Genomic DNA, 225,720 nt, shown 5'->3' with positions numbered 1-225,720 from the left:
GGGAACGAGCCCTCCTCGCGCAGCACGCAGACGGTTTCGTTCCCACGACGGATGGAGAAGAAGGCACTCTCGCCAGTCTCGGCGGCCAATCTGCGCAGCGACGGCCGGGCCAGGTCCTCCATGGGGAACCTGGCGGCAGCTACCGAACCCAGCAGGAAGATTTCAGGACCAAGAACCCATTTCCCCGCGGCGGAATCGTGTTCCAGCAAGCCCTCAGCGGCAAGGGACGTCAGGAGTCGGTGCACAGTTGGCCTGGTCAGCCCTGACTCCCGAACCAATCCGGACAGCGAGGTCCCGTCAGGCTTGCGCCCCACCAACCTCAGCAGCAGGGCAACGCGGCCCACCACTTGGGCGCCCTGCACCGGGCTCTGCAACGATTTCTGCTCCGTCAAAGCCAGCTCCTAAAGATTTCATCCACAATATGGACACAATCGAGCCTACCGTCCACACCATGAGTAGCCAAGCATTGCGACCGTTGACGCGGCCCGGGATGAATCCTAGGCTCCTCTACAGGTCACCCCGTCCACAAAGTGGATACATCCACCACGAAGACTCAAAGAGGAGTTCCACATGTCGAAGATGCACGCCAGCGCAGCCCAAGCGCTCCAGGACCTGATGGCAGACGGGCTGACCATCGCCGTCGGGGGTTTCGGCCTGAGTGGCATCCCCGCGGACCTGATCGACGCCGTCCGCGAGTCGGGGGCCAAGGACCTAACTATCGTCTCGAACAACATGGGCGTGGATGGCAAGGGCTTGGGTGTGCTGATCGAGTCCGGCCAGGTCCGGAAGGTCATCGCATCCTACGTCGGTGAGAATAGGCTCTTCGCAGAGCAGTATCTCGCAGGCCAACTCGAAGTCGAATTCACTCCGCAGGGCACACTGGCGGAGCGTCTCCGCGCCGGCGGCGCCGGCATCCCCGCCTTCTACACGCGGACCGGCGTGGGCACCCTGGTTGCCGAGGGCAAGCCGCTGGAAGAGTTCGACGGCGTAACGTACGTCCGCGAGCGCGCCATCACCGCCGACGTCGCACTGGTTCATGCCCACACCGCGGACACGGACGGAAACCTGATCTACCGCTACACCGCCCGCAACTTCAATCCTGTGGTGGCGACCGCGGGCGCCATCACCATCGCGGAGGCAGAGGTCATTGTGCAGCCCGGCGAGCTTGACCCCAATCACATCGTCACCCCGGGCGTCTACGTCCAAAGGCTTGTGCAGGCCAGCGCACGGGTCAAGGACATCGAACAGCGAACAGTCCGCCCCCGGCCCGAAGCACTGGCCGTCTAACGCTTACCAGGAACAAGGAGCACAATCATGGCTTGGACACGAGACCAGATGGCCGCCATCGCGGCTGAAGAATTGCACGACGGCGACTACGTCAACCTCGGCATCGGCATCCCCACACTGGTGGCCAATAACCTGCCCGAGGACGTGCGGGTTGTCCTTCAGAGCGAGAACGGCCTGCTGGGCATGGGCGCATTCCCGTATGAGGGCGAGGAAGACGCCGACCTCATCAACGCTGGCAAGCAGACGGTCACCATCACTTCCGGCGGCAGCATCTTCGACTCCGCTACCTCGTTCGGCATGATCCGCGGCGGCCACGTGAAGGTGGCCATCCTTGGCGCGATGCAGGTGTCGGGCAGCGGCGATCTCGCCAACTGGACCATCCCCGGCAAGATGGTCAAGGGCATGGGCGGCGCGATGGACCTGGTGGCGGGGACACCGCGAGTGGTGGTCCTCACCGAGCACAACGCCAAGGACGGCTCGGCCAAGATCGTCACCGAATGCACGCTCCCGCTGACGGGGCTGAAGTGCGTTGACCGGATCATCACGGACCTCGCCGTTTTCGACATCGAGGACAACCACGACGGCGGTACGCGCCTGCTGCTGACCCGCCTCGCCCCGGGAGTCACCGTGGAAGAGATCCGCAGCAAGACCGAGGCGGAATTCGCTGTCGCGCTCGAGTCTGAAGAAGAAAGCACCCTCGAAGGAGTAAGCGCATGAGCCTGAAAGACCAGTTCGGCAAGGACGTCCTGCTCACAGGATGGGGACACAGCAAATTTGGCAAGCTCACAGATGAGACCTTGGAGTCCCTGATAGTGCAGGTGGCTGGCGAAGCCATCCGTAACTCGGGGCTGGAGCCGAAGGACATCGACGAGATCTACCTCGGCCAGTTCAACTCAGGCATGCAGCCGCTGGGTTTCACGTCGTCCTTGGCACTCCAGCTCTCAGGGGATCTGGCCAACGTTCCCGCGACGCGCACCGAGAATGCTTGTGCTTCCGGTTCCGCCGCGTTCCAGCAAGGCGTGAAGGCAGTGCTCGCCGGGACTGCGCGCAATGTTTTGGTGATCGGCGCCGAAAAGATGACCGACGCCGGGGCGGACGTGGTGGGAGCAGCCCTCCTTGGCGCTTCCTACGAAATGGCCGGAAAGGCCTCAACCACCGGGTTCACCGGGCTGTTCGCCGAGGTCGCCAAGCATTACGGGAAGCGCTACCGCTCGTCCATCAGCGGCCCGGGTTACGAGGCCGGACTGGGTGATGTCCTAGGTTCCATCGCCGCAAAGAACCACCACAACGGCATGGACAACCCCTACGCCCAGATGCACCGGGACTTCGGCGAAGAATTCTGCCGAACCGTTTCAGACAAGAACCCCATGGTTGCCGAACCCTTGCGCCGCACGGACTGTTCGCCGGTCTCGGACGGTGCTGCCGCCGTCGTGATTTCAACGTCGGCAACCGCCGGTGCAACTGCACCGGTCCGCCTGGCCGGTTTCGGACATGCCAACGACTTCTTCCCGGCAGAACGCCGCGACCCCACCGAATTCGCGGCCACGCGTGTTTCCTGGGAGCGTGCGTTGGGCATGGCCGGGGTGGGTATTGAGGACCTGGACTTCGCCGAGGTGCACGACTGCTTCACCATCGCCGAGCTCATCATGTACGAGGCCATGGGCCTGACACCGCGCGGCGAAGGTTCGCGCGCCGTCAAAGAGGGCTGGGTCTACAAGGACGGCAAGCTGCCCGTCAACGTCTCCGGCGGGCTGAAGGCCAAGGGCCACCCCGTCGGCGCCACCGGCGTGTCGCAGCACGTCATCGCGGCCATGCAACTCACTGGGACCGCCGGCGCCATGCAACTTCCCAACGCCCGGCGCGGAGCAGTTCAGAACATGGGCGGCGTGGGCATCGCCAACTACGTGAGCGTGCTGGAGGCGGTCTAACCCAAGTAAGTCGCAGCACTGCGCGTTTTGAGGGCTGAAAACGCGCACAGCTGCGACTCAGTTGGGTCAGCGGTTCCGGATCAGCGCCGCGATCTCCGTAAACCCTAGCCGCTCTGCGTTCTGCAGGGCGGTTCGGCCTTGGGGATCACGGATATCCGGATCAGCTCCCGCGGCCAGCAACTGCCGGACCACGTCCTGCTGGTTGGGGCCGCCGTTGTTGAGCAGGATGGCTTCCTGCATGGCGGTCCAGCCGAGGTTGTTGACGTGGTCCACGGGCACGCCAGCTGCGATGAGGATCCGCACCGTTTCGGTGTGCCCGTGTTCGCTCGCCGGAATGAGGGCTGTGCCGCCGTATCGGTTGATGCTGCCCACGTCCGCTCCAGCCGCCAAAGTCAGTTGCAGCACCTCGTTGAAGCCCTCCGCGCCTGCATAAAGAAACGCAGAGTCCTGGATGTCGTCCTTGGCGTTGACGTTGCCGCCAGCGTCGATGAGTTCGCGGACCCGCACGGGATCGTTGGCTTTCGCCGCGAGGATCAGGAGTCGGTCGGTTTCGATTTGGGCCTCCGGTGACAGTTTGGGCGGCAGGGCAACGGACGACGCCGGGACAGGGCCCACGCTCGACGGCGAACCCGGCGTCGGTGGCCCCGCAGACGACGGTGTCTCGACAGGCGAGGACGGCGCGCAGCCAGCCACAAGCCCGGCAATCAGTAAACCCGCACTGATTGCCGAGCTCACAGCCAGACCGCGCGCCTTCATGGAACTCATACCGTCGAGGCTACTTCGCAGCTACAGCCAAGGCCTCGGCACCGGCGGTGGCGCAAGCCTCGTCCAAGGCGCCATCGGGAGCGCCGCCGACGCCGATGCCAGCCACGGACACGCCGTTGACCTTCAGTGGGACACCACCGGCCAGGAAGAGCGTGCCGGGGAGGTCAGCAATGGACGGTCCATTGCCGTTGATGCGCTTGGCCAGTTCACTGGTGGGCGCACCGAAAGCAGCTGCGGTGTAAGCCTTCTGCTTGGCGGCCTCGATGGTGTGCTCGGCTGCGTTGTCGCCGCGGAGAAGGGCCTGGACGGTACCGAAGCGATCCACCAAGGCGACGGTCACGAACGGAAGCTTGTCCGCCTGGCACTTGGCAAGCGCCGCATTTACCGCCGCGCTCGACGCTCCGACGGCGATACGGTTCTGGGCAACCACATTCTCAGCTGCGGGCTGGACTTCGGCTGCTACCGGCGCGGCGGGTGCGGTAACAGGTGCGGCTTCGGGAGCCACTGCGTTGGCCACAGCGGTGACCCCGCCAGTGAGCAACAGCGCTCCGGCGGCTGCGGCGGCGATCATCTTGTTGGACTTCTTCATGGAGTGCTCCTCATGGCGTTCATTGGCAATTTCGGGTACACATCCATGCTTCCGGAGCACCTCTCAGGCCACATCGGCCATGTGCTGGGTCCAAGCTCATCCGTTCCGCCAGCCGTATCAGCCAAAAGGTGGAGAGACCAGCAACCGCAAGGGATCTAGCATGGAAAGAGCGCCTACCACCGACCGGAACGGAAACGGGACCCCCAATGCCAGCAGCCCCTCAAAGGCCCGATCCAAGCAGAAGGCCCGATCCCAGCAGCCGGATCGATAACCGCATCGACGCCGTGGTGCACCTTGGTTTCGCCGTGTTGATGGTCGCGTCTGCCGTCCGCTACGTCATGCGCCATTCCCCTGCGGACAACCTCTGGACCGTGGCCTTGGCTGCGGCAGTGTGCGCGCTGTACGCCGTCACTGCGGTCCTCTGCCAGCGTCGCCAAAAACAGCAGCACCGCCAGCCTTGGATGCCTTGGATGTTCGCTTTGGTGGCAGCCTGGGCAGCGCTGGTCATCGTCGCCCCGAGTTTCGCGTGGTGTTCCTTCGCCATCTTCTTCCTTGTCCGCACTGCGTTAAGCGGGTGGGCGGCGTATCTGGCGGGAGGCGCGACGGCGGCGGCCACCGCCGTCGGGCTCTTCCGCATGAGCGACTGGACCGACGTCGCCATGCTGCTGGGACCGTTGGCCGCAGGCGCGCTGCTGACGCTGGTTTACGACAAGATCGAGCGGGATGCCGAGCTTCAACGCAAGCTGCTTAGCCAAGTCTCCAAGACTCAGGAACAGCTGGCCGCGAGTGAACGGGAAGCAGGAGTCGCCGCCGAACGCGAGCGCGTCTCCCGCGAAATCCACGATACCGTCACGCAGGGACTCGCCAGCAGCCTGCTGCTCCTGGAGGCCGCCCAACGGTCCTGGCCTGACGCCGACGCCCACGATGACGTGCGCAAAGCTGCCAGCCTCCTCCGCGGGAATCTCGCCGACACCCGCAGCCTGGTGCACGAACTCTCCGCGCCCGGCCTCGAATCCGGTCCCCTCCCGCAGGCCCTGGAACAGGCTGCCCGGCAATACGTGGATACCATCCGAGTGCAAGTCACGGGCGTCGCGCGGCCCGTCCCTGCAGAAGTTCGGCACGCCCTGCTCCGGGTGACGCAGAGCGCCGTGGCCAACATCAAGCTACATGCCAACGCAGACCGTGCCAGCGTGACGCTTGGCTACCTTCCTGATGCAGTCACTCTGGACGTGTTCGACGACGGCCGCGGCTTTGATCCCGGATCGGTACCTCCGCCCTCGGAAACGGGAGGATACGGTTTGCGCGCCATGCGGCAACGCATTGAGCAATTGGGCGGAGAATTGAGCGTGGAAAGCACACCGGGAGAAGGCACCATCATTGCCGCGCAGCTTCCGCTGCCGGCTCTGCCCGAAAATACGCTTGCCGAAGATACCTCGCCCCAAGATACGTCGAAGGAGTCGCTGTGAGCACCATTTCCGTGCTCCTTGTGGACGACCACACCGTAGTCCGGAGCGGACTCAAGGCGCTGTTGGGCACGCAGGCCGATATCGCCGTCGTCGGTGAAGCATCATCCGGTGAGGAAGCGCTGGAAGCAGCGCAACAACACTCACCCGCAGTGATTCTCATGGACCTTGCGATGGGTGCGGGAATGGACGGCATCGAGGCCATCAAGCAGTTGCGGCAACGCAATCCCCGGCAAGCCGTGATCGTGTTCACCACCTACGACTCCGACGCCGATATTGTCCGCGCGGTGGACGCCGGCGCCATGGGGTACTTGCTCAAGGACGCTGCGCCTGAGGAGATTTTCGCCGCAGTAAGGGGTGCCGTGCAGGGTAAAAGCGTGATGAGCGCGCCGGTAGCATCCCGGCTTTTCCAACAACTGCGGAACCCCGACGAAGTCCTCACGCCCCGGGAGGCGGAGCTCCTCAGTCTCCTGACTGAGGGCCTCAGCAACCGCGACCTGGGCAAACGCCTCTTCATTTCCGAAGCAACCGTCAAAACCCATCTGGCCCATATCTACGCCAAGCTCGGCGTGGAGACGCGGGCCGCGGCGATCGCAACCGCCATTCGCCGCGAAGGCATGCGGTAGGACCTTCTCCGCCCCGGATTGGGCGCCCTTTCCTATATATCCGCGGCCCGCATTCGGTTAAGCTGGCACTATGTCCGACGCCTCAGGACGCAAGATGTTCAAGCACTCCGGAACCGCCCTGCTGTTCCGCGGAATCCTGGCCGTGCTCTTTGCTTTCCTCGTGGCATCTTTGCCAGTAGCCACGGTCTTCGGACTGGTTCTCGTGTTCGGGCTCTTCGCAATCGTGGACGGCCTCACCAATGTGGCCCACTACTTTTATGACCCTTCACGCCATTCCCGCTGGACGATGGTGGGAGGCTTCATCTCCATCGCCGCGGGTTTGGTCGCAGTTGCGTGGCCGGGTATCACAGCAGCAGCGCTTGGCGTGCTGATTGGACTCTGGGCCTTGGTCCTGGGGCTTTCCGAGATCATCTTCGCGTTTGCTGCAAGGAACTCCGTCAATGGCTGGGGAGTCTGGGTGCTCACGGGTCTTGTGACTGCGCTTTTTGGCCTCTTCGTCCTGATCAACCCTGGTCTCGGCTTCCTGGGCATGGTGGGTTTGCTGGCAGCATTCTCCGCTGTTGCGGGGCTGTTGTTGATCGTTTGCGGGATCAAGATGCGCAGGGGCGCCTCGTCCGCCTTCATGTACGCCCACTGATCGCCCCTGCAGTGAAGTTGTCACGGCGGGCAATCCTTCATGAGGGGATGCGCTGGGCGCCAAGTTCGGTAAGTTAGTGGCTGTGAAGATAGCTACCTGGAATGTGAACTCCCTCCGTGCCCGTGCCGACCGCGTTGAAGCGTGGCTTGAGCGCAGTGACTGTGATGTCCTGGCCATCCAGGAGACCAAGTGCAAGGACGATAACTTCCCGTGGGAGCTCTTTGAGCGCATGGGCTACGAGGTTGCGCACTTCGGCGTGAACCAGTGGAACGGCGTCGCCATCGCCTCCCGCGTAGGACTGGAGGATGTTGAGCGCACCTTCCTGGACCAGCCAATGTTCGGCAAGGCAGGCAAGGATCCAGCTCAGGAAGCCCGTGCCATCGCCGCTACCTGTGGCGGCATCCGCATCTGGAGCCTCTACGTTCCGAACGGCCGCTCGCTTGACGACGAACACATGCCGTACAAACTCAAGTGGCTGGACGTCCTTCAAGGCAACGCCTCGGAATGGCTGAAGTCTGCTCCGTCAGCCCAGGTCGCGCTGATGGGCGACTGGAACATTGCCCCCTTTGACGACGACGTCTGGGACATCGAGCTGTTCCGCAACAACAACTTCACCCACGTGAGCGAACCCGAGCGCGCCGCTTTCCACGCCTTCGAGGCTGCCGGTTACACCGACGTCGTCCGCCCCTACACACCAGGCCCCGGCGTCTACACCTACTGGGACTACACGCAGCTGCGCTTCCCCAAGAAGGAAGGCATGCGCATCGACTTCTGCCTGGCCTCCCCCGCGTTGGCTGCCCGGGTTACTGGTGCCTCCATCGACCGTGAGGAACGCAAGGGCAAGGGCGCTTCGGATCACGCTCCCGTGATCGTGGAGCTTGCAGACTAATCACCGCTAAAGGACGAAAGGGGCCGGCTGGACATGAATGGAAACCTGTATCGGGGCCAGGCAGGACTGCCGTTCTCTTCGTCCCTGCGCATTTACGAGCCCCTTGAGGCGTTTCCTCCCGAGCAGCAGCGCCAGCTCGTGGCGGACAGCAGCAAGATAGGTTCCCGCGCCGCCGTCGAAAATGCGGAACTCCAAGCCTCGCTGGGCCGCATCACGCGGACCGGCGGGGACCCCTTCCCCACCGGGCGGACTGATTTGGTGCGCATGACGCGGGTCCCTGGCGGGCGGCACACCGCGGTGGACGGTGCCGCGGACGAAACAACCGGAAAGTCGCCGCAGGATAAAGAAGCCCACGACGCCGGACGGCTGCTTTATTGCCCCAGCCAACTGGTGATTCGGGCCGGGTTGGCGGCGAATGCCCTCATGGATGGTGTGCACAGCCCGCTGGCTGATCTGCTGATTCCGGTTTCCCAGCGGGACAAGCATCAAGCAAGGATCGATCGGATCAACGCAGGGGAAGAAGCCAAGCGGGTACACACCCGGGCCTCCACCTGGGGTATCCCGTTCAGCTGGTTCTCGCTGTTCGCAGAGTCTGACCGCAAGGACGTGGTGGAGTCGGATGGGCATATCCTCACCGTCCGGGTGTGGACACCATTGACGGACGCCCTGGACCGGGCGCGCTTTGCCGTAGCCCATCTGGCCTTGGCAGCTCCGGACCTGGACATGCTGGATGACCTGACGCAGCTCACCGAATGGCTGGAGTTGTTCCACGTCCAGTCCATGGTGGAGCTGGACTACGGCGCCGTGGCGGATAAGGTGTATCCGGACGAATCCCCGATGGATGTGCGCCTTGGGATCGAGTGCTTGGCTGAGGGTGACATGACCGGCGCTGCCGCTGCTTATCGTCGACTCGCCTCACGGTGGATCCCCATCCGGCAGTTGGCGCGGGCTTCGTAGCTTGGGTCAGGACCTGCAAGGCGGCGCTGTTGTCTCCCTGACAATCAATTGATGCGGCGCCACCTCTGAATGCACGGCACCCGCAATCCCATCCAGCTCGTCGAGGAGCATTTTGGTGGCCAGTTCAGCCTGGTTGTCGGGCCGTTGGCCCACGGTTGTGAGGCCCAACGACGCGGAAAAATCGTGATCGTCAATGCCGATGACCGAGAGATCCCCGGGCACTCGAACGCCGTGACGGGCGGCCTCGAAGATGACCCCCATGGCCATTTCGTCCGAAGAACAGAAAATAGCTGTCGGCTTTGGCCCGGGCTGGTTCCATAGTCGAACAAACGCCTGCTGCCCGCTGGCAACGGTGAAGTCGCCCCATTCATCCCACTCGGGGCGTACTTTCAAGCCGGCGTCGGCCATGACCTCCTGGAAGGCCCGGATGCGGACACGCGGAACGTCGAAGTTCAGGTCCGTTTCGTCATCGCCGTGGAGCAAAGCAATGTCCGTGTGGCCCAAATCCAGCAGGTGCCGCACAGCCGTTGAGGCGGCTTCGTAATCGTTGATGCCGATGTACGCGCAATCCTCGACGTGCCCGCCAACCACCACAAGCGGGATATCGATCTTGTGAAGGTGTTCCAATTCCTCCTCACTGAGCGCCATACAAAGCACCAGCAGGGCATCGATCTGCTTGTAGACCATGGTGGAGCTGAAAAGCCGCTCGCGATTACTGCCGTGGCCCCCGAGGTTGAACAAGGAGAGGTTGTACTTGCGCGAATGCAGTTCCCTGTCCGCGCCTTCGATGGCCTTCGAGAAGAACCATCGGGAGACGAACGGCGCCAGGACACCGATGGTGCGCGTGCGTCCGGTGGCCAACCCCGAAGCCGAGGACGAGGCCACGTAACCAAGGGACGCCGCGACTTCCAGAATTTTCTCACGGGTTGCTGGCGAGACGCGGGGCAGTCCCCTGACGGCCCTGGACACAGTGGCAGTAGACACTCCGGCGGCCGCCGCCACGTCTTCGATGCTGACGCCTGTGTGGCCACCGCGTTGGGACCTACCCGTTGTTCGTGTCACAGGCCCCCCTCTCCGGCTGCCTTTGGATTCGCCGATTTCTTTCTTACGGCGAAGAAACAGTCTATTTTGTGCAGGCCTTGGTTACGCAGCGGAGCCATCCGCTGCGTAACCAAAGCTGCAATTATCAGCCCTTAAGGCCGCCGGACAGCAGGCCCCTGACGAAGTACCGCTGGAGGCCGAAGAACACCAGGAGCGGGACGATGATCGAGACGAATGCTGCGGCAGGGTTCAGGTAATCCCTTGCACCGCGGGTACCGGAAATTTCCGCAAGACGCTGCGTAATAGGCGCGACGTCCGCCGTACCTCCGGAGAACACCAAGGCCACAAGCAGGTCGTTCCAGACCCACAGGAACTGAAAGATGGCCAGCGATGCCAACGCCGGAACGGACAGCGGAAGGATGATCCGCCAGAAAATGGTGCTGTGTCCGGCACCGTCAACCCTCGCCGCCTCGATAACCTCACCCGGAATCTCGGAGATGAAGTTGTGGAGGAGGAAGATGCCCAAGGGAAGCCCGAACATGGTGTGCGCGATCCACAGCTGCGCGTACGAACCCGCCGGAAGGTGGAGGGTCTGCGTGAAGAACTGCAGGAGCGGAATCAGTGCCATCTGGAGCGGGATGATCTGCAGGGCAAAAACGAAGATAAAGAGCGCGTCGCGGCCCTTGAACTTCCCCCATGCGAAAACGTAGGCCGCCATGGAAGCCAGCACCAGCACAAAAATGGTGACCGGGATGACGATCGCTATGGAGTTGACGAAGTACTGGGACAGGTTGGCCGACTGCGAGCCCGCGGGAGTAACGACGTCTACATAGTTCTTGAAGGTGAAGTCCCAGTCCAGGAAGGCATTCCACCAACCGTTTGAGCGGGGACCCACCTGCTTCGGCGCGGGACGGAACGAGGTAACAAGGAGACCGAACGTCGGTACAGACCATACGACGGCGATGATGATCGCTGCCGCTGTTGCCCACTTGGACGTGAGCTTGGTCTTGACCCTGCGCATGATCGGCTGGGCGTCCTCCGTGGGATCGGATCCAGGACGCTGCCGAGTCGGGACCGTCGAGGCCTCTTTCGGGGCTGGCGTGGCTGTCAATGGATCTCCCTTTGCTTGCGAAGGACTCGAGCGTTGTACACCACAATTGGCAGCACCATAAGGAACAGGATCAGGGCCAGTGCAGCACCGCGTCCTGGCTCACCGGCACGGAAAGCCTGTGTGTACATTTCGTTGGCCACAACCGAGGTGTCGTAGTTTCCGGCCGTCATGGTTCGAACAATGTCGAACACCTTCAGCGTGGCGATCGTAATGGTGGTCAGTACCACCACCAAGGCCCCGCGGATGCCGGGGACCGTGACGTTGCGGAACTGCTGCCAGGCATTTGCCCCATCCAGGCGGGCTGCCTCAATAAGTTCCACCGGGACACCCTTGATGGCCGCAGACAGGATCACCATGGCGAAGCCAGTCTGGATCCAGACCATCACGATGATCAGGAAGAGCGTGTTTTCCGGGGCATCCAGGAGGAACTGTTTGGGGTCCATACCCAGGGCGGCACGGATAAAGTTGATGACGCCGGTCTGTTCAATGCCTGGACCGCGGTAGTCGTAAACGAGCTTCCAGATGATGCCGGCGCCCACAAAGGAGATCGCCATCGGCATGAAGACCAGTGACTTCAGGACCCGCTCGCCGCGGGCCTTGTCAATGAATACGGCATAGGCAAGTCCGAAGCTGGTGGACAACAGCGGAACGAGGACTGTCCAGATAACGGTGTTGCGCAAGGTGGCCAGAGCCTCCGGCTGCGTGAACATCCAGACGAAGTTGTCGAATCCGTTTCCTTGGCCGCTTGCATCCGTGAACGCCAACATTGACGTGCGGACAGCGGGATAAACGAGGCCCACCAGCATCAGGATGGCTGCCGGAGCAAGGAAGCCAGCCACGGTAACCCTGTCCTTGACCGATTTCGGTGCCCTGTCCACCACCAGCATGATGATGCCGATAACAGCCGCGAAGATCGCGATTGCTATCACTACTTGAAGGAGTTTTCCTCCGATAAAATCCATACCCAACCTCCGGGGCGTGAGTGAATCACTAGGTTCCGGGAAAGGCGCTGCCTCCCCGGCTGGGCAGACCAGCCAAGGGAGGCAGCGCCTTTATCGTCAGCTCTTAGGCCAGCTGGACTCGATGCTGTCCGTTACCTGCTGGGCAGAGGAGCCGTTGATCCAGGCAACAATGCCCTTCCAGAACGAGTTGGAACCCACTGCGCTCGGCATCAGGTCAGAGCCGTCAAAACGGAAGACGGTCTTGGGGTCCTGAAGGAGCTTGATGGACTGCTTGTCCAAAGCGGACTGTGCATTGTTCGGGTCGAGGCCCTTGTTGGCGCTGATGGCACCGCCGAGCTTCACGCGGTTGTTGGCGAAGTCCGCACTTGCCATGAAGGCGAGGTAGGCCTGGACCTCGGGGGTGTCCTTGTAGGCGCCAACGGATTCACCGCCACCGGTGATGGCTGTGCCCTTGGATTCATCCACGGGAGGTGTCATGAAGGCCCAAACATCGCCGTCCTCGGCAACATTGGTGCCGGCAGGCCAGTTGGCTGCCTGGAACGATGCCTGGTGGTGCATGGCGCACTGTCCGTCAAGAACAGGCTGACCGGCCTGGGCGAACGCCGTGCTCAGGATCGAGCGGGGGTCACCGAAACCGCCGTTGACGTAATCCGGGTTGAGCAGGATGTCGCCAACCTTGTTGAAGGAGTTGACGATCTTGGGATCGTTGAAGGGAATCTGGTGGGTAATCCACTTGTCGTAGACTTCCGGGCCCTCGGCGCGAAGGACGACGTCCTCGATCCAGTCGGTGCCCGGCCAGCCGGTAGCTTCGCCCGACTCAAATCCGGCACACCACGGCTTCATGGTCTTGTCGGCAGCGATCTTCTTGGTCAGGTCCATCATTTCGTCCCACGTCTTGGGGACTTGCCAACCCTTGTCCTTGAAGGTCTTGGGCGAGTACCAGACGTAGCCCTTGACGTTCGCGAGCATCGGTGCGGCGTAGAACTTGCCGTCCACGGTGCCGTACTTCTTCCAGTCCGGGGACCAGTTCTTGTCCACAAGATCGGACACAGTCTTCGGGGCGGGCTTCAGGTAGCCGGCGCGGGCTTGGGTGGCAAGGAGGCCAGGCTGCGGGAAGATCGCCACGTCCGGGGCCGTGCCTGATTGTGCACGCACACCGATCTGGGTTTCGAACTCCTTGCTGCCCTCGTACTTGACGGTGATGCCTGTGCACTTTTCGAACTGTGCCCAGGATTCCTCGAGGTTTGTTGCTTCGACGTCAACAATGGTGGAGTACACCGAGACGGTCTTGCCGTCATGCTTGCCGTAGGTGTCGTAGGCGGAACAGTCATTCGACGCGGTGCTAGCGCTGCCGCCGCCGCTGTTGCCGCTACATGCGGACAGGGTAAGTGCCAGAACGCCGGCCGCTGCGACCGGGAGCAGGTACTTGGTTTTTTTCATGCTGGAGACTCCTCGCTGAGTACAAGAAAATCGTGGCGCAATTGATGTGGTGGCCCTCACACTAGCTAAACTTGCAGCAAGAATGCAAGCGCTTACACCCGAACGTGACCGCAACGATACAAAGCAACCTTTGCATCGCGCCCGACACGCCAGGCTGGGGTTCCCTCGGGATCCGGGAACTGCCTCGCAGCAAGGCCGCAGCGATCAGCCGCGGGCGGCTCAAACCCAACTGCGCAGCATGGCTTATGGCGGAGTAGTCGCGCCATCCGATTTGATTGCCTAGTGTTGCCTATGCAACAGTGGGAAGTGTGGATGAACTTGAAGCACTCCAGACCATTGGCCGACTGATCAAAGAAGAACGCTTGGCCCAAGGGCTGAGCCAGGTGCAGTTGGCAAAGCAGGCTGGAACGGCCATCAAGACTGTCCGGACGCTGGAGTCAGGCACTCGCCGCACCCAGGAAATCAATCAGCGCAAGCTCGAGCACGCCCTGGGCTGGCGGGCCGGATCAGTCGCTGAAGTTCTCAAGGGAAAATCCAGCTTTGCCCCGGACCAAATCACCCCCGACGACATGCGCAGCAGCGACGACCCGCGGCAGTCTTCAGGGCCGCGGGTCGTGGTACCTGCGGCCCCCATTGCCCGCGCCTCGCATCTTTCCGACGAGGAACTTCTCGCTGAACTGACATACCGGATGATGCACCGCAACAGGGGCTAGCTGTACTCAGTCAGTAGGTTGTTTGCACCTGCTTATGGGTGGTTTGCCTCCGAGGCTGCCGTGCGGCCGGTGGTTGTTGTAGAAGTCTAGCCATGGCTGCAGGGCGTCTGTCCGGGCCTGGTTGGAAGTGAATGGTTGCCGGTAGGCCCAGCCTTCTTGAAGGGTGCGGTTGAAGCGTTCTGCTTTGCCGTTCTGCCAGGGATGGCGGGGTTTGATCAGGACGTGCTTGGCGCCCAGTGCAGCGAGTGCGTCCTGGAAATCTTTCGATAACCGGTAGGCAAAGGCGTTGTCGGTCATGACCCGTCTGACTGGCGCGCCTTGGGTTGCCATGGCCGCTGCGGCCCGGGTGAGGAACCCTGCGCAGGTCGGGCCTTTCTCGTCGGGCAGGACCTCGGCGTAGGCCAGACGAGTGTGGTCATCGACGGCCACGTGGACGTAGTCGAAACCGACCCTTGTATGGCCTGTTGAGTGGTTGCGGGCGGATTGGTTCGGGTCTGCCCGCCAGCCTCCGCCGTCGGGAATCCTGCCGAGTTTCTTGACGTCGATGTGGATCATGTCTCCGGGAGCGTCGCGCTCGTACCGGCGGTCCGTGGCACGGGATGCCCGGATCCGTTCCCCGGTCACCGGGTCCAGGTCCCACAGCCGGGGCATGCCCGCGCGGGTCAGAATCCGGGAGACCGTCCGGGCGCTCGTCCCGCACCGGGCTGCCAGGCCCGCTGGCCCTTCGCGGTGCTTCACGCGCTGGGTCAGGACATCGGCAACCAGCGCAGCAGAAGTCGCGTGTGGGCACGACCTTGGGCGGGAGCTGCGGTCCTCGAGGCCGGCCCAGCCATGGGTGCGGTACCGGCTGATCCAGCGGTGCGCGCAGGTCCTTGAGATGCCCATTTCTTTGGCCACATGGGCCACGGGACGGCCGGCGAGGACGCGCTCGATAAGGATCCGCCTACCGGTCGGGGTCAAGCGGGCATTACGGTGGGACATGAAGACCTCTTAGTCGTTGGCTGTGTGTGGTAACCACCAACCTAAGAGGTCTTCACCTATTCACGATGTAACCAACGTCCTGACTCAGTACAGCTAGCTGCCTGTTGGGGGTTGCTGCCTACGCACCATCTCATTGATCCAGGTGGGCGCGAAGGGAGAGGTGCAGTTGGGCGGAGTGGGATAGTCCTTGAGCACTTCCAGACGCTCACCTATAGCCAAGGCACGGGCGCGATGTTCGGGATGTTCGATTCCGATCTGGGCAAGGCAGGTGTTCATCGCCCATTGGAGCCGATCTGGGGCTTCCTTCATCCGGGCCTCGATAACGTCAAGCAGCCCGGCAAGGTCCAGGCCTGCCGGATCCTTGATGACACGCTCTGACGTCAGCGCCCAGCCGGCACTCGCAACCACCGGATCATTGTCCGCAAACCAGGCCAGTCGCAGCTCTTCGACGTGCGGATTCTTCTTGACCACGTAGTTCACAAGCCAGTCGTGCACTTTGGGTGTACGGGCCTCGCGCAGCATCGTGTCCAACTGCTCACGCCCATACGACTTTGGGCGGCAAATCAGCAGTGCCAGTAGCTTCGCCGCCGTGTCATCCGTCGCCCAGAGCTCGCGTGAGAGCTCCTGCTGTGCCTTCAACCGTTTCGCCATGGCCCGCAACTTACTGAGGTTCACACCGTGATCGTCACCGTGTTTCTCGTTTACCTCGCGCGACTTCGGGTCTTCCAACGCAGCCAACTCGGCCATCACCTCAGCCAGAGTCGTACCGGTCGCAGCTGTACCAGCCCTCGCCGTCGTACCAGCCATCGCAGCCTCCAGTCCATCTCGTGTGAGGCACAGCCTACTAGGCGTAGGTGCGGTAAATCAGCCGCTTAAGACAGCAGGATGGCAGCTCATGGGAGTGCGTTTAGCACTGCCCTGAACTGCCATCCCCGACACGCTGTGTAAAGGCTATTTCCCGCCCTTGAACAGGCCTGCGATCTTGGAGCCGAGGCCCTTCACGTTTTCGGTGACATCTCCGGCGATTTCCTTGGACTTCTCCGCGACGTCACCAGCAAGTTCCTTGGCATTTTCCCCGACGTCACCGGAGAAGAATTCCTTAACATTTCCGGCAGCCTCGCCCGCGAACTCCTTGACGTTTTCGGCGGCCTCGCCAGCAAATTCCTTGACGTTTTCCGCGGCCTCGCCAGCAAATTCCTTCGCGTTTTCAAGCGCCTCGCCAGCTACGTCCTTGGCGTTACCGGCAGCGCCTTCTACCGCTTCCGATCCCGTAGTTTCTTCACTCATGGTGCTCTCCTTCGTGACGGTTGGAACGCTGATTGCTTTCGGGGTCTTATCCCGCAAGGCAATCCATCGCATCAGGGATTTTTCCCCCTCTGCTTTCAAACTATTGGCATACGTGTGGCTTAAGCAACACAAAACACCCTGAGTGAAATATTCGGCAAAATGACCCGGTAACGTCGGATCAGTCAGCGGACCCGTTCAGCTTTTGTAAATTTCGCCCGGGCACCGGATGCCATATGCACCAACACGGGTGTCTTCTTGCCAATCACCAAGTCCAAGGCTTCAACCAGGCGCGAAACCTCGGCGGCAAGGAGGTGTGGCGCCACTCCTTGGCGTGGTTGGATGCGCACGCGTAGGCACGGCTGGCCTTTGACCTCATACGTCGCAACAGACGCTCCGGCGAGGTCCGGCCGATCCGCCAAGGCTGCCCGAAGCGCCTGTTCGGCTACTCCGCCACCGATCTGCACTTCACCGTCCACATCGCTCTCGTCGCCACTGGCCACCAAGAGGTTGGCCCTGCCTTTGCCTTGTTGCGACACCCAAGCGACCATCGCAACAATAATGGCCACCAAAACCAGGCCGGCCACGATCCACAGCCAGCTTTCCTCCCGCCCAGGGAAGCGGGTTTGCCGGAAGACGTCCTCCGCACGGGCCCACGTCCCCGCAGCCCAGCCATGCCACCACGTTGCCACGGCGGGGACAGTGGCCAGCAGCAGAAGAAGCAGCCCAACGGCCAAGAGTTTCACGCCAATGATGAAGAGAAGGACCCGGTTAAGGGCACGCGGAGTACCGTTCACGCGCCCACCACCCCCGAGGTAGACAGGTTCACCTGAACCGTTGGCATGGGAAACAGTGACATCTCATCCAGCTCCGCCTGCACTGCCCTCAATACGGCCTCTTCACTGACCTTGCTCCCTGACGTGGGACGGACATTAACCACCACCGCCTGCCTGGACACAATCACCATGACTTGTTCCTGGGTCACGTTCGCGGCAGTCCGTGCACGACGCGCAAGTGCCGAGGCCAACACTTCGTCGTCAACTACGACGGCGGTGCGTGGGTCCCGCAGCAAATGCCGGGCCCGCCTGCCTGGCAATAAGGAGTGAAGGAGGAAGAACAGTCCGACCATGGCGATGACAGCACCGCTTGCGCCGAGAAGAAGGGGCGAGATACCCGCCGGAAGTGCGATGATGCGTTCTGCGGCGGTGCTTGGGTCAACGAGCCATGGCGGCTGCCCAATGGCACGGAGGGCAGATTCCAGAAGTGCAAGAACACAGAGAATGATCACCAGCACAGCTGCGATGCTGGCTGCCCCTGCCCGGGACGAGTGAGTTTCCCGTCGCAGAATCCGGCTCATGGCCGGGTCCTCGCCGGCAATGGGGCTGGCTCCGGAGCCAGCGTCCGAAGGTTCGATGGCTGTTTCCTGGTCCTGTGTCACCGGACGCGGCCTCCCTCTTTAACGTGGGCTCCGCTGATCCTGATGTCCACCCTGCTTATCTGCGAACCACTCAGCCGTGTGACAGTCTCCAACACGCTTGCCTTCGCCGCCACGGCACGGTCCCAGATGGAGCCCCCGAAGCCCTGGACACGCTGCGGGTGACCGAGTACCTCGGTCAAGGCGGGGATGCTGATAGGTGCCACGATGGACAAAGCCAGCAGGCCGTCGTCGTCCGACCAATCGGCGCGGATGTCGCTGGGTTCCACGCCAAGAGCCTCGGCGGCCGCGGCCTGCGCAAGCGATGTCAAAGCCTGGGTACTGATCCGGTTATGGCCGACCAGGCTGGTGGTAGGTTCCACAGCCTCAGCCACGCTCATGACGAAGAGCGCCGGCCCGTAATGGCGTCCAGGACGCTGCGGAGATCAAGCTTGCCTTCAGCTGCACGGCCAAGGAGGGCTCCAATACCCATGAAGAGCAGCGAGATAAGAAAGCCCCACAGGCCGAACTGGAAGGACATGAACGCCACGAAGGCGCCGATCCCGATTCCCACGACGGTCATGCTCATTGCAGTGCCTCCCTTTCAACCACGACAGTTTTGGGCTTGGGGGGCGGGGCCACGTAGACATCATTGATCTCGATATTGACCTCGATGACCTGGAGCCCGACGAGTTCCTCAACAGCCCGGTAAACAGCAGCGCGGACCTGGTTGGCGACCCCGTGCAGAGGGTACCCGTACACAGCCACCAAGTTGATGTCCACGGCTACTTGGGTCTCCCCTACTTCGGCGCGAACACCAGCGGCATGGTCCAAACTGCCAACAGCGTCACGGATGGCGCCAAGCGCGCGGGACGGACCTGAGCCCAGGGAGTAGACACCCGGAACCGCGCGTGCAGCGATGCCGGCGACTTTTGCGACAGCGGCCTCGGAGATAATGGTGCGTCCGGTACCGAGGACCTCGCCCTCAGGCACAGGGTCGATCTGCAAGTTCTGGTCTGACATCGAGCACTCCCCTTCTCTTGTGTACCACCCTAGCGTCTAGCTCCGACGCTTTGTGAGAGGCGTCCTGCCTGAAGGGAACGCGCGCGGCGCCTATTTGCAGTTCTTATCCATCCAGTCCTGGATCGGCTTCATAAGTTCCTCGAATTCGGGCTCCCCGTACTTCCGGAAATCCGTGCCGGCCGACTCCGTATACGCCCTCAGCTTCTCAAAGCTCGGCTTCAGTTCCTCGGGCACCTTGGCCTGCATCCGGGACAGTTCTTCCTTGGCCTTCTCGATATCTTCCGGGTCACCGCCCACTAAGGCCGCCAACGGCAGGATGGTCACGCTCAACATGGTGGCGCTCACAGAGATGCATGCTTCAGACAAGGACGTGAATTCGCCGTAGACGCCGCCTGTGCCTGTAGCCGCATCCGGGCTTGCATTGATCTCCGCGGACGGTTCAGTGCTGGATTCCGGGGCGCTGTTGGATGTTGGGGCGTTCGACGACGATGCTATGGGCGTGGGCTGCGCCACCGGCAACGGGAACGAGCAGGCACCGAGCGCCAAGGTTCCGATCAGAAGGCACCCGACCAGCAGCCGGGCTGTACCTCGCCGGCTGGCACCTTTCCTGCGATTCCTGCCAGGAAGCTTGGACGTGCTGAAGCGTGTGGTTTCAATCATGGTGTCCCCCGTTGGATTGCATGCGATGACAAACCGGCGAGGGCAAGAATACGCCCGGCGGCCTGCAGTGAACAGAGGTTGAGTTATCCACAGCCGGTTCTCTTCGAGGGGGTCGGGACAGCCCGGAGCACCTAAACTGGCGGACACATCGCCAAACAGCCGCTGGGGAGCCTGTCATGTCACGCCTTTCGTTTGCCTCTTTTCCTGTTCTTACTGTCCAAGTTGGGTCTGTCGCGTTGGGGGTTTCGCTGCTTCTCAGCGGCTGCCAGGGCGGCAGCTCGCCGAGCAGCGCACCCACAGAAACAGGCTCGACGACGGCCGCCCCCACCCCGGATACGAGCAGCCCGGGTTCTCCCGCTGTTACTTCCGGGACCACCGCACCATCCGGTGTCTATAAGCCCGCGGATGCGAAGGGCAAAGCACAGAATGTGCCCGTTCCTGTGATGCCCGAGTTGGCGAAGGAGAACACAAAGGAGGGGCTGGAGGCGTTTATCAGGTATTGGTACGCGCAGCTCTCCTATGTGGACGAAACGGGCGATATGTCCTCGTGGCTTCCATTGATCTCTCGCGACTGCAGGCTGTGTGTTCGACTTCAGGAATCGGGAGAGGACGGGTATTCCAACGGGCGTTGGTTGGTCGGCGGCAAGATCTCCGTGCCCGTAGTGGAAGTGCAATGGGGTGCAGACAGCGTAAAAGCGGTCAAGGTGCAGGTGATTCAAGACCAGATCGACTACTTCAACCCGGATGGGTCAGTCGGACGGACACGGTCGGAGGCGTCCAACGACGCGTTCGCGTTATTCGCTTCTTTCGCCGAGGGCCAGTGGATCGTGGTGGACCTTGCTGTTATTGCGTGAAGTTTTGCATAGAAAATCATTCTTTGCAGTGATAACGGCTCTAGTCATCGGACTATTTGTCTTCGCCTCTCCATCTGCTGACGCCGAAGAAGATGTTTGGGCCGCGAACAACGCAGGCGACGAGGGTATCGAGATCGGCGCAAGGTATAGCAACGATCCGAGTACTGGGCACATGGCTCCGAACTTAGAGGGCGGCCCATCTGAAAGCGACCCCAACCAGTACATGGCCGACACCCACTGCCGGGCAGACGGCCCCGACACGGTCGATCCCGGCTGCCTGGCCCTGAGCTGCCCTGCCAAAACACTGGGCGGTGAAGAGGGCACACCGGTGATCTGGAAACAAGCACCCAAATCCATCACCAATCCCGGCTGGACCAACTGGATCCCGATCAGCGGACCCACCTGCCTGTACGACGCCCAACCCGAGAACGTCCTGGCGAACATCGCAGCCCGGATCCTGAACGACTTCCGCCAACTCCCCGTCAACCCCGGAACCCTCGAAGCCCAACCCTTCCCCCACACCCTCAAAGGCGGGCCAACAAACTTCTACACCACCGCCACCGAACAAGCCTTCAACGTCACCATCCTCGGCCAAGCCGTCCACCTGACCGCCACCCCGGCAAGCTTCACCTACAACTTCGGCGACACCACCAGCCTCGGGCCCACCCCCGCAGCCGGCTACGCCATCCCCGAAGCCGACTGGCTCCTCAACAAAACCCGCACCAGCCACATCTACACAGAAACAGGCAACTACCCTGCCACCATCACCACCAGCTTCACCGGCACCTACTCCGTGAACAACGGCCCACCACTACCCATCAACGGGACACTGGACCTAACCACCCCACCCAAAACCATCCAGGTCTGGAAAACAGAACGAGCACTCGTCGCCGACACCTGCCAGGAAAACCCCAAATCCTGGGGCTGCCCCGAAGCCGAAAAATAGCCGGCTTCGGGTAAGGCTTATGGGATGAGGTTTGGCCGGGCCAGGTCCGTTCTAGGCCGGGGAACCCATGCGCAGCAATGGCAACGTCATGGGGCGGGGCACGGGAAGAGGCTCGCCCAACCCGCCCAGGACTTGCCGGGCCAAGGCAACGTCGTTGACGCAGATCCCATCGACTCCGAGCTGGACCGCCGCACTGATTTCATCACTTGTCGCCAGAGTCCACGGAAACACCTTGAGTCCGGCGGCATGAGCTTCGGCGACCAGTCCGGCGTCGAGAATTCCACATTCCGGCGCAACGGCGGAAGCCCCGGTTGCCAAGGCAGCGCTCACGAGGTCTTGGACGACGGAAGGATACAGGCCCACCGATCGTCCCGGGCTCTCCCTGCTCAGCGCCACCAAGGGAACTCCGGGCAGCATTCCGGACATTGCCCGGATGATTTGGGGATCAAAGCTGCGGACGCGCAAGGCCTGTTCGTCACGGTGAGCCTTAAGCACCTTGGACAAAGCGGTCACTATCGCGTGGCCATAGTTGTCCCAGGCGGCACCCTCGGTTTTGACCTCGATGTCCAGGACGACGTCGGTTGCATTGGCGAAGCGCAACAGGGCCAGGGTTTCCGGCAGAGATGGTGGACGTGATTCAAGATCAACGTCGGTAGTCGTGGCCGGGTGCTTCTCGACCACGGCCTGAAGCATGGTCTCCAACCTGATGTCGGCGCTACCGATGACGGCATCGTGTCGCAATACGAGCTGCTTGTCAGACGTGAGCCAGACATCGACTTCTATCGCGTCCACGCCAAGGCGAAGTGCCTCGACGAAGCTTGCCAGGGTATTCCCGTGCCGTGTGGCCAGAACGCCTCGGTGGCCTTGAATCTCGATCATTGTTCTTCCTATTCCGATTCGTCCACGAGGGAAACTTCAGTAACCGTGGCGAGCTGAGACAGCTGCGCGACAATGTCCGACGCTGCCATGGTGCCTTCAATTTCCAGCTCTATCTCAATGAGATCAGCCACGGCGGCGGTTTCTGTCCCTGTTATCAAGCGGTCCATCACGCCCTTGGACTCCGCCGAACCCCGGGTCGTAGCGAATCCCTGAACACGGAATCCTTGCTCGGTGCATGTTCGGAGCACATCCCTTAGGGCGCCCACACCGTCCATGTAGGTAACTTTCAACAGCCACTGGCTTGGCAAACCAAAGCGAAGTTTCGCAGTCACCACGGGATAGACGTAGACGATGACGAAGTGGGCTGCGGTGACGAATACCGCGGGCAGCACCAGGCCTGCCCCAGCGGACGTCCCGACTGCTGCTGTAACCCAGATGGAGGCGGCGGTGGTCAGTCCGCGGACTTGGTTACGCCGCACGAAGACGAGCCCCGCGCCGATGAAGCCAATGCCGGAGACCACTTGAGCCGCCAGCCGGGAGGGATCCAGCCTCACCAGATCCACCATCAATACGTCACTGAAGCCGTATTTGCTCACGACCATAAACAGGGCCGCGCCCAATCCCACCATCGCATGGGTTCTCATGCCCGCCGATTTGTTTTTGCTTTGGCGTTCGAACCCGATGGCTGTCGATAGGACCAGTGCCACGGCCAAGGCCAGGCACATCTGCCACCATTGCGTATCCGCGCTGAAGATCACTTAGTGCTCCGATTCGGTTATGAACCCCCTTCTTCTGCCTCCACGTGGAAGATCCAGTCCGATACGGATGTTCCATGCAAAGGCAACTCAAAGGTAGACGCGGCGCGAGCCGGTGCTGTGGCTAATTCTTCAAGCTGCAGCACGTTCCAGTCAACGCTTGTGCACATTCGTGCAATTTGATGACTACGATTTGTTAGGACGTATTAGCATGATATTTTTTACGGTTGCTCACGGCTGAAAAGCGCGCCTTCGCGCCTAACGAGCCTCCTTGCACAGTCCTGAAATCGAGTCTTGTGATAACCGATCTTTGTGTGTAGGTTGTCAAATGACCTGAAGTTAGGTTGTCAGGTCAAATGTGAAACAAATGCTTTTTTGCAAGTGCTACGTCGCCCGGACAGCGATGACGAGGGGGTCAACGTGAGGGTTTTCCATGGGCAGATTAGACACAACTGGCGCGCCCGCAGCCGTCTCGACGGCGGCGGGCGCAGAACGCGGACGGGCCAACGCTAAAAGCCGCGATTCGCAAACGAGCAGGGCACCGGTTCACAGATGGCCGACAGGCACCCCGGAGAGCCGCCGATGGAATCGGAGAACTCGCAGGGACGCATGGGTTTTTGCCGCTTTCGCGGCACCCAATGTCCTGCTTATCCTCCTCTTTACCTACCGACCGCTGGTCACCAACTTCTACTATTCCACCCTGGATTGGACGCTCGGTGCCGCCACCGCAACCTCCGTGGGGCTGGGCAACTATGTGGAGTTCTTTACCTCTCCTGACGCTTCGAGCGTGTTGGGCGTAACAGCCATATTCACCATCACCACCGTTGGCGGTGCGATGATCCTGGGCCTGCTGGTGGCGTTGGCGCTGAACCAGAGGCTGAAGGGCACAACGTTTGCGCGGGCTGTGGTTTTCGCCCCCTACGTCCTTTCCGGCGTCGGTGTCGGCTTGGTGTGGCTGTTCATTTTCGATCCAACGTACGGCGTCCTTTCCTGGATTCTCCGCACTGTTGGCCAGGCAAGTCCCCAGTGGGTCAACGATCCGAAGCTGGCACTGCTCATGGTCATCATCGTGTACGTATGGAAGAACCTCGGCTATTGCGCTGTGGTGTACCTGGCAGGGCTGCAGTCCATTCCCACCCAGCTCTTGGAGGCCGCCGCGTTGGATGGCGCCAGTAGTCTTCGACGCTTCACGTCGGTGGTGGTTCCCCTGCTTTCGCCGACCACTTTCTTCCTCCTGATCACCTCGCTGCTGAGCTCGCTGCAGGCGTTCGACATCATCCGCATCATGACTCCATCAGGCAACGGAACCAGCACCCTGATCTTTGACTCCTATCTCCAGGCGTTCGGCTCATACAACCGTGCCGGATACTCCGCAGCCATTTCCGTTGTGTTGTTCGCCGGATTGCTCATCATGACAGCCGTGCAGTTGCGATTCGTGGAGCGAAAGGTTCACTACTCATGAGCACCAACACCATTGAAACCACGCCCCACCGCGATCGTCCGTTCTCCTGGCAAAACCTCGGCAGGACTATTGCCGGGGGCTACGTCCCCCTCCTGCTGGCAACCCTGGTTGTCTTCGTGCCCCTCCTCTGGATGATGCTGTCTTCCCTCAAGGCGCCGGGCGAAATCGTCACAACAAACCTGACGCTGCTGCCGAAGAGCCCAAATCTGCAGAATTATGCAGACGCGGCATCAACTGTGCCCTTCGCCCGGTTCTTCCTCAACAGCGTGATCGTCACCGTCATCGGATCCACCATCAAATGCGTCCTTGCCGTCTTCACGGCCTACGCACTGGTGTTTGTCCGGTTCCCGTTTAAGAGAGTCATCTTCCTGCTGATTCTGGTTGCACTGATGGTCCCGCCGCAGGTGTCCGTGCTTCCCAACTACGTTTTGATCGCAGGCATGGGAGGGCTGAACACGTATTGGGGGATTATCCTTCCGGGCCTGGGAACAGCGTTTGGCACGTTCCTCCTGAGACAGCATTTCCTCACACTGCCACCGGCAATCCTGGAATCGGCGGAAATCGACGGTGCAGGCCACTGGCGCAAGCTCTGGAAGATCGTTGTCCCGGTGTCCGTGCCGAGCATCGCGACTGTCGCCTTGGTAACCATCGTTTCTGAATGGAACGAGTACATCTGGCCGCTGATCGTCACTGACCATCCGGACATGATGACCCTTCCGGTAGGCCTGACCCAGCTGGTCAACAGCGATGGCAGCACCCAGAACTGGGGCATGCTCATGGCCGGCGCGGTGATCGTCCTCCTACCGATCCTGCTGATCTTTGCCGCACTGCAGCGGTACATCGTCTCCGGGCTCACTCAGGGCTCGGTAACCGGCTAAAACACCACACCCTCCGAGGATCTGCTCAAGCACCTCGTTCACTAGAAAGGCACTTCCTGCATGTCAACATCACTTTCCCGGAAGCATTTCCTCGGCTTGGCCGGGGCCTCCCTCACCGCCGCCGCTCTTGCAGCTTGTGGCGGCCCCTCTACCGACCCCGGAGGCTCATCAGCAAAGACGCTCTCCCAGGACTGGTCCAAAATCAAACCCGCCTCGAGCATCAGCTTCATGTCCAGCCACCCCGGAAAGTCCCGGGATACGGAACAGAAGCTGATAGAAGCCTTCCAATCGGCCAATCCGGACATCAAACTCAACCTCATCACAGGAGGATCCAACTATGAGGAAGTGGCGCAGAAGTTCCAGACATCCCAGGCAGGAAGCGAAGTGCCGGACGTCGTTGTCGCCTCGGACGTATGGTGGTTCCGTTATGCCGTCTCGGGTGCCATCCTCCCCATCGATGACCTCCTCAAAGCAGTCAAGGTCAGCTCCGCCGACTACAAGCCCGGTTTGATCGGTGACTACGAATACTCGGATCAGCTGTGGGCAGTCCCATACGCACGCTCAACGCCGTTGTTCTATTTCAACAAGGACCACTTCAAGGCTGCCGGAGTCCCCGAGAACCCTCCAAAAACCTGGGAAGAGTTCGCCGAGTGGGCGCCGAAGATCAAGGCGGCAAATGCTTCATCTTCCGGATACCAGAACGCTTACCAGTACCCGGCGATCGCGGGTTACGCCGGTTGGACGCTTCAAAACGTTCTCTGGGGCCAAGGTGGTGGCTGGTCCAAGGAATGGGACATCACAGCGGATTCAAACCAATCGGTGGCTGCGATGCAGTGGGTGCAGGACTCCATCGTGAAGAATGGCTGGGCCGGGGTCTCCTCCAAGAATGCCATTACCGACCTTCAAGCTGGCGCCGTCAGCTCCACCATCAGCTCGTCCGCAGACCTCGCTGCCACCATGAGGGCGGCGAAGGAAGCGAACATGAGGATCGGCGTCGGGTTCTTGCCGGGTGGGTCCGCCTCAGCCTCCCAGGTTTGTCCCACGGGTGGTTCCGGTCTGGTGATCGCCAGCAAGACGTCGCCGGAAAGACAACTTGCAGCGGCCAAGTTCGTCACGTTCATGACGAATGCGCAGAGCACTTCTACTTTGTCTGCTGCAACCGGCTACCTACCGGTAGCCGAGTCGGCAGATATCTCGGCGATTGTTGCCCAGACGCCGGAATTCCAAATTGTCGTGGACCAGCTCAAAGTGACCCGCACCCAGGACTTTGCCCGAACGTTCCTCCCCGGCGGAGACCAGGAGCTGGCCAAGGCAGCTACCAGGATCATGAATGAAAAGGCCGATGTGCAAGCAACGCTGACCGAGTTGAAGGGAACACTTGAAGCCATCTACAACAAGGACGTGAAGCCGAAGCTGAAAGCCTAGTCCGCGGCCGCGCAAGCGTGGGCATCCGCTGGTGCCTACGCTTGCGCAGACGACCGGGTTAAAGCAGCCTGACAGCGAGAGCGCTCACAAGCCGGCTGTCTTCGCAAGATTGTGACAACGTAGATATGCTCAGCATTGGCCCTCCGTCTATCTGCTGGCGATGTCAGAATTTAGGCGAGTGGGCGGACCAACATCACCCACAGTTCCCTCCACCTGTTCCTGCGAGGCTGATTGTCGACGACTGGCGTCCCCGCCGTGCCATTCCCGTATGCACTACTGCAGGTTGAACGCATCGGTATGTGGACGTCGGGCTAATCCGGAATTGATGTGCCTACTGACCTGGGAGCCACCGTGGCTGCCCCGTGTTGCGCTCCTCAAGCGTTTCACTCGTAATGAAAAGGTCATCAGTTCGATTCTGATAGGAAGCTCGGTAGAGAACCGGCCTTGCACATCGCATGCAACCTTGTTCGCAAAGCCAGAACGGTGCGCGGCCTCCATTCCAAAGACCCATCCCATTCAGGCGCGAGCTTTGTTCGCCAAGCGACAGACCTGCAGACGGTCCAAGCAGGGCTTTACCTACCCAGCAGGTTGGCCAAAAATGCACACGGGAATCCGCTTCAGCAGATCACGGCGCAGGGCCTGTGGGCTAGGAACGATGGCTCAGGGAATCTGCATCGTGTTCCCAGATGAAACCAAAGGGAACACGAGGGTTGAGCGCAACGCTATAGAAGCCCGGCCGGTGGCGTGTTACGAGGATGCCTTGCCCGCCGTCATCAGTGGCGCGCAGCCGCGCCAGCTCCACGGCGGCGTCGATGCCGGTTTGGATTTCATTGGGCGTTGTTCCACTTACGTAGAAATGCTTGCCCTGTTCAATGGTCTCGATCATGGCTTATCGCTCCTCAAGGACTCCACCATGGAGCGGTTCTTCGATGCCGCCTGGGTTGAGAATGGTTCGTGCGGCTTCGAGTCCGCTTTCAATGGCACCGTCAATGAAACCGCCCCAACCGTTTGCGTAGTCGGATCCCGCGAACAGGAGCGGACCGTGTGGCTGGTGGAACGAGGCCAGAGCCTTGGTCAGGAAGCCAGTGCGGTGCATGGGCCAGGTCTGTCGTGAAAGGGGGTCGTTGGTCCAGTCATGGCTGGCGACTTCCAGCACTTCAAGGTCAGGTGCAAGCAGGTCCAGCGCGGCCTGGACCTGCATGATGTCTCCCCCGTCAAGGCGGGCTGCGTCAGGTCCAAAGGCGACCAGGATCGTGTTGCCGCCCTGTTCGTATTCCGGCTGGACGTAGTTCAACGCCCATTCGGCTGATCCCAGGGCGACAAATGGCCTGACCTTGCCTCGAACGGTGACCCAGATCTTGATGCCCTTGGATATTTGCCCCTCGGCGATGGCCTTTCGTTGCTGCTTCGGCAGAGAAGGTTCAAATTCCACCGCCGTCAGCGCCCCCAGGGGCAGTGTGCTGATGACGTGCGATGCCTCGAACACTCCGCCGTCCAGGGTGGTGATCATAGCTTTTCCCCCGGAGTAATTAACCGACCCGACAGTTTGTCCAAGGCGGACGTCCGTGTCCCCTGCAATGCAGTTGATGAGTTTGCCTGTACCGCCATTGATCTTGAAGGTCGCGCAGGCTTCGAAACTGACCATCCAGTCGCCGTTGGTTAGGGCAACCCATCGAAGGGCCTGGGTGAACGCTGCCCCTGCCAGGGGGCCGTTGAAGTTGAGCGTCCAAAATGATTCCAGGAGGTCGCGAGAATAATCCGAGAGACCCAGCTCGGTGAACTTTTCCGGCAGCGAGACCCCGTCGATTCTTTCAATCTCGGGGCTTGTGAAGGGACTGAACGGCTCCGGGAAATAGCGCCGTGATTCCTGTACCAGTCGCCGGTTGGGCTCATCGATGTCCAGGAGCAGCTGTTCCGGAGTTCCTTCGTGCCGCTCGCCATCGGCCCACCAATATGCTTTTTCGGGTATGGGGCTCTGGACAGTACCAAGGCCATAGCGTTTCATTTCAGACCAAACGTAGGGCTGGGTCCAATGCACCCATGTCCCGCCAATCTCCAAGGGCCTGCCGAGACGGCTATCGACCCAGGTGCGGCCGCCGATCCGGTCGCGTGCTTCGAGGACAATCACTGACTTGCCGGCTTGGCGAAGTTCACGGGCAGCCGTCAGTCCGGCAAAGCCTGCCCCGATGATGACGACGTCGGCCGCTTCAGGGGTAGTTGAGGTTGTGCTCACGATGGATTCTGCTTTCAGAATTCTTCTACGGGATCAGGAGTAGACGAAGAACTCGGTCGTGTCCTTGAGAACCGTCCACCGGGTCCGGGTGCCCTTGTTGAAGGAAGCCACCGACCCGGCTGTGAGGTCGAAACTCTCGCCGCCCTCGATTTCGATGCGCAAATGACCTTCGATGATGTGAAGGGTCTCGTCTGCTTCGATCAGCAGGTCGAATGGCTCAGGGGCTTCTTCCGTGGTGACGTGCCAGAATCCGGCCGAAAGCGCCGGCCTGTCACCATCCCCCGGGCGCCGCACCCACTGGACTTGTCCCAGGATGAAAGGTTCGTATTTTTCCGGCTCAAAAGCGTCATGGATGAAAAAGCCGGTGGCGGCGGGTGTTGTAGACATCATTGTCTCCTTGAATCAGCAACTGAGCAGATGCTTAGTTATACGGGAATCAAATCTAAGCATCTGCTCAGGTTTTAGGTCAATACCCCGTACGGGAAAGCTAGAATCAAGCCATGAACGGCGACAAACCCAAGGGGTATGGAACAGGACGGGAAGCCCTGTTGGCTGCAACCGTGTTCGTTGTCGCACGCAAAGGTCTCAGGGGTGCGACTTTCCGGGCGGTCGCCGACCAGGCTGGCGTCAACAACTCTCTTGTTGCCCATCATTTCGGCACGCGCGATGCGCTCATCGAGGCTGCCTTGGAATGGTCGGTCCAGCAATCCATCGGTATGTCGCAGCTGGAAGCACTCCCGGGAACGGAAGAAGAGTTCTGCCAGAGCATACTGGCGTTGATAGCCGAGAACCCGGACCTGCAGATTTTTCAGTACGAAATGATCCTTGAGGCACGCCGCAGACCCGAGCTTGGCGCGTCCGTACGGAAGCTTTACTCCAGCTACGTCTCCGCACTTTCGGACGGGCTGCGCCGGATCGGAGTCGATACCGGGGCCGGTACTGCGGAGGCAGTCTTCGCGGCCCTGGATGGGCTGGTCCTCCAGCTTCTTGCCGGGGTGGATCCCTCGGGAGTTGAGAAAGCGATCCGACACCTCTGGGCATCCCTGGGCAGCAATGTCCGCGAGCCGGTCCCCAACGCCTGACACCATCCATCAGAGTCGTCCCCGCGACGGGCACACTGGACCTATTTCCGCGTCTACACCGCCTGTCAGGTCAAGCGCCAGATCTTGAAGTCGCCGGAGTTCAGAATTTGCCGGTCTCCACTGGACTGCCGCCGCACCCAGAGCACACCCAGCTCCGGAGCTGTTTCCTCTACGCGCAGCGGGTCCTGGACATAGGGATCGTCCGCGATGGCCACCATTTCACCGGCCTTCAGAACAGACCAATCCTTCACTTCAACTGCATGCTTGCTCTGTTTCATGGGGTTCCTCGCTTCCTGGTGGGCTGGACTGCTGTGACTGCAATGGGTCTTTACGGCGGGAATCTCCCTTTGCCGGGTGAGCGGCACGGCGGGTGTGTGGCCCGCCGTGCCGTCCGGGTGTTCACTTAGCCGTTGATGACCTGGGGAACGCCGAGTGCCTTGAGGCCTTCGACGCCGAACTCCAGGCCGTAGCCGGACTGCTTGGCGCCACCGAACGGGACGCGGGGGTCCACGGCGCCGTGCTTGTTGATCCACACAGTGCCAGCCTGGATCCGGGAGGCGACTTCGCGTGCCGCGTCCAGGTCCGAGGACCAGACCGAGGCGCCCAATCCGACGTCGAGAGCGTTCGCTTTGGCGACTGCCTCGTCAACGGTGCTGTACTTGATAATCGGCAGGGCCGGGCCGAACTGTTCCTCGGCCACCAACGGGTTGTCGTTGTCGATGTCCGCGATCAGCGTGGTCGGGTAGAAGTAGCCCGGCGCGTTGGCGTCGGGGTTGCCGCCGATCAGTACGCGGGCGCCGGATGCCTTGGCGTCCTCCACAAGGCGGGCGACGATGTCGTACTGCTGCTGGTTCTGCAGCGGGCCCAGGACGTTGTTCTCATCCAGGCCGTTGCCCATCGGCATGGCTTGTGCAACGTTGGTCAGGGCATCGCATACCGCGTCGTACTGGGACTCGTGGACGTAGAGGCGCTTCAGTGCCGCGCAGGTCTGGCCGGTGTTGATGAACGCGCCCCAGAACAGGCCCTCGGCGATGGCCTGGGGATCGGAATCCGGGAGGACGATGCCGGCGTCGTTGCCGCCGAGTTCCAGTGTGAGGCGCTTGACCGTGTCGGCCGAGGAACGGATGATTGCTTTGCCCGTTGCGGTGGAGCCGGTGAACATGACCTTGCCGATGGCGGGGTGGGATGCGAGGGCTTCGCCGACGTCGCGTCCGCCGGAGACGACCGCGACAAGGTTCTCGGGGAGGGCCGTGTTGATGGTTTCAACCAGTGCCAAGACCGACAGTGGCGTGTATTCGGAGGGCTTGACCACCACGGCGTTGCCCATGCGCAGGGCCGGGGCGATCTGCCAGACGGTGATCATCATCGGCCAGTTCCATGGGCCGATGGCACCGACGACGCCGATGGGCCGGTAATGCAGTTGGGCACGGGTTTCTCCGTCGTCCACTACGGTTTCGGCCTCCAGGGGCGTGCCGGCAGCTGCTCGCAGCCACGCGGCGCACGCGCCGACTTCGAAGCGGGCATTCGGGCCGTTCAGCGGCTTGCCCTGCTCGCGGGAGAGCAGCTTGGCGAGTTCCTCGGCGTTGGCTTCGACAGCGTCGGCTGCTTTCATGAGCGCGGCTGACCTGGCTTCGTGGCCCAGGACGGCCCAGGCAGGTTGCGCTTCGGTGGCGGCGGTGATGGCCGCTTCGAGGTCCTCGACGGTGTGGACCGGTGCTTCACCGACAGCTTCACCGGTTGCCGGATCAAGGATGGTCCGGGTCGGTGTGGATGTCGAGGTGAGCAGGCTGTTGGTGTTCATGGTTCCTCCTGGTTGGAAAATTTGTGGAGCTGATTCGGTGGTTGCTGTTCGATGGCAGGACGTGCGGGGCGGGACCGGGGGTTCCGGGCTACGTCGTTGGTGTGGGGAATCTACTCATGCGGTACGACCTTCGAGTGTTTCCAGGGCCAGGCGAAGCTGTTCGATCATGTATTCGGCATTTTCACGGTCGAAGACCATCGGCGGTCGCATTTTGAGGACGTTTTCGTGGCGGCCGATCTTTCCGATAAGAACGCCGCGTGTGCGTAGTTCTTCAGTGAGTGCCTTGGTGATGACAGGGTCCGGTGTCGAGTCCTCAGGGTTCACCAGCTCCAGACCGAAGAAGAGTCCGCTGCCGCGGACGTTCTTGATCCGGGGGTTGCCTTTGGCCAGGGCGGCGAGTTCGTCAGCGATGTATTTACCCAGCTGGTGGGCGTTTTCCAGCAGACCCCGTTCTTCCATGACGCGCAGGACGGCAAGGCCTGCTGCGGAGGACACCGGACTTCCTGCGAAGGTGTTGAAGTAGGTGTTGTTTTCCCCGAATTCCTCCAGGAGGGCCGAGGTGGTGACGACGCCACCTACGGGATAGCCGTTGCCCATGGGCTTGCCGAGTGTGACCAGGTCTGGGGTGGTCGCGAAAGCCTGGTGTCCCCACATGTGGGTGCCGATGCGTCCGAAGCCGGATTGGACCTCGTCGGCGATGACCAGGCCGCCAGCGGCATGGACACGGTCGGTGACAGCTTCAATATAGCCCTGGGGGGTTTTCAGCAGCCCTTCGGTGGAGAACAGCGGGTCGTAGAGGATGGCGGAGAGGCCGTAGCCCTCTGCTTGGAGTGAGGCTATTGCTGCGTCGACTTCGCGCAGCGCCTCCGTCAGGACACGCTTTCGCTTGGCAGCTGTGAGTCCGGCGGCATCCGGAATGCGGATTGCTCGGACGTTGGCGCCGAGGGGTTCCTTGACGTGAAGACCAGTGGTCAGCTCGGCCAGGGTCGTTGTGTTGCCGTGGTAGCTGTGGTCGGAAATAAGGACGCCTGTGTTGCCGGTGTGCTGTCTTGCGATCCTTAAGGCCAATTCGTTCGCTTCCGAGCCGCTGTTGGTGAAGAACACTCTTTCCAGTGGCTGATCGAAAAGTGAGAGGAGCTTTTCGGCGTACTCCACCACTCCGGAGTTGAGGTACCGGGTGTGAAGATTGATTCTCTGGAGCTGGTTGGTGATCGCATCCCTGACGTCCGGGTTGGAGTGTCCGACGTGGGGGACGTTGTTGTAGACGTCCAGGTACCGCTTGCCGGCGGCGTCTTCGACCCACACTCCTTCACCGGCCACAATTTCCAAGGGCGTGGCATAGAACAACGGCGAGTGAGGCCCGATGGTGCGTTCGCGGCGTTCCATGAGGCTTTCCTGGAGGATGGCCTCGGGGGCCGGTTCTGTGGCTGTTTCGAGTGTCATTGCTGTCCTTGGCCGTTGGTGCGGATTCGAATCGGGAAACGTGGGGCGTTGCCGGGCCGGACGGTCGATGGCCTGACCCGGCAACGGTCTAGAGGGCGTTGACGCCGGCTGTGGCAACCAGGTGGTCGTTTTCCACGGTGCTGCCGCTGACGCCGATCGCACCGATGATGACACCGTCCTTGGTCAACGGGATGCCTCCGGGGAAGGTGATCAGGCCACCGTTGGAGACTTCGATGTTGAACAGTGAACCGCCGGGCTGGGAGATGGCACCGATGTCTCCGGTGGGCATGTCGAAGTACCGCGCTGTGCGTGCCTTTTTGATGGCGATGTCGATGCTGCCCAGCCAGGCACCGTCCATGCGGGCGAAGGCTTTGAGGTTTCCGCCGGCGTCCACGACGGCGATGTTCATCAGGGTGTCGGAGGAGCGTGCTGCTTCGCGTGCCGCTTCGAGTACCTGTTGTGCTTGTTGTTCGGTGATGTCGTTCATGTGGTGCTCCTGTTGGTTATTTCCCGTTTTTGGGCGTAGTTGTCACGGCTGATGGTTAGTCAGCCTGTGTTATCGACCCGTCGGGCGGTGGTTTTTGTCTAGACGAGTGCTGCCGGTGTCGCGGCGGTCTTTATCAGTTCAGGGAAGTCAGGGGAGGTGATTTCCGTGATCAGCCCTTCCCAGCTGGTTCGCAGTTCCCCTGCGTAGTCGGCGTCGTCGTTCGGTCGGGCGTTGCCCAGTGCGGTGATCCACAGTCCGCTGTTGGACCAATGGGCCACTGCCATGAAAAGCCGTGCGCGGGCGATTTTCACAGGGTCCCCGTTTCCGAAGTAAGCCTGGAAGAGGGCGTGGGCTTTTTCTTGTCCGAACCCGTTTTGAGCGGCAACAAAGCCGACTTCGTAGCAGGGGTCTGAGTTGCCGGCGAGGTCCCAGTCGATGATGTTGTACGTCATCGAGGAGGTCTGCTTGATGATGTTCGCATCCCAAATATCCAGGTGGCAGGGTACGAACTGGGCTGGATTCAGTGCCAGGACCGTCTCAAGGCGGTCCATCAGCGCTTGTATGGCCCTCGCTCCCGGGGGAAGTTCAATGCCGTGGCTTTTCGCCGCGGCCATCCTTTGTTTGGCTTGGTCGAAGGGATTGATGTCGTTGAGGAAGCGGCGGCCTGAATGGTGCAGCCGGTGCAGCGCGGGGACGAGCCGGGCGATGGAGTCCTCGTCAGCGTTGAGCTTGGGATGGCCGCCGGCGACGAAGTCCAGGGCCAACGCCAGAGGTTCGGCGGAGACCGTGATCACCGGCGCGCCGACGCCTATGTCAGCGGCGATCTTCGTGTTCTCCAGCACGACCTGCGCTGCTGGCAGAACTCCTACTGTTTCCCAGTAGTTGTTCCAGAGCTTGACGACGCAGCGGCGCTGCCCGTCTTCGACCAGGTAGTTCTTATGTGCCTGGCCGCCCGAGAGCGAACGCGCGGTGACATGACAGCCACCCCACTCCGGGGAGGATGAAAGCACCGCCTCAATGCTGGTGATTTCGGTATCAGGGACGATGGTCATTAGAGTTGGATGTCCTTCGAATTTGGAATGCAGGTGCACTGTGTTGTTGTCGGGGACCGTCCTGGCTGCACTGTTCGCACTGTTCTACGAGCTCCCACAAGCTCTGTAACGGTGCGGTCAGGACATCAACGGATGACATTTCTCATGCCTTTGCTGTAACGAACCGTGAAGGCAGGAACAGGCTGGTTTCCGGTCGGGAAACGCCGTCAACATGGTCGGCCAACATTTCACCGACAGCCGCCGCATAACGGAATCCCCGGCCCATGTCGCCGGTACCGATCACCACATTCGATGACTCGGGGTGCTCGCCGATGACCCAGTGACCGTCCTCGACTTCGGCCCACATGCACACCGTGGTGGACACCGGGTTGGGGTCAATCTCCGGAAGCCTGTCGCGCAGCACGTCCTGGATCCGTTCGAGGTCTCCGGGACGGAGGTCCTGGCTGAGGTCCTCGGGGTCGATCCAGTTTCCCTTTCCAGGGACGGAGAATTTCCAGTCACCACTGGGCTCAGAGCAACCGTAGGACGGCGCCTCATCCGATCCCGGCGGCTTCGCGAAGTAGATGGCCGGCTTCGGCGGCCCGGCCTGACGGAAGTTGGCCAGCACCTGACGGTCCACCTTGTAGGGCAGATCCAGCTGCATCAAGTGGTTGGCTCGGGCGCCCACGGTCACCACAATTTTGTCGGCGCTGTACTTACCCCGCTCGGTGTTCACAACGATGCCCGACGCCGTCTCGTCCCAGCCCAGAACGGCCTCCCCTGTCCGCAGGGTTGCCCCCAGCCGCCGGGCCTCAGATTGGAGTGCCTCGATGGCTGGGTGGACGAGGGCGACCGTGCCGTTTGGTTCCCACACGGCGACTTCTTCGTCGGCGATGCGGGCCCAGGAAAAACGCTCATGTGCTGTCTTGCCGTCAAGGACGTCATATTCGAAGTCAGAAGACCCCAGGGAAGCGACGGTCTTGTCGAACCACATAGACCCGGGTTCACCGACGAACACCGTTCCCGATCGCTCCAACAAGCGGGTCCCGGTCTTCGCGGCCAGCTCATCCCACAGTTCGAAGGTCCGCTTGGTAAAGGGCGTGTATTGCGCTCCGGCGCTGCTGGACTGACGTGCCAACCTTGTAGCTCCACCGTGCGAGCCGTGCATATGCGGAGGTGCAAATCGATCCAAGCCCAGCACGGTCTTGCCGCGGGCCGCCAGATGCCATGCCGCCGAGGAGCCCCACGGGCCCAATCCGATGACGATGACATCGTAATGTTGTTCAGACACAAGTTCCTCCGTTGGTGTTTTGACCCAGTGGCGGGTCAGACAGTAGCTCGTACGAGAAGTCCATCAATGAGCAGCCGCACAGCCTCGACAGCCTGCTCAGCGTTCTCAGGTTTGCCTGCTGCAGCCGCTCCGGCGGCACGGATAGCCCCGGTAATCGTTGCGGCCAGGACCTCTGTTGGTGCGTCCGCATCCAAGGTCCCGTCCTCTTGAGCGTGCTTCAAATCCTGGGCAATCAGTTCCTCAAAGGAACGGGACGTCGAACCCAGGACACCGGACAGCGCCGAGACCAGGTCCGGGCCCATGACGCCATAAAACCGGCCCGCTGGCTCCTTCGTGGCCTCCACCAAAGCGAACGCCAGAGCGGTGATCCTCTCGCTGGGATGGGTCAGCGCATCGCGCAGGCTGATACCCCGCACGTAGACTCCATCGGCGATCCGGAGATACACCTCCCGGACGATCTCTTCCCTGCCGCCTGGGAAGTGGGAGTAGATCGTCCCACGCGAAACACCCGATCGTTGGCTGAGAACTTCTATGACCGTGGCGGCATACCCCTCGGAGCCCAGAAGCTCCGCTGCGGTGTCCAGGATGTCTCCACGGGTCCTCATGCGGTTCCGTTCCCGTACCGAAAGGGGCTTGTCAGCGGCGCTCATTTTCGTCCTTTGCTTGGGTAATAAGGTGACCTTCTTCACATGATTGCACACCCAATCCTAAAAGTGAACACTCAGTCCAAACTTTGGTAACAGCTGGCAAAGTCTGACGATGAACCGCCGCACAAGAACATTGAACAGTATGACCATCTTTTGGACTAGGTGTTTAACATCGAATTAACATGTTCTATTGCCGAACGACACATACAGGGTTTAGCTTTGCTGTATGAAACAGGTCACAGTCGGGTCGGGTGCATCCATGGCCCTGCAGAGCGTCCGGAACTTCCGGAGCATTGGTGGTCTGCGTGCCCACGGAGGATCCCGCCTCGCTGAAGGACTGGTTTACCGGAGTGGACACTTCGGGTCCGCTACGTCCCAGGACCGTGAGCTGCTGCGCGCCGCAGGCCTGCAGTTCATTGATCTGCGCAACCCTTGGGAATCACACGCCGAAGACCGCACTGTTCCTACCTGGAAGGGCGTCCAAACGCCCCTCCAATCCAAGGACGGCAGGGATGCCGTTCTCTGGTCGGCAGTCCGGGAAGGCCGGCTCACAGAACTGGCCGACACCCTCTCCGCCGAAGAAGCTGAAGAAGCGATGCACCGCCTCTACGCAAACGACATCGCCGGCAACCCTTCAGTATTTGCCAACTTCCTTACCTCCCTGGCCACCGGCGACCTGCCCGTGGTCGTCCACTGCTCGGCAGGAAAAGACAGGACCGGCTGGGCCATAGCCGTGCTCCTGACCGCCCTGGGTGTACCCGAATCCGTAATCCGCGATGACTACACCCGAAGCTCTTTACCCGAAAACCAGTACCTCATCCGCAACACCGCAGGGGACGTCCCACCCATCGACAAGCACCTGCGCACCATCATCACGCCCCTGCTGGAAGCCCGACCCAGTTATCTCGAAGCCGCTTGGTGCAGCGTCGAAAACACCTGGGGAACGCGCCATTCCTACCTGGAAGACGGCCTCGGGCTCACCCCGGCACTCAGCCAAAAACTCCAGGCCCGTCTCCTCGTCTGAGGACTCCGGGCCACGGCCACGGCCGCCCTTTTGAAAGAGAAACCCCATGATTGATAACGTCAGCGAGTTGCCGGCAACGACGCCGTCCAACACTCCTGCACCGCAACCAGGTCACCTTCGCTCCAACAAACTCGGTGTCTTCGCCATCGCCTTCTTCGTCATCGCCGCCGCAGCGCCGATGGCAGCGGTCGTCGGAACCGGGCCCGTTGTCTTCGCCTCTGTAGGAGGCGCAGCCCCACTCATCTACGCCATCGCCGCTCTGCTCATCGCCCTGTTCTCCGTCGGGTACCTGCGCATGAGCCGATTCGTCATCAACGCCGGCGGCTTTGTTGCCTACATCGCGAAAGGCCTCGGCACGCCCTGGGCCACAGCAGGTGCCGGGCTGGCGGTACTGATGTACCTGAGCCTGCAGGTAGGGCTATGGTCGCAGTTTGGGGTGTTCGCCGGGCAGCTGCTTGAGAGCCTCACAGGACTCGCCGTTCCCCCGGTCGTCTGGATCATCGTGCTGCTCGTCATCACCACGGCACTGACCATGCGGGGCATCGACGCGAGCATCCGGCTTCTTGCTGTCCTCATCATCGGCGAAACCCTCGTTGTCGCCGCCCTGGTCATCGCCCTCGTAGCCAGCAAAGGCCCTGAGGTCTTCTCGGTTTCCGGTTTCACTGCTGAAAACCTCTTCAGCCCGGGCCTGGGCATCGCTTTGCTGTTCGCGTTCCTGTGCTTCACCAGCTTCGAAGCCACGGTCGTGTTTTCCGAAGAGGCAGTCAACCCCCGCAAAACCATCCCGAGGGCCCTCTATGCCGTGATCGCCTTCGTTGGCATTTTCTACACCCTCTCCATCTGGGTTATCGGTGGCGCCATCGGCGTCGACAACATCCAGCAGACCGCCACGGAGGACCCTGCAGGGTTCATCTTCAACCTGGCCAGCGCCAGCGGCGGCGACGCCCTAAGCATGTCCATGCAGGTCCTGGTCGTCACCAGCTACCTGGCCATGCTCCTGGGCCTGATGAACATGTTCGCCCGCTACCTCTTCGCCCTGAGCCGCGCCGGCGTCCTGCCCACCCGGCTCGCCGCAGTCTCTAAAACCGGAAGCCCCGCCCCCGCTGCCCTGACCAACGGCATCGCCGTGGGCATCGTCGTTGTCGCCTTCCTGCTCTTCGGCGCCGACCCGATCACGGTCGTTTTCGCCTGGTTCAGTGCCCTGGCAACCGCGGCGTTCATCACCATCCTGATCGTGACGTCCATATCGATCGTCGTGTTCTTCGTCCGGACCAAAGACTCATCCAACATCTGGGCGACCAAAATCGCCCCTGTACTCTCCACGCTGATCCTCTCCTACATCGGATACGTGACCATCGAGAACTACGACTCACTGATCGGCCCTGACAACGCCGCCGCGAAGTGGCTGCTCATCCTGATTCCGGTCCTGATCGTTGCCGGCCTGGTATTCGGCAAGGCCAAACGCAGCATCGACTACGCCAAAGAGAACGTCTAACTCCTGCCCGGTCGTCACGTTCCCGAGGACGGCAAGAGATCCACATTTGCTTGGAAGGACTACAGAGTGAGTACTGCGTACACGAACGGAAAAATCTACACAGTCAACCCTGACCAGCCCTGGGCGGAAGCCCTGCTGGTCGAAGACGGGCTAATAGTGGCCATCGGAACTGAAGAGGACATCCGGCCCAGGATTACCGAGGATACCGAGATCGTGGACCTTGAGGGCCGGATGATGATGCCGGGCATCCACGATGCACACCTGCATCTGCTGTTCAGCGGCCTCAAATTCCGGTTCGAGCCCAGGCTGAGCCCCGGCGGCGACCAGCAGCGGGTCATCGAAGACATCCGCTCGTGCAACTGCAGCGGCCCCGTCGAAGCGGACGGCACCAGCTGGGTTCTTGGCGGCGACTTCTTCCCACCGGACCTGGGACCCGCCGGCGTCACCAAGGACTTCCTGGATGAGGCCTTCCCCGATCAGCCGGTCTTCCTGTACGACTACACGATCCACCACGGCCTGGCGAACTCGAAAGCCCTCGAATTGGCCGGGATCTCCGAGGACATCACCGACCCTCCCGGGGGACGCTACATCCGGGACGAAGCCACCGGCGCACTGACCGGTGAGATGGTCGAACAGGCCCGCTGGCCTGTTCTACGGTCGATTCCGGACTACTCCCGCACCACCAATGCCGAAGCCATCGCCTGGGCGGTATCGGTCTGCCACGAATTCGGCATCACCTCCGTGCAGGAAGCTTCCGCATCCCCACAAGCCTTGCGGGCGTTCCGCGATCTGGACCAGGAAAACCAACTCAAGATCCGTATCGCGGCGCACCTGGTGTGGCGCGATGAAGGCTTCGGCATGGCCACGCTCGACGTTCTCGAATCCACGATCAAATCCCGGGACGAATGGGCCTCACAACACGTCGACACAAAATTCATCAAAGTCTGGCTGGACGGGGCACCCTTGCCGCCAAACTTCACTCAGGCCGACCTGACTGAAGACGGGGCGGTTGACGAAACCAACATCCTGGTTCCCGAAGAGGAATTCGTGACCAGGCTCGCTGAATTCGACGCCGCCGGCCTCACCGTCAAAATCCATTGCGCCGGTGAAGGATCCACCCGCCGGGCCCTGGATGCCATCGAAAAAGTCCGCACCATCAACGGTCCCGACGGCCCTCGCCACGAAATCGCACATGCCGGGTTCATCAGTCCCAGCGACTACGGCCGCCTCCAAGAACACAACGTCGTCGCCGAAATGTCCCCGGCCATCTGGCACGTGCCCGAATACGGACTAACCGATTATTACCACTTCAACTCCGTGCTCAAGAATGATGCACACATGACCGTCGGATCGGACTGGATCATCACCTCCGATCCCAACCTCTTCCCGGCACTTCAAGGCATGCTGCAGCACGCCAGCGAATCCATCGACCTCCCGGCCGCCCTTGAAGCGATGACCATCAGCGGTGCCAGGGCCGTCAACCAGCAAAAACACCAAGGCTCCCTTGAAGTAGGGAAAGCAGCCGATTTCATCGTCCTGGACCGGAACCTCTTTGACGTACCCGTCGATGAAATAGGGGCCACGCAAGTGATACGCACCGTCTTCGAAGGCGAAACGGTGTTCCACAGGCAATGACCTGGCACACGTCGAGGGCACGATGAACGCTGACCGTCACCGTGCCCTCGACAACCCCAGAATCACCCATTTCGCCTAAGCGGGCAGGCCGTGGGCCTACCCACGGCCGCCCCTCACGTGAGGATTACACATGAACAACTCTTCAGTCGCGATTGTCAGCGGCGGAGGTACGGGCATTGGCGCCGCCACCGCAGCAACGCTTCGAGACCAAGGATGGGAAGTAGTCATCTGCGGCCGACGCCCCGATGTCCTGAATGAGGTAGCCCGCAGCACAGGATCACATCCGATAATTGCCGATGTTTCCTCAGATGCGGACATGAAGCGACTGGTCACCGAGACCATCGACCGGTTCGGGACCCTCAACGGTTTAGTGCTCAACGCCGGAATCGTCCGCCCCGGTGCGGCCGGTGACCTGAGCGATGAGGACTGGGATGCAATGCTCAGCACGAATCTGTCAGGGCCGTTCTATCTGATCCGGGCAGCCCTGCCGCACCTCCTGGCCACCAAAGGAGCCATTGTCGGCGTCGCCTCCGCCGCTGCACTGCGGGCCACAGCAGGTATCGCCGGCTACGACGCCACCAAAGCAGCGCTGGCAATGCTGATCCAGTCCGTCGCCATTGATTACGGGCCGGACGGCATCCGGGCCAACTCCGTATGCCCAGGGTGGACCCGGACCGAAATGGCAGACATGGAAATGAGCGAATTCGGTTCCGAACTCGGCGTCAGCCGCGAAGACGCCTATGAGCTGGCGACGGCCTTCGTTCCCAGCCGACGCCCCGGCTCTTCGTCCGAAGTCGCCGCTCTCATCTCCTGGCTGCTATCGGACCAAGCGTCGTACATCAACGCCGCCACGATCCCCGTCGACGGCGGGCTAGTGGCTGTTGAACCAAGCGCGATCGCCTTCGACCCGCGAGTGACGGTCGGTTCCAACAGCCAGAACAACAGATCCCCGGAAATACCCTCACACATGGCTGCAGCGAAGTAGCGCAGTTCCGCACCAAGGAAAAAGCTGGCAGCTGTGCGCATTAAGGGGCCCTTCTCAACCGAGAAGGGCCCTTAAACTTCTTTCCAGTCCCTTCGTGAAGGGTGACTTCCGTTCGGTTGTCTCTATGAGGATTTGGCCGTGGGCAGCTTCGAGTTCAGTGATCCTTTCGGTTGGTTCAGCATCTGGCGCTTAACCTGACCGGTCTGGCTAACCCAAAAGCGACCCCTGCTCCTCAACCAGGGCCATTGCTCCTAGCGTCAAGGAGCTACTGAGAGTAGCGTCCAAGGCAATAAGGCAACGAGGGACACCTGCCTCGCTTCCGAACATTGGGACTGTATGTGCGCTGAGGGGCTTGGAGGAGTCGTCCAAAGGAGCGACATGGCTGGATGGAACGCTGACACGGCTGCAGGTCCGCTTGGGGCAGGAACAGTCACGCTAGTCGAGGGTTCGTCGTTTTGCATTTCAATGGCGAACGGGGACATCCAGTCCGAACATCCTCATGGTGTCTTTTTCCAGGACACCCGCATTGTGTCGGGGTGGGTCCTGACAGTTAATGGCCAGCACGTTGAACCGCTGGGCTCGGAAACGAAGGAGCCATATCGAGCCCTGTTTGCCGGGCGGGTTCCTCGTGGGGATGGCTATGCGGATAGCCCGCTGATTGTGGAGCGCCTGCGTGAAGTGGGCGCTGGCATTCAGGAGCAGGTCACCTTGCACAATTACTCGAAGGAGCCTGCCGTTTGCGTTGTCTCTTTGAAGGTGGAGGCAGATTTCGCCGATCTTTTTGAAGTAAAGGACGGGCGGGTCCAGAGGAGCTGGAACCATTCACGCGATGTGGACGGCGCCTCACTGATCATCCGGGCCTCCTGGCACGAAGTCCGGAAGGGTATTCTCGTCCTCGCTCCCGGCGCCGATGTCTCACCGGATAGCCTTACGTACAGCTTGACAGTTGCTCCGCACAGCCAGTGGAGCTGCACCTTCACGGCCGTGCCGAGCAAGGAGGGGACAAGCCCGACGCCGCCGTCGTTCGTTCATCTTGATACGGACGGGATGTCCGTGAGTGACCGCCGCCGGCAGGAGTGGGTGGCGAAAATCCCTGTGGTACACGTTGGGAACCGCTCCATCGAACGGACTTTGAGGCGGAGCTACGACGATCTGGGAGCCCTGCGGATCGAAGACCCGCACCATCGGGATCGTGTGGTGGTGGCCGCAGGGGCGCCCTGGTTTATGACCCTGTTTGGCCGGGATTCGCTGCTGTCCTCACAAATGGCCATGCCCGTGGATCCTTCCTTGGCTCTGGGCACGTTACAGACGCTGGCAGACCGACAAGGCCGGGTAGTGGATCCTCTGAGCGAGGAGGAACCGGGAAAGATTTTGCACGAAGTCCGGCTGGATATTTCCAGCGGGCTGTCCCTGGGAGGGAAGTCCAACTATTACGGCAGCGTCGATGCCACCCCTCTGTTCGTGTGCATATTGGGCGAAGTCAGCCGCTGGGGCTTCGCGAAGGACACCATTGCGGCGCTGCTCCCCCATGCAGACCGGGCAATGGACTGGATCCGACATTATGGGGACAAGGATGGTGATGGATTCGTAGAGTATGAGCGCTTGAACCCTCATGGACTGATCAACCAGGGGTGGAAGGACTCCTGGGACAGTATCAACTTCGCTGACGGCACGCTGGCCGAACCGCCCATCGCGCTCTGCGAGGTACAGGCCTACGTGTACCAGGCACACATGGCCCGTGCGTGGATGGCGTACGACGCCGGCGATTCAGTTTTGGGAGATGAACTGGCAGATCTTGGGGCGCAGTTGAAGAAGCGGTTCAACGAGCAGTTTTGGATGCCGGACCGTGGCTACTATGCCGTCGCCCTGGATGGAAAGAAGCGCCAGGTCGATGCCTGCGCCTCAAACATGGGCCACTGCCTCTGGGTCGGCCTCGTGGATGAAGACAAGGCTCCGCAAGTAGCAGAGCGGCTGATGTCTCCGGAAATGTTTAGCGGCTGGGGGGTGAGAACACTTGCCAGCGACATGGGCGCTTACAACCCGGCAAGCTACCACAACGGATCGGTCTGGCCCCATGACAACGCCATCATCGCCCAAGGACTCATGCGTTACGGTTTTGTGGCGGAGGCGCAACGTATCGCCACCGCGTTGCTTGAAGCGGCAGAATTCACGGAGGGCCGGCTGCCGGAACTGTTCTGTGGTTTCGCCCGTGAGCAATTCGAAACTCCACTGCCGTACCCAACGGCTTGTTCGCCTCAGGCCTGGGCAGCCACAGCGCCGATCCTCCTCGTGACCAGCCTGATGCGTTACGACGCCCACGTTTCCCTCGGCGGTGTCTGGATGGATCCTGAACTGCCCACGTCCTACGGCGACCTGCACATCAGCAACGCCCCCTTGGCCGGCGGCCGGATCACGATCGATATCACCCAACACAAACCATCAATCCAAGGCCTGCCGGATGGCATAACCTTCCACCGCGGCCATCGGCCCTCAATGAAAGAGCTGGTTGAACAAGCAGGTCGAATCACCAAGGCGCCGCGATAGAGACCATCACCGATCGCAGTGCCTTACCCTGGCTAGGCGATTTTGGCACAAGGCCGGATCATAAAGACTTCCAACTCGAAGGCCGCTCCGATACATCTACACCCATTCAGGCTGCGGCGCCGTGCAACGCCACGGTACCGCAGCCTGAGACATATTCCACGACCCGGCAACGCGACTGCGCCTTCCGATTCCGGTCTGCGGCGCGTTGCATGTGCGATGCCCACAACGACGATAGAAGTACCTGCGCGGACAGTGTTCCATTTCCTTAGAACCCGGACACCTGGCATGGACACTCCCCCACCCCGAAACTGCCAAGTTCGCGAAACATGACTGTCCCGTATGTAGTACCAAAAGTCCCGCCACAAATCCTTGTTGCGGAGACAACTTTCGGCACGGTTCACACATTCCCTTTCCAAGAAGGAAAGGTGCGCGCCTCGGCCGTAGCCGCAGCCCGCGACCAGGATGACCGCAGACACTAGGCATTGAACTGTGATCAAAGCCAGAGCAAAGTCATGGGTAGGGTTCTGCTATGGACAAACGAATACCGGTAGATGAAGCAACTTCGCTCGCCTGGACTGAAGTTGCGCACAAGGCTCGCTTGGCTCATCACATGCTCACAGGAACTCCGGGCCCGAGCCCGAGTTCCAACTTTGCACAGATCAATGCTTTCTACCCGTATGAGAAGGCCTCGGACTGGCATCGTTCCTATCTCACCGCTGCCGTGGAGCATCTTCTGATCTGGGCCAATATGGTTGCCCCCTTGAAGTTCCACCCAGAGCATGAAGTGACGCATACATTCAGGCCGGCGTTCACCCTCGCGCGAGCCGCTATGGAAGCGTCATCGCAAGCAGTCTGGATGTCATCCGGAGAGACAGCAAAAGAATGCGCCCGCCGCCATTTAGCTCTTATTCGCTGGGATTACGAGGAACACAGAAAGAGCGTCGCTGGCCATGACCGAAAGAAGCTCATCAGTGACCTGGATGAGCGTCTGGTCAGTCGAGCATCGGAAAACTTCCCTGAAAGCACCCTGAAGAGGCCAAATCACCTCACGGTCCTACGTGCCGCTGCACCGGAAATTAGCTTCGATCCGGACGTTCTCGAGGGCATCTGGCGTGCAGCGAGCGGTTCTGCGCACGGCAAAGTGTGGCCCGCTTTGTCACTGCAGCACATCGTGCCGCTGGACGAGTATGAACCGGGACAGTTCCGCACTATCCGCATTCCTGACCCGGATCGAATGACTGAAGTGCTGAATGCGGCTTGAGAAATGACGATGCATGGAGTTTTGCGGCACGCTGACTTCTGCAAGGCAGACATTCCGGGCCTCATGCAGGAAGCCAGGCTCTGGCTTGCCTCGGTCGTTCCGCTTCGAGAAGACGCGGATCCAGCGGTGATCGCTGAATTGAACCGCAGGGATTGATGTCCAGCTCGGTGGACTTTGGCCTGCACTCATACCCATTAGCCTGGCAGGTCAGCCTTAAGTCCCTTTGCGCCCGTTGATGCCGGTAGAGGGTCGCCCGACTCCACCCAACCAGCTGGGCGGCCTGTTCTGCTGTATGCCCCTTGGCCCGTTCCTGCTCCGCAATCTCGAGTTTGCCCGCAACCACTGACGGCTCCACAACAGGCGGCCGAACCTGGTCCCCCTCCCTCTAGCGGCGGCGATACCGGCGTTCACACGTTCGGTGATCAGCTCGCGTTCATAGTCCGCCAAAGTAGCCAGCATATTCAGCATGAGCCGGCCCGTGCTGGTGGCCGGGTCAATCCCATCTGAAAGGGAACGCATCGCCACTCCCCTGTCCTGCAGCAGGTTCACAGTATTGAGCACATCGATCAAGGACCTGCCCAGACGGTCAACCGGCCACACTCCTAAGGTGTCCCCGTCTCGGCATAGTCGAGAAGCCTCTTCATCCCCGGCCGCTCTACGGCAGTCCTGCTCCCCGAGGTCACATCCGCGAATACATCCCGCTTCTGCACACCAACAGACAAGGGCGCGTCGAGCTGCAGCTGCGCATCATGGACGGCCGTACTGACTCGCGTGTACCCGAGCATCCTCATCCCGCCATTCTGCCTCATTAACTCCCATACCTCGGACGATGGAGACACTTTGCGGTGAGACGACTTATCGAGACAAGCCGGTGTGGAGAAAAGTCCCGGGATTCCATGCTCCGCGTTCCGCTGCTAGGCGCTTGGGGATGCGGACCACAGGTGTCTCATAAACCTTTAGGTTTTCGAGCGTTACGCGCTGCATCGCGGCGCATCCCGAGTTTCGTCGTGCTCATATCGAATGGAGCCAGACCTGAGACACGAACGTCTGACGAAGCCCGTGCCCTCCAGTCCTGATGGCGGCACCACTACTAGCTAGGGCCTGGGGGTTCGGGACGCAGGCTGACTCCGCCGCCACGGCTCTACTCATGCCGCGGTGGGAGCCGTTCCGCATTTTTTGCTCGAGGTCTGCCCAGGTGGGCACCTAGAATGCTCTGCACGGGTTTGTCCTGTAAATTGAAGATAGTTGGAGAAGTATGCCAACCCAGCCGGTCTTTTCAGCCGGCTTTTTTCATGCCCTCGTGCGCCCCAAATTCCGCAACGACCCGTTGTGGTCAACGTGCGGATCTGTTTGTGGACACACCACCTGAAGGGGAGGTCGCGCCCATGGAGGTTCTTGCAGATTCTGCTGGACACCTGTTCGCACCTGCGCTGCTTGTCGCGATTGGGCACTTCGTGCTCAAACTTCTTCCCATGGTCTCCGACCGCGTGAACGAACGCACTGTCCGGTTGGCCAAGGCGAAGAACAAGCAAAGCAAATAGCGAAACGCGCCTTACTGAAGGGTAGGGAGAAGTCTGCCCAAAATCAGGAAAAACGGCCCTACATTCATGGGATACCGCTCGAATCCCCTGGTAGACCTGCTGGGCTTCATAGCCACGGAATGCCCTGCGTCGACCACGGATTGCATTGACCTATAGGTCCTCGCCTGAGCGCCCGGGTTGAGGGTTCGTCGAGTTACAGGTCCTCCAACGTGGGGTGTGCCGCAGCCGAAGCAGCTTGCTGCCCGTAGTGCGACGGCTCCGCGCACGAAGACCCCTCCTCCCTGCTAGTCGGGGGAGCGTTGAAACATATTTAATATTCCTGAACCCGTACGGTACCTTAGGCGCTATCACCGGCGGGCCGTGATCGTGAAGCCTGCGAGGCGCTGACAAAGGACCCAACGAAGAATAATCATCGTAGAGTGCTACAGAGCCTCCAGATCGGAAACTACGAACACGGGCAGCCGTGTTCCGAGTGGACGCAGCTGATTAGTTGGTACGATGCACGCTCTGACTACGCTCACGGAGGCCTGATCAGGATTCCACCGATAGACGGTATCCGAAATATTGCCGAGCTGGAGTCTACGATCCGGGCTCGCGTGCTGAACATCTACCTGGTACCAATCCTCACCTGGTTGAGTGAACATCCCGTCCAACCAGTGACTGACCTTGACGATGAACTGAATGCTATGACGGGGTGGAGGGACCTTGGCACTGAATGACACGGCCTGCCGAAGAATGCACTTTGTGCTCAATACATGTTTGCGTGGCAACAGATCCGAGCGCGGGCGACCTCGAGGCTCTACCAAGGGAATACCAGGGCTGCGGTTCCGATTTTTCCCGATTGGATCCGATCCAGGCTGGCTTCTGTACGCAGTCGGAGTAAAGAAAAACCCCGCCAATCCCCAGTGTTACTGGGAACTGCGGGGTTTTCGCTGGTGGCTCCGACCGGCGTCGATCCGGTGACCTTTCGATTTTCAGTCGAACGCTCTACCAACTGAGCTACAGAGCCTAGGTGACAAGTCACCTTGAGAACCGAAATTACTTCCGGCGCTCAGAGCGACCCTGACGGGACTTGAACCCGCGACCTCCGCCGTGACAGGGCGGCGCGCTAACCAACTGCGCTACAGGGCCTTGCGTTTGCAGTATCTCTACCGCGTTTTTTTCAAGGCTTCTAGCTTACCAGACTTTTTTCATCCGATTTACCACTTGCCTTGCGTACCCCCAACGGGATTCGAACCCGTGCCGCCGCCGTGAAAGGGCGGTGTCCTAGGCCGCTAGACGATGGGGGCCTGAACTCAATTCGGATTATGCGAGGAAAAACAACACTTTATGCGTTCTTTTCGGTTCTCACCCGTCCGAACTGGACTCTAAAACTTTAGAGCATAGATGGCGATATTCCCAAATCGAGGTCTGCACGCCCCTGAAATAGTGTCTACGGGACATGCTCAAGGAGGTCGCCGACCTGGCAATCGAGCGCCTCGCAGATGGCTGTGAGCGTAGAGAACCGGATCGCCTTTGCCCGGTCATTCTTGAGAACGGACAGATTGACGAGGCTCACCCCCACGCGACGACTCAGTTCCGTCAGGGTCATACCGCGGAGCTCCAGCAACTCGTCCAGCTTGCAGTGAATGGCGATCGTTTCTTCGGCCGGCATCAGACAAGGCCTTCAGTGTCACGCTGCAGGCTCCGGCCGAACTGGAACACGCCCGCCAGCAACACGAGTGCGGCGCCAGCCACCAAGGATGTGGGGTTGAACTCCGCGATGTACACCAAGGTTTCATCGGCGCTCCCCGGCATGGCTCCGAGCTGTTCTGCCAGCCGGTACTTGGCGGTGGAATCGAGGATCTGGGCGGCGCTCCCGGAGATGGCCAGGAGCGCACCGGCAAGTCCAACGACCGCAGCGGTGTGCGGGGCGAAGAGAACCTTGCTCGTGAGCCGATATGCCAGCAGGACCAGAAGGGAAACAACGCAGAGGACCGCGACCAGGTTCATGGTCGCCGACCACCCCAGCATGGAAGCCTCATATTCCGGGAGGGCAGGAACGGTCACCTGCATTTGTGAGTAGCGTCCCACGGCACCCAGGCGGAGTGTTTCCGGCTCCGGGATGGACGGGTCCAGGGGCAGCCGCAGGACCACCTCTCCGGCGCCATTGCTGATGATCGCCGATACAGTCGAAACGGATGTGGCAATACCCACCGCCACCGAGACAACAATGAGCACTGCCGAATCCACTCTCGAAAGCACCCGCACGCGCGCCAGCGACTCTGCGATGTTTCCTCGTAAACCCATAATTCCCCCACCAGTTATCGAAATTCGTTAACATCGATCATCGATAAGGTAAAGCGGTGAACTGCACGTCGTCAAACATTGGCAGTTTCTTGCCGTGACGCGTCCGAAAACCGCCAGCCCAGCCAGCCGCCCCGGGACTAGATTGGCTCTATGACAACCACCACCCCGGCCGAACCCGGCCAGCCGTCCCCGGGCGTGCACTCGCGCAACACCCCCGCGCCTGTTGCTCCCATCAGCAAACTTGGCATCGCCGCCGTCGTCGTCACCGTGGTCCTGTGGGCCTCTGCGTTCGTTGGCATCCGGGCTGTTGGCCCGAGCTTCTCCCCCGGCTCCTTGACGCTCGGACGGTTGGCGGTTGCCGCCGTCGTTCTTGGAATCGTGGTGCTGCCCACCTTGAAAGTCTGGCCGCGCGGCAAGGAATGGTTGCCCATCGTGGCGTACGGCGTGATGTGGTTCGGCGGCTATAACGTGGCTTTGAACGCCGCGGAACACATGCTCGACGCCGGCACCAGCGCCATGCTGATCAACGTCTCGCCGATCCTCATCGCAGTCCTCGCCGGAGTGGTCCTCAAAGAAGGCTTCCCGCGGTGGCTTCTGATTGGCAGTGCCGTTGCGTTCGGTGGCGTGGCGATGATCGCCCTCGGCTCGGGACAGCGTTCGACGGCGGATGTCGCCGGGGTGTTGTTGTGCTTGCTTGCCGCCGTGCTCGCCTCTGTAAGCGCGATCCTCCAGAAGCCGGTCCTTCGGAAGTTTACGGCCGGGCAAGCCACGTGGTTCGGCATCATGGTGGGCGCTGTTTGCTGCCTCCCGTGGACAGGGCAATTGATCGCGGAAGTCCAGTCAGCGCCGCTGCCGGCCACACTCGGCTTGGTCTATCTGGGCATCTTTCCCACCGCCATCGCCTTCACAACATGGGCGTACGCGCTGTCCTTGATCTCGGCCGGGAAACTGGCCGCCACGACGTACCTGGTCCCCGGCACCACCATCCTGATCTCCTGGGCCGTACTTCAGGAAGTCCCGACCATCTGGGGACTGATCGGTGGCGTGGTGTGCTTGATCGGCGTGGCGCTGACCCGGCGCACGCCAAGGGTTGCCCGGCGCACGCCAAGGGTTGTCCGGCGCACTGCAAAGTGAGCTAGCGGGCCATACTCGCAAGGAGCTCACGGTGCGTGGGCGGATTGGCGCCTGGGCGGCCCACGGTAATGGATGCCGCCATGGATGCCGTGGTGCCGATCCGTTCCAGGACCGTGGGCGCTAGACCGTCGCTGCCACGCAGGAGCAGTCCCATAATGAGCGCCGACATGTATGAATCCCCGGCGCCGATGGTATCGGCCACGTCCGAGGGGATGGCGGGTACGGTGAGTTGGATGTGCCGGGTTGCCATGAGCGAACCGCTGGAGCCCTGGGTCACTACGGCGAGTCCAGTGCCAAGGGCCAGGAGGTGACCCGCAGTTTCCTCGAGCTCCTTGCCCGGGTACAGCCAGCGGGCGTCGTGCGCGCTCATTTTTACGACGTCCGTCAATGGCACCAACTCTTCGAACAGTGAAAGCGCCTCATGGTGGCTGCCGAGGAGGGCAGCGCGGATGTTGGGATCGTAGGTAATCATGCAGCCGCCCTGCGCTTGCTCCAACAGGCTCCGGACAACGCTGGCCCCAGGTTCAAGGAATGTGGCGATCGAACCTGTGTGCAGGATTTTTGGGGCATATGGCAGCGCGAGCGGAGCAAGTGCCCAATCAATCTCGAACGTGTACTCAGCCGAACCGTCGGCAGCGATCCGGGCGGTCGCCGTCGCCGTCTTGCCCAGCGACTTTGATCCGGGCAGCAGTACTACGCCGGCGCCTTGAAGGTGTGCGGCAATGGCGTCGCCCCGTTGGTCCCGTCCGATGGCGGTGAGCAGGCCCGCCTTCACATCCAGTCGGCCGAGTCCGTAGGCAACGTTGGCCGGTGAGCCTCCGGGATATTCGATCTCCCCATCGGGCGACTCCACGATGTCGATGAGCGCCTCACCCACCACGACGACGTCGAGGGGCTCGGGAGCGGAGGTAGGAGTGGCGGTCATGCGGTTCCTGTTCGTTCGTTGGTGAGATGCGGGGCTGGCCTACGGAATGCCGTTCGACGAGGTCGCATTCGAACAGTTCAGCATGACCAGGGGACGGTGCACCAGCGAGTATCAGCTCCAGGGCGTCAATGTACCTTGTTGGGACTAGAGTCGGATCATGTCCGCGAATCTCCCTCCCGGCCTGCCCATCGTTCCCGACGGCGATCTCCCGTCCTCGCCGCTTCCGGAGCGGAACGGGGTGCACAGTCCGATCGAGCACGCTTCCAGCGGCGGTGCCGGGTTGCCCGGAATTGACGCGGATTTTCCTGCCGGTGCTCCGTTCGAAATGTCGGCGGAGGACTTCGAAGAAGCTGTGAGCGACGCTTTGCAGCTGATCCCGCCCAAAGCCGCCAGCGCCATGGACAACGTGGCGATCTTCATCGAGGACGACTACACCCCGCGGGCCGGCGAAGATCCGGACACCGTATTGCTTGGCTTGTACGAGGGCGTCCCGTTGACCGAACGCGACTCATGGTGGGAAGCGGGTTCGTTGCCGGACCGGATCACCATTTTCCGCCAACCCATCCTGGACATCTGCTCTACCCGCGAGGAAGTCATCGACGAAGTGGCCATCACGGTGATCCACGAGATCGCACACCACTTCGGAATAGACGACGACCGCCTGCATGAGCTCGGCTGGGGCTAGCCTTGTAAGCATGGGGCACGATCACAACCACTCCCACGGAGTAACGGCAACCGGCAGGCATCGGAAGCGGCTCATTGCCGTCCTGGCCATCACTTTGGGTGTGGTGGGCATCCAGGTGGTTGGTGCGCTGGTCTCTGGCTCGCTGGCTCTGCTGGCCGATGCCGGCCACATGTTGTCCGACGCCGCAGGTGTGTTCATCGCCTTGATGGCTGCCTGGATCGCTACCCGCCCGGCAAGTGATCAACGGACTTACGGGTATCAGCGGGCCGAAGTCCTGGCAGCGTTGGCCAACGCCCTGGTTCTCATCGTCATCGCCGTGGTGATTATGATCGAGGCCATCCGCCGGTTCGGGGAGTCCCCCGAAATCCATACGGACGTGATGCTGTGGGCGGCGATCCTGGGCGCCGTAGCCAACCTCGTCTCCCTGATGATCCTGCAAGGGGCGCAAAAGGAGAGCCTCAACGTCCGCGGGGCCTACCTCGAAGTCCTGGGGGACCTTCTTGGCTCGATCGCTGTCATTGCAGCGGCCATCGTCATCATGACCACGGGCTTCACCGCAGCCGACCCCATTGCCTCCGTCCTGATCGCCCTCATGATCATCCCCCGCGCCTGGCATCTGCTCCGCGATGTTGTGGACGTACTTCTGGAAGCCACGCCCAAGGGCGTGGACGTGAACATGATCCGCGAGCACATCCTTGCAGTGGACGGCGTGGTGGAGGCCCACGACATCCACATCTGGACAATCACGTCCGGGGTCCCCGTGTTCTCCGCCCACGTTGTGGTGGAAGACGAGGTCCTTAATGCCAGCGGGGCGGACAGCATCCTGGACCAGCTGGGATCCTGCCTGGGCAGCCATTTCGACACCGAGCACTGCACTTTCCAGCTGGAACCCGTCAGCCACTCCGAGCATGAGTCACACCAGCACGCCTAACGGGGTGCGTCACTTGGTGTTGTAATTACCGTTCCTGCTGCTCCATCCACAGTGATGATCTGGCCTGAGCTGATCCGCAGGGTTGCGTCGGGCACGCCCACCACGGCCGGTATGCCATATTCGCGGGCCACTACAGCGCCATGGGAGTTGGGACCGCCCATTTCCATGACCAGGCCGCCCGCGGTGAGGAACAACGGTGTCCAGCCGGGGTCGGTGGAGGGCGCTACCAGGATTTCGCCCGGCTCCAGATGGGCACCGACGGGGTCCATGATGACCCGCGCAGGGGCTGTGATGACGCCCGCCGACGCCGGACTGCCGGAGAGGGCGCCCGGGGCGCCTGGGGTTCCGCCCGCCGCAGCAGTCGCTTCGGGTTCTGTGCCGTCAGAGAGCAGTACCCGCGGAATATGCCTGCGCCTCAGCTCCTGCGCGTAGTCTGCGCGGCGATCTGCCACGAGCTGGTGGAGCTTGTTGCCAGCCAAGGCAGTCTCTACTTCGTTGAGGTCCAGGAAGAAGATATCCTCGGCGCGTTCAATCCGCCCTGCCTCTGCCAGTTCTGCTCCGACCAGCGACAGCTGTTCCCTTGCCGAAGCCAAGCCGAGGACGAGGTTGTATTTGGGCAGCTCCCTCATCCCGGCAAACCTGCGCGTACGGTCCAACGCCGTGCGGACCAGCTTGGCGTGGAGCGGACTCTTTGCCCTTGCCCGTGCAATGAGTCTCGCTACCTGTTCGTCTGCCTCCTGTGCGGCTCTCTCGAACTGCTGGTCTGGTGCGTCCGCGCTGTGCTCGAGACGAAGATAGTTGACCACGACGCCGAGAATGTGTGTGGGGTCATCCGACCATCGGGGCATTCCAAGGTCGATCTCTGCCACAGCCCTGTGCCCATAGGTGCGCAGGAAAGCCTCCAGCCCGGATTGCGCAACTGCTGGTAAGGCTCTGTCCTTGTATTGCTGAACGAGTTCCTCGAGTGTGGGGTAGCTCAGGAAGGCCAAGGCCTCCGGGTCATCCCTGATGTCCTTGGCAAGCTGCCACAGGGCAAGGTCCATCTCGGTGGTGACGTTGTTGGGCAACCCACGAATGACTGTTTGGAGTTGGTCCCAGGAGGCTTGCTCGCCCAACACTTTCCGGACGAGTCCAAGCATCGCAAAGCCCAGAACAGGAAGGGGCAGGACTTGGGGAACCGTTGCGAATACTTCCTCCCCCAGGATTCTCTGCACGTGTGCAATTCGCTGATGGGCGGTGATGCCCTCCGGCACCCGGAGGGCATCGTGGAGTTCTGCCTCAAGCTGCTTTTGGCGCTTCATTGCAGCATCGGGACGGAAAAGGGCCCGGATCACCGTCTCCGGAACGCGGTACTTCGCCGCAACAGGGGCAACGTGCCTGATGAGTTTTATCGGAGTCTTGATGGTCACGGAAAACCGCGGGTCATCGAAAAGGCCACGAATCACCGCCGCCGAACGGGCCTCCATGATGTCAAAAATCCGTGGCACGATTGCCCGGCCCACCCTGCTGCGCAACACGGACGTGAAGTCGAAGAAGATCCTCTGCCCGACCTCATGGTAGGGCGAGGGCCCGGACCTTGGATCGGGGACGTCGAACGCAGCCCTGCGGGCAACACTGGAGGCTAACAGTCGGATACCCGCCAACCCCATGGGCGTCAGTGGCCTGGTGAGGCCCTGGGCGAGACTGAAGTTCAGGAAAGCGTGCTCGCCGGGAGTCGCCGGGAGGCGGGAATTCAGCGGATAGAGGGTGGTGATGGGTCTTGCCTGCGTGAGCCACAGCTTCCCGGACGAATCGATGGCCCATTCGGTATCCTGTGGCGCTCCATAGTGGGCTTCCACCCGCCTTCCCAAGGCGGCCAGCGCCCGGATCTGGTCATCGTTGAGACACGGGAGAACCCCGTGGTTCCCTGCCTCCCCGGCACGGCCGGGCCCCCCAATACGTTCGGTGCCCCCACCTGCAAGCGAACGGATCTCCACCTGCCGGTCACCCAGCGTCCGCTTCAGGATGGAGTTGCTCTGCGTATCAACCACGTATTGATCGGGATTAACGGCACCTGACACCACGGCCTCGCCCAGGCCAGGGCTGGCATCGATTACAGCTTCACGGCGCCGTCCGGTGACAGGGTTGGCCGTGAACATCACTCCGGCTGTGGCAGAATCCACCATTTCCTGGACAACCACGGCCAGCGTCACCGTTGCGTGGTCAATCCCGTTGGTTGTCCGGTAGCTCACCGCGCGGTCCGTCCAGAGCGATGCCCAACACCGGCTTACAGCGTCAAGGACTGCCTCTTCTCCCACCACGTTCAGGAAGGTGTCCTGCTGCCCGGCAAAACTGGCGAAGGGCAGGTCTTCGGCAGTGGCGGAGGACCGCACAGCGACGGGGGCGGCGTCTCCCAACTTTTGATACGCCGCCCGGACCGACTCGGCGACGTCGGTGGGTACTCCGGCGTCGAGCACCAACGACCTCGCCCGGGCCGCGAGCCTATTGAGTTCGTCCAGGTCAGATGCCGCGACGTCCTGCAGAAGTGCAACGACGTCCTCCATCCCAATCGCTGAGAGGGCGTAGCGGTAGGCGGACGTTGTGAGACAAAAACCTGGCGGCACCGGCAGGCGGGCGGCACTCAACTCGCCGAGATTGGCAGCCTTGCCGCCTACCTCGGGGAGCATGTCCGCCCGGATGTCGGCAATATCCCGAATGAACACCGGGGCGTTTACATCCGGGCCCGCATTGTTTTCCTGCCGGTGTTTCCCAGGCTGCTGGTTATCCATGGGCGGTGCGCGCCAGCGCTCTAAGCCGCGCCGAGCATGGGTCCGAATTTGGGACGGTCCGCGAGTCGCGGATCCTCGCGGTCCGGAACAACGAGGACCGGCCCCTTGGCGTGATGGAGAACGCCATCGGAGGTGGAACCAAGGAGCATGCCCGCGAAACCACCGCGGCCCCGCGTACCGAGGACAACCAGCTCCACCCCGCGGCTGGCCTCAACCAGGACGTCAACGGGTGAGCCGTCCCTCAGCTCGGTTTCCAGAGGCAGCTGGGGAAAATGGCTGCGAAGCCAGGCGGCACCTGCATCCAACTGCACTTTGATGTCCGCAAACAAGGCATCGCGGTCCAAGGGTGCCGGCACCCAGGCCAAGGAGCCGCTGTACTGCGGGACTGCGCATATGACGCGGAGCTTGGCCCCCATCCGCTGGGCTTGTTCGGCTGCCTCGAGGACGGCGACGCGGGCTTGTTCGGAACCGTCCACGCCCACTGCTACGACGTTTTCCACCGTGCGCGGCCCGGCCTTGGCGTGCTCAGCCTTGATGTGCTTGTCCGCGGTGTTCTCACCCAAACGGTCGGCGCAGTAGAGCGGGACCGTCACGGTAGGGCATTTAGCGTGGGCAGGCAAGGCGCTGCTGACCGAACCCAGGAGACGCCCGACGAAGCCGCCGCGGCCACGGCTGCCAAAGACCAGGAGCGCGGCGTTCGCGGAGAGATCCAGGAGGACACCCGCGGCATCGCCGTTCTCCACAGACGCATCGACATCGATGTTGTAACCCGAGACCTTATCCATGGCCTGCTTGACGATGGCTTCCGCGCCCTCGCGGATCACAGAATCGTCTACGGTGGCGTATCCGCCGTCGAGGCCGGATGCTGCGAAGATGGGCACCGAATACGCCGTGACTATATGCAGGGGAAGCTGGCGGCGTTCCGCCTCACGAGCAGCCCAAACCAGGGCGCATTGACCATGCTCGGAACCGTCCACTCCGACGACGATTCCACCAGGCGCCACTGCTTGGTCCTCGCCGTCCCGTGGTTCTTCAATGTGTCTGCCGTGCTGGTCCATTGGGCCCGCCTCTCCACCTACTGCTTGATGTTCCGGCCATTCTGCCAGAGGTTCTCCGTACCGGTGTTCCCTTGCTGGTGTGCAACCAATAGCCGGGGCCGAAGAAACCCGCGGGTTCTCCTTCCAATGCCCACTATTCTCGGTTGGCATTACCGAATCAAGGCGACTTTGGGCTATGTGCATAACGGTCCGGGCTCGGTTTTCGACACCTTCATCGACCTCTGGATTGCGCTGCCGATGAACATCCAAAACACGCAGTCGCCGAGGCTATCCATGGCAGAAAAAGTTCGGTAGTGTTCGAGTCACCGAATGGCCGGCAAAAGTGTCCCAGGACACAATCCGGCCATTTATTTGCGGCCGCTTGGGGAACTCGGACGCGATCCCACGCGCTGCTGAAAGGCACACACGTCAAGGAGGAACCCAAGCAGTGTCACTCACTCCTGATTCCGTCACGGAACGGACTACCACCGTGGTGATCGGCACCGGCCTCTCCGGGTTGGCTGTTGCCAGCGAGCTCAGCCGCTATGGCGTGGGTTCCATCGTGCTGGACGGCTTTGGTGCTTTATCGGCCACCGGACCATCAGTCCATACGGGAATGCTCCAACGCTGCGACGCTGCCGACCCCGCAGCAATGCAGGAACGCAACGAGATCCTGCGCCACTTGCGCAACTACGCCGCCAGCCACCATCTGGATGTCCGCAACACCACACGCGCTGTTCGCCTGGACTTCCTCGGTGGAGACTCCACGCTGCAACTTGGATATGGACTCGCAGCGAGCCTGAACACGGCCAGCCTCAAGGCCGGGCTAAGTGTTTACGGGCCGCTTGAATCCACCCCACGGCAATGGGCCGTGCATACGGCCAGTGGAGTCCTCCTGGCCGACCACATTGTGGTGACGCGCTGCGCCCAGAGTCAACTGCGCCGCATGCTGGCCGATCTCGGAATCGCCATTGGCCAGAACCTCGTGGCAGCCATGCGTGCCGTCGGCATGCACTTGGTGGGCGTTGGCGAACTCATCACCCCCACGCCCAAGGAAGTACTCCGGCAAGCCAAAGCCGTGGGGCAAGCGATCTCATCCAAGGTGGCTCTCCCAGCTGGGCCGGGCATCGCCCTGGCGTAGAAACCACCGAAGGCCAGTTCAGTCCTTGCCTTAAACGAACAAAAATTAACTCAAAAGAGCGGTACGTAAAGGGTCGATTGCTAAAGGGCCGGTTACGAAAAAAGGCCGATGCCTTCGAAGACTTTGGTCCTCGAAGGCATCGGCCTTTTGAGCTGGAGCGTGAAGCTTAGGCGCCAGCGCGTACGTACGTGATGGGGCCTGTTGCGGTAAGCCAGCTGATCGGGTGGATGCCCGTCTGGTTACCGTTGATGCCACCGCTGATGGCCTGGCCGTTGCCGATGTAGATAGCTACGTGGCCGGACTGGACGATCATGTCACCGGGCTGGGGGTCGCTGACAACCTTGCCGTAGTTCATGAACTGCATGGGTGCGAGGTCGCCAACCGGAATGCCTGCGGAGCCGAGGGCCCTTTCGACCATCGCGGTGCAGTCCTGGAAGATGCCGATCTGGGCGTAAGCCGAGGCGACCATGGCAGCGTTAATGCCACCAACAGCCGGAGCTGCAGCAGCAGGGGCAGCCGCGACGGGAGCGGCAGCAGTGGTTGCCGCCGCCTGAACGGTAGCGGTCGCAGGAGCCTTGGCCGCCGGGGCCGGAGCAACGGGCGCCGGCTTTTCAATAACGGGAGCCGCTACGGAAGCAACCGCAGGGCGCTCGAAGTTGACCTTGGCCGTGGATGCGGCCGTAACAACCTTGGTGGGACCCTCGGTGACGGTCTCGGCGACCGTAGCAGGGCTGGAGTCGCGCTGAACAGGGGTTTCTGCTGCGTGGGCAGCAATGGAACCCGTAAGGACGAGGCCCGAAGCTGCTGCGATGACAGCGGCCTGGCGACCTGCGCCCGAGGCGTTGCTGGCAACGGCCTTGGAGATTGAGATGAACGGATTAGGACGTACGCTGTCCGCCTTACGACGGCCGCGAAGAATGCGTGAAGACATGAAAGAGCCTCTCCCGATGCCTGCGAGGTTAGCTGTCGGATTCGGATGGGAGTCACCCGGCCACTATCCCCCGCTGTTCAGCGGAAGCTTCGTGACTTCACCCCAAGGCGCGCTCTGAAAGCGGGCCAAAATGGGTTCCCCGTCTCTGCCGTAGGTTTGTCTGCGAACGGATTCCGGACTGCGGCAGAGCTAGGCAATCAGGCCGGAAGTGCCCGCTACGTGGAACAGGCACAGGTACAACCGTACAGGAAGATCATCTCAAAGTCACATTTACGTAACGAGAAGTTCAGTTTTGGCGTGTCGCGGTGACCATTTCGAGATCTTCGCAAGTATGTAGAAAACCTTGTTATTCCGGGGAATTTTCGCCATCCGGGTCGTTGGGAACCGCGAGTTTCTTCCGGGCTGTAACAGCGAGGAAGATCACCAGGGCAATCGCCACCACGGCGAGGCCAACGATGCTCCAGGGGAAGGGCTGGGAAGCGGCCGGAGCCGGCTCAATGTTTTCGGTACCGGGGGCCGCCGTGCCCGCCGTCGGAACAGCCACCGAAGCCGACTGGGAGGCACCTGCCTGGCCGCTCGCCGTCGTCGTGCTTGTCCCGGATGCCGTAAACGTAAAGGTGCCCTCGATGGGGTGCGAGTCGGAGCTGACCACGCGCCAGACCACCGTGTATTCGCCGGCCGGAGCACCCTGCCGAAGTTTCTGCACGGCCATGTTGTCGATGATTTCCACTGCGCCGTCCGCCCAGTTTTCGCCACCAGAGGTGACAGTCACACCCGAGCCGATGGCCAGCGGCCGGTTGTTGAACGTGATGGATACCGACGCCGGCACTTCAGTCACCCGGGCACCGTTCGCCGGGTTTGTTGATTCGGCGACGTCGTGGGCGGAGGCCGGGGCGGCGGCAAACAGCAACGCTGAAGCGAAAGCCAGCGCGGCGACGACGGCGGCCAGAAGCGGGCGGATGGTACGCATGGGGCGGTTTCTCCTAGTGTTGGCTTCCTTACAGACTAGGCGAATCGTCCCAGCGGCCCACATTGGCGGGCATAGGATTTGAGAGCAAACTCCCCCGATCCCCGGAGACCTTCATGCTTAAACAAGGTTCTGCAATCGACCGTTACTTCAAGATCTCCGAACGCGGTTCCACGTACTCGCGGGAAATACGTGGCGGATTCGCCACCTTCTTTGCCATGAGCTACATCGTTGTGCTGAACCCGCTGATCCTTTCCGGGGCAGACTCCAGCGGAGCTTCGCTCGGCTTCACGGCCGTCGCGGCCACTACGGCCTTTGTGGCCGGTATCCTCACCATCCTCATGGGCGCTTGGGCGAAGCACCCCTTCGCCGTGGCAACTGGCCTTGGCGTGAACGCATTCGTAGCGGTGACAGTTGCCTCCCACCCGGAGCTGACGTGGCCGGACATGATGGGCCTTGTGGTGCTTTCGGGCGTCACCATGCTGATCCTGGTCCTCACCGGATTCCGCACGGCCGTTTTCAAAGCCGTCCCGGAAGCTCTCAAGACGGCAATCGTGGTGGGCATTGGCCTCTTCATCGCCCTGATAGGCCTTGTCAACGCAGGCTTTGTCCGGCGCATCCCGGATGCCGCGGGCACCACTGTCCCGCTCGGCCTGGGTGTGGACGGCAAGCTGATGGGGTGGCCTACGTTGGTTTTCGCTGTCGGCCTGATCCTGACCATCGCGTTGGTAGTGCGAAAGGTCCGCGGCGCGATCCTGATCGGCATCGTGGTCTCCACTGCCCTGGCCGCCATCCTCGAATTCACGCTCCATATTGGCCCAAGCTTCGACGGCAAGAACGTCAACCCTCGCGGCTGGTCCCTCGTGGCTCCCACACTTTCCGAATGGGGCGCTCCGGACCTCTCCTTGATTGGTAAAGCCAACCCCTTCGGCGCCTTTGAGCACCTCGGTTTCGTGGCCGCCGCGCTGCTGGCTTTCGTGATCCTCCTCAGCATCTTCTTCGACGCCATGGGCACCATGGTGGGCCTGGCCAACGAGGCCGGAACCGTGGACGAGCACGGCAACATTCCCAACGTGGACCGCGTCCTCCAGGTTGATGCCCTCGGGGCAATCGTCGGCGGCGGCGCATCCGTTTCGTCCAACCAGATCTTCGTCGAGTCGGGCGCGGGTATTGGCGAAGGTGCCCGCACTGGCCTCGCCTCCATTGTCACGGGCTTGCTCTTCCTGGTGGCGATGTTCTTCACGCCGCTCATCAACCTTGTCCCGTTCGAGGCCGTCGCTCCTGCGCTGGTGGTTGTGGGCTTCATGATGGTGTCCCAGGTGGGGAAGATCGACTGGCAGGACTGGGGCGTCGGCATTCCCGCGTTCCTGACCATCGCCCTCATGCCTTTCACGTACTCCATTGCCAACGGCCTCGGCGCAGGCTTCATCTCCTACGTCCTTATCCGTTCGTTCCAGGGCCGGGCGCGGGAAGTCCACCCGCTCATGTGGGCCGTTGCAGCGGCGTTCCTGCTGTTCTTCGGGATCGGAACTGTGGAGGAGCTGTTGGGCATCAAGTAGCGCTTAGCTGAAGTCCGGGATTCCGGACACGCCCCGTGCTGGATTGCTGGTTTTTGGGTCCGTCGTCAGGTGTGCTTGAAAGTATGGGATCAAGAACCAGCACCAGCCTCACCGTAGATGTCAGCCCGACGCCGTGGACCGGCCGCTTTGACGGCGACGGCGACGAACACCGACGCTGGTGGCAAGCCGTAACACCCCACAATTCCACAGCCGCCGCAGCTGCCTTACGCCCCGCCGTCGTCCTGGGTTTCTGCAGCGACGCTGGCGTGCGGCGCAACAAGGGCCGCGTAGGTGCCGCCGCGGCTCCGGCCGCTATCCGCTCGGCGCTGGCCCCGCTGGCCTTCCACCTTGACCGTGACGTGTTCGACGCCGGTGACGTGGTTGTGGAGGACGACTCACTGGAAGATGGACAACAGCGCGCCGGACGCGCCATTTCTGAACTGCTCGACGCCGGAAACCTCACGGTCGTGCTCGGCGGAGGCCACGAGACCGCGTTTGCCAGCTATTTGGGCCTGGCCGGTTCGGAGACTGTGCGTAGTGGCAAGCGGCTGGGCGTCCTGAACCTGGATGCCCACTTTGACCTGCGTGACGAGCCCACTCCGAGTTCCGGCACGCCGTTTCTCCAGATGGCCCAGGAAGAACGAGCCGCCGGACGCGAACTGCACTACGCCGTCGTCGGTATCTCCGAACCCAACAACACGCGCACGCTTTTCGACACCGCGGACCGTCTCGGCGTGAAATACCTGCTGGACGAGGACTGCTCCGCAGAGCGCGTGGAGACGTTCGTGGCCGACTTCGTGGCTGGAATCGATGTGCTTTACCTGACGATCGACCTGGACGTGCTGCCGGCTTCGGTGGCACCGGGCGTCAGCGCCCCTGCTGCGTACGGGGTGCCACTGCCCGTGATCAATGCCGTTTGCCGCCAAGTAGCCGCGAGCGGGACACTGCGGCACTTGGACGTTGCTGAGCTGAACCCGGGCTTCGACATCGATGGACGAACCGCGAAAGTGGCAGCACGGCTGGTGAACACACTGTTGGCCTAGGGCCTGTTCCCAGGCGCTGTCCTCCGTTTAGCCTGTGTGGAGGTGCGGAGGGACGGATGGCGATGGGCGCAACTCCTGTGCAGGACAAGTGGGCCTGGGTGGCCGGACCCGTTGCTGTCGCTTTGGGTCTTTCCGCGCACGTCGTCTCAGGTGGCAGCGCCCCGGCGATGCCCGTACTGCTGGCCTTTGTTGCCCTCGCTGCCCTGGCCGCGCAATTGATTGCCCGCTGGATCCATGGGCCTTTGCTGTTGTTGCTGTTGTCCGGCCTGGCCCAGCAGTTGCTGTTCTTTGGTTTCGACGCCTTGAGCGGCTCGTTTGCCGGCGCCGGATTCCTTGACCATTTGCACGGGCAGGCGCAGCAACCAGTGGACGTACCTGCGGACAGTCAGGCGGGCTCAGGCCAGGTGCACACTGCTGACCTCATGCTTTACACGCATGCTGCTGCTGCCATTCTCACTTTGCTGATGGCTGCGGGAGTATCCAAGCTGGCGCGGAGGGGCCGTCACGGAGGGCAACGTTCCGTAGCTTTTCCGTAGCCCTGCGAAAGCCAACGTAGCCCTGCGAAAGCCGGGGCAATGAACTTTGATCGTCCTGCCTTCGGGCGCCTAGTGTCGGTTGCACGTGGTGTACCCGAGAGGCCAGGGAGCTGCCTGCAAAGCAGCGCACGCGGGTTCGAATCCCGCCACCACGTCTGCTGGCCTTCGCGAGATGGCAGTTAATGCCGATGTTCTTCTCAAACATTGGCTGTGGAGTCTCATGACTTAATGGACACTTCTGTCTCAGGACATCGTGGACAGTGTGTCTCGGGACATCGTGGGCACTTGTGCGGGTTTTGCTCGTTCCATGAGCGAACTCAAACCCGATATGAAGGTCCGGTATCTTGTCGCCTCGTGGCCTGAGGAGAGTCCTCGAGGTGCCGTGGCAGCCTTCTGCCGCGAGCACAACGTCTCACGGTCTTGGTTCTATAAGGTCAGGGCCGCTGCGGTGTCGGGTGGGCCGGCACAAGCGATGGCTATGCGTTCGACCAAGCCACGTACCAGCCCTAACGCTACTCCCGCAGGGGTCACCGCGTTGGCTTTGCATGTGAGGGAAGCGTTGGAGGCCCAAGGCCATGACCATGGGCCTTTGAGCGTTCAGGCAAGGATGCGCCGGGACGGTGTGGAACCGCCGTCCCGGGCAACGCTTGCCCGGCTCTTTACCAAGGCCGGCATGGTGGTTCCGGAGCCGCGGAAGAAGCCTCGAAGCGCTTACCGCCGGTTCGTATATCCCGCACCGAACTGTTGCTGGCAGATCGACGCCACGGAATGGCAGCTGGAAAACGGGCGGAAGGTTGTGATTTTCCAGCTCATTGATGATCATTCACGCTTGGCCTTGGCGTCACTGGTTGCGGCCGGAGAAACGAGCGAAGCGGCCCTGCGGGTGGTCAAACATGCCATCAGTAAACACGGGGTTCCCCGGAAGTTTCTCTCCGACAACGGCATGGCCCTGAACCCCACACGCAGGGGACGAAGCGGGGCATTGGTGGACTACCTGAGATCTCTCGGAGTCGAACCGATCACGGGCAAGCCCTACAAGCCCACCACCCAGGGCAAGAACGAACGATTCCACCGCACACTGCACCGGTTTCTGCACAAGCAAAAACCGGCTTCAACGATCAAGGATCTTCAAGCCCAGGTCGACACCTTCGACCACTACTACAACACCGAGCGTGAACATCAGGCACTGCCGGCCCGAATGACTCCCCAACAGGCTTGGGAAGCCACCGAGAAAGTGCCCGCCCCCTCGGTCCCCGTGATCTCTGAGATCAAAACCCAGATCCGGCGAACCGTACGAAGAACCGTCAGCCGCCTGGGCGTCGTCACGGTCGTGGGCACGCACTTCCAAGTAGGCAGAGACCGCGCCGGAGAAACAATCCACATCCTCTACGACGCACAACGCATCATGTTCTTCGACGGGCACGGAACCGAAATCATTTCCCATCCGCGCCCGCCAAGAGGAACCAAATACATAGGCAACAACAAACCCCGCGGCTTCATGGCGAACCAAGTGTCCACGACGTCATGAGACATACAGTGTCCACGAAGTCCTGAGACTCGAAGTGTCCTCAATGTCCTGAGACATGACACTTCTCAAACATTGGCATCTACTGCCATCTCGCTGCGTTTAAGCGATCATGAAAGCATGTCCCCCAGGATCGAGCCGGCGGACGGGTTCCTGACCGACTACTACGAGCACGTGGCCGACGACGACGTCCGCAGCTACACACCGGAGACGCTGCTGGAACGGGCGCGCTACCACCGCTCGCTGGCCGAACGCCGTGAACCGGGACAAGCAGTCATCGGAGTCCTGAACGAAACGGACTCCAGCTTGGTGGCAATCGTCGCGGATGACATGCCCTACCTCCTTCCCTCCGTGACAGCCGAGATCGCCCGGGACACCGCTTCCATCCGGCTCCTGGTCCACCCCACTTTCAGCGTCACGCGGGACCCGGGCACCCACCGCCTCACCGACATCCATAGGGGACCTCACCGCTCGGGGCTACCAACCGGCGTCGAACGTTCCGATGGTGACGCGGCGGCGGCCGCAGCTTCGAAGCCGGTCCTTTCCCCAGACGGGCACGACGCCGGACCGCTCACCGAGGCGTGGATAGCAATCGAGATCCCCCGGATTCCGGACGACGCGAGCGCCGAGGTCCTGGTTGGCCGGCTGAACATGGTTCTGGAGGATGTTCGGGCAGCCGCCGAGGACGCCGAGGCCATCCACGCGGAACTGGCACACGAAATCAGTGCCCTGGACGAGGCCGCCACAAAAGACCGGACCGCGCGCGAAGCCCAGGAGCTGCTGCGCTGGCTGGACGACGGGAACTTCGTGTTCCTGGGGTATCGCGGGCGCCGTGGGCTTGGACTTCTCCGGGATGCGGCCAGTCCTGCCGCCCCAAGCGATGTTCCTTCCGAGGCGCCCGTCCTTACCCTCACCAAATCCACCCTCCGCTCAACGGTCCTTCGCCGGGCCTACCTCGACGAGATCACCTTGGCCGCCCACAACTCCCAGGGAACAGATACTGAGGGCACAGATACCAGCGGGTGCACCTTTGTTGGCCTCTTCTCCCCCAGCTCAACCGCCCGTTCCGCACAGCAGATTCCGGTGATCCGGGACACGGTGGAGGAAGTGCTGCGGGCATTCGGCTACCCACGGGCATCGCATCATGGCAAGGAGCTTCTTGCGGTGTTGGAGGCTTACCCGCGGGACGAACTGTTCCACATCGATGCGGAGCAGTTGGCCATCCGTGCCCGCGAGATCCTGCGACTCCAGGAACGCCACAGCACCCGGCTGTTTCTTCGTCCGGACTCGTTCGGTCGGTTCATGACAGCACTGGTTTTCCTACCCAGGTATAGGTACAGCACGGCCGTCAGGCTCAACATTGAGCGCGAGCTGCGTGAAGCGTTTGGGTCCGACGCAATCGAGTTTGAGCTTCGGTTGGGCGAATCCGCCATGGCCCGCGTGTTCTTCCGGATCCTTTTGCCACAGGACCCCTCACGGCACGAAGGCACTCCCGCGGTGGTAGATGCCGCGGTCCTGGAGCAGAGGATCGTCGCCGCTACGAGGTCATGGGCGCAAGGCCTCGACGAGGCCCTCCAAGCAAGGTATCCCCGGAAGGAAGCGGCCCAGCTGTCCAGGCAATGGGCAACTGCGTTTCCGGCGAGCTATAAGGCCGATTACGAGGTGGAGGACGCAGTTGAGGACATTGCGAAGTTTGAAAGCTTCCCGGTTGCGTCCGCTGAACCGGGATCTGCAGACCAAGCCGACCCCCTCCTGACCGTTTACCAACGTCCTGGCACAGCCGTCCTCATTGAGGACGCCCGGATCCGCCTCTACTTAACCCGCCCGCAGAGCCTTACCGAGATCCTCCCCTTCTTCCATAACCTGGGTTTGAAGGTCCTGGACCAGCGGCCTTTCGACGTTCAGCGGGCCGACGGCCGGCAGTTCTTCCTCTACGACCTCGGCCTGAAGTTTCCCCGAGGCGTGGACCCCCTGGCCACGGGCGATCTGCTGGCCGGCGCATTCTGTGCCGCGATGCGCGGTGACGCGGAGTCGGACGCTTTGGACGCTCTGGTCATCAAGGAGGGCATCGACTGGCGGCGGGTCGCCATCCTCCGCGCTTACGCCAAGTACCTCCGGCAACTGGGGAGCACCAACTCTTATGGCTTCATCGCGGACACACTCCGCGGCAATGCCACGGCAACCCATGCCCTGCTGGAACTGTTCGAGGCGAAGTTCAACCCTGACCGCTTCGCTCCGGACTTGTTTGATCCGGACCTCGTCAATTCCAGCCATGGGGAAACCAGGCTGCCCGGGGGAGATCTGTTCGAAGAGGGAAGCAGCGAACTGAGCCACCGCACACAGGCCGTCCACGCAGCCCGAACGAACCTGACCAATGCCATCGACGCCGTCCCTGTCCTGGACGCCGATCGGTTGCTGCGTTCCCTCGCGAGCCTGGTGGACGCCACGCTGCGCACAAACTTTTATCTCGACAGACCCTTTATAAGCTTCAAGCTCAACCCCGCCAGCATCCCCGCTGCCCCTGCACCTCGTCCGAAATTCGAAATCTGGGTGTATTCACCGCGCGTTGAAGGCGTCCATTTGCGTTTCGGTCCCATAGCCCGCGGCGGCCTCCGATGGTCGGACAGGCGGGAAGACTTCCGCACGGAAATCCTGGGGCTCGTGAAAGCCCAGACCGTCAAGAATGCCGTGATTGTTCCCACCGGAGCCAAGGGCGGATTCTTCCCCAAACGTCTCCCGGATCCGGCAGAGGACCGTGCTGCCTGGCTCGCGGAAGGGCAGGAGAGCTACCGGACGTTCATCCGCGGCTTGCTGGATATCACGGACAACCTGGTGTCGGATCCCGACGGCGGAAGCAGCGGCCGCGTGCTCGCGCCGCCCCGGGTGGTACGGCACGACGGGGACGACTACTACCTCGTGGTAGCCGCCGACAAGGGAACAGCAACCTTCTCGGACATCGCCAACGCCCTCGCAGCCGAGTACGGGTTCTGGCTGGGTGACGCCTTCGCTTCCGGAGGCTCAGTGGGTTATGACCACAAGCAAATGGGGATCACGGCCCGAGGTGCCTGGGAATCCGTGCGGCACCACTTCAGTGAACTCATGATCGATTCCCGTGCCGAGGACTTCACGGTTGTTGGCATAGGAGACATGAGCGGAGACGTCTTTGGCAACGGGATGCTCCTGTCCCACCACATCAAGCTCGTGGCCGCATTCGATCACCGGCACATCTTCCTGGATCCCACACCGGACCCCGAGGTCTCCTACGCCGAGCGGGAACGGCTCTTCAAACTCCCACGCTCCTCCTGGGCCGATTACGACCGCACCAAGCTGAGCCCTGGCGGCGGAGTATTTGCCCGGACGGAAAAATCCATCCTGCTCACGGAACAAGCCAGACTGGCCTTGGGATTGGATGAAGGTGCCGATCCCCATGGTCAGTTGGCCATGAGCCCAGCCGAGCTTCTCCGTGCGGTCCTCTCCGCCCCCGTAGACCTCCTGTACAACGGCGGAATCGGCACCTATATCAAGGCATCCACGGAGTCCCATGCCGATGTGGGAGACAAATCAAACGACGCCATCCGCGTCAACGCCAACGAACTGCGTGCGCACATCATTGCCGAGGGCGGCAATCTTGGAGTCACCCAGCGCGGCCGGATCGAAGCTGCCTTGGCAGGCATTCTGGTGAATTCGGACGCGATCGATAATTCAGCCGGCGTGGATTGCTCGGACCACGAAGTGAACATCAAGATCTTCCTCGACCGGATGATCTCCGCGGGCAGGATGTCCGCGGCAGAACGGACTGGATTCCTGCACTCACTCCAAGGCGAGGTGGGACAGCTTGTCCTGAAAACCAATGATGACCAGAACGTCCTGCTCCTCAATGACAAGCAGCTGGCGTTGGAATGGAGTCCCAGCTTTGAACGGACCATGGACTGGCTGGAATCAGTCACGGACCTGGACAGGGGACTCGAATGCCTCCCCAGCAACGCCGAACTTCAGGCACGGGTCCTGACGGGCAAGGGACTAACCACTCCTGAACTCGCTGTTTTGGCGGCCTACGCCAAGATCGAACTCGCCCGAGAACTCACAGAGGGCGGTTTGTCCGATGATCCCTGGTTTTCTCAAACCCTTCGTGGCTATTTCCCCAAGCAAGTCTCAGCGCGGTTCGGTAAACATCTCTCCACGCATCCCCTGCGCCGGGAGATCGTAGCCACGGTGGTGGCCAACGACATGATCAACATGGGAGGCATCGCCTTCGCTTTCCGCGCGATGGAGGAGACGACGGTTTCTGCCTCCGCAGTGGCCCGGGCGTTCGTGGTGATGCGGAAGATCTGGGACTTTGACGCCCTCACCGGCAGCATCGCCCAAGTGCCGCCCACCACACCCCGTGAGCATGGAGCCGCCGTTGCCCTGGACCTGCGGCGACTGCTGGACCGGTCCGTCCGCTGGTACGTGACCCATGACTTCCGCGACAAGCCTATTGCCGATGCCTTGGCCAGGCTTGAGCCGCCGATGTCCTTGATGCGGGCGAACCTCACGAGCTTCCTTCATGGAGTCAACCCTGACCACGCCCAGAGACGCCTGGCCCATACAGACTCGGTGGGCTTGCCCCATGATCTGGGTATCAGGGCATCCGAACTGCTGGTCAGCTACGGATTACTGGACATTTCCGTTATCGCGGAGGAGCTGCAAGAGCCGGTGGAAGCAGTGGCCGAGGTGTACTTCGCGGTCTTCGAACGCATCTCGGCGATCCCCCTCCTGGAACACATCACCATGCTCCCCCGGGACACCCATTGGGAGTCGCTGGCCCGTGCTGCGTTGCGGGATGACATGTATCTGGTCCTCGCCGACATGACCAAGGCCGTGGTGCGGCACACACCCCGCATCTCTGGTGCGGTGACTGCCGTGGCGTCAGATCCAGTGGAGCGGATCATGGACTGGGAACGCGGAAACATCGAACAACTGGCCCGGGTCCAGGAAACCATCAAGGAGGCTATCAAGCCAGGTCCGGTGGACATTGCAGCGCTTTCAGTGGCGGTAAAACTACTCCGTGCCATGGTGCGGAGATGAGGCATCGCCGACCATTGTTGCCGGTCATCTTACAAATATTGGGCCAAACGTCCTATGATTGATGGGTCGCCCTCGCATGCGGCAAGTAATAGGAGGCCCCCAAATGACCCCTGCAATGACTGCAGAACGCGAAATTCGCCTGTCCTTTTCCAAGGCAGACGAGATCCACGACGGACTTGAACGCGCCGTGGATGCATTGATCAAGAATGCAGCAGCAGATGCTAACTGCGGCATTCTGGTGACGCGGCAGGAGCCCGGCACCTACACAGTGGCCCTGGACGAATCCGTTCCCTTCGGTCAGACCCACGAAGTCCTCGCTGCGTAATAGTTTGCAGTTGCAGTAGCCAAGCAAAAAGCCGGGGCCAAGGCCCCGGCTTTTTGCCGTTACGCCCGGCGGAGAGTTACGCCGTCGGACTTCATGAACAATTCCTTGCCTTCCTCGGTGACGCCAGGCCCTGAATGCTCAAGCCACACCACGTTTCCACTGCTGGAGACTTCCTCGATCAGCCCGGCGGCGATCACATGGGCATACTTGACTACCTCCACGCGCTCACCAACCTTAAGTTGCCTCCAGTCGGTAACCGTAGCCGAGTGTGCGTTTCGTCTGGAGAGGACTGCTCCACGTGCCTTCATTGAACTTCTACCCCTTTGTGGATGTTCGCTGTTGTGTATTGAGTTATTAACGGTTGACCGTCAAGCCCACGACACCGTTGGCGTGGACGTGACGTACACCATAAGTTCTACTACATTTGTCACGCCCCGGAGATTGCGTTGCGAACAATTTCCGGGACGTGACAAATTTGCCCATCAAATGAGCGTTTTATTCGACGTCAGGCCAAGTTCCCGACGGCGGATTCGGCGGCCGCACGGACCGCACCGGAGCCAACCAGGCGGTCAGCCGCTTCGAGTTCGGGCGACAGGAACCGATCGGTGCCCGGTCCCTGGACCACTTCGCGAAGCACCTCGAGCACAGCGGTACCGGCCGGACCCGGGGTGAGCGCGCCGTCGGACATCTGCGTACGCATGTCGATGGCGCGGGCGCTTGTGACCAGCTCCACTGCCAGGACGCGGCGGAGGTTCTCCACGGCCTTGCGCAGCTTGCGGGCCGCGTGCCAGCCCATGGACACGTGGTCTTCCTGCATGGCGGAGCTCGGGATGGAGTCCACGGATGCCGGAACGGCCAGGCGCTTGTTGTCCGAGACGAGGCCGGCCTGCGTGTATTGAGCGATCATGAGGCCGGAGTCGACGCCAGGATCGGCGGCGAGGAATGCCGGGAGACCGTGCGAGCGGGCCGGGTCCAGCATGCGGTCCGTGCGGCGTTCAGCGATGGAGCTGAGGTCCGCGACGGCGATTGCCAGGAAGTCCAGGACGTAAGCCACGGGCGCGCCGTGGAAGTTGCCGTTGGACGTGACGCGGCCGTCCGGGAGGACCACCGGGTTGTCGATCGCAGCGGCGAGTTCGCGGGACGCCACCAGTGCGGCGTGGTCCACGGTGTCGCGGACTGCACCGGCAACCTGCGGAGCGCAGCGCAGCGAGTAAGCGTCCTGCACCTTGGTGTCGTTGATCCGGTGGGATGCGACGATCGGCGAGTTGGACAGCACGCGGAGCATGTTATCCGCGCTGGCAGCCTGGCCGGGGTGCGGGCGCAGGGCTGCGTGCAGTTCCGGCAGGAACACCTGGTCGGTGCCCAGCAGAGCCTCGACGCTGAGCGCGGCGGTGACATCCGCCGTCGCGAGCAACATGCGGATGTCAGCGATGGCCATCAGCAGCATGCCGAGCATGCCTTCGGTGCCGTTGACGAGGGCCAGGCCCTCCTTTTCGGCCAGCGTTACCGGCTCGATGCCGTGCTGCGCGAGCAGCTCAGCAACAGTTTGCTTCCCGGGGACGCCGTAGAGTTCGCCGTCGGGACCGGTTGCTTCGCCTTCGCCCATCAGCACCAGGGCACAGTGCGACAGCGGGGCAAGGTCGCCGGAGCAGCCGAGTGAACCGAACTCGCGGACCAGCGGGGTGATGCCTGCGTTGAGGACGTCCACCATGGTCTGCAGCACCACGGGACGGACGCCCGTGCGGCCCGAGGCGAGGGTCTTGGCCCGCAGGAACATGATGCCGCGGATGACTTCGCGTTCAACGGCCGGCCCCATCCCCGCAGCGTGGCTGCGGATGAGCGACTTCTGCAACTGGGTACGGAGATCGTTGGGGATGTGGCGGTTGGCCAGTGCGCCGAAACCCGTGGAAATACCGTAGGCGGGAACGTCGCTGGTGGCGAGGCTATCGATGTGGGCGCGAACCTTGGCAACGTTATCCAGGGCTTCCTGGGAGATGGTCACCTTGGCATCGTGGCGTGCGACGGCGACGACGTCTTCCGGGGTCACGCCACTGGAACCGAGGGTAACGGTCAGGGGTTCGTGGGTAGTAATAGTCACTTGTGTTGCCTACTTTTCGTTCATGGGGATGCGGACGCCGCGTTCGTTGGCGACTTCGACTGCGCGGTCGTAGCCGGCGTCGACGTGGCGGATGACGCCCATGCCGGGGTCGTTGGTCAGGAGACGTTCGAGTTTCTCCGCGGCCAGGTCCGTGCCGTCCGCGACGGAAACCTGTCCGGCGTGCAGGGACCGGCCGATACCGACCCCGCCACCGTGATGGATCGAAACCCAGGTAGCACCCGAAGAGGTATTGATCAGCGCGTTCAGCAACGGCCAGTCAGCAATCGCGTCGGACCCGTCGGCCATGGCCTCGGTCTCCCGGTACGGGGACGCCACGGAACCGGAGTCCAGGTGGTCACGGCCGATCACGATCGGGGCCTTGACCTTGCCCTCCTTCACGAGCTGGTTGAACAACAACCCGGCCTTGGCCCGTTCACCGTACCCGAGCCAGCAAATACGGGCCGGCAAACCCTCGAACTCCACCCGCTCCGCCGCGGCGTCGAGCCACTTGTGCAGGTGCTTGTTCTCCGGGAACAACTCCTTGATCGCCGCGTCCGTCACCGCAATGTCCTCCGGATCACCCGAGAGCGCCACCCAGCGGAACGGGCCCAGGCCCTCGCAGAACAACGGACGGATATATGCCGGGACAAAGCCGGGGAACTCGAACGCCCGGTCGTAGCCGCCCTTGCGTGCCTCGTCCCGGATCGAGTTGCCGTAATCAAACACCTCGGCCCCGGCGTCCTGGAACTCCACCATCGCCTGGACATGCCTGGCCATGGACGCCTGGGCCTTCTTCGTGAACCCTTCCGGATCGGCCTCGGCCTCGGTGTGCCACTCCTCCACGGTGATGCCCTCGGGCAGGTAGGACAACGGGTCATGGGCACTGGTCTGGTCCGTGACCACATCAATGCTCAGCTCCCCGGCCTTGTGCCGGGCCAGCAGCTCCGGGAACACCTCAGCAGCGTTGCCCACATACCCCACGGACCAACCACGGCGCTCAGCCTTGGCCTTCTGGACCTTCGCGATCGCGGCGTCCAGGTCCGTTTCGACCTCATCCAGGTACCGCTTCCCGGCCCGGCGGCGCAGGCGCGTCTCGTCCACGTCCACAATCAGGCACGCACCGTCGTTCAGCGTCACAGCCAACGGCTGGGCACCGCCCATCCCGCCACAACCACCCGTCAACGTCAACGTCCCGGCCAGCGGTCCTTCGGTGGAACCAGCTGCGGCGGGGGCCGGGTGGCGTCCCTCCGCAGCGAGCTTGTTCCCCACCGCGGCGAACGTTTCGTACGTGCCCTGCAGGATGCCCTGCGTGCCGATATAAATCCAGGACCCTGCCGTCATCTGCCCATACATCATCAAACCCTCGGCCTCCAGGCGGCGGAACTCCGGCCACGTCGCCCAGTCCCCCACCAGGTTCGAGTTCGCCAAAAGCACCCGCGGAGCCCACTCATGGGTGCGGAACACACCCACCGGCTTGCCCGACTGCACCAACAGCGTCTCGTCCTTCTCCATCGTCTCCAACGTCCGGGTGATCGCATCAAACGCAGCCCAGGACCGCACAGCACGGCCCGTACCGCCATAAACCACCAGATCATCAGGACGCTCAGCAACCTCAGGATCCAAATTGTTCATCAACATACGCAACGGCGCCTCGGTCTGCCACGACTTGGCAGTAAGCTCAGTACCCCGCGCGGCCTTAACCGGACGGGCACCAGTAGTGAAATCGGCGGGTGCCATAATGACTCCTTCGTCTTTGGGAAGTGTGTTGTGGAAAGATCTTCTGCTTCTACTAAAGCCCCTTTGCAAGCCCCCAGGAATGGCTTTTCGAGCGGTGCTGTCCGGGATTACAGACCCGCGCCGCCCCTCGCATTCGCGCGACATTGAGCGCATGCTGGAGCCATGGCAACGTATCGTGTGACGACGCTCGTAGCGGCGCCCCCAGAACGCGTCTTCGAGACCTGGACGGACCCGGATCGGTTCCGGGAATGGATCGGCGGAGTCACCCGCGTGACGGACCGCGTCGGCCCAGTCGACCAGGCCGGCAGCCGCTACACGGTGTGGTTCGGACGGATGGCCAGCCCCACAGAAATCCTCGCCGTTGAGCGGCCCTGGCACTTCCGCACGCGGTTCGGCAATGCGATCCTCAAGGGCGAGTCAGATGTGCGGTTTGCTGCCGAGGGCGATGGCACGCGCATCCACCAGGAGTTCGAAACCAGGGGATTTATCCCGGCGATCTTTGCGTGGCTTTTCTCCAGGGGATCCTACCGGGGTAGCTTCCGAGGTGAGCTGGAGACCTTCCGTAAACTCGTCGAGCGCGAAGCCTTGGGGCCGGGCTAGCCCGCAGGGCGGCCGTGTATTCTCACCGACAGTTCGTCGGCTGCCTTCCGGATGCGCGCAGCGAGTACCGGCCATTGCTCAGCCGGCACTTTGTCCTCCAGGAACGTGACGGCGACTGCCGCCGTCGGCCATCCCACGTGGTCAGTCACAGCGGCGGCGATGGAGCCGAATCCAGGCGTAATCTCGCCGTTTTCCGTGGCATAGCCACGCTGCCGCACCTGGTCCAGGTGGGAGGAGAGGGCGGAATACTTCATGATCGGAAATTCCACTTCGTTGCGGGACGTGAAGGCCGCGGCGTTCGGGTACAGGGCACGCACTTGCGACTTTGGCAACGCGGCGAGGATCGCGCGGCCCGAGGCAGTCAGGTGGCTGGGGAGGCGAACCCCGACGTCGGTCACCAGGCTTGGGCGGTTCTTGGCGCGTTCCTCCACGATGTAGAGGACGTCGCGGCCATGCAAGACAGCCAGGTGTGCACTCTCCCCGATCGCATCAACCAACGCAGCAAGCATAGGCCGCCCCAGCCGGGACAGCGGTTCCTGCCGCGAATACGCGGAACTGAGTTCGAACGCACTGATGCCGAGCCCATAGCGCTGCTCCTCGTGCAAGTGGAGGACGAAGCCGTTGGCCTCCATCACGCCTAGCAGGTGGTACACGCTGGAACGCGGCAAGCCGAGCGCCGTCGCAATGTTCGACGCCGCCATGGGACCCCGGCGCGAGGCCAACAGTTTCAGGATGCGCAGCGTATTTTCGGCGGCAGGGACCTTGGACGTGGCCTTGCCTGGTGCCAGTGGCGTGGTGGTCATGGTTCCTCATTGCTTGAGACTGCTGAAAGGGACATCGACCACAAGTGTCCGGTATCCCGTACTCAAGCGTGCCCCCTAAGCCCGAGTGGCGCCAGACCATTACGTTACTTGGGTGTCTGAAATACCAGACTCGTCTTCCACTTTGGGACCGTGGCAGCTCACACCGCGCCAACCTCCCGACGCCGTACGGCCACGACTGCGAACAGCGAAAGCGCCACTCCAATCCCGAGCATCCAAAAGCCTCCGCTCCAATCGGTTCCGGTGTTGGTAACCACTGGCGAGTGCGTGAAGGGAGACAGGTCCCTGAGCCACTTGTCGAAGCCCAGCATTCCGCCGTAGACACCCAGCACCACGCCCAATGCCAGCAAGGCCCAGCCGACCGGAACAGTAGCCCGGGGAAAGGTAACAAAAACCGCAGCCGGCAACGCCAGGTAAAGCAGCGCAGCCGGGATTTGAGCCACGGCCGTTTCCCACACGTTGCCCACCTCAACGGCCGATTCACCGGAGACCAGCAATGAATACCAGGCGCCGAAGGCCGCGAACACCATCACCAGAACCACCGAGGCTGCCCCGAGGCCCAGAAAGCTGCCAAACCAACGGGTGCGTCCCAGCGGTTCCGAAAGTACCAGTTCTGCTGTGCCCGCCACTTCTTCCTGCCTCAATCGCAGAACGGCTTGGAGTCCGCACGCCGCCGCCAGGATGCCACCGATTTCAAATAGAACAGCAATGACCAACTGCGTCATGGATGTTCCTTGTGCCTCGATCATGGCCCTGAGAATCACTGTGACGGAGGAATTCGTGATGCTGACCTGCTGGATGGCAGCGCCCAGCGTACCGGTGAGCAGGCCAGCGATAAACCCGCCGATACACCAACTGACGATCGCGCCCTGCTGGAGTCGTAGTGCCAGCGCGAAGGTTCCGCGGAGTGAGCGGCGGGCGTCCGTACGGCCTCGTCGTCCGGCCAACACGCTTGCGCCAACATCGCGCCTGGACATGACGACGGCGGTAAGCGAGACGCATACGACGCCAAGACCCAGCGGTAATAGCAGTGGCCACAATCGGTTTCCCGTGTAGGCAAACGTCTGCTGTCCCCAGCCGATGGGCGATATCCAGCTCGGCCACGCCGCCGTTACAGTGAGCCCGTCCTGGCTGACCTCGCCGGTCGCGTCACCGAAACCGCGAAGAAGATAGGCAGCCACCACCAGCCCCGCTGCCGCTCCGTTTGCCCCGCGCGAGGTACTCATGAATTCGGACGCAAGCAGTCCGAGCGTCAGGAACGCCAATCCAACGGCTCCGGCCGCAAGACCGGCCACGAGCGAACCTGCGGCATCGAGCCCACCGGCGATAAAGCCGAACGCGACCGCCGCGGCCACCAGCACGTTCGCCACGAGCCCATGGATCACGGTCGCCGTCAACGGCATCCATCGGCCCGCTGCAGTGGACGCTACGAGCTCAGCCCGGCCGGTTTCCTCCTCCGCGCGCGTATGCCGTACAGCCATGAACGTGTTCATCAACCCGGCCAGGACGCCGATGAAGGCGAAGATCTGGAAGAACGTGAACGCGTCCAGGGCAGGGCCGCGGACCAACCCGCGGAGTATCAAGATAGCGGGTGTGGCCGTGGCAATATGCAGGATCTCGGCGCGGGAAGCATCGTCACCATATGCCGAGGCCACCGCTGTTGTGGCGAAATAGGCCAGTGCACCGATGGAAGCAACCCAGCTCAGGAGTTGCCAACGGTCGCGGCGGAGTCGTTGCCAATACAGATCCAGGAAGCGGTTCATCTTAGCGGCCCGTCCTGGCGGGCGGCCAGCGGCGCCGATGGTGAGTGCCGCCGTCGGCCTTCGCTTCTTCTGATTGGGGTGGAAGGGCAACGCCGTAGTGCCGGAGGAACAACTCTTCAAGCGATGGCGGAGCGACCAGCAGGCCCTGCACGCCCAGGCGACCAAGAATCGGCAGGACCTCGTGGACACGATCCGAATCGGCACTGAACTTCACCCGTCCTGCGGCCAAGGTGAGATCGTGGACCTGGGCGAGGCCTTGGAGGGCCCGGAGGTCCACCTGGTCCTGCACGAAAGAGATCCCTGTACGCGTCAGGTGGCGAAGGGAATCGAGCGTCCCGCCGTCCACTATTCGGCCTGCGCGGATGATGCTCACACTGTCGGCCAGCTGCTCCACCTCGGAGAGGATGTGGCTGGAGAGAAGGACAGTAGCTCCTTTCTCACCGACCAGCCGGCGAATCTCGCGGGTAAAGACCGCCTCCATGAGGGGATCCAAACCGCTTGTCGGTTCGTCCAGAAGATAGACCTCGGCGTCGGCAACGAGGGCTGCGATGAGCGCAACCTTCTGTCGATTGCCTTTGGAGTAGGCGCGGCCTTTCTTGCTCGGGTCAAAGTCGAAGAGCTGGCACAAACGCTCCTTGCGGCGTCGATACTCAGCGCGATCCGTCCCGCCGTCCCGCAGCCGGGAGAGGAAATCAATGGTCTCTCCCCCTGAGAGATTCGGCCAAATGCTTACGTCACCCGGCACGCTGGCCACACGGCGGTGCAATTCAACGGCGTCTGCCCATGGGTGCAATCCGAGGACGCTTGCACTGCCCGACGAGGCCCGTGCCAGGCCAAGCAGGATGCGCAGAGTGGTGGACCTCCCGGCACCATTCGGGCCGAGGAAGCCGTGGACTTGCCCGGCAGGGACTTCGAGGTCAAGGCCATCGAGTGCCTTGACCCGACCGAAATTCTTATGGAGATCGACGGTCTGGATGACAGGGTCCATGGACCCGACGTTACGCAGGAACGGCGCCCCTGTGAAGGACAGGAAGGCCCTGTGCGCGTTAGGAAATCGTCAATATTTTCGGACACCTGCTGCGGGGTTGAGCCTCGCGGACATCGTATCTGAGATTCGACTGTGACTCCTGTCGCACTGTCTGCGATCGAAGACACCAAAGGCCCGTGAGGCCAATCACAAGGCCGCCAAAAGTGATGTGCTGGTTAGCGATCCCCTCCCAAAGACGAGAAGGTTTTACCATGCAACAAACCACGCTGGCTTCGAAGGACACCGTCCTCCAAGCCGCCGGTACGGCACTTAGCCGTGGCCTCAACGTCCGTCACATCCGCTTTATGGCACTCGGATCCGCGATCGGCACAGGACTGTTTTACGGTTCTGCGTCCGCCATACAGAAAGCCGGCCCTGCCGTCCTGCTGGCCTACATCATCGGCGGCGCTGCTGTCTTCATGGTGATGCGTGCGCTCGGCGAAATGGCCGTCCGACACCCTGTGTCCGGCTCATTCGGCCAGTACGCCAGCAAATACCTTGGACCGTTCGCAGGCTTCGTGACCGGCTGGACGTACGTGTTTGAGATGGCGATCGTAGCAATAGCCGATGTCACTGCCTTCAGCATCTATATGGGCTTCTGGTTCCCACAGGTGGACCGCTGGATCTGGGTCCTCGCGATCATCTTGTTCCTGGGCGCCATGAACCTGTTGAGCGTAAAGGTCTTCGGTGAACTCGAGTTTTGGTTCTCGCTGATCAAGGTGGTGGCGATTATCGCCATGATCGTCGGAGGTGCAGCAATCGTCGTCTTCGGCTTCCAAACGGGCGACGGCGGTGGCGTGGCACCGGGGCTGGGGAACCTCGTGAACCATGGTGGTTTGTTCCCGAACGGTTTCGAGGGGCTCCTGGCCGCGTTCGCCGTCGTGATGTTTGCGTTTGGTGGGATCGAAACGATCGGCATCACCGCTGGCGAAGCAGCCGATCCCAAGAAGGTCATTCCACAGGCAGTCAACACTGTGCCGGTCCGCGTCCTGTTGTTCTATGTACTGACCCTGGGCGTGTTGATGAGCATCTTCCCGTGGAACGAGATCGGCAGCAGCGGCAGCCCGTTCGTGCAGATCTTCGACGGCCTGGGCATCCCTGCAGCGCCGCACATTCTCAATGCCGTGGTCATCACTGCTGCCCTTTCCGCTATCAACAGCGACATCTTTGGAGCAGGCCGCATCCTGTTTGGCCTCGCCCAGCAGGGCCACGCTCCGAAGAGCTTCGGCAAGATCTCCCGGCACGGCGTCCCTTGGATGACCGTGGTGATGATGGGCGGAATCCTGCTTGTCGGCGTCGTGCTGAATGCCGTGATTCCCGAAGACGTGTTCGTGCTCATCGCATCGATTGCCACTTTCGCGACCGTGTGGGTGTGGGTGATGATCCTCGCTTCGCACGTTGCCATGAAGCGGGAGATCAAGCGCAAGGGGCTTCCGGCGTCGGAATTTGGTTCCCCATTGTGGCCGGCAGCCTCCATCCTGACTATCGCATTCATGGCCATGGTGATCGTGATTCTCGGGGCCTTCGAGGACACCCGCGTTGCACTGTATGTTGGCGCCACGTGGCTCGTCTTGCTGTTCGTCGCTTACAAGCTGTGGGTCCGCGGTGGTGGCCTGCGCCGCGCCGAGCTCGTGGACGAAACGGCATAGGCCCTTCGCGCCGAAGTGACAGTTGATGCCAATGTTTGCGCGGAACATTGGCATCAACTGTCATCTCGCGGGGGCTCGCGGGGCTGGTTACCGCGCCGACCAGCCGCCGTCCATGGTGTAGCTCGCGCCGGTGACCATACCGGCGTCGTCGGAGGCCATCCAGGCCGCCAACGACGCGACTTCCTCAACCTCCACCAGCCGCTTTACTGCCGACTCCGTCAGCATTACCTTGGCCAGGACCTCTGCCTCGGGGATGCCGTGGAGCCGGGCTTGGTCGGCGATCTGGCGTTCCACCAGCGGCGTCCGGACGTACCCGGGGTTGATGCAGTTGGACGTGACGCCGTGCTCGCCACCTTCCAAAGCAGTGACCTTGCTGAGCCCTTCCAGGCCGTGCTTCGCCGAGACGTACGCACTCTTGTACGCGGAGGCGCGGAGCCCATGAACCGAGGAAATGTTGATGATCCGGCCGAATCCATTGGCGTACATGTGCGGGAGCGCGGCCCGGATGAGGAGGAATGGAGCTTCCAACATCAGGGCCAGAATGCGCCGGAATTCGACGGGTTCGAACTCCTCGATCGGCGCAACCTTCTGGATGCCGGCGTTGTTGACCAGGATGTCGCAGTCGAGGCTCAGTGCCGCCAAGGCGTCGACGTCCAACAGGTCCACGGTCCAAGCCGTGCCGCCCAGTTCGTCGGCGAGCGCCGCTGCTCCGGAGGCATCGACGTCGGCCACTACCACTTTCGCCCCGCGGGCGGCGAGCGCCCGGGCACAGGCCGCCCCGATTCCGCTCGCGCCTCCGGTCACCAGTGCTTTGCGCCCGTTTAAGGAGTTGTCCATCAAATTAGCCTTTCGCGGCGGCGCCGGCAGGAGAAGTGGCCAGCCCGTGCCGCACGGCATCGGCCTCGTCCACGTCCTGCAGCGCGATGCCCTTGGTTTCCTTGAGCGAAACGACTGCGACGACGGTGATCGCGCAGGCGACGACGAGGTAGATCGCGGTGGGGAGCCATGAGCCGGTGTCCTTGAGCCACTGGGTAGCCAGGAGCGGAGCGAGGGAACCGGCGAAGATCGACGTGACCTGCGAGCCGAGCGACACACCCGAGTAGCGCATGCGGGTGGGGAAGAGCTCGGACATGATGGCTGGCTGCCCTGCGTACATGAAGGCGTGCAGGCACAGGCCGATGGTCACGGCGAGCACGATGATCACGGCGTTCCTGGTATCGAACATGGGGAAGGCGAAGAAGGGCCACGTCGCTCCGGCGATGGCGCCCACCAGGTACACGGGTTTGCGTCCCCAGGCGTCCACGAGCCTTCCAACCTGCGGGATGACCAGGAAGTGGATCACGTGCGCAATGAGCAATGCCAGCAGCAACGATGACGTGTCGTATTTGTGAACGCTCTTGAGGTAGACGATCGCGAAACTGACCACCAGGTAGTACATGATGTTCTCGGCGAAGCGGAGACCCATGGCCTGAAGGATGCCCTTGGGGTATTTGCGGATGACTTCGCCCACGCCGTAGCTGATGGCCTTCGATTCCTCCACCTGTGCCTTGGCTTCGAGGAAGATGGGCGCCTCGGTGACGTGGGTGCGGATGTAGTAGCCGACGAACACGATCACTGCGGACAGCCAGAATGCTACGCGCCAGCCCCAACCGAGGAAGGCTTCGCTGCTGAGGGTGGTGGACATGATGAACAGGACCAACGTGGCCAGGAGGTTGCCCACGGGTACTGCGGCCTGCGGCCAGGATGACCAGAAGCCGCGCGACTTGTTGGGGCTGTGTTCAGCTACGAGCAGCACAGCACCTCCCCATTCTCCACCGAGCGCGAAGCCCTGGATGAAGCGAAGCGCCACCAGCATGGCCGGCGCCCAATAACCCAGCTCGGCGAAGCCCGGGAGGCAGCCCATGAGGAACGTCGAGACGCCCACGATCACGATGGTCAGCTGGAGCGTGGGCTTGCGGCCGAGTTTGTCGCCGATCTGGCCGAACACGATTCCGCCGAGCGGGCGGGCTACGAAGCCAACCGCATAGGTCAGGAAGGCCTGGATGATTCCGTCCAGCTCGTTGCCGCTGCTTGGGAAGAAGTATTTGCCGAAAACCAGTGTTGCGGCGGTGGCGTACAGAAAGAACTCGTACCACTCCACCACCGTACCCACCATTGATGCGGCGACGATCTTCTTCAGGCCGGAGCCCTTGCCGGATTCTTTCCCGGCCCTTGATGTGGAGCGCTGCTCTACGCTCATATCCATCTCCTCAGTGTCCTCGTTGACCCTTTTGACAGTGCCCTATTGCGCGCTGTGATCCACAACACGGAATGCTCCACTGAGTATTACTGCAGATTCCTCGTGTCTCAATGACCAAAGAGGCACGAAGTATGTGCAAAATTGCAGATATGAATCCCAATCCGGACGATCTCCTGATACTTCTCGCCGTTTCACGCTCGGGAAAATTCACGACGGCGGCACAAGCCTTGGGACTGAACCACACCACCGTTTCGCGCAGGATAGCGGCGCTGGAAAAGGCACTGGGCGGGCGCGTCCTCGCGCGCGCCGCTGGCGGATGGGAAGTGACAGAGTTAGGCGCGGAGGCGGTCCTGGTCGCAGAGCGGATCGAAGCCGCGGTGGGCGCGCTGGGACCCAGCGACGGCGCACCCGACCCCATTACCGGCGTCGTACGCATGACCGCAACGGATGGCTTCAGCGCGTATATCGCGGCACCCGCAGTAGCCCGCTTGAGAAGGGAACATCCCGGGCTGAGCGTGGAGATCGTCACCGTGACGCGCCGGGCGTTGCAGCAGCGCTCGGGCCTGGACATCGAAGTGGTGGTGGGAACGCCGCAGGTTCACCGGGCAGAGGCGATCCAACTGGGCGAGTATCGGCTGGGGATGTATGCCTCGCGCGCATACCTGGCAGATAACGGGACGCCTTCCAGTATTGAGGAACTGACGCAGCACCAGCTGGTCTACTTTGTGGATTCCATGCTGCAGGTGGACGATCTCGACGCGCCGAGAAGGCTTGTCCCCTCCATGCGTGACGGCCTGAGCTCAACCAACGTTTTCGTGCATGTGGAAGCTACTCGAGCCGGAGCCGGCATCGGTTTCCTGCCTTGCTTCATGGCTGATCGCCACGCAGATTTGGTGCGGCTCCTGCCATCTGACTTCGCGGAGCTGCTCCCCTACTGGATGGTCCTCCGCCCGGATTCCATGCGCCGCCCCGCAGTGGCCGCCGTCGTACAGGCCCTGCGCGAGGAGACGGAGCGCCGCCGGGAGGAGCTACTGGGCGCGGGGTGAGAGGATTGCAGACATTTCCTGCAGGAGTAATGCGGACTTTAAAAATAGTTGGATTCCGCATCGCCAACACGGTGTAGCATCCGTGTACGGGCTACTGATGCCCGCGACGCTTTGGGGGAAGTATCATGTCATTCGTAAATGACGGTGCACCGCTCACCGCTTTTGGGATGGGCGCCTTTCCTTCGCCCGGCGCCCATCCACCCCACCCGCTCCGCACGCTTTGCGATGCACGCCGGTCACGTGTCCTATGGAAGGACAATCATGAGCCAAAACCCTAATCTCGCGCCTTATCCCCCATCCCCCGGTTATGGACAGCCACAACAAGTCGCCAAATCTTTCCTTGTGACCTGGTTGCTTTCCCTCCTCGTCGGCGTCTGGGGCATTGATCGGTTTTACCTCGGCAAGGTGGGAACCGGAATCCTCAAATTGCTCACTTTTGGTGGTCTAGGTATTTGGGCTCTCATCGACCTGATTCTGGTGCTGACGAACCATACGCGCGATAAGCGTGGGTTTCCGCTGGAGGGCTATGACAGGCACAAGAAAGTAGCCCTGATCGTCACCGGAGTGTTCGTGCTTCTAGGCATTATCACAAATGTCGCCTTTGCTGCGTCTAGTTCCAGGTCACTTCCAGTCGTGGCCACGTCGAAAAACTCGGCATCTCCATCTGCTCCGGCAGCCACTGCAGATAGCTCCGCAAAGGCCGAGGCGGACGCGTCCGCCAAAGCGAAATCAGAGGCTGATGCGGCGGCAAAAGCTGCGGCAGACGCTCAAGCCAAGGCAAAGGCCGACGCTGATGCGGCCGCCAAATCTGCCGCTGATGCTGCCGCCAAAGCAGAGGCTGACGCGGCCGCGAAGGCGAAGGCCGATGCAGATGCTGCTGCCAAGGCCGCCGCTGACGCCGCCGCCAAGGCCGCTGCAGGGACCGTGAGTCAGCAAAACGCTCTGCGGAAGGCTGGTAGTTACCTCCAATTCACAGCCTTCTCGTACCCCGGCCTCATTAAGCAATTGGAGTTTGAGAAGTACTCAACCGAAGACGCCACGTGGGCAGCCGACCGGGTGAAGGTCGATTGGAACGAGCAGGCAGCCAAGAAGGCCAAGAGCTACTTGGAGTTCACTTCATTCTCCCGCTCCGGGCTCATCGACCAATTGCTTTTTGAGGGCTTCACGCCGGAACAGGCTGAGTTCGGGGTAAGCCAGACCGGCCTCTAGCTTCACGGAAAGTCAATCCATTAGCGGCGAAGCCGCCGGCGGATCGTGCCGAACCGGTGTCCCGGCGGCGAAGGCCCGGACCTGGGCGTCGTTCCAGATATGTGCAGGAACGGCCCCGCCCAAGAGCTTGCGGGCCAGGGTTGGATCGTCGCCGAACGGCACGTGGCTGCCGGCCATGATCATGTTTCCGTAACGGCGGCCCTTGAGCATGGCGGGGTCCGCGATGATCATGGTGTGCTCGAAGGTGTCCGCGATGGTGGCAGCGTCAGCGCGTGCGTTCTTCAGGTCCGGGGCGTCGCCCGAGTTGACCACGTACAAGCCATCGGGTGCGAGAACGGCGTCGGCGTGGGCATTGAACTCACGGGTGGTGAGGGCGCGCGGCGTGAAGGCTCCCGCAAAGACGTCTCTGATGATGAGGTCCCGCGTACCAGGGGTCAGAGACTCAGTCACTGCCCGCGCTTCTCCCACGCGGATCCGCAGCAGCGGCGCCTTGGGCAGTTCGAACCAGCCACGGACGTAGTCGGCGAGCTTCCCATCGAGCTCCACCACCACTTGCCGCGCATCCGGGTACGCCGCGTTGAAGTATCGCGCCATGGAACAGGCTCCTCCGCCCAGATGCAGGGCACGGAGTTTTGGTCTGGCCTCCCGCGGCCACCTCGATTCCACCAGCGCAGCAATCCAGCGCATGTATTCGAAGTCGAGGAACAGTGGATCGGTGAGGTCAATGTGCGAACTCAGCACGCCATTGATCTTCAGGAGCCAGCCGTTGTTGTTGTCAGGATCGGGAATCAGTTCGCAGTCGCCGGTGTCGATGTAATAGACGCCTGCTGCCGGACCGTCAGGCCGGGTGCCGCGAGGCACCTCGATGACTCCCGCCGTCGACCTTCCCGCCCGGCCGGACTTGCTTGCTTTGCTGGATTTACCGGGTTTGGCCACTAAAACCGCCCTGCCTGAGTCATAGCACCAGCCTAGTAGAGGAGCGCATAATCGCCTTCCACGGGGAGCATTTACTAAGGATGCTTACCATTCGGGGCCTTTGGGCCATAAGATCTGATCATGGAAGCTTTGGGATCGGTTTGGGTGGAGGTGTTTACGGTCGCATTCGCCTGGCTGACCGTGGTCTGCCAACTGATTGCCCGGGTGCCCAAACCGCCCAGCCTCCTGGAGGAGCCCCTCGAGGACGAACACCCCGGCAACTCAGTACCGGCGGCGGTAGCGCGGCAAGGACGCCTACGCCATCTCCTGGCCAAGCCACGTGCAGCCAGGCGTCCCAGGCCACGCCACCATGAGCGGGCAACGCCCAACGCCTGACAGCTGGGCTTCCAGACGTTAAAGCCTTACGCCGGGACGCACCATCCGGTGTTCGGGCAGCGAGTACCATGACGGGTCGCAAAGCTGCCGCTTGCCGTCGGGCACGAAGCCGTTGCGGCGGTAGAAGGCCTGGGCCCGCGGATTATCGTCGAGGACCCACAGATATGCCGGACCATCACCCAGGAGCGCATTTAACAGCGCCTGGCCCACACCGCGGCCGTGAATCCGTTGGAGGGTGTAGAGCATGAACAGCTCCACGTCGCAGGGGCTGTCCTCGTCCCTTCCCGGTCCTGAAGCCGCAATTCCTACCAATTCACCATCAGGATCATGGGCCAGCATCCTTGGATGACCTGCCGCGATCGACGCCCTGTACCTCTCGATCCTGTCGGGCAGGGCAGCTTCCTGCTTCGCGAAAAATCCCGGCGGCAGCAGGTGCCCATAACTCTCCCGCCAGGACTGGATGTGCATGCGGGTCATGGCTTCGGCGTCGTCAACCACTGCCGGGCGAACTGTGAAATCCATCGGCTACCGCACTCTGGCGACAGCGAAACCGTCCCAGCCCTTGCTGCCCACAGTCTGGATTGCGGTGGCATCAAGGCGCGGATCCTGGCCCAGCATTTCCAAGGCCTTGACGATTCCCGGCGCGTTAACCTCGTCCCGCGCAGGCTCCAGGATGGAGCCGTCCCAAATGACGTTGTCGATCACGATCACCGTGCCTGAGTGGCCAAGACGGATCGCCCAGTCAAGGTAGTTGGCGTCGTTTTCCTTGTCCGCGTCGATGAACACAAAATCGAACGATTCCTCGCCTACCAGTGTGGGAAGAGTGTCCAAAGCAGGGCCTACCCTGATGTCCACTTTGTGTCCGACTCCTGCCGCGTCCACATTCGTCCGGGCGACGTCAGCGTGCTTCTGGAGGAACTCGCACGTCACCAGCCTGCCGTCGTCGGGAAGTCCCTGCGCCATCCAAATGCTGCTGAACCCGGCCAAAGTGCCAATCTCCAGAACGCGCCTTGCGCCGGACAGCTGCACAAGCATCCTGAGCAACTTCCCAGCATTCGGCGCGACTTCGATCTGCGGCATGTCCGCCTCGACTGCTGATGTCAGGGCGCGCTTATGGGCAGGATCAGGACGTACGACGACGTCAGTCAGGTAATGCTCGACGTCAACCCACCCTGGCTTGGCCACATGTTCAATCATGGCCCCCAGTCTTGCACTGGTCGCTGGCAGGGGAAAGAGCTATTCCGCGGTGGAGATGGCTTCTTCCAGGCGCTCTACCTTGCCGGTCAGTTCGCCGCTGTACCCGGGCCGGATGTCCGCTTTGATCACCAAAGACACGCGACTGCCGTAGCGGCCCACGGCCTCCGTAGCCCGCTTAACGACGTCAAAAACCTCGTCCCATTCGCCTTCAATCGTGGTGAACATGGAGTCCGTTTGGTTCGGCAGGCCGGACTCGCGGACGATCTTGACCGCGGCGGCCACGGCATCATGCACGGAGGCATCGGGGGTGGGTCCGCCGTTGATGGCGGATGCGGGCTGGCCTGAAGGGGCGACTGAGAATGCAAGCAACATGAAATCCAGTGTTTCACGTGCCGGTTTGTCACATAACGGCCTACTCCCGCGTAACAACGGGCCAGCCCCGGTCCGTTGCTACCCTGACAAGCATGGAACAGCCCTCCGAACGCAAGCCCCTCAGGGCAGACGCGGCACGAAATGTGGACAAAATCATCACCGCAGCCCGGCAGTGCTTCCGGGAACATGGCCCCGAAGTTCCCCTGCAAACCATCGCCGCCACGGCAGGAGTGGGTCCGGCTACGCTGTTCCGCAACTTCTCGGACAAAGAGCAATTAGTACTTGCGGCCTTGTCCCGCCAACTCCGCCAGCACGTGGATCCTGTTGCTGACGCATCCCTCGAAGGCATGGATGCCGCCGAGGGCCTCATCAAGGTCATCGACGCCGTCATGCAAGTGGCGAGCGAAGACGCCAACCTGCTTGACGCCGTCGCAGGCCGACGCGGACTCCTCATGGGTATCACCGGCGGCCTCATCGGCTCCATGGCGACGCTCTTGGAGCGCGGCCAAGGCCAGGGTTCACTGCGGCGCGACATCACCATCGAGGACATGGTCCGGCTCCTGGCCATGCTGATAGGCGCCGTGGACACCATGGAACCCGGTTCCGAAGCCTGGAAGCGTCCTGTAGCACTCATTGAAGACGCCATCCGGACCGAACGTCCGTCGCGCCCGCTCCCGGAACAATCACCCATCCCCGGCGTTACGCTCACGGACGAGGTTCTGTAGGACCTGACAGGCGTTTAGTGCGCTGGGAAGGAAGAACGCCATGACCGCTCCGCGGACCAGGGCCGGACTCTCCCTTGGGCCCATAGTTCTCTTTGGTGCGATCATTGCGCTGATTGTCGGGATACTGGGCATGCACGTCATGACCGGAACGCATTCCCTCCACGCGGCCGGCGCAGTCTCCAGTGCCGGCACGGATTCAGCAGCCCCCGGACGCTCCAGCCACGGAGGACACTCCAGCCACGGAGCCTCCTGGGAAGAGCCCACTACTCACAGTGCTCCACCCGTCACAACTCAGTGCTCCTGCTCGGGTAGCTGCTCCGCACAGCATGCCATGGGCGTCTCCTGCATCCCCTTGGCCGCGACGGGCACCCTTTCTGCGCCTGCGCCGGACAGTACACCCGCCGTCGCGCAACCGTACCTTGGCACGGCTGTCGCCGCTAGCGGCCTTTGGACCTACAGCCCCGGCAGTCCTTCGCCGGGTGACCTGTCAATCAGTAGAACGTAGGCGCAGCGCCGGAATCCCGGTCACACCCCTGCCCCACACCAAACTTTGCGGCGCCCTGTGCGCCCATTTCTTGAAGGACTTGATTCTATGAACACCAGGAAATTTCTGCCCATAGCCGCCACCACCGTCGCCGCGGCAATTGCACTTGCCGGATGCGCCAGCGGAGGCTCCGGCTCCTCCGGCACGTCCATGCCCGGGATGGATCATGGCACCTCGTCGAGCCCGGCCGCGGCATCAGACAAGAACGTCGCGTCGGACCATAACGCCGCGGATGTCATGTTCGCCCAGATAATGATTCCCCACCACGCCCAGGCGGTGGAGATGAGCGAAATGATCCTGAAGAAACAGGACATTCCCGCTGAGGTCACTTCATTGGCTACCCGGATCAAAGCCGCGCAGGGTCCGGAAATCGAGAAGATGACCGGCTGGCTGACGGGCTGGGGCGTGTCACCCCAAATGTCCTCGGGGCACAGCATGGACGGCATGATGGGCGCTGACGACATGGCGAAACTCGAGGCGGCCCAAGGCCTTGAAGCAGCGAAGCTCTTCCTGACACAAATGATCACCCACCATGAGGGTGCCGTGACAATGGCCAAGGCTGAGAGCAAGGACGGCAAGAACGCCCAGGCCCTGCAGCTCAGCAAGGACATCGTGAGCAGCCAGGAAGCGGAGATTCAGGAAATGAAGAACCTGCTGACCAGCCTCTAGACAGCATTCCCCCGGCGGCCCGCCGTTTATTGTGGGCCGCCGGCGGCCAATCTATACAGCCTGCGCCGAATCACGCCAAACCTGCTAGCCCCAGCCGAGCAGCCTCAACAGTGCTGCTGCGGCAGCACCCGAGATAACCACCACCAGGAACGGCGCGCGAAGCCAAAGAGCGACCGCGGCTGCCGCCAACGCACCAATCCGTGCGTCCAACACGAGCCCCTGTCCTGACGCGAGAGCGTTAACTACTGTCAGGGACGCCAGCAGCCCAATGGTCATGGTGCCTGCGATATGGATGATCCTCGGGCTCTGCAGCAGCTTGGCCGGGACAAAATAGCCCACCAGCTTGGTGAGGTAGGCAAGCGCGCAGGCGATGAGGATCCAGAGCCAAAGGTTCATTCGTTCCCCCTGATGCCAGTGTGATGATCTCTTTGCCCTTGCTTACGCTTTTCTGCGTACGGGTCTACGTCCGGCTCAAGTCCTTCATCCATGCGTGCATGGCTGAACCAACCGATCACACCAGCCACCAGCGCAGCCACCAGGATGGGAACTCCGGAGGGAACAAACGGCACGGCGAGAATCGTCGCAAGTGCACACGCCGCGGCGATGGCCCAGGGTTCGCGTCCCTTCAGACGCGGCCACAGCAATGCCAGGAACGCAGCAACCGCTGCACCGTCCAACCCCCACTGCTTGGGATCGCCCATGGCATCGCCGGCCAGCGCGCCAATGGCAGTGAAGATATTCCAGAGAATGAATATTCCGATGCCGGCAGTCCAAAAACCGCGGCGTTGTTCGTCGAGCTCCGACTGGCCGGACGCCGTTGCTGTTGACTCGTCAATGGTTAGGTGTGCTGAGATGTAGCGCCGCCATCCACGTGGACGCAGCATGGCGTTGATCTGCATGCCATAAATGCCGTTGCGCAGCCCGAGCAAAGCGCTGGCTGTCATGGCTGCTACGCCGGATCCACCACCGGCCACCACGCCGATGAATGCGAATTGCGAGCCCCCACTGAACAGCAAGAGGCTTAGCACCATTGTTTGCCAAAAATCGAAGCCGGATGCCACTGAAAGGGCGCCAAAGGACACCCCATAGAGTCCTGTGGCAATGCTCAGCGACAAGGCAATCTTGAAAGCTGGCGACTCCCTGAGTTTCGGGGGAACGGCTGAGCCTCCGCTCATTTCCGCAGGCTCCGGGACCACAAAATGAGTGGAACCTGAAGAGGCAGCCGAAGCGTGTGGATGCGTCGCTGGGCGGGTGTGCCGTCGGGACCATATGCACGGAGCAGGGCATCAATATGCCCTGCAAGGAATACAGTAAACATGGCTGTTGTGGCGTCGGCAGCCACTTTACGGGTGGCAGGAATGAGAAGCCCGAAGGCGGCAGTCGCCTCGAGCAGGCCACTGGAAGCGACCCATTCCTCACGGGACATGAGGGCAAGGGGACCATTCGGCTGGCCAGCCGGCTCGTCCCTGCGGCACAAGTAATCAGGTACCACCGGGTAGTAGAACCCTGGTGTACGGAAGTGCTTCATGGCACTGCCCAGGAGAAGTGCGCTCAGACCGATGGCAGAAGCGTTTTTGGTGGCACGGGCTGACCAGCGGAATGACATGAGACCACTCAATCACAAGCGCGGTGGTGCCCAAAGTTCGCTCCTACCTGCTGGGGACCTGGAGCTGGGCCAAGACCTGGGCGGGTCTGTTCGTGGTGATCTCATGGATGCCCAGGCCTTGGCACAGTGCCACGTCCTTCTCCGAGTCCACGGTCCAGACCCTGAATACCCTCCCGGATTCCAGCCAGCGTTGGACGTTGCGTGCGTGTTCCCTCACATAGTCGATTCCCGGTCCGGCAATTCCTACCTCACCGTGATCCAGGATGCGTTCGGCCTCCAACTGGGTTGCCTTCATGACGTTGGCCACCGCACCTGCCGTGATCGGCCCCAGGCCAAGCTCTTGCCGGAGCTCCTGGACCGAGAAGTTGTCCACCAACTGGCAAATGTGCTGGGCTGGGACCTTCTTCAGAAGGTGCTGGATCGAGTCGGAATCGAAGCTCATGAAGGAGACTTGAATGTTCTCCAGCCGGGACTCCCCCGGGGTCCAACCTTCACTGAGCAGCACGTCCAGGACCCGGTCCTCAAGGTTGAGCTGGTAGGGGCTGGGGTGCTTGAGCTCGATCGCCAAACCAATCTCGCGCCCGGCGCCACGCAGGATGTCCAGCAGTTCCGGCAAGGTAAGGAATTGATCAGCGATCCCGCCGTACGCATCGGGTATCCGGGCCCCCTTCCAGGAAGCGAAGTCCAGGGCCCGGAGTTCCTCGAGGGTTTTCTCCGAGACCGGTCCGGTGCCCGTGGAGGTACGGTCCAGATTGGAGTCGTGCAGCAAGACGACGTGCTGGTCCCGCGTCAAGTGGACGTCGCACTCAACACCGTCGGCACCGTCCGCTATCGCCTTGAGGTATGCCGCACGAGTGTGCTCTGCGAACGCAGCGCTGGCACCGCGGTGTGCGTAGACCTTGGGCCGGCGAGGGGCGAAATCGTCGCTAGTCATGCAGCCACGGTAGCCCACGCGGCTGCACGCACGGGGCTACGCTGGGCTAATGCAGGTGAACTCTGAACAAATCCCAGCCGAAGACGTCACCAACCACGCCCAACCAGCCCAAGCGGCAGCTTCCGGAGCTACCCAACCCGGGTCCGCCGGCGTCGGGCGTGCTGTGGGAGACGAGGAAAAGGCGGCGGCTCTGCGCCGCATGAAACGCCTGGCGTTGGCCCTATTGATAGGCATGGCCATTGTGTTCATGGTGGCCTTCGCTTTCCAGAAGCAGTACCTGTGGCTTGAGTATGTCAGGGCTGCGGCCGAGGGTGGCATGGTGGGTGCGTTGGCCGACTGGTTCGCTGTGACGGCACTGTTCAAGTACCCCATGGGCTTGAAGATTCCGCATACAGCCATCATTCCGCGCCGCAAAGACCAGATCGGCGAATCGCTGAGTGAATTTGTGGAGAGCAACTTCCTGTCCCAGGAGGTTGTGCAGGACAAGTTGGCGAGCATTGATATTGCCCGCAAGGCCGGCCGTTGGCTATCCGAACCGGGAGGCGCCGAACGGGTGGCCAAGGATGGCGGCGCGATGATCCGCGGCGCGTTCACCGTGCTGAATGACGACGACGTGCAGGCAGTGATCGAGGGCATGGTCCGCAAGCACCTGCTCACCCCGCCGTGGGGACCGCCCGTGGGACGGATGGCGGAGCGGATCTTCGCTGACGGCCATCACCACAAGCTGGTGGACCTGTTGGTTGATCGTGCGGCCGATTGGATGGACGCCAACCACGCAACGGTAAACAGGCTGGTTTCGGACCGCTCGCCCGTGTGGGTGCCGACATTCGTGGATGGATTGGTGAGCGACAAGGTCTACGTCGAACTGCTGAAGTTCGTACGGGCAGTACAAAGCGACCAGAATCATCAGGTACGGAAATCGATCGATGCCTACCTGACGGACCTGGCCCAGGACCTGCAGCATGATCCGGCCATGATCGAGCGCGCCGAAACCATCAAGGCCCAGATCCTGGGCGATCCGGAAGTGCGGGAACTGGCATCCCGCACATGGGGAACGGTCAAGAACGCGCTGCTCACCGCCGTCGACGATCCCGACAGTGAACTCAGCCAGCGTTTCAAGGGCGCCGTCCGCGACTTCGGTTCACGGTTGGTCAACGACGCCGAACTGGCCGGCAAGGTCAACGCCTGGATTGGCGACGCCGCGGGCTACCTGGTCAACACTTACCGCTCGGACATTGCAGGCGTCATCTCGGACACCGTTGCGCGCTGGGATGCCGAGGAAACCTCGCAGAAGATCGAGCTGCAGGTGGGCAAGGACCTCCAGTACATCCGCATCAACGGAACCGTTGTGGGTGCCCTGGCCGGGCTCGCGATTTTCACGGTGGCGCACCTGCTGTTTGGCTAGTGCGGTCAGTGACGCACGCGGCGGCCGGCTCGTGCCGCGAAGTCGTCCAGCGCGTCGATGATGTCCCGTGCAAGCCATACGCTGATGCCTCGCACTTTCCCGGCGGGAGTAAGGACGCCGGCCGCTTCCAGCCGCTGCACTGCCCTGTACGCCGTTGCCTGCGAGACCTTGGCGTAATCGGCTGCCATCTCAGCGGTGATTGCAGGCTCGCGAGGCAAGAGCTCAAGGACTTTAAGCACCGATTCCTGAGCTGATCCGATCTTTGCGAGGAACTCCTTTTGGGCAGCCCGGATGTCCTCCGCCAGCAATCGGCCGTTTTCCACCGCGAGCATGGAAGACTCGGCAAAACGCTCAATGATGGGCAGGATGTTTCCCTGACGGTAGTCACCCAAAGCGTCGAAGTAGAGCCGGGTATTGGTCAGCAGCCCGGAAGAAACAGGGATGGTTACCTTTTCCGTTACCCCTTTAGCGCGGAGCAAGGCGCTGACGATCGCCCTACCCGTGCGGCCGTTGCCGTCCGCAAAAGGGTGGATGGTTTCGAACTGTGCATGTGCCAAGGCGGCTTGCGTCAGGGCGGGGATGTCATCTCTGCGCATGAACTCCACCAGGTCTTCCATCGCTGCCATAACACGGCCGTGATGGGGCGGCACGAACTCCGCTGAGTGAGGTGAGTTGCCCCGGATCCAGACCTGGCTGGCCCGGTATTCCCCGGCTATGACTTGGTCGGAGGACGCCAGGAGGGTGTGATGCATGTCGCCGATATTCTGGACGCTGAGCTCTTCAGACAAGGCAATTGCAGCCTCCATGGCATCCACATTGGACGCAATCAGTGCAGCGTTAGGACTCGAGCGATCGCCTAATTGCGCCAGCACAATCTCCCGCGCACCGGCTGTAAGGTTCTCGATCTGGGAACTCGATGCCGACTCGCTTCGGAGCAGCAATGCTGCGAACGGCGCAGAGTCCTGTCCCAGCTCGGCGTCGAACCGGACCATTTCCACAGTGGCTGCCTCAACAAGCGACTGGGTCCGGGAATCAACGTGAGGATCGATGCCGGCAATTTCTGCCGGGATGGCAGCTTCGTAGGGGCCGCGGGCCAGGAGCCGTTGACGCCTGGACGTTCCCGGTTCTGCATCCGCGGCCCAAGGATGCAGTTCGTAGCTGATTGACGGCCATGCAGGCACACTGCCCATGACTCTCCTTGAGAAGATCGATAGTCCATTTTCTCATATTTTGCCATTGATGAGAAAATCGAGCTATTTAATTCTCACGATTGAACGCCAGTGAGAAAAACGGTCTTCTCACATCACCCCAGCAAATGAACCATCTGTCCCGGACGCGCTTGCCCCAGCAGGTCCAGGTCTTCGTCGCGAACAACTGCGATCACTGGGGACCCGCTCGTCGCCCGGTGGCCGGCTAGCGCAATGACAGGAAAGCCCGACGGCGGCAAAAGGACCGAGCCCGACAGCAACGGTTGGGGCTGGGGTGCTGGAGTCCGGGCCGGCTCAGTCGCACCAGCCAGCTCAAGCGGCCTACCGACAAGCCGGGCACCGACTCGGTCCGATTCCGGTGAGAGGACCCACGGTTCGCTGGTCAGCCGAAGCCAAGTGCCGACGTCGTAATTGTGGGCTTGCGGACCGCGTTCCACCCTGGCGACCACCGGACGTTCGGGGTCCGGGGCGCGGCGCGCAGCGTGGTTCTCCACCGGGATATTGTGGCCGTGGGAGCGTCCGAACGTCAGTGTGCCGCCAGCGCGCAGGGGCTCCGACCGAGGATCAATGCCTCCCTGAACCGCCAGGTAATACCGGATCCCGAAGAGCGCCGGCCCAAACTCCAGCACCGCTCCGGGGCTGACGCGAACGGCTTTGTTGAAAGGGAGTTCGGAGCCGTTGAGCTTGACCAGGCCTTCTGCGCCGGTGACAGCCAGGGCCGAGGCCGTGACAAAACGGAGACGCAGGCCACCCAAAAGTATCTCGAGGCCGCCCGCAGATTCAGGGTTTCCCAGCAGCGCATTGGCGAGGTGCAGGGAAGCACGGTCCAAAACCTGCTCAGGTGCAAGGGCCAGGGTCAAGGGGCCTGGATCAACTGCGACGGCACCCATCAAACCTCCTCATGAACCTCTTGCTCAAGGCACGTTGCACGCAAGCTAGGCGAACGCATCAATCTCCACCCCCGCCTCCTCCAAGCCTGCGCGAACGGCCGCGGCCATGTTCACAGCTCCCGGAGTATCGCCATGGATGCAGAGGGAATCGGCGCTGACCGGGACAACTGTTCCGTCCACGGCGACCACTTCCTTACGGGTCGCGAGGCGAACAGCCTGGGCGACCACTGCGGCGGGATCGTGCAGCACGGCGCCTTCCTCGGGTCGCGGGACCAGTGTGCCGTCAGGAAGGTACGCCCTGTCCACGAATGCTTCCCTGAATACGGGGTGTCCGGATTCCTCGGCCAGTTTCAGCCACGCCGAGCCCGGCAACCCCAACACCGGCAGCCCGGGATCGTAGGCATGGACGGCGGCAACCACGGCCTCGGCCTGGTCCGGGTCGTGGACGATCCTGTTGTACAGGGCACCGTGCGGTTTGACGTAATCCACGGACGCTCCCACGGCGTGGGCCATGCCGTCCAGGGCGCCGAGTTGGTACAGGACATCGCCGAACAGTTCGTCGAACGTCATGTCCAATGAGCGCCGGCCGAAGCCGGCAAGGTCCCGGTAACCTACGTGCGCTCCGACGCGAACGTCCAGTTCGAACGCGGCACGGCAGCTGTCCAGCATGGTCAGGGGGTCTCCTGCGTGGAAGCCGCAGGCCACGTTGGCGCTGCTCACGATGCGGAACATCGAGGCGTCGTCGCCCATGGTCCAGGAGCCGAACGACTCCCCCAGATCAGCGTTGAGGTCCACTGTTACCGCCTTCCAGCGTCAGATTGATTGTGTCGTTGGTGGGCGCGTCTGCGAGCAGTTCGCCAGGGATCGTATCGGGCAGTGGACCAAAGGCTTCCTTGGCAGTTGCAACAACGGCGCGGCCCATCATCAGGTTGCCCGCGCCACCCACCACTGCACCCACGCCAAACGGCAGGGCTCGTCCCAGGAACGCGGAGCCTTGCCGCTTCAGGAGATTCTTCAGGAACGCGCGTTGGATGGCATCGCGAATGACGCCAAAGCCACTGCCGGGAATCTTCTTGGTGAGCGTCGTGCCCCAGGCATTGGTCACGCCCTTTCCTCGCCCCAGGGACTGGCCACTGAGGGCACCCAGCAGAGACGTGCCTTCCTCGCCCAGCATGATGGCCATGACCATCGTCCTTGCCCGTTCCGGGTCTGTTAGCCGGATGCCGTGGAGCTCCGCCAGCGTCGAAGCGTACAGCGCCGTGGTCTCCAGGAACCCGACGGTAGCGAGGGCAGAGAGTCCCAGCGAAGCTGCGGTTCCGATACCAGGCACGACGGCGGTAGCCCCCACAGCGGCTCCCCCGCCTGTGATTGCGCCCAGGTAATGGCGCTCCAGTTTCGCGGCGAGCTGCGCGGGTGTTGCCTTTGGATGCCTGCGCTGCATTCTGCGCAGGTTTGCCAGGACAAGTGGCCGCTGGATTTCGACGGCGCGCAGCAAGACATTGTGTACGCCCGGCTTGGTGTTGCCTTGGGCGTCGAATACTGCGTTATGAGCTGTCTCTTGGGCGATTTTCACCGCCGGGTTGGGTCGCTTGGGCATCTTCACCTCTGCATGGCAGTTGGTCGTTTCGCGGAGAACTACTGCGTTCAGCCTATGCCACTGCCAGCTTGGTATGGCCCGTTGAGAGGCCCGTTCTGCGCGTTTTTGGGTGACGATTCAGCGCGGAGCGGACCTCTCAACAGAGCCGACCCGGCGTAGACTTGGTGCACTCACGGAAGCAGTCCAAGCACGGACAGGGAGTATCCGTAATGAACGCAAACGACCAGACAGAACACATCATCCGGCACCACACCGACGCTCCCGCAGAGGGAGAAACGGAGGGCTGGGTTTCGCACGATACCGGCATCCACAGCCAGGATCCTGCCGAAGGTCCGGACATCGACGACGCCCCACCGTCGGGTGCTTCGTAACTCCGGTCCCTCCGGCGCTTACAGCTGGTCGCCGCGCGTAAGGGGCGGGGCGCCCTGCTGAACCCGTGCGGTCATTTCGGGGCGGGGCCCGTGGTGTTGCGGATGACCAGATGCGGTGTTCGCACAAGATGCGCGGGCGGCGTCGAGCCTTCCAAGCGATCGACGGCGCGGTCCACGGCGGCTCGTGCCAACACCGGGGCATCCTGGCTGACGGACGTCAACTGGACGTAGCTAAGGCGGGCGAATTGGCTATCGTCGTAGCCCAGGACGGACACGTCCTCGGGGACCCGGAGGCCTGCTGCCCGGAAGCTTTCCCAGATGCCCAAGGCACAGCGATCGTTGAACGCAACGACGGCGGTGGGCAGGTTCTCCAGAAGCTCACCACCAGCGCGCAGGCCGTCTTCTTCGGTTGCGCCACCGGGAATTACCCGCGGTTCAAGCCCGCGGCTGGCCATTTCTACACGGAAGGCTTCACGCCGTTGCGGGCCAGAGACGGCGTCGCCGCCATCGACGTGGGCGATTTTCCGGTGTCCCAGCGAGGTGAGATATTCAAGCGCCATGCGGATACCGGCGTCGTCATCGCTGCTGACAGAGTCCAGGGATCCACCGACGTCGTCCCGGAGAAGGGAAACGACCGGGAGCCTTGCGGCGTAACCGGCCAACTCCTCCTCCCCCAGTGTTGGAGAAATCATGATGAGGGCTTCACAGCCCAAATCCAGGAGAGACTCCACGGCCCGCGATTCCGGCCGGCCGTTGGCTACTGCGCTCAGCGCGATGTCGTACCCCCGCAAGGTAGCTCCGGCGTAAGCGGCATCGACGATTTCGGCGTGGAACGGGTGCGACGTGGAAAAGCTGACGCCTAAGAGCCTCGTCCGGCTGCTGCGGAGGAGCCGTGCGCGGCTGTCGGGACGGTAGCCGAGTTCCTTGGCCGCCTTCTGGACCCTGAGGCGCGTGGCTTCCGAGGCTCCAGGGGCGTCCCTCATCACGATGGAGACGAGGGCGCGGGAAACTCCGGCTGCGTCAGCCACGTCCATCAAAGTGGGACGTTTTCCCATCATTGCCCTCCTTTGCCCGCAGCCAGTCTATAGAACGATCTATGAGGAAGGCGGTGGGAGGTGCTGCAATCCCGGACATGCGGCCGGCCGCGACTCAGACGACCGACCGCACTAGCCCGGTTATCGCAGTGACGGCGCCCCGGGTGGGCCCCAGAACCCACCACATCCATCACTGCTAACTCAGCGTTGTCCGCGGACATGCGCCGAAAAGGGCAACGGCACACTACGCGGTACAACGACTTGGGCACTGGATATGTGCTTTGACCTGCGCAAACGTGACGCGGGGTTAATTAAAAAGTTTTGGCACCGTCGCTAGCGTCCACGGCGCCCAGCCTCCTTGAACCTTAAAGGTTGCCGCAACGGCGACATTCTTGGCCTCGTCAGCGCACTAAACAGATGTTGGAACGAGCACCGGATGCGCGGCAGGAGCCACATATGAACTCTCTCAACCAGGTATCGGCGATATTGGCCGCTATGCCACTTGCCGACGCGCCCGATATCCATCTTCTGTTCATGGCAGTCCTGGTTTTCTTTGCGGGCATTGTTGGCGTTGGCAGCGTCCTGCTGCTCCTCCTCCTGGCGCCGCTTATCAGGCTGGCCTTAGGGCGTCACCTCCCTCATGCACGGCCTGGCGTGGCGCCATCTGAGCCGACTAAGCCGGACACCACCTAGAACGATCTAGACGTCTGCATGCCGATCATGCAACCATTGGTTCACTAGAACGATCTAGACGCGTGAATCGAGGAACAACAATGACGTACCTTCAGCACCCGGTCATCGAGGACCGGCCAGTCCGCATCGCCGTGATCGGCGCCGGATGGATCGGCGCATTCCACGCCGAATCCATCGCCCGACGAATCCCGAACGCCCAGCTGGAAGCCATCGCTGATCCGGTCCTACCTGCCCTGGAAGCCTTGGCAAGCCGCCTCGGCGTCAGCAAAATCAGCACCGATGTTGCCGACGTCCTTGCCGATCCGGACGTGGATGCAGTGCTTATCGCCACTCCCCTGCGGTTCCATTCCGAGCTGATCGCCGCTGCCGCCAAAGCCGGTAAGGACGTGTTCTGCGAGAAGCCCGGCGGGCGGACCATCGCCGAACTCGACTCTGCCATTGAAGCGGCGGCAAGTGCCGGCGTCGTACTCCGTTTCGGCTTTAACCGCCGCTACTCCACGGACTTCGCCGCGGCCCGGAAGCTGATCGACGACGGCGTAGTCGGAGTTCCGCAGCTACTCCGCTCCCTGACCCGGGACCCCGGCACGGAAGCCGGGATCAGCAAACCCGGAGCGGATCGCCCCCGGTACCATCTTCCTGGAGACCCTCATCCACGATTTCGACACCCTTAATTGGCTGAATGCCGGCTCGGTACCCGTGAAAGTACACGCCGTCGCGGATGCTTTGGTTGCTCCAGAAGCCAAGGCCGCCGGCCTCCTGGACACCGCGGTGGTCACTGTCACCTACAGCAACGGCGCCATCGCTGTCGCGGAAGCCAACTTCAACGCCCTCTACGGCTACGACGTCCGCGGCGAAGTGTTCGGCTCTGCCGGCATGGTCACCGCCGGAAGCCCGCAGGCCAGCAACGCCACGAGCTATACGGCTACCGGCATCGGGTCAGCCACCTCGCGCCTGAACATCGATCTCTTCCACGACGCATACACAGCAGAGCTCGCCCACTTCGCGGACGACGTCGCCGCGCGCCGCGGCTTTGGGGGCGAGCGCCCGACGGCGGCAAACCCACCCGGCGCTGTTGCTGCTCCCGGTGGCGTGGACGCGCGCAATGCCCTGGCCGTTGCCTTGGCTGCGTTCACGTCGGCCCGGACGGGGCTGCCTGTTGACGTGTCCTCAATCGCCAATCTGCGTCCAGCCGAAACGGATGCAACAGCGCAGCTTCAGGCGGCAGGGCAGGGAGCATGAGCTTCCGCTTGGCTGTCTGCGCGGAGATGGTCTATGGCGAGCTGCCGCTGATCGATCGTGTGCGGAGGATCGACGGGCTGGGCTTCGAGGTGGAACTGTGGGATACCCGTGGCCGGGACATCGCAGCGCTCGCAGCAACCGGCGCCAGGTTCTCTTCCATGAGTGGCTACTTCGGCGGCAGCGTCATTGATCCCGCCACTGCCCATGAAGTCCTGGCCTCCGCAGAAAAGTTGATCCCCACGGCACTGGAGCTCGGTGTCGAGCGCATGGTGGTTCATCCCGCCGAACTCGGTGAGGGCGGGCGGGCCGTTCGCCCGGTCCAGCGGTCCACCGGTGAGATGTGGCTGACCGGCCTGCGAACCTTGGAACAGCTGGCTGAACTGGGCCAAAGGCACAGCATCGTGTTTGCCCTGGAAAACCTGAATACGATCCTGGACCACCCCGGCATTCCCCTGGCGCGCGCCAAGGACACACTCGCCTTGGTCGAGGCCGTCAACCATCCCAACGTGAAGATGATGCTGGACCTCTATCACGCACAAATCGGCGAAGGGAACCTGATCGAACTTGTCCGGGCAGCCCAACCATTTACCGGTGAGATCCAGGTAGCAGACGTGCCCGGTCGCTTCGAACCGGGCACTGGCGAGATCAACTATCCCGCCATCGCAAAGGCGCTGCGCGGCGTCGGGTACACGGGAGTGATCGGCATGGAAGCGAGTGCGGTCGGTGGCCAAGGCATCGAGGCAGGCGACGCCGCCCTGGCAGCCTTCCGCGCCGCGTTCTCCTAGCCCGCGCCGCCCAACTCCCGCGCCGCCCAACTGAGGGACAGCACATGTCGCAACGGCTGCTCATAGCGACATGTGCTGTCCCCTACTTGGGTCAGTACTTGATGGTTTCCATGCGGCCACTGCGGAGTGAGATTACAGCAGCCTCGGCTATGGCCTGGGCCTTGAGTCCGTCTTCCAGCGAGGGCACCGAATCCGAACCTCCCTGCAAGGAAGAGGCGAAGGCGGCGAGGGCTGCCGCGTACGTTGGCTGCACGCGTTCGAACCAGCCGGGGTGCAGCCCGTCGTCCACAACCGAGCCACCGCTGTATCGGGAAACTGCACCGTTCCTGTGGCGGCGGGCCTCTACCATCCCTGTGGAGCCCATGATTTCGATGCGTTCGTCGTATCCATAACCAGTGCGGCGAACGGAGTCGATCTGCACCAAAGCACCTCCGGGCAGCCGCAACGTGACCGCGGAGGTGTCGACGTCGTCGTACTTCACGATGCCGGGCTCCGCTAAGGCCGAACCCGTGGCGAAGACCTCTACGGGGTCCAAGCCACTGAGCCAGCGCGCGAGATCGAAGAAATGTACGGTCTGGTCGCGCATCTGACCGCCTGAGGTGGCGATGTAGGACAGCGGAGGCATGGACGGGCCACGCGACGTCAGCTGGATCAGTTCCACTTTGCCGATCTGGCCTGAATCCACCACGCGTTTGAGCTCGGCATAATCGCGATCGAAGCGGCGGTTGAAGTCGACCATCACAGGAACGCCGGCATCCTGCGCGAACGCAGCGACGTCCCGGGCATGGTTAAGGTCCAAGTCGATCGGCTTCTCGCAGAGCACCGCGATCCCAGCGGCGGCAGCACGGCGGAGATGCCCGGCGTGGGTGTCCGTGGAGGAGGCGATGAAGACGGCGTCAATCGCCGAGGCATCGAAGACTTCATCCAGGGTCGCGGCCACAGCAGCCCCCTGCACGGCCGCCAGGGTCTGCGCGCGTTGCTGGTCGACGTCGTAGACGAGCCGGAAATCGATGCCGGGATGGGCGGCGAGGTTGGTGGCGTGGACGGAGCCGATGAACCCGGCTCCGATGAGCGCGAAACGGAGCATGATCACACTGCTGCTTTCTCTGCGAGGGTACCGGGCACTTTCCACGCGGAGTCCTCGTGGTGGGAGGCGGCCACGGCCTCGACGAATTGGACGCCGATCAGACCATCGATGCCGGTAGGGAATGAGAGCTCGCGCCCGGGCAGCGCCAAGCCATCCCGACGCGCGCGTAGGGCCTCGGCGAGGTCGGAATAGAAGTTGGCGAAAGCTTCAAGGAAGCCCTCCGGATGGCCCAGACCGACCCGCGTGAGCCGGGAGGCGTCGTCGTGGAGGGTGCCAAGGCCGTGCGTAAGGATGGTCGTAACCCCGGCAAGGTCCTGGACTTTGAGGTGGTGCGGATCCTCGTGCTGCCACTCGAGGCTGCCCTGATCCCCGTAAAGACGGATGCGTAGCCCGTGGTTGTGGCCGGTGGCGGCCATGCTGGCCCAAACGCGCGCGGGGACGCCCCCGGACATCTCCAACTCCACCGTTGCGTGGTCGAATACCCGACGTCCTGGAACCAGCGTTTTCAGGCGGCCGGAGAGGCGCTCCGCTTCCAGCCCGGTGATGTAGCGAAGCAGGTGGAAGGCATGCGTGCCAAGGTCTCCGACGACGCTCGGGAACCCGGCGATGTCAGGATTGGTACGCCAGAGGGCCTGCTTGTGGCCGGAGTCCTCCAAGGGCGTGGCCGCCCAGCCGGATGCGTGCTCGACGTCGGCAAACCGGATGGTGCCCAGTTCACCATTGCGGACCATGCGGGCAGCATGGCGAACCATCGCGTAGGCCGAATAGCAGTGCGGAACGGCGAGAATGGCGTCGTTTTCCGCAGCGATCCGGACCAGTGCGGCCGCTGTGGTTGAGTCCCTGGTCAGCGGCTTCTCGCACACCACCGAGATGCCCGCTTCGAGGAAGGTGCTGGCGATCTCGAAGTGGCTGTCGTTGGGAGTCGCCACCACCACGACGTCCACGCCGTCTTCCCGCGCCGACTCTGCCGCTGCCATTTCACGGTAGTCCGCATAGTTTCGGTCCTCAGGAACTCCCAGCTCGACGGCGATCGCCCGCGAAGCGCTGGCATCCCGGCCAAAGACTCCTGACTGCAGCTCGAAATGGTCATCCAAGCGCATGGCGTAGCGATGCGTCCTGCCAATATCCGCGCCAGCGCCTCCTCCGACCATGCCAGCGATCAGACGCCGCGTATTGGGTGCACTCATGGAGATCCTCTTTGATGTTTTGGAATTTACTTGGACCGGTCCATAATGGAGTCTGGGAAGGGACGGCGTCAAGCCCTCTAAGCTTGGAACGAACCTGACAGACCGGAACGAGACCCATGCCTGATGCACCATCCCCGGCCGGCGCGCCGGGCACCAAACCAACCATTCGCGACGTCGCAAGCGCCGCGGGCGTTTCCAAGTCCCTGGTCTCCCTCGTCCTACAGGGCTCAGCCAACGTCAGTGAGAGCCGCCGTCGTGCCGTCATGGAAGCCATGGAGCAGCTGGGTTACAGGCCCAACCGACTGGCCCAACGACTTTCCGGGCCGCGCAGCGGAACCATCGGAGTGATGCTCAATGACATCCGGAATCCGTGGTTCGTGGAACTTCTCGAAGGACTCACGGCCGCCCTGCACTCCGCGGGCGTTTCACCAGTCCTGGCCGATTCGTACACTGACCAGCGGGTGGGCCGAAGTTCGGTGGAGACACTCCTGGAGCAACGCGTCGACGGCATGGTGGTAGTGGGCACCACCAATGAATCCGCAGCGATCCAAAATGCTGCCCGAAACATCCCCGTGGTCCTTGCAGGGACCCGCGAACCGGTACTGGCCGGCGTCGACATCGTGGTCAATGATGACGACGCCGGGGCGCGGCAGGCGAGCGAACACCTCATCTCACTGGGTCACCGGCGCATTGCCCACCTTCAGGGGCCGGGCGAGGTTGGGAGGCTGCGGCGGGCCTCGTTCGAACGCACTATGCGCGACGCTGGCCTTGAACCGATCGTCGTAGCGGGCGGAGGCCTCACGGAGGAAAGCGCCTACAGTACAGCAAGCCGTTTGCTTGCCGACCCGGAGAGGCCCACTGCGATCTTCGCGTACAACGACGTCGCGTGCATCGGCGCGCTGTCAGCAGCAGACGACCTTGGACTTTCCGTCCCCCACGACCTTTCACTGGTGGGCTATGACAACACCTACCTGGCCAAAATCCGGCATCTGTCGCTGACTTCCGTGGACAACGGAAATCTCGCCGTGGGCGTGGAGGCCGGCAAGTTCATCCTGGAACGGCTCACCGCTCCAGATCTCCCGGCACGACTCCACCTGGTGCCATCACAGCTCCAGGTCCGTGGTTCGAGCGGGCAGGCTCCGGCGTCCGGCTAACAACGGTTTCGCCCCGCCCACGTTCCCGCAGCAGCAGCACCCCGGCATTGGCGGCCACGATCAGCCCGATCCCCACCCACTGCCCCGCAGCCAGGTCCTGGTGCAGGATCACGGCGCCGATGACCGCGGCAAACACCGGGTTGATGCTCATGAGCACGCCGAACATGTTTGCGGGGACGCGCCGCAGTGCGATCAGATCGGCAACGTACGGCAGCACAGAAGCGAAGATTCCTGCCGCCACGGCGCAGAGAACCGCCAAGCCATCCACTGGTTGGCTGATGAAAATCACGACGGCGACAGGCAGGAACAGCGTTGCCGAAGCCCCCGTAGCGGCTGCCGTCCCTTGAATGCCTTGGACTCGCTGGCCCACGGTCCGATTAAGGAGGATGTAGGCAGCCCAGCTGCAGGCGGCAATGAGCCCCAAACCGATGCCTACCACGTCTATGGATGACTCCGGCCGGGTGATGGCGAGGACGCCCAACGCCGCAACCACGGCGCAGAGCGCACTGCTCCTTCGTCGCGAGCTGATTAAGGCCACGGCCAGGGGCCCAAGGAACTCCAGGGTGACGGCAAGCCCCAGGCCAATCCGCTGGACAGACGCATACAGTCCGAGATTCATGGTGCCGAAGGACACTGCTAGGAGAAGGACAGGCCACCATTGCCGCCAACTCAATTCCCGCAGCCGGGGCCGGACGATAGGCAACAACACAGCGGCCGCCACAAGCTGCCGAACCGCCACCACGCCCACGGGTCCCATGACAGGAAACGCAAACGAGGCCGTGGCGGCACCGAGCTGGTTGGAAAGCGCACTCGCCAGGAGGGTGGCCGCGCCACCGGCCTTCCGGGACGGCCTTACTCCCGCTGCATTGGTATCCATCATGGGGAAATTCTGCGCTTGGCCGCTGTTTTCACTAAATGCACGGACGCGGCTATTTATACGGTGTGCGCATGAATAGGATGGGGCCCATGGACGTCGAATTGAGGCAATTGCGGTGCCTCCTGGCCGTAGTCGAGGAAGGCACGTTCACAGATGCCGCCATAGACGTTGGAATGTCCCAGGCTGCCGTTTCGCGCAACATCGCCGGGCTGGAACAGGTTTTGGGCGTGCGGCTCCTGGAGCGGACCACGCGCAGTGTTGGCCTGACCCCCTCCGGCGAGCGCGTCGTGGCCACGGCACGGCGCGTCCTCTCACTCCTGGACGACCTCAAGAGGGAGGCCCGGTCCGGCACCGGCAAGATCCGGATCGGCTACGCGTGGTCCGCCTTAGGCGCGCACACCATGGAGTTCCAACGCCAATGGGCGGTCGCAATCCCAGGCGTGGAACTGCAACTCCTGCACTCCAACTCCCCCACGGGAGGCCTTGCCGATGGAACCACCGACTTCGCTATTCTTCGCCGCCTGCCGGATGCGGCCGCCGTCGAGCATGTCCGGATTGGCGAGGAGAAGCGGTACTGTGCCATGTCCTCGGACGATCCGCTGGCATCACGGCGTTCTGTGACACTGGCGCAGGTGGCCCAGCGACCCGTCGCCATGGACTTGCGGACAGGAAGCACAACGCTTGAGCTGTGGCCGGAGGAGGGGCGGCCGGACATCGTGCCCATTAACGACGTGGACGATTGGCTGACGACAATTGGCAGCGGGGCGGCTCGCGGCATGACTGCCGAGTCCACTGCTCACCAGTATCGACGTCGGGGCATCATCTATCGGCCGGTCCGTGACGCTCCGCCAGTGCCTGTGTACCTCGCGTGGTCCACGAAGCATCCACCGCAGGAGCGCGAGCGGATCGCGGAGTTGCTGACGGGGTTGTACGCGTGAAGCCTGCTAGCAGTCGTGGCGCAATCCTGAGCTAGAACGTTGCTGCATCGATGACAAATCGGTACCGGACATCGCTGGCGAGCACCCGTTCGTATGCTTCATTGATCTGGCCTGCCTGGATGACTTCCACATCTGCTCCCAGACCGCGGGCAGCACAAAAGTCCAGCATTTCCTGGGTTTGCCGGATTCCGCCCATCCTGGAACCACTGAGGTTTCGTCGGAATTCCACCAGCGACCAAGCGCGCTGGCTCAGCGGTTTGGAGGGCAGCCCCACGAGGACCATGGTGCCGTCCAAGGCGAGCAGGGAGAGATAGGCATCCACATCGATGTCCGCAGAAACGGTGTTGATGATCAGATCCAGCTGACCCTTCAAATATTCGAAGGTTTCGGGCTCGGACGTTGCATAGTAGCCGTGGGCGCCGAGCCGGACGGCGTCCTCTTGCTTCTTGAGGGACTGGCTGAGCACCGTGACTTCGGCTCCCAAAGCGGTAGCAATCTTCACGCCCATATGGCCCAGTCCGCCCAAACCGATTATGGCCACTCGCTTGCCTGGTCCGGCTTTCCAGTTGCGCAGCGGCGCGTACATGGTGATGCCGGCGCACAATAGTGGTGCCGCTTCCTGGAGGGAAATGCCGTCGGGGATTCTGAGGACGTAATTCTCATCCACCACGATGCTGGTGCTGTAACCGCCTGCGGTGGGCAGGCCGTCACGGCCGAACGAGTTGTAGGTGCTCGTGGCACCTTGCAGGCAATATTGCTCCTCGCCTGCACGGCAGTTGACGCATTCCCTGCAGGAATCAACGAAGCAGCCCACCCCCACACGGTCCCCTGGTGAATGGCGGGTGACTTTTGGACCGACGGCTTCCACCACTCCGACGATCTCGTGGCCAACCACCAAGGGGTAGTTGCTCGCCCATTCTCCCCGGGCAGCGTGGATGTCCGAGTGGCAGATTCCTGTGTACTTGATGGCAATCTGCACATCGAAGTCACCGGGATCGCGCCGTTCCACAGTGCCCGGCTCAAGTTCCGAGGTGGGAGAAGAGGCTACATACGCCTTCACGGTAGTGGGCATGTCATCCTTCTTTCGACGATGGGACCAGACGATGGGACCAGACGATGGACCCAGGCTGTGGCGGGGAAACGGGATCAGGAGACCGGGACGAACCCAAGGTTTTTGTCCACGACGTTCTGCAGGGGTTCGCCCTGGCTGAACCGTCGCAGGTTCTCCACGAACAATTGCCCAAGATCGTCAAGATAGTCTTCGGTGTCGCCGCTCATGTGGGGTGTGAGGATGACGTTGTCCATGCTCCACAGAGGATGTTCCGCGGGCAGCGGCTCGGGATGGACCACGTCCAGTGCGGCCCCGGCAATGGATCCGGAGGTCAGCGCCTCCACCAGGGCGTCAGTCCGAACCAGCTCGCCACGGCCCACGTTGATGAGGTGCGCGGTGGATTTCATAGCGGAAAGGACGTCAGCGTCCACGAGTCCCCTGCTGTCCTCGGTCAGGGGCGCAGCCAGCACAACGTAGTCAAAGTCCTGGATGATCCGGGCAAGATCCCGGGAGGAATGTATATGGTCGAATAATTCATCCCCCGGACGGCTGCTTCGGCCGGCACCACTGACCTGCAGCCCCACGGCACGGAAGAGCAACGCGATTTCCCGTCCAATGGAACCGGTACCCACCACCAAAGCACGTTGGCCTTGGATCTTTCGCGTAACCCTGTGCTGCCAGCGCTGAGCCTGCTGAAGCTTGAGGGAGCCCTGCGAGTCTTTCGCAATATCCAGGACGAAGCCCAGCGCAAATTCGGCAATTGCACGGCTCAGGACTCCACGGGAGTTCGTGTAGAGCACATCGCTCTGGATGAGCTCATCGAACAGGAGCTGGCTAACGCCCGCCGCTGAAACGTGGACCCACTTCAGTGAGGACGCCGCCTCCCAATTTTCCCGCAAGGCGGGGGAAAACGAATGCCACTGGTACAGGACATCCGCGCCGTCCATCGCTTCAGCGAGTCCCTCGGCTTTGGTCAGGCGAACCTCGGCCAGGGCCTCGATCTCCTCTAGCCGGGGAGGCAAGGCCTCCCGGTAAAGGGCCGCAACGACAGGTTTCTTGCGCTCAGGGAAAACCGTCATGACGACGCCGGTGCTCCCGCAGGATTGGTTGCCGTGCCGGCCTCAATTGAGCCAACCACATCAATGACATTGATCGCGGCCAAAACAGCGGCTGTGAACTCCGACGTCGACGAAGGGCCTCCCACGTCGCGGGTCCCGAGGCCTTCGCGTAGGGCGAATTCGAACGCCAGCTGTAGGTGCTCAGCGGCCTCCGGGTGGCCCAGGTGCTGCAGCATCATGGCGCCGGACCACATCTGGCCCACAGGGTTTGCCAATCCTTTCCCTGCGATGTCGGGGGCAGATCCATGCACGGGCTCAAAGAGCGAGGGGAAATCACCTTCGGGATTCAGGTTCGCGCTCGGTGCCACACCAATGGAACCTGTAACGGCACTGCCCAGGTCCGAGAGGATGTCGCCGAGCAGGTTGGAGGCAACAATAACGTCCAGGGTCCAAGGTTTGAGGACCAGGTGCGCGGCCAACGCGTCCACCAGCTCGCTGGAGAGCGTCACATCGGGGTAGAGGCGCGTGGTTTCCTCCACTACCTCGTCCCAGAAGGGCATGGTGTGGATGATGCCGTTGCTCTTGGTGGCCGAGGTCAGGTGACCCCTGCGGGAGGACGCGAGGGAAGCTGCGTAGTGCGCGGCGCGTGATACTCCCAAGCGGGTGAAGATGGTTTCCTGGACAGCGGTCTCGTGGGGCAGTCCGCGGTACATGCGTCCGCCCACCTCCGAGTATTCCCCTTCGTTGTTTTCCCGCACGATGAGGATATCGATCGGCTCCTTGGACGCCAGGGGCGACTTCACGCCGTCGAGCGTTTTTACCGGACGCAGGTTAATGTACTGCTGGAATTCGCGCCGGATGGGAATCAGCAGCCCCCACAGCGACTCGGCATCCGGGACGTCCGGCGATCCGACTGCTCCGAGGAAGATGGCGTCATGCTGCGCCAGTTGTTCCAGGCCGTCCACGGGCATCATGCGGCCATGCTGGGCGTAGTAGTCCGATCCCCAGTCGAAGTGCGTGAACTTCAAGCTGATGGAGTGGATTTCAGCGATCCGTTCGAGGGTTTCAATGGCCGCTGGTACGACTTCTTTGCCAATACCGTCGCCCGCGATGACGGCGATTTTGTGGGTAGTCATGATGCATTCCGTTCTGAGGTGCCCGTCAGCTGCTGCCAGCGGGTGGCTGGCTCCGCCAGTTTGATGATGGTGCTTTTGGGTTCGGTCATTTCGCGGACAGCGTGCTTGACGCCTTCACGGCCAACGCCGGATTTCTTGAACCCGCCAAATGGCATGGAGTCGATCCGTACGTCGCTCGTTTCGTTGATGACCACGGCTCCCACATGCAGCTTGTCGGCAATCGCCAAGGCGAGGTCGATGGATTCGGTGAAGACACCGGCCTGGAGCCCGTATTCGGAGGCGTTGGCCGCGTGGATGGCATCGGCGACCTGGATGAAGGGCATGATGCTGACCACCGGACCAAACACTTCTTCGCTGATGACGCGGGCGTCCGCCGGCACATCGGTGAGCACCGTTGGCTGGTAGAACGCGCCGCGGCGCTGGCCACCCACCTGGATGGTGGCGCCTGCAGCCCTGGCCTCCTCTACCCATGCCTCCACACGGCGGGCCTCCGCCTCGGTGATCAGGGGACCTATGTCCGTGCTGCGATCCATCTTCGCTCCGACGCGGAGCGCGCGGGTCGCCGTGAGCACCTTTTCCAGGACTTCGTCGAACAACGAAATGTGGACGTAGACGCGTTGGACAGACAAGCAGTTCTGGCCGGCCACACCGAACGCCCCGGCGACGATCGCCTCAGCCGCGGTTGCCGGTTCGGCGTCGGCGCAGACGATCGTGGCGTTGTTGCCGCCCAGTTCGGACAGGATCTTCTTGGCGCCAGCAGCGGCAGCAATGCGGTCGGCCGTCGCTGGCCCCCCGGTGAAGGAGATGAGGTCCACCTGGGGGTCGGTCACGATCGCCTCGGACACCCCGGGTCCGGACACGATCGCGGCAATGCGACCGGTAGGAACACCGGCCTCAAGCAGCAGCTGGACGAAAGCCAGGCCGGTCAGCGGCGTGCGGCCAGAGGGTTTAAGCACGACGCCGTTGCCTCCGATCAGCGCCGGGCCCAGCTTGTGTGCCACGAGGTTCAGCGGATCGTTGAAGGGCGTGATGGCAGCGATGATGCCGACTGGCTTGCGGTTGTACCAGCCGATCTTGTTGGCACCCGCCATGCTGTCCTCAAAACCGAGGGTCTCCCCCACGAGTTCGCTCGACGCTGCCGCGGAAAGCCGCAACGTCTCAATGCATCGGCGAACTTCACGCTCTGCCTCGTTGATGGTCTTGCTGCTCTCGGCGGCGATGATCTCCGAAAACCGTACCGACTGTTCGGCCAGGAGCAGTGCGGCTCGTTCCAAAGCCTCACGGCGTTCCCGGAGGGGCCATTCATCGTCCTGGAGGTGGCGATGAATGTGGGCAACCGCCCGGCGGACATCCTGCGGGGTTGAAGAACACACAGTGCCCAGCAGCACGCCGTCTTCAGGATCCCGGACTTCCAGGACCATGTCGGCTGTCTCCCAGAGGCCTTCGAGGAACGCGCCACCGGGAAGCGCCGCGACGCTTGCCCGCCTATAGGCCGTTTCCTCACCTGTTTTTAGGCGCGCTCCAGCGACGGTTGTTGATGAACTCATGGGAACCTTTACCTTGCCTGGCTAACGGGGGGTATCTACTTGATACGGTCGATGATCTTTGCGGCTCCGCCAATGAAGGGCAGGAACCATGGCGGGCCGAAGTGGCCGGGAACCGGCGGGTTCTTCAGGTCTTCCCACACATTTGCCGACTTGTCTCCAGCCATGTAGTGGGCCATCCGCTTACCCATGTGGGCGGCCATCTGAACACCGTGGCCGCTGTAGCAGAGAGAGTAGAAGAGGCCGTCGTGCTGGCCTGCATGGACCATCTGGTCCATGGAGAGATCCACCAGGCCACCCCAGATGTAGTCCACCTTGGCCTTGGAGAGGTACGGGAAGAGCTCGGTCATGGCCTTGTGCAGGATTTCTGCGCTCTTGACGTCCGAGTCCGGGCTGGACAAAGCGAATCGGGCCCGGCCACCAAACAGCAGCCTGTTGTCCGGCGTGATCCTGAAGTAGTACGTCAGCATCTTGCTGTCAGAGGCCTGCCGCCTGTTCGGCAGGATGCGGTTGACTACCTCTTCGGACAGAGGCTCGGTGCAGATGATGAAGCTGCCCACCGGGATCACGCGGCGCTGCAGCCACGGGGTGAGATTGCTGGTGTAGCCGCTTGTGGCAACCAGGACCTGCTTGGCCCGGGTAATTCCGCGGGTGGTGTGAACATCGTGCACTGTCCCCGAGACCTTGTTCAGCTCGGTGACCGCTGCGTTCTCGCAAATGGCTGCGCCGTTGTCAGCTGCTACCTTCGCCAGCCCGTGCACGAACTTTCCTACGTGGAGACCCGCGCCCAGCGGATCCATCATGGCACCCTGGTAGAAGTCGGTGCCGATTTCGCTGTGGATCTCTGACTTGGGGATGACCTTCACGTGGTGGTCAACCAGATTCGCGAGCAACTCCTGGGACTTCAGGAAGCCATCGTAGTGGGACTTGTGGAACGCGAGGGAGAGCTTGCCGAAACGCTTGAAGTCACAGTCGATGCCGTTGTCGTGAACCAGCTTCTCGATGGTTTCGATTGCGTCGTTGTATTCGCGGAACATCTCAACGGCACGGGGAGCCCCGTAGCGTTTGACAGCGGTACTGAAGCCAATGGCCAAACCGGTGGTAGCCATTCCCCCGTTGCGGCCCGAGGCGCCCCAGCCAACGGTGTGGCGTTCGAAAACGGCCACGCTGGCGCCTTGCTTGGCGAATTCAAGGGCTGCTGAGAGCCCGGTAAAACCAGCACCGATAATCGCAACATCAACGTTTTCCGGGACCGGAGTGCGGCGGTAATCGCCGGAAGGCTCTGCAGTATCGAGCCAGTAGGGAACAAGTTTCACGGTATGACCTTTCGCCTGGAAGTCGGTTTAGAGACCGAGGTGCTTGTTGAGCTCGTCCAAGGACTTAACAGTGGTGAGGTCGTAGCCCTCGCCAATGGGGTCGTAGCCACGGTCCAGCATCCAGAGGTTGCGGAAGCCCATGTCGTGCATCGGATGCATGTCGTATCGGGTGTGCGAGGAGACGTGCAGGAAGTCCTCCGGCTTAGCGTTCAGGGTATCGAGCATGTACTCGAAGGCCTGGTAGCGGGGCTTGTAGGCCTGGGCCTGTTCTGCGGTCAGCACGGCGTGGAATTCAGCGCCGAGCTTGGGAATGCTGATGTCCAGGAAGCTGTCGTCCGCATTGGACAGTGCCACCAACTGGTAGTTATCGCCCATCAGCTTCAGCGGCGCCGGCACGTCCTCGTGGGCAACCCATCCGCGGACAGCGTCAGCGAACGCTGCACCGGCACCTTCGGTGGGCCCAATGCCCCAGCGCTTGCACACCCGGTCAAAGGAATCCTGCAGGATCGCCTCGTACGGCTTGAAGTCGCCCAGGACCTCGTCGAAGCGGTAGCCGCGGAACTGCTTCTTGAACGTAGGCCACTGCTCTTCGGAGATGCGTCCATCAAGCAGCCGCCGGGTGGTGGGATCGATGTCGAAGTTGATCAGCGTGCCGTAGACATCGAAGGAGATGTACTTCGGCCGGAAGTTGGTCTCTGCCATGGGGTTTCCGTTCTTTTCGGGAGATGGAAGGGGGCTGGCCCCGCGTATGTGGAGGTATCGAAGGAGGCGAACTGAACCAAGAAATCGTGCCCGGCGGGCTGAAAGGTTCTTGCCCGATGATTCGACTCTAGGTCGCCAAATTGTAAATTGTCAACAGTTTCTAGGATGGTAATTAGAACCGTTCTCATCAAAAAGATACTCCAAAAAAGTTTCTGTCAATTGTTGACAATCTACTGTTGAGGAGGTTGCATTGCTTTAGATGACGGAGAGATCCGGATCACATTACAACCTAGAACTTCTCCCTCCCCAGTGACCAACTCCCTCGAAGGGAAGCACCATGAAGATTCGAACCAAGGCCCAGACTGCAGCTGCAGGACTTGCCGTACTACTCGCACTGAGCGCTTGCGGTGGAACAGCCAACAGCAGTGATTCCCCGGACAGCAGCAAGACTTCAAACACTACTGACATCTCCGAGGGCGTCCAGCCTGACGAAAAGGCCGTGAGCCTCCTGCCGGCATCCTATAAGGACAAGGGCGAACTGACGGTCGCCATGGACCTGCACTACCCGCCGACGACGTTCCTCGCCGAGGACAACTCGACGCCGATCGGCCTGAACCCGGACATCGCCCGCCTGGTGGCCAAGAAGCTCGGCCTGAAACTGAAGTTCCAGGACACAAAGTTTGACACGATCGTCCCCGGACTGGACGGCGGCCGCTTCGACTTCACCGCCACGACCATGTCCAAGACCGAGGAGCGGTTGAAGGTCCTGGACATGATCGACTACTTCAAGGCCGGCAACTCAGTGGCCGTGGCCGCGGGTAATCCGCTGAAGCTCACCAACGAGACTCTGTGCGGTAAGAACATTGCCGTTACCCAGGGCTCGACCGGCCAGCTCAAGCGCCTCCCGGCCCTTAACGAGCAGACCTGCACCTCCAAGGGACAGCCAGCGATCAACGCCGTGACGCTGCCCAACGTTCAGGAAGCCCTGACCCAACTGGCGTCAAAGCGCATCGATGGCATCCTCTACGACACAACTTCCCTCGCCTGGGCCGAGAAGCAGCAGCCCAAATCGTTCACCATCCTGACCCCCCAGATCAACGTCGGCTCCAGCGACCTCACCGCTATCGGCGTCAAAAAGGGATCTGCCCTGACTCCCGCCCTCCAGGCCGCCATCCAGTCGGTCCTGAACAGCCCGGAATACAAGAAGTCCCTCTCCACCTGGGGCCTCGACGCCGGAGCCATCACGGACGCGAAACTCAACTAGGACAGGTGCTCCCATGGTGCAAACCATCAGTAACGGAAACAAACCGACAATGAACGGCATTGATCCGGCACTCAAGCCCCGCCTTCGTCGCAGAAGCACTTTTGAATACGTCGCCTGGGTGGTTTCCATCCTGCTTGGCGCGGGCATCCTCTTCTCGGTCTCCACCAATCCCAACTTCAAGTGGGACGTCGTGGCCAAGTACTTCACCCACGAATCGATCCTTCGCGGGCTGATGCTCACCATCTTCCTTACAGTCGCAAGCATGGCCTTGGGCACCCTCCTGGGCTTGGTCATTGCGATCATGAGGTCCTCGAGCGTCAAGCCGATCGCGGCCACGGCGGGGGCATTCATCACGCTGTTCCGTGGTACCCCGGTCCTGGTCCAGTTGATCTTCTGGTTCAACATCTCCGCCTTGTACCCGAACCTGACCATCGGCATCCCGTTTACCGACATCGGCACCGCGATCGACACGAATGCACTCATGGGCCCGATCACCGCAGCCTTGGTTGGCTTGACGTTGAACGAAGCCGCGTACATGGCAGAAATCATCCGCGGCGGGTTCTCCTCGGTGGGCAAGGGGCAAATTGAAGCCGCCGACTCACTGGGCATGAGCGCCGCAACGAAGATGCGCAAGATCATCATTCCCCAGGCCATGCCCTCCATCATTCCGGCCACCGGCAACCAGGTCATCGGAATGTTCAAGGAAACGTCCTTGGTCAGCGTCCTGGGTGTTGCGGAACTTCTCCAGAGCGCCCAGCTCATCTACGCACGCACCTACGAGACCATCCCGCTGCTGATCGTGGCCAGCCTCTGGTACCTGGTGATGACGCTGCTGCTGAGCTACCCGCAGTCCAAGCTCGAACAGAAATACTCCCATACCTCCGCCCGGGTCCCCCGCAAGGCCAGGAAGGTTGTATTGACCGCACCGGAAGGTATCGCACGATGAGCAACGACGGCACGATCCTCGCCCGCCGAATTCGTAAGTCCTTTGGGCACAAGACCGTTCTCCACGATATCGACCTCGATATTGCCAGCGGTGAAATCTGCTGCATCATCGGACCCAGCGGCTCCGGAAAGTCCACCCTGTTGCGCTGCATCAACGGCCTGGAGACCGTGGACTCTGGAATCCTGAAAGTTAACGGTGACGATTTCGGTTACTACGAGACCGACAACGCTTACCACGCGCTGCCCCCTAAGAAGCTTGCCCAGCAACGCACCCGGGTAGGCATGGTCTTCCAGCAGTTCAACCTGTTCCCGAACATGACCGCCCGCGAGAATGTCATGTCCGGCCCGGTGCTCGTCAAAGGCGCCGACAAGAAGGAATCCTCCAAGCGCGCCCAGGAACTGCTCACCAGCGTGGGCCTCGGCGCTTTCGGTGACCGCTACCCGGCCGAACTTTCCGGCGGGCAGCAGCAACGCGTTGCCATCGCCCGGTCTTTGGCCATGGATCCGGAAATCATCCTGTTCGACGAACCCACCAGTGCCCTCGATCCAGAAAAGGTAGGGGAAGTCCTCGGTGTCATGCAGGACCTCGCCAAGAAGGGCATGACCATGGTGGTAGTCACCCACGAGATGGGCTTCGCCCGCGAGGTAGCCGATTCCTTGATCTTCATGGATGAGGGCTTCGTGGTGGAACGTGGAGATGCCCGGGAAATCCTGAAGAACCCCAAGGAAGCACGCACCCAGGCGTTCCTTAAGCAGGTGCTGTAAGCGATGGATGGAAAACTCGCCGTCATCGGGCTGGGCAGCATCGGAAGCATGGCACTCTGGCAGGCCTCCCGCCTGTCCGATTCCGTGGTCGGCTTCGAAGCACACACCCCAGGACATGGCAGGAGTGCGGTGGGTGGCGACACCCGGCTTTTCCGGATGCTCTACAGGGGAAGGCCGGACTACTACCCCATCCTGGAACGCTCCCGGGATCTCTGGGCAGAGCTCGAAGCAGAAACGGGACAGGACATCCTCACCCGCTGCGGCGGACTCTCCATCGGCACTGTTGACGGACCGTACATTCCGAAGCTGCTGGAAACTACCCGGGCCAACGGAGCGAGCCACCAGATCCTCACCCGTGAGGAAATGGCGGAACGCTACCCACAGCACAACCTCCGCGCTGACGATGTCGCCGTTTACGATCCCTTCGGCGGCGCACTTCGAACGGATCGGGCAGTTACCGCTGCGGTTGCAGCGGCACAGGCCAACGGGGCGACGGTGCTCAGCAACACGCCGGTTACCAGCATCCGGGAGACCAACGACGGCGTTGCCGTCACCTCCGGCGAACAGTCCTGGACCTTCGAACGGGTGATCATCGCCTCCGGTGGGTGGTCCCAGCAGCTCATGCCCGATTACCTGAAGGCGCACACGGAAACCCGCAGGATTTTCCTGAGCTGGTTCGTCGCCCGCGACGCAGCCCAGTTCACCCCGGAAAAGTTCCCCATCTTCATCAGGATTTCCGGCGATCGCTCCATGTATGGGGCGCCCGCGGTGGACAGCGTCACTGTGAAAGCCACCCTCGATGGCCGCGGGGCACCAACCCCGGCCGCAGACTCAGTGCCCAGGGAGCTGACCCAAGCGGAGATTGCGGAAACCATTGAGACGGTCAGCGAATTCTTCCCCGGATTGGTTCCCAGCATCGTCCGATCGGATGCCTTCCCGGATCTGTTTACCTCGGATTCGCAGCCCATCCTGGGCTTCTTCACCGAGGCAGGCCGGATCTACTCCGCCACCGGCTTCTCCGGTGCCGGCTTCAAGATGGCTTCCGGCTACGGCCAGATTGCTGCCAACGAAGCACTTGGCAAGGGTGGCTTTGACGGCCTGGACTTCGTCCGTCCACAGAGGTTCAAGAACTAGGCACCACAACGCGATTCGCGGGCTAACGGCCCGCGAATCGCGTATTGTTGACAATCTACAGTTACTAAGAAAGTATGAAGCCATGGCAACACTTAGCCCCATCCTGAAGCAGGCCACTCCAGTGGTCGTGGACTACGCGTCCGGTAGTTGGATCCACGCCACAGACGGCAAGAAATACCTGGATTTCACCACCGGAATCGGCGTCACCAGCACCGGACACTGCCACCCCGATGTGGTGGCCGCAGCCCGCGAACAGGTGGGCAAGATCGTCCATGCCCAGTACACCACCGTGATGCACAAGCCCCTCCTGGAACTCACGGAACTCTTGGGTGGCGTCCTGCCCCAGGGCCTCGACAGCATCTTCTACGCAACCTCCGGCTCCGAAGCAGTAGAGGCCTCCATCCGTTTGGCCCGCATGGCAACCGGACGGCCCAACATCATCTCCTTCCAGGGTGGGTTCCATGGGCGCACCGTAGCGGCCGCCTCCTTGACTACCGCGGGAACCAAGTTCCGCTCAGGGTTCTCCCCCATCATGAGTGGAGTGCACGTTGCCCCGTTCCCGCACTGGTACCGGTACGGCTGGGACGAAGCCACCGCCGTCGAATTTGCCCTGAAGGAACTCGACCACCTTCTGATGACCATCAGCGCCCCCAGCGATACTGCCGGCTTCATCATCGAACCGGTTCTGGGTGACGGCGGGTACATTCCCACGCCTGTCGCATTCCTCCAAGGCCTGCGTGAGCGCGCCGACAGGCACGGCATAGTGCTCATCCTGGACGAGGTCCAGGCAGGCGTCGGCCGCACCGGCAAGTTCTGGGGACATGACTGGGCCGGAATCACCCCCGACGTCGTCATCACCGCCAAGGGACTTGCCAGTGGCTTCCCCATCTCCGCGATTGCCGCCTCCGCCGATTTGATGGGCAAGGCCTGGCCTGGTTCGCAGGGCGGAACCTATGGCGGAAACGCCGTAGCGGCAGCGGCAGGCGTCGCAACATTGGGTGTCATCCAGCGGGAGAACCTCGTGGAGAATGCCTTGCTGCGCGGTGACGAACTGCGGGCAGGACTGGACAATCTGCAAACGGAATTCGCGGGAATCGGCAATGTTCGTGGCCGTGGCCTGATGCAGGGCGTCGAATTCACCGCTGCCGACAACACCCCGGACGCAGCAACTGCCCTTGCCGTCCAACAGGCCGCCATCAAGGAAGAGCTACTGCTGCTCACCTGCGGTCCGAACGGCAACGTCATTCGCCTCATTCCCGCCCTGAATGTCAGCAGCGATGAAATTCAGCAAGGCCTGTCCAAGTTCACGCAGGCGCTCAAGACGGCCACCTCCTAGTTCCCCTGATCACTGAAAGAGCCACCATGACCACCTCCTTTGATCCTTCCACCATCCCAACGGACCTGTTCATTGACGGAACGTGGCAGAAGGCTGCCAGTGGTGCCACCTTCGCCGTTGAGAACCCCGCCACGAACGAAGTGATTGCACATGTTTCCGACGGCGGTCCTGAAGACGCTGCCCTGGCCATCGAGGCAGCCGGACGTGCCCAGGCTGCATGGGGAAAGTCAACGCCCCGTGAACGCGCGGATATTCTCCGACGCGCTTTTGAACTGGTGATTGCCAACACCGACCGGCTCGCCGCCATCATGACCGCGGAGATGGGCAAACCCCTGGCAGAAGCTCGGGGCGAGGTGGCCTACGGCGCTGAAATGCTCCGCTGGTTCTCGGAAGAGGCCGTAAGGATCGGTGGTGACAGCGCTACCTCAGTGGATGGAAACACCCGCATCCTCATCACCAAGGAACCCGTGGGGCCCTCAGTCCTGGTGACTCCCTGGAACTTCCCGCTCGCCATGGGCGCCCGGAAGATCGCCCCGGCCGTTGCCGCAGGCTGCACCATGGTGTTCAAGCCGGCCGAGCTGACACCTCTGACATCCCTCGCCCTCGTTGGGATTTTCAAGGAAGCCGGCCTTCCCGACGGCGTGCTGAACGTCGTCACCACATCCAGCGCCTCCAAGGTGGTCCGTACCTGGACTGACAGTGGCATCGCCCGCAAGATCAGCTTTACCGGTTCCACCGAGGTGGGCAAGGTTCTGCTGAAGCAAGCGGCCGACAACGTGATGCGGTCCTCCATGGAACTTGGCGGAAACGCACCGTTCATCGTCCTGGCCGATGCAGACATCGAAAAGGCAGTGGACGGTGCCATGAAAGCCAAGATGCGGAACATGGGCGAGGCTTGCACGGCAGCAAACCGCTTCTTCGTCCACCGCTCCGTCGTAGAGGAATTTGGCGAGAAGTTCTCCAAAAAGATGTCAGAATTGCAGGTAGGCAACGGCGCCGTTGCTGGCACCGACGTCGGGCCCCTCATTGAGCAGAAGGGCCTGGAAAAGGTCGAAAACCTCGTTACAGATGCGGTCTCCAAGGGAGCACGTGTGCTGACCGGCGGAAGCCGTCCGGAAGGTCCCGGCTACTTCTACACACCCACCGTCCTGGTGGACGTGCCTATGGACGCAGCCCTGATGAGCACGGAAATCTTCGGCCCGGTCGCAGCGATCACCGCGTTCGACAGTGAGGACGAAGTTCTCCGCTTGGCCAACGATACTGAGTGGGGCCTGGTGGGGTACGTGTTCACAGAGAGCATGGACAAAGCCTTGCGGTTCTCCGCGGAACTGGAAGTCGGAATGGTCGGCCTGAACACCGGCCTGGTTTCCAACCCCGCGGCACCGTTCGGCGGCGTCAAGCAATCCGGACTCGGACGCGAGGGCGGAAAAATTGGAATCGAAGAATTCCTGGAGTACAAGTACACCGCAATAGCGGTCTAACAGTTTCAAAATTGCCGAAGCATGGAATGAGGGGATGTCAATGGCGGCACCGGAGGGAATGTTCGTATTGGAAGGCCGGCCTACGGCCCAGCTGATCGCTGACCAGCTGCGTGAGCTCATTGTCCAAGGGGCCTTCCGCCCTGGGCAGCAGGTCAATGAATCTGCCTTGGCCAGCCAGCTGAGCACCTCGCGGGGTCCGCTCCGCGAGGCTCTCCAGCGGCTGTGCCAGGAGGGGATCCTGGTGAGCAAGCGCAACCGCGGCGTCTTCGTGCTGGAACTTTCCACGCAGGATGTCAAGGAGATCTACGCTGTCCGTGAAGCCGTGGAGCTGGCTGCAGCCAATACCCTTTTGGACTCGGACACAGAGCAGGTGGCGGACACCTGCCGGGAGCTCAAGGGCATCATCCGGAACATGGCCAAGCAGGTTGCGGCCTCGGACTGGCAGGCCATTGCGCGTCTGGACATGCAATTCCACACCGCCTTCGTTTCAGGCACTGGGAACACGCGCCTGATACGCATTTATGAGACTCTTGCTGCCGAATCCAGGATGTGCATTTTGAGCCTGGAAGTGGCATACCCCCGCATCGATGCACTGGTGCAGGAACACCAGCAGATCCTGGACCTTCTCGAGGCCCGGGACCGTAGCGGACTTCAGCAGGCCATCAAGCGCCACATGCAGAAGGCCGTGGAGGACCTCACTTCCAGCCCGGAAGTAACGGGAATTACTGCTTAGGAAAGTCTCCATACAGTGAGGGCCCGGTTCAGATTCTGAACCGGGCCCTTACTGTATATGCAGTTAGTTTGCCGGAACGTCCGTGACAACCCACATCTTCCGCAGCGTCTCATGGATGGTCCAGGTACCCGTCCATCCTGCCGGAGTAACGAACAACGTTCCGGGGCCAATGTCGAAGCTGCTTCCGTCTTCTTCTGTGATGGTCCCCTTGCCACTGAGGATCTGGCAGATCTCGTCGTAGCCCGGGCGGGTGCTCTTGAACACGCCCGGCGTAACCTCCCAGATGCCCGTCTTGTGGCCGTCGCGGGCCCACAGACGGAACGAGACTTCGGTCTGGCCCGGCGTGCTGGAGGTTGCTTTCGGGATGTGCTCGCCCGGGTCTTGGGTTGTTGCGTCGCTCATGACAGTGGCCTTGATCATGGATTCTCCTTCTGGGGCTGCGCCCTTTTTGAACGTGCCCGCCGTCGTTGGAAGAGCACGCATTCAATCCTAGCAATTGTCAACAATCGACGATAGGCTTGGACAAGAAAATATTCACCGACGCCCTGCCAGCGATGCCAGCCACCGTCACCAAGGAGAACAGCCCCCCATGAAACTTGCCTGGAAAAGCAGCCTGGAAAACACCCCTGCCGCATGCAGCGCGCAGAGCCGGCGGATATCACTCTGGAACTCCCTGGAAGCCGGCGATGTAGTTTCCCTCAGCCGGCGCGGCTATGAGTATCACAGGGGTACGGTGGACGACCGGACTGCGGATGGGCAAACGATCTGGGTGGTAGACCACATCGGCGAACGGCGGCTCTTCCACATCGATGATGACTACGACCTGCTGGTCGCGTCCCAGGGCTGACAGCCCCTAGGCTGACAGCCCTGGGCTGACAGCCCCTAGGCTGACAGCCCAACACCGGCAACCACCAAGCCTCTGGCCCCGGCAGGCCAGCAAGAGTACCGTCAAGGTGACGATGTAGCAGGACAGCCAGCGGCCAAAGACAGGCACTGACCGTCCTTGGTTCTAGAGGAGCCAATCAGTGGCTGGATGGAATGCTGATACGGCAGCCGGTCCCCTCGGCGCCGGGACTGTCACCTTGGTGGAAGGCACGTCCTTCTGCATCTCCCTGCCCAACGGGGACATTCACCCGGACCATCCCCACGGCATGTTCTTCCAGGACACCAGGGTCCTGTCCGATTGGGTCCTCACCATCAACGGCCAGTCGCTGGAGCCCCTGACCGCCCAGACGAAAGAGCCATACAGGGCCGCTTTCGCCAGCCGCGTCACACGGTCCGACGGGTATGCGGATACGCCGTTGATTGTGGAGCGCCTACGCGAAGTTGGCGTGGGAATGGTGGAGCACGTCACCGTGCGCAACCATTCGATGGAACCTGTGGAATGCTTGATCGAATTCGCGGTTGGGTCGGACTTCGCGGACGTTTTCGAAGTCAAGGAAGCGCGGGTCCAGAGGCAGTGGGAGGAATCCCGCGAATACAATCACAACACACTAACTATCCGCTCCCGTTGGCAGGATGTCCGGAAGTCCGTCGTCGTAAGTTCCGATAGCGCCCAGGCAACCCGCGAGGGCCTGGTCCACCGGACCACTATCCCGCCACGCGGCCACTGGAGCACCGTAGTCACTGTTGCTCCCGGAGCCGACGGAGGGGCGCCTGCGGCGCCTGTGGTGCGTCCCGCCGTCGGCGAACTGTCCCGCAGCGATCAACGCCGCCAGGAATGGGTGGCCAAAATTCCGGTGCTGCATATGGGCAACCACTCCATCGAGAGGACGCTGCGGCGCAGCTATGACGATCTTGGCGCCCTTCGCATTGAAGACCCGACGCACCCGGACAGGGTGGTTGTTGCCGCTGGAGCTCCCTGGTTCATGACGCTGTTTGGCCGCGATTCACTCTGGGCCTCCGAAATGGCTATGCCCGTTGATCCGTCGCTGGCCCTCGGCACGCTGCAAACGCTGGCCGACCACCAGGGCAAGGTGGTGGATCCCGTCAGCGAGGAGGAGCCCGGGAAGATTCTGCACGAGGTCAGGCTGGATGTTTCCAGCGGCCTGTCACTCGGCGGCAAATCCGTTTACTACGGCAGCGTCGATGCCACTCCGCTGTTCGTGGTGTTGCTGGGCTCGGTCAGCCGGTGGGGTTTCGCCAAGGACACGATCGCAGCCTTGCTGCCTAACGCGGACAGGGCCCTGGACTGGATACGCGACTACGGCGACAGGGACGGCGATGGATTCGTCGAGTACCAGCGGCTCAACGACCGCGGGCTCATCAACCAGGGCTGGAAGGACTCGTGGGACGGCATCAATTTTGCGGACGGACGCCTCGCGGAGCCGCCTATCGCACTTTGCGAGGTTCAGGCGTACGTATACGACGCTTACATGGCACGGGCGTGGATAGCGTACGACGCCGGTGAGGCACCTTTGGCCCAGGAACTCGCCGATCGGGCGGCGGAGTTAAAGGTCCGGTTCAACGAGCAGTTCTGGATGCCGGAGCGCGGTTATTACGCCATCGCTTTGGACGGCAAGAAACGGCAGGTTGACGCGTGCGCCTCGAACATGGGTCACTGCCTATGGGTGGGGTTGGTGGACGAGGACAAGGCGCCGCTCGTGGCCCAACGGCTGATGTCTCCTGAGATGTTCAGTGGCTGGGGCGTACGGACCCTTGGAACGGATATGGGCGCCTACAACCCGGCCAGCTACCACAACGGTTCCGTGTGGCCGCACGATAACGCCGTAATTGCCGCTGGCCTGATGAGATACGGATTCGTGGAAGAGGCCCAACGAATTTCGACCGCCTTGCTCGAAGCTGCCGACTATTCCGAGGGGCGGCTCCCCGAGCTGTTCTGCGGTTTCAGCAGGGAGCAGTACAGCGAACCCGTGCCGTATCCCACCGCATGCTCGCCGCAAGCCTGGGCAGCCACCTCACCCATCCAACTGGTCACGAGCTTGATGAGGTACGACGCACACGTCTCACGTGGCGGGTTCTGGATGGATCCCCAACTGCCGGCGTCCTACGGCGACCTGCATATCACCAACGCGCCCATGGGTGGCGGCCGCGTGACCATCGACATCGCCGATTCCGTTCCCACCGTGCAGGGGCTTCCGGAAGGGATGGTGTTCCACAGAGGACACCGGCCATGGTTGACCGAACTTGTGCAGCAGGCCGGCCTTCGGAAGGAGGTCTGAGTGCTTACGAAGTTGTCATCAAGCCGGCCGCAGGGTGGGCGCCCTGGCTACCGACTGTTCCACGCATGATCCAGAGGGCTGGCGTACCGTGCAGGGCAGGCATTACTTCGCCCTTGGTAATAAGACGCATTCCCCTGGGATCACCCGCGACTGACCACCAGCCGGTCTTCGGGCAATGGTGCCCGGTGCGTGATGTTTCAACGAGCTCAGAGGACAGGCTTGCCGGGCGTCGCTTCTTCATGGGAGGTCCTTCACGCAAGGGGGGTTTCGGCGGATGCCTGACCCGGGTTTCAGGTAATGAACTAAGCGTAGCAATTGTCAACAATTGACGATAGTACCCGGCGGGAGGAATTTGACGCGGTTTAAGGATGCTGCTTCTGATTGGATGTGCTGAGGGACAAAACCGACTCCGCGGGCGCAGACTGATTCAATGAGCCGAGAAGTTTCAATGAACATCGAGCTGTTTCAATGAGCATCGAGCAGTGGTGGCCGCAGTTGAATCCTTCAACCCGGGAATGGTTGATAAACAACAACGGCGACACCGTGCCCCCGGAAATCGTTGCCGAGATCGCGGGGGCCGGCGGACCAGATGCAGCCGATTCATGGTGGGTTGCCGAAGAGGAAAGTCCGGGGCTGCAGCTGCCCGACGACGCCATCGATTGGATCGAGGCAATCGCCAACGAAGAAGCGCCCGAACAGTCGTAGCCGGCGCTTAGAGGTTTTCCACCAACGAGACGTCCCGGACGGCGCCCTTGTCAGCGGAGAGTGCCATGGCTGCGTAGGCGCGAAGCGCGGGAGACACCTGGCGGTCACGGTTCTTGGGCTTGTAGCCGCCGTTGACTTCGAGTTTTTCGCGGCGTTCGGCGAGGATTTCGTCGGATACCTGCAACTGGAGGGAGCGCGTCGTGATGTCGATGCTGATGATGTCACCGTTCTCAACCAGGGCGATGGCACCGCCGGAGGCAGCCTCAGGGGAAATGTGCCCGATCGACAAGCCGGAGGTGCCGCCGGAGAAGCGGCCGTCCGTGATGAGGGCGCATTTCTTGCCCAGGCCGCGGCCCTTGAGGAACGACGTCGGGTAGAGCATTTCCTGCATGCCCGGACCGCCTCTGGGGCCTTCGTAGCGGATGACCACCACGTCGCCTTCCTTGATGGTTTTATTCAGGATCATTTCCACGGCTTCGTCCTGCGACTCGCACACAACTGCCGGGCCCTCGAAGGTCCAGATGGACTCGTCCACACCTGCGGTCTTCACCACGGCGCCGTCCACTGCGACGTTGCCGCGCAGCACAGCCAGGCCGCCGTCCTTGGAGTAGGCGTGCTCCACGGAACGGATGCAGCCGCCCTCAGCGTCGGTGTCCAGGGAGGTCCACTGGTTTGATTGCGAGAACGCGGTGGAGGAGCGGACGCCACCGGGAGCCGCGTGCCACAGCGCCTGCGCCTCCTCGGTGGCCTTGCCGCCGCGGATGTCCCAGTCGTCCAACCAGCCGTCCAAGTCGGCGGAGTGGACGGAGTGGACGTCCTTGTGCAGGAGGCCGCCGCGGTTCAACTCGCCCAGCAGCGCAGGGATGCCGCCGGCGCGGTGGACATCTTCCATGTAATAGGTCTTGTCGCCGGCGACGTTCGGGGCCACCTTGGCCAGGCAGGGCACCTGGCGGGACTTGGCGTCCATCTCGGCCAGGCCGTAGTCCACGCCCGCCTCCTGGGCCGCGGCCAGCAGGTGCAGAATCGTGTTGGTGGAGCCGCCCATGGAGATGTCCAGGGCCATGGCATTGTCAAAGGCCTTGGCGGTGGCGATGGAGCGTGGCAGCACGGAGTCGTCGTCGCCGTCGTAATAGCGTTTCACGAGTTCGACGATTGTGGCGCCGGCCTTCTCGTACAGCGCCTTGCGGGCCGTGTGGGTCGCGAGGACGGAGCCGTTGCCGGGCAGGGCCAAGCCGATGGCCTCGGCGAGGCAGTTCATGGAGTTGGCGGTGAACATGCCCGAGCAGGAACCGCAGGTGGGGCAGGCGTTCTCTTCGATGAGGTTGATGTCTTCATCGGAGATGGACTCGTCCACGGCGTCGGCAATCGCGTTCACCAGGTCCAGGGAGCGCACGGACCCGTCTGTCAGCGTCACGCGGCCGGCCTCCATGGGACCGCCGGAAACAAACACCACAGGGATGTTCAGGCGCAGGGCAGCCATGAGCATGCCCGGGGTGATCTTGTCGCAGTTGGAGATGCAGACCAGTGCGTCGGCGCAGTGGGCGTTGACCATGTACTCAACGGAGTCCGCGATCAGGTCGCGGGACGGCAGGGAGTACAGCATTCCGGAGTGGCCCATGGCGATGCCGTCGTCCACGGCGATGGTGTTGAATTCGCGCGGCACTGCGCCGGCGGCGAGAATCGCGTCGGAGACGATCCGGCCCACGGGAGCAAGGTGGGTGTGCCCGGGAACGAACTCGGTGAAACTGTTGGCGACGGCGATGATCGGCTTACCGATGTCCGTGTTGGCGACGCCGGAGGCGCGCAGCAGTGCGCGGGCGCCGGCCATGTTGCGGCCGTGGGTGACTGTTCTGGAGCGAAGTGCAGGCATGGATACCATCCTGCTGATTTCTTACAACAGGTGGAAGACGGTGCTGCTACTAGTAGTGAAAGTACCAGAGTAATAGTGTTGGAGGAATGAAAGACGAGAGGCGAAAGGAACTGGGACTCTTCCTGAGGACGCGCCGGAACCAAGCCCTGAGGTCGGACTATGGTCTTCCTCCAGTGGGCCGAAGCCGGGAGCGGGGCCTCCGCCGGGAAGAGATCGCGTTCCTCTCCGGAGTCAGCGTCACGTGGTACACGTGGCTGGAACAGGGCCGGGATATCAGCCCGTCGCGGCAGGTACTGGAAGCCGTAGCCCGCACGCTGCATTTATCCGACACAGGGCTGGGCTACGTTCTGTCTTTAGGCGGCTATTCGTCCGCAATGCCAAAGGGACCAGTGGCAGCTGACGTGCCCCCACATGTGCAACGGCTCCTGGACGCCTTGGATCCCAACCCGGCATATGCACTGTCACCGGACTGGGGAGTTGCGGGCTGGAACAGGGCCTACGAGGCCCTGTACCCCAACATCGGAACCTTCGACGCCTCGGACAGGAACCTGTTGTGGCTTGTCTTCACAGACCCCTATGTCCGTGACCTGCTCCCCGATTGGGACGTGACCAGCAAACGGTTCCTGGCCGAGTTCAGGGCCGAGACCGGTCAGCGACTCGGCGATCCCGATGTTGAGTTCCAAGTTGAACGGCTTAGGCAAGCCAGCCCGGAATTCCAGGAAAGCTGGGACCGCTACGACATCCTCGGCTTCGAATCCCGCGAGCGGCTTTTCCACCACCCAGCCGTGGGTGTTCTGCAGCTGGAGCACCATCAGGTTTCACCATCTGACAGGCCGGATCTCCACATCGTGGTCTATACACCGGCGCCCGGCAGCGACGCAGGCGAACAGATGCAGCGGCTGATGGGGAACGGGAATTAGCGTGCGCGTTAGCACCAAAACGTGTCGCACATTTCCATTAAATATTTTCCGCTGCCAAATTGGCAGCTAACGCCCTTGCCAATGTCAATCGGGGACCCTTCCGACTATTGACACAACCACGGCAGCCCTTGACACTAAACGCATATACTTGGTTAGTCAAAGGGGGAATTGCTGCCGGATGAGCACACTCAGACCACAATTCATATTTGCGGCACTGGCACTAATGGCCGGGCTCAGCTCTTGCGCATCTGAAGCGCCCAAGCTTGGCGAACCGGAGTCAAGCCAACAGTCCGTAGCGACCGAATCAGCACCGTCCAATGATTCATACGCCAACGTCCCCCAGGACCAAATTCAAGAGGACGGGATGGACGTTGATTTTCTTTGGAATTCAGGGGACCCATTTTACGGATACAACAAGTATCCGGTTGTCGCGCGAGTGTATATCGAGTCCATCGATGGCGGGCGCACATTCAGTCCGGTTTCCAAACAAAATGTTTTCCCGCAGACTTTTGGCAGGATGACAATCCGCGAAGTTTACAAGGGTGATATCACGCCCGGCGCACGAGTCAGCTATTCACGGGCTGGCGGAATCGTAACCTACGATGACTACTGGAATAGCCTCAATCAGGCGCAGAAGGACAAGATCCTTAGCCTAAACAACGGCGGGAAGCCCAGTGGTACAAAATACGTAGAAGCGAGGGCCACAGACGACATCGACGTTGAAGTGGGCAAAGAATACACAGCACTCCTCTTGCCGCAGTCTTCAGAGGATGGAACCCTCGTCGAATATTCCATAACCGGATATCAGTATGGCCTTCGGGAGACCAAAGGCTCCGGCGCCGGGACAAAGGCACTCAACAACGAGACGCAAACTTGGGAAACCCTTGGCAGCTTTGTGAAGCTGCCCTAGCTTTCAGCGCAACTCCCGGCGTAACAACTTGCCCCACTCTGTGAGCCATGCCATATTCATTCCATGATCAGCCTGTTGGACAGCTGGACTGCTGGACAAACCAAAGTCGTAAGGGTCGGTGCCGCCGAGGCAGTGCTTGCCACTCTGCGTGCTGCCATTGAAGACGGCAGCCTTCCAGTAGGTTCACGCTTGGATTCGGAAGCCACGTTGGCGCAGCAGTTCGGCGTCAGCAGGACGATGGTCCGCGAAGCCTTGAAGTCTTCAAACGCCTTGGGCCTGACCGTAACCCGGACGGGCAAAGGCACATTCGTCATCGCCGACAAAGTTGGCCAGGACCTGAAACTGGGCAAGTACTCGGCGCGTGAACTCCTGCAAGCACGGCCTCACATTGAAGTGCCGGCTGCCAGCTTGGCCGCGGAACACCGCAGCCAGCAGGATGTTGAATCACTCCGGGAAATCCTACGGGCCATGGATGAAGAAGAAGACCTGGAACAGTGGGTCATCCTCAATTCCGAGTTCCACGCGATCATCGCCCGGAGCAGCGGCAATGGCGTCTTCGCATCGATGCTCTCTGATATCGATGAGGCCATGGCCAACCAGTCCAGCACCTTGAACCAGATGGTGGACCGGAGGAAGGAATCCGGACTTGAGCACGCGGCCATTTTCGACGCCATCGAAAAAGGCTCAGCGGAGGATGCAGGGATCGCCATGATGCGGCACCTTCATGGCGTCGAAGGATCGCTTGGGGCTGTCCTGCCGGTTCCGGCGCCCTAAAGCCCCGGATCGAACAACACGGCCCACCACACCATTCGAACGGGTTCAACGACGAATCCGAAACGTCTCATTGCGCCCCGCGGGGTGCCCGACCATAGGAAATGATGACTCAAAAGTCGACCCCTTGGACACGGCCATGACAACGACTTCCATCAACGCCCCCACCCGAACCACCAACAAGACCCGGACCCAACTCACCAGGACCCAAATCCTCAATTACCTCGCTCGCAACGGCGCAAGCAAGGTTTCGGATATCACCGACGGCGTCACAGCCTGCAAGGACACCGTCAAGGCACGCCTCTCCGAACTTGAGGAAGAAGGATCCATCCGGGCCAACGTCCCTGCCGACATCCGCGGGAGAACCACACCCTACTACTCGCTCACCACGGCCGGCCTTCCGGCCGAAACACCAAAAACGGTCATCACCGTGCACATCCAGCACGCTGCTGATGGCCGGCTGACATTGGCATTCGACGACTTCCCCGGACTCACCACCACCGCCCGGAGCTTCGTCGATATCCCAACAGCGGCCCGCAGTGCCGCGTCACGCCTTACAGGCCATCTGGAGGACAGCTTCGCAGTCCACATCCGGTTCTGACCCAACGACGGCGGTACGCACCATCCGAGGGATGCGCGCCTCTGGTGCGGGCCGCCGTCGTTCGCCCGCGTCGTTTTGTGGGATTCCTCCCGCAGTATTGGTAAGGATACTTATTACCAATGCACACAACCCATGGCGTTGCGCCTTGGGAGAGCGCAGTATGGGTGGATGAACGCCACCAGCGCCGATCTCCCGGCGCAGGGTGGTCCTGCCGCATTCGGGACCCGCCTGCACCCGTGGAGTCGCTACGTGGCCCTGGGTGATTCTTTCACCGAAGGGGTAGGCGATCCGGAGCCCGGCAGCCCGGGCGGCCTGAGGGGCTGGGCTGACAGGGTTGCGGAAGAATTGAGCGCGGGGCACCATGACTTCGCCTATGCGAACCTCGCAGTACGCGGACGGCTGCTCCACGAGATCCTGGAGGAGCAAGTGGGCCCCGCCCTAGGCCTGCAGCCGGATCTGATCACGCTCAATGCCGGGGGAAACGACCTTCTCTTCCACAGGAGCGATCCCGACAAGCTTGCCCTTGAACTTGACGCCGGCGTGAAAATTCTGGCCGCCACCGGCGCAACCATACTGCTTTTTGCGGGCCCGGACTGGGGCGCAACCCCGGTGCTCGGACATACGCGTGGCAAAGTAGCCATCTTCAACGAAAACATGCGCATCATCGCTGCCCGCCACGACGCCGTGATCGCCGACCTCTGGGCGCTGCGCCAGCTCACCAACCCCCAGATGTGGGACCCGGACCGGCTTCATTTCTCCCCACTGGGCCAGCACACTATCGCCATGATGGTGCTGGATACGCTCAACGTCCCGCACACCCTGGAGCCAATGATTCCCAAAGCCCTGCCTCCCCGCACTTGGCGGGAGGCGAGGACGGACGACATCGTGTGGGCGCGGGAGCATTTGGTGCCATGGGTTCTTCGGCGTCTCACGCAGCGGCTGGCCGAAGACAACCGACACCCCAAGCGCCCGGATCCCGGACCTGTTTTCGGCGCTGGGATGCCGCCGGGGACGTACGTGGGAACCAACCCACACGACGACGCAGAACCCTAGGAACTAGCCCGTGGGTTGGGCTTCCGCTTGAGCGCGAATGCTCCAGGCGGACCAGTCCAAGGGGTGAACGGAGGGGCGTCCGAGCAGATACCCCTGGGCCGCGGTGACTTTCAGTGCCGTTACTTCCTTGAGTTCCGCTGGGGTTTCGATGCCTTCCGCAACCACCGCAGCGCCAACCTCGCGGGCTAGCTCCACCACTGCCCTGGCCCGGATCCGCTGCCCCTCGCTGCCCTCAATTCCTTCAATCAGATGGCGGTCAAGTTTGATGATGTCCGGGCTCAACTCGCTTAACCGGTCCATGGAAACGAAGCCTGCCCCGGAAGCGCTGACGGCGACACGCAGGCCCAGCGAGCGCAGCTGGCCAAGTCCGTCGTCGCGCGTTTGGCCTTCAAGTGCTTCCAAGCTGCCGGTCAGTTCGACGATGATCCGTTCAGGTGCCAGTGACGCAGCAGCGAGCAGGTTCCGCACCCTTGGGTCGCGGGACGTCGCGGGAGTGAGGTTCAACGCCACGTACATGTCGTTGGGAACATCTTTGGCCGCAGTCAACGCGCAGTGAAGGGCAGCGATCTCCAGTTCGGTCCCCAGGCCCGCTTCCGCTGCCTCGCGGAACCATACGTCCGCGCCCGCTCCGTCCTCACCGACAAACCGGGTGAGTGCCTCAACGCCCACCACGTTTCCATCGGGCAGGGCGTGGACGGGCTGGAAAGCCGTGAGCAGAAGCTTGTCCGCGAGGATCGCCTGGATGTCTTCGCGAACGTCTTGGCTGACGGGAACCGTCACCGTGCGCGCTGCGTCCGAGGACTCAAGGTGGACGCTCGAGGACTCGCGTTGCGCTGCAACGGCGGGCTCTGATGCCGACGTCTTCCGGGTTTCCAGCAGATGCTCCAGCAACGCCCCCTCGGGATCCTCTGGACGGGCTTCCACCAGCCGGCGAAGACTGTTCCTGGCCCCTTCACTCTTGGGATCCGAATCAGAGAGGATGGCATCGATGATGTCCATCACCTGTTCGCGCATCGTCATGTCCTGGGCGGACGGGGACGCCTCGACGCCCTCGGCTGATGGGTGGTCAGCACCGCCGCTCGGTGGAAAAGAGCCCGTTTCTTGAGCCATTGAATATTCCTTTATGAGTATCCCCCGCTGGCTAAGCCAGACATGACCTGGACCCGGAAAAGCATGGGTCCTGCCACGAATCTTACAGAGAATTCGTCCGTTCCAGTTAGGGGTTTGACCCAGTATGGGAAAACCGTGTCGTCCGGCCACCAGCACTGACATGCTTGAGGTGTGACGTCGACTTCCTTGGAATCCCGGACCGCGCTCACCTGGAAGCTTTTACCAGCAGCGCTTCTCTCCGTGTCCGGGGTGCCGTTTTTCGTGCTGGAAAACGATTTAGCCGGTTACGCACTCCTCGCGGCGAGTATTGCCACGGCTGCGTTTATCGACCACGGCTTGATGCGGCATCTGGCGTTGGTCGGTGCTGGAATGGCCATTATCAGCCTGGTGCCGCTGAACGCGGACCTGGGCATCGAGCACATGGCACTCATGGGTGGCGCCTTGGCTTTGGCCGTGCTGGTTCCGTGGCTTGCATCCCGCTTCCTGTATGGCGAAAAGATCATTAAGTTTCCCGTCAACACAGGCCGCAGATGGCCCCTGGCCGCGAAGCTATACCTGGTGGGCGTCGTAGCCCTTGGATACTTCATCCTTCCCGTTTACCTGATCCGGACCGGCGTCTACCAAAACTGGCCGGACGCCTCCGACCCCACTATTTTCTGGCGGCTCTTCCTTGGAGTGAACGCCGTGGGAATTTGGGACGAGCTGTTCTTCATCTGCACCACGTTCACGCTGTTGCGCCAACACTTCCCGGACTGGCTGGCCAACCTGCTGCAGGCTGTGGTCTTCTCGTCCTTCCTGTGGGAGATCGGCTACCAGGCGTGGGGGCCGCTGCTGACCTTCCCGTTCGCGTTGCTGCAGGGCTATACGTTCAAGCTGACGAAGTCCTTCACTTACGTGGTGTCAGTGCATCTGCTCTTCGATTTTGTCCTCTTCCTGGCCCTGGTACATGCGCACAACCGTGACTGGTTACCGATCTTCCTATATTGAGCTCACGTTCCGGCCCCAGGAGCAATCTCCCTGGCCATGTCATCCAGGAAGCGCGTCACCGTTTCCCGTTCCCTTGCGTTCAGGCGCGCTGCCGCCAGAAAGCGCCTGGCTTGCTGACGGCCAACGGTCCGCATGGCCGCCTGGTGAGTGTCAGGAGTGATCGCAATGGCAAGGGCACGCCTGTCGGAGGGATGCGCTTGCCTCGTGATGTGTCCCGCGCGTTCCAACCGGTCGAGCAACTTGGTGGTGGACGCCGTCGAAATGCGCAGGTGCGCAGCAATGGCGCCGGGGGTGGCGATGGCTCCACTGTTGGCACTGACTATCAGGTAGTGGAGGGCGCGCATGTCTGAATGGTTGAGCTTCATGTATTTGAGCGAGGCCTCAGACAGCCGATCTTCGGCATCACGCAGCCTTCCAAGGGCGCTCATCAGTTCACTGATTTGTTGAACATCGGCGTCCGATAGGCCTTCACGGTCCACGAGTTCATGCTGGGGATCGTTGACGTTTACGTCGTACATGCCCGTGGAAACCGAGGCTTCGATTTCATCCGGGCTGTTCATTCTGAGTATGTTACACCTATCTTCCTACATGGTAATCTTCTAGCTAGCTTGTCTAGCTATCTTGGAGTGGATCCTGAAATGGATCCTGAATGTAGAAGGCGTCCGAAGGAAGGCACAGGAATGAACGCGACGGAAATGGTCGTCCTTCTCGACGACGCCGGCCGGCCCATCGGCGAGGTGGACAAAGCAGGGGTCCACAGCAAGGAGACGCCGCTCCATCTCGCTTTTTCCTGCTACCTGCTCAACCACGCTGGTGAGCTGCTCCTGACACGTCGGTCCCCCGAGAAGAAGACATGGCCAGGTGTGTGGACCAATAGCTTTTGCGGCCATCCGGCTCCGGGCGAGGACCCAGAGGATGCGGTTCTCCGGCGCGCCCGCCACGAACTCGGAGTGGACGTCAGGCGGATCGAACTGGTCCTCCCTGGCTTCCGCTACCGCGCGGTGGATCCTTCGGGCATCGTCGAGAATGAGATTTGCCCGGTCTATGTTGCACGGATACTGGGACCGCTCAGGCCAAATCCATTCGAAGTCGCTGACTACGCATGGGTCACTCCGGGACTCCTTGCGGAAGCCCTGGAGCGCGCTCCCGCGGTCTTCAGCCCATGGCTTGCACTGCAGTTTCCACAGCTCATCGAGGTTCAGGCCCTGGCGCTCGGAGCCCAGGCATGACTGTCATGTCCAGTGCCACCCGCCGGAGCACTGAGCGTAGCAGGACTGATCGCAGCAAGAGTGACCTCTGCTCCGCCATCGAGGACGAACTGGGCGGACTCATGTCCAGCAAGGCTCTCGCGGCCGCCCCTTACGGCCCGGGTTTCGCCAGGCTCTGGGCCATTGCCAGCGAAAATGTGCTCGGCGGGAAATTTGTGCGCCCGTTGCTGCTCATGGAAACGTACGACGCCCTGCAACAGCCTGAAACACGCAGAGACCATCACTCCTCAAACCGGCAGACCGCCATCGGCATCGCGGCCGCCGTCGAGATCCTGCACTATGCCTTCCTCCTCCACGACGACGTGATCGACGGCGACCTTGTCCGTCGCGGCAGGCCAAACCTGATCGGGACCCTCCTGACCGAGGCAGGGTTCCCGGGCGGAGACGACAAGAACCAACAAGCAAAACTGCACTGGGCCCGGACAGGTGGGATCCTGATGGGCAATATGCTGCTGGCGGCTACGCACCAATCTTTCGCAAGGGCGGACCTTCCCCAGGCGCTACGCTTCCGACTCCTCGATCTCCTGGAGCACACCATCAATGAGACGGTTGCCGGAGAGCAACTCGATGTTGGCCTGGGCGACGGCATCATCGCCCCCGAACTTGAGACAATCCTCATGATGTGCGGCTATAAGACCGCCACCTATACCTTCGAACTTCCGCTTCGCGCAGCCGCCGCCCTCGCCGGCGCTGAACCTTCCGTTGAGTCGGCGCTCGCGACGGCGGGCCGCCACCTTGGGCTGGCCTTCCAACTCCAGGACGACTTCTTATCCACGTTCGGGGATCCCCGCCAGCACGGCAAGGATCCCTTCTCCGATCTACGTGAGGGCAAGCAGACAGCAATCATCGCTTATGCCCGGATGACCAACGCGTGGCCGGAAATCGAACCGTGGTTTGGCCGGCCCGAACTCAGCGACCCGGAAGCGCAATACGTACGCCGCCAACTTGCCGACTGCGGCGCCGAGGCCTTCGTTCAGGGCCTGGTCCAAGAGCAATTGGCAGACTTCCACCAAATCCTGGGAAACCATGCAGCAGAGATTCCGGAAAGCGCACGCACCGTTTTGATCGATCTCGCCGCGCAACTGGAAGGACGGAAATCATGAGCATCGATATTGATACGTCCTTCACGCACTTCACGCGGACCGCCGAACGCGCCGCCAACCAGGTCATCGCCGCCTATTCCACGTCGTTCGGTCTCGCGACCCGGCTGCTCGGCCCCCGGCACCGCCAGCACGTACGCAATATTTACGCTTTGGTGCGGGTGGCCGACGAACTCGTGGATGGCGTCACTGCCGAAGCCGGCCTGAGCCACCAGCAGCAGAACGACGCCTTGGACCACTTCATTGATGAGACCCATCGCGCGCTCAAGATCGGCTACAGCAGCGACCTCATCATCCATGCCTTCGCCCAAACGGCACGAACCGCAGGCATAGATGAGTCCCTGACAGACCCCTTTTTTGCCTCCATGCGCATGGACCTCGGCGAGCGCGGGGCCCGTCAGGGCGCTCCGCTCCGGTTTGATGCCGAGGCACACCAGGGCTACGTTTACGGATCCGCGGAAGTGGTTGGGCTGATGTGCCTTTGCGTCTTCATGCGAGGTCAGAACATCGACGACGGCGACGCCGCGGCCTTGCGGTACGGCGCCAGCAGGTTGGGCGCTGCTTTCCAGAACATCAACTTTCTGCGCGACCTCTCCGATGACACTGACCGGTTGGGCCGCAACTACCTGGGCACAGCCGATCACCTCGAGGACCAGGATCGCGTGGAATGGGTGAAGACAATCCGGTCCCAGTTGGACGATGCCAAGGCCGTCATTCCCCTCCTTCCGCATGACGCCCGGGCCGCGGTCAGAAGTGCGCTCGCGCTGTTCGCTGCCCTGACCCGCCGCATCGAGCAGACAACCGTTGACGAGCTGTACCATTCCCGTGTTCGCGTTCCCGATGTCTTCAAGGCGGGACTGGCCGCCCGCGCAGTCGCGGCCACCTGGCTGGAGCCCCGCGGATGAGCCGCCCCCGAATGATACGGACAGTGGTGATCGGCGGTGGCATCGCTGGGCTTGCCACCGCAGCGCTCCTGGCGCACGAAGGCCATGAGGTACAACTTCTGGAGCGACTCGACCGCGTCGGAGGCCGAGCCGGAACGTTGGAGCGGAACGGTTTCCGTTTCGACACAGGACCTTCCTGGTACCTGATGCCGGGCGTCTTCGACCACTTTTTCGAGCTGCTCGGAACCAGCACCGCAGAACAGCTCGATCTTCGAACGCTCAGTCCCGCTTACCGCGTCTTCAGCGAACCAAACCACGACGGCGGCCGGCCGGATCCGCTCACCGTCCCGCTGGGCAGCGAACAGGTCATGCGGGCATTCGAGCAGGTTGAGCCGGGCAGCGCAGCGCGCCTCGCGGCCTACCTGGCCTCGGCAAGGCACACGTCCGATATGGCTGAACGCTTCTTCCTTTACAACCCCTTCACCAAGCTTCAATCGCTCATCCAGCCCGAGATCCTGCGCGGCCTGCCGGACCTGGCCCGCCTCCTGCTCACTCCCCTGGAGACGTTTGTCTCCCAGCGCTTTCAACATCCGGTGCTGCGGCAGGTTCTGGGCTACCCAGCCGTCTTCCTCGGCACAGATCCTGCCAACGCGCCTGCGATGTATCACCTGATGAGCGCACTGGATCTTGGCGATGGGGTCCAGTACCCCATGGGCGGCTTCCGGCAACTCGTCGAGCGCCTTGAAGCCTTGGCAGTTGACGCCGGTGTACGGATCCAGACCGGCGCTGAGGTCCTCCAGATCACCACGCGCGAAGCAGCCCTCCCGGGCGGCAAGGGCCATCTGGGCGGTTTGGGCCGCCGTCGTCGTTTGCCTGGCACCGCAAAGCGGGAGGTGACGGGTGTCCGGTGGCGGGAGAAGCACGGCTCTGGGGATAGGCAGCATTTCAGCGTGGCCGACGTCGTGGTTTCCGGCGCGGATCTGCACCATACCGAAACCACCCTCTTGGCCGCTGAGGACCAGAGCTATCCCGGTACATGGTGGCAGCGCCGAACCAGCGGCCCCGGTGCCGTGCTGGTGATGCTCGGAGTGAAGGGGCGGCTGCCGGAACTCCCGCACCACTCGTTGTTCTTCACCAAGGACTGGCAGGCAAACTTCGCGTCGATCTTCGGGGATCAGCCCGGTATCCCGGACCCTGCTTCGATCTACGTCTGCAAACCCAGCGCCACCGACCCGGATGTCGCCCCGCGGGACCATGAGAACCTCTTTGTGCTCATCCCCCTCCCTGCGGACCCGGCAATCGGATCAGGCGGCCCGGACGGCACTGGCGACTCCCTGATTGAGAAGACTGCCGACGCCGCCATCGACCAGATCGCGGAATGGGCCAACGTTCCGGATCTCCGCGGGCGAATCGTGGTCCGGCAAACGATCGGCCCCGGCGACTTCTCCCGCGACTACAACTCGTGGAACGGGGGCATGCTCGGCCCTGCGCACACCCTGCGACAGAGCGCGATGTTCCGCGCCCAGAACGCCTCCAAGCGGGTGAGGGGGCTGTTCTATGCCGGCGCGACCACGGCACCTGGCGTAGGCGTGCCGATGTGCCTCATTAGCGCAGAACTGGTACTGAAACGGATTCGCGGGGATCACAGTGCCGGGCCTTCCGTCATCGACTCCAGCCCGCTGAAGCGCACCAACAGCAGGTTGGGCTAATGGGCATTGTTTATCTGGCCGCGCTGCTGGCCGGCATTGTGTGCATGCTGCTGCTCGACCATCGGTTCACCTTGTTCTTCTGGCGTGACGCCAAAGCTGCAGTGACGGTGACCGGCGTCGGGGTTTTGTTCCTGCTCGGCTGGGACTTGGCTGGTATCGGCCTGGGGATCTTCCTGCGTGGCGAGGGTGCGATCGCCACGGGGATGATGCTTGGACCGCAATTGCCCATTGAGGAGCCTGTTTTCCTGCTCTTTCTAGTGCTGTGCACCATGGTGCTCTATACGGGGGCACGGCGGTTTCTTTCGAGTAGACCTGCGAGGCCGCGTGAGAGGGAGAACGCATGACGTACCTGTGGCTCTCGCTCGCATTCGTCACTGTCGCCGCCGTCGCGGGCGTAGCCTTTGCCCGCAGAAGTACCAGCTCCGGCGAAAACAGTCATCACTGGAAAGCAGTTGGGCTTTCCTTCGGGGGCCTGGCCGTGCTGACTGCTGCGTTCGACTCCGTCATGATCGCGATGGAACTCTTCCACTACGACGCCTCACACATTTTGGGCCTGAAAATCGGGCTCGCACCCGTGGAGGACTTCGCCTATCCCCTGGCTGGCGTGCTGGCACTTCCCGGGCTCTGGGTGTGGTTGACGCGGGGGCCGGAAGCAGGCCGGGACAGGGGCCGCAAAGGTCTCGCCCATCAAGCAGTAGTCGCCTCACGCCCCGTCAGTTGGATCAACACGGCCTATCCTTTCGCGGCAGCCATGTTCCTGACCACCCGCGAGGTGGACTGGGTCTTGGTGGTGGGAACGCTTTACTTCCTTATCCCCTACAACCTGGCGATGTACGGCATCAACGATGTGTTCGACTACGCGTCGGACCTTCAAAACCCACGCAAGGGCGGCATCGAAGGTGCCCTGCTCCGGCCCGGACTGCACCGCCCCATACTGTGGCTCGCGACCATTACCAATGTGCCATTCCTTGTGGTGTTGGCATTGGCGGGTAGCCCTGCGACCTGGCTGAGCCTCGGGGTGAGTGCCTTCGCCGTGGTTGCCTACTCTGTAGCAGGACTCCGTTTCAAGGAACGCCCTGTCTTGGACTCGCTGACGTCGAGTACGCACTTCGTGAGTCCCGCCGTCGTGGCGTTGACGCTGGCGGGCGCCGACGCGACGCCGGGGCTGGTCATCCTGCTCGCCGCATTTTTCATGTGGGGCATGGCGGCGCACGCTTTTGGAGCAGTGCAGGACATTGAGCCGGATCGGCAGGCCCACATCGCTTCAATAGCGACAGTCTTCGGTGCCCGGCGAACGGTGCGACTCGCCGTCGTGCTTTGGCTGGTGGCGGGTCTCGCCATGCTGGCCACGCCCTGGCCGGGGCCGCTCGCAGCGGTGATCGCCGTCCCATATATCGCCAATTGCGCGCCCTGGTGGAACGTCACGGATACGACGGCGGCACGCACCAACGTTGCATGGCGCCGATTCATCTGGCTCAACTACGGATCGGGATTCCTGGTCACGCTGATACTGATCCTGCAGTGGAACCTGACGTCATGAAGGGTTAGGTTCCGCATCCTTTGGTTGTTCGCCGGTTGGGTCGTCGTCGATGGTGTCCACGGCCTCGCGCATGTTCTGCAAGAAGTCCATCACCACCCGTGCTTCTTCCGGGCTCAGGGCACTGGCAACGTCCAAAATGCGGCGGTGCATTCCACCCAGAGTGTGCCGGACTTCCTGATCCGATCCGGGGGTGGGGCGCAGAATCAAGGCCCGGCGATCGGTAGGGTGCGGTTCCCGCCGGATGTGGCCCGAGTCCACCAGGCGATCGATCAGCGTGGTCATTGACGCCGACGTTATGCCCAACCGATCGCCCAGGTCCTTTGGCTTCATCACTTTGCCCGCGGCTTCGGCTTCGAAAAGGTACCGCAAGGCCAGCAGGTCCTTTTCGCCCATGCCCATGGCAGAACGGGTCCTCCGACGCATGGCCTGTTCCGAGACGCGATAATCCCGCAGGGCGTTCAGAACATCAACGGCAAGGGCTTTCTGTCCAGGGTCCTTGCCGTACCAATAGCCCTTCGCGTGGCCGTTTGCATCCATCCCTGATCCTTCGATAAGCGTGAAGCTTGTTTCCCTAGCTTCTGATACTAAGTCAGGGTGCTGGGCGAACGCATTTACGTGCCTCCACACAAGACATCGCGGGTTTTCCACATAGGTACTTTTGTGCGCGAAGAAAGTCTGTACGTGCTGGCAGAGTGTGGGTATGGAGCGGATTCGGGACGGGCAAACAGTTACGGTGGCTTCCGCTGCGGCTGGTCCTATTCCTGTGCCTGGTGGCTCGGCGGTTGGGGCGTTGCTCGCCGTGTTGGGCTCTTTTCGCGTCAGCGCGGACAGCGCCGGTCTAATCGACCAGATAAGGGGCCTGGAAAACGCGAAATCCGCCATCGCAGCCTTGCAGGCGAAAGCGTCGGTGGCGTTTGACCTGGCCCAGCGCCATGAACAAGCGGCTGCCGGGGTGCCCGTATCGGAGCAGGGCCAGGGTGTCGCTGCGCAGCTCGCGTTGGCCCGGCGCGAATCGCCCAACCGCGGATCGCGTCTCCTCGGATTGGCGAAGGCCCTCGTCACGGAGATGCCCCGCACCATGGCAGCCCTGGAATCCGGGCAGCTCAACGAATGGCGGGCCACCCTGCTCGTGAAGGAAACAGCCTGCCTGTCCGCCGAAGACCGCTGCGCGGTGGATGAGGAGCTCGCCCCCGATACCGGAACCTTCGAGGGCGCCGGAGATCGGGCGATCATCGCCGCCGCGAAAGCCGCCGCCTACCGCCGGGATCCCCGATCCATCACCCAGCGCGGGGCCCGCGCCGCAACCGAACGGCACGTCAGCCTTCGCCCGGCGCCGGACACCATGACCATCCTCACCGCACTGCTGCCCGTCGGCCAAGGCGTCGCCGCCTACACCGCGCTCACACGGCACGCGGACTCGGCCCGATCCGGCGGTGACACCCGCACCCGCGGCCAGCTCATGGCCGACACCCTCATCGACCGCCTCACCGGCACACCCGGCGGCATCACCGGCGTTGACGTCCAACTGGTGATGACGGACCGCACGCTCTTCCAAGGCGATGCCGAACCCGCACGGCTCCAAGGCTACGGAATCGTCCCCGCAGAATGGGCAAGAACCCTCCTCGCCAAAGGAAAATCCGGGTCAGATGAGAACGCGGAGGCCGGTCCGGAATCCACGGCCGGTCCGGAATCATCAGCCCGTGAGGAGTTCAAAGTCCTGCTCCGCCGGCTCTACACCTCCCCCGCCAGCGGCGAACTGCTGGCCATGGACTCCAAAGCACGACTCTTCCCGCCGCGGCTCAGACGATTCATCGAAACCCGCGACGACACCTGCCGCACCCCCTACTGCGACGCACCCATCCGCCACATCGACCACGTCATTACCTGGCACGACGGCGGACCCACCAGCCTGGAAAACGGCGCCGGGCTCTGCGAAGCCTGCAACCAAACCAAAGAAAACCCCGGCTGGAGCGCAAAAACAATCAGCGGCAGCCGACATCAACTGGAAGTCAGCACCCCCACGGGACACACATACCAATCCAAAGCCCCACCCCTGCCAGGGCACACTCGCGCCCCAGCATCTACACCTCCACCGTCTTCACGGTCTTCGGCGTCTTCACCATTAACCGGGTTTTCCATGGAGGGGCATCTGTTGGAGAACGTTTTGCTGCATCGAGACCACTACAACTGACACCTGATCGAATCCCGGGTACCAGGGTTATGCCGAACAAGCTTTCTTCAAGGCTTGGACCGACTCAGCCGGGACCTCGTCTCCAGGCTCAGCAAGCTGGTTGAGCGGAGTCGTGATTTCAGCGGGAACACCGGCTGTGCGGGCAGCAGTGACCAACCCACCGAGCACCTGCTTGTCCTCAACGCTGACCAATCCGTCCTGGACCACGGCACAGATTTGCTTGTTGACTTCCGCGGCTGCAGCCGTGGCTACCTTCGAGGCTGCTTCGCTGGCGGCGGTTCATGAGGTCCAGCTCGCTCGGCCAAATGTATCGGTGCGGTGTCCGATCGATCCGCGCATCCCGCCCGTCCGCCAGGTCCGGACCGAATCGCACGTGATGCGAGATGACGTGCTGGTGAAGCACGTCATAGGTGTCCACCAGGAGATACCCGGATTCGCTCACTTCCACTGTTCCCCCGTGTCCGGGTGGGAGAGAACGAAGCTGTGGCACCCATTCCAGATCACGTAATGATTGACATGACATAACTCACATTCTGTAAGCTTGATTGAAAGTCACGCAGCCGGCTTCCCTTGATCTATTTCGGGAGGTCCGCATGGCCCCGAATTCCCTCAAATCCGAGATCCTTCTCGCCCATGGAGTCGCATCTTCCGCGGCTGCTGTCGCTCGAAGAAGAGCAGCAGGACACCATGTTGCGCCCAACAAACCTGACGCGCTCCTCGGAGCGATAGCCGTACGGCAACTGTTTCACCGCTGGCCTTTGGTTCCGTCCCGCGAACTTGAACGCATCCGCCACGTCCTCATCCATTGCGACCAGCTGGGCTCAGCCGACACACACCATTTGTCCGAGCCTGCCCAAGCGCTGCTTGAGCTCATCAACAACGAGTTGGATCGGCGTCGTTCATCGGGTCATTCGACGGCGGCCAACACGCAGGCAGCCGACATAATGCAGCCAGGCGCCGCCTAATGGCCGGGCATTTTGAAGTCTTTGACGCCATTGGGGGCGACTGCCGGGTGCGCCTGGTCGACGACGACGGGACCGAACTCGCGCTCACCGTCACCTACAGGGATAAAGGTGCAGCGGCCAAGGCCATCTACACGCTCAGGGAGATCGCAGCGAGTGGCCTCATTGAGGACCACACGTCTGCGTTTCCCTCGCGCCGCTGAACGCACTAGCGGTCGCTCCCGGGGCCGGGAACAACCGCTAGTGCATCCAGCTAGTCCAAGTCGCCGAGCCGTTCAGGCCCGCACGATGGGGAGTCCCGCCGTCGGGAAGACGCTGGGAAAGATCGACGGCGGTGGGACGGGCACCGTCTCGAGCGGCACCGTGACGGTGTCCGCGCCGACGGTGACGTCGTGATCCCGAACCCGGACGGGTAGCGGCTCATCGCTGTAACCCGATCCGGTCACGAGTGCCAGCCCGATGGATCCTTGCGCGAGATCCACGGACAACAGGCGACCACAGACCTTGAGCCGGAAGGAGAGGCCTTCCCACTCGCCGGGCAGCCGCGGATCGAAGCGCAGTACCTCGCCCTGATCGCGCATTCCGGCGAAGCCGCAGACCAACGAACTCCAAATGCCGCCGGTGGAGGCGATGTGGACGCCGTCGATCGTGTTGCCGTGTGAGTTGTCCAGGTCAATGAACAGTGCCTCGGTGAAGTGCTTCAGCGCGACGTCGCCATACCCAACCTCGGCGGCCATGATGCCTTGCACGCAGGCGGACAGGGTGGAGTCTCCGGTGGTGATGGGATCGTAGAAGTCGAAGGCACGCTGCTTTTCCTCAGCCGAGAAATCCTGCCACTGGAGGAACATTGCCAGCACGGTATCGGCCTGTTTGAGGACTTGGTGCCGGTAGATCACCAGGGGGTGGAAGTTCAGCAGCAGCGGATACTTGGACTTGGGCGTATTCCAATCCCACGGCTCCAAGGTCATGAAGTCGTTGTCCTGGCTGAACACCTCCAGGTGGGGATCGTACGGCAGGGACATGCGCTCGGCAGCTTGGCGCCACACCATGCGCTCGGTTTCGGCGATGCCCGCGTGTTCCAGCGCAGCCGCGGCGCGGAGGTTAAACCGGGCCATGACGTTGGTGTAGAGGTTGTCGTTGACCACGGCGGTGTATTCATCCGGACCGGTGACGCCGTGGATGTGGAACATTCCGTCTTTGCCGAAGAAGCCCAGGGAAGCCCACATGCGCGCGGTCTCAATCAGCAGCTCGGCGCCGATGTCGGCACGGAAGCTGGCGTCGCCGCTGGCCCATTCGTAGCGGTTGGCGGCAAACGCGATGGCTGCGGCGATGTGGAACTGGGCGGTTCCTGCGGCATAGTAGGCACTCGCCTCCAGGCCATTGATGGTGCGCCACGGGAACAGCGCGCCGTCCACGCTGAGTTCCTTGGCGCGGACACGCGCATCCGGAAGCATGGCGTGCCGTGATTCGAGCACTTTCCGGGCACCGACGGGGTTGGTGTACGTCAGGTACGGGAGGAGGTAGACCTCCTGGTCCCAGAAGTAGTGGCCCTCATAGCCGGAGCCGCTCACGCCCTTCGCAGGGATACCGGCAACGCCGGCCCGTGCCGTTGCCTGCGCCAACTGGAAAAGCGCCCAACGCACGGCTTGCTGAAGTTCGGGCTGTCCCCCGATCGAGACATCCGCGGTGGTCCAGTACTGGCTGTAGTGCGCCTGGCTCTGCGCGAGGATTTCGGAGAACGGCAGCAGGTTGGCTTCGGCTTCCGCGGCCAGGCTCTCACCGCCATCGTCATCGGCTGTCAGGGTACGCCCTGCCACGACGTAACTGACCGTCTTCTCCAGACGGAACGCTTCGCCGGCGTTGATGGCCAGGACGTAGCGAACAGACGATTCATCCTCTGCCACAACAGTCTCAAAGGGCTGGCCTTCGGCGGAGATCCAGTGATCAACTGCCATGGCGATGCGCTGGCGCGATTCTGAGGTCTCCCATGCCAGCCGCAGGGAGCCATCGGCGCCTTGGAGGTGAAGCGGCAACAGGACACGGCCGGCGTGCCGGCCGGATCGGCGGGGGTCGTGGACCGAGTGGTCCTCCACAGGCTGGTCCTGGCGGTTTACGACGCCGGAGATGATGTCCGCGGACACGTCACGGTCAGCGCTCACAGACAGTTCCAGGCCAAGACATCCGCGGGAATCGAAACCAACGGCCCGGCGCTCTACCGTTGTGACAGTAGCGCCTGAGCGGCACGCCCACGTGGTGGTTTCCTCGTAGACGCCTGTGGAGAAGTCCACGCTCCGGTGATAATCCAGCACTGTGGATTCGGCCAGGCTGAGGGCCTCGCCGTCGATTGATACCGTGAAGTTGTTGGCGTCCGGAACATACACAATCCGCTGGCCAGTCCGTGCGAAACCATAAGCATTCTCGGCGTGCTTGATGTCCCAGATCTCGTGGAAGCCGTTGATGAACGTGCCGGGAAGTTCGCCGTCGCCGCGTGTGGAATGGGCGCCACGGATGCCGAGGTGGCCGTTGCCAAGGGCGAACAGCGTTTCCAGGGTTCCCTCGTCACCGGGGACGTGGATACTTTCCACGAGCTTCCAGGGCTCGCAGGGAAAGCGCAGCCGATCAGAGCTGATGAGTGCCATGGGCTAAAGAGGTCCTTCGAAAAGTTGGGTCAGAGAAGATCGTTGAGGTCGTCGACCACCAGCGTGGCGCCGGCGTCGAGCAGTGTTTGGCGGCCAGCACCGCGGTCAACGCCAATGACGGCCTGGAAGTTGCCGGCACTGCCGGCCTGCACGCCGGAAACGGCGTCTTCCACCACAATGCATTCCTGGGTGGGGACGTCCAGCAGGGACGCAGCGTATGTGAACGTGGCGGGGTCCGGCTTGCCTGGGAGCCCGACGGCGGCAGCTACCTGACCATCGACCACAACTGTGAAGTGGTGGTCGAGTCCGGCTGCCTTCAGTACAGCGGGGGCGTTGCGTGAGGAGGACACGACGGCGACCTTGAGTCCCAGCTCCAGCGCGGCGTTGATGAACTTGACCGAGCCGGCGAAGGGCTCGACGCCGCGGGTGTCCACGATCTCGTTGAAGATGGCGTTCTTGCGGTTTCCCAGGCCTTGCACGGTTTCATTTGTGGGGGCGTCGTCCGTGGGCCCTTCCGGCAGCGTGATGCCACGGGAAGTCAGGAAGTCCCGGACGCCATCGAAGCGCGGCTTGCCGTCGATGTGGTCGAAGTAGTCGCTCTCCTGGTAGCTCTGGGGGTGGCCGGCCTCAGCGAGGTAACCATCGAACAGTTCCTGCCAGGCCTGCTCATGCACCACGGCGGTGGGCGTCAGCACGCCGTCGAGGTCGAACAAGAGCGCCGAAGCGCCAGTCCAGGCATTACGAAGATCAGTCATGTGCATAGTTCCGTTCAGCGCTTGTGGCGCGTGGTATTGCGTTCGATGAGCTTGGTATCGAGCAAGTGATTGGAGGGTGGGTTGGGGGGATCTGTATTCAAAAGTCGTTCGCACAGCAGGTTCGCGGCGAAGGCACCCTGGTCGGCAACGGGTTGCGCCACGGTGCTCAGTCCCAGGAACCAGCTCATGGGATGGTCATCGATTCCGATCACGGAAACGTTTTTGGGCACGGACATGCCATGTTCCCGCAGCGCCATAAGAGCGCCGAACGCAGCCTCATCACAATGGGCGAACACTGCAGTGGGCCGTACGCCGCGGGTGATGAGTTCGGTCATTGCCCGGCGGCCGTCGTCGATGCTTGGCCCAGCAGCCACTACAAGGTCCGGGTGGACGGTGAGGTGGTGTTCATCCAGTGCACGCCTGAAGCCGTGGAACCGTGGGGTCTCAGTCACAACGGGGTGTTCATTGCTCGAGAGAACGGCCAAGTCCCAATGGCCCAGCCCCAGCAGGTGTTGGGTGGCCTGCCAGGCTGCGTGCTCGTCATCGATACCAACATTGTCCCACGGAACATTCCGCATGCCCACGCTGGCAATTGCCAACCCGGATGCTTCCAACGCTTCCACTTCGGCGGGGTCGAGGTCGACATTGAGCAACAGCAGCCCATCCACCCTTTGTGCCAGACGTTCAAGGTCGCCGAAGACTTGCTTACGGACGCTGGTCTTGTTGCGAAGGCTGATAAGGATGGTGTCGTAACCGCTGTCGCCGAAGACCTCTTCTGCTGCCTCCACGGCCTGTGCGAAGAACCACGCTGTGGCGGTGGGGGCGACGATGGCCACGGAACCCGTGCTGCCGCCGGCCAGTCTTGATGCTGCAGCCGAGGCTTTGTAGCCCAGCTTGTTTGCGGCTTCCGCCACTTGCCGTTGAGCCTTTTCGGAAACGTTGGGGAGATTCCTCAGAGCCCTGGACACCGTACAAATGGACAAGCCGGAGAGGACTGCAACGTCCTGGATTGTCACCCTGTGAGTCCTAACCATGCAACACGGCCTCAACCCTTTCCATACTCGATTACACCTTGGGGTAACGGCCCTGGGCCCCGGGACAACTCCACATTGGGGCGGCCGCAAGCCAAAAGTGTAAGCGCTTACAATTTTGTCATTCAATAGTGTGTGGCCGAATACGAATTTGTGACGCGAATCTCACGGAAAGATTGATTCTGGCCCGCTGATGCCGTCTAATCCGGGGCCTGTTTCAGGAACGTCAGTGCTCATTTAGTACGTAGTACCTAAGGAACGCACTGACGTCCACCAGCTCCGGCGGCTCGATCCTGTGACCCATTCCCGGGTAGGTACGCGCCGTCAGGGCTACGTTCGCCTGCAACCACTCCTGGGTGTGGGCGATGGCGTCTTCGTTGATCACCGGGTCCGCTTTATCGCGGCCCCAAAAGAAGGGCGGACGCGATTCAAAGGATTCGCTGAGCGCCAGGAGGTCGTTGTCCAGGACAAAGCCGGACAACCCCACCGTTGCCTTGAAGGCGTGGGGCCGCAGCCGCAGGAGCGTGCTGGCCATGGCCATTCCCTGCGAGTAGCCCAGCAAGCTGACGCTGCTGTGGTTCTCCTTCACGGTGTTGATCCAGTTGAAGACGGAGTTGGTGGAGGCAATGACATCGGCGAAGTCGTTGGTCAGGAAGTAGTCCAGGAGGAACCAGCCGTAGTGGTCGCCGATGTCCTTGGGGCCGCGGAGCGCCGCGCAAGTGAATTCTGGGGGAAGATACGGAAACAGCTCCACCATGCGCTGCTCACTGGTGCCGTAGCCGTGCATCATTACCAGCAACGGAGTGCCCGCGCGCTCGTTTTCTGGCTTCGACCAGACCACTGAATCCATGGGACGAGCCTAGTAGACTGGCCCCATGACACCGCAGGAACTGGCCAACCTGGCCCATCTGCGGCGCGCCCGCGATTTCATCGATCGCGAGTACGCGCGGCCCTTGGATGTTCCCACCATGGCAGCCGGCGCCCTCATGTCGCCTGCGCATTTCTCCCGCCAGTTCAAGGCAGCTTACGGTGAATCGCCGTACAACTACCTCATGACCAGGCGCATCGAACGGGCCATGGCCTTGCTGCGGACGGGAACCAGCGTCACGGATGCGTGCATGGAGGTGGGCTGTACGTCCCTGGGCTCTTTCAGCTCACGCTTCACGGAGATCGTGGGCATAACGCCCAGCGAGTACCGTTCCCGCGAACACCACGCTGTGAAGGCGATGCCCACCTGCATCGCCAAGCAGCACACCCGCCCTGAAAGAAAGGGCAACAACAACCTGAGCAGGATTGAAGAAGCGCCCGAGCCACAGCTGCAATAGCGTGTGAGACATGAACATTTCATTGAAGTACGCACACGTCACCGTCAACGATGTCGATGAGTCGCTCGCCTTCTACCGCGACGCCCTCGGCCTGGAAGTCCGGAACGACGTCGGCTCGGACGGCCAGCGCTGGGTTACCCTCGGCAGCGATGCCCAGCCCGACCTCGAACTCGTCCTGTCCCCTCCACACGCGGGCCGCTCCCAGGCTGATGGCGACGCCATCCAGGAGCTGCTCACCAAGGGCGTCATGCCCATGCTCGTCTTCAACACGGACGATCTTGACGCCACGTTTGAAAAGCTGCGCGCCTCGGGCGCCGAAGTCCTCCAGGAACCGATTGTGCAGCCTTGGGGTCCCCGCGACTGCGCCTTCCGCGATCCGTCCGGCAACATGATCCGCATCAACCAGGGCTAACGCACAAGCATCCGTACACTAGTGGCTCAGTAGTCCAGCGTTCGAACGCTCGCCGTACTCATGCGTCGATGCGATGGCGGCAGAAACGACGTCGGACAAACGAAGCCGCCGGCTGTAGGCCTGGCGCTGCAAGCGCTCACCACTTCCGCGACGAAGGATCTTCGCCACGCCTGCGCGCGCCAGTGCCAGGTCGCCGGATTTTGTCAGCGCCCCGCGGACATGCCGCAGCAAGGCCCCTGCCACATCGGCGGCAGGATAGGGTCGTTGGTCCATCGGATGAATCAGTTGATCGTTGATGCCAAAGCGGCTGGACCGCCAGTTAGCCATGCGCAACAGGCTGGTCAAAGCGTCCGACGCCGGCTCCCCCTTACGCCACTGCGTTGCCGCGGTCTCTACTAGAGCCCGGGCAATCACCGCGATGGTGAGGGCATCTTCCGCGTACAAGCAGACGTCCGCTATGCGGAGTTCAACGGTGGGATGTCCCCTGGAAAGACGGGCATCGAAGTAGATCATGCCCTCATCCAGGGGGACGCCAGTGCGCAGAAGGTTCCCGAGCACCGTACGGTAGCACTCCGCCGAACCGAAGACATCCATGGGCCCAGCAGTGGGCCACCTGTTCCAAATCTGGGTCCTGTAACTGGCAAAGCCTGTGTCGGAGCCCATCCAGAACGGGGAATTCGCACTCAAGGCAAGGAGCACCGGCAGCCATTGGCGCATCCTGTCCAGGATGCCCACCCCTTCATCCGGCGATTCGATGGCCACGTGGACGTGGAATCCGCACGTGAGCTGCTCGCGCGAAATGAGTCCGAACTCGGTTCCCATGGTTGCATAGCGTGGGTTGCCCAAGGTGGGCGTCGCGTGGAACTCGGGGGGCGTGGCCAAGGCTGCCACCCGGGCCCCCAAGGTTCGCGCAGCGGAGTCGGCCAACGCCCGCCCAAGGCGGATCTCGTCGCGAAGCTCCGCTGCCGTCCGGCAGGGCCGGGAATTGACCTCAATCTGTTCCTGTTTGAACTCCGATTTGAGGGATTCACCGGCCTCCGGATTGCTGGCTGTGTTCATGTGGGGTTGGGCGGCTATGTCCAGGATGCCCGCGGCAAACGGGAGCGGCATCCCGTCAACGGGATCTGCGATCAGCAACTCTTCCTCGACGCCAAATGTGCGCATAGCCACCCCTCCCCGCAGTAATGAAATTAGCGACCGTAGCTATCCGACGTGGCGCGGAACCTCCATCTGGAAGCCGCAACGGCAATGGAGCACCTGTGTTTGCAGGTAGACCTCGAGCAGGCTCGGGCCGCCCGGATCATCCGTGCTCCGGGGTGCCTCGATGATGCTTTCGGAGGGACGTCCCAGCGTCATGGGCTCGCCACAATGCGTGCAGCTGAACCACAGGCCCGCTGCGGACGTAGACAGGAATTCGGTTTGGATCTCCGGTACGAGTTCGGCCAGGGGCACGGGGTGGGCGTAAAAAGTGTCGCACTCACTGCAGGTGTAGCTGACTTCAACGATTTCGGACTGGTTCGGCTCTGCTTCTACAACGGTCTCAACGAAAATGTACGAATCAGTATCGCAAACTGTGCACCAAGGCCGGGTGGCGGTGTCAAAAGTTGCGGGTTTCGCCCCAACCACAGGTTTCGGGGCGGGAATCGGGGAACCAAGCGTCATTGCCATTCTCCTTTTATGCACGTATCCACCGTGAGGTGGCTTCCGACAACATATTGAATCGCGTCGGGAGAAGCTGATTGCTCCTCAAGGAGGCCTGCATGGATGCACGCGGCGAGCCGGCCGATAGTGGCCACAGCTTCAGGTGCAGTTCTTGGACCATCTTGGATGGCTCCAAGTCATGAGTCTCCAAGGGCTATCTGCTTAACCCACCTATGAATGTAGTTCACTAGTGGCGGGCGTCACAAGTGTGCAAGGTCCGATCCAGGCCCAGGAACTACGGCCTACGGCTCAAAGTGGGCCACGGGTGCTTCGTTGGCCACGGTCTTGATGAGCTGCTCAGCCACGTCCCTGAGTTTTTGGTTGCGGCCGTTGGATGCCTTGGTGAGGATCTTGAACGCCTCGTCCTGGCTACAGCGGTTTTGGCCCATGATGATGCCACAAGCCAGGTCAATGACAGTCCTTGACTGCATGGCAACCTGAAGGTCATCGGCGTGCTGCTGCTTGATGCCAATCCTGACGGCCAACCTCAGCGAGCGTTCTGCCTGGCTGGCGTACAGCTCACAATTCCGGATGGTCTCGTCGTCGTACACATTGGCTTTCGGGGCGAAGAAGTTCAGCGCGGCGGTAGCTCCCTCATCCAACTCCAGCGGCACGCAGAGGGCCGAGAGGTGCCCTCGTTCTGCAATGACAGTGCAGTAATCACGCCATCTTTCCTCAGTGGCAGTATCGGGAACATGCACCGTGCTGTGGCTTCGCATGGCCTCCAGGCAGGGACCATCGCCGTAAGCTTGCTGAACTTCATCGATCAGCCTCGCTTCATGGGTGCTCCCGGCCACAGTGGCAGACCGGCGGCGCCTGCTCAACGTGATCCCGCACAGGACATCCAGGCCCACGGCTTCGGAAACGGAGGCCGCGGAGAAGACTGCAAGATCGTGCAGGAAACCCGCTACATCATCGCTGTCAATGACGAGGTCCTGAAGTTGTTCAGGCACTGAAACATCGTCGAGTGGCGGGGCAGTATCTGGCCGGGCTGGGACATCGTCCGGCACCGCAAAATCAACGTGCATTTCGTCCATGCCTCAGTCTACGATCGTCCAGTCCCATCTCGTTAGCCCTCGAAGAACAAGCACTGGAATCCTTGCATCTGCGGTACACCTATGTGCACAATCTAGCTACGTCCGCTTCGCCGGACAGGCTTTACCGCTCATGCAGACGGGCACCACGCATTCACAATGCAGAGGTGAATCCATGTCGGCCCAGCCCGCGTCCAGAGTTCCGGACGAAGCCCATCAACCAGACGAGCCCCTATGGTGTACGCGCTGCAATTCCGACCAGCATCTGGTGGTGGACTCGATCCAATCCCACTACCCTCCCGCACCCAACACGGTGGATGTTGCCTACGAATGCCGCACCTGCAATTACTCCTACGACCAGACTGCCACCGTCCAGAGGGTGGCAGTCGTCCTGAACCGGCCCGGGGGCTCCCAGGGCATACTCCAATTTGGAGGCCAGTATCTGCATTGCGGCGAACCCATGAGGACCACCAGCTGCGAACGGCGGCGGATCCAGGCTCCTCTTGTATTGAAACCCGGCAGCCAACTACGCATGTACGAGGTCATCATCAATACCCGGATCCTCGGCTGCCCATGCGGCTTCCACATGGAAATCCCGGACTAACGTGTCACCCAGACTCCGTGAGCTACGAAATCCAGTTTTGACAGAGGCGGACGCACAGAGAGGAAAACATGCAGACCGAATCAAAGAGGGACGAGTCTCGAGTTACCGATTCTGATCACAGGCCGGTCAGAAAGCACAAGCTGCCGGATCCACCGGACCCGGACAATCTTCCTATCGACTACCCCACCTCCGGGTGGGACTCCTCCCGGTACTCCTCAAGCGTCGCGCGCGAGCTTCATCGGCGGGCTAGTCATCTGAGGAGCGTTTGACCTTGAGTGGATTCCCGCCGGACCCTTCTCATCCCGATCCCACCAGGGAGCCGGGTCCCACACCTGAACCCGTTCCGTTGCCCGAGCCGGGGCCTCCCCCCGTACCGGATCCGACGCCGGGGCCAACAGTGCCGTCACCGCCAGGCCCCGGGCAAGCTCCCGGAGAACCGCCCGCACCCGCCCTTTAGGCGCACGCGAAGGTTTCCAACCCCATAGACCGGATCCCGGCGAATCCCCCAGTCAGGATCCGAAGGAAGGGCATGTCGCACTACAGGGAGTGTGGCATGCCCTTTGGTGTGCCCGGAACTACCCATCATCGCAACAGCACTGCCCATCCCCCCAACAGCAATCTTTGTTTGTGTTGGTTTCTATTGACTTACCAACATAAACAAAGATAGAGTCAAGCAATTCCACATCGTTGTGACAGCAGTCACCTGATGCGGCTGCACTGACAAATGGCTTTACCGCAATGGAGGGTAAGTGTTCGCTGAAGAGCGCCAACAACTGATCTCCGCACTCGTCGCCGAGCGCGGACGGGTGAGCGTCACTGACCTCGCCGACCGTTTCAGCATCACCACGGAGACCATCCGCCGGGATCTGGCAGCCCTTGAAGTTTCAGGGAGCCTGCGCCGCGTTCATGGCGGGGCCGTCCCTTCGGACCGCTTGAGCACCCGTGAGGAGAGCATCCTGGAACGCGCAATCCAGCGCCAGTCCGAGAAACACCGCATCGCTGCGGCCGCACTTGCCCTGATACCCGAGCTCACCACCGGCAGCATCCTGCTGGACGCAGGCTCCACAACCGAGACCCTGGCAGACCTGCTCGCCCAGCGGACACCCGCAGCCAACGGCAACGAGGAACTCGTGGTCATCACCCACGCCATTCCCATTGCCGGCAAGCTGTCCTCCACAGCCGGCATCGCCCTCCAGATCCTGGGTGGCCGCGTGCGCGGGCTGACCCAGGCCGCCGTCGGACAGTCCACGGTGGAGGCCGCCTACAAGCTTCGTCCGGACATCGCGTTCGTCGGTGCCAACGGCATCCACTCCACCTTCGGGCTGAGCACGCCAGATCCTGAAGAAGCCGCGGTAAAAGCCGCCTTCGTCAAGTCAGCCCGCCGCGTCGTGGCATTGGCCGATTCTTCCAAACTGGACGCCGAGACGTTGGTCCAGTTCGCCACCCTGAAGGATGTTGACACTTTGATCACAGATAGTGAGCCCTCCGCGGAACTCGCCGCAGCCCTGGCCGAGGCCGGCGTAGACGTGGTGATCGCATGATCGTCACCTTGACCGCCAATCCAAGCTTGGACCGCACAGTGGAGCTTCCGGCGCCACTGGCCCGCGGCGAAGTACAGCGGGCTGTCGCCGTCCACCAGGAGTCCGGCGGAAAGGGCGTTAACGTTTCCCGCGCCCTCGTGGCCTCCGGCCTCGAAACATTGGCCGTCCTGCCGGGCGCCGACTCGGACCCGGTCCTTTCAGGGCTGCACGACGGCGGCGTGCCGTTCGCCGCGCTGCCTATCGGTGAGGCGCTTCGCAGCAACGTCACCCTCACCGAACCGGACGGCGTCACCACCAAGATCAACGAACCCGGCCCGGAGCTGAGCCCCGAACAGCAGGAAGCCCTGATCGGGCTGCTGCTGGAGCGCTCCCGTGGCGCCAGCTGGGTGGTTCTCGCAGGCTCGCTCCCACCAGGAGTGCCCGCGGATTTCTACGCCACAATCACACGTCGCCTTCGGTCGACCGCTGATGGAACGGCCGCCCCCGGCATCGCCATCGACTCCTCCGGGGCTCCGCTTGCGGCAGCTTTGACAGGCGATGCCGCAGGAAAACCCGATCTCCTCAAGCCCAACGCGGAAGAGCTCGCAGAGCTCGCGGCCGCTGCCGGCTTCACCAATGTCTCCACCGCTGACGAACTGGAAGCAGACCCGGCCAAAGCCGCCCAAGCTGCTGCCGCCGTCGTCGAAAGCGGTGTGGGCGCCGTTCTGGCAACACTCGGATCCAAGGGCGCAATCCTGGTGACGGCTGATGGGGCGTGGCTTGCTACGCATCCGCCCATCCAGGCCGTCAGCACGGTGGGCGCCGGGGATTCTGCACTGGCCGGCTACTTGCTGGCTGCTACCCAAGGCGGTTCCGCCCAGGACTGCCTTCGTCAGGCCGTGGCACATGGTGCCGCTGCTGCTTCGCTGCCGGGCTCCACTGTCCCTGCAGTCCACCAGACAACCCCCAACGCCGTAACCATCACGGCCCTCCAGAAGGACTAACAGTGACCCAGCTGATCACACCCCAATTGGTCATCCTCGACCAGAACCTGGGCGGCTCCCCCGCCGACGTCATTCGCGTCCTGGCCGGCAAGGTCGCCGCCGCTGGCCGTGCTTCCGAGGTTGAAGGGCTCTTCACCGATGCCTTCGCCCGTGAGCAGAAGACCGCAACCGGCGTCCCCGGCGGCATCGCCATCCCGCACTGCCGCTCCAATGCAGTCACGGAACCTGCCCTCGCCATGGCCCGCCTGTCCCACAAGGTGGACTTCGGCGCCAAGGACGGCCCCGCGGACCTCATCTTCTTCATCGCGGCACCGGAAGGCGCTGACCAGGAGCACCTGAAGCTCCTCTCCAAGCTGGCCCGCTCGCTCATCAAGAAGGACTTCACGGCAGCACTGCGCGCCGCATCCACGGAACAGGACATCGTGGACCTGGTGGATGGGGCCTTGGCGGACAAACCGGCTGCAGCTGCATCCGAACCTGCCCCGGCTGAAGCTACTGCCGCATCAACCACGACGGCGCCTGCCGGACCCAAGCGCATCGTCGCCGTGACCGCGTGCCCAACTGGCATCGCCCACACCTATATGGCGGCTGACTCGCTCGTTGCCGCAGCCCAGGAAATGGGTATCGACCTCCAGGTTGAGACGCAGGGATCCTCCGGCGCAAAGCCGTTGGATCCGGCCATCATCGCTGCTGCTGACGCAGTGATCTTCGCGGTGGACGTCGATGTCCGTGGCAAGGAGCGCTTCGCCGGGAAGCCGGTCATCAACGCGCCCGTCAAGCGCGGCATCGATGAACCCACCAAGATGGTGCAGGAGGCATTGGCCGCTGCGGATGACCCGCACGCCCGCCGCGTCCCGCACTTTGGCGCTGAGGAACAGGCCGAGCGTGCTGCTGAGGAAAAGGGCGAGCACATCGGCCAGAAGCTGAAGCGCGCACTCCTCACGGGTGTTTCGTACATGATCCCGTTCGTTGCCGGTGGCGGCCTGCTGATCGCCTTGGGCTTCCTGTTGGGTGGATACGACATCACCGGCTTCGCGGATAAGATGCTCGCCAACAACAGCATCTTCAACCTGCCTACCGAGTACCCGGCACTCGCTTGGGGACCGCTGGGAGCCTATATCGGTGCTGTGCTGTTCAAGATCGGCGCGCTGTCCCTCGGATTCCTGGTTCCCGCGCTGGCTGGCTACATCGCCTACGCCATCGCTGACCGTCCCGGCATTGCCCCCGGTTTTGTTGCCGGTGCTGTGTCCGGGTTCATGGGCGCAGGCTTCCTGGGGGCAATTGTTGGTGGTTTGCTGGCCGGCTACATCGCCTTCCAGATCGGCAAGCTCGATGTTCCCCGCTGGCTGCGTGGCCTGATGCCGGTGGTCATCATCCCGCTGCTCGCCTCCCTCGTGGCCTCCGGCCTCATGTTCCTGATTCTCGGCGCTCCGATCGTGGCCCTGACCAAGGCACTCAACGCTGGCCTCTCGGGCCTGACCGGCGCTGGCGCCATCCTCCTCGGCGTCATCCTCGGCCTCATGATGTGCTTCGACCTCGGTGGCCCTGTCAACAAGGTTGCCTACTCCTTCGCTGTTGCGGGCCTCGGCACGGCAACTGTGGCAAACCAGGCACCGTGGCAGATCATGGCCGCCGTTATGGCTGCGGGCATGGTTCCGCCGCTCGCCATGGCCCTGGCTACCGTGCTGGACAAGAAGCTGTTCTCCTTGGCCGAACGTGAAAACGGAAAGGCCGCCTGGCTTTTGGGTGCATCCTTCATCTCCGAAGGTGCCATCCCCTTCGCAGCCGCAGACCCGCTCCGCGTCATCCCTGCCAGCATGGTGGGTGGCGCAGTAACCGGCGCACTGTCCATGGCATTTGCGGTCACGTCCAAGGCACCGCACGGTGGCATCTTCGTGTTCTTCGCAATCGACAATTTCCTGTTGTTCTTCCTGTCCATCGCTGTGGGTGTAGTCATCACCGCGCTCCTGGTAATTGCCCTCAAGCGCTGGGCTGTCCGCAAGCCGGTTGAGGCCGAGGCAGTTCCCGTCGCGGCGGGCGTGTAAACGCCAGCACGCAAAAACCCCGTCAGCCCAACAGCACCTAAGCAATCAGAGGACCAGATACATGCAGACCTTCTCAGGCGTAGGCGTTGCCCCCGGGCGCGTCCTGGCACCGGTAAAGCAGATGCCGAAACCGGTCCAGGAACCCGCATCGCAGATGCACGGGACAGTCACCATTCCTGCCGACGTAACCGTTGAATCGCAAGGGCAGCGCATCAAGGACGCTGCCAAGGCGGTCCAGGCGGAACTGAGGGCCCGCGCGGCTACGGCCAGCGGGGAAGGCAAAGAAGTACTGGAAGCAACGGCTTTGATGGCCGCCGACCCCATGCTGGTGAAATCGGCCATCAAGCTGTTGTCCCCTGATGCGCCAGGCGGTGCACGGACTGCGGAACGTGCCATCTGGGAGGCCGGCGGCACGGTTGCCGAGACCCTTAAGAACCTGGGCGGCTACATGGCAGAGCGTGTGGCGGACGTCCTGGATGTCCGGGCTCGCATCGTCTCGGAACTGCGCGGCCTGCCTGCCCCCGGCATCCCGGCCTCCGACGTTCCGTTCATCCTGGCCGCGGAGGACCTGGCTCCCGCGGACACGGCCACCTTGGACCCATCCAAGGTAGTCGCGCTGATTACCTCCAGCGGTGGCCCACAGTCCCACACGGCCATCCTGGCCCGCGCGCTGGGCCTGCCCGCCGTGGTCGCCGCCCTGGGCGTGGACGAGATCGCCGACGGTACCGAGGTCTATGTGGATGGCGCTGCCGGCTCCATCACCGCTGAGCCCGGTGAGGACCTGCGCCTGGCCGCCAAAGCCTGGGCCACCCAGGCCTCCACGCTTGCGGCGTTCAGCGGCACCAACACCATGGCCGACGGTTTCCGTGTGCCGCTGCTCGCCAACGTCGGAACGGGCGCGGACGCGGTCAAGGCCGCCGACGCAGGGGCCGAGGGCGTGGGCCTGCTGCGCACTGAATTCTGCTTCCTGGACCGGGACGACGAACCCACTGTGGAGGAACAGATTGCCGCCTACAGCGCAGTCTTCGCCGCTTTCCCTGGAAAGAAGGTGGTTGTCCGCACGCTCGACGCCGGCGCAGACAAGCCGCTGCCCTTCCTGACAAACGCTGACGAGCCCAACCCCGCGCTCGGTGTCCGCGGGTACCGGACGGACCTCACCTCCCCCGGGGTCCTCGAGCGGCAACTGGAAGCCATTGCCGCAGCCGAGGCGGCCAACAGCGCCGAGGTCTGGGTCATGGCCCCCATGATTTCGACGGCGGACGAGGCCGCGCGGTTCGCCACGCTTTGTGCGGCTGCAGGCCTCAAGACACCGGGCGTCATGGTCGAGGTGCCGTCGGCGGCCCTCACTGCCGCCACAGTCCTGCGCGAAGTCAGCTTCGCGTCGCTGGGTACCAACGATCTCACCCAGTACGCCATGGCAGCGGACCGCCAGCTTGGGCCGCTCGCCACCCTGAACGATCCGTGGCAGCCTGCAGTATTGCAGCTGGTCAAGCTAACGGCCGACGGCGCCGCGCAGGTCAGCGGCGAATGCGGCACGGCTAAGCCGGTTGGCGTCTGCGGTGAGGCAGCAGCGGACCCAGCCCTCGCCGTCGTACTCGTTGGACTCGGCGTAGCGACGCTGTCCATGAGCGCGCGGGCGCTGGCCGCCGTCGCAGCCGTGCTTGCCACGGTGACCGTTGCCCAGGCGCGGCAGCTCGCGGCAACCGCTCTGGCCGCACCCAGCGCAGCCGCGGCGCGCAGCACAGTCCGGGCCCAGCTTCCCATCCTGGACGAGCTCGGCCTCTAGAATTCCCCCAACCACCCACATCAAAGGAGCACCAATGCCTGAACGTACCGCCACCATCGCAAGCCGCGTCGGCCTCCACGCACGCCCGGCAGCCATCTTCGCTGAAGCCGCCGGCGACCTTGACCTCGAGGTCACGATTGCCCGTGAAGGCGAGCCGGCCGATGACGCCATGGATGCAGCAAGCATCCTGTCCCTCATGAGCCTGGGTGCCTCCCACGGTGACGTCGTAGTGCTGCGCGCCGAAGGCGAGGGCGCAGAAGCGGCCCTGGACAGCCTGGTAAAGATCCTCGAAACAGACCACGACGCCGAGTAGGGCGCGAAGCCCAGCTAGCTCTGCTTCCCGATCAGGAACGCAGCGACCGAGCCCTCGGTCGGATTTACCTGCTGCAACTCTCCCGACAGAAATGCCTCCACGATCCTGGGGTCGACATACGAGGTACGCGCCACTGTGGGAGTGTTGCCCAGCAGGTGGGCTGCGTCCTTCATGGCCTTCACCAAAGCCTGGGGGCGTGTCATTGTGCCTTCGGATTTCAAGAGGGATAAGGCTGCGGCCGCGGTCCCCTTCCAGGTCCGGAAGTCCTTGGACGTGTACGCTGCTCCGGCGATGCTCCGCAGATACTCGTTGATCATGGAAGCATCCACGGAAACCCAGGAACCTTCGGATTTGTAGGCCAGCAAGCGGTCCTTGCCTGGTCGCCTTGCCAGCGGTTCAAGGAAGGCCGCCAGCGCGGGATCCTGAATGGACATGTCCCACCACTGCCCGCTCTTGCCAGGGAACTTCAGGGCAACCGCGTTCTCCTTGACGCGGGCATGCCTGCACCTGAGCGTGGTGAGTCCGTAGGAGCCGTTCTGACGCATGTAGCTTTCAGAACCCACGCGGAGAGCGCCGAGGTCCATAAGCCTGACGGCCGCAGCCAGCGTTTGCTGCTTAGGCGAAGACGCGTCCTTCAAGTGCACCGTGACGGCACGCCTGACCGAGGGAAAAGCCGAGCCCAGCTCTGCCGCCCGCTGGAACTTCTCGGTGTCTTTGCGTTCCCGCCACCGGGGGTGGTAGATGTACTGGCTCCGACCTGCCGCGTCCACCCCCGTGGCCTGGATGTGCCCATTGCCATCCGGACAAATCCACACCTCGGTCCACGCAGGCGGGATCGCCAGCGCATTAATGCGCTGGCGATCCTCTTGGTTTACCAGACTTCCATCGGGATACCTGTAACTGAATCCTTTGCCGGCCCGACGGCGTTCGATACCGGGCCTGGAAAGATCACTTCGCCGCAGCCTTGGCACGTTCGCCTGCCTAACCGGTATAGGGTCCGGACCCGGCCTGCACTAGGCTTCGTCGGGATCCGTGACGGCGGCTCCGGCACTCATGATCTCGGCGTTGATCATCCAGACGAGCTGCTCCAGCCGGGCGATGAACTCGTGAAGGAGGTCCGCCGTGGTGGGGTCTTCTTCGTCCACCTCGTCATGGACGTCCCGCATGGTCTGGACGGTGCGCTCCACACGGTCCGTGACCAGCTTGACGGCATTCTTGGTGTTGACCAGCCCGCCGGGGAATTCTTCAAGGCGTGTTCCGGCCGAGATTGTCCCGCTGCGGCCGTCCGGCAGGGCGTGAAGTGCCCTCATCCGCTCGGCTGTGTCATCCGCGAATTTCCGGGTGGCGGCCACGAGTTCGTCCAGCTGGAGGTGGAGGTCCCGGAAGTTCGGACCAACAATGTTCCAGTGCGCCTGCTTTCCCTGGAGTTGTAGCTCAATCAGGTCTGTCAGGACGATTTGAAGGTTGTCTGCAAGCTGCTGTGACGCTTTCATGTGTTCCTCTCCTTGGACGGCGTGCAAGTTGGACGGTCGTGCAAGCGAAAAACCCTGGTGTCGAATTCCTTCGACGTAGGTTAATCATCAAGTGGCGACTTCAATAACTCTTTCATAAGGTTGCTTAGTAGTACAATGAAGAGTGTTGCTGTTCACATCGGGCGAACTTCACCCCACGGTGAGGGCCGGAAGTGGTAGCGATACAAGGCACTTGGAGGCGGTGGAACGCTCCCAAGTACCCGTACAAATAAATCGAAGTAAATAGGAATGCATAGTCAGGAATCCAAGAGATTCTTTGCGGATTCCCCCAGAAAGGAATGTGCTGACCATGAACACGCTTCTGATCATTGCTGGTGTAGTTGCAATTGTCCTTCTCTTGGTGGGCGGCTTCTCGTCGGCCCTGAACTGGCTGCTGTGGGTAGGCGTCGTCCTCCTCGTCATCGCAGCTATCGGCTGGCTGCTCAGCTTCATGTCGGGCCGCAGGGGACATACGGTATAGGGCACGCACCGCGACAATGACCCGCACCGGCCAAGTACTATGGTCGGCCTGCCGATGAATACCGCGGAACGTGAGGACTGCCCCACTGCAGTGGAACTGCAGGCAGGGGCAGTCCTCCGGCGCATCCGGCACCCGATACCTGCTCCTGAAAGGGTGCTTCAGCCGCCCGTGCTGGTTCTTTAACCGCCCGTGCTGGGAGGTGGCGCAGCGTCAGGATCCCGCGGTGTGGGGAATTCGTCCGGTGATTCGGGAACGGGAGAGGTATCCGGGTCTTCCGGAGTGGGGCTGCCCTCAGGAGGCTCCCCCGGCCCGGGAGGCGTTCCCGGTGAGGGCCGTTCCGGCGTTTCGCGCTCCGACCCCTGTCCTGGCAATTCCTGCTCGGGTGTTGGCGTGCCGTAACCACCGGCAGCGTCTTCCGGGTTAACCCGGTGTTCGTCCTGACTCATTGCTTCCTCCTTGGAAATGCTCTGAGGCCCCGAAAAATGTTCGAGGAATGCTGACAGTTCGACCGTAGCCCGGTGTACTGTCGTCGTCCACCAATAGCTATCTGGAGGTGTACGAATGGTAGAGCCGGAACAGGTTCCCAGGACCGGCAGGAACGAATCCGTTGAAGAACGGATGGACCGCAACTGGATGGAGTTGATCCAGGAACTGCGGGTGCTCCAGACCGGTGTACAGATCCTGGGCGGATTCCTGCTGACGCTGCCTTTCCAAGCGCGCTTTGCGCACCTGGACGACTGGCAACGCGGCCTCTACCTCTTCAACGTCATGGCAGCAGCCCTCACCACCGCCTTGATCCTGCTTCCGGTCAGCGTGCACCGGAGACTGTTCCGCAGGGGGCTCAAGGCGACACTCGTCTCCAGCGCCGATGCCATTGCCAAATGGGCATTGGCCGGTGTAGCCATCTTGATCGTGGGCTCAGCCACCTTGGTCTTCGATGTCACAGCTGGCCGGATTGCTGCGGTGATTGCAGGCAGCCTCATCATCCTCGTCCTGCTGGTGCTGGTTGTGGCAATGCCTCTGTGGCTGCAACGGCGCGCGCTGCAAAACGGCAACGGCAACAGGGAAACGGGCACTGAGCAAAATGCTGCGAGCAACTAAACACCAGGATGTTTCAACAAAGGGAGAACCGGTGCGTCAATGGATCAAGGACCATGGCTTGCTGCTCGCGAACGTCGGCTTGTTCGTTGCATTCCTGGCCGGGATGATGATTTCCGGGGCAGCCACCTACAGCGAAGAGCAGCAGACCCACGGCGGCCAGCCCGTGGGCATTTTGGGGTATCTGGGCACTGGAAACTTCGTGGAAGCCGTCTTTGAAAACTGGGAGTCGGAATTCCTTCAAATGGCCATGTACGTGGTGCTGACGGTGTTCCTGTTCCAGAAGGGCTCCTCCGAATCCAAGCCTGTGGGGAAGCCTGCTCCGCAGGACGAAGATCCACGGGAAGCCAGGAAGTCCGTCAAGACTCCTTGGCCTGTGCGGCGCGGAGGCTGGGTGCTGAAAGTCTACGAGCACTCACTTTCGGGCCTGTTGGGCCTGCTTTTCCTGGCCTCGTTCACTATGCACGCGGTGGGCGGAACGGCCGCCTATAACGAAGAGCAACTCAGCCATGGCCTGCCCGAAGTATCCACGTGGGAGTACATCGGATCCAGCCAGTTCTGGTTCGAATCCTTCCAGAATTGGCAGAGCGAATTTCTTGCCGTGGCTGTGCTGGTAGGCGCATCCGTGTACCTCCGGGAACGTGGCTCGCCGGAGTCCAAACCCGTAGCCGAGCCACATTATGAGACAGGCGCATAATCAATACGCAAAAGGAAAACACGCCATGCCTGGAAAGAAGAATTCAAGTTTGAAGGACCCGAAGCTTTATGAAGAGCTCCGGGATGATGGCGCCTCCAAGGAAAAAGCGGCCCGCATTTCAAATGCTGCTGCCAAGCAGGGGCGCAAGGAAGTAGGGCGCAAGGGGGGCAAGTCCGGCGACTACGACGATTGGACAGTGGACAAACTGAAGTCCCGCGCCAAGGAACTCGGAATCAAGGGCTACTCCGGCAAGAAGAAGTCCGAGATCATTTCAATGCTGCGGAACCACTAGGCACGCGGGTCTAATCCTGCAACCTCGGGGCAGGCCGCAACTTCTTGAGCCAGGACTCAGTCTGGGCAATATGCGCGGCCGTCGCGGTGGCTGCCAACGTAGGGTCCCTACGGGCTATCGCGTCCACGATTGCGCTGTGCCCGGCCGTGCTGCCTTCCCGGACTTGGGCTCCCACCTTGCCGTCGAAGATATGGAAGTGTCCACCGCGGGAACGGAACAGGCGGACAAGTGCCGCGAGAGTCGAATTGCCGCTCGCGCGGCAGATTTCTTCATGAAAGCGTGAATCAAGTTCGGAATATTCGGCAGGGCTATCCGTAGCCTCCATGGTTTCAACGAGCGCCTTCAGCTTGGCCAGGACCTCCGGCGTGGCATTCGCCGCGGCGGTAGCTGCAGCGTGTGATTCCATCAACCTTCGGATCTCGAAGAGTTCCAGCAGGCCGTCCAGCGGAAGCAGGTCCACCAAGAGGGCAAAATTCTGGAGAATAACCGTCGGCTCCAGGGAAGACACATAAGTTCCCGAGCCATGCCGTGACTCCATTACGCCCAAGGCAGACATCGCCCGCACAGCCTCCCGAAGGGAGCTCCGCGATACACCAAGCTGGGCGGCCAACTCGGCTTCCGGCGGGCATTTCTGCCCAGCCGCGAGTTCGCCAGAGGCAATCTTGTTTCTTAGGCCCTGCATGGCCGTTTCGACAGCACCCAATACGTCGCCTCCTTCAGATACTCGTAACACGCTACCGCACGCTCGCGGCGCCTGAGTCGATGAGCCTCATTGTCATACCTCAAACGACAAGACATCGTACCTATACTCCGAGAATCCCGTAAAATTGGCAGCTATTCCGGCATAATCCACAAAGTCATCTTATGACTATTTGTGATTGTCCGTTGTCTTGGGGCCGGCTGTGATGTAACTTACAGAGCGTTCCCCCTTCCCCGACCCCGACCCCGACCCCGACCCCGAAGGACATCGTGCTCCCAGCGCCGCTCACGGCCCCGCATCCCATGTTGACCCCCGAGGGCGAACCCTCCATGGCCGACTGGAGCCTCACGCCGTCCAAGGTCCACCTCAACCACGGGTCCTACGGCTCCGTCCCCCGCGCAGCCCAGGCCAAGCAGCTCAGCCTCAAGGCACACATGGACCAGAATCCGTGCCCGTGGTTTATGAGTCAGTTCGAACTGGTGGCCACGGCGAGGACAGAGATCGCAGAGTTCCTCAACGTCACGGCTCAGGACACCGCCCTCGTGCACAATGCCAGCGCTGGCGTCAGCACCGTATACAACTCGCTGAGCTTCGAGCCCGGCGCCGAAATTGTGACCACAAACCACGCTTATGGTGCGGTGTTGCAGGGCGCAGAGCGCGTTGCCCGCAGGAACGGTGGCCGGGTGAGGATCGCCGATATACCTCTCGACGCGGACGCCGGGACCGCCTGTTCCCTTGTCATGGGCGAGGTCACCAGCAATACAGCCCTCATCGTGGTCGACCAGATCACGTCCGCCACGGCCCGGGCCTTCCCCGTCGAGGCGATCGCCCAAGCAGCTTCCCGCCTTGGGGTGCCGGTCCTGGTGGACGCAGCCCACGCACCGGGCGTGATGAAGTTCCCCGTACCGGACTTCGAGGGGTTCTGGGTAGGAAATCTCCACAAGTTCGCCTGCGCGCCGCGGGGAACAGCGGCGCTCGTAGCACGCGGCCCAGCGGCGAAGATGCTGGAACCCCTGATCGATTCGTGGGGCTTCCCCTACGACTTCCCGGAGAATTTCGACCATGTCGGAACGCAGGACGTGACCGCGTGGATGGCCGCCCGCACCGCGTTCGACACCATCGAGGAGCGTTACGGCTGGGCAACCTTCCGCAGCTACGCCCGTGAACTGTGCGACTACGGACAGACCCTGATTGCCGGCGCCTTTGCCGACGTCACCGGCGAGGATCCTACGGTCAAGGTCGGCATGCCGGTGGGTCCCTTGCGCCTGGTCCGGCTGCCGAAAGGCCTCGCCACCACACACGAGGATTCGCATGCCGTCCGTGCCCACATTTCCGATCGGCTGGATATCGAAACGGCCGTCACCACCTTCAACGGCGAGGGCTTCCTGCGGCTCTCGGCACACCTGTACAACTCGCCCAAGGACTACGAAACCTTTGCGGAAAGGGCGGTCCCGGAGCTCGTCCGGCTCGCCCGCTCCCGCTAACCACGACCTTGCCAGCAATCTAGTCACCAACTTAGCCACCACCGACCATGCCGCCCCGCCGGGGCAGCGATTACCCACGCTCACCAAGTCATTGGAGGATCCACGTGAAATCAAGATTCATCATGTCTGCCGCAGCCGGTCTCGCGGCCGTCCTTGCGCTTGCCGGATGTGGCGGCGCCGAGCCCGCCAAAGACGGAAAAGTCACGCTGAAAATGGTGGAGAGCCTCACCAATCCGACACGGACAGACACGTTGAAGAAGCTCATTTCCGGCTTCGAGCAAGCGAACCCGAACATCAAAGTTGACCTCATCTCTCCGCCAACTGATCAAGCAGACCAGAAGATCCAGCAGATGCTCCAGTCCGGCAAGGGAATCGACGTCGTCGAGGCCCGCGACATCACCGTGGGATCGTTCGGTGCCAACGAGTGGCTGTATGACATGTCGGCCGACCTCAAAGGCTGGGAGGGCTGGGACAACCTGACGGACAACGCCGTCACGTATTCGAAGCAGAACGGCAAGACGTACTACATTCCTTACGGCTTCTACGGGCTTTCGCTGTTCTACCGTTCCGACGTGGTCAAAGAGGCCGGCTTCTCCGGGCCACCTGCCAGCTGGTCCGAGATGCTGGAGCAAGCGTCGGCCATCAACAAGCCGGCAGAGAACAAGTTCGGCTACGCATTCCGCGGGGGCACCAACGCCAACTCCAACGCCGTCGCCATCATCGAGGCCTACGTGGCTGACGAGATCGACAAGGAAAACGCCTTCAAGCTGACCAGCGGCAAGACGATCTTCTCCTCGCCCAAAGCGCAAGAGGCCATGGATCTCTACATTGATCTCTTCAAGAAGGGTTCGCCGCCATCCTCAGTCGCCTGGGGTTACCCGGAAATGGTGCAGGGCTTCAGCAACGGCTCTACCTCGTTCCTGCTCCAGGACCCTGAGGTCATCGCTACCGTGCGGGAATCCAAGTCCATCAAGGAGGACCAGTGGAACGTGGCTCCGCTGTTGATAGGACCGAGCGGGAAAGCCATTCAACCCGTGGCATCTGCCGGCTGGGGAATTGCCGCCGCATCCACATCCAAGCCCGAGGCCGTGAAACTCATCAAGTACCTCGCACAAGGCGACGCTGCAACCACGTTCAGCAAGGACAACAGCCTGGTGCCGACCTTGAAGTCCGCCGCCCAGGACAGTTTCTACAGCACCGGTCCTTGGGCCGCCTACGTCAAGATGACGGAAAATCCGGAGACCTATGTCTCCGCTGTCCAGCCGCGAAGCGTGTCCTGGTGGAGCGAATGGATCAAGAAGTCCGACGGTGAACTCCAGCGCGTCCTGACCGGGAAGATGTCCACGAGCGAGTTGCTGGCCAGCTGGGACACTTACTGGTCTCAAAAGTGGGCAGGCTAGGTTCCGGTGAGCCTCGATACCAAGCTCCCCTCGAAGAAGGCCGATGCCGGGTCCGTGGCGGGCACCGGCTCTCAGCCCAAGAAGCGCTTCAATCCCAGGACAGCCTTCACTCTGCTGATCTTCCTGGCCCCGGCTGCAGTGTTCGTCGGCATCTTCACCTACTACCCGATGATCGCAGGCAGCCAGATGGCGTTCCGCAACTGGAACCTGAACGATCTTTCCGACACCTCGTGGGTAGGGTTTGGCAATTTCACAAGCCTGCTCGAAACGCCGGAATTCTGGGGGATCGTCCGAAACACGGTGGTGTGGGTGGTTGGTTCCTTGGTGCCGCAGGTGGTCATTGGCTTTGCCGTGGCGTTATTCCTGAAGCGAAAGTTCAGGATGCGCGGGGCTTACCAGGCCATGATTTTCTTCCCCTGGGCAGTGTCCGGATTCCTGATCGGCATGCTGTTCCGGTGGATGTTCAACGCGGAATTTGGCGTGGTCAACGACTTGCTGATGAAGGCGGGGATCATTAACTCGCCCATCCCGTGGCTCTCGGACCCCGGATTCGCGATGACCGCCATCATCATTGCCAACATCTGGTACGGCGTCACGTTCTTCGCCATCATGATCCTCGCCGCACTGCAGTCCGTCTCCGACGAAATGTACGAGGCCGCAGCGCTGGACGGAGCCGGGAAGGTACGCACGTTCCTCAACATCACGCTGCCGAGCATCGCTACCACGTTGGCTTTGACCATCCTGCTGAGGGTGATCTGGATCTTCAATTTCCCGGACATCATCTTCGCCATGACAGGCGGCGGTCCGGCTGACCAGACGCACATCATCACAACGTACATGATCAAAATTACCCAGGAGGGGGACTACGGGAAGGCTTCCGCCCTGGGGCTGATCGTCGTCCTCACGCTTGCCCTCTTCGCCGTCTTTTACCTCATGGCCGTCCGTCCTCGAAAGGAAGCCCGATGATCAATCAGCAGAGCTTCATAGGGCGTGTGGGTAAATTCGTCTTCCTGGGAGCGTGCCTCGTCGCCACGGTTTTCCCGCTGTACTGGATCATCCTGACGTCTTTGAAGGAACCCGGCGCCATTTACTCGCTGCCGTTGGACTATTGGCCCCGGCAGCTCTCCTTCGAAAACTACGTCGGGCTTTTCACCAAGTCGGATTTCGGCCAGTACATGCTCAACAGCTTGGTAGTTGCCCTGGTAGCTTCGACGGTGGCCACTCTGATCTCCTTGCTCTCGGCGTATGTCCTGGCTCGGTTCCACTTTGCAGGTCGCGGCGCGGTGTTGGGGGCCTTCCTGATCACCCAGATGATTCCAGGCTTCATTGCCTTGGGGCCGCTGTATCTGATGATGACCAATATGGGCCTTGTAGATTCCAAGACCGGGCTGATCCTCATTTACATCGCGATCTGCATTCCGTTTTGCACAATCATGCTCCGGGGTTTCTTCGAGAACGTTCCTGACGCTTTGGAAGAGGCCGCGATGATCGATGGCTGTTCGCGGCTGGGTGCGTTGTTCAGGGTTTTGGTTCCAGTGATGCTGCCCGGCGTGGCGGCAAGCTTCGTCTTCAACTTTGTTAACTGCTGGAATGAGCTTTTCTTATCGGTGACCTTGATGAACAGCGATAGTAACAAGACGATTCCGACGGCGTTGGCCGGGTTCATCTCGAGCTTCAACATTGACTGGGGGTCGATGTCCGCCGCGGCGGTCCTGACGGTCGTTCCAACGCTGGCAATCTTTGCCTTTGCAAGCAAGTTCATTGTCCAAGGACTAACGGCCGGGTCAGTCAAGGGCTGAGTCGAACGCACCCAACTGGGTCGCATTTGTGCGCGTTTTGGTCGCCCTAAACGCGCACAAATGCGACCTAGTTGGGGCGCCCGACGCCGCGTCAAGCCTTTTTCTTGGCCCGCGTCTTTGGCTTGGTGGCAGCTTTGCTGGCGGCAGCGTCGTCGTCGGCCGCTTTTTCCTTGCCTCGTTTCTTGTCCAGGCTGCGCTTCAGCGCCTCCATGAGGTCGATGACGTCGCCGCCCTCGCCTTCGCCCTCCGTGACACCGAACGTGGCTTCCGTATCCAGTGCCTCGCCCTTCTCCAGCTTGGCCTCGATCAACGTGCGGAGCTGTACCTGGTAGTCGTCGGTGTATTCCTCGGGGTCGAAGTCGTGGGCCATGGAATCCACCAACGCGGAGGACATTTCGAGTTCTTTGTCGGAAATCTTGATGTCCGTCTCGAGGGAGGGAAATTTAGCTTCGCGCACTTCGTCGCCCCAGAGGAGGGCTTGCAGCAGCAATACGTCCCCGCGTACGCGCAGGGCGCCGAGCCGGGTTTTCTGCCGCAGGGCGTACTGGACGATCGCGATCCTGTCCGTGTCCTCCAGCGTCTGGCGCAGCAACATATAGGCCTTGGGCGACTTGGAATCCGGCTCCAGGAAATAGCTGCGCTCGTACATGATCGGGTCCAGCTGCTCGGCAGGGATAAATTCCACTACCTCGATTTCGCGGCTGTTCTCCTCCGGCAAGGACTTTATATCGGCCGCCGTGAGAACCACCGTGCGGCCTTCTTCTTCGTAGGCCTTGTCGATATCCTCATAAGCCACAACGTCGCCGCAGATTTCGCACTTCCGCTGGTACCGAATGCGCCCGCCGTCCTTATTGTGGACTTGATGAAGGCCAATATCGTGGTCCTCCGTGGCGCTGTAAAGCTTCACTGGTACGTTGACCAGACCGAACGCGATAGATCCCTTCCAGATGGCCCTCATGCACCCAGTCAACAGCACAAGACAGCAGAGGAGAAGAGGTGGCAGGCAAGCAACAGGAGCGCGTGAACGTTGAAGGCCACGAGCTGACCCTCACCAATCTGGGCAAGATCATCTACCCCGAGACCGGAACCACCAAAGCCGAGGTCCTGGAGTACTACGCTGCAGTGGCGCCGTTCCTCATTCCCGCGGCAGCCAACAGGCCCGTCACCCGTAAGCGTTGGGTCAATGGCGTCGGCACCGCCGAGCATCCGGGGCAGGTGTTCTTCCAAAAGAACCTTGAAGACTCCGCGCCCAAATGGATCCCCCGCACCACAATCCAGCACTCGGACCACACCAACGTCTACCCCATGGTCAACAACCTCGCCACGCTCACGTGGATGGCACAGATCGCATCCCTGGAGATCCATGTCCCCCAGTGGCAAGTGGACGCAGAGGGTAACCCGCTCCGGCCTGACCGCTTCGTCCTGGATCTTGACCCCGGTCCCGGCGCGGGCCTGCCAGAATGCGTTGAAGTGGCCAAGCTTGCCCGCTCCATCCTGCAGGACATGGGCATGGATCCGGTGCCCGTGACCAGTGGCAGCAAAGGCATACACCTCTACACCGGGCTGGACGGGACGCTGAAGTCCGAGCAGGTCTCGGCCTTCGCCCATGAGCTCGCCCGGGCCCTGGAAGCTGACCATCCCGAGCTGGTGGTCAGCGACATGAAGAAGTCCCTCCGCCACGGCAAAGTGTTGGTGGACTGGAGCCAGAACAGCGGCAACAAGACCACCATCGTGCCCTACTCGCTCCGAGGGAAAGCCCACCCTACTGTCGCGTCGCCGCGCACGTGGCGCGAACTTTCCTCCGCCAACCTCGATCACCTTGACTACACAGCCGTGATGAAGCGGGTGAAGAGCGGCAAGGACCACTTCGCGCCCATTTCCTCTCGGCATCTCCCGCCGCACGGAGAGTATGCGGATGACGACGGCGGGGGCGGTCCAGGCACCGGCAGCGGTTCAGGCACTACTGGCCGCCGTGAGCGGGTGGTTACCGTCGAAGGTCGTCTCGCCAAATACGTTGGGATGCGCGATCCTGCCAAGACCCCGGAGCCGTTCCCGGCGTCGTCGTCTCTCGCGCAGGGCGACCAGCCCGCGTCCAAGGGATCATCCGGGCAGCCGCAGCCCGGCGATCTTGCGCCGCCCGGCGGGATCTTCGTCATCCAGGAGCATCACGCCCGGCGCTACCACCTCGATTTCCGTCTGGAGCACGACGGCGTGCTGGCCTCCTGGGCGCTGCCCCGCGGCGTCCCCGAAACGCCCGATCGGAACAACCTCGCCGTTCAAACCGAAGACCACCCCATGGATTACGCGGACTTCGCCGGCGTCATTCCCAAGGGCGAGTACGGCGCCGGGACAGTCAGCATCTGGGACCGCGGCGAGTTCACGTGCGAGAAATGGCGGGATGGCAAGGAAGTGATCGCGACGCTCACCGGTCAGCCAGGAGGTGGGCTCCACGGGACCAAGCGGTTCGCGCTCATCAACACCGGTGACCGTTGGCTGATCCACTTGATGAAGGAGCAGCCTGGAGGACGGCTTCGGAAGGGCGCTCCCAGCCCTTCCGCCAAGGCTTCGCCCGCCACTGCACCCAAGCCAGCCGTTCCACAGCCGATGCCCACTTACACCCCCATGCTTGCCACTTCCGGCACCGTCGCCGACCTTCGTGGTGGCGGCTGGCTCTACGAACTCAAGTGGGACGGAATCCGGGCTATCATCACCGGCACGGAGGGCAAGATCCGTTTGATGAGCCGCAACGGAAACGATCTCACCGCAACCTACCCCGAACTGACGGACCGATCATGCTGGCCCAACGGCGATTTCGTGGCCGACGGTGAAATCGTGGCACTTGGCAAGGGTTCGCGGCCGGACTTCGGCCGCCTGCAGCTGCGGATGAATCTGGTCAAAACCGCGGACATCGAGCGTGCCAGAGCTTCGGTGCCAGTGCAGCTCATGCTGTTCGATCTTCTGTACGACGGCGGCACGGATCTGAGCGGGCTGCCATTCCGCGAGCGCCGGGAACGGCTTGCCGAGTTTGCGGGGCGCTTGCGTGGTGGCTGCCCGCTTCACCTTTCGGCCGTGTTGGACCATGACGTTGAAGACCTCATGACAAGCGCGGGTGAGCTCGGCTTGGAAGGAGTGATGGCGAAAAAAGCAGATAGCCGTTACGTGATCGGCCGGCGAAGCCGCTCATGGATCAAGCTCAAGTTGGAACGGAGCCAGGAAGTGGTGGTTGGCGGCTGGCGTCCCGGCGCTGGCGCCCGGAGTGGGACCTTTGGCTCGTTGCTGTTGGGCATTCCGGAGGGCGGGAAGTTGCACTATGTCGGCCGGGTTGGCAGCGGATTCAAGGAGTGGCAGCTGAGGGACATCATGGAGAAACTGGAGTCCCGCCTGGTAGCTGATTCCCCCTTCGCCGACATTCCGCGCGAAGACTCGGCAGGTGCCCGCTGGGTAGATCCGGAGCTGGTGGCTGAAGTGACGTTCGGAGAATGGACGGGGCCGGGCAGGCTACGGCATCCCGTGTGGCGTGGGTGGCGTCCTGACAAGTCCCCGAAAGACGTAAGCCCGCCCAACTAGGTCGCAGCTGAACGCGTTTTGAGGGTTCAAAACGCGCAGTGATGCGACCTAGTTGGGCTGGCGGGGCTGGGTTAGGAGGAGTGCGGCATCTGTGGGCGGCTGGTGCGGTGGATCGCCGTCACGGCTGCGCCCTGGCCCATCCGTCCGTGGGCTTGGTCGCGGTCCTTCGGGTGCCGGCGTTTACCGCTGCCGTCCGGCCAGTGCTGTTCCTGGTCCAGACCCAGAGATACGTCGATGGTTGCCGGTTCAGGCATGGGAGCCATGTCCATGGCCTCCACCAAGTGGCTCGCAACCTCAGGATCGATGTTTTCGGCTTGATGCTTTGCAGTCATGGTTCTTCCTTTCCACAGTGAAACGAAGGAATTTCAATACTAGGTGGGCCGAAGATGGTTGTCTGCAGGATTTACCTGCGTACAGGAATCACCAACGGACCTTCTTCTCTGTCTTGGCCCGCTTACCGCTGGCGGACGTGGGCTTGTGGCCCTTACCAGTGCTTTGCCAGCCAGCGGGAGCGCCGCCGCCGGACTTGCTGGCGAGCATCGCTTTTTGCGCATCTGTCAGTTTGGACTTGATGCCGCCGGAGGCGGGGGCGGACTCTGTACTTCCCGGCGCTGCGGGGTCCGGGGTCTTGTTTTCAGAAGGATTGGCAGTCATAAAAGTGGACTCCTGTTCAGGTGCGAGTCCTGAAGAAGCACTAAAACCATGGCGTGCGGTTCGAGAAAATAGCGTCGACAACGGGAACGGCATGGAGGCAGGGCCTCAACAGGCGTGGATTTTTGTCATGTGAAACTCGGCTGTGCCACTAAAGGCAAGGGCCGGTCTACTCAAAAATCAGTGTTCCCATGGGTCATACCCTAGCCAAGTTTCGCCGCTTTTGTGAACCCCTCGGCTAGCATGGCACCCGTGACCCGGAGAATGTCCATCGCCACCGCCCTCCGCTCCGCCGGGTGCGTTTTCGCGGAGGACGAGGCCCAACTCCTCATCGACGCTGCCCTCAGTCCCGGCCATTTGGACCACATGGTGGATCAGCGCGTCAACGGGCTGCCCTTGGAACACATCCTCGGCTGGGTGGACTTCTGTGGGAGCCGCATGGAAGTTGGACCCGGCGTATTCGTTCCGCGGCGTCGCACGGAGTTCCTGGTGCGCCAGGCGGCGGAAATAACCCGGCCGGGTTCCGCCGTCGTCGATCTTTGCTGTGGCTCGGGAGCCATTGGTGCGGCGCTTAGCGATCTCCTGGGGAGTTGCGAGCTGTACGCCGCTGACATTGATCCAGTCGCGGTAGCCTGCGCGCGCAAGAACGTTGGGCCACGTGGAGGCCGTGTTTTCGTGGGCGACCTCTACGAGGCCCTCCCCCTTGAACTTCGGGGACGCGTGGACGTGGTGCTTGCCAATGCGCCGTACGTACCTACGGGTTCCATCGGGATGATGCCGCCAGAGGCGCGCTTGCATGAACCGATGGTGGCGCTCGACGGCGGTACTGACGGTTTGGACGTCCAACGCCGGGTCGCGGAGCGCGCGGCTGAGTGGTTGTCGCCGGGCGGTTGCCTCCTGATTGAAACATCGGAGCAGCAAGCACCCGAAACCGCCAGGATCATGAACCAGTGCGGGCTGGCCGCGCGGGTGCTCGTTAACAAGGAATTGGGCGCAACGCTCGTGCTTGGAGCCGCCCCTACCCCCAAAGGCAATCCGTAAGCTTTTGCGCCCGTTTAAGCCGTGTTCGGTGGGCTTGGCTAAACAATTTGGTAACAACGTGCCCGGGAGGGCAAAAACCGCCCGGATTCCGCGCCGTTGCAGGGCAAAAGCAGGTAATGAGATGCAACACACCTAGGCAATTTGCATCCCCAAAGGGCCCAAAAATCGGATCTCAACTGGGGTTTAAGCGGCAAACCCCGTAAAATTGAACACCTGCCCAGAGCGGGGCAGCAGAAGTCGCAAGCAAATGACCTCCCTAGGAGAAGCCCAAATGCCCATAGACCAAAGCAAGACCGTCTCCCCGGATGGCGAAAGGAACACCATCCAAAACCAGGAAACAGCCAACACCCCGGCCGCAGCCAACGCAGTCAAAACCACCAAGAAGTCAAAGCTCCGCAGCAAGCGCCGGTTGAAAGAATCCGACGTCAATGTTGTGGACCAGCCGATGCTGAAGAAAGCACTCGGCGGCACGATCGTCGGCAACACCATGGAATGGTACGACGTCGGCGTGTTCGGCTACCTCATCACCACCATGGGCCCCGTCTTCCTCCCGGAAGCGGACAAGTCCGTTCAGACACTCTTCCTTCTCGGCACCTTCGCCGCAACCTTCATCGCGCGCCCACTGGGTGGCGTCGTGTTCGGCTGGCTTGGCGACAAGGTGGGCCGCCAAAAGGTGCTCGCAGCAACACTGATGCTCATGGCGGCAAGTACGTTCGCCGTCGGCCTCTTGCCTGGCTACGCGCAGATCGGCATCTGGGCCGCCGCGCTGCTGGTGATCCTTAAGCTCGTCCAGGGCTTCTCCACCGGTGGCGAATACGCCGGTGCCACCACGTTCGTCAGCGAATATGCCCCGGACAAGCGCCGCGGATTCTTCGCCAGCTTCCTGGACATGGGCAGCTACATCGGTTTCGCCCTCGGCGCCGCGCTGGTGTCCGTCCTGCAGCTCACGCTCGGACAGGCAGCCATGGAGGAATGGGGCTGGAGGCTTCCGTTCCTGATCGCTGGTCCCCTTGGCCTTATCGCCGTGTACTTCCGTAGCAAGATCGAGGAATCCCCGCAGTTCCAGGCCACCCTGGACGCCCAGGAAGCCCTAGCCAAAGACGCCGCGGCACAGGATGCTGCCGTGGCGAAGGGCCCGGTTGGCATCATCAAGGCCTACTGGCGCCAGATCGTCCTGGCCATGATCCTCGCGGCGGCGGCCAACACTGTTGGCTACGCCCTGACCTCATACATGCCTACGTACCTCACGGATTCCAAGGGCTACGATCCCGTTCATGGCACCCTGCTGACCATCCCGGTCCTGGTGATCATGGCACTGTGTATCCCGCTTACCGGTAAGTTGTCCGACCGTATCGGTCGCCGGCCAGTGCTGTGGATCGGCGCGGGCAGTACCATCCTGTTCTCCGTTCCCGCCTTCATGCTGATCGGCATCGGCGATATCTGGTCAACCCTGGCAGGCCTTGCCCTCATCGCCTTCCCCGTGACGTTCTACATTGCCAACCTGGCCTCAGCCCTCCCGGCACTGTTCCCGACGTCCAGCCGGTACGGCGGAATGGGCATCGCCTACAACTTCTCGGTAGCGATCTTCGGTGGCACCACGCCGTTCATCGTCCAGGGCCTCATTGAGGGCACCGGCGACGACATGATGCCTGCGTACTACTTGATGGGAACGTCCATCGTGGGTGCGATCGCCATCTACTTCCTGCGTGAGTCAGCCCAGCGTCCGCTGCCCGGCTCAATGCCCAGCGTGGACACTGCCGCCGAGGCCCGCGAACTTGTAGCAACACAGGACACCAACCCGCTCATCAATCTGGAGGAGATGCCGTTCGACGGCCAGCCAATTGATGACGAAGTCTTCGGCCGCCGCGACAAGGATCTGGCTCCCGCCTAGGAACTCTTTGCCTGCAACTTCTGAGCAGCGCTTCCGATAGTTCGCGGCCCCGCCGCACACAGTAGCCACCAACACCAAGGCGCTCTCCTTGGAGTTGGTGGCTACTGCTGTTAATGCTCGACCTCAAGTGCTCGACGGCGGCACTCCCCTAGGCCGGCAGCAACCCTTTGACAGCCTCGCCGATAATCCGCGCGCCCTCGGGGAATGCCCCAGGATTGGGGCCGGCGTAGTTGAGCCTGATGTATGGGCCTTCAGGCTCCGCGGGGAACCACTCCGTCCCGGCCGCAATGAGAACCCCCGCCGCTTCGCAATCCTTGGTGAGCTGATCGACGTCGAACCCGTCCGGCAGCCTCAGCCACAGGTTCAAGCCGCCCTTGGGCAGGTGGCTGAGGTGCGCCTGCGGAACGTGTCCGCGCAGGCTGGTGACCAGCAGGTCGCGGCGCGACTGCAGCTGATGGCCCAGGCCGCGCAGGTGGGTTTGCCACCCCGGCTGGGTAACGACGTCGAGCGCTGCAGCCTGGAGCAGGCCGCTGACATACATCGACTCCGCAGCCTGCGCGCCCATGATCCGTTCCCGGGCCGGACCGCGGGCGATAATCGCTGCCACGCGGATGGATGGCGAGACGCTCTTGGTCAGCGAGCGAATGTAGACCACGTGGCCGGAATCGTCCTGGGCGGCGAGCGGTACGGATTGCGCGGTGATACCGAAATCGTGGGCCCAGTCGTCCTCCACAAGGAATGCGCCGTGCTGGCGGACAATCCGGAGGACCTCCTCGCCCCGTTCGGGAGACCATTGGGCACCTGTGGGGTTGGCGAAGTTGGGCTGGGCGTAGAACATCCTTGCCCCGGATTCCTCGAAAGCCCTCGCCAGTTCGTCGGGATCCGGCCCGTCAGGACCGGAGGGCACCGGAATGACACGAACACCGGCCTGGCCCGCGGCCAGCAGCGCACCCCAGTAACTGGGCGACTCCACCAACAAGGGTCGCCCATGCCCCACCAGGCCGCGAAAAATCGAGCTAAGTCCGCTCTGGCTCCCTGGAAGTACGACGACGTCGCTAGGCTGGGGTGGCGTGACGCCAACCGGCGTTGAGGTGCTGAGTTCGTGCGCGAACCAGGATTGCAGTTCCGGAAGCCCTTGGGCGGGTGGCCGCGACAGGGCGGCGTCGCCGCCGGCCGCCCGGGTCAGTGCGGCCCGGACGAGCCGCTCCGGCAGGAGTTCCCGGTCCGGATAGCCGGAGTGGAATGCAATGACATCGTTCGAAGCACTGCGCATGGCGCCAGAGTTCAAGGGGCGCGGAGTTTGGGCGGCCCTGAGCGCCGCCGTCTGCCAGCCGTAGTCGGACGGTCGCGCCGTACGGTAAGCCCGGACAAAGGTGCCAACACCTGGGCGGCTTTCTATCAAGCCTTGGGCCGTGAGGGTCCTCAACGCCTTCTGCACTGTCACCGGACTGGCCTGGTATTCGGCCACGAGTTGACGGGTGGATGGCAGTTTGGCTCCCGGGGCGGCGCCTGCGATCCACTCTTTTACTCGCGAGACAATCCGGGAACTGCTATCGTTATTCATGAGTCCCAATAGTAGCGCTACTACACTTTCACGGCCAGTGGTATCCAGCGGGGCGTCGCAAGGCGTCTGGTGGGGCCTTCTTGGCGTTGTTGCTTTCTCCTTCACGGTCCCCTTTACCCGCGTGGCGGTTGAAGGGTTATCCCCCCTGTTCATTGGGGCGGGAAGGGCGGTAGTCGCCGCCATTCTTGCAGCACTGGCCCTGGGGCTGACCCGTCAACGCTTTCCACGCGGAATTCAGTGGTTTCGACTTGTCGTAGTGGCCGGGGGCATCGTTGCGGGCTTCCCCTTGCTGACAACCTTCGCGCTAACGTCCACCACCGCCAGCCACGGAGCAGTGGTTATCGCGCTACTGCCTGCAGCCACGGCGACGGTAGCGGTTATCAGGGGCAGGGAACGTCCACGGCTCTTGTTCTGGGTCCTGACTGTCATAGGCGTTATCGCTGCAATGGTCTTCGCGTTGGTTCAGTCTGGTGGCTTCGGTTCGCTTCACTGGGCAGACCTGCTGCTTCTGGCCGCAGTGATGGCCGCTGCCATCGGCTACGCGGAAGGAGGCCTGCTGGCACGGGAACTCGGTCCCTGGCAGACAATCTCGTGGGCGCTCGTTGTGGCCTCTCCCTTCATGCTGCTGCTGACGGTTCTTTCCCTTGGATCCGGGGTTCCCTCCGCAACGCCCGGCCAGTGGTTGTCCTTCGCTTATCTGGGGGTCGTGAGCATGTTCCTCGGATTCTTCGCCTGGTACCACGGCCTGGCGATCGGCCCCATCGCGCAAGTCAGCCAGATCCAACTCGTCCAACCGGTCATGACCATCGCGTGGGCAAGCCTGTTGTTGGGAGAATCGATGACGTGGACCACCGCTGTTGGTGGACTCGCTGTGATCCTCTGCGCAGGTGCGGCCGTCCGCATCAGGCTCAACCCGCCGTCGAGAACCTGAAGCTGCCGCCCGAGGGCCCTGATCTCGTAGACTCGGCCCATGCCTGACGCATCTGTGGGTTCCATCCATCACCTTGAGATCTGGGTGCCGCATCTTGAACGTGCCCGGGAGGAGTGGGGCTGGCTCTTGGGCGAACTTGGCTACAAGCCGTTCCAGGACTGGCCTACGGGGTGTAGTTGGAAGCTCAATGGCACCTATGTGGTGGTGGAAGGCTCCGATGCCATCACCGGAACCGCCCACCGACGCACCGATCCCGGGCTCAATCACGTGGCCTTCCATGCTGGTACCCGGGAAAACGTGGACCGGATTCGCGCTCTCGGCGCCGACGCCGGCTGGTATGAGATGTTCGAGTCGAAGTATCCGCACGCCGGAGGTCCGGATCACTATGCCGCATATTTGATCAACACTGACAGCTACGAAGTTGAGCTGGTGGCCGAGTAGCTATGCCGGCGGAACCACGGGACGCCACATAGCCACCCGAGGCCAGCGCGTCAGTCCCAGTTCAGCCTCGTGCTCCATGAGCCTGGCGAGCTCCGGGCCCCAGCTACCGGCGTCGAGCGTTTGAAAGCCCAGGCGCCGATAGTACGGCGCGTTCCAGGGCACATCGCGGAACGTGCTTAAGGTCTGGCGCTGCATGCCATGCCCTCTTGCCCACACACGGGCAGCATGCAGCAGCTCGCGGCCGAGTCCTTGGTGCGCTTGATCCGAGTGGACGCTTACTTGCTCCACGTGCGCGTTGCCGTCAACGATATCCGTCAACAAATACGCCAACGGGTAGTCGAGTCCGTCAACGCACACCCAGGCACGCCCGGGAGCCACGTAGGCGTTCATCTCGTCCAAGGAGAAGGGTTCGTCGTCCGCGATCTGATCCATGCCCAGGCCCCGGAACGCTTCCCCCGCTGCCCGCTCGATGTCCTGCAAACGCGGCAGATCGTCTGTTCGAGCTAGCCGGATCACCGTTTATCCAGTGCGGGAGGTGCCTGTCCGACGAGGAACCCATTGCGGGTTTCGATCAAATCCTGCAGGTATCTGGCCAGCACCAGCTTCTCCAGCAAGCGGCCCAGAGGGCCGAACGGGGCAGCGAACTCCACGGTGTCCACCATCAGGGTCCCGCTGCCGTCAGGCCGGAACTCATGCGTGTGGCGGAGGTACTTGAAAGGGCCGCGCACTTGCTCGTCAGTGAACGACGCCGGTGCCTCCATGCGCGTGATGCGGCTGGTCATGCGGAAACGGACTCCGAGGTGCCACGCCTGCCAAGTGACCTGCTCGCCTTCCGAGATCAGCCCTGTGGTGACGCCGTCTATGGCCTTTTCCCTGCTTTTGGTCATCGAGCCAACGTGGGCGTCGATGTTTCGGGACAGGTCGAACAGCTCCTGCGGTGACATGGCGGAGCGGGTTCGGCAGACGAAAGCTACGGGCATACCTTGATCTTCCCAGACTCTGCCGGGCAGCGCGCTAGTGTTGCTGTTACCTTCCCACGAGGCCCATGTGTTGATCGTTGTAGCGGTTGCCCTGCACTCCGATCCGGCTGGCCACGGCATCCAGATCGGCAACTTCATCAGCGGAGAGCGCAACGTTGGTTGCGGCAGCATTCTCTTCGAGTCGTTCCCGACGTCGTGTGCCCGGGATCGGGACAATCCATGGCTGCTGCGCCAGAAGCCAGGCCAGCGCGATCTGACCCGGTGATGCACCTTTCGAGGCCGCAAGTTCGGCCACATGATCCACCAGTGCTTGATTGGTCGCCCGGTTTTCTGCGGTGAATCGAGGGATAGTGCCACGGACGTCACCCTGCGAAAACTGGGTGGAGGGATCAACAGTACCCGTGAGGAATCCCTTGCCAAGTGGGCTGAATGGGACAAAGCCTATGCCGAGTTCCGCTAGCGCTGGCAGCACCTCCGGTTCCGGATCCCGTGTCCACAACGAATACTCACTCTGGACGGCGGTCACGGGAAAAACTCCGTGGGCGGCGCGAATAGTGGTGGCGGAGGCCTCGGAAAGGCCGAAGTGGCGTACTTTGCCCGCTTGGACCAGCTCACCCACAGCACCTGCGACGTCCTCAATAGGCACATTGGGGTCAACGCGGTGCTGATAAAAAAGGTCCAGGGTCTCCACGCCAAGCCTGCGGAGCGACTCGTCCGCTACCCGTTTGATCCGTTCAGGAGAACTGTCCAACCCAACGGACTTGCCGTCTTCGATGCGCCAGCCGAATTTCGTGGCAATGACTACTTGGTCCTTGATAGGAGCAAGCGCCTCGCCGACGAGTTCCTCGTTGACGAACGGCCCGTAGACCTCGGCCGTATCAAAGAAATTGATGCCAAAGTCCACCGCTTCATGGAGCACCTTGATCATCGCCGCCCGGTCCCCCGGATTTGGGCCGTAGCTTTGTGACATGCCCATGCAGCCAAGACCGATGGCCGAGACCTGCAAACCTTGCCCAAGTGTCCGTGTGTGCATGACGCCTCCCTTTGATCCAAGTAACTCGCTTGATCCAGTCAACAACCTTCTCGACGCATATGGGAGGTACTGACGTAAGGGGTACTGCCAGTCCCCTACTACGGGTTGTGACCCGGCTTATGGCGGCCCACCCGCCACTCCTGATAATTTTCGATACAGATAGCTCGCCCACAAGCCCTGAATGATTGGTGGTGTTTTCCGTGCCCGCATTCATGGCGCATGCCCGCGAGCTCCACAAACTGGGGCCGGCGAACAACGACCGTCTCTCCGCCGTTCGGGTGGCCTTCAGTGTCGCAGTGCCCGGGCTGGTCCTGATTCTCGTAGGCCGTCCGGACCTCATGATGTATGCCGTTTTCGGTGCCCTTACTGGAATGTACGGACGCAATGAAACCCATCAATTGCGGCTGAAACACCAGGCCCAAGCCGCGCTGGTCCTGGTTGGCGGGCTCACCATCGGCACGTTTCTTTCCGTCAACCACATCCACTCCTGGTGGCTGGTTTTGGTGGCTACGCTCTTTGCAGGTGCGGGTTCCTTATATGCCGACTCGGTTCGCCTTAAACCGATCGGGCCGTTCTTCGGCATCCTCGCATTGGGGGCGTGCGCCTCGGTCCCCACCAGCGTTCCGTTCCTGGTTGCCGTCCTGATCGGTGCTGCTTCCGCTGCGTTTTCGCTTCTGGTGGGATTTGCTGGCTGGCTTCGGCATCGAAAGTGGGAGCCGGGCGCTGCCCGCGACGTCCCAGTCCTCCACGGACCGCTCCGGCAATCTGCCCTTGTTCACGCGGCCCGCTACACCCTCGCTGTCGGTGCCGCCGGGGTGTGTGGCGTGCTCAGTGGGAGCGGCCATCCGCATTGGGCCATGGCCGCAGCGGCCGTGCCGTTGGCAGGTGCGGACCTCCCGAGCCGCGTCCACCGGGGCATCCACCGCATCGTGGGGACGTTCCTCGGGTTGGCGGTGGTCGCCGTCGTACTTTTCCCAACTCCGTTGTCACCGCTGCAGTATTTCCCAACCCACGGCCCTGTAGTCCTGGCTATTGTGGTGGTCCTCTGCCAGTTTCCCACCGAGCTTTTCATGGCGCGGCACTACGGCTGGGCCATGGTGTTCTTCACGCCCGTGGTCCTGCTGATCGCGCAACTGGCGGCGCCCATGGACCCGGGCGTGCTGGTGATGGAACGAGCGGTTGAAACGTTCGTCGGAGCGGTGATTGGAATCGCGGTAGCGGTGCTGGTTAGGGCACCTGGCGTTGCGGTTCCTAAGGCTGCAGGGGCCGGCGCGGCGGGCCGGAAGTAAGCTTCGCCGGCAGGATACGCGCAAAGAAGCTAACCACTTTGTATCGCCGTGTCGGGATGGAAACAGCCTTGCCCTTGGCGTTGTCCTCCAGCCCTTCCCGCACTACGCGGTCTGCGGTGAGCCACAGGAATCGCGGCGCCACGGACTTATCCATGCCCATGCGATCGTGGAATTCGGTGTGGGTGAAGCCAGGGCACACAGCTGTGACCTGCACGCCCGACTTCGCATACGCGATGTTTGCCCACCGGCTGAACGTCACTTGCCAGGCTTTGGCCGCCGAGTAAGTGCCCCTGTTGGCGAAGGCCGCGACGCTGGCGACGTTGATGATCCGGCCCTTGCCTCTGGCCAGCATGACTTCGAGCGCCGCGTGGCACAGCTCCATGGGTGTCTGCACGTGAAGACGCAGATGCCGCCTTTCTTCCTCCAACTCGTTCCGCTCGAACGACTTCAAGAGTCCCATTCCTGCGTTGTTGACCAGGACGTCCACGGGTCGCCCAGCGTCCCGCAGGCGGTCGGCCACCAAGGAAACCCCGACGTCGGTAGTCAGGTCGGCGGACAGAACCTCCGCCGAGATACTAAAGTCGCGTTCAAACTCCTCGGCCTTTTCCTTGAGGCGTTCTTCATCGCGGGCCACCAAGACAAGGTGGTGTCCGGCTTCGGCGAGCTGGCGCGCGAATTCCGCACCGAGCCCAGCCGTGGCACCGGTGACCAGGGCGGTGAGTTCGTTGGCTCGAGTCGTCATGCGCCTAGACTATGCGCTGAACGCATGTGGCGCCGCTATCTCTTCCTCGGAGGGTCGCTTGCGTGGCTTGGTGGCGAGGATGGCGAGGACTGTCGCGCCCGTGATGCCAAGAATCCACCAAGGGAATCCGGGATCTGTTGTGGTGGAGGGCAGGGTGCGGGGTCCGTCGGCGCTGACGGGTGCAGCGGTGCGTTCACCGCGAACAAGTAGCCGGTGACTGTTAACGCCTTTGGGCGTGCACGTAATGAGGGTGAGGTAATCCTTGCCCTCAACTTTGCGCAAGGCCTCGGTTTGGTCGGGCAGGACAGTGAGGATTTGGTCGACTTTGTAATAGAGGGTTTCGTCGAGCACGTTGATGCTGAAGACGTCGCCTTCATGGACCTTGTCCAGGTCATCGAAAAGGGTGGCGTTGACGAACCCTGAATGAGCGCTCAAGACACTGTGAGTGCCTTTGCCACCGACCGGCAGCGCAGAGCCGAAGAGGTGGCCAGCACCCTTGGAGAGGGTGTCCTCGTCGGTGCCATGGAAGATGGGCAAATCCGCGTGGATAGAGGGAATACTGATGCGGCCCATCATGCCTCCAGGCCCGACCGACAGCATCTTCTTGTACGCCTCCGAGCCGGCACCGATGGTGGTTTGTTCCCCTGCTTCGTTCAAGGAGTAAGGGTCTCGGAGGGGTCCTGAGGGCAGTTCCTCATTGAACTCCCGCGCCTGGTCCAGGAGGGACTTCTTCGCCGAGGGGTTCATTGTCTGGACAGAATCCACGTATCCGCTGATCTCGGTGGCGTGGACCCGATCCGAGAACCAGGCTGCGGCGGTGGGATAAAGCAGGATTCCGACGCCGATGACCGCGACCAGCACGATCAGAAGCCGTTGCCGGCTCCAGGGCCCGGTCAGGTGCCGGAGTCCACGACGGGTGCGGGTTTGGGGCTGGGTCATCAAAATCCTGTATCTGGGGTGAAACGGTTATGAGAGGGGTGCAAGTGGAATGCAAGTGGGGAAGAGCGCGTGGTTGGCGTTCTTCCCCACTTTGGGTCACTGTGGAGGCCGCGGTAGCGACCCCCCCACAGTAGTTGTTGCTGGTGTTAGTTGTTGCTGGTGCGGCGGTTGCGGACGAACATCAGGGCTGCGCCGACAACGAGGAGGGCACCTGCTGCGTAAAGAATGCCGGTTCCAACGCCACCGGTCAGGGGCAGCTGGAAGCCGCTGTTGGACGGGATGTTCTTCACCTGCAGGTCGATACCAACCGTGGTGGTGGTGCCGTTGATCAGGAAGGAGACCGGCTCGGCGAGCAGTTCGTAGCCTGCCGGGGCGGTGGTCTCTACCAGGTAGTACGTGCGGTAGTCGGGGCTTCCGGGTGCGAGGGCTGCGCCGTTGGCCCAGTCCGAGTACCGCAGGCCCGAGATCGTCAGGGTGCCGTCCGCGGCGACGGTGAAGACCGTCTGGCCGTTGAGGTCAACGGGGTTCGTGCCGGCCTTGGCGTCGGCTTCGTTGGTGTAGACGGAGAATGCGGCACCGGCAAGGGCTGCACCGTTCTCGTTGACCTTCTGCAGCGTCATTTCGCCCCACTTGGTCACGACCGGGGGTGTGACGATCGGGCCGCCGGGCTGGCCCGGTGCAACGGTGAAGCTGGCAGCATTCGGGTAAACGAGTGCTTCGTTTTCGATTTCACCGATGGTGTTGACCTTGGTGTTCACCATGACCTGCACCCGGGTGTCGGTGTGTGCAGCCAGGATCGCACGGCCGGCGGGGGTGAAAATGACCGAGACGGTGTTGGTGGCGGCGTCGAAGTTCACGGTGTAGTCCGTGCCGGCCGTGATGGGGGTGCCATCAACGAGGGTGGCGGACGCGCCGACGTAGGTCAGTTTCGGGTCCAGGGCGTCCACGATCTTGTAGCCATCGATGACGGCTTCGTTCGGGATGTCACCGGTGATGGTGAAGTCGATCTGGTCCCCGAGTTTGACGTCAGGGGCATCCGTGACGGTCTTTTCCGCACCGGCGACCGAGTTCTTCGGGTAGACGTGGACGTCATAGATCCAGTTGTCCTTGTTATCCGGGTCGGTCAGCGGCACGGATACCAGGAACGGGGCCGAGGGTGTCACGCCTGCCGGGTAGTTCGTTTCTGTCACCAGGTACAGGCCTACAGGCAATGACGTGAAACCTGCGGTGCCCGCGGCATCGGTGGTCTTCGCTTGGGCGGCGCCAAGGGTGTAGCCCGCACCGGTGATCGAACCTGCAGCGTTGGCCGGAGCGAACACGCTGGAGAGGTTGTGTGCTGCGTCCCAGCCGGCGTTGGTGGACAGGTCAATGGTGTTGACCTGCTGGATCGTGAACTCGATACCGGCCAACGGTGTCAGGCCGGTGGTGTCCACGGACGTGCCGTTGTTCGGCAGGCCCGTCGGGGTGACGGGACGTTCGAACTTGTGGACCGTGATGGAACCGGTCTGGCCCGGATCAACCAGGGGCGCGGCCGAAGCCGGGGCCACGGAGAAGGACATCGCCAACACCGCCCCGGCGATCGTGGCGGCGGCGGTCTTCCAAAGCCGCCCGGTGTTGTGATTACTCACTGTATTTCCTCTTTCATTGTGATGGTGCTGATGCTCGGAAATGAACATTTACTGACCCGGCCCGCAATACTCACGGGGGCTCGGGGGAACTCTTCTTTTAGGTAGTAATGGACTCGCGCCGGCGGCGGTTTGTTGCCAGTGCGAGGGCGCCCAACAGCAGGACGGATCCGGCCGTGGTGAACGGCCACCAGCCAATGCCGCCGGACTCGGGAAGCTGAAGCGCCGGCACGTCCCGGACCGTGAGCAGGAAGATCCCATCGCCGTCGGCGTCGGTGCTGGTCACTACTCCGCCGCCAGCGCCTTGGCCCAGGGACACGGCACCGTTCGCTGCGATGGTGAACTGCACGGGCTCGGCCAGCAGGCTGAACCCGTCCGGCGCTGCGGTTTCTTCGAGCCAGTACGTTCCTGCCTGGATTCCCTCGAGCTGGAACCGGCCTGTTTGCCCGCTCACAGCGGTGACGGCTGGGCTGGCCAGCACGGCACCGGGTGCGCCGTTGTTATCGGTATGCACGGCCCACGTGGAGCCCGCCATCGGAACCCACGTACCGCCCGAGGACTCGCCGATCTTCTCGATCAGCACTTTGCCCGGGGTGTGATGCGTCGTGGTGCAGTCAGGTCCCGGCCCTGCCGAGCTTGGCGCGCAGGTCTGCGGTGGCGTGGTAGTTGCTGTGCCCGTCACCACGTTGACAAGCTGTGCGTTCCACGCGCCCGTTTTGACCACCACGCTGTACTTCAGGGTGGCTGTCTGACCGGCAGGCAGCGTGAACGCGGCGGTGCTCAGCAACGTGGACGGCGGCACAGGATCGGCCACAGCCACAGGTGATCCCGTACCAATCACCAGGGTCGCTGAACCGGGCACGAACGTCGCGTCATCCAGGACCTGTGCCAGGTTGTCCTTGAGCACGACCCCGGTGATGGTGCCGCTGATGCTGGTGGCCGTCACGGTGTACACGATGGTCTGCCCCGGGGTGACGGACCCGTTCGCAGGAACTGACCCGTTGACGGTGGCGCTCTTCTTGATCTTCCACGCCGGAGGCGCCGTGACCTGGGCATCATCGGTTGCCGTGACGGGCAAGCCAAGGGGCGGGTTCCCGGTGACCTTCGCCGTGTTGGTCAGTAACCCCGTGGTGACGTCCGGCTGAGTGACCACATACGTTGCGGTGGCAGTCACCGACTGTCCGGGCAAAAGGACCCCGGGAAGGCCAGGCCAAGTGTAGGAAAGGGCGGCCATGGTGCCGGTTCCGGAGAATTGGGTCTCGGTGATGACCACCGAGGTGAGCGTCACGTTTCCCGTATTCTTCGCCACGAACGTGTAGGTTGCGGTTTCACCGGCCACCAGCGTGGTCTTGTCCACTGTCTTGACCAGCGTGATCGCCGGAGCAGCCGCAGGAGCAACAGTGAAAACGTAATCCTCCACCTCACCGGAATCGGAGGCACCGATCGGGACCTGGACCTGGGCGGTGGTGTAGCCGATCCGGAACCGCGCATACGTCGTCCCAGCAGTCACCCCCGCAGGGACCGTCGTCCAGGTCAGGGTGGCGGTCGTGGCGCCCGCAGCGAACGTGGCGCAAGCCCGCTCGGCGGTGTTATTGAAAATCCCGTCCTTATTGAAATCAATCCAGCCACAGGTCGTTCCGGCTTTGCTGGCCCCACTGATCGCCACGGTGGTTGAGTAGCTGGTAGCACCCTGTGTCATGGGCGCCAGAACCACGCCGTCGTCCATCAGGTCCTGGGCCGCCGTCGCACCCGCATTCGGCGACGCAGTGCCATTGGCCACCTGAGCGTTATCCTCAGTCACGTTCGCCCCAAGGGCCACATCCGAAAGAACAGCCCGGGCAGCATTGCTCTGATCGTACGAAGCAGGCGCGTCACCGAAATCCTGCGGGACAGTCATCGCCATCAGAAAGTTGTCGGCGTTATGGCCGGAGTCCTGTGGGTCGTTGATCGTGTTGGGCGGCATAGTGCTGGTGGTTTGGGTGAAGATGGCGCTGATGTTGAACGTCAGGGACGTGACAATGCCGTTGATCCGGACGGAGCCGCACGCTGCCGTAGCCACTGCGTCATGCTGAGGAGGCGTGCCACCGTTAACATTCGTGTCGCAGCGAACGCCAGTGTTGTCGTTAGTGGCAGTGATCGAATTTCCCACTACAGCCAGGTTTCCACCCGAAAGCCGGGTCATGGACAAACCTGTCGTTGCCATGTCCAGCACGACGTGGAGTTCGGACTGTTGGTCGACCGTGCCGTTTTTGCCAATATCAAGCCATGAAGTGGCCCCGATTCCGGCAACGTTGAGCACAGGATTCCGAACGGGCTGACTGAACGCGATAGTGACGGTCCCCAAGCCGCTGCACGGACCGATTGCCGCGCAATTATTGATTGCGTTGGTTGCGAATTCAACAGCCGGGGCCCCGGTTCCGACGTTTTGTGAGAAATCAGAGGCCACATATCCACGGCTGCCCATCGTTGTCTGCCCCACGAGGTCGGTATAACCCGACTGGTCAAAGGTGGCGGTCAGACCAGATCCAGGCATTGAAAGTGTGGCGACGCCACCTCCGACGTTCGCCGAGGAGGTCGCGATCTGGTAAGCCTGAGCTGGCGTGCCAAAACCGACCGTCCCGCATGAAAGCCCTCCCAGGACCACCATTAACGCGGCAACGAACGCCGTAATCTTCCCAACCGGATACTTCAAGGGGTTCCTTCCAAAGAACAGTGACCCGGCCGACCCCGCAACCGACGAGCAAAACATTTACTTCAAGAGAGACCATCCATTTGCGTCCGGCAGGGTTGGTCTCCAGTCAATGAGTGCGGCGTGGGAAAAGTTCATGCCGCAAAAAGCGAAAACTTTTTCTGGCGTGCGGACGGAACGATGCCGAGCGAGACGGGTGTCCAGTATTTGGACCAAATTGCGTCACGACTTCCACCTCCCTGGCACTCATTGGACATGGAAGATCAACTCGCTCACTTGAGAATCGAAAGCAGATCCTTACAGCTCCGTGGGCGCTGGCAGGAACGGAGTCAGCAATCAGGCTGGCTATTTCCCGGTGACTGGCTGGTTCCTGAAGTCGAGGACATGCTGAAGGCCCAAGCGGAGGGTGGTGAGCTGCACATGTCTGCCAAGAACCTCGGTGCGTCCCGCGCCTATCACGGCGTTGGAGTCCGCGAAACCATGCAGGATCTCAGTGCCTTTTTTGAAGCGGCAGGCGTGCCTGCTGATGACGACTCCATGCGGGATCTCGTAGAGGGATGGGCGACGGAAAATGAACGCCTCGAGCCCTTCTCCTGCACGGACGTCTATACCGGGCTTGCAACGATGGCGCACTTTGAACGGCTGATCCATGAAATGTCGCTCCGCCCGAGCGCCCGGCGGAGAAGCCACACGATAGCGACCCTTCATCTGGGATGGTCTGAAGGCGGCAAGCTGCTTAGCTGGGACATGTTGGCCGAAATGGGACAGATATGCCGAGGGCAACTTGCGGCAGTGGATGCCACCGCCGCCTACCATCGCGGAAGCATTCACACCATGATGACCCGCAAGCGGGAGAGTTACGAGGCATTGTTCCGCTGCCTGCAACTCATCGACGGGCTACACCTGGGCGTTGGGCAGCGAACACTCGTGGAGTTTTTGGATTTTCCCACGTCGCGCGCTGAGTGCGACCGGGCAATCGCAGGCCTCCGATACAGACGGTCAGCCTGGTAAAAGGAAACGCCACGGAATAAGCAAATGCCGTGAAGCCGCGCTCTTTTCGCAACACGATTCAGCGGCAACTCGTACTACATAGGCGTGGCAGCTGCCTGGGGTCGGATCAGGCAGCCAGTCACGAGGAGGCGCCACCGGATGAAGCAATTTTTCCCGGCGGCGCCTCCGCCAATTTTCCGCTTAAGCGAACTTTGCCAGGGGGTTGGCCAGGCGACCAGCCATCTGCAATCCCCCAGAGGGATCCGAGATATCGAGCATCTGCTGGTTGTTCCGCAACTGCAGCCGATTAAGGCAGGACAACTGGAAGTCCGGAGCGAACAGATCATGCATGGCGAACTGGTCCGCTAGTTCCGGGTGGCGTTCCTGATATTCCCGAACCACGGCAGCGGCAGTCCCCCAGAACTCGTCTTCCCGCAGCGTCCCGTCCTCCACAAGAATGGCCCCAAGGAAACGGAAGATGCAGTCGAATACGTCGGTGAAGATCGCGAGGACCATTTCTTCGGCAGGAATCTGGGCCTTGACGCGGGAGACTTCCTCGGGCAACTCGAGCCGGTCTCCCATCACCACGATTTCCTCAGCGATATCCTTCATGATCGCGCGGACGGGTACACCGCCTTCCAAGATCAGGATGACATTCTCGCCGTGAGGCATGAACGCGAGCTCGTACTCGTAGAGGCAGTGGATCAACGGAACGAGGTAGGCCTCGAAGTAGCGACGCAGCCACTGCGTTGGAGCCAACCCGGAGCGCTGAATCAGGGCTGAGGCCACCGACGCGCCGGTGGAATCCACGTGCAACAAGGACGCCATGGTGGCCAGCTGCTGGCCGTCTTCAAGCAGCGGGAGGGGACTTTCCCTCCACAGAGCCGAGAGCATCTTCCTGTAAGGCGAGCCCTTGGCCGAAGCAGCCTCGTAGTAGTGGTTGTGATAGCCGATAGCCGCCGTTTCACGGATCATGGCCAGGCCCCGGTCCTGGAGTTCCTGGTCATTGCCGATCAGTTCCTGCAGCCAGTCATTAATGGCCGGCGTTGCCTTCATGTACTGCGGAGACAAGCCGCGCATGAAGCCCATGTTCAGCACGGACATGGCCGTTTTGACGTACGCCTTCTCTGGTGAGGTGGTGTTGAAGAACGTACGGATGGACTGCTGCGCCTGGTAGGAGTCCTTGCCGCTGCCCAGGTTCACGATGTGGCGCTGGGCGATTTCTGCCGCGAATGTCACCGTGAGCTTGTTGTCCCATTGCCAAGGGTGCACCGGCATGAACAGGTAGTCCTCAGGATCAAGGCCGGAAGCGCACAGTTCCGCAGTGAACCATGCCAGAGTTGCGGGTCCGAGTTCGGCCTCAAAGTGAGTCCGGTAATCCAGCCCTGCCCTTGACGTATAAACGGCCTTGCTGCGATGCACAGCGATCCACTGAAGCTTCACCACAGCACCGGTTTCCGGCGCGAACGCATGGTAATCGGCAATGCCAAAACCCAACCGGCCATTGTTGGCAACGAAGCACGGATGGCCCTCGGTCATGCTGTGCTCGATCGCCTGGAAATCGACCGCCGGGTCCATGCCGCGGGTGATGCCCGCCGCCAACTCGGCAGAGCTAAATGGTTTGCCTTGCTTGTACGCGTTGCTGGCCAGCGTGCTGCTGATTTCCTCAAGGTAGACCGGCAGCATTTCTTGTCGAATGGCCAACTCTTCACGGAATTCGGTGATGAAGTCCAGGGCATCAAGCGGCAGCTCTTCACCCTCGCGCAGCCGGGCGATGGACTCAGCAGCCACGGAAAAATGTTCAAGCTGCAAGAGTCGCGCACGGAAGCGGTACTCAACGGTGGCGTCGTTGCTGACCACCTTGTAGAGCCCGACGCCGTCGCCCTCCTCACGGATCAGCTCCGGCACCAGGATCCGCTCGTGGGAGAACTCGGCGATCGCCTTGCGGACCAAGTGCCTGTTGGCGGCCGCCCAGCGCTCAGGAGTCAGGTGGGAGACAGGTTCGGCTACGTCGTGGAGGGTGGCTTCAGCGGTAGTGCTCACAGGGAATCTCCTCTGGTCGCCGCGGCAGGCGCGGCCAGAATCGGGGTCAGGGTGGCGAGGAAATCCTCGCGTGTGCAGAAACTCAGCAGACCCTGTTTGTGGTCTTCGGAAGGGTCGACGGCGGGAAGGGTCACCACGGCGTGCGGGCGGAAGCCCACCTTCTCGTTGAGGACATGGATCTTGTGGTTGCGGGCGTCAGGCTCGACGACGATCCGCTGGGTTGCGGGATCATGGAACAGTTCCGTCATGACGGACTGCATGACGGCGGTGGTGTAACCGGGCTGCGGTTTGCCACTGGGCGGAGACACCAGGAGGTGCATACCCACATCACCGGTCTGGACCTCGTAGACGTCCGCCAACGGCGAGGACTCCGGGCGGTACCGCTCCATCAGGAAGGCGGGCAGGCCGTCGTCGAGCCCCAGGAACGCCTGGTGGTGACCCGATTCGGCGATCTTGGAGTACTCCTCCACAACGTCCTGCTCGGTGGCCGACACCATTCCCCAGAACCGGGCGTACTCCTGGCTCACCCAGCTGTGGAGGGTAGGTGCGTCCGCGAGGGGATCCACCGGCCGAAACGTGAAGCTCATACGGTTGCCCCCACGGTGTTCGGAACCGTTGAGGGAACGGGGGCGGGCGCGCCAAACTGCTGGAACGCGATACTCCGCTCGATCGGGTAAATCTCGCTGCCGGTGATTTCCCGCAGGATGCAGGAGTTGCGGTAGGCGGCCATGCCAAGGTCCGGCGTGACGAAACCGTGGGTGTGAAGCTCTGCATTCTGGACGAAGATTTCGCCGGGTTCGACGCCGGTTCCATAGTTGCGCTCGACGTCGAAGCGGCCCTTGGCGTCGCGGCGGATCCGGTCCTGGATGCCCGCCAGGAAGGCTGGCTCCTTGTAGGTGTAGCCGGTTGCGAGGACCACCGCTTCGGACTCCAAGGTGTAGCCCTGCCCGTGTTCCTCATGGTGCAGCTGGAGGGCATGCGTGCCTGTGGCGGCATTCCATTCTGCAGCGGTGAGCGATGAGTGCGTGTGCAGTTGCGTGTCCACCATGCCGGAGAGGCTCTTGGTGTAAAGGAGGTCGTAGATGTCGTCAATCAGGTCCGAGTTGATGCCCTTGTACAGGTTCTTCTGGTTCTTGATCAGCGAGTCACGCTGCTCGCCCGGGAGTGAGTGGAAGTAGTCAACGTACTCCGGGGACGTCATCTCGAGCGTCAGCTTGGTGTACTCCAGCGGGAAGAAGCGGCCGGAACGGGTGACCCAGTTCAGCTGATAGCCGTAGACATCGATTTCCTGAAGGAGTTCGTAGTAGAGCTCCGCGGCACTCTGGCCGCTACCGACGATAGTGATGCTGCGCTTGGATTGCAGCTCCCTCTTCCTCGACAGGTACTCGGCATTGTGGAGGACAACTCCCCCGCCTTCCACAATCCCCGCACAGGAGTCCGGAACGTACGGCGAGGTGCCTGTGCCCAGAACGAGCTTGCGGGCTCGAAGCAACTCAGCGCCTCCAGGACCTTGCACCGAAAGCCGGTACACGCCGTCGTCGTACGTCACATCCAGCACATCCGTGCTAAAACGAACCGACTCCAGCTGGCCGGCCACCCACTGGCAGTACTGGTTGTATTCCGCGCGCAGCGGGTAGAAGTTTTCCCGGATGTAGAAGCGGTACAAGCGTCCGGTCTGCTTGAGGAAGTTCAAAAACGAGTACGGCGACGTCGGATCGGCCAGGGTCACCAGGTCTGCCATGAACGGGACCTGCAGGTGCGCAGGCTCCAGCATCATCCCCGGGTGCCAGTCGAAAGAGTCGCGACGTTCCAGGAACACACAGTCCAGGCCTTCCACGGGTTCGCTCAGCGCGGCGAGGCCAAGGTTAAAGGGCCCGACGCCGATGCCCGCGACGTCGTAAATCCTGCTGTTGCCTGAGGTGCTCACGCTGCAGCCTCCGTGGTGGCCGAAAGCAGGCTTGCGCCTGTCCGGCGGATAAGTTCGATGATTTCCTGGATATCCCTCAGGGAGGCCTCGGCGTTGAGGAGGGTGAATTTGAGGTAGTGGCGGCCAGCCACCTTGGTACCGGCAACCACGGCTTCGCCTGAAGCAAAGATCGCTGCGCGGATGGCAGGGTTGAGGACGTCTGCGGCGTCCTCGTCCAATGCCACGCCGTCAACGGTCGGGCGATAGCGGAACACCAAAGTGCTCAGCTGGGGTGGGGCAGCGAGCTCAAACTCAGCGTCGTCGGACAGCAGGGCGCCGACCCTGCCAGCGAGGTCGATCGCTTCGTCGAACAGCGCACCAATGGCATCGGCGCCCATGATGCGCAGGGTGAGCCACAGCTTGAGGGCGTCGAAGCGGCGGGTGGTCTGAATGCTCTTGTCCACCTGGTTGGGAATTTTGGCCTTCGCGGCGCTCTCCGGGTTCAGGTAGTCCGCGTAGTAGGTGACGTGGTGCATCATGGAGCCGTTGCGGACCACGACTGCACTGGAGCTGACGGGTTGGAAGAAGGTCTTGTGGAAGTCGACGGTGACGGAGTCGGCAAGGTGGATACCGTTCAGGAGGTGCCGGTGGCGGCCGGACACGATCAAACCCCCACCGTAGGCACCGTCCACGTGCAGCCAGGAATCATAGGCGCGCACCAAGGCCGCCAGCTCGGAAAGCGGGTCGACCGAACCGAAGTCGGTAGTTCCGGCCGTGGCCACGACCGCCATCGGTATCAGACCGGCGTCGTGCGCTTCCGCCAAAGCAGCCGCGAGCGCCATGGGGTCCATGCTGCGGTCGTCAGCGGTGGGCACGGAGATCACGGCGTCGAAACCGAGCCCGAGCATGGAAGCGGACTTCTGGATGCTGAAGTGGCTGTCTGCGGATGTGAAAATCCGGAGACGGTCAAGGAGGTGCGGCAGGCGCGCGTCGCCATTCGTGGCACGCAGCTTGGTGACAGCGTGGTTTCGCGCGATCAGTAGCGCCTGGAAATTGGACTGGCTCCCACCCGATGTGAAGACGCCATCGGCGGTGGTATCAAAACCGATCCGCTCGGCAGTCCAACCGATGAGGCGCCGCTCGATCATTGTGGCGCCGGCACTCTGGTCCCACGTGTCCATGGAGGAATTCACGGCCGAGAGCACGGCTTCACCAACCAGCGCGGGAATGACCACCGGGCAGTTCAAGTGTGCCGCGTAACGGGCATCGTGGAAGTAGATGGCGTCCTTGAGGTAGAGCTCGTCAAGCTCCTCAAGGGCAGCAGCAGTATCCGGCAGTGGACGTTCGAGATCGATGGCCCCAACCTTGGCCCTCAGTTCTGCATGCCCGACGCCGGTGAACGGCCGGGCCGTTCGCTGGACTTTGGTGGAGACCGCGTTTACTCCCTGAAGAACCTGCGCCACATAGCTGGGCGAATTTCGTGCGTTGAACAGCTGGTTGGTGGCAGCGAGGGCCAGCTCCACCTTGGACCCAAAGTCCTGCTCCTGAGCGATCCGCTCTTCGACACTTGGTGACGTCACGTCAGCTTCCTTCCATTACGTTGGGCGCTAGTTAGCAAAGGCAAGCCTTACTTAGGCTTGCCTTTTAGTCAAACTTTCGTGTCCTATTTCGGCATCGACGAACACGGGAATGCGGTGCCGTGCTGCTCACGGCGGCCCTCCTCTTCTGGCACGCCGTGCAGTGGCAACGTAGGCGCGGCTAATCCACAGAGAGCTTTCGACGCCCGAACAGGAGGAGGACGACACCGGAAAGGATGAGGACAGCAACCGGCAGGACGGAGAACGTGACTCCCGTGTTGGGCAACGTTCCAACTGATGAATTGCCACTCGTCACCGACTCGCTTGGCTGAACCGACTCGCTTGGCTGTTTCGGATTGGGCCTCAGGGTGGCCTGTTGTCCTGGTTGCGCAGCTATCCGCAGGAAAGCCTCTACGGCCTCCTTCTGCCCCGTGCGCGGGAAAGCCACTGCGGTTATGGCACGATCCGTTGTTACCAGCCCACCCGCCGAAGACGTCGCCGCAGCTGTTGCCGCGTTAGTGATGTTGCCAGCTTTGATGTCCCACCATGTGAGCTTGTAGGTTGCCGAAGCCGTCACCGTTTCACCAGGCAGCAATTCACCGGCGACGCCCGGCCACACGTAAGCCAGTGGCCCGACTCCCGGCACTTGATCCTCCACGGAAACGTCCATAAGGGCGACGTTTCCGACGTTCTTCGCAGCGAAGTTATACGTGATGACTTCGCCCGCCCGGGCAGGATCGCCCACTGCAAAGGCATCTGCAGTGGTCGAGAATTCAAGGCGTGCATCCGGTGATAACCGCGTATCTGAAGCCACGGGCAAGGAGGCCATGAGGCGGCCCGTTCCCGCAACGCCGGCGAGTGTAGCGGAGTTGGCGACCTGACCGGCGTCGAGGTTTGCTTGGGTGACTCTGTACGCAGCAACCGCGGTCAGTGTTTGACCTGGTAGCAGTTGGCCGGGGACCCCGGGCCACGAATATGCCAACGCCGAGAGCCCGGCCAGGGTGTTGTTGATGGCAACGTCCGTCAACGCCACGTTGCCACTGTTTTTCGCCGCAAAGCTGTACTGGATCACATCACCTACCTGCGCTGGGGATTGGACAGCCGTGGCATCAGCGTTGTGAGTAAACCCGAGGCCAGGAAGGGGAGCAGCGGCGCCAGTCAGAATGCACTCAATGTCTGCGCCGGCGACGGGCGTTAGTGCAAACGGCCGGTCAATCGCAGCGCCAGCAGGCAAGCCGGGCTGCAGGCCAGCGGCATCCGTACAGGTGATGCTCTGGTGGTAATTGGACGGGATTCCTCCCGCTTCCGTGAGGTAGTAGGTAGTGCCCACGTCGGCCACAGTGTGCCCCGTAACACCAGTACCAGCGGCAATGAATGCCACAGATCCTACGGTAGTGGATTCTGTTGTGGCATTAACCACGGGCCCGGTAGGAGACCCAGCGCGAATCTCCATAGTGAATTGGTCGGAGCCCACAGCTCGCGCGGTGGTCAGCGCTTTGCTCAGCGCTATCCGGGGAGCCCGGACCACCAGGGAATCCGGTGCAGGAGCGTTCAAGTTGGTCGCAATATCCCCGGATGCGCTGGCATAGGTGCCCTCCGCGGCGGCAGTAACATCCACCATAACGGTGCACGAGGCCTGGCCTGCACGGAGGTCGCCGCCGGAGATCGAAAGACTACGGCTCCCCGCATCTGCCAAGCGAGTGAACGGGCTGGTTCCCGGATCCTGAACGCACGTTCCACCGATGTTGGGAGCGGCTGCGACGGCCAGTCCTGGCGGAAGCATCTGATTGATTGACCAGTCATGCTTCGCGTTGAGTTCGCTGGAATTGGTGACCGTGAGGGTGAGGGTGGAAATCTCGCCGGGGCCAACCAACGAGGGCGTGAAGGATTGCTTCAATTGCGGAGTGACGTCAACCAGGCGCACATCATCAAAGGCGCCGTCGTTCCCGTTGGTGGCGCCATTGTTATTCCACATTTCCAGCCCCAGGGAATTGCCAGTGGCCAGGACTGCCGTGTTGGACGTCATCGAGTTGATGTTGACGGTCCTGGTGACCGTTCCCTGGGTTCCGCCGACATCGCTGGTGACTTGTTGCTGGAATGAGTCAACATTGGGATCGTCCGAGGTTTGGCACCCGTTGAGGGGGTTCCCCATGGGCGTGGCTATCCCAGCGTTGTCAACAGTGGCGAACTGATAGGACGGATCCCCCGCTGCCGCACCGCAATTGATGTACGCCGTGTTGACGCCAAAAGTGTAATAGTGGCCGGCGGTCACCGGGATCGGGCTGGCAGTCTTGAACATCACCCCATCAGTGGGCCCTGACGGGATGGCGTCGCACACCGATCCGCTTGAGCTGGTGGAGGGGCATTCCGTGTAAGAGCTGTTGACGTGGTTGGTGGCGGGGGAAGAAGGGGTGAACTGCTGGCCCATGGCCAAGGCCAGCATGCGCATGTACTGATAGCTGCGGACATCCGCGAGTTCGGCACACCGATTGTTGTTGCCGGCGGCGACCGTCCCGGACTGCGCCCAGGTGGGCGTCGTGGAATTCCGGTAGCTCAGGACGACGCCATTGCACCTCGCGGCGTCGATCCAACTTGGGGAACCTGTATACGCTTGGCCGCCCTTGCCAACGTACTGCTTTGACCCGGGCGCGGAGTAAGACTGCGCACCGAGAGCCGAGTTAGGGCTGCCGTGCTCAAAATCTTCCGAGAACACCACAGTGCCCGGCTGGGGAGCATCGGAGGCGGCGGGTACTGAGGGCGTCGTCGCCTGCGCAGGAGAAAGTTGAAGGCCGCCCACCGCCGAAGCAGCAGTAAGGGTGGAGAGAAGTATCACCAAAGTTCTGGCCAAGAGGGAATTCTTCACGGCTGTTGCTTGTCTTTCCATCGTCCCCAAGCGCCCCAGCCTCGACTCCGAAGCGACAGCGCTTGGCGCTTCCGCTTCCAAGGAAGCCGATTCGCACAGATATTGTCAGCCTCTTAGTGTGGGCTGAGTCAGAATCGTGACGGAGAAAATCGAAAAAGTTTTGGGCATTTCTTCGAGGAGTTCCGAAGACAGCGCTCAGCGGCTAATGGAAGCCGTTGGCGAAGGACTTGGCAATGATGTGTTGGCCGGCAAACTGGTAGTTCAGAGTGCTTCCTTCGGCCGAATTTGAGATTGAAACGCCCAATTCGAATGCCAGGCTGGCAGGATCGATCGAGGCTATGGTGCAGCGGATCCGACGACTCTCCGCGGCAGGGTCTGAGCACGACCAGCCGGACGGCGCGGAGAACTTCCCCGGGATGAATGTGGCATTCTCTGACAGGCTGAAGATTGCTTCACCGGAGCCCGGTGTCCCGTCCCCCAGCAGTGAGAAGCCCACACTGATATCGCGCTCAGGTACCCCGCCTCCGGATTCCATGCCAAAGGCAGCATCGACCGTCTGCGATGCGGCAGCCATTGAAGGAGTGGCCTCTGTGGTTGAGGACACCGTTCCGGAGTTCGTGACATCCGCTGCCCGTTTGGGTGCGATTTCAGTGGATGCAGGACTCGGCGGAACCTCGATAGGCGTAAAAAGTTGCGGGAGCTGCGCCGCCGTTGGAGCTGGGGACGGGTGGGCTGGCGGCTGTGCCGTAGCCGTTGTTGGGTTGGATTCCCCGGGCGACGCGGAGGTGCCCGGGGCATCGTTGGCGTTGCTGGTTTCCGCACCGGACTGCCCGAACCATGCAACCAGACCAAGAATCGCCACCCCTGCAGCCATTACCGCAACAACAGCCACCTTCCACACGTTGCCGAGGGATCGAACTGTTACAGCGCTCTGCCCAGTGACACCGGACGGATTCGATGCCGCGAGCAATCCCGCAGTTGCGCCTGGAGTCAACAGGATGCCCGTCACCAAGGGGAAGAGAGCCGCCCTCATGGCACCCTGGATGTGGTTAAGTTCAAAGAGGAGCGCAGTGCACTTGGAACAGGTCTCCAGATGCGCACTGACTTTTTCGCGTGAGGTCCGTTTCAGGGCGTTCCGTGCATATTTGCCCAACTGGCCGGAATACTCCGAACACTCATCATCGGGTGCCAGCACCACGTGGTTTTGCAAATACGCCTGGCGGAGTCCCTCCCTTGCCCGGATCAGCAAAGACGACACTCCATTGGGGCTGACACCGATGAACGGCGCAGCAGCAGCCGGTTTCATCCCCTCAATGTCGACGTGCCAGAGCACCGCTTGCCAACGCTCGGGAAGCGACTTGAACGCCGCCGCCACAGCTGAGGATTCGAATTCCCTCAAGATGGGATCGGCGTCGACGACGGCGGAATCCAGGGTGGCATCATCCGGCGCGGACTGGGTGAGCCTTGCTTTCCGGTTCCGCGCATGCGCTGTCCGCTGGACCACTGTCAGCAGGTAGGCGCGGAAAAACTCCCGCGGTCCTTTGCCGCTGCTCAGAGCCTGGAACACTGATGCGAATGCCTCGGCTACGACGTCGTCGGCGTCGCTCGGGTTATCAGTATTCGCTCGCGCAACGTATTGAGCCGCCGCCAGATGCCGACGGTACAACAAGTCGAACGCATCAGTGTCGCCTCCACGGACCGTCGCAATGATTTCCTGATCGCTGACTGGTCCAGCGGTGATGGTTCCACCGCTGGAGCCAGTATCAAAATCGCTCCCCATAGGCCCAGTGTGACAGCAAATTCCGGGATGACTTGAATCGCAGGATGCTTAGGACTATGGGCTCAAATAACTCGAAATTTCCGCGACACGATCCGGCAGGAACGTGCACTAATCAGTTGGGAGCCTTCATGAACCAGCCGCGCTCGAAACGTCGATTTGGACCCGAAACCCTACTCGTTGTCCGGTTCGCCTACAGGCTTCTCTGCAGGCCAGTCGACGTCCTGCTCATAACCCTCATGCTTCTGCAGGTACGCGGCGATGTACGGGCAATGCGGAATGATGCGCTTGCCTGACGCCACCACATCATCCAAGGCAAAGTGGGCCAATACCTTGGCCAATCCCTGGCCCTTGAACTGGGACCTAGTTTCTGTGTGCGTGAAATCGATGTGACCGGGCCTATCGATGAATTGGGAAATCACCGCCAACTCACCGTCTACGCGGAGTTCATAGCGGTGGAATTTGTCGTTGCGCACTGTTGTGACGCCAGCGCGGAAGGAGTCTGCCAATGATTCGGTGTGCTCGGTCATGATTCGAGATTGGCACGTAAACCGTGCGCTGGCAATGTGGAAAGCTTCCCCTCGCGCTTTCGTGTCCCGTCCTGTACCGGCGGCGGTAGCACCGGCGTCGGGACCCTGCCAAGCAGCAGGACCGCGAGCGCGAAGCATGCAGCTCCCCCGCCCAGGAGCGCCAGCGTCAGGCCATTGAAGGCGGCATCGGCAACCGGGATAAGGACCACGACGGCGGCAGTCACCACAGCGGTCCGCGAGGGACCCCGGGCGTGGCTGGCCGCCGTCGGACGGTTCTCAAGGCGACCAAGGAGCAAGACGACCGGCAGCAGCAGGCCGATGACTGCGAAGAAGACGGGGATGCGCGCCCACCACCATTCCGCTGTACCGGCTGCCGGTTTGGGAAAGTCGGTGAGGAGCAGGAGTCCGGACATACCTACCAACAGCGGAAGGTGCCAGAGGTAGACGGTCATGGAGCGGCGGCCCGCCACGGCAATGATCGTCCGTATCCAGCGCACGGAGGCGATCCACCGTATGCCCGTGCCCAGGAGTTGGAGGGTTGCAGTCTGCGAGATGCCCAGGAGGAGCAGGCAAAGGCTGGGCGGATTGATGTTTACCACCATGTTGCCCGGATACACGCCCACGCCGGTCACCAGTCCGAGCAGAACGTTACTGACTACGATTGCCCCTACCAGCCAGGTTCTGCTGCGGTGCTCAAAAAAGCCGTCGGCCATGAGGAAGCCGAGCTGCTGGACTGCGCACCAGACAAACACCATGTTGATGAAGGCCAGCACGGGGACCGCTCCGCGCAGGGAATCAACGGTAATGATCAGCGCCACGAGTATGCCTAAGGTCGGCAATGGGGCACGTTGGTGGAGCCGGGCCATTAACGGGATGCTGAGCTGGGCTGTGAGGTACGCTGCCAGGAACCAAAGGGGCATCGCGGCGCCAGTGGTCATCAATTGGATCACCTGTGGATCCACGCCGAGGAGCAGTGCCACCCAGAGTCCTGCCCACATGGTCCCGAGCAGGGCCATGGCCGGACGGACCAGGCGCAGCAGTCTCAGCTGGGCGAAGTCAAAGCCGGTGCCACCACGTGCCCTCAACCGTCGCCACGACTGCAACCCGGTTACGCCGCCCAGCACGAAGAACAACGGGACGATCATGAGCACCCAAACCACTGGCGTGAACCAACTTTGCTCCATGAGCGTGTTTTCCGTGGTGACTTTCCCATCCCTGTGCAGAACGGGGCTGACCATCATGCAGTGGGCCGCGACCACCAGGAGCAGGCAGATGAAACGGACAAGGTCGATCGCTGGATCCCGCCGCACAGCCGGTTCCAGCCGCACAGCCGAAGCTCCCGGCACAGCCGTGGTCCGGCTGGCGGGAGGACGAACCGGCTTTGCCCGTTCCATGGCCCTCCCTACAAATACACGCGCCTGCGTGCTGACTCCATTGTCCGCCCGCAGCGCGGCGGGGGCCAGCCGCACTGCAGTTGGCACATGCTAAGCGCTCGTCCTGGTCAATAGGCGGCTCCGTTCCTCCGGATCCAAGGCGGTAGCGGACGCAGCGGCCGCCAGGCCAAAAGCGGCGTCCAGCACAGCTTTGTCCGCGGAGGCCGAAGCGCCAAAGGCGGCGAACTCGGCCGTGTGATGGGCCGCGCCCCTCACGTCGTAGCCGACGATCGGGTGGATGCTCGGCACCAGCTGGGAGACGTTGCCCATGTCCGTGGAAGCCACTGGCTCGGCATTGAAGGAAACGTCCCTTCCGATGGCCGTCATGGCTGCCCGGTAGGCGTGGGACAGGAACGGGTCTTGGCGGAGTTCGGCGTAGTCGTTGCCGGTTGGCGTGACTTGCAGGGTGCAACCGCTGGCGTGGGCGCCTGCTTCGAGGCACCGCCGGACCTTGTCCTGGATGATGCGCAGCTTCTCGATGCTCGGAGCCCGCATCTCAACGCTCGCCCGTGCACGCTCGGGGATGACGTTGACGGCGCTTCCGCCTTCAGTGACGATCAGCGAAACGATCGACGCCGTCGGGAGCTGCTGCCTGGCCAGCGCAATGGCGGTCTGCGCGACGACTAGCGCGTCCAGGGCGTTGACCCCTTCCATCGGGGCAGCAGCGGCGTGGGCCGGCCTGCCCTCGAACAACACGTCCCACATGGACATCGCCAAGGACGAACCGCCCACGACGTCTCCCCCGCCGGCGTGGACCATCATCGCCAGTGAGACGTCTTCGAAGAAGCCTTCCTCGATCAGGTTCACTTTGCCGCCGGTGGTCTCTTCCGCGGGCGTTCCGAGCACTTTGACAGTGATGCCGAGTTCGTCGGCCACCGCCGCCAGGGCCAGCGCCGCCCCCACGGCACTGGCAGCATTGACGTTGTGTCCGCAGGCGTGGCCGATGTCCGGCAGGGCGTCATACTCAACACAGAGGGCCACCACCAGTTCACCGCTTCCGTAGCTCGCGCTGAACGCGGTGGCCTGGAGTGGCTGGCGATTATCGAAGCGGAACCCGGCTGTCCGAAGCAGCCGCCTGACGCGCTTCACGGCACGGAACTCCTGGCCGCCGAGCTCCGGATCAGCGTGGATGGCGTGGCTGAGGTCCAGCAGGTCCGGTTTCCAGCGTTCTGTGGCGGCCTTCAGCGTAGCCTCGACGTCGCCTTGGGATTCGCGTACGACGCCGGCCCCGCGACTCATGCTGTTAAGTCCGGTGGCGGTCATGCGGACACCCCGGCTTTCTCGCGCTTCGGGTAGCGGGCGCTTGCCGCGGCCGCGATCAGCGCGGCCACTGCCAGTGCTCCCCAGATGGACAGAAGCCCGGCCTCGGTGATGCGGCCGGATTCCACAGAGGCTGAGGACAGCAGCTTCACGACGGCGGCACCCACCGCGATGCCGACGGACAGGGCCAGCTCGTTGAGCCCGGCCGCCGTCGACGTTTCTTCCAGCGGAACGCCTTCCACGGACAGCGAGCGCGTGCCTGCCTGGTACATCCCCAGGCTCAGGTTGAACATCGCAAAACCCACGCAGTACCAGGACAAGGACCCGTGGGCCACGATCATGACCAGGAAGCCGCCTGCCAGCAGCAGGCCCGCAAATACCAGGGTGGCGCGTTCGCCGAATCGGCGCAGTGCCCGTGCCGTCAGCAGCGAGGAAACCAGTGAGAGAACGGAAGCCAAAGCCAGCACAATCGCGATCATCAGCGGGCTGAGCGCGAACCCATATCCGGTCTTGTCCGGGTTGGAATGCAGGAAGATGCCGTTGGTGCCGAAGTAGCTGATGGACGCGAAGCCGAAGAAGAACGTGGCCACGGAAATGGCACGGATCCGTGGATTGGCCAGCATCCGAAGGTCCATGAACCTGCCGCCATGGGCCCCGCTGTAGTCGCGCTTTGCCCAGTAGGCCAGCAGGGCGAACCCCACCAGGCCGGCAGCCAGCGTGCGGGCGTCGAGCCAGCCCCATTCAGGCGCCATGGAGAGTGCCACCACGAAACCAATCAGCCCGAGGGAACAGGCCAGAAGCGGGAGCAAAGCGATGCCCTCACGAGTGGGGACCCCGGCGTCGGGCAGTACGAAGGAACAGACGAAAGCGATGACCGCGAACGGAACGGCAACCCAGAATCCAAGCGTCGGATCGGTGACGCCGACGATTCCTGCAAGCAGGCCGCCGGCTCCCACCATGATCATGAGCATGCCGATCATGACACTCACGCCGGTCCGGGTGTGTGCCGGGCTGCTGACGCGGAGGATTCCCATCATCAGCGGGATGAAGCCCACAACGCAGGTCAGCATGACGACGCCAACCGTCACCGTCCACAGCGACGGCCAGAGCGCCATCTGGAGCACGCCCACCGCTACGACGCCGGTGGACCAGCGTAGAACAAGCCGGTATCCATAGCTGTCGCCAAGCCTGGAAATGATCGGCGTGAGAACCGCAAAACTGACGTTGGAGATGAGGAAGATGCCGTTGATGGTGGGGTCATCAATCTCGAAGACGGGTCCCAGCGCAGGCAGTATCGGGTTCAGGTATCCCTGCGTGACTCCGCTGAGCGACTCGATCAGTGCCATTGCCAGGATCATTCCCGCGATAGTCCTGCGCGTTGTGGCCCCTGTCGCAGGAGGTGCTGTCTTGCTTGCCATGTGATTCCTTGTGGTGTTGTGCCTGTGGTCTTCGGCGGATTCGCCGGCGGTGATGCGAGTCACAACGCTAGTGTTAGCGGTTACACTGACCATGAAATTGTTGGAAAATCACTTGAGGCAGGCAATTTTGAAAGAATCAGCCATGATCTCAGAGCTTGACCTCGAAATCGTTAATGCGCTCCAGATCAATCCCCGCGCCGAATGGAGCCGCGTGGCGGACGTGCTGGAACTGTCTGGCCCCACTGTGGCACGCCGCTGGCAAGCGCTTTCGGAGCAGGGCTTGGCATGGATCACGCCGTCACCAGGCCCGCGGTATTTGAGCGCCGGGTGGTCCGCGTTCATCCAGCTATCGTCGCTGCCCAGCGAAAATGAAGCTCTGGTCCGGCAATTGTGCGCGGAACCTGCCTACGGAACCGTATCGCTGGTCTCCGGATCCCATGATTTGTTCGTGGATTGCTTCGCATCGAGCCACGAAGAACTCATGGACATCGTCACGGGATCCTTCCCGTCCCTGCCTGGCATCACGCACAGGGAGGTCGTATTCGTCACCAAGCTGTACCGGCAGGCATCCGAGTGGCGCAGCGGAACGTTGGAACCTTCACGGGCCCGGCTCATGTCGACGGAACCGCTGCCTGCGCCGGCAGCCTATTCGCCCGACACGTTGGACGCGACCCTTTTGGAAGAACTGGCTTCGGATGGGAGGGCAAGCTGGGCGGACCTTGGTGCAGCTTGCGGAGTTTCACCGCAAACCGCCCGACGCCGGGTGGAACGCGTCCTTGCCTCGGGCTACATGACGCTGAGGTGCGATACGTCCGGAGCTGCCAACCGGGGATTGCGGGAGGTCACGCTTATGCTCAATGTCCCCGCCCGCGACGTAGACGATGTGGGGCGCTACTTCGCTGCGCAGCCGAATTGCCGCCTTAGCGCCCAGGTGCTCGGCGCGCAGAACCTCGTAGTCACACTGTGGGTCCGCGACTATTTGGAAGCCCAGGCGTTTGAACGCGAGCTCGCGGAGCGTGCGCCCGGGAGCTCAGTGATCTCGCGGCAAGCCGTGGTCCGGACGTACAAACGCCTCGGCCACATCCTTGACGAATCCGGGCGCAGCCGCAGCGTGGTGCCGTTGCCCCTATGGAGGGAGACGCTGGATGGAACTCCCTCAACTAACCGTTGACGGAAACTTCCTCAGGCGCGGGTGCAGCCTGCGAATCAAAGGCCGCAATCGATAGCTCAGCTTTCTTGAGGAGCACCGCCAGCTGCTCGACTTCCTCGGGCGTAAGTCCAGCCAGCATGTTGTGCTGCGTATCAAAGTGCTTCGAAATAACCTCGTCTATGAGCGCCTTGCCATGCTCGGTCATCTGGGCAAAGACGACGCGGCGATCCTCCCGCGACCGGACGCGCTCAATGAGGTTCTGCTCCTCCATCCGGTCCAGCCTGAAGGTGATTCCACCGGTGGTCAGCATGGAAGAATTTGCCAGTTCACCGGCAGTTTTCCTGTGCGGCGGTCCCGAGCGGCGCAGGTTGGCCAGTACATCGAAGGACGCCAAGGTGAGCCCATACGGCTCATAGATCGAGTCCTGCACGGCACGCTGTGCGGCCACTACGCGCAGCAGTCGCCCAAACACCGCGATTGCGCTGGGATCAAGGTCGGGCCGTTCGCGACGCCAGTCCTCGATGACCAATTCAACGACGTCGGATTCAGCGGCGTCGGATTCAGCGCTTGGTGTCACAGGGACCATTGGTATCCTCCTTGTTCGGTCTAAGCATCTTAACACTGAGTTTCCCAATAACATGGACTGTTTATGCCAATTTCGATACTCAGATCCTTGTGACGCCTTCCAATTTACCTTAGTATTGAGATAGTTAGAGTCGAGGGAACCGGAGCGAAGGCTCCCCACCGGCTCAACGGTCCCATCACAACAAATCCGAAGTGAGGTCCAATCATGAGTAAAGCCCTCGATGCAACGACTGCTGAGCTCGAGGAGCTGATCGATTCGTCCATCGCCTCCCTTGAGAGCCGGGTTGTCGATTTCGATACGCTCAAGTTCCAAACCAAGATGGGGGAAAAGTTCCGGCGCGGCCAGGTCCGTTACATAGGATCAGGGGCCACCGGTGACCACTCGGACGATAACACCATCCTCCAGGCAGAACACTTCACGTTCTCCAACATGGTGTTGCCCGCCGGATGCGTCGGTCCAGAACATACCCACCCGGACGTCGAAGAGGTGTTCTTCGTCCTCGAAGGGCAGGTCGAGTTCAGCGTGCATGACGTGGAAGACGGCACCAGGATGGCAAGCCGCGTGTTGGGCTACCGGGACTTGATCCGGGTTCCAGCCGGCGTTCCCCGTAGCCTGCGCACCGTCGGTGACCAGGACGCCATCATCTGCGTGATCATTGGAGCCAAAAAGCCCGAGATTCCCTTCTACCCACCCACGTCCGAGATGCATGGCGTGACGCGCTAGGGACCTCTTCAAACACGAAACCCGGGTACCGCCGATACGGCTGGTACCCGGGTTTCGTGTTTCCAGGGGGCGCTTCAGAGAAGAACCATGTATGCGCAATAGGTAGAGCCTGCGGTTCGGGATTCCCCGAGCCGCAGGCTCTACCAAATACCTTCCGACCTCAGGCGCTCCCGTCCAGGAGAATGGCAGCCTGCTTCTGGGCATCAGCCTCGTGGACCCGACGGATCCGGGCTACGCCAAGATCGTGCTGGTACAAATGCTCACCCCTGTCCGCGTCCGCGGCCAGTGCCTCAAGCAATTCACGGTCCTGTTCCAAGACCGCCCAGTGCTTCTCCTCAAGAGTGGCCTTGTACATGAAGCGCCAAACGTCCCGCTCCCAGTCTGAGACAGTCCGAGTCCGCCAGTGGAAAACAGCCGAGGTGTTTTCATCAATAGGCGTGGACATTCCGACAATGCCGAAGGACCCTCCGGGGCCTGCCGATTCCGCGTAGGGGATCTCCAGGTCCACGTAATCCATGGATTCGCGGCAGAATTCCACCCAGTCGAAGTTCTTGCCACGCTGGTCCGTCTTTTCGAAGAAGAACCCGCGATCAGTTTCACGGATGCGGAACCGGGCGCTGGTATCGCCGCCAAACATCGAGTGGGAGTCGCGGTGCAGGAACGCGCCATGCATCGGGTCCAGGACATTGTCCATGTAGTAGCGCCAAGGACTAATCCATTCAGCGTAGTTTGAAAACCAGGAAATCTCCGGGTTGTCCAACCGGTCTGGAAGCTTGAACCCGGTGACCTCCGAATCTTCGGTGAGCGGCACGAAAGCAAAGATGGTGTCAGCCCCCTCCGCGACCGCCAGCGAGGCAGTAACCGTCCTGCCCTCCAGCGCGCAGCCGGGCATGCCCGGAACCGACACAACCGTCCCTTGGCCATCGACCTGGACGCCGTGGTACTTGCAAGCCACGCGGTCCCCCAAGTGCTGGCCCACCGACAGCGGGGCGCTGCGGTGGGGGCAGCGGTCCTCCAACATGCGGATCTGGCCAGTGGCATCACGGAACAGCAGCCAGTCCACACCCAACCGTTTGACTTTGACCATGTCCCCCGTGCCAACAAAGCGCGAGGGGTAAATCGGGTACCAGCGGTCCCTCAGTCCGGTGGCAGCGAGCTCGGCAGCATCGAGCTGGCGTCGGGTACCGACGACGTATTTCCTCTTGCCTTTGCCGGCAGCCTTGCTTCCAGCGGCAGCTGTGGCCGTTTCAGTTGTCATGTCCTACTCTCCCAGTCGTCGCATTTCAGAACGGAAACGGGCTTCATCCCAAGGCTGGCCATCGGGGGCGTTCAACCCCAGGTTGTTCAGCCCCGTGATGATCGCCGGAAGCTCATGGGTTCCACTGGCAAAGATCTCTGTCAGCGCCCCCGCCAGCTTCTGTTCGTAAGGATGAGGCGGACCCACCCGGGACTGGTTTGCTTCAAGATACTGTTCAAGCATTGGCTTCCTCCTGTGGTGAGCCGACGGCGTGCAGGCCTTCGGCGATTTTCATGAATGACTTGGTCCACTCGTTGAAGGAGTGGGGCCGGCTGTGGTGCGCTGGCGCGGGGGTGTTGTCGATGATGACAAAGACCCCATTGTCGATGCCGCCGGCAACGCTTTGAGGCTTCGAGATATCTGTGTCGCTCCGCGGCGCCGCGGCGATAACGAGCGAGGGAGCCTGCACGCGTCGGAGCGTGGTGGTGTATCCCTCCAAGGTGGTGTCAACCTCGGGGTCACCTAGGATGATGCTCTTGACCTGCTCAGGGTATGTGGCAGCCAGCATTATGGCGCCGTAGGCCGCCGCGCCCGTCGCCAGAATGTGCGCTGGGCCCGACGGGGACCCGCGCAGCGCCGAGGAGGCCGCGTCGACCCACATCTCCAGCTGGCGCGGTGAACTGCCGACGTCGATGGCAAGGCTGATCTGGGGTTCCCAGACACGGGCCCCAAGAGCGTCCACCTGGCTGGCAAACCATTCGCTGGCTGAAGTTCCGGCATTCAGGCACACTACGTCGTGCTGTGGCGTGGACTCCTCGGGTTCATATCCGAAGTCAGAATCAATAACCGTACTCAATGTCATCTACTCCCCTATACCTTTTTCGTCCCGGGTTGGAACATGCACCGGCGGCACGAATGCGCCCGGTACGGGATCGAGTGCCGTGACATCGATCTCGATTACCGCGGGCCCCCGAACCGCAAGCGCTTCGGCCAGGGCTTGATCAAAGGTCCCGGTACCTCGAACCCGCCAGAATGGCAGCTGCAGCGACTGGGCCAGCAAGTCAAAGTCGGGCGTATGCAGGTTGACGCCTGCTTCGGCAAAGCCGTTGGCTTTCTGCATGTTGCGCAGCACGCCGTAACCGGCATCGTTGAACACCAACACCACGCACCAGACACCCGAGCCACCCAGGGAGGCGAGTTCACCGAGGTGGACGGCCAGGCCGCCGTCCCCGGCAATAACTACCGTGGGAACATCGGGACGGGCGCAGGCAGCGCCAATGCCCATCGCCAGCCCTTGGCCGATGCCGCCTCCGAGCGGGAAAATGTTGGTTTCCCGGGAGTATATTTCGAGCAGGCGGTTGCCCCACTGGCTGGAAGGAATCGTGACATCCCGTGCGATAACGGATTCCCGGTCCAGTCGCCGTCGAATGCTGGTGCAGATTTCGGCATAACCTCCTATGTACTCAGTCAGTGCGGTCCGCACGTCCCGCCGGACGGTCCGCACCTGATCGGCCCACCCGGGTTCCACTGAATGGGTGGCCAGCTGGTTGCCGATCGCCTCCAAGATGGTCCGGGAGTCTCCCACCAAGCCCAGATCGGCCGGATAGACACGGCCCACGGCAGCAGGGTCCAGGTCCAACTGGATGTGCGGGGTGGGCAGCTTGAGCGCGTAGTGCTGGGTCTCGTTGGAACGGAAGTGCGTTCCAATGCTCAGCAGCAGGTCGGACTCCCCGATCAGCCGGATCGTACCGGGGTTGGAGGCGAAATTGCCGATCACGAGATCGTCGTCCTCCGGGACCACGCCGCGGCCGGAGTTGCTGGTCAGCAAACCAGCGCCCAAACGGTGCAGCAGATCCCGAAGCTCCTTTTCCGCGCCAGCGGCACCTCCACCGGCCCAGATCAGTGGCCTTTTGGCGCCCGCCAGAAGCTTCACAGCCTTCGCAACAGCTTCGGGCTCGTAGTCCGGCAAGGGCTTGACCTGCGCGTCGATTGGACGCTGGTCCTCCGGAAGCGCCAGATATTGCAGATCCGTGGGCCATTCGATGCTGGCGGGTGTGTGCGGCGCCGAATACAGGTGCGCGATTGCCTCCTCCAGATCGGCCTCCACGTCCTTGGCATTGAAAATCGTGCGCGCGTAGCCGGAAACCGCGTGGAGCATCTGCAGCTGGCGCGGCACCTCATGGATCACTCCGCGGGAGCTGCCCATGAATTCGCTATCGATCTGGCCTGTCACGTGCAGCACGCGGCTTCCAGCGGTGAGCGCCTCAACCATGGATCCAGCCGCATTGCCGGCTCCCGTACCGGTGCTGGTCAGGGCAACGCCGATTTTGCCCGAGGCACGGGCATAGGCATCAGCGGCGTTGACTGCTGCTGCCTCATGCCGGACGGCTACAAAGTTCAACTCACGGTCCACTGCCTCCACGAGTGGCAGGTTGTGGATGCTGATGACCCCGAAGGCCGTGTCGATGCCGTGCCTGCGCATTACCCGGACAAGGACATCGCCGCCCGTTTGCTCTCTTGGGACGGCTGCTGCTTGCGGTTCTGACATGTCTGGATCTCTTTCATGTTGAAGGTCCGGCCGGCCGAGAAGCTTCGGAGACTGCTTAGACATACCGGCCCACTCCCCCGCCGACGTCGATTGAGGCGCCTGTGGTGTAACCGCTCAGTGGCGACAGCAAGCTGACGATGTGGAACGCAACTTCCTCGGCTGTGCCGAAGCGACCCAGTTTGATCCCGCGGTCCTTGGCTAGTTCCGCACTCCAAGCCTCGTAGTCCAGCTCAGTGGCGGCATTTTCGAACCGCCTGCGCCATTGGCCGGTGTCCACCAGCCCCAGCAACACCGAGTTCACGCGGGTACCGTCTTCGGCCAGGTCCTCAGCGAGGGAATGCGTAAGATTCAGCAGTCCGGCACGGGCAGCAGATGTGGCGGCCAGGCGCAGCTCAGGTTGCCTGGACAGGATTGCGTTTACGTTAACCACCGAGCCATGTGCCGATGCAGCCAGGGCAGACCTGGCGGAGCGGACCATATTCAAGACGCCGAAGATCTTCAAACTGAATTCGTCCCGGATCTGTTGGTCGGTGGTTTCCTGGAGCGTGGCCATCAGGGAGCGGCCAGCGTTGCAGACGAGCCCATCAACCGCGCCAAAGCTGTCAAGCGTGCCGGCGATAAACTTGTTCGTCGCGTCCTGGTCGGTGACGTCACAGGACGCCAGGTAAACCGAGCGCCTGTCAGCCCAGGAAAATTCATCGAAGGCAGCTGCCAGGCGGCCAGCGTCGCGGGCGCAGGCTGCAACCTGGGCGCCTTCGCCGAGCAGGTATCGGGCGGTGGCAAGGCCGACGCCTGAACTCGCCCCGGTAATAACGACAGTGCGGTCCTTCAATTGCAAGTCCATGTGGGCTTCTCCTTATTCAGTGGCTTTGCCTCTGAGCGTGCATTCGTGGGTGGTAATTTCCGGCGGGACTGGCACGTAGTTCATGGTTCAGAGTGGTTTAGTGGCCCATAACAAAGCCGCCGTCGACCACGATGGTCTGGCCAGTGATGAAACCTGCGGCATCGGAAAGCAGGAACTGGACAACGCCTGAGACGTCCTGGGGCTGCTGGTCCCGGGCCAACACCCTGTTGTCCGCGTAGAGCTGGTATCGGGAGGCAGGTACCGACTCGGTGGCTTCCACCCGGGTCAGGCCCGGGGCGACTGCATTGACCCGGACTCCGGACGCGCCCGCATCACGGGCCATGGTCCGGGTCATTGCCAGGACGGCCCCTTTTGATCCGACGTAGTGGACCAGTCTCGGGGAGCCGTAGAGTGCCGCGTCGGATGCGATGTTAACAATCGAACCCGCCTGCTTTTTGGCCATTTGTGGATAGAGGTGTTTGCTGACGAGCCAGGTCCCGAACGCGTTCACCGTCATGACCCGTTGGAAGAAGTCTTCGTCCAATTCCCAGAAAGTGTCTCCGCCCACGCCGTCGGCCAAGGCGGCATTGTTGACCAGCGCATCCGCGCCGCCGAGCTGTTGGACCGCGTCGGCCAAGGCCGCGACCGAGGTGCTGTCCGCGATGTCGGTGACGACCGCCGTCGCATCAAGCCCTTGTCCGCGCAGAGTTGCCGCGGCCTGCTCGGCCAAGTCCGCATTCTTCTCGGCAATGACCAGGCGGTCCCCGCCGCTCCCCAGCCGTTCGGCGATATCGAAGCCGAGGCCTCGGCCAGATCCAGTCACTACCACTAGTCGTGTCACTTGAGTCTCTTCCAAAAAGCGAGGATGGCAGCGGACATTTCCGCCGGTTTCTCTTGTATGGCGGCGTGTCCGGCACCAGGGATGATTTCAAAGGCGGCACCCGGAATGTTCTGCGCAAGGATCCTGGATTCCGTCACGCCGGTGACCACGTCGTCCTCGCCTACCAAAACCAGTGCCGGGACCTGCAAGTGCGGCAGGAGGGCGCTGGTGTCGCTTTCCGCCATCATCGTCGCCGCTGCCGAATAGCCGGGCAGGCGGACCGCTGCCATACCGGCTCGCACAGCTTCTGCGATCGACGGCGGGGCGGACTGCGAGACCAGATTCGGCGCCCGCCGGGCGGCCAGGGCATGAGGGCCGGCCGCTGCCAGTTCCGGCACGCGCGCCAGCATGCGCTCCGCCCCTTCCTTTGTGGTCGCTGAGCCCCGTGTGCTGTCCGCCAGCACGATGGACCGCACTGCCTCCGGCGCCTGTGCTGCTACCCGGGTGGCAATCACGCCTCCCCAGGAGGTGCCGATCAGATGGACCGGCCCGATGCCGAGCCAGGCAAGAACATCCAGGACGACGCCGGAATGGTCCATCTTTCCTGCCGGGTCCGCGGATGCGCCATAGCCCGGGGCATCCCAGCAAAGCGTCCTGTAGCCCTGCGCGCTCAGCATTGCGGCCAGGGGCCCGCATGATGACGCGTTGCCGCCGATGCCATGCATTAGGAAGACCGGCGTCCCTTCACCGCGAACCGCCAGCGAAATCCCTTGCGGTGAAGTCCACCGTTCAGTTCTCGGCTGCCCGGTTTCTGCTTGGAGGGGCGGAGATTCGACTGGCCGCGGCGGAGGGCGGCTAGGCATGGACTTTTTCTGCGGCAGAGGTTTCAGGAACCGTGAAATAGTCCTCACGTCCCGGGACCACGAGGGAACGGTATCCGCTATCCGGAATGCCCGCCATTGCGGTGCGGACGGCTGAGGTAGGCGGACCTGCGGTTCCCCACTGGTCGGACAGCTCGGGAGTCCGCTTCCACGTGCGGCACAGCCAACTGTCCTCGTCCACTTGGGCCACTTCCGACGTGTACTCGCAGACCAGGCCGGCCGGGTCCGTGAAGTAGGAGAAGGTGTTATCGCCGGGGCCGTGCCGGCCCGGCCCCCACTGCGGCGCGATGTTGTGTCGCTTGAGGCTGCCGATGCCGCGCATGAAGTGATCGATGCTCTGCATTTCGTAGGCAACGTGGTTCACGGATGTCCACGGAGCCTGGTTGAACGCGATGACGTGGTGCTCGCTGTTGCAGCGCAGGAAGGCCATCTGGTGCTCCGACCAGTCGGAAATCCGCATCCCGAGCACCTGTGTATAGAAGGCGGTGGCGCGGTCAATATCAATGGTGTTGAGCACCACGTGGGCGATCTTGCGGGGAATGGCGCGCCGACCGGAGGGCTCCAGGCTGACCACGGCATGGACATTGGCGGAGAGTTCCACCAGGCGGCCCTCTGGATCCACCAGTTGCAGGCCATAACCGCCGGCAGCATCGTCCAAGGGGCCGGGCTCGCGAAAGAGAGGAATGCCCAAAGCGGCTAGCTTAGTGGCAGCAAGATCCACGTCCTGCGGTGTAGCGAGGGCGAAGGAGACCCCGCCGAGGGCATTATGTTCGCCCTTTTCCAGCTTCAGGATGTGGTGTTCGGAGCCGGTTCCGCGGAGCCAGAACTTATCGGTGTCCTCCTCCACCATCGAGAGCCCCCAGACCTCCTGATAGAAGTCCTTTGCCGGCACGGAGTCAGGCACTTTAAGGGATACGGAACGCAGTGACCGCAGGTTACAGACGGGCTCTGCTGCAAAGTAGTTCATGGGATCAACCTTTAGTCGGGTGGTAGATGTACTAGAGATCCAAAATCAGTTCTCGGGACCGGCAGCGTGAGACGCAGACGAACATCGATTTGCTCTCCGTCCGCTCGGCCGGGGTGAGCAGGAAATCGCGGTGCTCAACATCGCCCTTGATGACGCGGGTTTCGCAGGTTCCGCAGATGCCTTCGGCGCAGGAGCTGGGAACGTCCACGCCGGCTTCGTTCAGGGCATCGAGCACGGAGACATCCGGGGCCACCGGGATCCGTTGACCGGTGCTTTCGCAGATGACGTCGAAGCCTGTATCCGACTGATCCGGTTGTGGGAGGATTTCCGGTGCCTTGAACCGTTCGATCCTCAGCCGCGATTCGTCGGTCATAGCGTGGGCAACAGCCTGCATCAGCGCTTCAGGACCGCAGGCATAGACCAGTGCTTCAGAGGGCAACGCGCCAACTGCAGCGGCGAGATCAGCATGGTCCCCATTGGTTTCATCCATGGCGTGGATGGTTACCCGCTCCTGCGGGAGCGCAGCGATTTCGGCCAGGAAAGCCATCGTGGAACGGGAACGTCCGGTGTACAGCAAGGACCAGTCAGCCCCGGCGGCCTGCAAGCGCCGCACCATGGAGATGATCGGCGTAATGCCGATACCGCCTGCGACCAGCACGTACCGTTCAGCCTCGTCCAGCTCAAAGTTGTTGCGCGGGCCTTCTACTGTGATGAGCGCGCCGACCGGCAATTGCTCATGGATCAGCTTGCTGCCACCGCGGGAATCGGACGTCCGCAGCACGGCCACGGTCCAGCTCCTGGCGTCCTCGGGAGCCGAGCACAGAGAGTATTCGCGGGTCAGGCCGTTAGGCAGGTGCAAGCTCAGGTGGGCTCCGGGAAGCCACTGCGGGAGCGGCGCACCGTCAGGATCCACAAGGGTAATGCTGGCGATGCCGTCAGCTTCCCAGGTTTTTTGCTGGACCCGGAGATGACGCACTGCCGTGCCCTTGATTCCCAGGCCTTCCTGCTGCCCCGGGCTGCCCCCGGGCGACGGAACGTCCTCATACCCCATGACGTCACGGTCTAACGGTCCGCGGTTCTGAGTCTCGATACTCATCAGTACTCAATTCCGCCGGTGCGCGATCGCTTCGATTTCAACCGTTGCCCCGTAAGGTAATGCGGCTACTTCCACAAAGGAGCGCGCCGGGCGGGGTTCGTCAAAGAGCAGCTCGTAGTGGCTGTTCGCCTCATCCCGCATTGTCACGTCAGTGACGAAGTAGGTGGTTTTGACCACGTCCCGCAGGGTCATGCCAACCGATCCCAGTCGCTCGGACAGCCGCGCCGCTGCAGCCACCAGGGCTTCCGTACGGCCGGTCACGGCGGTGCCGTTTTCGTCCACGGACAACGCCCCGGAGACAAAGCCGAATCCTCCGGCTGCAAACGCTGGGCTGTAGGGGTGAGCGTTCATTTACTTACCTTTCTGAGTGCAAATTTGAGTCAGCAGGCTCGGACAAGGCGCCGGCCCATGGGAGGGGTGCGCCGGAGAGATCGACGTAGATGCTCTTCTGGCGCATATAGGAACGAATACCGTCGCGGCCTTTTTCTGTGCCGAGACCGCTTTGTTTGAACCCGCTGAACGGGGTGGCAATGCTGAATTGCTTGTAGGTATTGACCCAGACAGTGCCAGCCGAAACCGCCCGCGCAATTCTCCAGGCCACGCGGTAGTCGGCGGTCCAGATGCCGCAGGCGAGCCCGAAGACGCTGTCGTTTGCCTGGACGATCAGGTCGGCTTCATCGTCAAACGGCAGGACTACGGCCACCGGGCCGAAAATCTCCTCTTGGCAGATGGGCTCAGAGTTGGCCACGCCGGCAATGATGGTGGGCAGGTAGTATGCGCCAGCTTGCAGTTCCTGGTCCGCGGGAGCCGCGCCGCCGCAGAGAATCCGGGCCCCGGATTCCCGGGAATCGTCCACCATCCTGGCAACGCCGTCGCGGTGGGCAAGGGCAACCAGTGGTCCCACCTGCGTGCGCGGATCCGTTCCAGGCCCCACCCGCAAAGATTCCGCTCCCTTGACGAGCCGTTCCACCACGGCGGCGTAGATGGAGCGTTGAATAAAGACACGGGAGCCTGCAATGCAGCTCTGCCCGCTCGAAGAAAAGATCCCGAACAGAACACCGGCAACGGCTTGGTCCAGATCGGCATCCGCGAAAATGATGGTCGGCGATTTCCCGCCCAGCTCCAAGGTGATCGGCATGATCTTCTCGGCGGCAATGTGGCCCAGTTGACGGCCAGTGGAAGTGCCACCTGTGAAGGAAATCTTGCCCACATCCGGGTGTCGTGCCAGTGCGTCACCAACGGTCCGCCCGGGGCCGGGAAGCACGGAGAGCAGACCTGCCGGCAGGCCGGCTTCGTCGCATATCCGTGCCAGCAGCAGCGATACCCAGGGCGCCCATACGGGTGGCTTCACTACGACGGCGTTACCCGCCGCGAGGGCGGGGGCCACCTTTTGTGCGTCGCTGGCAATCGGTGAGTTCCAAGGCGTTATGGCGCCTACCACCCCGATCGGTTCATAGGTGGACAGGCTCAGGTAGTTCCCGCGAGGAGGCGTCACTGCATCCTCCATGGTCTCCAGCGCGGATGCAGTGAACCGGAAAGTGGCTGCCGCGCTCAAGGCCAGCGCCCGGGTTTCCGCAAGGGTCTTGCCGGTGTCCAAAGTCTGCAAGGCGGCGATCCGGTCCGCGTTGAGCTCGATGGCGGTGCCGATCCGGTGCAGCACGGCAGCGCGTTCGTGGGGTAATTTCCGCGCCCATCCAGACTGTTCCACCGCCTTTAGACCTGCTGCTACCGCCTTGTCGACGTCCTCCGTGGTGGCGCCGTGCAATGTCGCGAATACCTCGGAAGTGGCTGGATTCACCGAATCGATCACGGCACCGCCGCCTCGGGTCCACGTGCCCCCGACATAGATTTCGTCCAAAGTGTCCAGGCAGAGTTCGGTCTTGAACTTGTTGTTCTCAATCGGAGCGTCCGCGTCAATAAGCCGCGGTGCGCTCCCTGCAATGCTGTCCGTACTCATCTTCAGCTTCCGTCCATCTTCTTCATCGGCTTCGGCGCCTGCTACGTGCTGGCTGTTGGCCCGGGCTTCCGCCTCAAGCTGTGAGCTACACCATAGATCTAAGAATATCAGTATTAAGATACTTTAGGTCAAGACTTTTTTGATGCTGGCTTTTTTGTGGTCTTTCAGGGCTTCCGGCCGGGCCAGGAAACCCCATGCGTGATTGGGCTAGCGCCAGGTCATGCGCAGCTGAAGTCGTGACTGCGTCCATCCGGCCGGCTGGGGCTGGTCTCCCCGCGTAGGGCGCCCCGGTGGATGGGATGACTGATTTGGCTCAGGGGAAGGCCGGAGGCATTCCCCTTGGCCGCGATCACCTCTGCCATGATGGAAACTGCGGTTTCGCTGGCCGTGCCAGCGGAGAGATCCAAGCCGATCGGGGACCGGAGCGATGCCAGAGTCGCGTCCGTGTGGCCCAATCCAACCAACCGGTCCCGGCGGTCGCGGTCAGTTCGACGGGAGCCCATGGCACCGATGTAGGCGAATCCATGTCTGAGTGCTGCATCAAGGACCGGAACATCGAACTTGGGATCATGGGTCAACACGCAGATGACGGCATCCCGTGCAAGCGCTCCCCGTGCGATTTCCTGCCGAAGGTAGCGGTCTGGTTGGTCAACTACGATCTCGTGCGCCCCTGGGATCCGCGCAGCTGTGGCGAAGACAGCCCGAGCATCGCACACGGTGACATGGAAACCAAGAAAAGACCCTAGATGGGCAAGGGAGGCGGAGAAATCGATGGCGCCGAAGATCAGCAGCCGGCGGGGCGGACGGTAGACATCGATCAACAAAGACACTGATCCTGCAGTGCCGGTCGTGGCGAACGTGACCGGCAACGTAGTTCCGGAGGCTATGGCTTGCTGCACCGCATCGTTGGCCGCGCTGACAGTTGCGAACGGAAGGGTACTCCCGACGGACAGCCCGGTGATTTCTGCATCCTGTAAAACCAACTCCGAGTGGCCGACGAGATCAGCTGGTCCGTCGAAAACCGTGACCATGGCGCAGGGCAGATTTTCCCTCCGCGCCCGCAGGAGTTCGACAAATTCCGGGCATGAGGCTGGCGCGTACGGTTGGATGAAGATCTCAATGCTGCCCCCGCAAGTCAGGCCGATGGCTAAACCGTCGTCGTCAGTTATGCCAAAACGGTGTAGTTCGGGCACGCCCGAGGCCAGCACGTCCGCGGCGGATTCCAACACACTTGCCTCTACGCAACCACCCGAAACGGAGCCGACGGGCGTGCCTTCGTCGCTGACCACCATGGATGTTCCAACGGCCCGTGGGGCAGAGCCTTCCGTGCGGACCACGGTAGCCAACGCAACGCGGGAGTTGTCCCGCAGCGCCTCCTCAAGGACCTCCAGCACCTCCCGCATTCCCGTCAGCCCCGCCTCTGGTGGGCCTGCGCAACGCGGACAGCGTTGTAGACACGTTCCGGCGTCATGGGCAGGGAGGTGAGCTGGCCCCCGGTGGCGTCGGCGATAGCCTGGGCAATCGCCGGAGCAATCGGCAACATGCCACCCTCGCCCATCCCCTTGGCCCCAAACGGGCCCGCACCGTGGCCCTGTTCCTGGGTAATGGAAGAAAACCTACGCGGGATGTCCTCGGCCAATGGGACACGATATAGGAGCGCCTCGGCGTTAAGCAGCTGGCCGTCGTCGTTGTATCGCATTTCCTCAAAAAGGGCTTGCGCCAGTCCGAAGACCGCCGCTCCCTCGTCCTGGCCGCGGCAACCCAGCTTGTTCACAACCTTGCCGGCGTCCCCGCTTACCACCAGCTGCAACAGCTCCACTTTGCCGGTTTCCGGATCGACGGACACTTCGGCAGCGGCCCAGCCGATCTCCCAGAACACGCATGGTGCCTCCAGCGGTGCACGGAGGGAGCCACGGACCTTGAAGTATCCGTCCGCGGTGAACTCGAAGCCTGTTCCGCCAAAACTGTGCATGATATGGGGCGAAAGCGGATGGGTTTTGCCGTCAGAGTCAATGATTTGCCAGTTGACGAGGCGGATCGATTCGCGGTCCAAATCCATGTTTTCGGCCGCGAAGTCCAGCACGGAGTTCCTAACCCGTTCAGCGGCTTGGAGTACCGCCTGACCCATCACTGCGATGCCCGAGGACGCGTTCGTACCTTGGTCGAAAGGAGTATTGTCCGTGTCAATCGGTGCGTATTTGACCCGCTGCGGATCACACGCAAGCACCTCCGCGACAATTTGGCAGAGGGCTGAATGACCTCCTTGCCCCATCTCCGTCAGACCGCAATTCAGCACCACATCACCGTTGGCCGTCACTTTGACCCGCGCCTGGGCGGGCTTGTTCACGCCGCCGCCATCTTTCAGACCAATCGCAACGCCCATGCCGCGGTTACCCGAACGGTCACGGTTGCGGTAACCGATCGCATCTGCCACGAGATTCAGGCCATGCTTGAGGTCCGAGTCGATGGGTGTTTCTCCGGGAACGAAATCCTCGCCCAGATTTTTCACGTTCTTGAGCCGAAGCTCCAGCGGGTCCAGGCCCAGCCGCTCAGCAATGAGGTCCACCTGCCTCTCGCTGGCCCAAGTGGCCTGAGTTGCACCAAAACCACGGAAAGCGCCGGCCGGCACGGTATTGGTGATGACGGCTTGGCAGACTGAATCGATCCGCTTCCAGCGGTAGGCCCCCGGCATCCGATATCCCGCCTTTTCGGCCACGAGCGGACTGGCGTCCGCATAGGCGCCACCGTTGAGCAGCACGCGTGATTGGCGGGCGACGAATTCCCCGTCTGCCTTCAGCCCGGATTTCACCGTGAGAACCGCGTCATGCTGGCTCAATGTCAGGAAGACTTCCTCCGTGGCCATGCTGTAACGAACCGGCCGACCACCCGAGAGTTGTGAGAGCCGAATGGCGATCGGCTCAGTTTTTGGGCCGTTCTTGGCGCCGAAAGCCCCTCCCAAGAGCGGAACGTTCACCCGGATGCGGTTTTCCGCCAGCCCGAATATCTTCGCCAGCTCCTGGCGCATCGGGAAGGGACTTTGGGTGGACGTCCACACCTCGATCTCCTCGGACGTGGCCACGGCAACAGTCGCAAACGGCTCAAGGTGCATGTGGTTCATGCGGGAGAAGGTGAAGGTGTCCTCGAAGATGTAGTCGCATTCCGTCCAGGCATTCTCCGGTCCCGTTTGGTAGCGGAATTCATAGCTGACATTGTGGCCGCTGAGCGCCGTTCCCGAGGCACCGTCGCCATAGTCGGGAAAGGCAGCGAATGGCTCTTCGGGGAAAATCAGGGGTGCGGAAGGATCCAGCGCTGCTTGTGGGTCGAAGACCGCCGGGAGCAGTTCGTAGCTGACACGAATCAGATCCAGTGCGGCGAACGCGGTGCGTTCATCCTCGGCTGCCACGGCAGCAACGACGTCGCCCACGTAGCGGACCGAGTCGCTGGCCACGATTGGCTGGTCTTTGACGTATGTGCCGTAGCAGTTTAGTCCCTGGATTTCGTCGCGGGTGACGACGGCGGTGACTCCTGCCATGGATCTGGCCGCCGAAGCATCGATGCTGAGGATCCGGGCATGCGCATGCGGACTACGCAGTACCTTGGCGTGGAGCATTCCAGGCTTTTCGACGTCCACTGTGTAGACGGCGCGTCCGGTGACTTTTGCTGTGGCGTCGAGCCGCGGGAGGTTGCGTCCAACGATCGGCTGGTCTGCAATGGCGACAGGAGTGGCGGCGTCGGTCATGAGGACTCCTCGTCCGGCTCTCGCTCCCGGGCTAGTTCGGCGGCCCGCTCCACGGATTCCAGGATCATCTCGTAGCCGGTGCAGCGGCAGGTGTTCGAACTTATCCATTCCCGGATCTCCTCCCGATCCGGCTGCGGATTTGCACGAAGCAGCCCGGTGGTCAGCATCAACATGCCGGACGTACAGAAGCCGCATTGGAAGCCGCCACACTCCCGGAACGCGCGCTGCTGGGCGCTCAGTGTCCCGTCGTGGGCAGCCAAACCCTCAACTGTTTCAACGCGTGTACCGTCAATATCGAAGGCAAACGTGGAACAGGCAGCCACAGGAAGATCATCCACGAGCACAGTGCAAGCACCGCAGACACTGCGCTCACATGAACTGCGTACGCCGCGTTTACCGAAGCCGTTTCGGAGCAGGTCCAGGACGGTGGTGCTCGTGGGGACGGCCTGTTTTTCCACGCTTCCGTTCAGCTCAAATTCAAGCTCAACGGTGGGCTCGTCGCTGCCGGCGGCTCGGGGATCTTGTGAGTCGAGGCTCATGGTCGGGTCCTCATTTCTTTTGGTTTCCGGTCGCCCTGGCAAGAAGGCGGCGGGTGAGTACGCTCACCAGATGGCGCCGGTAGGCGATCGTTCCTGCGTAGTCTCCAGCCTCGTCCGGCAGCTGAGCCGCGAGCGCGGTGCCCACGAAGTCCGCATCCAACTCGGCAATGGTGGATGCCTCGGCAGCATGTGACAGCACGAACGGCCGCCGGTACTCGCTGCCGCAGACAGCCGTGATGGCTAGTCCCGCCACTGCATGCTTGCGCACTGCGAGCGACACCGTGCTCACTGGACGCATGGAGCGCTCATAGCCGTACCACAGCAGTGTTCCTGTCTCTACTGACACAGAGGTCAAGATGCCGGAGATCCCGGCGTCACTGTCCCACAGGGATGACACGGGAAGGGTGGCGAGGTCTTCGCCGGCCTGAAAATGCATGTGCCCGTCAAGGGCCGAGAAAATGATCGGCAGCTCGTACCGGAATCGGCGTGCAAGAAGGTTGCCGCCGAGAGTGCCGCGGTAGCGGATACGAACAGTGGCTATCGATCCCCAGGCAGCTGCCAGGGCGGGCAACGACGAAAGGATTTCCGGGCTCGTGCTCCCGCCGTGGTGAGTGACCAAGGAGCCGATCCGCAAGACTCCGCGCTCTTGGGAAATGGCGCGCAATTCGTCGACGTGCTGCAGGGAGATCAGGACGCCGGGTTCACACCCTTCGCGAAACTGAGCCACCAGATCCGAACAACCTGCCGCAATCACCGCCTCGGGGTGTTCTTGAGTGAGAGCCGCAGCTTCGGCCAGGGAAGTAGGCCGATACAGGATGAATGGAGGCAGTGCGGACTGGTTCTGGGCTATCAACCCTGCCCCCAACTTTTGGGCACGCAATAATGGGCCTTCCTTCGCTTTGGCTTGAATCAATACCAAGTATCTGAATGCTAAGTTTTACAGGTGTGGCGTGCAATAGCCCAGCCCCAAGCGCATGCCGGGCGACCCTCGGTTGGGTCATCCGGCATGCACTTGGATTAGGCCTTTACGCCGGGCGATCGCCCCGGAGAGTTACGCGGTGCATGAGCCTGTAGTGCGGGTTGTAATCGCCCACGGCATAGTGTTGCGTCGATCGGTTATCCCAGATCACCAGCGAGTTGGGCTCCCAGCGGAATCGGACTTGGTATTCAGGCGTCTTTGCCAGCCCGGTGAGCATGTTTCGCAAGGAGTCGCTGAGCTGCGTAGGAACTCCGGAGATGCGGGAGGTGAACAGTTCGTTGACATAGACAAGCTTGCGGCCGGTTTCCGGATGCTTGCGCACCACAGGGTGGGTCATGGGTGGGTACTTGCGGCGGGTTTCCTCGTATCGAGCCTCGCCGTTCTCGCCTTGGCGGACAACGGCTGTGAGCTCCTTTTCCCAGTCATGCACAGCCTCAAGGCCGTCAATGAGGTCCTTCATCGTTTCCGGCAGTGCATCGTACGCGGCGGTCATGCTGGCCCAAAGCGTATCGCCGCCGCAGGGTGGGATTTGCTGGGCATGGAGGCAAGTCGCTGAATTGGGCGTCGCCTGCCACGTCAGATCGGAGTGCCAGACGTCGGTTCCGGCAGCCCGCCCGCGGGACTCAAGTACTTCGATGTACGGATTTCCAGGGAGCGAGGGGAAGAACGCACTTACTTCCTGGGGGTCACCGAATACTTTGGCGAACCGGATCTGGTCCTCTGGGCCGATGTGCTGATCGCGAAGAAACAACACCTCGTGTTCCAGGAAGGCTGAGCGCAGCTCTTCTTGGCACTCAGGCGTGATCTCCTCGCGAAGATCCAGCCCATGGATAAAGGCACCGATGGTAGGTGTTGCCCGTTCCAGGGTGAATGTTTTGAACGCTGACTCGTTGCTGCTCATAGTAGTTCCTTTCTCTTTATGCGTTGGTTCTGGTGCCTGTTGCAGTTGGCATGGTCTTCTTGCTGGGATCGCCACTACCCTGCGCCTTTTTCCGGTTCGCCCTTCCGAGCAAAACGGCACACGCGAAGGACATGCCGCCAGCGACAAAGACGTAGAGCGAAGTGGATACCGAGGCGTGCGTTGCGGTCATCAGCAACCCTGCTATCAGTGGTGCGATGGCACTGCCGAAGAGGTTGCCGAGGGTGGTTGCCAGTGACAATCCGCTGTAGCGGACCCTCGCATCAAAGGCATCGGAGAAATATGCGGGCTGCAGTGCCCACGGGATATAGACGGCTATGGTCGAGGCGACATACAAGACTGCAATGAAGGCATAGATGCCTGAGTCGAGCGCCCAGTAGAGAGGGAAGGCCAGGATGCCGATGAGGCCAAGACCTATCAGGTAGATCCGCTGACGACCGAACCTGTCCGAGAGCATGCCGGCGATCGGGGTGACGACGAATCCCACTGCCGAGGTGACAATCACCAGAATCAGCATGGAGTTTTGACTCAAAGCTCCGGGCTCCTTGGCGTACACAAAGTTGTACACGGTGAGCAGGTAGAAGAAGATGCCTGGCGACAGGCTTGCGCCGGCGACAAGCAGCACCTGCTTGGGGTGCGTACGAAGAACTTCGACGATGGGGATGCGCACTACAGCGTGGGCGTCCTTGACCCGGTCGAACTCCGGGCTCTCTGCAACCCGGGCCCGGATGATGAGGCCAGTAATGACAAGTACCGCGCTGAGCAGGAACGGGACACGCCACCCCCAGGCCATGAAGCCATCAGTGGGCATCTCAGCCAGCGGCAAGTAGACGGTCATAGCCAGGATCAGCCCGACGGCCACACCCGCCTGCGGCCAGCTACCGAAGAATCCGCGCCGGCCTTCCGGGGAATGTTCGGTAGCCATGAGCACGGCACCGCCCCATTCCCCACCGAGCGCGAATCCCTGCGTCAGGCGCAACGCCACCAGCAGCGCGGGGGCGAAGAAACCTATCGTGGCATAGGTCGGCAATAAGCCGATCAATACGGTGGCGGCGCCCATGATCAGGATCGTGATGACCATCATCGGCTTTCGGCCAATCCTGTCCCCAAAGTGGCCGAACACGATTGCACCGACCGGACGGGCGACGAAACCGGCAGCGAAGGTCGAGAAAGCAAGCAAAGTTCCGGTCGCAGGATCGAAGCCGGGGAAGAAGTGCTGATTGAAGACGAGCACCGCAGCGGTGCTGTAGATGAAGAAGTCGTACCACTCGATGGTTGTGCCGATGATGCTCGCTAGGGCGACCTTCCGCGGCGAACTTGTGCCCGCTGGTCGTGCGACTGCACCACTCATATTGTGCCTCCCGGCTAATTGGCAAACATACGGTCACGCGGCGCGTGAACCTTGGCAAATCAGGGTGCTTCCCGGGACACGCTGACTTCTAACAGCTCTGCAGACGGAAGTTTCGAAATACTTCAGTGGTAATTATCTTATCGCTGAGATGAATTGTGCGCAAGATCACATGGGGCGCGATTTTTTAGGCTGGCGCAGTCTGGACGGCACGCTGAATCACCGGGAGGATCGACCCATGACTACCTCCATTTTCGTCAACCTGCCAGTCAGCGACCTCGAGGCGTCCAAGGCCTTCTATACGGCCCTCGGCTACTCCATCAACCCGAACTTCACTGATGAGACGGCTGCATGCGTCGTCTTCAGCGACACCATCTACGCCATGCTCCTGACCCACGCCAAGTTCAGCGAGTTCACCAAGCAGCCAATCGCGGACACCCAAAACTCGACGGCGGCGATCGTCGCCATTTCGGCCGACAGCCGCGAAGCCGTGGACGCCCTGGCCACCAAGGCACTCGAAGCGGGCGGGTCAGAGACCTACGATCCCCAGGACCTCGGGTTCATGTACAGCCGGGCGTTCCGCGATCTCGATGGCCACCATTGGGAAGTCCTGTGGATGGATGAAGCCGCAGCCCAGTCTGGCCCGCCGGAGCACTAAGGCGCCTCTGCGTCGTTAGCGCAGCGTCACGGCCAGCACGCCAAGTACGACGGCGAGCAACGGCGTGGTGCCTTGGAGAGCCGCAGCGCGGAGGTACTTTTTACCGCTCGCAGCGAGCACCAGAGCGGCAAGGAGCATGGAGCCGCAGCAGCTGAACACGAGGGTCCAGCCGACCTGAGGCGAACCAGCCCAGACGGCGATGATGCCGACCAGCGCGCCGATGGCAAGGAACAGGTTGTAGAAGCCCTGGTTATAGGCGAGTGGTTTGGTGGTTTCGGCGTCTGCCTGCGACGTGAGGCTGAAGCGCTTCCACGTGGCTGGCTTGGTCCAAGTGATGGACTCCATGGTGAAGATGTAAACGTGCAGCAACGCCGCAACCAGGGCAAAAATCAGGGAGGCCAGGATCATGGTCTGATCCTAGCCTCCCTGTATTACAGAGCTTGCGATGGACGGTTTGCGTCAGGCGCTCAGCATCGCCAGCGTTGCGCCCGCGAACGACCACGCAGAGCCCTTCCAGCGGGCCAGCAAACCCTGGAGGTTTTCGCCATCGGCCCGGTGGGCAGCGGTCTCGGCCTCGAGGGTGGCAAGGATTCCAGTGCGAAGCTCCGTATTGAAGTTCACCTTGCCCACCTGCATGGAGGGCGCCTTCGCGAGCTCGTCGGCCGGGATTCCGGACGCGCCATGGAGCACCAGCGGAACGTCGGTCCGTGCTGCAACTTCCTGCAGCACGTCCCAGCGGATGTTGGGTTCTCCCTTGTACTTTCCGTGCACGTTCCCCACGGCGATAGCCAGGAGTTGCGCGCCGGTACGCTCAACGAATTCGGCCACCTGCGCGGGGTTCGTGAGTCCCGCAACTGAAGTGCCGGCGTCGTGCGCTGAATCTTCAGCACCGAACGCCTTGTCCTCGTCACCCGCCAGGCCGCCCAGCTCTGCCTCGATCACGACGTCGGACGCACCTTGCGCATCCAGCGCAGCACGGACTTCGCGAACCAAGGCGATGTTGTCCTCGAACGGTAAGGACGAACCATCAGCCAGCACGGCATCGGCGCCGGCAGCCACGGAGTCGCGGATGACCTGCAGGTCCGAGGCATGGTCCAGCTGGACCGGGACTGGGACGCTGGCGTCATCGGCCAAGCCGCGCAGGGCTGCAATAAGGCGAAGTCCGTTGGGGGTGGAAGCCGTCTTGGGAGGCACAAGCAGGATTACGCCGAGCCGGGCTTCTTCTGCCGCCGAAACAACGGCCAGAGCCGTGGTGAAGTCGTAGCAGGTGAAGGCCGGAACAGCGGATCCGGAGGCAAGTGCGGAAGCAACGAGGTGGTCGAGTTTGGCGCGCATTAGTGGGCCAG

The 225,720-nt window shown here is 61.9% G+C and carries 223 protein-coding genes, 4 tRNA genes, 3 pseudogenes and 1 riboswitch (2 of these 231 only partly in view); of the genes and pseudogenes, 100 read left to right on the top strand and 130 right to left on the bottom strand.

The window, feature by feature from the left end:
* On the bottom strand, positions 1-392 hold the start of the coding sequence (locus LDN75_RS02240) for an IclR family transcriptional regulator (protein WP_223935571.1). It extends 394 nt beyond the left edge of the window; only the first 392 of its 786 coding nucleotides appear in the window; it begins with the start codon at positions 390-392; its stop codon lies off the left edge, out of view.
* A gap of 178 nt (positions 393-570) precedes the next feature.
* On the opposite strand from LDN75_RS02240, the gene LDN75_RS02235 reads away from it, so the two are divergent.
* Genes LDN75_RS02235 through LDN75_RS02225 form a run of 3 tightly spaced genes read left to right on the top strand, consistent with a single transcriptional unit; the run spans position 571 to position 3,215 of the window.
* On the top strand, positions 571-1,287 hold the full coding sequence (locus LDN75_RS02235) for a CoA transferase subunit A (RefSeq protein ID WP_223935570.1): 717 nt from the start codon (positions 571-573) through the stop codon (positions 1,285-1,287).
* A gap of 27 nt (positions 1,288-1,314) precedes the next feature.
* Entirely contained in the window at positions 1,315-2,004 is a 690-nt protein-coding gene (locus LDN75_RS02230; protein WP_223935569.1) for a CoA transferase subunit B, read from the top strand.
* The gene (locus tag LDN75_RS02225; RefSeq protein ID WP_223935568.1) at positions 2,001-3,215 is read left to right on the top strand and encodes an acetyl-CoA acetyltransferase; all 1,215 of its coding nucleotides are present in this window, start codon (positions 2,001-2,003) and stop codon (positions 3,213-3,215) included. Before LDN75_RS02230 ends, LDN75_RS02225 begins: the two co-directional genes overlap by 4 nt.
* Before the next feature lie 66 nt (positions 3,216-3,281).
* Here LDN75_RS02225 and LDN75_RS02220 read toward each other — a convergent pair whose 3' ends face one another.
* A complete protein-coding gene (locus tag LDN75_RS02220; RefSeq protein WP_223935567.1) occupies positions 3,282-3,980 on the bottom strand; it encodes an ankyrin repeat domain-containing protein in 699 nt (232 codons plus the stop codon).
* A 10-nt stretch (positions 3,981-3,990) separates the two neighbouring features.
* Positions 3,991-4,569: a heme-binding protein gene (locus LDN75_RS02215; protein WP_223935566.1), complete on the bottom strand. Its 579-nt coding sequence runs from the start codon at positions 4,567-4,569 to the stop codon at positions 3,991-3,993.
* A 206-nt stretch (positions 4,570-4,775) separates the two neighbouring features.
* Here LDN75_RS02215 and LDN75_RS02210 point away from each other — a divergent pair, with 206 nt between their 5' ends.
* The 5 genes from LDN75_RS02210 (at position 4,776) to LDN75_RS02190 (ending at position 9,141) form a co-directional block, all read left to right on the top strand.
* The gene (locus LDN75_RS02210) at positions 4,776-6,035 is read left to right on the top strand and encodes a sensor histidine kinase (RefSeq protein ID WP_223935565.1); all 1,260 of its coding nucleotides are present in this window, start codon (positions 4,776-4,778) and stop codon (positions 6,033-6,035) included.
* Positions 6,032-6,658, top strand: a complete 627-nt coding sequence (locus LDN75_RS02205; RefSeq protein WP_223935564.1) for a response regulator transcription factor — start codon at positions 6,032-6,034, stop codon at positions 6,656-6,658. Before LDN75_RS02210 ends, LDN75_RS02205 begins: the two co-directional genes overlap by 4 nt.
* A 70-nt stretch (positions 6,659-6,728) precedes the next feature.
* Complete coding sequence (locus LDN75_RS02200) at positions 6,729-7,295, top strand: DUF308 domain-containing protein (RefSeq protein ID WP_223935563.1); 567 nt, start codon at positions 6,729-6,731, stop codon at positions 7,293-7,295.
* An 82-nt stretch (positions 7,296-7,377) separates the two neighbouring features.
* Positions 7,378-8,184 carry an exodeoxyribonuclease III gene (locus LDN75_RS02195; protein ID WP_223935562.1) on the top strand — a complete coding sequence of 269 codons (807 nt, stop codon included), beginning with the start codon at positions 7,378-7,380 and terminating at the stop codon, positions 8,182-8,184.
* A 33-nt stretch (positions 8,185-8,217) separates the two neighbouring features.
* A complete protein-coding gene (locus LDN75_RS02190; RefSeq protein WP_223935561.1) occupies positions 8,218-9,141 on the top strand; it encodes a hypothetical protein in 924 nt (307 codons plus the stop codon).
* 6 nt (positions 9,142-9,147) lie between these two features.
* On the opposite strand, the gene LDN75_RS02185 is transcribed toward LDN75_RS02190, so the two are convergent.
* From LDN75_RS02185 to LDN75_RS02170, 4 genes are all read right to left on the bottom strand, one after another.
* Positions 9,148-10,203 (bottom strand): LacI family DNA-binding transcriptional regulator, encoded by a 1,056-nt coding sequence (locus tag LDN75_RS02185; protein WP_223935560.1) that lies wholly within the window; start codon positions 10,201-10,203, stop codon positions 9,148-9,150.
* 124 nt (positions 10,204-10,327) lie between these two features.
* A complete protein-coding gene (locus tag LDN75_RS02180; protein WP_223935559.1) occupies positions 10,328-11,293 on the bottom strand; it encodes a carbohydrate ABC transporter permease in 966 nt (321 codons plus the stop codon).
* Positions 11,290-12,255, bottom strand: coding sequence for a sugar ABC transporter permease (locus LDN75_RS02175; protein WP_223935558.1), 966 nt, complete (start codon positions 12,253-12,255; stop codon positions 11,290-11,292). Before LDN75_RS02175 ends, LDN75_RS02180 begins: the two co-directional genes overlap by 4 nt.
* 96 nt (positions 12,256-12,351) lie before the next feature.
* Positions 12,352-13,695: an extracellular solute-binding protein gene (locus LDN75_RS02170; RefSeq protein ID WP_223935557.1), complete on the bottom strand. Its 1,344-nt coding sequence runs from the start codon at positions 13,693-13,695 to the stop codon at positions 12,352-12,354.
* Between the two features lie 308 nt (positions 13,696-14,003).
* Between LDN75_RS02170 and LDN75_RS02165 the strand changes: the two genes are divergently transcribed.
* Positions 14,004-14,408 (top strand): helix-turn-helix transcriptional regulator, encoded by a 405-nt coding sequence (locus tag LDN75_RS02165; protein WP_223935556.1) that lies wholly within the window; start codon positions 14,004-14,006, stop codon positions 14,406-14,408.
* Between the two features lie 6 nt (positions 14,409-14,414).
* Here the strand turns inward: LDN75_RS02165 and LDN75_RS02160 are convergent, their stop codons facing one another.
* From LDN75_RS02160 to LDN75_RS02120, 9 genes are all read right to left on the bottom strand, one after another.
* Positions 14,415-15,389, bottom strand: a complete 975-nt coding sequence (locus LDN75_RS02160) for an IS481 family transposase (RefSeq protein ID WP_223935555.1) — start codon at positions 15,387-15,389, stop codon at positions 14,415-14,417.
* A 93-nt stretch (positions 15,390-15,482) separates the two neighbouring features.
* Entirely contained in the window at positions 15,483-16,196 is a 714-nt protein-coding gene (locus LDN75_RS02155) for a DNA alkylation repair protein (protein ID WP_223935554.1), read from the bottom strand.
* Positions 16,197-16,340: 144 nt separating this feature from the next.
* Positions 16,341-16,676, bottom strand: coding sequence for a hypothetical protein (locus LDN75_RS02150; RefSeq protein WP_223935553.1), 336 nt, complete (start codon positions 16,674-16,676; stop codon positions 16,341-16,343).
* A 182-nt stretch (positions 16,677-16,858) separates the two neighbouring features.
* Positions 16,859-17,470, bottom strand: a complete 612-nt coding sequence (locus tag LDN75_RS02145; protein ID WP_223935552.1) for a hypothetical protein — start codon at positions 17,468-17,470, stop codon at positions 16,859-16,861.
* A complete protein-coding gene (locus LDN75_RS02140; protein WP_223935551.1) occupies positions 17,467-18,111 on the bottom strand; it encodes a DUF6286 domain-containing protein in 645 nt (214 codons plus the stop codon). The genes LDN75_RS02145 and LDN75_RS02140 overlap by 4 nt, the downstream gene beginning before the upstream one ends.
* Positions 18,108-18,488, bottom strand: coding sequence for a hypothetical protein (locus LDN75_RS02135; RefSeq protein WP_223935550.1), 381 nt, complete (start codon positions 18,486-18,488; stop codon positions 18,108-18,110). Before LDN75_RS02135 ends, LDN75_RS02140 begins: the two co-directional genes overlap by 4 nt.
* Entirely contained in the window at positions 18,485-18,676 is a 192-nt protein-coding gene (locus tag LDN75_RS02130) for a hypothetical protein (protein ID WP_223935549.1), read from the bottom strand. The genes LDN75_RS02135 and LDN75_RS02130 overlap by 4 nt, the downstream gene beginning before the upstream one ends.
* Positions 18,673-19,110, bottom strand: a complete 438-nt coding sequence (locus tag LDN75_RS02125) for an Asp23/Gls24 family envelope stress response protein (RefSeq protein WP_223935548.1) — start codon at positions 19,108-19,110, stop codon at positions 18,673-18,675. The genes LDN75_RS02130 and LDN75_RS02125 overlap by 4 nt, the downstream gene beginning before the upstream one ends.
* A gap of 90 nt (positions 19,111-19,200) precedes the next feature.
* On the bottom strand, positions 19,201-19,770 hold the full coding sequence (locus LDN75_RS02120) for a hypothetical protein (RefSeq protein ID WP_223935547.1): 570 nt from the start codon (positions 19,768-19,770) through the stop codon (positions 19,201-19,203).
* 176 nt (positions 19,771-19,946) lie between these two features.
* Between LDN75_RS02120 and LDN75_RS02115 the strand changes: the two genes are divergently transcribed.
* Both LDN75_RS02115 and LDN75_RS02110 read left to right on the top strand, forming a co-directional pair.
* A complete protein-coding gene (locus LDN75_RS02115; protein WP_223935546.1) occupies positions 19,947-20,624 on the top strand; it encodes a DUF6318 family protein in 678 nt (225 codons plus the stop codon).
* 172 nt (positions 20,625-20,796) lie between these two features.
* Positions 20,797-21,570, top strand: coding sequence for a hypothetical protein (locus LDN75_RS02110; protein WP_223935545.1), 774 nt, complete (start codon positions 20,797-20,799; stop codon positions 21,568-21,570).
* 51 nt (positions 21,571-21,621) lie between these two features.
* On the opposite strand, the gene LDN75_RS02105 is transcribed toward LDN75_RS02110, so the two are convergent.
* Both LDN75_RS02105 and LDN75_RS02100 read right to left on the bottom strand, forming a co-directional pair.
* Entirely contained in the window at positions 21,622-22,449 is an 828-nt protein-coding gene (locus LDN75_RS02105) for a glycerophosphodiester phosphodiesterase (RefSeq protein ID WP_223935544.1), read from the bottom strand.
* 8 nt (positions 22,450-22,457) lie between these two features.
* Positions 22,458-23,207 carry an MgtC/SapB family protein gene (locus LDN75_RS02100; RefSeq protein ID WP_223935543.1) on the bottom strand — a complete coding sequence of 250 codons (750 nt, stop codon included), beginning with the start codon at positions 23,205-23,207 and terminating at the stop codon, positions 22,458-22,460.
* Positions 23,208-23,637: 430 nt separating this feature from the next.
* Here LDN75_RS02100 and LDN75_RS02095 point away from each other — a divergent pair, with 430 nt between their 5' ends.
* The 3 genes from LDN75_RS02095 to LDN75_RS02085 are packed head-to-tail and all read left to right on the top strand — an operon-like array spanning position 23,638 to position 26,969.
* A complete protein-coding gene (locus LDN75_RS02095; RefSeq protein WP_223935542.1) occupies positions 23,638-24,666 on the top strand; it encodes a sugar ABC transporter permease in 1,029 nt (342 codons plus the stop codon).
* Positions 24,663-25,544 (top strand): carbohydrate ABC transporter permease, encoded by an 882-nt coding sequence (locus LDN75_RS02090; RefSeq protein WP_223935541.1) that lies wholly within the window; start codon positions 24,663-24,665, stop codon positions 25,542-25,544. The genes LDN75_RS02095 and LDN75_RS02090 overlap by 4 nt, the downstream gene beginning before the upstream one ends.
* 60 nt (positions 25,545-25,604) lie before the next feature.
* Positions 25,605-26,969 (top strand): ABC transporter substrate-binding protein, encoded by a 1,365-nt coding sequence (locus LDN75_RS02085; protein WP_223935540.1) that lies wholly within the window; start codon positions 25,605-25,607, stop codon positions 26,967-26,969.
* Positions 26,970-27,615: 646 nt separating this feature from the next.
* On the opposite strand, the gene LDN75_RS02080 is transcribed toward LDN75_RS02085, so the two are convergent.
* From LDN75_RS02080 to LDN75_RS02070, 3 genes are read right to left on the bottom strand one after another with little or no spacing between them, the layout of a single operon-like run.
* Entirely contained in the window at positions 27,616-27,855 is a 240-nt protein-coding gene (locus LDN75_RS02080; protein WP_223935539.1) for a hypothetical protein, read from the bottom strand.
* 3 nt (positions 27,856-27,858) lie between these two features.
* Positions 27,859-29,202: an NAD(P)/FAD-dependent oxidoreductase gene (locus LDN75_RS02075; protein WP_223935538.1), complete on the bottom strand. Its 1,344-nt coding sequence runs from the start codon at positions 29,200-29,202 to the stop codon at positions 27,859-27,861.
* Between the two features lie 33 nt (positions 29,203-29,235).
* Positions 29,236-29,592, bottom strand: a complete 357-nt coding sequence (locus tag LDN75_RS02070; RefSeq protein ID WP_346347158.1) for a cupin domain-containing protein — start codon at positions 29,590-29,592, stop codon at positions 29,236-29,238.
* Positions 29,593-29,702: 110 nt separating this feature from the next.
* On the opposite strand from LDN75_RS02070, the gene LDN75_RS02065 reads away from it, so the two are divergent.
* Complete coding sequence (locus tag LDN75_RS02065; protein ID WP_091470859.1) at positions 29,703-30,284, top strand: TetR/AcrR family transcriptional regulator; 582 nt, start codon at positions 29,703-29,705, stop codon at positions 30,282-30,284.
* Between the two features lie 65 nt (positions 30,285-30,349).
* Here LDN75_RS02065 and LDN75_RS02060 read toward each other — a convergent pair whose 3' ends face one another.
* From LDN75_RS02060 to LDN75_RS02030, 7 genes are all read right to left on the bottom strand, one after another.
* Positions 30,350-30,562 carry a hypothetical protein gene (locus tag LDN75_RS02060; RefSeq protein ID WP_091470861.1) on the bottom strand — a complete coding sequence of 71 codons (213 nt, stop codon included), beginning with the start codon at positions 30,560-30,562 and terminating at the stop codon, positions 30,350-30,352.
* A gap of 125 nt (positions 30,563-30,687) precedes the next feature.
* Entirely contained in the window at positions 30,688-32,085 is a 1,398-nt protein-coding gene (locus LDN75_RS02055) for an aldehyde dehydrogenase family protein (RefSeq protein WP_223935537.1), read from the bottom strand.
* Between the two features lie 114 nt (positions 32,086-32,199).
* Complete coding sequence (locus tag LDN75_RS02050) at positions 32,200-33,528, bottom strand: aminotransferase class III-fold pyridoxal phosphate-dependent enzyme (RefSeq protein WP_223935536.1); 1,329 nt, start codon at positions 33,526-33,528, stop codon at positions 32,200-32,202.
* Between the two features lie 88 nt (positions 33,529-33,616).
* The gene (locus LDN75_RS02045) at positions 33,617-34,015 is read right to left on the bottom strand and encodes a heme-binding protein (protein WP_223935535.1); all 399 of its coding nucleotides are present in this window, start codon (positions 34,013-34,015) and stop codon (positions 33,617-33,619) included.
* 98 nt (positions 34,016-34,113) lie between these two features.
* On the bottom strand, positions 34,114-35,067 hold the full coding sequence (locus LDN75_RS02040; RefSeq protein ID WP_223935534.1) for a phosphotransferase: 954 nt from the start codon (positions 35,065-35,067) through the stop codon (positions 34,114-34,116).
* Between the two features lie 142 nt (positions 35,068-35,209).
* Positions 35,210-36,337 (bottom strand): N-methyl-L-tryptophan oxidase, encoded by a 1,128-nt coding sequence (gene solA / locus LDN75_RS02035; RefSeq protein WP_223935533.1) that lies wholly within the window; start codon positions 36,335-36,337, stop codon positions 35,210-35,212.
* Positions 36,338-36,372: 35 nt separating this feature from the next.
* Positions 36,373-36,987: a TetR/AcrR family transcriptional regulator gene (locus tag LDN75_RS02030; protein WP_223935532.1), complete on the bottom strand. Its 615-nt coding sequence runs from the start codon at positions 36,985-36,987 to the stop codon at positions 36,373-36,375.
* Between the two features lie 223 nt (positions 36,988-37,210).
* Between LDN75_RS02030 and LDN75_RS02025 the strand changes: the two genes are divergently transcribed.
* From LDN75_RS02025 to LDN75_RS02000, 6 genes are all read left to right on the top strand, one after another.
* Positions 37,211-38,008, top strand: a complete 798-nt coding sequence (locus tag LDN75_RS02025; protein WP_223935531.1) for a tyrosine-protein phosphatase — start codon at positions 37,211-37,213, stop codon at positions 38,006-38,008.
* Between the two features lie 46 nt (positions 38,009-38,054).
* A complete protein-coding gene (locus LDN75_RS02020; RefSeq protein WP_223935530.1) occupies positions 38,055-39,503 on the top strand; it encodes an APC family permease in 1,449 nt (482 codons plus the stop codon).
* 66 nt (positions 39,504-39,569) lie between these two features.
* Positions 39,570-41,138, top strand: coding sequence for an amidohydrolase (locus LDN75_RS02015; RefSeq protein ID WP_223935529.1), 1,569 nt, complete (start codon positions 39,570-39,572; stop codon positions 41,136-41,138).
* A 130-nt stretch (positions 41,139-41,268) separates the two neighbouring features.
* A complete protein-coding gene (locus LDN75_RS02010; RefSeq protein WP_223935528.1) occupies positions 41,269-42,123 on the top strand; it encodes an SDR family oxidoreductase in 855 nt (284 codons plus the stop codon).
* Between the two features lie 378 nt (positions 42,124-42,501).
* Positions 42,502-44,667 (top strand): glycogen debranching N-terminal domain-containing protein, encoded by a 2,166-nt coding sequence (locus tag LDN75_RS02005; RefSeq protein WP_223935527.1) that lies wholly within the window; start codon positions 42,502-42,504, stop codon positions 44,665-44,667.
* Positions 44,668-45,196: 529 nt separating this feature from the next.
* Complete coding sequence (locus tag LDN75_RS02000; RefSeq protein WP_223935526.1) at positions 45,197-45,928, top strand: hypothetical protein; 732 nt, start codon at positions 45,197-45,199, stop codon at positions 45,926-45,928.
* 226 nt (positions 45,929-46,154) lie between these two features.
* Here LDN75_RS02000 and LDN75_RS01995 read toward each other — a convergent pair.
* Positions 46,155-46,719 (bottom strand): annotated as a pseudogene (locus LDN75_RS01995) (recombinase family protein); the annotation flags it as partial.
* Between the two features lie 594 nt (positions 46,720-47,313).
* On the opposite strand from LDN75_RS01995, the gene LDN75_RS01990 reads away from it, so the two are divergent.
* On the top strand, positions 47,314-47,469 hold the full coding sequence (locus LDN75_RS01990; protein ID WP_223935525.1) for a hypothetical protein: 156 nt from the start codon (positions 47,314-47,316) through the stop codon (positions 47,467-47,469).
* Positions 47,470-48,402: 933 nt separating this feature from the next.
* Here LDN75_RS01990 and LDN75_RS01985 read toward each other — a convergent pair.
* From LDN75_RS01985 to LDN75_RS01965, 5 genes are all read right to left on the bottom strand, one after another.
* Positions 48,403-48,478 (bottom strand) — tRNA-Phe (locus LDN75_RS01985).
* 48 nt (positions 48,479-48,526) lie between these two features.
* Positions 48,527-48,600: transfer RNA gene (locus LDN75_RS01980), tRNA-Asp, on the bottom strand.
* Positions 48,601-48,685: 85 nt separating this feature from the next.
* Positions 48,686-48,758, bottom strand: a tRNA-Glu gene (locus LDN75_RS01975).
* Between the two features lie 143 nt (positions 48,759-48,901).
* The gene (locus LDN75_RS01970; RefSeq protein WP_223935524.1) at positions 48,902-49,123 is read right to left on the bottom strand and encodes a helix-turn-helix transcriptional regulator; all 222 of its coding nucleotides are present in this window, start codon (positions 49,121-49,123) and stop codon (positions 48,902-48,904) included.
* Complete coding sequence (locus tag LDN75_RS01965; protein ID WP_223935523.1) at positions 49,123-49,758, bottom strand: hypothetical protein; 636 nt, start codon at positions 49,756-49,758, stop codon at positions 49,123-49,125. The genes LDN75_RS01970 and LDN75_RS01965 overlap by 1 nt, the downstream gene beginning before the upstream one ends.
* Positions 49,759-49,908: 150 nt before the next feature.
* Here LDN75_RS01965 and LDN75_RS01960 point away from each other — a divergent pair, with 150 nt between their 5' ends.
* The gene (locus LDN75_RS01960; protein WP_223935522.1) at positions 49,909-50,892 is read left to right on the top strand and encodes a DMT family transporter; all 984 of its coding nucleotides are present in this window, start codon (positions 49,909-49,911) and stop codon (positions 50,890-50,892) included.
* Position 50,893: 1 nt separating this feature from the next.
* On the opposite strand, the gene LDN75_RS01955 is transcribed toward LDN75_RS01960, so the two are convergent.
* Positions 50,894-51,817 (bottom strand): carbohydrate kinase, encoded by a 924-nt coding sequence (locus LDN75_RS01955; RefSeq protein WP_223935521.1) that lies wholly within the window; start codon positions 51,815-51,817, stop codon positions 50,894-50,896.
* A gap of 157 nt (positions 51,818-51,974) precedes the next feature.
* On the opposite strand from LDN75_RS01955, the gene LDN75_RS01950 reads away from it, so the two are divergent.
* Together LDN75_RS01950 and LDN75_RS01945 are read left to right on the top strand one after the other, a co-directional pair.
* Positions 51,975-52,502, top strand: a complete 528-nt coding sequence (locus LDN75_RS01950; protein WP_223935520.1) for a metallopeptidase family protein — start codon at positions 51,975-51,977, stop codon at positions 52,500-52,502.
* A 10-nt stretch (positions 52,503-52,512) separates the two neighbouring features.
* Positions 52,513-53,433, top strand: coding sequence for a cation diffusion facilitator family transporter (locus LDN75_RS01945; RefSeq protein ID WP_223935519.1), 921 nt, complete (start codon positions 52,513-52,515; stop codon positions 53,431-53,433).
* On the opposite strand, the gene LDN75_RS01940 is transcribed toward LDN75_RS01945, so the two are convergent.
* Both LDN75_RS01940 and LDN75_RS01935 read right to left on the bottom strand, forming a co-directional pair.
* Positions 53,430-56,201, bottom strand: coding sequence for a PEP/pyruvate-binding domain-containing protein (locus LDN75_RS01940; protein WP_223935518.1), 2,772 nt, complete (start codon positions 56,199-56,201; stop codon positions 53,430-53,432). The two genes, LDN75_RS01945 and LDN75_RS01940, sit on opposite strands and share 4 nt — an antisense overlap.
* Before the next feature lie 20 nt (positions 56,202-56,221).
* Positions 56,222-57,259, bottom strand: coding sequence for a universal stress protein (locus LDN75_RS01935; RefSeq protein WP_223935517.1), 1,038 nt, complete (start codon positions 57,257-57,259; stop codon positions 56,222-56,224).
* Between the two features lie 427 nt (positions 57,260-57,686).
* Between LDN75_RS01935 and LDN75_RS01930 the strand changes: the two genes are divergently transcribed.
* Complete coding sequence (locus LDN75_RS01930) at positions 57,687-58,379, top strand: FAD-binding protein (RefSeq protein WP_223935516.1); 693 nt, start codon at positions 57,687-57,689, stop codon at positions 58,377-58,379.
* Positions 58,380-58,545: 166 nt separating this feature from the next.
* Here the strand turns inward: LDN75_RS01930 and LDN75_RS01925 are convergent, their stop codons facing one another.
* Both LDN75_RS01925 and LDN75_RS01920 read right to left on the bottom strand, forming a co-directional pair.
* Positions 58,546-59,310: an NlpC/P60 family protein gene (locus tag LDN75_RS01925; protein ID WP_223935515.1), complete on the bottom strand. Its 765-nt coding sequence runs from the start codon at positions 59,308-59,310 to the stop codon at positions 58,546-58,548.
* A gap of 3 nt (positions 59,311-59,313) precedes the next feature.
* Positions 59,314-59,506, bottom strand: a riboswitch (cyclic di-AMP (ydaO/yuaA leader).
* Between the two features lie 150 nt (positions 59,507-59,656).
* Positions 59,657-60,280 carry a copper resistance CopC family protein gene (locus tag LDN75_RS01920; protein WP_223935514.1) on the bottom strand — a complete coding sequence of 208 codons (624 nt, stop codon included), beginning with the start codon at positions 60,278-60,280 and terminating at the stop codon, positions 59,657-59,659.
* A 113-nt stretch (positions 60,281-60,393) separates the two neighbouring features.
* Between LDN75_RS01920 and LDN75_RS01915 the strand changes: the two genes are divergently transcribed.
* From LDN75_RS01915 to LDN75_RS01885, 7 genes are all read left to right on the top strand, one after another.
* On the top strand, positions 60,394-61,836 hold the full coding sequence (locus tag LDN75_RS01915) for an NCS2 family permease (protein ID WP_223935513.1): 1,443 nt from the start codon (positions 60,394-60,396) through the stop codon (positions 61,834-61,836).
* 83 nt (positions 61,837-61,919) lie between these two features.
* The gene (gene hutG, locus LDN75_RS01910; RefSeq protein ID WP_223935512.1) at positions 61,920-62,879 is read left to right on the top strand and encodes a formimidoylglutamase; all 960 of its coding nucleotides are present in this window, start codon (positions 61,920-61,922) and stop codon (positions 62,877-62,879) included.
* Between the two features lie 62 nt (positions 62,880-62,941).
* Positions 62,942-63,415 (top strand): hypothetical protein, encoded by a 474-nt coding sequence (locus LDN75_RS01905; RefSeq protein ID WP_223935511.1) that lies wholly within the window; start codon positions 62,942-62,944, stop codon positions 63,413-63,415.
* 84 nt (positions 63,416-63,499) lie between these two features.
* A tRNA-Cys gene (locus LDN75_RS01900) sits at positions 63,500-63,570 on the top strand.
* Between the two features lie 152 nt (positions 63,571-63,722).
* A complete protein-coding gene (locus LDN75_RS01895) occupies positions 63,723-64,943 on the top strand; it encodes a DDE-type integrase/transposase/recombinase (RefSeq protein WP_223933130.1) in 1,221 nt (406 codons plus the stop codon).
* Positions 64,944-65,060: 117 nt separating this feature from the next.
* Positions 65,061-70,007 carry an NAD-glutamate dehydrogenase gene (locus tag LDN75_RS01890; RefSeq protein ID WP_223935510.1) on the top strand — a complete coding sequence of 1,649 codons (4,947 nt, stop codon included), beginning with the start codon at positions 65,061-65,063 and terminating at the stop codon, positions 70,005-70,007.
* A 103-nt stretch (positions 70,008-70,110) separates the two neighbouring features.
* The gene (locus tag LDN75_RS01885; RefSeq protein ID WP_223935509.1) at positions 70,111-70,332 is read left to right on the top strand and encodes a hypothetical protein; all 222 of its coding nucleotides are present in this window, start codon (positions 70,111-70,113) and stop codon (positions 70,330-70,332) included.
* Between the two features lie 59 nt (positions 70,333-70,391).
* Here LDN75_RS01885 and LDN75_RS01880 read toward each other — a convergent pair whose 3' ends face one another.
* The 3 genes from LDN75_RS01880 to LDN75_RS01870 form a co-directional block, all read right to left on the bottom strand.
* Positions 70,392-70,640 (bottom strand): hypothetical protein, encoded by a 249-nt coding sequence (locus LDN75_RS01880; protein WP_223935508.1) that lies wholly within the window; start codon positions 70,638-70,640, stop codon positions 70,392-70,394.
* Between the two features lie 197 nt (positions 70,641-70,837).
* Entirely contained in the window at positions 70,838-72,430 is a 1,593-nt protein-coding gene (gene hutH, locus LDN75_RS01875; protein WP_223935507.1) for a histidine ammonia-lyase, read from the bottom strand.
* Positions 72,431-72,439: 9 nt separating this feature from the next.
* Positions 72,440-74,167, bottom strand: coding sequence for a urocanate hydratase (locus LDN75_RS01870; protein ID WP_223935506.1), 1,728 nt, complete (start codon positions 74,165-74,167; stop codon positions 72,440-72,442).
* 162 nt (positions 74,168-74,329) lie between these two features.
* Here LDN75_RS01870 and LDN75_RS01865 point away from each other — a divergent pair, with 162 nt between their 5' ends.
* Positions 74,330-74,767, top strand: a complete 438-nt coding sequence (locus LDN75_RS01865) for an SRPBCC domain-containing protein (RefSeq protein WP_223935505.1) — start codon at positions 74,330-74,332, stop codon at positions 74,765-74,767.
* On the opposite strand, the gene LDN75_RS01860 is transcribed toward LDN75_RS01865, so the two are convergent.
* From LDN75_RS01860 to LDN75_RS01850, 3 genes are all read right to left on the bottom strand, one after another.
* The gene (locus LDN75_RS01860) at positions 74,764-75,570 is read right to left on the bottom strand and encodes an IclR family transcriptional regulator (RefSeq protein ID WP_223935504.1); all 807 of its coding nucleotides are present in this window, start codon (positions 75,568-75,570) and stop codon (positions 74,764-74,766) included. The genes LDN75_RS01865 and LDN75_RS01860 overlap by 4 nt on opposite strands.
* Positions 75,571-75,728: 158 nt before the next feature.
* Complete coding sequence (locus LDN75_RS01855; RefSeq protein ID WP_223935503.1) at positions 75,729-77,351, bottom strand: hypothetical protein; 1,623 nt, start codon at positions 77,349-77,351, stop codon at positions 75,729-75,731.
* A 1-nt stretch (position 77,352) separates the two neighbouring features.
* Entirely contained in the window at positions 77,353-78,339 is a 987-nt protein-coding gene (locus LDN75_RS01850) for an ABC transporter ATP-binding protein (RefSeq protein WP_223935502.1), read from the bottom strand.
* Positions 78,340-78,590: 251 nt separating this feature from the next.
* Here LDN75_RS01850 and LDN75_RS01845 point away from each other — a divergent pair, with 251 nt between their 5' ends.
* Positions 78,591-80,027, top strand: a complete 1,437-nt coding sequence (locus LDN75_RS01845; RefSeq protein ID WP_223935501.1) for an amino acid permease — start codon at positions 78,591-78,593, stop codon at positions 80,025-80,027.
* An 87-nt stretch (positions 80,028-80,114) separates the two neighbouring features.
* Here LDN75_RS01845 and LDN75_RS01840 read toward each other — a convergent pair whose 3' ends face one another.
* Both LDN75_RS01840 and LDN75_RS01835 read right to left on the bottom strand, forming a co-directional pair.
* Positions 80,115-80,864: a 3-hydroxybutyrate dehydrogenase gene (locus LDN75_RS01840; protein ID WP_223935500.1), complete on the bottom strand. Its 750-nt coding sequence runs from the start codon at positions 80,862-80,864 to the stop codon at positions 80,115-80,117.
* A 4-nt stretch (positions 80,865-80,868) separates the two neighbouring features.
* Positions 80,869-82,266, bottom strand: coding sequence for an MFS transporter (locus LDN75_RS01835; RefSeq protein WP_223935499.1), 1,398 nt, complete (start codon positions 82,264-82,266; stop codon positions 80,869-80,871).
* A 149-nt stretch (positions 82,267-82,415) separates the two neighbouring features.
* Here LDN75_RS01835 and LDN75_RS01830 point away from each other — a divergent pair, with 149 nt between their 5' ends.
* Complete coding sequence (locus tag LDN75_RS01830) at positions 82,416-83,312, top strand: LysR family transcriptional regulator (RefSeq protein WP_223935498.1); 897 nt, start codon at positions 82,416-82,418, stop codon at positions 83,310-83,312.
* A 261-nt stretch (positions 83,313-83,573) separates the two neighbouring features.
* On the top strand, positions 83,574-84,521 hold the full coding sequence (locus LDN75_RS01825; RefSeq protein ID WP_223935497.1) for an Ltp family lipoprotein: 948 nt from the start codon (positions 83,574-83,576) through the stop codon (positions 84,519-84,521).
* A gap of 12 nt (positions 84,522-84,533) precedes the next feature.
* Here LDN75_RS01825 and LDN75_RS01820 read toward each other — a convergent pair whose 3' ends face one another.
* Entirely contained in the window at positions 84,534-85,382 is an 849-nt protein-coding gene (locus LDN75_RS01820) for a fused MFS/spermidine synthase (protein ID WP_223937455.1), read from the bottom strand.
* 195 nt (positions 85,383-85,577) lie between these two features.
* On the opposite strand from LDN75_RS01820, the gene LDN75_RS01815 reads away from it, so the two are divergent.
* Positions 85,578-85,832 carry a hypothetical protein gene (locus tag LDN75_RS01815; protein WP_223935496.1) on the top strand — a complete coding sequence of 85 codons (255 nt, stop codon included), beginning with the start codon at positions 85,578-85,580 and terminating at the stop codon, positions 85,830-85,832.
* Positions 85,833-85,850: 18 nt separating this feature from the next.
* Here the strand turns inward: LDN75_RS01815 and LDN75_RS01810 are convergent, their stop codons facing one another.
* Genes LDN75_RS01810 through LDN75_RS01800 form a run of 3 tightly spaced genes read right to left on the bottom strand, consistent with a single transcriptional unit; the run spans position 85,851 to position 87,401 of the window.
* Positions 85,851-86,354 (bottom strand): GNAT family N-acetyltransferase, encoded by a 504-nt coding sequence (locus LDN75_RS01810; RefSeq protein WP_223935495.1) that lies wholly within the window; start codon positions 86,352-86,354, stop codon positions 85,851-85,853.
* 3 nt (positions 86,355-86,357) lie between these two features.
* The gene (locus tag LDN75_RS01805) at positions 86,358-87,029 is read right to left on the bottom strand and encodes an O-methyltransferase (RefSeq protein ID WP_223935494.1); all 672 of its coding nucleotides are present in this window, start codon (positions 87,027-87,029) and stop codon (positions 86,358-86,360) included.
* Between the two features lie 39 nt (positions 87,030-87,068).
* On the bottom strand, positions 87,069-87,401 hold the full coding sequence (locus tag LDN75_RS01800; protein ID WP_223935493.1) for a thiamine-binding protein: 333 nt from the start codon (positions 87,399-87,401) through the stop codon (positions 87,069-87,071).
* 92 nt (positions 87,402-87,493) lie between these two features.
* Here LDN75_RS01800 and LDN75_RS01795 point away from each other — a divergent pair, with 92 nt between their 5' ends.
* The 3 genes from LDN75_RS01795 to LDN75_RS01785 all read left to right on the top strand — a co-directional run bounded on the left by LDN75_RS01795 (position 87,494) and on the right by LDN75_RS01785 (position 89,339).
* Complete coding sequence (locus LDN75_RS01795) at positions 87,494-88,126, top strand: TetR/AcrR family transcriptional regulator (protein WP_223935492.1); 633 nt, start codon at positions 87,494-87,496, stop codon at positions 88,124-88,126.
* Positions 88,127-88,166: 40 nt separating this feature from the next.
* Positions 88,167-88,631 (top strand): hypothetical protein, encoded by a 465-nt coding sequence (locus tag LDN75_RS01790; RefSeq protein WP_223935491.1) that lies wholly within the window; start codon positions 88,167-88,169, stop codon positions 88,629-88,631.
* 87 nt (positions 88,632-88,718) lie between these two features.
* Positions 88,719-89,339 carry a DUF305 domain-containing protein gene (locus LDN75_RS01785; RefSeq protein ID WP_223935490.1) on the top strand — a complete coding sequence of 207 codons (621 nt, stop codon included), beginning with the start codon at positions 88,719-88,721 and terminating at the stop codon, positions 89,337-89,339.
* An 84-nt stretch (positions 89,340-89,423) separates the two neighbouring features.
* Here the strand turns inward: LDN75_RS01785 and LDN75_RS01780 are convergent, their stop codons facing one another.
* Genes LDN75_RS01780 through LDN75_RS01765 form a run of 4 tightly spaced genes read right to left on the bottom strand, consistent with a single transcriptional unit; the run spans position 89,424 to position 91,879 of the window.
* Positions 89,424-89,735 carry an AzlD domain-containing protein gene (locus LDN75_RS01780; RefSeq protein WP_223935489.1) on the bottom strand — a complete coding sequence of 104 codons (312 nt, stop codon included), beginning with the start codon at positions 89,733-89,735 and terminating at the stop codon, positions 89,424-89,426.
* On the bottom strand, positions 89,732-90,514 hold the full coding sequence (locus LDN75_RS01775; RefSeq protein ID WP_223935488.1) for an AzlC family ABC transporter permease: 783 nt from the start codon (positions 90,512-90,514) through the stop codon (positions 89,732-89,734). Before LDN75_RS01775 ends, LDN75_RS01780 begins: the two co-directional genes overlap by 4 nt.
* Positions 90,511-90,945, bottom strand: a complete 435-nt coding sequence (locus tag LDN75_RS01770) for a hypothetical protein (RefSeq protein WP_223935487.1) — start codon at positions 90,943-90,945, stop codon at positions 90,511-90,513. Before LDN75_RS01770 ends, LDN75_RS01775 begins: the two co-directional genes overlap by 4 nt.
* Positions 90,946-90,988: 43 nt before the next feature.
* Positions 90,989-91,879: a glycerophosphodiester phosphodiesterase family protein gene (locus tag LDN75_RS01765; protein WP_223935486.1), complete on the bottom strand. Its 891-nt coding sequence runs from the start codon at positions 91,877-91,879 to the stop codon at positions 90,989-90,991.
* A gap of 49 nt (positions 91,880-91,928) precedes the next feature.
* On the opposite strand from LDN75_RS01765, the gene LDN75_RS01760 reads away from it, so the two are divergent.
* Positions 91,929-93,284, top strand: coding sequence for a DUF445 family protein (locus LDN75_RS01760; RefSeq protein ID WP_223935485.1), 1,356 nt, complete (start codon positions 91,929-91,931; stop codon positions 93,282-93,284).
* Positions 93,285-93,289: 5 nt separating this feature from the next.
* On the opposite strand, the gene LDN75_RS01755 is transcribed toward LDN75_RS01760, so the two are convergent.
* From LDN75_RS01755 to LDN75_RS01740, 4 genes are all read right to left on the bottom strand, one after another.
* Positions 93,290-94,474, bottom strand: coding sequence for a Fic family protein (locus LDN75_RS01755; protein WP_223935484.1), 1,185 nt, complete (start codon positions 94,472-94,474; stop codon positions 93,290-93,292).
* Between the two features lie 113 nt (positions 94,475-94,587).
* Entirely contained in the window at positions 94,588-95,382 is a 795-nt protein-coding gene (locus LDN75_RS01750; protein ID WP_223935483.1) for a biotin-dependent carboxyltransferase family protein, read from the bottom strand.
* 45 nt (positions 95,383-95,427) lie between these two features.
* Positions 95,428-96,177 carry a 5-oxoprolinase subunit PxpA gene (locus LDN75_RS01745; protein ID WP_223935482.1) on the bottom strand — a complete coding sequence of 250 codons (750 nt, stop codon included), beginning with the start codon at positions 96,175-96,177 and terminating at the stop codon, positions 95,428-95,430.
* Positions 96,161-96,979: a hypothetical protein gene (locus LDN75_RS01740; protein ID WP_223935481.1), complete on the bottom strand. Its 819-nt coding sequence runs from the start codon at positions 96,977-96,979 to the stop codon at positions 96,161-96,163. Before LDN75_RS01740 ends, LDN75_RS01745 begins: the two co-directional genes overlap by 17 nt.
* A 209-nt stretch (positions 96,980-97,188) precedes the next feature.
* Between LDN75_RS01740 and LDN75_RS01735 the strand changes: the two genes are divergently transcribed.
* Entirely contained in the window at positions 97,189-97,350 is a 162-nt protein-coding gene (locus LDN75_RS01735; protein ID WP_223935480.1) for a hypothetical protein, read from the top strand.
* A 71-nt stretch (positions 97,351-97,421) separates the two neighbouring features.
* Here the strand turns inward: LDN75_RS01735 and LDN75_RS01730 are convergent, their stop codons facing one another.
* The gene (locus LDN75_RS01730) at positions 97,422-98,408 is read right to left on the bottom strand and encodes a LacI family DNA-binding transcriptional regulator (RefSeq protein ID WP_223935479.1); all 987 of its coding nucleotides are present in this window, start codon (positions 98,406-98,408) and stop codon (positions 97,422-97,424) included.
* Positions 98,409-98,840: 432 nt separating this feature from the next.
* Here LDN75_RS01730 and LDN75_RS01725 point away from each other — a divergent pair, with 432 nt between their 5' ends.
* The 4 genes from LDN75_RS01725 to LDN75_RS01715 all read left to right on the top strand — a co-directional run bounded on the left by LDN75_RS01725 (position 98,841) and on the right by LDN75_RS01715 (position 101,101).
* On the top strand, positions 98,841-99,077 hold the full coding sequence (locus tag LDN75_RS01725) for a hypothetical protein (RefSeq protein WP_223935478.1): 237 nt from the start codon (positions 98,841-98,843) through the stop codon (positions 99,075-99,077).
* Between the two features lie 80 nt (positions 99,078-99,157).
* Entirely contained in the window at positions 99,158-99,748 is a 591-nt protein-coding gene (locus LDN75_RS24255; protein WP_346347157.1) for a Gfo/Idh/MocA family oxidoreductase, read from the top strand.
* Positions 99,693-100,316: a Gfo/Idh/MocA family oxidoreductase gene (locus tag LDN75_RS24250; RefSeq protein WP_346347172.1), complete on the top strand. Its 624-nt coding sequence runs from the start codon at positions 99,693-99,695 to the stop codon at positions 100,314-100,316. Before LDN75_RS24255 ends, LDN75_RS24250 begins: the two co-directional genes overlap by 56 nt.
* On the top strand, positions 100,313-101,101 hold the full coding sequence (locus LDN75_RS01715) for a TIM barrel protein (RefSeq protein WP_223935477.1): 789 nt from the start codon (positions 100,313-100,315) through the stop codon (positions 101,099-101,101). The genes LDN75_RS24250 and LDN75_RS01715 overlap by 4 nt, the downstream gene beginning before the upstream one ends.
* Positions 101,102-101,192: 91 nt before the next feature.
* Here the strand turns inward: LDN75_RS01715 and LDN75_RS01710 are convergent, their stop codons facing one another.
* Together LDN75_RS01710 and LDN75_RS01705 are read right to left on the bottom strand one after the other, a co-directional pair.
* Entirely contained in the window at positions 101,193-102,188 is a 996-nt protein-coding gene (locus LDN75_RS01710; RefSeq protein WP_223935476.1) for a Gfo/Idh/MocA family oxidoreductase, read from the bottom strand.
* 2 nt (positions 102,189-102,190) lie between these two features.
* Positions 102,191-103,375, bottom strand: coding sequence for a Gfo/Idh/MocA family oxidoreductase (locus tag LDN75_RS01705; RefSeq protein WP_223935475.1), 1,185 nt, complete (start codon positions 103,373-103,375; stop codon positions 102,191-102,193).
* A 116-nt stretch (positions 103,376-103,491) separates the two neighbouring features.
* Between LDN75_RS01705 and LDN75_RS01700 the strand changes: the two genes are divergently transcribed.
* Positions 103,492-104,529: a LacI family DNA-binding transcriptional regulator gene (locus tag LDN75_RS01700; protein WP_223935474.1), complete on the top strand. Its 1,038-nt coding sequence runs from the start codon at positions 103,492-103,494 to the stop codon at positions 104,527-104,529.
* Here the strand turns inward: LDN75_RS01700 and LDN75_RS01695 are convergent.
* Positions 104,438-105,409 (bottom strand): EamA family transporter, encoded by a 972-nt coding sequence (locus LDN75_RS01695; RefSeq protein WP_223935473.1) that lies wholly within the window; start codon positions 105,407-105,409, stop codon positions 104,438-104,440. The genes LDN75_RS01700 and LDN75_RS01695 overlap by 92 nt on opposite strands.
* Positions 105,410-105,495: 86 nt before the next feature.
* Between LDN75_RS01695 and LDN75_RS01690 the strand changes: the two genes are divergently transcribed.
* The gene (locus tag LDN75_RS01690) at positions 105,496-106,344 is read left to right on the top strand and encodes a LysR family transcriptional regulator (protein WP_223935472.1); all 849 of its coding nucleotides are present in this window, start codon (positions 105,496-105,498) and stop codon (positions 106,342-106,344) included.
* A gap of 31 nt (positions 106,345-106,375) precedes the next feature.
* On the opposite strand, the gene LDN75_RS01685 is transcribed toward LDN75_RS01690, so the two are convergent.
* The 6 genes from LDN75_RS01685 to LDN75_RS01660 all read right to left on the bottom strand — a co-directional run bounded on the left by LDN75_RS01685 (position 106,376) and on the right by LDN75_RS01660 (position 113,151).
* Positions 106,376-107,416 carry an NAD(P)-dependent alcohol dehydrogenase gene (locus LDN75_RS01685; RefSeq protein WP_223935471.1) on the bottom strand — a complete coding sequence of 347 codons (1,041 nt, stop codon included), beginning with the start codon at positions 107,414-107,416 and terminating at the stop codon, positions 106,376-106,378.
* Between the two features lie 74 nt (positions 107,417-107,490).
* Positions 107,491-108,474: a D-2-hydroxyacid dehydrogenase gene (locus LDN75_RS01680; RefSeq protein WP_223935470.1), complete on the bottom strand. Its 984-nt coding sequence runs from the start codon at positions 108,472-108,474 to the stop codon at positions 107,491-107,493.
* Entirely contained in the window at positions 108,471-109,589 is a 1,119-nt protein-coding gene (locus LDN75_RS01675) for a tartrate dehydrogenase (protein WP_223935469.1), read from the bottom strand. The genes LDN75_RS01680 and LDN75_RS01675 overlap by 4 nt, the downstream gene beginning before the upstream one ends.
* Positions 109,586-111,136: an aldehyde dehydrogenase family protein gene (locus LDN75_RS01670; protein WP_223935468.1), complete on the bottom strand. Its 1,551-nt coding sequence runs from the start codon at positions 111,134-111,136 to the stop codon at positions 109,586-109,588. The genes LDN75_RS01675 and LDN75_RS01670 overlap by 4 nt, the downstream gene beginning before the upstream one ends.
* Before the next feature lie 35 nt (positions 111,137-111,171).
* Positions 111,172-112,449 carry an FAD-binding oxidoreductase gene (locus LDN75_RS01665; protein WP_223935467.1) on the bottom strand — a complete coding sequence of 426 codons (1,278 nt, stop codon included), beginning with the start codon at positions 112,447-112,449 and terminating at the stop codon, positions 111,172-111,174.
* Between the two features lie 27 nt (positions 112,450-112,476).
* Positions 112,477-113,151, bottom strand: coding sequence for a haloacid dehalogenase type II (locus tag LDN75_RS01660; RefSeq protein WP_223935466.1), 675 nt, complete (start codon positions 113,149-113,151; stop codon positions 112,477-112,479).
* 337 nt (positions 113,152-113,488) lie between these two features.
* Here LDN75_RS01660 and LDN75_RS01655 point away from each other — a divergent pair, with 337 nt between their 5' ends.
* From LDN75_RS01655 to LDN75_RS01625, 7 genes are all read left to right on the top strand, one after another.
* Positions 113,489-114,415 (top strand): ABC transporter substrate-binding protein, encoded by a 927-nt coding sequence (locus LDN75_RS01655; protein WP_223935465.1) that lies wholly within the window; start codon positions 113,489-113,491, stop codon positions 114,413-114,415.
* A gap of 13 nt (positions 114,416-114,428) precedes the next feature.
* On the top strand, positions 114,429-115,361 hold the full coding sequence (locus tag LDN75_RS01650; RefSeq protein WP_223935464.1) for an amino acid ABC transporter permease: 933 nt from the start codon (positions 114,429-114,431) through the stop codon (positions 115,359-115,361).
* Positions 115,358-116,125, top strand: coding sequence for an amino acid ABC transporter ATP-binding protein (locus tag LDN75_RS01645; protein WP_223935463.1), 768 nt, complete (start codon positions 115,358-115,360; stop codon positions 116,123-116,125). Before LDN75_RS01650 ends, LDN75_RS01645 begins: the two co-directional genes overlap by 4 nt.
* A 3-nt stretch (positions 116,126-116,128) precedes the next feature.
* Positions 116,129-117,259, top strand: a complete 1,131-nt coding sequence (gene solA, locus LDN75_RS01640) for an N-methyl-L-tryptophan oxidase (RefSeq protein WP_223935462.1) — start codon at positions 116,129-116,131, stop codon at positions 117,257-117,259.
* An 82-nt stretch (positions 117,260-117,341) separates the two neighbouring features.
* The gene (locus tag LDN75_RS01635; protein WP_223935461.1) at positions 117,342-118,595 is read left to right on the top strand and encodes an aspartate aminotransferase family protein; all 1,254 of its coding nucleotides are present in this window, start codon (positions 117,342-117,344) and stop codon (positions 118,593-118,595) included.
* Between the two features lie 26 nt (positions 118,596-118,621).
* Positions 118,622-120,076 (top strand): NAD-dependent succinate-semialdehyde dehydrogenase, encoded by a 1,455-nt coding sequence (locus LDN75_RS01630; protein WP_223935460.1) that lies wholly within the window; start codon positions 118,622-118,624, stop codon positions 120,074-120,076.
* A 40-nt stretch (positions 120,077-120,116) separates the two neighbouring features.
* On the top strand, positions 120,117-120,809 hold the full coding sequence (locus tag LDN75_RS01625; RefSeq protein WP_223935459.1) for a GntR family transcriptional regulator: 693 nt from the start codon (positions 120,117-120,119) through the stop codon (positions 120,807-120,809).
* A 63-nt stretch (positions 120,810-120,872) separates the two neighbouring features.
* On the opposite strand, the gene LDN75_RS01620 is transcribed toward LDN75_RS01625, so the two are convergent.
* Complete coding sequence (locus tag LDN75_RS01620; protein ID WP_223935458.1) at positions 120,873-121,229, bottom strand: cupin domain-containing protein; 357 nt, start codon at positions 121,227-121,229, stop codon at positions 120,873-120,875.
* Positions 121,230-121,398: 169 nt separating this feature from the next.
* Here LDN75_RS01620 and LDN75_RS01615 point away from each other — a divergent pair, with 169 nt between their 5' ends.
* Together LDN75_RS01615 and LDN75_RS01610 are read left to right on the top strand one after the other, a co-directional pair.
* Positions 121,399-121,656, top strand: a complete 258-nt coding sequence (locus tag LDN75_RS01615) for a hypothetical protein (RefSeq protein WP_223935457.1) — start codon at positions 121,399-121,401, stop codon at positions 121,654-121,656.
* A gap of 178 nt (positions 121,657-121,834) precedes the next feature.
* The gene (locus tag LDN75_RS01610; RefSeq protein ID WP_223935456.1) at positions 121,835-123,991 is read left to right on the top strand and encodes a glycogen debranching N-terminal domain-containing protein; all 2,157 of its coding nucleotides are present in this window, start codon (positions 121,835-121,837) and stop codon (positions 123,989-123,991) included.
* Between the two features lie 4 nt (positions 123,992-123,995).
* Here the strand turns inward: LDN75_RS01610 and LDN75_RS01605 are convergent, their stop codons facing one another.
* Positions 123,996-124,232, bottom strand: a complete 237-nt coding sequence (locus LDN75_RS01605; protein ID WP_223935455.1) for a hypothetical protein — start codon at positions 124,230-124,232, stop codon at positions 123,996-123,998.
* 227 nt (positions 124,233-124,459) lie between these two features.
* Here LDN75_RS01605 and LDN75_RS01600 point away from each other — a divergent pair, with 227 nt between their 5' ends.
* Positions 124,460-124,696 carry a hypothetical protein gene (locus tag LDN75_RS01600; protein ID WP_223935454.1) on the top strand — a complete coding sequence of 79 codons (237 nt, stop codon included), beginning with the start codon at positions 124,460-124,462 and terminating at the stop codon, positions 124,694-124,696.
* Positions 124,697-124,703: 7 nt separating this feature from the next.
* Here LDN75_RS01600 and ilvD read toward each other — a convergent pair whose 3' ends face one another.
* Positions 124,704-126,566, bottom strand: a complete 1,863-nt coding sequence (gene ilvD, locus LDN75_RS01595) for a dihydroxy-acid dehydratase (protein ID WP_223935453.1) — start codon at positions 126,564-126,566, stop codon at positions 124,704-124,706.
* An 86-nt stretch (positions 126,567-126,652) separates the two neighbouring features.
* Between ilvD and LDN75_RS01590 the strand changes: the two genes are divergently transcribed.
* The 5 genes from LDN75_RS01590 to LDN75_RS01570 all read left to right on the top strand — a co-directional run bounded on the left by LDN75_RS01590 (position 126,653) and on the right by LDN75_RS01570 (position 130,821).
* Positions 126,653-127,486: a helix-turn-helix transcriptional regulator gene (locus tag LDN75_RS01590; RefSeq protein WP_223935452.1), complete on the top strand. Its 834-nt coding sequence runs from the start codon at positions 126,653-126,655 to the stop codon at positions 127,484-127,486.
* A gap of 178 nt (positions 127,487-127,664) precedes the next feature.
* Positions 127,665-128,396 (top strand): hypothetical protein, encoded by a 732-nt coding sequence (locus tag LDN75_RS01585; protein ID WP_223935451.1) that lies wholly within the window; start codon positions 127,665-127,667, stop codon positions 128,394-128,396.
* Between the two features lie 66 nt (positions 128,397-128,462).
* Positions 128,463-129,170, top strand: coding sequence for a FadR/GntR family transcriptional regulator (locus LDN75_RS01580; protein ID WP_223937454.1), 708 nt, complete (start codon positions 128,463-128,465; stop codon positions 129,168-129,170).
* 136 nt (positions 129,171-129,306) lie between these two features.
* Positions 129,307-129,768 (top strand): hypothetical protein, encoded by a 462-nt coding sequence (locus tag LDN75_RS01575; protein ID WP_223935450.1) that lies wholly within the window; start codon positions 129,307-129,309, stop codon positions 129,766-129,768.
* A gap of 168 nt (positions 129,769-129,936) precedes the next feature.
* Positions 129,937-130,821, top strand: coding sequence for an SGNH/GDSL hydrolase family protein (locus LDN75_RS01570; RefSeq protein WP_223935449.1), 885 nt, complete (start codon positions 129,937-129,939; stop codon positions 130,819-130,821).
* A 3-nt stretch (positions 130,822-130,824) separates the two neighbouring features.
* Here LDN75_RS01570 and LDN75_RS01565 read toward each other — a convergent pair whose 3' ends face one another.
* Complete coding sequence (locus LDN75_RS01565) at positions 130,825-131,931, bottom strand: EAL domain-containing protein (protein WP_223935448.1); 1,107 nt, start codon at positions 131,929-131,931, stop codon at positions 130,825-130,827.
* 171 nt (positions 131,932-132,102) lie between these two features.
* On the opposite strand from LDN75_RS01565, the gene LDN75_RS01560 reads away from it, so the two are divergent.
* Positions 132,103-132,918 carry a CPBP family intramembrane glutamic endopeptidase gene (locus tag LDN75_RS01560; protein ID WP_223935447.1) on the top strand — a complete coding sequence of 272 codons (816 nt, stop codon included), beginning with the start codon at positions 132,103-132,105 and terminating at the stop codon, positions 132,916-132,918.
* 2 nt (positions 132,919-132,920) lie between these two features.
* Here the strand turns inward: LDN75_RS01560 and LDN75_RS01555 are convergent, their stop codons facing one another.
* On the bottom strand, positions 132,921-133,478 hold the full coding sequence (locus LDN75_RS01555; RefSeq protein WP_223935446.1) for a MarR family transcriptional regulator: 558 nt from the start codon (positions 133,476-133,478) through the stop codon (positions 132,921-132,923).
* A gap of 120 nt (positions 133,479-133,598) precedes the next feature.
* Here LDN75_RS01555 and idi point away from each other — a divergent pair, with 120 nt between their 5' ends.
* Genes idi through LDN75_RS01525 form a run of 6 tightly spaced genes read left to right on the top strand, consistent with a single transcriptional unit; the run spans position 133,599 to position 139,419 of the window.
* On the top strand, positions 133,599-134,147 hold the full coding sequence (gene idi, locus LDN75_RS01550; protein ID WP_223935445.1) for an isopentenyl-diphosphate Delta-isomerase: 549 nt from the start codon (positions 133,599-133,601) through the stop codon (positions 134,145-134,147).
* A complete protein-coding gene (locus LDN75_RS01545) occupies positions 134,144-135,289 on the top strand; it encodes a polyprenyl synthetase family protein (protein ID WP_223935444.1) in 1,146 nt (381 codons plus the stop codon). Before idi ends, LDN75_RS01545 begins: the two co-directional genes overlap by 4 nt.
* A complete protein-coding gene (locus LDN75_RS01540) occupies positions 135,286-136,191 on the top strand; it encodes a squalene/phytoene synthase family protein (RefSeq protein WP_223935443.1) in 906 nt (301 codons plus the stop codon). Before LDN75_RS01545 ends, LDN75_RS01540 begins: the two co-directional genes overlap by 4 nt.
* 11 nt (positions 136,192-136,202) lie before the next feature.
* A complete protein-coding gene (crtI, locus tag LDN75_RS01535; RefSeq protein WP_223937453.1) occupies positions 136,203-137,879 on the top strand; it encodes a phytoene desaturase family protein in 1,677 nt (558 codons plus the stop codon).
* The gene (locus LDN75_RS01530) at positions 137,879-138,223 is read left to right on the top strand and encodes a lycopene cyclase domain-containing protein (protein ID WP_223935442.1); all 345 of its coding nucleotides are present in this window, start codon (positions 137,879-137,881) and stop codon (positions 138,221-138,223) included. Before crtI ends, LDN75_RS01530 begins: the two co-directional genes overlap by 1 nt.
* Entirely contained in the window at positions 138,220-139,419 is a 1,200-nt protein-coding gene (locus LDN75_RS01525) for a prenyltransferase (protein ID WP_223935441.1), read from the top strand. The genes LDN75_RS01530 and LDN75_RS01525 overlap by 4 nt, the downstream gene beginning before the upstream one ends.
* On the opposite strand, the gene LDN75_RS01520 is transcribed toward LDN75_RS01525, so the two are convergent.
* A complete protein-coding gene (locus tag LDN75_RS01520) occupies positions 139,414-139,956 on the bottom strand; it encodes a MarR family transcriptional regulator (protein WP_223935440.1) in 543 nt (180 codons plus the stop codon). The two genes, LDN75_RS01525 and LDN75_RS01520, sit on opposite strands and share 6 nt — an antisense overlap.
* A gap of 163 nt (positions 139,957-140,119) precedes the next feature.
* On the opposite strand from LDN75_RS01520, the gene LDN75_RS01515 reads away from it, so the two are divergent.
* Positions 140,120-141,610 carry an HNH endonuclease gene (locus LDN75_RS01515; RefSeq protein ID WP_223935439.1) on the top strand — a complete coding sequence of 497 codons (1,491 nt, stop codon included), beginning with the start codon at positions 140,120-140,122 and terminating at the stop codon, positions 141,608-141,610.
* Positions 141,611-141,637: 27 nt separating this feature from the next.
* Here the strand turns inward: LDN75_RS01515 and LDN75_RS01510 are convergent.
* A pseudogene (locus LDN75_RS01510) lies at positions 141,638-141,886 on the bottom strand (hypothetical protein); the annotation flags it as partial.
* Positions 141,887-142,203: 317 nt separating this feature from the next.
* Here LDN75_RS01510 and LDN75_RS01505 point away from each other — a divergent pair.
* The gene (locus LDN75_RS01505) at positions 142,204-142,575 is read left to right on the top strand and encodes a hypothetical protein (protein WP_223935438.1); all 372 of its coding nucleotides are present in this window, start codon (positions 142,204-142,206) and stop codon (positions 142,573-142,575) included.
* On the top strand, positions 142,575-142,775 hold the full coding sequence (locus LDN75_RS01500; protein ID WP_223935437.1) for a hypothetical protein: 201 nt from the start codon (positions 142,575-142,577) through the stop codon (positions 142,773-142,775). The genes LDN75_RS01505 and LDN75_RS01500 overlap by 1 nt, the downstream gene beginning before the upstream one ends.
* Before the next feature lie 72 nt (positions 142,776-142,847).
* Here LDN75_RS01500 and LDN75_RS01495 read toward each other — a convergent pair whose 3' ends face one another.
* From LDN75_RS01495 to LDN75_RS01480, 4 genes are all read right to left on the bottom strand, one after another.
* Positions 142,848-145,211, bottom strand: coding sequence for a glycosyl hydrolase family 65 protein (locus LDN75_RS01495; protein ID WP_223935436.1), 2,364 nt, complete (start codon positions 145,209-145,211; stop codon positions 142,848-142,850).
* Between the two features lie 29 nt (positions 145,212-145,240).
* Positions 145,241-145,972: a beta-phosphoglucomutase family hydrolase gene (locus LDN75_RS01490; protein WP_223935435.1), complete on the bottom strand. Its 732-nt coding sequence runs from the start codon at positions 145,970-145,972 to the stop codon at positions 145,241-145,243.
* Between the two features lie 8 nt (positions 145,973-145,980).
* On the bottom strand, positions 145,981-146,982 hold the full coding sequence (locus LDN75_RS01485) for a LacI family DNA-binding transcriptional regulator (protein WP_223935434.1): 1,002 nt from the start codon (positions 146,980-146,982) through the stop codon (positions 145,981-145,983).
* Positions 146,983-147,223: 241 nt separating this feature from the next.
* Positions 147,224-147,847, bottom strand: coding sequence for a phospholipase (locus LDN75_RS01480; RefSeq protein ID WP_223935433.1), 624 nt, complete (start codon positions 147,845-147,847; stop codon positions 147,224-147,226).
* Positions 147,848-147,872: 25 nt separating this feature from the next.
* On the opposite strand from LDN75_RS01480, the gene LDN75_RS01475 reads away from it, so the two are divergent.
* Together LDN75_RS01475 and LDN75_RS01470 are read left to right on the top strand one after the other, a co-directional pair.
* Positions 147,873-148,322: a helix-turn-helix transcriptional regulator gene (locus LDN75_RS01475; RefSeq protein WP_223935432.1), complete on the top strand. Its 450-nt coding sequence runs from the start codon at positions 147,873-147,875 to the stop codon at positions 148,320-148,322.
* 10 nt (positions 148,323-148,332) lie between these two features.
* Positions 148,333-148,734: a VOC family protein gene (locus tag LDN75_RS01470; protein ID WP_216922497.1), complete on the top strand. Its 402-nt coding sequence runs from the start codon at positions 148,333-148,335 to the stop codon at positions 148,732-148,734.
* Between the two features lie 18 nt (positions 148,735-148,752).
* Here LDN75_RS01470 and LDN75_RS01465 read toward each other — a convergent pair whose 3' ends face one another.
* The 3 genes from LDN75_RS01465 to LDN75_RS01455 form a co-directional block, all read right to left on the bottom strand.
* Complete coding sequence (locus tag LDN75_RS01465; RefSeq protein WP_223935431.1) at positions 148,753-149,898, bottom strand: glutamate--cysteine ligase; 1,146 nt, start codon at positions 149,896-149,898, stop codon at positions 148,753-148,755.
* A gap of 39 nt (positions 149,899-149,937) precedes the next feature.
* Entirely contained in the window at positions 149,938-150,396 is a 459-nt protein-coding gene (locus LDN75_RS01460; protein ID WP_223935430.1) for a hypothetical protein, read from the bottom strand.
* A gap of 281 nt (positions 150,397-150,677) precedes the next feature.
* Positions 150,678-151,472, bottom strand: a complete 795-nt coding sequence (locus tag LDN75_RS01455; protein WP_223935429.1) for a GAF and ANTAR domain-containing protein — start codon at positions 151,470-151,472, stop codon at positions 150,678-150,680.
* A 172-nt stretch (positions 151,473-151,644) separates the two neighbouring features.
* Between LDN75_RS01455 and LDN75_RS01450 the strand changes: the two genes are divergently transcribed.
* The 6 genes from LDN75_RS01450 to LDN75_RS01425 all read left to right on the top strand — a co-directional run bounded on the left by LDN75_RS01450 (position 151,645) and on the right by LDN75_RS01425 (position 158,741).
* A complete protein-coding gene (locus LDN75_RS01450) occupies positions 151,645-152,073 on the top strand; it encodes a hypothetical protein (RefSeq protein WP_223935428.1) in 429 nt (142 codons plus the stop codon).
* 749 nt (positions 152,074-152,822) lie between these two features.
* A complete protein-coding gene (locus LDN75_RS01445; protein ID WP_223935427.1) occupies positions 152,823-153,614 on the top strand; it encodes a DeoR/GlpR family DNA-binding transcription regulator in 792 nt (263 codons plus the stop codon).
* Complete coding sequence (locus LDN75_RS01440) at positions 153,611-154,597, top strand: hexose kinase (RefSeq protein ID WP_223935426.1); 987 nt, start codon at positions 153,611-153,613, stop codon at positions 154,595-154,597. Before LDN75_RS01445 ends, LDN75_RS01440 begins: the two co-directional genes overlap by 4 nt.
* 2 nt (positions 154,598-154,599) lie before the next feature.
* Positions 154,600-156,642 carry a fructose-specific PTS transporter subunit EIIC gene (locus LDN75_RS01435; protein ID WP_223935425.1) on the top strand — a complete coding sequence of 681 codons (2,043 nt, stop codon included), beginning with the start codon at positions 154,600-154,602 and terminating at the stop codon, positions 156,640-156,642.
* A gap of 61 nt (positions 156,643-156,703) precedes the next feature.
* On the top strand, positions 156,704-158,428 hold the full coding sequence (ptsP, locus tag LDN75_RS01430; protein ID WP_223935424.1) for a phosphoenolpyruvate--protein phosphotransferase: 1,725 nt from the start codon (positions 156,704-156,706) through the stop codon (positions 158,426-158,428).
* Positions 158,429-158,462: 34 nt separating this feature from the next.
* Positions 158,463-158,741 (top strand): HPr family phosphocarrier protein, encoded by a 279-nt coding sequence (locus LDN75_RS01425; RefSeq protein ID WP_223935423.1) that lies wholly within the window; start codon positions 158,463-158,465, stop codon positions 158,739-158,741.
* A gap of 14 nt (positions 158,742-158,755) precedes the next feature.
* Here the strand turns inward: LDN75_RS01425 and LDN75_RS01420 are convergent, their stop codons facing one another.
* From LDN75_RS01420 to LDN75_RS01415, 3 genes and pseudogenes are all read right to left on the bottom strand, one after another.
* Positions 158,756-159,511 (bottom strand): DNA topoisomerase IB, encoded by a 756-nt coding sequence (locus LDN75_RS01420; protein WP_223935422.1) that lies wholly within the window; start codon positions 159,509-159,511, stop codon positions 158,756-158,758.
* Positions 159,512-159,565: 54 nt separating this feature from the next.
* Positions 159,566-159,712, bottom strand: a pseudogene (locus tag LDN75_RS24245) (DNA topoisomerase IB); the annotation flags it as partial.
* A 42-nt stretch (positions 159,713-159,754) separates the two neighbouring features.
* Entirely contained in the window at positions 159,755-160,234 is a 480-nt protein-coding gene (locus tag LDN75_RS01415; RefSeq protein WP_223935421.1) for a DNA starvation/stationary phase protection protein, read from the bottom strand.
* A gap of 328 nt (positions 160,235-160,562) precedes the next feature.
* Between LDN75_RS01415 and LDN75_RS01410 the strand changes: the two genes are divergently transcribed.
* Positions 160,563-160,733: a hypothetical protein gene (locus tag LDN75_RS01410; RefSeq protein ID WP_223935420.1), complete on the top strand. Its 171-nt coding sequence runs from the start codon at positions 160,563-160,565 to the stop codon at positions 160,731-160,733.
* Between the two features lie 179 nt (positions 160,734-160,912).
* Here the strand turns inward: LDN75_RS01410 and LDN75_RS01405 are convergent, their stop codons facing one another.
* On the bottom strand, positions 160,913-161,179 hold the full coding sequence (locus tag LDN75_RS01405; protein WP_223935419.1) for a hypothetical protein: 267 nt from the start codon (positions 161,177-161,179) through the stop codon (positions 160,913-160,915).
* 115 nt (positions 161,180-161,294) lie between these two features.
* Here LDN75_RS01405 and LDN75_RS01400 point away from each other — a divergent pair, with 115 nt between their 5' ends.
* Genes LDN75_RS01400 through LDN75_RS01390 form a run of 3 tightly spaced genes read left to right on the top strand, consistent with a single transcriptional unit; the run spans position 161,295 to position 162,820 of the window.
* Positions 161,295-161,834, top strand: a complete 540-nt coding sequence (locus LDN75_RS01400) for a DUF6328 family protein (protein WP_223935418.1) — start codon at positions 161,295-161,297, stop codon at positions 161,832-161,834.
* A gap of 31 nt (positions 161,835-161,865) precedes the next feature.
* Positions 161,866-162,528: a DUF6766 family protein gene (locus tag LDN75_RS01395; RefSeq protein WP_223935417.1), complete on the top strand. Its 663-nt coding sequence runs from the start codon at positions 161,866-161,868 to the stop codon at positions 162,526-162,528.
* A gap of 25 nt (positions 162,529-162,553) precedes the next feature.
* A complete protein-coding gene (locus LDN75_RS01390; protein ID WP_223935416.1) occupies positions 162,554-162,820 on the top strand; it encodes a Rho termination factor N-terminal domain-containing protein in 267 nt (88 codons plus the stop codon).
* Positions 162,821-162,830: 10 nt separating this feature from the next.
* On the opposite strand, the gene LDN75_RS01385 is transcribed toward LDN75_RS01390, so the two are convergent.
* Positions 162,831-163,523 (bottom strand): FCD domain-containing protein, encoded by a 693-nt coding sequence (locus LDN75_RS01385; RefSeq protein ID WP_223935415.1) that lies wholly within the window; start codon positions 163,521-163,523, stop codon positions 162,831-162,833.
* A 326-nt stretch (positions 163,524-163,849) separates the two neighbouring features.
* Here LDN75_RS01385 and LDN75_RS01380 point away from each other — a divergent pair, with 326 nt between their 5' ends.
* The 4 genes from LDN75_RS01380 to LDN75_RS01365 all read left to right on the top strand — a co-directional run bounded on the left by LDN75_RS01380 (position 163,850) and on the right by LDN75_RS01365 (position 168,203).
* Positions 163,850-165,004 carry an aminotransferase class V-fold PLP-dependent enzyme gene (locus tag LDN75_RS01380; protein ID WP_223935414.1) on the top strand — a complete coding sequence of 385 codons (1,155 nt, stop codon included), beginning with the start codon at positions 163,850-163,852 and terminating at the stop codon, positions 165,002-165,004.
* A 104-nt stretch (positions 165,005-165,108) separates the two neighbouring features.
* Positions 165,109-166,404, top strand: a complete 1,296-nt coding sequence (locus LDN75_RS01375; RefSeq protein ID WP_223935413.1) for a sugar ABC transporter substrate-binding protein — start codon at positions 165,109-165,111, stop codon at positions 166,402-166,404.
* A 6-nt stretch (positions 166,405-166,410) separates the two neighbouring features.
* Entirely contained in the window at positions 166,411-167,370 is a 960-nt protein-coding gene (locus tag LDN75_RS01370) for a sugar ABC transporter permease (protein WP_223935412.1), read from the top strand.
* Positions 167,367-168,203 (top strand): carbohydrate ABC transporter permease, encoded by an 837-nt coding sequence (locus LDN75_RS01365; protein ID WP_223935411.1) that lies wholly within the window; start codon positions 167,367-167,369, stop codon positions 168,201-168,203. The genes LDN75_RS01370 and LDN75_RS01365 overlap by 4 nt, the downstream gene beginning before the upstream one ends.
* Positions 168,204-168,294: 91 nt before the next feature.
* Here the strand turns inward: LDN75_RS01365 and LDN75_RS01360 are convergent, their stop codons facing one another.
* A complete protein-coding gene (locus LDN75_RS01360; protein ID WP_223935410.1) occupies positions 168,295-169,161 on the bottom strand; it encodes a Ku protein in 867 nt (288 codons plus the stop codon).
* Positions 169,162-169,199: 38 nt separating this feature from the next.
* On the opposite strand from LDN75_RS01360, the gene LDN75_RS01355 reads away from it, so the two are divergent.
* Complete coding sequence (locus tag LDN75_RS01355) at positions 169,200-171,770, top strand: ATP-dependent DNA ligase (protein ID WP_223935409.1); 2,571 nt, start codon at positions 169,200-169,202, stop codon at positions 171,768-171,770.
* Positions 171,771-171,841: 71 nt separating this feature from the next.
* Here the strand turns inward: LDN75_RS01355 and LDN75_RS01350 are convergent, their stop codons facing one another.
* A complete protein-coding gene (locus LDN75_RS01350) occupies positions 171,842-172,102 on the bottom strand; it encodes a hypothetical protein (protein WP_223935408.1) in 261 nt (86 codons plus the stop codon).
* A gap of 88 nt (positions 172,103-172,190) precedes the next feature.
* A complete protein-coding gene (locus tag LDN75_RS01345; RefSeq protein WP_223935407.1) occupies positions 172,191-172,424 on the bottom strand; it encodes a hypothetical protein in 234 nt (77 codons plus the stop codon).
* A 240-nt stretch (positions 172,425-172,664) separates the two neighbouring features.
* Between LDN75_RS01345 and LDN75_RS01340 the strand changes: the two genes are divergently transcribed.
* Together LDN75_RS01340 and LDN75_RS01335 are read left to right on the top strand one after the other, a co-directional pair.
* A complete protein-coding gene (locus LDN75_RS01340) occupies positions 172,665-173,462 on the top strand; it encodes a putative protein N(5)-glutamine methyltransferase (protein WP_223935406.1) in 798 nt (265 codons plus the stop codon).
* Positions 173,463-173,733: 271 nt separating this feature from the next.
* Positions 173,734-175,353: an MFS transporter gene (locus LDN75_RS01335; RefSeq protein WP_223935405.1), complete on the top strand. Its 1,620-nt coding sequence runs from the start codon at positions 173,734-173,736 to the stop codon at positions 175,351-175,353.
* Positions 175,354-175,501: 148 nt separating this feature from the next.
* Here the strand turns inward: LDN75_RS01335 and LDN75_RS01330 are convergent, their stop codons facing one another.
* Positions 175,502-176,917 carry a PLP-dependent aminotransferase family protein gene (locus LDN75_RS01330; RefSeq protein ID WP_223935404.1) on the bottom strand — a complete coding sequence of 472 codons (1,416 nt, stop codon included), beginning with the start codon at positions 176,915-176,917 and terminating at the stop codon, positions 175,502-175,504.
* Here LDN75_RS01330 and LDN75_RS01325 point away from each other — a divergent pair.
* Together LDN75_RS01325 and LDN75_RS01320 are read left to right on the top strand one after the other, a co-directional pair.
* Positions 176,916-177,848, top strand: coding sequence for a DMT family transporter (locus LDN75_RS01325; protein ID WP_223935403.1), 933 nt, complete (start codon positions 176,916-176,918; stop codon positions 177,846-177,848). The genes LDN75_RS01330 and LDN75_RS01325 overlap by 2 nt on opposite strands.
* Positions 177,849-177,887: 39 nt before the next feature.
* Positions 177,888-178,289: a VOC family protein gene (locus LDN75_RS01320; protein WP_223935402.1), complete on the top strand. Its 402-nt coding sequence runs from the start codon at positions 177,888-177,890 to the stop codon at positions 178,287-178,289.
* Here the strand turns inward: LDN75_RS01320 and LDN75_RS01315 are convergent, their stop codons facing one another.
* From LDN75_RS01315 to LDN75_RS01305, 3 genes are read right to left on the bottom strand one after another with little or no spacing between them, the layout of a single operon-like run.
* Positions 178,290-178,805, bottom strand: coding sequence for a GNAT family N-acetyltransferase (locus tag LDN75_RS01315; RefSeq protein WP_223935401.1), 516 nt, complete (start codon positions 178,803-178,805; stop codon positions 178,290-178,292).
* Positions 178,802-179,269, bottom strand: coding sequence for an SRPBCC family protein (locus tag LDN75_RS01310; RefSeq protein ID WP_223935400.1), 468 nt, complete (start codon positions 179,267-179,269; stop codon positions 178,802-178,804). The genes LDN75_RS01315 and LDN75_RS01310 overlap by 4 nt, the downstream gene beginning before the upstream one ends.
* Positions 179,270-179,315: 46 nt before the next feature.
* Positions 179,316-180,302, bottom strand: a complete 987-nt coding sequence (locus LDN75_RS01305) for an aldo/keto reductase (protein ID WP_223935399.1) — start codon at positions 180,300-180,302, stop codon at positions 179,316-179,318.
* Positions 180,303-180,502: 200 nt separating this feature from the next.
* Here LDN75_RS01305 and LDN75_RS01300 point away from each other — a divergent pair, with 200 nt between their 5' ends.
* Positions 180,503-181,591, top strand: a complete 1,089-nt coding sequence (locus tag LDN75_RS01300) for an FUSC family protein (RefSeq protein ID WP_223935398.1) — start codon at positions 180,503-180,505, stop codon at positions 181,589-181,591.
* Here LDN75_RS01300 and LDN75_RS01295 read toward each other — a convergent pair.
* The 4 genes from LDN75_RS01295 to LDN75_RS01280 form a co-directional block, all read right to left on the bottom strand.
* Positions 181,554-182,333: an SDR family NAD(P)-dependent oxidoreductase gene (locus tag LDN75_RS01295; RefSeq protein WP_223935397.1), complete on the bottom strand. Its 780-nt coding sequence runs from the start codon at positions 182,331-182,333 to the stop codon at positions 181,554-181,556. The genes LDN75_RS01300 and LDN75_RS01295 overlap by 38 nt on opposite strands.
* 9 nt (positions 182,334-182,342) lie before the next feature.
* Positions 182,343-183,272 carry a class C sortase gene (locus LDN75_RS01290; RefSeq protein ID WP_223935396.1) on the bottom strand — a complete coding sequence of 310 codons (930 nt, stop codon included), beginning with the start codon at positions 183,270-183,272 and terminating at the stop codon, positions 182,343-182,345.
* A 146-nt stretch (positions 183,273-183,418) separates the two neighbouring features.
* Positions 183,419-184,900: a SpaH/EbpB family LPXTG-anchored major pilin gene (locus tag LDN75_RS01285; RefSeq protein ID WP_223935395.1), complete on the bottom strand. Its 1,482-nt coding sequence runs from the start codon at positions 184,898-184,900 to the stop codon at positions 183,419-183,421.
* Between the two features lie 97 nt (positions 184,901-184,997).
* Positions 184,998-187,589, bottom strand: a complete 2,592-nt coding sequence (locus LDN75_RS01280) for a GEVED domain-containing protein (RefSeq protein ID WP_223935394.1) — start codon at positions 187,587-187,589, stop codon at positions 184,998-185,000.
* 381 nt (positions 187,590-187,970) lie between these two features.
* Here LDN75_RS01280 and LDN75_RS01275 point away from each other — a divergent pair, with 381 nt between their 5' ends.
* Entirely contained in the window at positions 187,971-188,597 is a 627-nt protein-coding gene (locus LDN75_RS01275; RefSeq protein WP_223935393.1) for a hypothetical protein, read from the top strand.
* A 180-nt stretch (positions 188,598-188,777) separates the two neighbouring features.
* On the opposite strand, the gene LDN75_RS01270 is transcribed toward LDN75_RS01275, so the two are convergent.
* The 10 genes from LDN75_RS01270 to LDN75_RS01225 all read right to left on the bottom strand — a co-directional run bounded on the left by LDN75_RS01270 (position 188,778) and on the right by LDN75_RS01225 (position 203,383).
* On the bottom strand, positions 188,778-190,619 hold the full coding sequence (locus tag LDN75_RS01270; RefSeq protein WP_223935392.1) for an IucA/IucC family siderophore biosynthesis protein: 1,842 nt from the start codon (positions 190,617-190,619) through the stop codon (positions 188,778-188,780).
* Positions 190,616-191,206, bottom strand: coding sequence for a GNAT family N-acetyltransferase (locus tag LDN75_RS01265; RefSeq protein WP_223935391.1), 591 nt, complete (start codon positions 191,204-191,206; stop codon positions 190,616-190,618). The genes LDN75_RS01270 and LDN75_RS01265 overlap by 4 nt, the downstream gene beginning before the upstream one ends.
* Complete coding sequence (locus LDN75_RS01260) at positions 191,203-192,546, bottom strand: lysine N(6)-hydroxylase/L-ornithine N(5)-oxygenase family protein (RefSeq protein WP_223935390.1); 1,344 nt, start codon at positions 192,544-192,546, stop codon at positions 191,203-191,205. Before LDN75_RS01260 ends, LDN75_RS01265 begins: the two co-directional genes overlap by 4 nt.
* Positions 192,543-194,105 (bottom strand): aspartate aminotransferase family protein, encoded by a 1,563-nt coding sequence (locus LDN75_RS01255; protein ID WP_275959798.1) that lies wholly within the window; start codon positions 194,103-194,105, stop codon positions 192,543-192,545. The genes LDN75_RS01260 and LDN75_RS01255 overlap by 4 nt, the downstream gene beginning before the upstream one ends.
* Before the next feature lie 178 nt (positions 194,106-194,283).
* Positions 194,284-196,965, bottom strand: a complete 2,682-nt coding sequence (locus LDN75_RS01250) for a hypothetical protein (RefSeq protein WP_223935389.1) — start codon at positions 196,963-196,965, stop codon at positions 194,284-194,286.
* A 202-nt stretch (positions 196,966-197,167) separates the two neighbouring features.
* Positions 197,168-198,745: an RNA polymerase sigma factor gene (locus LDN75_RS01245; RefSeq protein WP_223935388.1), complete on the bottom strand. Its 1,578-nt coding sequence runs from the start codon at positions 198,743-198,745 to the stop codon at positions 197,168-197,170.
* A 170-nt stretch (positions 198,746-198,915) separates the two neighbouring features.
* Positions 198,916-199,272, bottom strand: coding sequence for a GNAT family N-acetyltransferase (locus LDN75_RS01240; protein ID WP_223935387.1), 357 nt, complete (start codon positions 199,270-199,272; stop codon positions 198,916-198,918).
* On the bottom strand, positions 199,269-200,666 hold the full coding sequence (locus tag LDN75_RS01235; protein WP_223935386.1) for an acyltransferase: 1,398 nt from the start codon (positions 200,664-200,666) through the stop codon (positions 199,269-199,271). The genes LDN75_RS01240 and LDN75_RS01235 overlap by 4 nt, the downstream gene beginning before the upstream one ends.
* A 90-nt stretch (positions 200,667-200,756) precedes the next feature.
* The gene (locus LDN75_RS01230; protein ID WP_223935385.1) at positions 200,757-201,968 is read right to left on the bottom strand and encodes a M20 family metallopeptidase; all 1,212 of its coding nucleotides are present in this window, start codon (positions 201,966-201,968) and stop codon (positions 200,757-200,759) included.
* Positions 201,965-203,383, bottom strand: a complete 1,419-nt coding sequence (locus LDN75_RS01225) for an MFS transporter (protein ID WP_223935384.1) — start codon at positions 203,381-203,383, stop codon at positions 201,965-201,967. The genes LDN75_RS01230 and LDN75_RS01225 overlap by 4 nt, the downstream gene beginning before the upstream one ends.
* 142 nt (positions 203,384-203,525) lie before the next feature.
* Between LDN75_RS01225 and LDN75_RS01220 the strand changes: the two genes are divergently transcribed.
* Entirely contained in the window at positions 203,526-204,554 is a 1,029-nt protein-coding gene (locus LDN75_RS01220; RefSeq protein ID WP_223935383.1) for an Lrp/AsnC family transcriptional regulator, read from the top strand.
* On the opposite strand, the gene LDN75_RS01215 is transcribed toward LDN75_RS01220, so the two are convergent.
* Positions 204,544-205,119: a MarR family transcriptional regulator gene (locus tag LDN75_RS01215; protein ID WP_223935382.1), complete on the bottom strand. Its 576-nt coding sequence runs from the start codon at positions 205,117-205,119 to the stop codon at positions 204,544-204,546. The two genes, LDN75_RS01220 and LDN75_RS01215, sit on opposite strands and share 11 nt — an antisense overlap.
* Positions 205,120-205,323: 204 nt before the next feature.
* Here LDN75_RS01215 and LDN75_RS01210 point away from each other — a divergent pair, with 204 nt between their 5' ends.
* Entirely contained in the window at positions 205,324-205,842 is a 519-nt protein-coding gene (locus LDN75_RS01210) for a cupin domain-containing protein (protein ID WP_223935381.1), read from the top strand.
* A 160-nt stretch (positions 205,843-206,002) separates the two neighbouring features.
* On the opposite strand, the gene LDN75_RS01205 is transcribed toward LDN75_RS01210, so the two are convergent.
* The 17 genes from LDN75_RS01205 to LDN75_RS01125 all read right to left on the bottom strand — a co-directional run bounded on the left by LDN75_RS01205 (position 206,003) and on the right by LDN75_RS01125 (position 223,719).
* Complete coding sequence (locus LDN75_RS01205; RefSeq protein ID WP_223935380.1) at positions 206,003-207,100, bottom strand: Rieske 2Fe-2S domain-containing protein; 1,098 nt, start codon at positions 207,098-207,100, stop codon at positions 206,003-206,005.
* A 3-nt stretch (positions 207,101-207,103) separates the two neighbouring features.
* Positions 207,104-207,322: a recombinase-like helix-turn-helix domain-containing protein gene (locus LDN75_RS01200; RefSeq protein ID WP_223935379.1), complete on the bottom strand. Its 219-nt coding sequence runs from the start codon at positions 207,320-207,322 to the stop codon at positions 207,104-207,106.
* Positions 207,315-207,941 carry an alpha/beta hydrolase gene (locus LDN75_RS01195; protein ID WP_223935378.1) on the bottom strand — a complete coding sequence of 209 codons (627 nt, stop codon included), beginning with the start codon at positions 207,939-207,941 and terminating at the stop codon, positions 207,315-207,317. The genes LDN75_RS01200 and LDN75_RS01195 overlap by 8 nt, the downstream gene beginning before the upstream one ends.
* Positions 207,942-209,627 (bottom strand): thiamine pyrophosphate-binding protein, encoded by a 1,686-nt coding sequence (locus LDN75_RS01190; RefSeq protein ID WP_223935377.1) that lies wholly within the window; start codon positions 209,625-209,627, stop codon positions 207,942-207,944.
* A gap of 55 nt (positions 209,628-209,682) precedes the next feature.
* Complete coding sequence (locus tag LDN75_RS01185; RefSeq protein ID WP_223935376.1) at positions 209,683-210,471, bottom strand: SDR family oxidoreductase; 789 nt, start codon at positions 210,469-210,471, stop codon at positions 209,683-209,685.
* A gap of 97 nt (positions 210,472-210,568) precedes the next feature.
* The gene (locus LDN75_RS01180) at positions 210,569-211,312 is read right to left on the bottom strand and encodes a 3-oxoacyl-ACP reductase family protein (protein WP_223935375.1); all 744 of its coding nucleotides are present in this window, start codon (positions 211,310-211,312) and stop codon (positions 210,569-210,571) included.
* Positions 211,309-212,016 carry an alpha/beta hydrolase gene (locus LDN75_RS01175; protein WP_223935374.1) on the bottom strand — a complete coding sequence of 236 codons (708 nt, stop codon included), beginning with the start codon at positions 212,014-212,016 and terminating at the stop codon, positions 211,309-211,311. Before LDN75_RS01175 ends, LDN75_RS01180 begins: the two co-directional genes overlap by 4 nt.
* A gap of 130 nt (positions 212,017-212,146) precedes the next feature.
* Positions 212,147-213,139, bottom strand: a complete 993-nt coding sequence (locus LDN75_RS01170; RefSeq protein WP_223935373.1) for a VOC family protein — start codon at positions 213,137-213,139, stop codon at positions 212,147-212,149.
* 31 nt (positions 213,140-213,170) lie between these two features.
* The gene (locus tag LDN75_RS01165; RefSeq protein ID WP_223935372.1) at positions 213,171-214,235 is read right to left on the bottom strand and encodes a PDR/VanB family oxidoreductase; all 1,065 of its coding nucleotides are present in this window, start codon (positions 214,233-214,235) and stop codon (positions 213,171-213,173) included.
* 6 nt (positions 214,236-214,241) lie between these two features.
* Entirely contained in the window at positions 214,242-214,586 is a 345-nt protein-coding gene (locus LDN75_RS01160; RefSeq protein ID WP_223935371.1) for a RidA family protein, read from the bottom strand.
* 4 nt (positions 214,587-214,590) lie between these two features.
* On the bottom strand, positions 214,591-216,192 hold the full coding sequence (locus LDN75_RS01155; protein ID WP_346347156.1) for an aldehyde dehydrogenase: 1,602 nt from the start codon (positions 216,190-216,192) through the stop codon (positions 214,591-214,593).
* A gap of 218 nt (positions 216,193-216,410) precedes the next feature.
* On the bottom strand, positions 216,411-217,595 hold the full coding sequence (locus tag LDN75_RS01150; protein ID WP_223935370.1) for an XdhC family protein: 1,185 nt from the start codon (positions 217,593-217,595) through the stop codon (positions 216,411-216,413).
* A gap of 5 nt (positions 217,596-217,600) precedes the next feature.
* Positions 217,601-219,931 (bottom strand): xanthine dehydrogenase family protein molybdopterin-binding subunit, encoded by a 2,331-nt coding sequence (locus LDN75_RS01145; RefSeq protein ID WP_223935369.1) that lies wholly within the window; start codon positions 219,929-219,931, stop codon positions 217,601-217,603.
* Positions 219,928-220,470 carry a (2Fe-2S)-binding protein gene (locus LDN75_RS01140; RefSeq protein WP_223935368.1) on the bottom strand — a complete coding sequence of 181 codons (543 nt, stop codon included), beginning with the start codon at positions 220,468-220,470 and terminating at the stop codon, positions 219,928-219,930. The genes LDN75_RS01145 and LDN75_RS01140 overlap by 4 nt, the downstream gene beginning before the upstream one ends.
* Before the next feature lie 10 nt (positions 220,471-220,480).
* Entirely contained in the window at positions 220,481-221,350 is an 870-nt protein-coding gene (locus tag LDN75_RS01135) for an FAD binding domain-containing protein (protein WP_223935367.1), read from the bottom strand.
* Between the two features lie 145 nt (positions 221,351-221,495).
* The gene (locus LDN75_RS01130) at positions 221,496-222,350 is read right to left on the bottom strand and encodes a TauD/TfdA family dioxygenase (RefSeq protein WP_223935366.1); all 855 of its coding nucleotides are present in this window, start codon (positions 222,348-222,350) and stop codon (positions 221,496-221,498) included.
* Positions 222,351-222,366: 16 nt separating this feature from the next.
* The gene (locus LDN75_RS01125) at positions 222,367-223,719 is read right to left on the bottom strand and encodes an MFS transporter (RefSeq protein ID WP_223935365.1); all 1,353 of its coding nucleotides are present in this window, start codon (positions 223,717-223,719) and stop codon (positions 222,367-222,369) included.
* Between the two features lie 235 nt (positions 223,720-223,954).
* Between LDN75_RS01125 and LDN75_RS01120 the strand changes: the two genes are divergently transcribed.
* Positions 223,955-224,374: a VOC family protein gene (locus LDN75_RS01120; protein WP_223935364.1), complete on the top strand. Its 420-nt coding sequence runs from the start codon at positions 223,955-223,957 to the stop codon at positions 224,372-224,374.
* A gap of 15 nt (positions 224,375-224,389) precedes the next feature.
* On the opposite strand, the gene LDN75_RS01115 is transcribed toward LDN75_RS01120, so the two are convergent.
* The 3 genes in view from LDN75_RS01115 to LDN75_RS01105 are tightly spaced (at most 51 nt apart) and all read right to left on the bottom strand, a layout consistent with a single transcriptional unit that may run on beyond the window.
* Positions 224,390-224,782, bottom strand: coding sequence for a DUF1304 domain-containing protein (locus tag LDN75_RS01115; protein WP_223935363.1), 393 nt, complete (start codon positions 224,780-224,782; stop codon positions 224,390-224,392).
* Between the two features lie 51 nt (positions 224,783-224,833).
* Positions 224,834-225,709, bottom strand: a complete 876-nt coding sequence (locus tag LDN75_RS01110; protein WP_223935362.1) for a class II fructose-bisphosphate aldolase — start codon at positions 225,707-225,709, stop codon at positions 224,834-224,836.
* On the bottom strand, positions 225,709-225,720 hold the end of the coding sequence (locus tag LDN75_RS01105) for a GntP family transporter (protein ID WP_223935361.1). Its footprint extends 1,458 nt past the window's final position; 12 of the gene's 1,470 nt are visible here — the last part of the coding sequence; the start codon falls outside the window, past its right edge; its stop codon occupies positions 225,709-225,711. Before LDN75_RS01105 ends, LDN75_RS01110 begins: the two co-directional genes overlap by 1 nt.

Origin of the sequence: Arthrobacter sp. StoSoilB5 (genome assembly GCF_019977235.1) — a bacterium.
GTDB lineage: Bacteria > Actinomycetota > Actinomycetes > Actinomycetales > Micrococcaceae > Arthrobacter.
The sequence above is the reverse complement of the archived record's forward strand: the minus strand, read 5'-3'. Positions and strand labels throughout refer to the sequence as shown.

Coding starts and splice junctions, on each gene's coding strand:
- LDN75_RS02235 (WP_223935570.1), top strand. CDS start 571: ATGTCGAAGATGCACGCCAGCGCAGCCCAAGCGCTCCAGGACCTGATG.
- LDN75_RS02230 (WP_223935569.1), top strand. CDS start 1,315: ATGGCTTGGACACGAGACCAGATGGCCGCCATCGCGGCTGAAGAATTG.
- LDN75_RS02225 (WP_223935568.1), top strand. CDS start 2,001: ATGAGCCTGAAAGACCAGTTCGGCAAGGACGTCCTGCTCACAGGATGG.
- LDN75_RS02220 (WP_223935567.1), bottom strand. CDS start 3,980: ATGAGTTCCATGAAGGCGCGCGGTCTGGCTGTGAGCTCGGCAATCAGT.
- LDN75_RS02215 (WP_223935566.1), bottom strand. CDS start 4,569: ATGAAGAAGTCCAACAAGATGATCGCCGCCGCAGCCGCCGGAGCGCTG.
- LDN75_RS02210 (WP_223935565.1), top strand. CDS start 4,776: ATGCCAGCAGCCCCTCAAAGGCCCGATCCAAGCAGAAGGCCCGATCCC.
- LDN75_RS02200 (WP_223935563.1), top strand. CDS start 6,729: ATGTCCGACGCCTCAGGACGCAAGATGTTCAAGCACTCCGGAACCGCC.
- LDN75_RS02190 (WP_223935561.1), top strand. CDS start 8,218: ATGAATGGAAACCTGTATCGGGGCCAGGCAGGACTGCCGTTCTCTTCG.
- LDN75_RS02175 (WP_223935558.1), bottom strand. CDS start 12,255: ATGGATTTTATCGGAGGAAAACTCCTTCAAGTAGTGATAGCAATCGCG.
- LDN75_RS02170 (WP_223935557.1), bottom strand. CDS start 13,695: ATGAAAAAAACCAAGTACCTGCTCCCGGTCGCAGCGGCCGGCGTTCTG.
- LDN75_RS02160 (WP_223935555.1), bottom strand. CDS start 15,389: ATGTCCCACCGTAATGCCCGCTTGACCCCGACCGGTAGGCGGATCCTT.
- LDN75_RS02155 (WP_223935554.1), bottom strand. CDS start 16,196: ATGGCTGGTACGACGGCGAGGGCTGGTACAGCTGCGACCGGTACGACT.
- LDN75_RS02150 (WP_223935553.1), bottom strand. CDS start 16,676: ATGAGTGAAGAAACTACGGGATCGGAAGCGGTAGAAGGCGCTGCCGGT.
- LDN75_RS02135 (WP_223935550.1), bottom strand. CDS start 18,488: ATGAGCGTGGCTGAGGCTGTGGAACCTACCACCAGCCTGGTCGGCCAT.
- LDN75_RS02130 (WP_223935549.1), bottom strand. CDS start 18,676: ATGAGCATGACCGTCGTGGGAATCGGGATCGGCGCCTTCGTGGCGTTC.
- LDN75_RS02125 (WP_223935548.1), bottom strand. CDS start 19,110: ATGTCAGACCAGAACTTGCAGATCGACCCTGTGCCTGAGGGCGAGGTC.
- LDN75_RS02120 (WP_223935547.1), bottom strand. CDS start 19,770: ATGATTGAAACCACACGCTTCAGCACGTCCAAGCTTCCTGGCAGGAAT.
- LDN75_RS02115 (WP_223935546.1), top strand. CDS start 19,947: ATGTCACGCCTTTCGTTTGCCTCTTTTCCTGTTCTTACTGTCCAAGTT.
- LDN75_RS02110 (WP_223935545.1), top strand. CDS start 20,797: ATGGCTCCGAACTTAGAGGGCGGCCCATCTGAAAGCGACCCCAACCAG.
- LDN75_RS02105 (WP_223935544.1), bottom strand. CDS start 22,449: ATGATCGAGATTCAAGGCCACCGAGGCGTTCTGGCCACACGGCACGGG.
- LDN75_RS02095 (WP_223935542.1), top strand. CDS start 23,638: ATGGGCAGATTAGACACAACTGGCGCGCCCGCAGCCGTCTCGACGGCG.
- LDN75_RS02090 (WP_223935541.1), top strand. CDS start 24,663: ATGAGCACCAACACCATTGAAACCACGCCCCACCGCGATCGTCCGTTC.
- LDN75_RS02085 (WP_223935540.1), top strand. CDS start 25,605: ATGTCAACATCACTTTCCCGGAAGCATTTCCTCGGCTTGGCCGGGGCC.
- LDN75_RS02080 (WP_223935539.1), bottom strand. CDS start 27,855: ATGATCGAGACCATTGAACAGGGCAAGCATTTCTACGTAAGTGGAACA.
- LDN75_RS02070 (WP_346347158.1), bottom strand. CDS start 29,592: ATGATGTCTACAACACCCGCCGCCACCGGCTTTTTCATCCATGACGCT.
- LDN75_RS02065 (WP_091470859.1), top strand. CDS start 29,703: ATGAACGGCGACAAACCCAAGGGGTATGGAACAGGACGGGAAGCCCTG.
- LDN75_RS02060 (WP_091470861.1), bottom strand. CDS start 30,562: ATGAAACAGAGCAAGCATGCAGTTGAAGTGAAGGATTGGTCTGTTCTG.
- LDN75_RS02055 (WP_223935537.1), bottom strand. CDS start 32,085: ATGAACACCAACAGCCTGCTCACCTCGACATCCACACCGACCCGGACC.
- LDN75_RS02050 (WP_223935536.1), bottom strand. CDS start 33,528: ATGACACTCGAAACAGCCACAGAACCGGCCCCCGAGGCCATCCTCCAG.
- LDN75_RS02045 (WP_223935535.1), bottom strand. CDS start 34,015: ATGAACGACATCACCGAACAACAAGCACAACAGGTACTCGAAGCGGCA.
- LDN75_RS02040 (WP_223935534.1), bottom strand. CDS start 35,067: ATGACCATCGTCCCTGATACCGAAATCACCAGCATTGAGGCGGTGCTT.
- LDN75_RS02030 (WP_223935532.1), bottom strand. CDS start 36,987: ATGAGCGCCGCTGACAAGCCCCTTTCGGTACGGGAACGGAACCGCATG.
- LDN75_RS02025 (WP_223935531.1), top strand. CDS start 37,211: ATGAAACAGGTCACAGTCGGGTCGGGTGCATCCATGGCCCTGCAGAGC.
- LDN75_RS02020 (WP_223935530.1), top strand. CDS start 38,055: ATGATTGATAACGTCAGCGAGTTGCCGGCAACGACGCCGTCCAACACT.
- LDN75_RS02010 (WP_223935528.1), top strand. CDS start 41,269: ATGAACAACTCTTCAGTCGCGATTGTCAGCGGCGGAGGTACGGGCATT.
- LDN75_RS02005 (WP_223935527.1), top strand. CDS start 42,502: ATGGCTGGATGGAACGCTGACACGGCTGCAGGTCCGCTTGGGGCAGGA.
- LDN75_RS02000 (WP_223935526.1), top strand. CDS start 45,197: ATGGACAAACGAATACCGGTAGATGAAGCAACTTCGCTCGCCTGGACT.
- LDN75_RS01990 (WP_223935525.1), top strand. CDS start 47,314: ATGGAGGTTCTTGCAGATTCTGCTGGACACCTGTTCGCACCTGCGCTG.
- LDN75_RS01970 (WP_223935524.1), bottom strand. CDS start 49,123: ATGCCGGCCGAAGAAACGATCGCCATTCACTGCAAGCTGGACGAGTTG.
- LDN75_RS01965 (WP_223935523.1), bottom strand. CDS start 49,758: ATGGGTTTACGAGGAAACATCGCAGAGTCGCTGGCGCGCGTGCGGGTG.
- LDN75_RS01960 (WP_223935522.1), top strand. CDS start 49,909: ATGACAACCACCACCCCGGCCGAACCCGGCCAGCCGTCCCCGGGCGTG.
- LDN75_RS01955 (WP_223935521.1), bottom strand. CDS start 51,817: ATGACCGCCACTCCTACCTCCGCTCCCGAGCCCCTCGACGTCGTCGTG.
- LDN75_RS01950 (WP_223935520.1), top strand. CDS start 51,975: ATGTCCGCGAATCTCCCTCCCGGCCTGCCCATCGTTCCCGACGGCGAT.
- LDN75_RS01945 (WP_223935519.1), top strand. CDS start 52,513: ATGGGGCACGATCACAACCACTCCCACGGAGTAACGGCAACCGGCAGG.
- LDN75_RS01940 (WP_223935518.1), bottom strand. CDS start 56,201: ATGGATAACCAGCAGCCTGGGAAACACCGGCAGGAAAACAATGCGGGC.
- LDN75_RS01935 (WP_223935517.1), bottom strand. CDS start 57,259: ATGGACCAGCACGGCAGACACATTGAAGAACCACGGGACGGCGAGGAC.
- LDN75_RS01925 (WP_223935515.1), bottom strand. CDS start 59,310: ATGTCTTCACGCATTCTTCGCGGCCGTCGTAAGGCGGACAGCGTACGT.
- LDN75_RS01920 (WP_223935514.1), bottom strand. CDS start 60,280: ATGCGTACCATCCGCCCGCTTCTGGCCGCCGTCGTCGCCGCGCTGGCT.
- LDN75_RS01915 (WP_223935513.1), top strand. CDS start 60,394: ATGCTTAAACAAGGTTCTGCAATCGACCGTTACTTCAAGATCTCCGAA.
- hutG (WP_223935512.1), top strand. CDS start 61,920: ATGGGATCAAGAACCAGCACCAGCCTCACCGTAGATGTCAGCCCGACG.
- LDN75_RS01905 (WP_223935511.1), top strand. CDS start 62,942: ATGGGCGCAACTCCTGTGCAGGACAAGTGGGCCTGGGTGGCCGGACCC.
- LDN75_RS01895 (WP_223933130.1), top strand. CDS start 63,723: ATGAGCGAACTCAAACCCGATATGAAGGTCCGGTATCTTGTCGCCTCG.
- LDN75_RS01890 (WP_223935510.1), top strand. CDS start 65,061: ATGTCCCCCAGGATCGAGCCGGCGGACGGGTTCCTGACCGACTACTAC.
- LDN75_RS01885 (WP_223935509.1), top strand. CDS start 70,111: ATGACCCCTGCAATGACTGCAGAACGCGAAATTCGCCTGTCCTTTTCC.
- LDN75_RS01880 (WP_223935508.1), bottom strand. CDS start 70,640: ATGAAGGCACGTGGAGCAGTCCTCTCCAGACGAAACGCACACTCGGCT.
- LDN75_RS01870 (WP_223935506.1), bottom strand. CDS start 74,167: ATGGCACCCGCCGATTTCACTACTGGTGCCCGTCCGGTTAAGGCCGCG.
- LDN75_RS01865 (WP_223935505.1), top strand. CDS start 74,330: ATGGCAACGTATCGTGTGACGACGCTCGTAGCGGCGCCCCCAGAACGC.
- LDN75_RS01860 (WP_223935504.1), bottom strand. CDS start 75,570: ATGACCACCACGCCACTGGCACCAGGCAAGGCCACGTCCAAGGTCCCT.
- LDN75_RS01855 (WP_223935503.1), bottom strand. CDS start 77,351: ATGAACCGCTTCCTGGATCTGTATTGGCAACGACTCCGCCGCGACCGT.
- LDN75_RS01850 (WP_223935502.1), bottom strand. CDS start 78,339: ATGGACCCTGTCATCCAGACCGTCGATCTCCATAAGAATTTCGGTCGG.
- LDN75_RS01845 (WP_223935501.1), top strand. CDS start 78,591: ATGCAACAAACCACGCTGGCTTCGAAGGACACCGTCCTCCAAGCCGCC.
- LDN75_RS01840 (WP_223935500.1), bottom strand. CDS start 80,864: ATGGACAACTCCTTAAACGGGCGCAAAGCACTGGTGACCGGAGGCGCG.
- LDN75_RS01835 (WP_223935499.1), bottom strand. CDS start 82,266: ATGAGCGTAGAGCAGCGCTCCACATCAAGGGCCGGGAAAGAATCCGGC.
- LDN75_RS01830 (WP_223935498.1), top strand. CDS start 82,416: ATGAATCCCAATCCGGACGATCTCCTGATACTTCTCGCCGTTTCACGC.
- LDN75_RS01825 (WP_223935497.1), top strand. CDS start 83,574: ATGAGCCAAAACCCTAATCTCGCGCCTTATCCCCCATCCCCCGGTTAT.
- LDN75_RS01815 (WP_223935496.1), top strand. CDS start 85,578: ATGGAAGCTTTGGGATCGGTTTGGGTGGAGGTGTTTACGGTCGCATTC.
- LDN75_RS01810 (WP_223935495.1), bottom strand. CDS start 86,354: ATGGATTTCACAGTTCGCCCGGCAGTGGTTGACGACGCCGAAGCCATG.
- LDN75_RS01805 (WP_223935494.1), bottom strand. CDS start 87,029: ATGATTGAACATGTGGCCAAGCCAGGGTGGGTTGACGTCGAGCATTAC.
- LDN75_RS01800 (WP_223935493.1), bottom strand. CDS start 87,401: ATGTTGCTTGCATTCTCAGTCGCCCCTTCAGGCCAGCCCGCATCCGCC.
- LDN75_RS01795 (WP_223935492.1), top strand. CDS start 87,494: ATGGAACAGCCCTCCGAACGCAAGCCCCTCAGGGCAGACGCGGCACGA.
- LDN75_RS01790 (WP_223935491.1), top strand. CDS start 88,167: ATGACCGCTCCGCGGACCAGGGCCGGACTCTCCCTTGGGCCCATAGTT.
- LDN75_RS01785 (WP_223935490.1), top strand. CDS start 88,719: ATGAACACCAGGAAATTTCTGCCCATAGCCGCCACCACCGTCGCCGCG.
- LDN75_RS01780 (WP_223935489.1), bottom strand. CDS start 89,735: ATGAACCTTTGGCTCTGGATCCTCATCGCCTGCGCGCTTGCCTACCTC.
- LDN75_RS01775 (WP_223935488.1), bottom strand. CDS start 90,514: ATGAGCGGAGGCTCAGCCGTTCCCCCGAAACTCAGGGAGTCGCCAGCT.
- LDN75_RS01770 (WP_223935487.1), bottom strand. CDS start 90,945: ATGTCATTCCGCTGGTCAGCCCGTGCCACCAAAAACGCTTCTGCCATC.
- LDN75_RS01765 (WP_223935486.1), bottom strand. CDS start 91,879: ATGACTAGCGACGATTTCGCCCCTCGCCGGCCCAAGGTCTACGCACAC.
- LDN75_RS01760 (WP_223935485.1), top strand. CDS start 91,929: ATGCAGGTGAACTCTGAACAAATCCCAGCCGAAGACGTCACCAACCAC.
- LDN75_RS01755 (WP_223935484.1), bottom strand. CDS start 94,474: ATGGGCAGTGTGCCTGCATGGCCGTCAATCAGCTACGAACTGCATCCT.
- LDN75_RS01750 (WP_223935483.1), bottom strand. CDS start 95,382: ATGGGTGCCGTCGCAGTTGATCCAGGCCCCTTGACCCTGGCCCTTGCA.
- LDN75_RS01740 (WP_223935481.1), bottom strand. CDS start 96,979: ATGCCCAAGCGACCCAACCCGGCGGTGAAAATCGCCCAAGAGACAGCT.
- LDN75_RS01735 (WP_223935480.1), top strand. CDS start 97,189: ATGAACGCAAACGACCAGACAGAACACATCATCCGGCACCACACCGAC.
- LDN75_RS01730 (WP_223935479.1), bottom strand. CDS start 98,408: ATGATGGGAAAACGTCCCACTTTGATGGACGTGGCTGACGCAGCCGGA.
- LDN75_RS01725 (WP_223935478.1), top strand. CDS start 98,841: ATGAACTCTCTCAACCAGGTATCGGCGATATTGGCCGCTATGCCACTT.
- LDN75_RS24255 (WP_346347157.1), top strand. CDS start 99,158: ATGACGTACCTTCAGCACCCGGTCATCGAGGACCGGCCAGTCCGCATC.
- LDN75_RS01715 (WP_223935477.1), top strand. CDS start 100,313: ATGAGCTTCCGCTTGGCTGTCTGCGCGGAGATGGTCTATGGCGAGCTG.
- LDN75_RS01710 (WP_223935476.1), bottom strand. CDS start 102,188: ATGCTCCGTTTCGCGCTCATCGGAGCCGGGTTCATCGGCTCCGTCCAC.
- LDN75_RS01705 (WP_223935475.1), bottom strand. CDS start 103,375: ATGAGTGCACCCAATACGCGGCGTCTGATCGCTGGCATGGTCGGAGGA.
- LDN75_RS01700 (WP_223935474.1), top strand. CDS start 103,492: ATGCCTGATGCACCATCCCCGGCCGGCGCGCCGGGCACCAAACCAACC.
- LDN75_RS01695 (WP_223935473.1), bottom strand. CDS start 105,409: ATGATGGATACCAATGCAGCGGGAGTAAGGCCGTCCCGGAAGGCCGGT.
- LDN75_RS01690 (WP_223935472.1), top strand. CDS start 105,496: ATGGACGTCGAATTGAGGCAATTGCGGTGCCTCCTGGCCGTAGTCGAG.
- LDN75_RS01685 (WP_223935471.1), bottom strand. CDS start 107,416: ATGCCCACTACCGTGAAGGCGTATGTAGCCTCTTCTCCCACCTCGGAA.
- LDN75_RS01680 (WP_223935470.1), bottom strand. CDS start 108,474: ATGACGGTTTTCCCTGAGCGCAAGAAACCTGTCGTTGCGGCCCTTTAC.
- LDN75_RS01675 (WP_223935469.1), bottom strand. CDS start 109,589: ATGACTACCCACAAAATCGCCGTCATCGCGGGCGACGGTATTGGCAAA.
- LDN75_RS01670 (WP_223935468.1), bottom strand. CDS start 111,136: ATGAGTTCATCAACAACCGTCGCTGGAGCGCGCCTAAAAACAGGTGAG.
- LDN75_RS01660 (WP_223935466.1), bottom strand. CDS start 113,151: ATGGCAGAGACCAACTTCCGGCCGAAGTACATCTCCTTCGATGTCTAC.
- LDN75_RS01655 (WP_223935465.1), top strand. CDS start 113,489: ATGAAGATTCGAACCAAGGCCCAGACTGCAGCTGCAGGACTTGCCGTA.
- LDN75_RS01650 (WP_223935464.1), top strand. CDS start 114,429: ATGGTGCAAACCATCAGTAACGGAAACAAACCGACAATGAACGGCATT.
- LDN75_RS01645 (WP_223935463.1), top strand. CDS start 115,358: ATGAGCAACGACGGCACGATCCTCGCCCGCCGAATTCGTAAGTCCTTT.
- solA (WP_223935462.1), top strand. CDS start 116,129: ATGGATGGAAAACTCGCCGTCATCGGGCTGGGCAGCATCGGAAGCATG.
- LDN75_RS01635 (WP_223935461.1), top strand. CDS start 117,342: ATGGCAACACTTAGCCCCATCCTGAAGCAGGCCACTCCAGTGGTCGTG.
- LDN75_RS01630 (WP_223935460.1), top strand. CDS start 118,622: ATGACCACCTCCTTTGATCCTTCCACCATCCCAACGGACCTGTTCATT.
- LDN75_RS01625 (WP_223935459.1), top strand. CDS start 120,117: ATGGCGGCACCGGAGGGAATGTTCGTATTGGAAGGCCGGCCTACGGCC.
- LDN75_RS01620 (WP_223935458.1), bottom strand. CDS start 121,229: ATGATCAAGGCCACTGTCATGAGCGACGCAACAACCCAAGACCCGGGC.
- LDN75_RS01615 (WP_223935457.1), top strand. CDS start 121,399: ATGAAACTTGCCTGGAAAAGCAGCCTGGAAAACACCCCTGCCGCATGC.
- LDN75_RS01605 (WP_223935455.1), bottom strand. CDS start 124,232: ATGAAGAAGCGACGCCCGGCAAGCCTGTCCTCTGAGCTCGTTGAAACA.
- LDN75_RS01600 (WP_223935454.1), top strand. CDS start 124,460: ATGAGCATCGAGCAGTGGTGGCCGCAGTTGAATCCTTCAACCCGGGAA.
- ilvD (WP_223935453.1), bottom strand. CDS start 126,566: ATGCCTGCACTTCGCTCCAGAACAGTCACCCACGGCCGCAACATGGCC.
- LDN75_RS01590 (WP_223935452.1), top strand. CDS start 126,653: ATGAAAGACGAGAGGCGAAAGGAACTGGGACTCTTCCTGAGGACGCGC.
- LDN75_RS01585 (WP_223935451.1), top strand. CDS start 127,665: ATGAGCACACTCAGACCACAATTCATATTTGCGGCACTGGCACTAATG.
- LDN75_RS01575 (WP_223935450.1), top strand. CDS start 129,307: ATGACAACGACTTCCATCAACGCCCCCACCCGAACCACCAACAAGACC.
- LDN75_RS01570 (WP_223935449.1), top strand. CDS start 129,937: ATGAACGCCACCAGCGCCGATCTCCCGGCGCAGGGTGGTCCTGCCGCA.
- LDN75_RS01565 (WP_223935448.1), bottom strand. CDS start 131,931: ATGGCTCAAGAAACGGGCTCTTTTCCACCGAGCGGCGGTGCTGACCAC.
- LDN75_RS01555 (WP_223935446.1), bottom strand. CDS start 133,478: ATGAACAGCCCGGATGAAATCGAAGCCTCGGTTTCCACGGGCATGTAC.
- idi (WP_223935445.1), top strand. CDS start 133,599: ATGAACGCGACGGAAATGGTCGTCCTTCTCGACGACGCCGGCCGGCCC.
- LDN75_RS01545 (WP_223935444.1), top strand. CDS start 134,144: ATGACTGTCATGTCCAGTGCCACCCGCCGGAGCACTGAGCGTAGCAGG.
- LDN75_RS01540 (WP_223935443.1), top strand. CDS start 135,286: ATGAGCATCGATATTGATACGTCCTTCACGCACTTCACGCGGACCGCC.
- crtI (WP_223937453.1), top strand. CDS start 136,203: ATGATACGGACAGTGGTGATCGGCGGTGGCATCGCTGGGCTTGCCACC.
- LDN75_RS01530 (WP_223935442.1), top strand. CDS start 137,879: ATGGGCATTGTTTATCTGGCCGCGCTGCTGGCCGGCATTGTGTGCATG.
- LDN75_RS01525 (WP_223935441.1), top strand. CDS start 138,220: ATGACGTACCTGTGGCTCTCGCTCGCATTCGTCACTGTCGCCGCCGTC.
- LDN75_RS01520 (WP_223935440.1), bottom strand. CDS start 139,956: ATGGATGCAAACGGCCACGCGAAGGGCTATTGGTACGGCAAGGACCCT.
- LDN75_RS01515 (WP_223935439.1), top strand. CDS start 140,120: ATGGAGCGGATTCGGGACGGGCAAACAGTTACGGTGGCTTCCGCTGCG.
- LDN75_RS01505 (WP_223935438.1), top strand. CDS start 142,204: ATGGCCCCGAATTCCCTCAAATCCGAGATCCTTCTCGCCCATGGAGTC.
- LDN75_RS01500 (WP_223935437.1), top strand. CDS start 142,575: ATGGCCGGGCATTTTGAAGTCTTTGACGCCATTGGGGGCGACTGCCGG.
- LDN75_RS01495 (WP_223935436.1), bottom strand. CDS start 145,211: ATGGCACTCATCAGCTCTGATCGGCTGCGCTTTCCCTGCGAGCCCTGG.
- LDN75_RS01490 (WP_223935435.1), bottom strand. CDS start 145,972: ATGCACATGACTGATCTTCGTAATGCCTGGACTGGCGCTTCGGCGCTC.
- LDN75_RS01480 (WP_223935433.1), bottom strand. CDS start 147,847: ATGGATTCAGTGGTCTGGTCGAAGCCAGAAAACGAGCGCGCGGGCACT.
- LDN75_RS01475 (WP_223935432.1), top strand. CDS start 147,873: ATGACACCGCAGGAACTGGCCAACCTGGCCCATCTGCGGCGCGCCCGC.
- LDN75_RS01470 (WP_216922497.1), top strand. CDS start 148,333: ATGAACATTTCATTGAAGTACGCACACGTCACCGTCAACGATGTCGAT.
- LDN75_RS01465 (WP_223935431.1), bottom strand. CDS start 149,898: ATGCGCACATTTGGCGTCGAGGAAGAGTTGCTGATCGCAGATCCCGTT.
- LDN75_RS01460 (WP_223935430.1), bottom strand. CDS start 150,396: ATGACGCTTGGTTCCCCGATTCCCGCCCCGAAACCTGTGGTTGGGGCG.
- LDN75_RS01455 (WP_223935429.1), bottom strand. CDS start 151,472: ATGGACGAAATGCACGTTGATTTTGCGGTGCCGGACGATGTCCCAGCC.
- LDN75_RS01450 (WP_223935428.1), top strand. CDS start 151,645: ATGTCGGCCCAGCCCGCGTCCAGAGTTCCGGACGAAGCCCATCAACCA.
- LDN75_RS01440 (WP_223935426.1), top strand. CDS start 153,611: ATGATCGTCACCTTGACCGCCAATCCAAGCTTGGACCGCACAGTGGAG.
- ptsP (WP_223935424.1), top strand. CDS start 156,704: ATGCAGACCTTCTCAGGCGTAGGCGTTGCCCCCGGGCGCGTCCTGGCA.
- LDN75_RS01425 (WP_223935423.1), top strand. CDS start 158,463: ATGCCTGAACGTACCGCCACCATCGCAAGCCGCGTCGGCCTCCACGCA.
- LDN75_RS01415 (WP_223935421.1), bottom strand. CDS start 160,234: ATGAAAGCGTCACAGCAGCTTGCAGACAACCTTCAAATCGTCCTGACA.
- LDN75_RS01410 (WP_223935420.1), top strand. CDS start 160,563: ATGAACACGCTTCTGATCATTGCTGGTGTAGTTGCAATTGTCCTTCTC.
- LDN75_RS01405 (WP_223935419.1), bottom strand. CDS start 161,179: ATGAGTCAGGACGAACACCGGGTTAACCCGGAAGACGCTGCCGGTGGT.
- LDN75_RS01400 (WP_223935418.1), top strand. CDS start 161,295: ATGGTAGAGCCGGAACAGGTTCCCAGGACCGGCAGGAACGAATCCGTT.
- LDN75_RS01390 (WP_223935416.1), top strand. CDS start 162,554: ATGCCTGGAAAGAAGAATTCAAGTTTGAAGGACCCGAAGCTTTATGAA.
- LDN75_RS01380 (WP_223935414.1), top strand. CDS start 163,850: ATGGCCGACTGGAGCCTCACGCCGTCCAAGGTCCACCTCAACCACGGG.
- LDN75_RS01365 (WP_223935411.1), top strand. CDS start 167,367: ATGATCAATCAGCAGAGCTTCATAGGGCGTGTGGGTAAATTCGTCTTC.
- LDN75_RS01360 (WP_223935410.1), bottom strand. CDS start 169,161: ATGAGGGCCATCTGGAAGGGATCTATCGCGTTCGGTCTGGTCAACGTA.
- LDN75_RS01350 (WP_223935408.1), bottom strand. CDS start 172,102: ATGACTGCAAAGCATCAAGCCGAAAACATCGATCCTGAGGTTGCGAGC.
- LDN75_RS01345 (WP_223935407.1), bottom strand. CDS start 172,424: ATGACTGCCAATCCTTCTGAAAACAAGACCCCGGACCCCGCAGCGCCG.
- LDN75_RS01340 (WP_223935406.1), top strand. CDS start 172,665: ATGGCACCCGTGACCCGGAGAATGTCCATCGCCACCGCCCTCCGCTCC.
- LDN75_RS01335 (WP_223935405.1), top strand. CDS start 173,734: ATGCCCATAGACCAAAGCAAGACCGTCTCCCCGGATGGCGAAAGGAAC.
- LDN75_RS01325 (WP_223935403.1), top strand. CDS start 176,916: ATGAGTCCCAATAGTAGCGCTACTACACTTTCACGGCCAGTGGTATCC.
- LDN75_RS01330 (WP_223935404.1), bottom strand. CDS start 176,917: ATGAATAACGATAGCAGTTCCCGGATTGTCTCGCGAGTAAAAGAGTGG.
- LDN75_RS01320 (WP_223935402.1), top strand. CDS start 177,888: ATGCCTGACGCATCTGTGGGTTCCATCCATCACCTTGAGATCTGGGTG.
- LDN75_RS01310 (WP_223935400.1), bottom strand. CDS start 179,269: ATGCCCGTAGCTTTCGTCTGCCGAACCCGCTCCGCCATGTCACCGCAG.
- LDN75_RS01305 (WP_223935399.1), bottom strand. CDS start 180,302: ATGCACACACGGACACTTGGGCAAGGTTTGCAGGTCTCGGCCATCGGT.
- LDN75_RS01295 (WP_223935397.1), bottom strand. CDS start 182,333: ATGACGACTCGAGCCAACGAACTCACCGCCCTGGTCACCGGTGCCACG.
- LDN75_RS01290 (WP_223935396.1), bottom strand. CDS start 183,272: ATGACCCAGCCCCAAACCCGCACCCGTCGTGGACTCCGGCACCTGACC.
- LDN75_RS01275 (WP_223935393.1), top strand. CDS start 187,971: ATGCTGAAGGCCCAAGCGGAGGGTGGTGAGCTGCACATGTCTGCCAAG.
- LDN75_RS01265 (WP_223935391.1), bottom strand. CDS start 191,206: ATGAGCTTCACGTTTCGGCCGGTGGATCCCCTCGCGGACGCACCTACC.
- LDN75_RS01245 (WP_223935388.1), bottom strand. CDS start 198,745: ATGGGGAGCGATTTTGATACTGGCTCCAGCGGTGGAACCATCACCGCT.
- LDN75_RS01240 (WP_223935387.1), bottom strand. CDS start 199,272: ATGACCGAGCACACCGAATCATTGGCAGACTCCTTCCGCGCTGGCGTC.
- LDN75_RS01235 (WP_223935386.1), bottom strand. CDS start 200,666: ATGGAACGGGCAAAGCCGGTTCGTCCTCCCGCCAGCCGGACCACGGCT.
- LDN75_RS01230 (WP_223935385.1), bottom strand. CDS start 201,968: ATGACCGCCACCGGACTTAACAGCATGAGTCGCGGGGCCGGCGTCGTA.
- LDN75_RS01225 (WP_223935384.1), bottom strand. CDS start 203,383: ATGGCAAGCAAGACAGCACCTCCTGCGACAGGGGCCACAACGCGCAGG.
- LDN75_RS01220 (WP_223935383.1), top strand. CDS start 203,526: ATGATCTCAGAGCTTGACCTCGAAATCGTTAATGCGCTCCAGATCAAT.
- LDN75_RS01215 (WP_223935382.1), bottom strand. CDS start 205,119: ATGGTCCCTGTGACACCAAGCGCTGAATCCGACGCCGCTGAATCCGAC.
- LDN75_RS01210 (WP_223935381.1), top strand. CDS start 205,324: ATGAGTAAAGCCCTCGATGCAACGACTGCTGAGCTCGAGGAGCTGATC.
- LDN75_RS01205 (WP_223935380.1), bottom strand. CDS start 207,100: ATGACAACTGAAACGGCCACAGCTGCCGCTGGAAGCAAGGCTGCCGGC.
- LDN75_RS01200 (WP_223935379.1), bottom strand. CDS start 207,322: ATGCTTGAACAGTATCTTGAAGCAAACCAGTCCCGGGTGGGTCCGCCT.
- LDN75_RS01195 (WP_223935378.1), bottom strand. CDS start 207,941: ATGACATTGAGTACGGTTATTGATTCTGACTTCGGATATGAACCCGAG.
- LDN75_RS01190 (WP_223935377.1), bottom strand. CDS start 209,627: ATGTCAGAACCGCAAGCAGCAGCCGTCCCAAGAGAGCAAACGGGCGGC.
- LDN75_RS01185 (WP_223935376.1), bottom strand. CDS start 210,471: ATGGACTTGCAATTGAAGGACCGCACTGTCGTTATTACCGGGGCGAGT.
- LDN75_RS01175 (WP_223935374.1), bottom strand. CDS start 212,016: ATGCATGGCATCGGCGGCAACGCGTCATCATGCGGGCCCCTGGCCGCA.
- LDN75_RS01170 (WP_223935373.1), bottom strand. CDS start 213,139: ATGAACTACTTTGCAGCAGAGCCCGTCTGTAACCTGCGGTCACTGCGT.
- LDN75_RS01165 (WP_223935372.1), bottom strand. CDS start 214,235: ATGAGTATCGAGACTCAGAACCGCGGACCGTTAGACCGTGACGTCATG.
- LDN75_RS01160 (WP_223935371.1), bottom strand. CDS start 214,586: ATGAACGCTCACCCCTACAGCCCAGCGTTTGCAGCCGGAGGATTCGGC.
- LDN75_RS01155 (WP_346347156.1), bottom strand. CDS start 216,192: ATGAGTACGGACAGCATTGCAGGGAGCGCACCGCGGCTTATTGACGCG.
- LDN75_RS01150 (WP_223935370.1), bottom strand. CDS start 217,595: ATGCGGGAGGTGCTGGAGGTCCTTGAGGAGGCGCTGCGGGACAACTCC.
- LDN75_RS01145 (WP_223935369.1), bottom strand. CDS start 219,931: ATGACCGACGCCGCCACTCCTGTCGCCATTGCAGACCAGCCGATCGTT.
- LDN75_RS01140 (WP_223935368.1), bottom strand. CDS start 220,470: ATGAGCCTCGACTCACAAGATCCCCGAGCCGCCGGCAGCGACGAGCCC.
- LDN75_RS01130 (WP_223935366.1), bottom strand. CDS start 222,350: ATGAGCAGCAACGAGTCAGCGTTCAAAACATTCACCCTGGAACGGGCA.
- LDN75_RS01125 (WP_223935365.1), bottom strand. CDS start 223,719: ATGAGTGGTGCAGTCGCACGACCAGCGGGCACAAGTTCGCCGCGGAAG.
- LDN75_RS01120 (WP_223935364.1), top strand. CDS start 223,955: ATGACTACCTCCATTTTCGTCAACCTGCCAGTCAGCGACCTCGAGGCG.
- LDN75_RS01115 (WP_223935363.1), bottom strand. CDS start 224,782: ATGATCCTGGCCTCCCTGATTTTTGCCCTGGTTGCGGCGTTGCTGCAC.
- LDN75_RS01110 (WP_223935362.1), bottom strand. CDS start 225,709: ATGCGCGCCAAACTCGACCACCTCGTTGCTTCCGCACTTGCCTCCGGA.